Source organism: Acinetobacter sp. CWB-B33 (assembly GCF_039655955.1).
Lineage (GTDB): Bacteria > Pseudomonadota > Gammaproteobacteria > Pseudomonadales > Moraxellaceae > Acinetobacter > Acinetobacter bouvetii.
In genome coordinates, this window is sequence record NZ_JAGFEU010000004.1 from 115,343 (window position 1) to 298,762 (window position 183,420).

The 183,420-nt window shown below is 46.4% G+C and carries 188 protein-coding genes, 4 tRNA genes and 1 pseudogene (1 of these 193 running past the window's edge); 130 read left to right on the forward strand and 63 right to left on the reverse strand.

From position 1 onward, the window contains the following. A protein-coding gene (gltX, locus tag JZ784_RS12675; protein WP_346315106.1) for a glutamate--tRNA ligase crosses the window boundary here: on the reverse strand, positions 1-1,260 show its 5' portion. It extends 249 nt beyond the left edge of the window; the window shows 1,260 of its 1,509 coding nt (coding positions 1-1,260); the start codon lies at positions 1,258-1,260; its stop codon lies beyond the left edge, outside the window. 129 nt (positions 1,261-1,389) lie between these two features. Continuing rightward, positions 1,390-1,689, reverse strand: coding sequence for a hypothetical protein (locus JZ784_RS12680; protein ID WP_005013233.1), 300 nt, complete (start codon positions 1,687-1,689; stop codon positions 1,390-1,392). Positions 1,690-2,074: 385 nt separating this feature from the next. Here JZ784_RS12680 and JZ784_RS12685 point away from each other — a divergent pair, with 385 nt between their 5' ends. Both JZ784_RS12685 and JZ784_RS12690 read left to right on the forward strand, forming a co-directional pair. Next, complete coding sequence (locus JZ784_RS12685) at positions 2,075-3,076, forward strand: sulfate ABC transporter substrate-binding protein (protein WP_346315107.1); 1,002 nt, start codon at positions 2,075-2,077, stop codon at positions 3,074-3,076. Between the two features lie 242 nt (positions 3,077-3,318). Further along, a complete protein-coding gene (locus JZ784_RS12690) occupies positions 3,319-4,338 on the forward strand; it encodes a sulfate ABC transporter substrate-binding protein (RefSeq protein ID WP_346315108.1) in 1,020 nt (339 codons plus the stop codon). 163 nt (positions 4,339-4,501) lie between these two features. Here JZ784_RS12690 and JZ784_RS12695 read toward each other — a convergent pair whose 3' ends face one another. Next, positions 4,502-4,870, reverse strand: coding sequence for a VOC family protein (locus tag JZ784_RS12695; RefSeq protein ID WP_346315109.1), 369 nt, complete (start codon positions 4,868-4,870; stop codon positions 4,502-4,504). Positions 4,871-5,254: 384 nt separating this feature from the next. Between JZ784_RS12695 and rsmH the strand changes: the two genes are divergently transcribed. From rsmH to JZ784_RS12730, 7 genes are all read left to right on the forward strand, one after another. Next, entirely contained in the window at positions 5,255-6,166 is a 912-nt protein-coding gene (rsmH, locus tag JZ784_RS12700; protein ID WP_346315110.1) for a 16S rRNA (cytosine(1402)-N(4))-methyltransferase RsmH, read from the forward strand. Positions 6,167-6,177: 11 nt separating this feature from the next. Beyond that, the gene (gene ftsL / locus JZ784_RS12705) at positions 6,178-6,510 is read left to right on the forward strand and encodes a cell division protein FtsL (protein WP_005013222.1); all 333 of its coding nucleotides are present in this window, start codon (positions 6,178-6,180) and stop codon (positions 6,508-6,510) included. Between the two features lie 13 nt (positions 6,511-6,523). Continuing rightward, a complete protein-coding gene (ftsI, locus tag JZ784_RS12710) occupies positions 6,524-8,353 on the forward strand; it encodes a penicillin-binding protein PBP3 (protein WP_346315111.1) in 1,830 nt (609 codons plus the stop codon). A gap of 7 nt (positions 8,354-8,360) precedes the next feature. Beyond that, a complete protein-coding gene (locus tag JZ784_RS12715; protein ID WP_346315112.1) occupies positions 8,361-9,857 on the forward strand; it encodes a UDP-N-acetylmuramoyl-L-alanyl-D-glutamate--2,6-diaminopimelate ligase in 1,497 nt (498 codons plus the stop codon). A gap of 8 nt (positions 9,858-9,865) precedes the next feature. After that, positions 9,866-11,275, forward strand: coding sequence for a UDP-N-acetylmuramoyl-tripeptide--D-alanyl-D-alanine ligase (gene murF, locus JZ784_RS12720; protein ID WP_346315113.1), 1,410 nt, complete (start codon positions 9,866-9,868; stop codon positions 11,273-11,275). Beyond that, positions 11,276-12,394, forward strand: coding sequence for a phospho-N-acetylmuramoyl-pentapeptide-transferase (gene mraY, locus JZ784_RS12725; RefSeq protein ID WP_346315114.1), 1,119 nt, complete (start codon positions 11,276-11,278; stop codon positions 12,392-12,394). A 67-nt stretch (positions 12,395-12,461) separates the two neighbouring features. Continuing rightward, positions 12,462-13,265 carry a putative RNA methyltransferase gene (locus JZ784_RS12730; RefSeq protein WP_346315115.1) on the forward strand — a complete coding sequence of 268 codons (804 nt, stop codon included), beginning with the start codon at positions 12,462-12,464 and terminating at the stop codon, positions 13,263-13,265. A gap of 55 nt (positions 13,266-13,320) precedes the next feature. Here JZ784_RS12730 and ponA read toward each other — a convergent pair whose 3' ends face one another. Beyond that, entirely contained in the window at positions 13,321-15,858 is a 2,538-nt protein-coding gene (ponA, locus tag JZ784_RS12735) for a penicillin-binding protein PBP1a (RefSeq protein ID WP_346315116.1), read from the reverse strand. A 164-nt stretch (positions 15,859-16,022) separates the two neighbouring features. Between ponA and JZ784_RS12740 the strand changes: the two genes are divergently transcribed. The 19 genes from JZ784_RS12740 to tfpZ all read left to right on the forward strand — a co-directional run bounded on the left by JZ784_RS12740 (position 16,023) and on the right by tfpZ (position 38,930). Further along, entirely contained in the window at positions 16,023-17,081 is a 1,059-nt protein-coding gene (locus JZ784_RS12740; RefSeq protein ID WP_346315117.1) for a pilus assembly protein PilM, read from the forward strand. Continuing rightward, positions 17,081-17,740 (forward strand): PilN domain-containing protein, encoded by a 660-nt coding sequence (locus JZ784_RS12745; RefSeq protein ID WP_346315118.1) that lies wholly within the window; start codon positions 17,081-17,083, stop codon positions 17,738-17,740. The genes JZ784_RS12740 and JZ784_RS12745 overlap by 1 nt, the downstream gene beginning before the upstream one ends. Further along, positions 17,737-18,462 (forward strand): type 4a pilus biogenesis protein PilO, encoded by a 726-nt coding sequence (gene pilO, locus JZ784_RS12750; RefSeq protein WP_346315119.1) that lies wholly within the window; start codon positions 17,737-17,739, stop codon positions 18,460-18,462. Before JZ784_RS12745 ends, pilO begins: the two co-directional genes overlap by 4 nt. Continuing rightward, positions 18,462-18,989 carry a pilus assembly protein PilP gene (locus JZ784_RS12755; protein WP_346315120.1) on the forward strand — a complete coding sequence of 176 codons (528 nt, stop codon included), beginning with the start codon at positions 18,462-18,464 and terminating at the stop codon, positions 18,987-18,989. Before pilO ends, JZ784_RS12755 begins: the two co-directional genes overlap by 1 nt. A gap of 16 nt (positions 18,990-19,005) precedes the next feature. Then, a complete protein-coding gene (gene pilQ / locus JZ784_RS12760; RefSeq protein WP_346315121.1) occupies positions 19,006-21,105 on the forward strand; it encodes a type IV pilus secretin PilQ in 2,100 nt (699 codons plus the stop codon). A gap of 36 nt (positions 21,106-21,141) precedes the next feature. Next, the gene (aroK, locus tag JZ784_RS12765) at positions 21,142-21,687 is read left to right on the forward strand and encodes a shikimate kinase AroK (RefSeq protein ID WP_005013198.1); all 546 of its coding nucleotides are present in this window, start codon (positions 21,142-21,144) and stop codon (positions 21,685-21,687) included. A gap of 17 nt (positions 21,688-21,704) precedes the next feature. Beyond that, entirely contained in the window at positions 21,705-22,784 is a 1,080-nt protein-coding gene (gene aroB, locus JZ784_RS12770) for a 3-dehydroquinate synthase (protein ID WP_346315122.1), read from the forward strand. An 18-nt stretch (positions 22,785-22,802) separates the two neighbouring features. Beyond that, positions 22,803-23,642: a hypothetical protein gene (locus JZ784_RS12775; protein ID WP_346315123.1), complete on the forward strand. Its 840-nt coding sequence runs from the start codon at positions 22,803-22,805 to the stop codon at positions 23,640-23,642. 443 nt (positions 23,643-24,085) lie between these two features. Further along, positions 24,086-28,561 (forward strand): glutamate synthase large subunit, encoded by a 4,476-nt coding sequence (gene gltB, locus JZ784_RS12780; protein ID WP_346315124.1) that lies wholly within the window; start codon positions 24,086-24,088, stop codon positions 28,559-28,561. Between the two features lie 90 nt (positions 28,562-28,651). Further along, on the forward strand, positions 28,652-30,073 hold the full coding sequence (locus JZ784_RS12785) for an FAD-dependent oxidoreductase (RefSeq protein WP_346315125.1): 1,422 nt from the start codon (positions 28,652-28,654) through the stop codon (positions 30,071-30,073). 274 nt (positions 30,074-30,347) lie between these two features. Continuing rightward, on the forward strand, positions 30,348-31,232 hold the full coding sequence (locus JZ784_RS12790; RefSeq protein WP_346315126.1) for a metal-dependent hydrolase: 885 nt from the start codon (positions 30,348-30,350) through the stop codon (positions 31,230-31,232). A 431-nt stretch (positions 31,233-31,663) separates the two neighbouring features. Further along, on the forward strand, positions 31,664-32,254 hold the full coding sequence (locus JZ784_RS12795; RefSeq protein ID WP_005013186.1) for a LemA family protein: 591 nt from the start codon (positions 31,664-31,666) through the stop codon (positions 32,252-32,254). Between the two features lie 72 nt (positions 32,255-32,326). After that, a complete protein-coding gene (locus JZ784_RS12800) occupies positions 32,327-33,376 on the forward strand; it encodes a TPM domain-containing protein (protein WP_346315221.1) in 1,050 nt (349 codons plus the stop codon). Then, complete coding sequence (locus JZ784_RS12805; RefSeq protein ID WP_346315127.1) at positions 33,370-33,930, forward strand: TPM domain-containing protein; 561 nt, start codon at positions 33,370-33,372, stop codon at positions 33,928-33,930. Before JZ784_RS12800 ends, JZ784_RS12805 begins: the two co-directional genes overlap by 7 nt. 203 nt (positions 33,931-34,133) lie before the next feature. Continuing rightward, entirely contained in the window at positions 34,134-34,685 is a 552-nt protein-coding gene (locus JZ784_RS12810) for a pilin (protein ID WP_346315128.1), read from the forward strand. A gap of 85 nt (positions 34,686-34,770) precedes the next feature. Beyond that, positions 34,771-36,432: a phosphoethanolamine transferase gene (locus JZ784_RS12815; RefSeq protein ID WP_346315129.1), complete on the forward strand. Its 1,662-nt coding sequence runs from the start codon at positions 34,771-34,773 to the stop codon at positions 36,430-36,432. 26 nt (positions 36,433-36,458) lie between these two features. Beyond that, on the forward strand, positions 36,459-37,580 hold the full coding sequence (locus tag JZ784_RS12820) for a serine hydrolase domain-containing protein (RefSeq protein ID WP_346315130.1): 1,122 nt from the start codon (positions 36,459-36,461) through the stop codon (positions 37,578-37,580). Positions 37,581-37,732: 152 nt separating this feature from the next. Further along, complete coding sequence (locus tag JZ784_RS12825; RefSeq protein ID WP_346315131.1) at positions 37,733-38,161, forward strand: pilin; 429 nt, start codon at positions 37,733-37,735, stop codon at positions 38,159-38,161. A 46-nt stretch (positions 38,162-38,207) separates the two neighbouring features. After that, a complete protein-coding gene (gene tfpZ, locus JZ784_RS12830; protein ID WP_346315132.1) occupies positions 38,208-38,930 on the forward strand; it encodes a TfpX/TfpZ family type IV pilin accessory protein in 723 nt (240 codons plus the stop codon). Positions 38,931-38,972: 42 nt separating this feature from the next. Here tfpZ and bfr read toward each other — a convergent pair whose 3' ends face one another. The 6 genes from bfr to gmk form a co-directional block, all read right to left on the reverse strand. After that, positions 38,973-39,437 (reverse strand): bacterioferritin, encoded by a 465-nt coding sequence (gene bfr / locus JZ784_RS12835; RefSeq protein WP_346315133.1) that lies wholly within the window; start codon positions 39,435-39,437, stop codon positions 38,973-38,975. 276 nt (positions 39,438-39,713) lie between these two features. Next, on the reverse strand, positions 39,714-39,908 hold the full coding sequence (locus tag JZ784_RS12840; protein ID WP_005013177.1) for a bacterioferritin-associated ferredoxin: 195 nt from the start codon (positions 39,906-39,908) through the stop codon (positions 39,714-39,716). A 221-nt stretch (positions 39,909-40,129) separates the two neighbouring features. Then, positions 40,130-40,513 carry a RidA family protein gene (locus JZ784_RS12845; protein ID WP_067669215.1) on the reverse strand — a complete coding sequence of 128 codons (384 nt, stop codon included), beginning with the start codon at positions 40,511-40,513 and terminating at the stop codon, positions 40,130-40,132. 71 nt (positions 40,514-40,584) lie between these two features. Further along, complete coding sequence (locus JZ784_RS12850) at positions 40,585-42,690, reverse strand: HD domain-containing protein (protein ID WP_346315134.1); 2,106 nt, start codon at positions 42,688-42,690, stop codon at positions 40,585-40,587. A gap of 214 nt (positions 42,691-42,904) precedes the next feature. Next, positions 42,905-43,186, reverse strand: coding sequence for a DNA-directed RNA polymerase subunit omega (rpoZ, locus tag JZ784_RS12855; RefSeq protein WP_005013174.1), 282 nt, complete (start codon positions 43,184-43,186; stop codon positions 42,905-42,907). A 76-nt stretch (positions 43,187-43,262) separates the two neighbouring features. Beyond that, on the reverse strand, positions 43,263-43,889 hold the full coding sequence (gene gmk, locus JZ784_RS12860) for a guanylate kinase (protein WP_005013173.1): 627 nt from the start codon (positions 43,887-43,889) through the stop codon (positions 43,263-43,265). A gap of 133 nt (positions 43,890-44,022) precedes the next feature. On the opposite strand from gmk, the gene ispH reads away from it, so the two are divergent. The 12 genes from ispH (at position 44,023) to rplS (ending at position 54,773) form a co-directional block, all read left to right on the forward strand. Then, positions 44,023-44,973 (forward strand): 4-hydroxy-3-methylbut-2-enyl diphosphate reductase, encoded by a 951-nt coding sequence (gene ispH, locus JZ784_RS12865; RefSeq protein ID WP_346315135.1) that lies wholly within the window; start codon positions 44,023-44,025, stop codon positions 44,971-44,973. 162 nt (positions 44,974-45,135) lie between these two features. Next, a complete protein-coding gene (locus tag JZ784_RS12870; protein WP_346315136.1) occupies positions 45,136-45,573 on the forward strand; it encodes a GspH/FimT family pseudopilin in 438 nt (145 codons plus the stop codon). Next, positions 45,573-46,103, forward strand: a complete 531-nt coding sequence (gene pilV / locus JZ784_RS12875; protein WP_346315137.1) for a type IV pilus modification protein PilV — start codon at positions 45,573-45,575, stop codon at positions 46,101-46,103. The genes JZ784_RS12870 and pilV overlap by 1 nt, the downstream gene beginning before the upstream one ends. Position 46,104: 1 nt before the next feature. After that, positions 46,105-46,986 carry a prepilin-type N-terminal cleavage/methylation domain-containing protein gene (locus JZ784_RS12880; RefSeq protein ID WP_346315138.1) on the forward strand — a complete coding sequence of 294 codons (882 nt, stop codon included), beginning with the start codon at positions 46,105-46,107 and terminating at the stop codon, positions 46,984-46,986. Beyond that, positions 46,986-47,780: a pilus assembly protein PilX gene (locus JZ784_RS12885; protein WP_346315139.1), complete on the forward strand. Its 795-nt coding sequence runs from the start codon at positions 46,986-46,988 to the stop codon at positions 47,778-47,780. The genes JZ784_RS12880 and JZ784_RS12885 overlap by 1 nt, the downstream gene beginning before the upstream one ends. 18 nt (positions 47,781-47,798) lie before the next feature. Beyond that, a complete protein-coding gene (locus JZ784_RS12890) occupies positions 47,799-51,545 on the forward strand; it encodes a pilus assembly protein PilY (RefSeq protein WP_346315140.1) in 3,747 nt (1,248 codons plus the stop codon). A gap of 14 nt (positions 51,546-51,559) precedes the next feature. Continuing rightward, positions 51,560-52,033 (forward strand): prepilin-type N-terminal cleavage/methylation domain-containing protein, encoded by a 474-nt coding sequence (locus tag JZ784_RS12895; protein ID WP_346315141.1) that lies wholly within the window; start codon positions 51,560-51,562, stop codon positions 52,031-52,033. Continuing rightward, positions 52,027-52,464 (forward strand): type IV pilin protein, encoded by a 438-nt coding sequence (locus tag JZ784_RS12900; RefSeq protein WP_346315142.1) that lies wholly within the window; start codon positions 52,027-52,029, stop codon positions 52,462-52,464. The genes JZ784_RS12895 and JZ784_RS12900 overlap by 7 nt, the downstream gene beginning before the upstream one ends. 144 nt (positions 52,465-52,608) lie before the next feature. Beyond that, positions 52,609-52,866 (forward strand): 30S ribosomal protein S16, encoded by a 258-nt coding sequence (rpsP, locus tag JZ784_RS12905; protein ID WP_005013161.1) that lies wholly within the window; start codon positions 52,609-52,611, stop codon positions 52,864-52,866. Between the two features lie 18 nt (positions 52,867-52,884). Then, positions 52,885-53,433, forward strand: coding sequence for a ribosome maturation factor RimM (gene rimM, locus JZ784_RS12910; protein WP_005013148.1), 549 nt, complete (start codon positions 52,885-52,887; stop codon positions 53,431-53,433). 42 nt (positions 53,434-53,475) lie between these two features. Then, positions 53,476-54,210, forward strand: a complete 735-nt coding sequence (trmD, locus tag JZ784_RS12915) for a tRNA (guanosine(37)-N1)-methyltransferase TrmD (RefSeq protein ID WP_219190592.1) — start codon at positions 53,476-53,478, stop codon at positions 54,208-54,210. A gap of 188 nt (positions 54,211-54,398) precedes the next feature. After that, positions 54,399-54,773, forward strand: a complete 375-nt coding sequence (gene rplS, locus JZ784_RS12920; RefSeq protein ID WP_005013144.1) for a 50S ribosomal protein L19 — start codon at positions 54,399-54,401, stop codon at positions 54,771-54,773. Positions 54,774-54,836: 63 nt separating this feature from the next. On the opposite strand, the gene JZ784_RS12925 is transcribed toward rplS, so the two are convergent. From JZ784_RS12925 to JZ784_RS12935, 3 genes are all read right to left on the reverse strand, one after another. Then, the gene (locus JZ784_RS12925) at positions 54,837-55,805 is read right to left on the reverse strand and encodes a triacylglycerol lipase (protein ID WP_346315143.1); all 969 of its coding nucleotides are present in this window, start codon (positions 55,803-55,805) and stop codon (positions 54,837-54,839) included. A 179-nt stretch (positions 55,806-55,984) separates the two neighbouring features. Continuing rightward, positions 55,985-56,995: a triacylglycerol lipase gene (locus tag JZ784_RS12930; RefSeq protein ID WP_346315144.1), complete on the reverse strand. Its 1,011-nt coding sequence runs from the start codon at positions 56,993-56,995 to the stop codon at positions 55,985-55,987. 406 nt (positions 56,996-57,401) lie between these two features. Beyond that, positions 57,402-58,430 carry a lipase secretion chaperone gene (locus JZ784_RS12935; protein ID WP_346315145.1) on the reverse strand — a complete coding sequence of 343 codons (1,029 nt, stop codon included), beginning with the start codon at positions 58,428-58,430 and terminating at the stop codon, positions 57,402-57,404. A gap of 141 nt (positions 58,431-58,571) precedes the next feature. Here JZ784_RS12935 and truB point away from each other — a divergent pair, with 141 nt between their 5' ends. Together truB and JZ784_RS12945 are read left to right on the forward strand one after the other, a co-directional pair. Continuing rightward, positions 58,572-59,477, forward strand: coding sequence for a tRNA pseudouridine(55) synthase TruB (gene truB, locus JZ784_RS12940; protein ID WP_346315146.1), 906 nt, complete (start codon positions 58,572-58,574; stop codon positions 59,475-59,477). Between the two features lie 35 nt (positions 59,478-59,512). Then, the gene (locus JZ784_RS12945) at positions 59,513-60,286 is read left to right on the forward strand and encodes a TSUP family transporter (protein ID WP_219190597.1); all 774 of its coding nucleotides are present in this window, start codon (positions 59,513-59,515) and stop codon (positions 60,284-60,286) included. A gap of 83 nt (positions 60,287-60,369) precedes the next feature. Here JZ784_RS12945 and JZ784_RS12950 read toward each other — a convergent pair whose 3' ends face one another. Then, entirely contained in the window at positions 60,370-61,245 is an 876-nt protein-coding gene (locus JZ784_RS12950) for an EamA family transporter (RefSeq protein WP_346315147.1), read from the reverse strand. Positions 61,246-61,437: 192 nt separating this feature from the next. Between JZ784_RS12950 and JZ784_RS12955 the strand changes: the two genes are divergently transcribed. After that, positions 61,438-63,267 carry a hypothetical protein gene (locus JZ784_RS12955; RefSeq protein WP_346315148.1) on the forward strand — a complete coding sequence of 610 codons (1,830 nt, stop codon included), beginning with the start codon at positions 61,438-61,440 and terminating at the stop codon, positions 63,265-63,267. A 93-nt stretch (positions 63,268-63,360) separates the two neighbouring features. Here the strand turns inward: JZ784_RS12955 and JZ784_RS12960 are convergent, their stop codons facing one another. Beyond that, the gene (locus JZ784_RS12960; RefSeq protein ID WP_346315149.1) at positions 63,361-64,233 is read right to left on the reverse strand and encodes an EamA family transporter; all 873 of its coding nucleotides are present in this window, start codon (positions 64,231-64,233) and stop codon (positions 63,361-63,363) included. 112 nt (positions 64,234-64,345) lie between these two features. Next, on the reverse strand, positions 64,346-65,578 hold the full coding sequence (serA, locus tag JZ784_RS12965) for a phosphoglycerate dehydrogenase (RefSeq protein ID WP_005013123.1): 1,233 nt from the start codon (positions 65,576-65,578) through the stop codon (positions 64,346-64,348). A gap of 351 nt (positions 65,579-65,929) precedes the next feature. Between serA and JZ784_RS12970 the strand changes: the two genes are divergently transcribed. The 6 genes from JZ784_RS12970 (at position 65,930) to JZ784_RS12995 (ending at position 71,790) form a co-directional block, all read left to right on the forward strand. Beyond that, on the forward strand, positions 65,930-67,339 hold the full coding sequence (locus JZ784_RS12970) for an FAD-binding oxidoreductase (protein ID WP_346315150.1): 1,410 nt from the start codon (positions 65,930-65,932) through the stop codon (positions 67,337-67,339). A 136-nt stretch (positions 67,340-67,475) separates the two neighbouring features. Then, on the forward strand, positions 67,476-67,847 hold the full coding sequence (locus tag JZ784_RS12975) for a hypothetical protein (RefSeq protein ID WP_346315151.1): 372 nt from the start codon (positions 67,476-67,478) through the stop codon (positions 67,845-67,847). 94 nt (positions 67,848-67,941) lie between these two features. After that, the gene (locus tag JZ784_RS12980; protein WP_346315152.1) at positions 67,942-68,940 is read left to right on the forward strand and encodes an AbiH family protein; all 999 of its coding nucleotides are present in this window, start codon (positions 67,942-67,944) and stop codon (positions 68,938-68,940) included. A gap of 26 nt (positions 68,941-68,966) precedes the next feature. Then, positions 68,967-69,335: a hypothetical protein gene (locus JZ784_RS12985; RefSeq protein WP_346315153.1), complete on the forward strand. Its 369-nt coding sequence runs from the start codon at positions 68,967-68,969 to the stop codon at positions 69,333-69,335. 87 nt (positions 69,336-69,422) lie between these two features. Further along, positions 69,423-70,286, forward strand: coding sequence for a pirin family protein (locus tag JZ784_RS12990; protein ID WP_346315222.1), 864 nt, complete (start codon positions 69,423-69,425; stop codon positions 70,284-70,286). A 274-nt stretch (positions 70,287-70,560) separates the two neighbouring features. Then, positions 70,561-71,790, forward strand: coding sequence for an MFS transporter (locus JZ784_RS12995; RefSeq protein ID WP_346315154.1), 1,230 nt, complete (start codon positions 70,561-70,563; stop codon positions 71,788-71,790). A 55-nt stretch (positions 71,791-71,845) separates the two neighbouring features. On the opposite strand, the gene JZ784_RS13000 is transcribed toward JZ784_RS12995, so the two are convergent. Next, positions 71,846-72,145, reverse strand: a complete 300-nt coding sequence (locus JZ784_RS13000) for a DUF3817 domain-containing protein (protein ID WP_346315155.1) — start codon at positions 72,143-72,145, stop codon at positions 71,846-71,848. Between JZ784_RS13000 and JZ784_RS13005 the strand changes: the two genes are divergently transcribed. Next, complete coding sequence (locus JZ784_RS13005; RefSeq protein ID WP_346315156.1) at positions 72,144-72,284, forward strand: hypothetical protein; 141 nt, start codon at positions 72,144-72,146, stop codon at positions 72,282-72,284. The genes JZ784_RS13000 and JZ784_RS13005 overlap by 2 nt on opposite strands. Before the next feature lie 55 nt (positions 72,285-72,339). On the opposite strand, the gene yccS is transcribed toward JZ784_RS13005, so the two are convergent. From yccS to JZ784_RS13025, 4 genes are all read right to left on the reverse strand, one after another. Next, positions 72,340-74,490: a YccS family putative transporter gene (gene yccS, locus JZ784_RS13010; RefSeq protein ID WP_346315157.1), complete on the reverse strand. Its 2,151-nt coding sequence runs from the start codon at positions 74,488-74,490 to the stop codon at positions 72,340-72,342. Positions 74,491-74,710: 220 nt separating this feature from the next. Beyond that, positions 74,711-75,271: a superoxide dismutase [Cu-Zn] SodC gene (gene sodC / locus JZ784_RS13015; RefSeq protein WP_346315158.1), complete on the reverse strand. Its 561-nt coding sequence runs from the start codon at positions 75,269-75,271 to the stop codon at positions 74,711-74,713. 117 nt (positions 75,272-75,388) lie between these two features. Continuing rightward, positions 75,389-76,519 carry an AI-2E family transporter gene (locus tag JZ784_RS13020; protein ID WP_171065543.1) on the reverse strand — a complete coding sequence of 377 codons (1,131 nt, stop codon included), beginning with the start codon at positions 76,517-76,519 and terminating at the stop codon, positions 75,389-75,391. Between the two features lie 124 nt (positions 76,520-76,643). Beyond that, positions 76,644-77,288: a ParA family protein gene (locus JZ784_RS13025; RefSeq protein ID WP_130143947.1), complete on the reverse strand. Its 645-nt coding sequence runs from the start codon at positions 77,286-77,288 to the stop codon at positions 76,644-76,646. A gap of 122 nt (positions 77,289-77,410) precedes the next feature. Here JZ784_RS13025 and JZ784_RS13030 point away from each other — a divergent pair, with 122 nt between their 5' ends. Continuing rightward, positions 77,411-77,878: a Holliday junction resolvase-like protein gene (locus JZ784_RS13030; protein ID WP_005013093.1), complete on the forward strand. Its 468-nt coding sequence runs from the start codon at positions 77,411-77,413 to the stop codon at positions 77,876-77,878. Positions 77,879-77,890: 12 nt separating this feature from the next. Next, complete coding sequence (locus tag JZ784_RS13035) at positions 77,891-78,484, forward strand: hypothetical protein (RefSeq protein ID WP_346315159.1); 594 nt, start codon at positions 77,891-77,893, stop codon at positions 78,482-78,484. 33 nt (positions 78,485-78,517) lie between these two features. On the opposite strand, the gene JZ784_RS13040 is transcribed toward JZ784_RS13035, so the two are convergent. Beyond that, positions 78,518-79,141, reverse strand: coding sequence for a class I SAM-dependent methyltransferase (locus JZ784_RS13040; protein WP_346315160.1), 624 nt, complete (start codon positions 79,139-79,141; stop codon positions 78,518-78,520). 285 nt (positions 79,142-79,426) lie between these two features. Between JZ784_RS13040 and JZ784_RS13045 the strand changes: the two genes are divergently transcribed. Both JZ784_RS13045 and JZ784_RS13050 read left to right on the forward strand, forming a co-directional pair. Then, entirely contained in the window at positions 79,427-79,987 is a 561-nt protein-coding gene (locus JZ784_RS13045; protein ID WP_346315161.1) for a hypothetical protein, read from the forward strand. Positions 79,988-80,042: 55 nt separating this feature from the next. Beyond that, entirely contained in the window at positions 80,043-80,450 is a 408-nt protein-coding gene (locus JZ784_RS13050) for a protease inhibitor I42 family protein (RefSeq protein WP_346315162.1), read from the forward strand. 228 nt (positions 80,451-80,678) lie between these two features. Here JZ784_RS13050 and JZ784_RS13055 read toward each other — a convergent pair whose 3' ends face one another. Further along, positions 80,679-81,011 (reverse strand): HopJ type III effector protein, encoded by a 333-nt coding sequence (locus JZ784_RS13055; protein WP_346315163.1) that lies wholly within the window; start codon positions 81,009-81,011, stop codon positions 80,679-80,681. 158 nt (positions 81,012-81,169) lie between these two features. Between JZ784_RS13055 and crcB the strand changes: the two genes are divergently transcribed. Continuing rightward, positions 81,170-81,547 carry a fluoride efflux transporter CrcB gene (gene crcB, locus JZ784_RS13060; protein ID WP_219190614.1) on the forward strand — a complete coding sequence of 126 codons (378 nt, stop codon included), beginning with the start codon at positions 81,170-81,172 and terminating at the stop codon, positions 81,545-81,547. A 157-nt stretch (positions 81,548-81,704) separates the two neighbouring features. Here the strand turns inward: crcB and JZ784_RS13065 are convergent, their stop codons facing one another. Next, positions 81,705-81,959, reverse strand: a complete 255-nt coding sequence (locus JZ784_RS13065; protein WP_005013081.1) for a type B 50S ribosomal protein L31 — start codon at positions 81,957-81,959, stop codon at positions 81,705-81,707. 145 nt (positions 81,960-82,104) lie between these two features. Further along, positions 82,105-83,403, reverse strand: a complete 1,299-nt coding sequence (locus JZ784_RS13070; RefSeq protein ID WP_346315164.1) for an AarF/ABC1/UbiB kinase family protein — start codon at positions 83,401-83,403, stop codon at positions 82,105-82,107. 199 nt (positions 83,404-83,602) lie between these two features. Between JZ784_RS13070 and JZ784_RS13075 the strand changes: the two genes are divergently transcribed. Beyond that, positions 83,603-83,812: a DUF1737 domain-containing protein gene (locus tag JZ784_RS13075; RefSeq protein WP_005013079.1), complete on the forward strand. Its 210-nt coding sequence runs from the start codon at positions 83,603-83,605 to the stop codon at positions 83,810-83,812. 88 nt (positions 83,813-83,900) lie between these two features. Here the strand turns inward: JZ784_RS13075 and JZ784_RS13080 are convergent, their stop codons facing one another. Further along, positions 83,901-85,256 (reverse strand): MATE family efflux transporter, encoded by a 1,356-nt coding sequence (locus JZ784_RS13080; RefSeq protein ID WP_346315165.1) that lies wholly within the window; start codon positions 85,254-85,256, stop codon positions 83,901-83,903. Positions 85,257-85,294: 38 nt separating this feature from the next. Beyond that, positions 85,295-85,753, reverse strand: a complete 459-nt coding sequence (locus JZ784_RS13085) for a DMT family transporter (protein ID WP_346315166.1) — start codon at positions 85,751-85,753, stop codon at positions 85,295-85,297. Positions 85,754-85,881: 128 nt separating this feature from the next. Here JZ784_RS13085 and hemW point away from each other — a divergent pair, with 128 nt between their 5' ends. Then, complete coding sequence (hemW, locus tag JZ784_RS13090) at positions 85,882-87,036, forward strand: radical SAM family heme chaperone HemW (RefSeq protein WP_346315167.1); 1,155 nt, start codon at positions 85,882-85,884, stop codon at positions 87,034-87,036. 38 nt (positions 87,037-87,074) lie between these two features. Continuing rightward, on the forward strand, positions 87,075-88,010 hold the full coding sequence (locus tag JZ784_RS13095; protein ID WP_346315168.1) for an acyltransferase family protein: 936 nt from the start codon (positions 87,075-87,077) through the stop codon (positions 88,008-88,010). A gap of 103 nt (positions 88,011-88,113) precedes the next feature. Here the strand turns inward: JZ784_RS13095 and JZ784_RS13100 are convergent, their stop codons facing one another. Continuing rightward, entirely contained in the window at positions 88,114-89,937 is a 1,824-nt protein-coding gene (locus JZ784_RS13100) for an acyl-CoA dehydrogenase C-terminal domain-containing protein (RefSeq protein WP_346315169.1), read from the reverse strand. Between the two features lie 230 nt (positions 89,938-90,167). Between JZ784_RS13100 and JZ784_RS13105 the strand changes: the two genes are divergently transcribed. Further along, positions 90,168-92,603 (forward strand): hypothetical protein, encoded by a 2,436-nt coding sequence (locus JZ784_RS13105; protein WP_346315170.1) that lies wholly within the window; start codon positions 90,168-90,170, stop codon positions 92,601-92,603. Between the two features lie 48 nt (positions 92,604-92,651). Here the strand turns inward: JZ784_RS13105 and aroE are convergent, their stop codons facing one another. The 3 genes from aroE to hemF form a co-directional block, all read right to left on the reverse strand. Beyond that, the gene (gene aroE / locus JZ784_RS13110) at positions 92,652-93,440 is read right to left on the reverse strand and encodes a shikimate dehydrogenase (protein ID WP_346315171.1); all 789 of its coding nucleotides are present in this window, start codon (positions 93,438-93,440) and stop codon (positions 92,652-92,654) included. A 100-nt stretch (positions 93,441-93,540) separates the two neighbouring features. Then, the gene (locus JZ784_RS13115; protein ID WP_346315172.1) at positions 93,541-93,747 is read right to left on the reverse strand and encodes a hypothetical protein; all 207 of its coding nucleotides are present in this window, start codon (positions 93,745-93,747) and stop codon (positions 93,541-93,543) included. A 278-nt stretch (positions 93,748-94,025) separates the two neighbouring features. Then, positions 94,026-94,967 (reverse strand): oxygen-dependent coproporphyrinogen oxidase, encoded by a 942-nt coding sequence (hemF, locus tag JZ784_RS13120; protein ID WP_346315173.1) that lies wholly within the window; start codon positions 94,965-94,967, stop codon positions 94,026-94,028. A gap of 224 nt (positions 94,968-95,191) precedes the next feature. Between hemF and hemN the strand changes: the two genes are divergently transcribed. Beyond that, positions 95,192-96,562: an oxygen-independent coproporphyrinogen III oxidase gene (gene hemN / locus JZ784_RS13125; RefSeq protein WP_346315174.1), complete on the forward strand. Its 1,371-nt coding sequence runs from the start codon at positions 95,192-95,194 to the stop codon at positions 96,560-96,562. Between the two features lie 34 nt (positions 96,563-96,596). On the opposite strand, the gene JZ784_RS13130 is transcribed toward hemN, so the two are convergent. Both JZ784_RS13130 and ribA read right to left on the reverse strand, forming a co-directional pair. Then, positions 96,597-96,902, reverse strand: a complete 306-nt coding sequence (locus tag JZ784_RS13130; protein WP_346315175.1) for a DUF4844 domain-containing protein — start codon at positions 96,900-96,902, stop codon at positions 96,597-96,599. 191 nt (positions 96,903-97,093) lie between these two features. Then, a complete protein-coding gene (gene ribA, locus JZ784_RS13135) occupies positions 97,094-97,696 on the reverse strand; it encodes a GTP cyclohydrolase II (protein WP_346315223.1) in 603 nt (200 codons plus the stop codon). Positions 97,697-98,005: 309 nt separating this feature from the next. On the opposite strand from ribA, the gene dxs reads away from it, so the two are divergent. The 9 genes from dxs (at position 98,006) to JZ784_RS13180 (ending at position 107,782) form a co-directional block, all read left to right on the forward strand. Further along, on the forward strand, positions 98,006-99,913 hold the full coding sequence (gene dxs, locus JZ784_RS13140) for a 1-deoxy-D-xylulose-5-phosphate synthase (protein ID WP_005013058.1): 1,908 nt from the start codon (positions 98,006-98,008) through the stop codon (positions 99,911-99,913). 115 nt (positions 99,914-100,028) lie between these two features. Continuing rightward, a complete protein-coding gene (locus JZ784_RS13145) occupies positions 100,029-100,859 on the forward strand; it encodes an inositol monophosphatase family protein (protein ID WP_346315176.1) in 831 nt (276 codons plus the stop codon). A 105-nt stretch (positions 100,860-100,964) separates the two neighbouring features. Next, entirely contained in the window at positions 100,965-101,495 is a 531-nt protein-coding gene (locus JZ784_RS13150) for a shikimate kinase (RefSeq protein ID WP_346315224.1), read from the forward strand. Positions 101,496-102,320: 825 nt separating this feature from the next. Further along, complete coding sequence (locus JZ784_RS13155) at positions 102,321-104,168, forward strand: DEAD/DEAH box helicase (protein WP_005013051.1); 1,848 nt, start codon at positions 102,321-102,323, stop codon at positions 104,166-104,168. A 382-nt stretch (positions 104,169-104,550) separates the two neighbouring features. After that, a complete protein-coding gene (locus tag JZ784_RS13160) occupies positions 104,551-105,366 on the forward strand; it encodes an ABC transporter ATP-binding protein (RefSeq protein WP_005013049.1) in 816 nt (271 codons plus the stop codon). Further along, entirely contained in the window at positions 105,366-106,145 is a 780-nt protein-coding gene (gene mlaE / locus JZ784_RS13165) for a lipid asymmetry maintenance ABC transporter permease subunit MlaE (protein ID WP_346315177.1), read from the forward strand. Before JZ784_RS13160 ends, mlaE begins: the two co-directional genes overlap by 1 nt. Beyond that, positions 106,145-106,828: an outer membrane lipid asymmetry maintenance protein MlaD gene (locus JZ784_RS13170; protein WP_346315178.1), complete on the forward strand. Its 684-nt coding sequence runs from the start codon at positions 106,145-106,147 to the stop codon at positions 106,826-106,828. Before mlaE ends, JZ784_RS13170 begins: the two co-directional genes overlap by 1 nt. An 18-nt stretch (positions 106,829-106,846) precedes the next feature. Continuing rightward, positions 106,847-107,482 (forward strand): ABC transporter substrate-binding protein, encoded by a 636-nt coding sequence (locus tag JZ784_RS13175; RefSeq protein WP_005013044.1) that lies wholly within the window; start codon positions 106,847-106,849, stop codon positions 107,480-107,482. A 12-nt stretch (positions 107,483-107,494) separates the two neighbouring features. Next, the gene (locus JZ784_RS13180; RefSeq protein ID WP_346315179.1) at positions 107,495-107,782 is read left to right on the forward strand and encodes an STAS domain-containing protein; all 288 of its coding nucleotides are present in this window, start codon (positions 107,495-107,497) and stop codon (positions 107,780-107,782) included. A gap of 93 nt (positions 107,783-107,875) precedes the next feature. Here JZ784_RS13180 and JZ784_RS13185 read toward each other — a convergent pair whose 3' ends face one another. Next, entirely contained in the window at positions 107,876-108,889 is a 1,014-nt protein-coding gene (locus JZ784_RS13185; protein WP_130143918.1) for a CorA family divalent cation transporter, read from the reverse strand. A gap of 154 nt (positions 108,890-109,043) precedes the next feature. Between JZ784_RS13185 and JZ784_RS13190 the strand changes: the two genes are divergently transcribed. Both JZ784_RS13190 and JZ784_RS13195 read left to right on the forward strand, forming a co-directional pair. Then, positions 109,044-109,640 carry a TIGR00730 family Rossman fold protein gene (locus tag JZ784_RS13190; RefSeq protein ID WP_005013031.1) on the forward strand — a complete coding sequence of 199 codons (597 nt, stop codon included), beginning with the start codon at positions 109,044-109,046 and terminating at the stop codon, positions 109,638-109,640. Next, positions 109,637-110,038 carry an NUDIX domain-containing protein gene (locus JZ784_RS13195; protein ID WP_005013030.1) on the forward strand — a complete coding sequence of 134 codons (402 nt, stop codon included), beginning with the start codon at positions 109,637-109,639 and terminating at the stop codon, positions 110,036-110,038. The genes JZ784_RS13190 and JZ784_RS13195 overlap by 4 nt, the downstream gene beginning before the upstream one ends. 22 nt (positions 110,039-110,060) lie before the next feature. On the opposite strand, the gene JZ784_RS13200 is transcribed toward JZ784_RS13195, so the two are convergent. Both JZ784_RS13200 and recG read right to left on the reverse strand, forming a co-directional pair. Further along, the gene (locus JZ784_RS13200) at positions 110,061-110,690 is read right to left on the reverse strand and encodes a phosphoribosyltransferase family protein (protein WP_346315180.1); all 630 of its coding nucleotides are present in this window, start codon (positions 110,688-110,690) and stop codon (positions 110,061-110,063) included. 131 nt (positions 110,691-110,821) lie between these two features. Further along, positions 110,822-112,867 carry an ATP-dependent DNA helicase RecG gene (gene recG, locus JZ784_RS13205; protein ID WP_346315181.1) on the reverse strand — a complete coding sequence of 682 codons (2,046 nt, stop codon included), beginning with the start codon at positions 112,865-112,867 and terminating at the stop codon, positions 110,822-110,824. A 50-nt stretch (positions 112,868-112,917) separates the two neighbouring features. On the opposite strand from recG, the gene JZ784_RS13210 reads away from it, so the two are divergent. Continuing rightward, entirely contained in the window at positions 112,918-113,691 is a 774-nt protein-coding gene (locus tag JZ784_RS13210) for an NAD-dependent epimerase/dehydratase family protein (protein WP_346315182.1), read from the forward strand. 50 nt (positions 113,692-113,741) lie between these two features. Then, positions 113,742-113,975 (forward strand): DUF6500 family protein, encoded by a 234-nt coding sequence (locus JZ784_RS13215; RefSeq protein WP_026253392.1) that lies wholly within the window; start codon positions 113,742-113,744, stop codon positions 113,973-113,975. Between the two features lie 205 nt (positions 113,976-114,180). Here JZ784_RS13215 and plsB read toward each other — a convergent pair whose 3' ends face one another. Continuing rightward, a complete protein-coding gene (plsB, locus tag JZ784_RS13220; RefSeq protein WP_346315183.1) occupies positions 114,181-116,757 on the reverse strand; it encodes a glycerol-3-phosphate 1-O-acyltransferase PlsB in 2,577 nt (858 codons plus the stop codon). Positions 116,758-117,046: 289 nt separating this feature from the next. Here plsB and JZ784_RS13225 point away from each other — a divergent pair, with 289 nt between their 5' ends. Together JZ784_RS13225 and JZ784_RS13230 are read left to right on the forward strand one after the other, a co-directional pair. Further along, the gene (locus tag JZ784_RS13225) at positions 117,047-117,919 is read left to right on the forward strand and encodes an acyl-CoA thioesterase II (RefSeq protein ID WP_346315184.1); all 873 of its coding nucleotides are present in this window, start codon (positions 117,047-117,049) and stop codon (positions 117,917-117,919) included. A 391-nt stretch (positions 117,920-118,310) separates the two neighbouring features. Continuing rightward, positions 118,311-119,558 (forward strand): dicarboxylate/amino acid:cation symporter, encoded by a 1,248-nt coding sequence (locus JZ784_RS13230; RefSeq protein ID WP_346315185.1) that lies wholly within the window; start codon positions 118,311-118,313, stop codon positions 119,556-119,558. Positions 119,559-119,566: 8 nt separating this feature from the next. Here JZ784_RS13230 and JZ784_RS13235 read toward each other — a convergent pair whose 3' ends face one another. The 7 genes from JZ784_RS13235 to JZ784_RS13265 all read right to left on the reverse strand — a co-directional run bounded on the left by JZ784_RS13235 (position 119,567) and on the right by JZ784_RS13265 (position 126,935). After that, on the reverse strand, positions 119,567-119,980 hold the full coding sequence (locus JZ784_RS13235; protein ID WP_346315186.1) for a VOC family protein: 414 nt from the start codon (positions 119,978-119,980) through the stop codon (positions 119,567-119,569). Positions 119,981-120,147: 167 nt separating this feature from the next. Continuing rightward, the gene (locus JZ784_RS13240) at positions 120,148-121,092 is read right to left on the reverse strand and encodes a metal-dependent hydrolase (protein ID WP_346315187.1); all 945 of its coding nucleotides are present in this window, start codon (positions 121,090-121,092) and stop codon (positions 120,148-120,150) included. 163 nt (positions 121,093-121,255) lie between these two features. Further along, a complete protein-coding gene (gene yihA, locus JZ784_RS13245) occupies positions 121,256-122,140 on the reverse strand; it encodes a ribosome biogenesis GTP-binding protein YihA/YsxC (RefSeq protein ID WP_346315188.1) in 885 nt (294 codons plus the stop codon). Between the two features lie 99 nt (positions 122,141-122,239). Next, positions 122,240-122,683 carry an Rrf2 family transcriptional regulator gene (locus JZ784_RS13250; RefSeq protein WP_346315189.1) on the reverse strand — a complete coding sequence of 148 codons (444 nt, stop codon included), beginning with the start codon at positions 122,681-122,683 and terminating at the stop codon, positions 122,240-122,242. Positions 122,684-122,771: 88 nt separating this feature from the next. After that, complete coding sequence (hmpA, locus tag JZ784_RS13255) at positions 122,772-123,980, reverse strand: NO-inducible flavohemoprotein (RefSeq protein ID WP_346315190.1); 1,209 nt, start codon at positions 123,978-123,980, stop codon at positions 122,772-122,774. Between the two features lie 150 nt (positions 123,981-124,130). Beyond that, entirely contained in the window at positions 124,131-125,714 is a 1,584-nt protein-coding gene (locus tag JZ784_RS13260; RefSeq protein WP_346315191.1) for a helicase HerA-like domain-containing protein, read from the reverse strand. A gap of 18 nt (positions 125,715-125,732) precedes the next feature. Next, on the reverse strand, positions 125,733-126,935 hold the full coding sequence (locus tag JZ784_RS13265; RefSeq protein ID WP_005012997.1) for a PLP-dependent transferase: 1,203 nt from the start codon (positions 126,933-126,935) through the stop codon (positions 125,733-125,735). 160 nt (positions 126,936-127,095) lie between these two features. Here JZ784_RS13265 and JZ784_RS13270 point away from each other — a divergent pair, with 160 nt between their 5' ends. The 32 genes and pseudogenes from JZ784_RS13270 (at position 127,096) to JZ784_RS13425 (ending at position 144,295) form a co-directional block, all read left to right on the forward strand. Further along, positions 127,096-127,833: a type 1 glutamine amidotransferase gene (locus JZ784_RS13270; protein WP_005012995.1), complete on the forward strand. Its 738-nt coding sequence runs from the start codon at positions 127,096-127,098 to the stop codon at positions 127,831-127,833. Between the two features lie 269 nt (positions 127,834-128,102). Next, positions 128,103-128,414 (forward strand): 30S ribosomal protein S10, encoded by a 312-nt coding sequence (rpsJ, locus tag JZ784_RS13275; RefSeq protein ID WP_004725677.1) that lies wholly within the window; start codon positions 128,103-128,105, stop codon positions 128,412-128,414. 59 nt (positions 128,415-128,473) lie between these two features. Then, a complete protein-coding gene (gene rplC, locus JZ784_RS13280) occupies positions 128,474-129,112 on the forward strand; it encodes a 50S ribosomal protein L3 (protein ID WP_005012994.1) in 639 nt (212 codons plus the stop codon). An 11-nt stretch (positions 129,113-129,123) separates the two neighbouring features. Beyond that, a complete protein-coding gene (gene rplD, locus JZ784_RS13285) occupies positions 129,124-129,726 on the forward strand; it encodes a 50S ribosomal protein L4 (protein WP_005012993.1) in 603 nt (200 codons plus the stop codon). Further along, complete coding sequence (gene rplW / locus JZ784_RS13290; protein ID WP_005012992.1) at positions 129,723-130,043, forward strand: 50S ribosomal protein L23; 321 nt, start codon at positions 129,723-129,725, stop codon at positions 130,041-130,043. Before rplD ends, rplW begins: the two co-directional genes overlap by 4 nt. An 11-nt stretch (positions 130,044-130,054) precedes the next feature. Next, a complete protein-coding gene (gene rplB, locus JZ784_RS13295; RefSeq protein WP_005012990.1) occupies positions 130,055-130,879 on the forward strand; it encodes a 50S ribosomal protein L2 in 825 nt (274 codons plus the stop codon). Between the two features lie 19 nt (positions 130,880-130,898). After that, complete coding sequence (rpsS, locus tag JZ784_RS13300; protein ID WP_004281508.1) at positions 130,899-131,174, forward strand: 30S ribosomal protein S19; 276 nt, start codon at positions 130,899-130,901, stop codon at positions 131,172-131,174. A 9-nt stretch (positions 131,175-131,183) separates the two neighbouring features. Continuing rightward, the gene (gene rplV, locus JZ784_RS13305; protein ID WP_001982638.1) at positions 131,184-131,513 is read left to right on the forward strand and encodes a 50S ribosomal protein L22; all 330 of its coding nucleotides are present in this window, start codon (positions 131,184-131,186) and stop codon (positions 131,511-131,513) included. A 1-nt stretch (position 131,514) separates the two neighbouring features. After that, positions 131,515-132,331: pseudogene (rpsC, locus tag JZ784_RS13310) on the forward strand (30S ribosomal protein S3). After that, entirely contained in the window at positions 132,271-132,684 is a 414-nt protein-coding gene (gene rplP / locus JZ784_RS13315; RefSeq protein ID WP_005012983.1) for a 50S ribosomal protein L16, read from the forward strand. The pseudogene rpsC and the gene rplP overlap by 61 nt, the downstream one beginning before the upstream one ends. Next, the gene (rpmC, locus tag JZ784_RS13320) at positions 132,684-132,881 is read left to right on the forward strand and encodes a 50S ribosomal protein L29 (RefSeq protein WP_005012982.1); all 198 of its coding nucleotides are present in this window, start codon (positions 132,684-132,686) and stop codon (positions 132,879-132,881) included. The genes rplP and rpmC overlap by 1 nt, the downstream gene beginning before the upstream one ends. Then, positions 132,878-133,135: a 30S ribosomal protein S17 gene (rpsQ, locus tag JZ784_RS13325; RefSeq protein ID WP_005012981.1), complete on the forward strand. Its 258-nt coding sequence runs from the start codon at positions 132,878-132,880 to the stop codon at positions 133,133-133,135. Before rpmC ends, rpsQ begins: the two co-directional genes overlap by 4 nt. Positions 133,136-133,229: 94 nt before the next feature. Continuing rightward, positions 133,230-133,598, forward strand: a complete 369-nt coding sequence (gene rplN, locus JZ784_RS13330) for a 50S ribosomal protein L14 (RefSeq protein WP_005012978.1) — start codon at positions 133,230-133,232, stop codon at positions 133,596-133,598. Positions 133,599-133,607: 9 nt separating this feature from the next. Then, a complete protein-coding gene (rplX, locus tag JZ784_RS13335; RefSeq protein WP_004691313.1) occupies positions 133,608-133,925 on the forward strand; it encodes a 50S ribosomal protein L24 in 318 nt (105 codons plus the stop codon). A 16-nt stretch (positions 133,926-133,941) separates the two neighbouring features. Next, positions 133,942-134,478 (forward strand): 50S ribosomal protein L5, encoded by a 537-nt coding sequence (gene rplE / locus JZ784_RS13340; RefSeq protein ID WP_005012973.1) that lies wholly within the window; start codon positions 133,942-133,944, stop codon positions 134,476-134,478. Positions 134,479-134,487: 9 nt separating this feature from the next. After that, entirely contained in the window at positions 134,488-134,793 is a 306-nt protein-coding gene (rpsN, locus tag JZ784_RS13345) for a 30S ribosomal protein S14 (protein WP_005012971.1), read from the forward strand. Between the two features lie 12 nt (positions 134,794-134,805). After that, entirely contained in the window at positions 134,806-135,201 is a 396-nt protein-coding gene (gene rpsH / locus JZ784_RS13350) for a 30S ribosomal protein S8 (protein WP_005012969.1), read from the forward strand. A 13-nt stretch (positions 135,202-135,214) separates the two neighbouring features. Further along, a complete protein-coding gene (gene rplF, locus JZ784_RS13355; RefSeq protein ID WP_005012966.1) occupies positions 135,215-135,748 on the forward strand; it encodes a 50S ribosomal protein L6 in 534 nt (177 codons plus the stop codon). Between the two features lie 14 nt (positions 135,749-135,762). After that, on the forward strand, positions 135,763-136,113 hold the full coding sequence (gene rplR, locus JZ784_RS13360) for a 50S ribosomal protein L18 (RefSeq protein WP_005012963.1): 351 nt from the start codon (positions 135,763-135,765) through the stop codon (positions 136,111-136,113). A 2-nt stretch (positions 136,114-136,115) separates the two neighbouring features. Next, the gene (gene rpsE / locus JZ784_RS13365) at positions 136,116-136,613 is read left to right on the forward strand and encodes a 30S ribosomal protein S5 (RefSeq protein ID WP_005012962.1); all 498 of its coding nucleotides are present in this window, start codon (positions 136,116-136,118) and stop codon (positions 136,611-136,613) included. 6 nt (positions 136,614-136,619) lie between these two features. Next, positions 136,620-136,796, forward strand: coding sequence for a 50S ribosomal protein L30 (rpmD, locus tag JZ784_RS13370; protein WP_005012961.1), 177 nt, complete (start codon positions 136,620-136,622; stop codon positions 136,794-136,796). 3 nt (positions 136,797-136,799) lie between these two features. Next, positions 136,800-137,240, forward strand: coding sequence for a 50S ribosomal protein L15 (gene rplO / locus JZ784_RS13375; protein ID WP_005012960.1), 441 nt, complete (start codon positions 136,800-136,802; stop codon positions 137,238-137,240). Positions 137,241-137,285: 45 nt separating this feature from the next. Next, a complete protein-coding gene (gene secY, locus JZ784_RS13380; RefSeq protein WP_171065540.1) occupies positions 137,286-138,605 on the forward strand; it encodes a preprotein translocase subunit SecY in 1,320 nt (439 codons plus the stop codon). A gap of 20 nt (positions 138,606-138,625) precedes the next feature. Beyond that, entirely contained in the window at positions 138,626-138,742 is a 117-nt protein-coding gene (gene rpmJ, locus JZ784_RS13385) for a 50S ribosomal protein L36 (RefSeq protein WP_000867907.1), read from the forward strand. Between the two features lie 107 nt (positions 138,743-138,849). Continuing rightward, entirely contained in the window at positions 138,850-139,206 is a 357-nt protein-coding gene (gene rpsM / locus JZ784_RS13390) for a 30S ribosomal protein S13 (protein WP_005012957.1), read from the forward strand. Between the two features lie 19 nt (positions 139,207-139,225). Beyond that, positions 139,226-139,612 carry a 30S ribosomal protein S11 gene (gene rpsK, locus JZ784_RS13395; RefSeq protein ID WP_001040166.1) on the forward strand — a complete coding sequence of 129 codons (387 nt, stop codon included), beginning with the start codon at positions 139,226-139,228 and terminating at the stop codon, positions 139,610-139,612. A gap of 12 nt (positions 139,613-139,624) precedes the next feature. After that, complete coding sequence (rpsD, locus tag JZ784_RS13400) at positions 139,625-140,251, forward strand: 30S ribosomal protein S4 (protein ID WP_004691294.1); 627 nt, start codon at positions 139,625-139,627, stop codon at positions 140,249-140,251. Positions 140,252-140,268: 17 nt separating this feature from the next. Then, entirely contained in the window at positions 140,269-141,276 is a 1,008-nt protein-coding gene (rpoA, locus tag JZ784_RS13405) for a DNA-directed RNA polymerase subunit alpha (protein ID WP_005012955.1), read from the forward strand. Between the two features lie 18 nt (positions 141,277-141,294). After that, positions 141,295-141,660, forward strand: coding sequence for a 50S ribosomal protein L17 (gene rplQ / locus JZ784_RS13410; protein WP_005012953.1), 366 nt, complete (start codon positions 141,295-141,297; stop codon positions 141,658-141,660). A 199-nt stretch (positions 141,661-141,859) separates the two neighbouring features. Then, positions 141,860-143,350: an NAD(P)/FAD-dependent oxidoreductase gene (locus tag JZ784_RS13415; protein ID WP_346315192.1), complete on the forward strand. Its 1,491-nt coding sequence runs from the start codon at positions 141,860-141,862 to the stop codon at positions 143,348-143,350. A gap of 156 nt (positions 143,351-143,506) precedes the next feature. Beyond that, entirely contained in the window at positions 143,507-144,040 is a 534-nt protein-coding gene (locus tag JZ784_RS13420) for an alpha/beta fold hydrolase (protein ID WP_346315193.1), read from the forward strand. Between the two features lie 21 nt (positions 144,041-144,061). Next, a complete protein-coding gene (locus JZ784_RS13425) occupies positions 144,062-144,295 on the forward strand; it encodes an alpha/beta hydrolase (protein ID WP_346315194.1) in 234 nt (77 codons plus the stop codon). A 31-nt stretch (positions 144,296-144,326) separates the two neighbouring features. Here the strand turns inward: JZ784_RS13425 and JZ784_RS13430 are convergent, their stop codons facing one another. Then, a complete protein-coding gene (locus tag JZ784_RS13430) occupies positions 144,327-145,499 on the reverse strand; it encodes an acyl-CoA dehydrogenase family protein (protein WP_346315195.1) in 1,173 nt (390 codons plus the stop codon). 183 nt (positions 145,500-145,682) lie between these two features. Between JZ784_RS13430 and JZ784_RS13435 the strand changes: the two genes are divergently transcribed. The 5 genes from JZ784_RS13435 to JZ784_RS13455 all read left to right on the forward strand — a co-directional run bounded on the left by JZ784_RS13435 (position 145,683) and on the right by JZ784_RS13455 (position 150,958). Next, positions 145,683-145,940, forward strand: coding sequence for a succinate dehydrogenase assembly factor 2 (locus tag JZ784_RS13435; protein ID WP_005012948.1), 258 nt, complete (start codon positions 145,683-145,685; stop codon positions 145,938-145,940). Beyond that, positions 145,933-146,316 carry a hypothetical protein gene (locus JZ784_RS13440; RefSeq protein WP_346315196.1) on the forward strand — a complete coding sequence of 128 codons (384 nt, stop codon included), beginning with the start codon at positions 145,933-145,935 and terminating at the stop codon, positions 146,314-146,316. Before JZ784_RS13435 ends, JZ784_RS13440 begins: the two co-directional genes overlap by 8 nt. Positions 146,317-146,831: 515 nt before the next feature. Beyond that, positions 146,832-147,875, forward strand: coding sequence for a hypothetical protein (locus JZ784_RS13445; RefSeq protein ID WP_219190675.1), 1,044 nt, complete (start codon positions 146,832-146,834; stop codon positions 147,873-147,875). A 75-nt stretch (positions 147,876-147,950) separates the two neighbouring features. Further along, complete coding sequence (rrtA, locus tag JZ784_RS13450) at positions 147,951-148,535, forward strand: rhombosortase (protein ID WP_346315197.1); 585 nt, start codon at positions 147,951-147,953, stop codon at positions 148,533-148,535. Positions 148,536-148,759: 224 nt separating this feature from the next. Continuing rightward, entirely contained in the window at positions 148,760-150,958 is a 2,199-nt protein-coding gene (locus JZ784_RS13455) for a TRAP transporter large permease subunit (protein WP_219190686.1), read from the forward strand. 353 nt (positions 150,959-151,311) lie between these two features. Here the strand turns inward: JZ784_RS13455 and JZ784_RS13460 are convergent, their stop codons facing one another. The 4 genes from JZ784_RS13460 to rnr form a co-directional block, all read right to left on the reverse strand. Further along, positions 151,312-151,737 (reverse strand): hypothetical protein, encoded by a 426-nt coding sequence (locus tag JZ784_RS13460; protein ID WP_346315198.1) that lies wholly within the window; start codon positions 151,735-151,737, stop codon positions 151,312-151,314. A gap of 15 nt (positions 151,738-151,752) precedes the next feature. After that, complete coding sequence (locus JZ784_RS13465; protein ID WP_171065538.1) at positions 151,753-151,962, reverse strand: YheV family putative zinc ribbon protein; 210 nt, start codon at positions 151,960-151,962, stop codon at positions 151,753-151,755. A 48-nt stretch (positions 151,963-152,010) separates the two neighbouring features. After that, the gene (locus JZ784_RS13470; protein ID WP_346315199.1) at positions 152,011-154,041 is read right to left on the reverse strand and encodes a M3 family metallopeptidase; all 2,031 of its coding nucleotides are present in this window, start codon (positions 154,039-154,041) and stop codon (positions 152,011-152,013) included. 406 nt (positions 154,042-154,447) lie between these two features. Continuing rightward, positions 154,448-156,907: a ribonuclease R gene (gene rnr / locus JZ784_RS13475; protein ID WP_346315225.1), complete on the reverse strand. Its 2,460-nt coding sequence runs from the start codon at positions 156,905-156,907 to the stop codon at positions 154,448-154,450. 266 nt (positions 156,908-157,173) lie between these two features. On the opposite strand from rnr, the gene JZ784_RS13480 reads away from it, so the two are divergent. The 5 genes from JZ784_RS13480 (at position 157,174) to JZ784_RS13500 (ending at position 158,531) form a co-directional block, all read left to right on the forward strand. Continuing rightward, positions 157,174-157,263: transfer RNA gene (locus JZ784_RS13480), tRNA-Ser, on the forward strand. Positions 157,264-157,278: 15 nt separating this feature from the next. After that, positions 157,279-157,355 (forward strand) — tRNA-Arg (locus tag JZ784_RS13485). 48 nt (positions 157,356-157,403) lie between these two features. Continuing rightward, positions 157,404-157,480, forward strand: a tRNA-Arg gene (locus JZ784_RS13490). A gap of 131 nt (positions 157,481-157,611) precedes the next feature. Then, positions 157,612-158,211, forward strand: coding sequence for a dihydrofolate reductase family protein (locus JZ784_RS13495; RefSeq protein ID WP_346315200.1), 600 nt, complete (start codon positions 157,612-157,614; stop codon positions 158,209-158,211). Positions 158,212-158,454: 243 nt separating this feature from the next. After that, positions 158,455-158,531 (forward strand) — tRNA-Arg (locus JZ784_RS13500). A gap of 95 nt (positions 158,532-158,626) precedes the next feature. On the opposite strand, the gene JZ784_RS13505 is transcribed toward JZ784_RS13500, so the two are convergent. After that, complete coding sequence (locus tag JZ784_RS13505; RefSeq protein WP_346315201.1) at positions 158,627-159,937, reverse strand: SRPBCC family protein; 1,311 nt, start codon at positions 159,935-159,937, stop codon at positions 158,627-158,629. A 163-nt stretch (positions 159,938-160,100) separates the two neighbouring features. On the opposite strand from JZ784_RS13505, the gene JZ784_RS13510 reads away from it, so the two are divergent. Both JZ784_RS13510 and JZ784_RS13515 read left to right on the forward strand, forming a co-directional pair. Beyond that, on the forward strand, positions 160,101-160,598 hold the full coding sequence (locus JZ784_RS13510; RefSeq protein WP_005012925.1) for a YcxB family protein: 498 nt from the start codon (positions 160,101-160,103) through the stop codon (positions 160,596-160,598). Between the two features lie 55 nt (positions 160,599-160,653). Then, the gene (locus tag JZ784_RS13515) at positions 160,654-161,295 is read left to right on the forward strand and encodes a fumarylacetoacetate hydrolase family protein (RefSeq protein ID WP_346315202.1); all 642 of its coding nucleotides are present in this window, start codon (positions 160,654-160,656) and stop codon (positions 161,293-161,295) included. 297 nt (positions 161,296-161,592) lie between these two features. Here the strand turns inward: JZ784_RS13515 and JZ784_RS13520 are convergent, their stop codons facing one another. Next, entirely contained in the window at positions 161,593-162,393 is an 801-nt protein-coding gene (locus JZ784_RS13520) for a helix-turn-helix transcriptional regulator (RefSeq protein WP_346315203.1), read from the reverse strand. 102 nt (positions 162,394-162,495) lie between these two features. On the opposite strand from JZ784_RS13520, the gene JZ784_RS13525 reads away from it, so the two are divergent. Continuing rightward, the gene (locus JZ784_RS13525; protein WP_346315204.1) at positions 162,496-163,425 is read left to right on the forward strand and encodes a DMT family transporter; all 930 of its coding nucleotides are present in this window, start codon (positions 162,496-162,498) and stop codon (positions 163,423-163,425) included. A gap of 195 nt (positions 163,426-163,620) precedes the next feature. Here the strand turns inward: JZ784_RS13525 and JZ784_RS13530 are convergent, their stop codons facing one another. After that, complete coding sequence (locus tag JZ784_RS13530; protein WP_346315205.1) at positions 163,621-164,871, reverse strand: YihY family inner membrane protein; 1,251 nt, start codon at positions 164,869-164,871, stop codon at positions 163,621-163,623. 114 nt (positions 164,872-164,985) lie between these two features. On the opposite strand from JZ784_RS13530, the gene wrbA reads away from it, so the two are divergent. Then, complete coding sequence (gene wrbA, locus JZ784_RS13535; protein ID WP_346315206.1) at positions 164,986-165,579, forward strand: NAD(P)H:quinone oxidoreductase; 594 nt, start codon at positions 164,986-164,988, stop codon at positions 165,577-165,579. 258 nt (positions 165,580-165,837) lie between these two features. Here wrbA and JZ784_RS13540 read toward each other — a convergent pair whose 3' ends face one another. From JZ784_RS13540 to JZ784_RS13555, 4 genes are all read right to left on the reverse strand, one after another. Continuing rightward, positions 165,838-166,230, reverse strand: a complete 393-nt coding sequence (locus JZ784_RS13540; protein ID WP_346315207.1) for a hypothetical protein — start codon at positions 166,228-166,230, stop codon at positions 165,838-165,840. Between the two features lie 239 nt (positions 166,231-166,469). Beyond that, a complete protein-coding gene (locus tag JZ784_RS13545; RefSeq protein ID WP_130143881.1) occupies positions 166,470-167,045 on the reverse strand; it encodes a xanthine phosphoribosyltransferase in 576 nt (191 codons plus the stop codon). Positions 167,046-167,134: 89 nt separating this feature from the next. Then, a complete protein-coding gene (locus tag JZ784_RS13550) occupies positions 167,135-167,848 on the reverse strand; it encodes a DUF3108 domain-containing protein (RefSeq protein ID WP_346315208.1) in 714 nt (237 codons plus the stop codon). Between the two features lie 172 nt (positions 167,849-168,020). Next, positions 168,021-168,704: a hypothetical protein gene (locus JZ784_RS13555; RefSeq protein WP_346315209.1), complete on the reverse strand. Its 684-nt coding sequence runs from the start codon at positions 168,702-168,704 to the stop codon at positions 168,021-168,023. 241 nt (positions 168,705-168,945) lie between these two features. Between JZ784_RS13555 and JZ784_RS13560 the strand changes: the two genes are divergently transcribed. Then, on the forward strand, positions 168,946-169,824 hold the full coding sequence (locus JZ784_RS13560) for a TonB family protein (protein ID WP_346315210.1): 879 nt from the start codon (positions 168,946-168,948) through the stop codon (positions 169,822-169,824). A gap of 39 nt (positions 169,825-169,863) precedes the next feature. On the opposite strand, the gene JZ784_RS13565 is transcribed toward JZ784_RS13560, so the two are convergent. The 5 genes from JZ784_RS13565 to miaB all read right to left on the reverse strand — a co-directional run bounded on the left by JZ784_RS13565 (position 169,864) and on the right by miaB (position 173,981). Next, positions 169,864-170,274, reverse strand: coding sequence for a hypothetical protein (locus JZ784_RS13565; protein ID WP_346315211.1), 411 nt, complete (start codon positions 170,272-170,274; stop codon positions 169,864-169,866). Positions 170,275-170,494: 220 nt separating this feature from the next. Continuing rightward, positions 170,495-170,806 carry an antibiotic biosynthesis monooxygenase gene (locus tag JZ784_RS13570; protein WP_346315212.1) on the reverse strand — a complete coding sequence of 104 codons (312 nt, stop codon included), beginning with the start codon at positions 170,804-170,806 and terminating at the stop codon, positions 170,495-170,497. A gap of 96 nt (positions 170,807-170,902) precedes the next feature. Next, on the reverse strand, positions 170,903-171,388 hold the full coding sequence (gene ybeY / locus JZ784_RS13575) for an rRNA maturation RNase YbeY (RefSeq protein WP_005012886.1): 486 nt from the start codon (positions 171,386-171,388) through the stop codon (positions 170,903-170,905). Between the two features lie 9 nt (positions 171,389-171,397). Continuing rightward, positions 171,398-172,486, reverse strand: a complete 1,089-nt coding sequence (locus JZ784_RS13580; protein WP_346315213.1) for a PhoH family protein — start codon at positions 172,484-172,486, stop codon at positions 171,398-171,400. A 37-nt stretch (positions 172,487-172,523) separates the two neighbouring features. Next, positions 172,524-173,981, reverse strand: a complete 1,458-nt coding sequence (gene miaB, locus JZ784_RS13585; protein WP_346315214.1) for a tRNA (N6-isopentenyl adenosine(37)-C2)-methylthiotransferase MiaB — start codon at positions 173,979-173,981, stop codon at positions 172,524-172,526. A gap of 328 nt (positions 173,982-174,309) precedes the next feature. On the opposite strand from miaB, the gene JZ784_RS13590 reads away from it, so the two are divergent. The 5 genes from JZ784_RS13590 (at position 174,310) to JZ784_RS13610 (ending at position 178,943) form a co-directional block, all read left to right on the forward strand. Beyond that, positions 174,310-176,268, forward strand: a complete 1,959-nt coding sequence (locus JZ784_RS13590; protein WP_346315215.1) for a transglycosylase SLT domain-containing protein — start codon at positions 174,310-174,312, stop codon at positions 176,266-176,268. A gap of 48 nt (positions 176,269-176,316) precedes the next feature. Then, a complete protein-coding gene (locus JZ784_RS13595) occupies positions 176,317-176,970 on the forward strand; it encodes a ribonuclease I (RefSeq protein ID WP_346315216.1) in 654 nt (217 codons plus the stop codon). 169 nt (positions 176,971-177,139) lie between these two features. Then, positions 177,140-178,126 carry a malate dehydrogenase gene (locus tag JZ784_RS13600; protein WP_005012874.1) on the forward strand — a complete coding sequence of 329 codons (987 nt, stop codon included), beginning with the start codon at positions 177,140-177,142 and terminating at the stop codon, positions 178,124-178,126. Positions 178,127-178,318: 192 nt separating this feature from the next. Beyond that, positions 178,319-178,579, forward strand: a complete 261-nt coding sequence (locus tag JZ784_RS13605) for a DUF2789 family protein (RefSeq protein ID WP_005012867.1) — start codon at positions 178,319-178,321, stop codon at positions 178,577-178,579. A 106-nt stretch (positions 178,580-178,685) separates the two neighbouring features. Next, on the forward strand, positions 178,686-178,943 hold the full coding sequence (locus JZ784_RS13610) for a DUF2789 family protein (RefSeq protein WP_005012865.1): 258 nt from the start codon (positions 178,686-178,688) through the stop codon (positions 178,941-178,943). 142 nt (positions 178,944-179,085) lie between these two features. On the opposite strand, the gene JZ784_RS13615 is transcribed toward JZ784_RS13610, so the two are convergent. Next, a complete protein-coding gene (locus JZ784_RS13615) occupies positions 179,086-179,613 on the reverse strand; it encodes a hypothetical protein (protein WP_346315217.1) in 528 nt (175 codons plus the stop codon). Positions 179,614-179,671: 58 nt separating this feature from the next. Next, a complete protein-coding gene (locus JZ784_RS13620; protein WP_346315218.1) occupies positions 179,672-180,274 on the reverse strand; it encodes a 2OG-Fe(II) oxygenase in 603 nt (200 codons plus the stop codon). Positions 180,275-180,388: 114 nt separating this feature from the next. Between JZ784_RS13620 and rlmJ the strand changes: the two genes are divergently transcribed. Genes rlmJ through JZ784_RS13635 form a run of 3 tightly spaced genes read left to right on the forward strand, consistent with a single transcriptional unit; the run spans position 180,389 to position 183,219 of the window. After that, entirely contained in the window at positions 180,389-181,246 is an 858-nt protein-coding gene (rlmJ, locus tag JZ784_RS13625) for a 23S rRNA (adenine(2030)-N(6))-methyltransferase RlmJ (protein ID WP_005012859.1), read from the forward strand. Between the two features lie 50 nt (positions 181,247-181,296). Continuing rightward, positions 181,297-182,124: a CDP-diacylglycerol--serine O-phosphatidyltransferase gene (gene pssA, locus JZ784_RS13630; RefSeq protein ID WP_131276084.1), complete on the forward strand. Its 828-nt coding sequence runs from the start codon at positions 181,297-181,299 to the stop codon at positions 182,122-182,124. Between the two features lie 18 nt (positions 182,125-182,142). Further along, positions 182,143-183,219, forward strand: a complete 1,077-nt coding sequence (locus JZ784_RS13635) for a DUF6670 family protein (RefSeq protein ID WP_005012857.1) — start codon at positions 182,143-182,145, stop codon at positions 183,217-183,219. Positions 183,220-183,420: the final 201 nt, after the last annotated feature.

The window sequence follows — 183,420 nt, forward strand, 5'->3', positions numbered from 1 at the left end:
CATTAAAGTTTGGCTGACGGTGTCATTATTCCACGTAAACAGGCTTTCAAGGCGCCAAATCGCAAACTGCAGGCTTTGACGGACTTGCTCTTCTGAAAGTTTTTTACTTTCAAACTGTTCTTTGCTTAATGTTGGGAATTGGTTGAAGTAAAAACCTGCCCAGTTGACCGCTTCAGACAATAAATTGATACGTGGCTGAATCGCAGCAGCGATTTCTTCCAGCGTTTGGCGGTCAGATTTCCAAGTCAGCAGGGTATTCAGCAATTCGGCAGGGGTTAAGCCTTTAATCCATTGGCCATTCAGCCAGTTGAGTTTTTCAACATCAAAAATTGGACCGCCGAGTGATACGCGCTTGATGTCAAAATGTTCAATCATTTCCGCCAAAGTGAATTTTTCACTTTCATCCGGCATAGACCAGCCCATACGGCCTAAATAGTTCAGCAAGGCTTCTGGCAGTACGCCAATGTCTTTGTAGTAGTTGATTGAAGTTGGGTTTTTGCGCTTAGACAGCTTAGATTTGTCTGGGTTGCGAAGCAGCGGCATGTGGCAGAGCACAGGCATGTCCCAGCCGAAGTATTTGTACAGCAGCTGATGTTTTGGCGCAGAGGGAATCCATTCTTCACCGCGGATCACATGCGTAATTTCCATTAAATGGTCATCGACCACGTTTGCCAAATGATAAGTTGGCAAGCCGTCGGTTTTCAGCAGAATCTGCATATCCACTTGCGCCCATGGAATTTCCACTTCGCCGCGCAATAAGTCATCAAATTGACAAATGCCTTCAGTCGGAACTTTCATGCGGATCACATGCGCTTCACCCGCAGCCAGGCGGCGTGCAACTTCTTCTTGAGAAAGCAGTAAGCCGCGGCCGTCATAACGCGGTGTTTCGCCGCGCGCCTGCTGTTCGGTGCGCATTTGGTCCAATTCTTCTGCAGTTGCAAAACAGTAGAAGGCATGACCCTTTTCAACCAATTCCAATGCATATTGCTTATAAATCCCCATGCGTTCAGATTGACGGTAGGGTGCATGCGGGCCGCCGATATCTGGACCTTCAGACCAGTTTAAGCCTAACCAGCGCAATGAATCCAAAATCATTTTTTCAGATTCTGGCGTTGAGCGCAGCTGGTCGGTATCTTCAATGCGAAGAATAAACTCACCGCCGTGCTGTTTCGCAAAACACAGGTTGAATAAGGCGATATAAGCTGTACCTACGTGCGGAAAACCGGTAGGAGAAGGTGCAATACGGGTGCGGACTGTCATAACTGGATATTATTCAGAATGTAAATTAGGGCTATTATAGCGAAAAAGCCTAATCACTTAATGTTAAATTCAACATTCCGTGATTAGGCTGATATTCAGGCTTCAAATTGGGGGGAAGCCGTCAATTCCTCAAGAGTTGTTTTGCAGGAACAGCGACTGTACAAAGCGGGTAAAGCTTTGGTTTTGAGAAGCAAAGAAATTTTGTGTCGGCGCTGATTTAAGCGCAGTTAAAACTTTTAAATTGTCATCGGACTGCTGTTTGCCTTCCGCTTTCTGCTGATTCAGCGCTTTTTCAATAGGCGATTTTTTTTCAGCCGGAATGGGCGCTTTGCTGTTTGCCGTTTTGCTGATGGCAGCGGCATGTCCAGCCTGAACGGCCAATGTCAGTCCTAGGCTTAGGCATAAAGCGTGAATTAAAGGTGATCTCATTTTAAACTTCCCCCATGAGCTGATCTAGGAACCATTGTAATTGGCTTTTCTTAATATTAGTACCGCAGTACTGCGATTTAACCATCTTTAGCACTGAAAAGCAGAGTAGAGTCGCTTTTTTACAAAAAGACAAATAATCTTCGCTGTAAAGATACCAAATTGGTGAGGTTTATCCTTGCCTGTCCGTATTTGTAACAAACAACTATGGAGATAACGTGGAGAAAAAGCCTGACCGCGGCTGATTTAGCAAAAAAAGCGCAAATAATAGCAGTATTTTGGATATATTTTAAACAGAAGTAAAAGTGATTTAATAATATAAATAGCTGATTGTTCGTATTATTTTTTATTTATATAGTGCATTTAATCAAATAAATGAGCAAATGGCATGAAAAAAATAATCGCGGCGGGAATTTTGGCTTTTTTAGCAGGCGCGGGCGCGCAAGTGTATGCGGCCAAAGATTTTTTGAACGTGTCTTATGATCCGACCCGTGAATTTTACCAAGAATATAATCAGGAATTTGGCGCCTACTGGAAAAAGCGCACCGGTCAAGAGGTGAATTTCAAGCAGTCGCATGGCGGTTCCGGCAAGCAGGCGCGCGCTGTAGCGACAGGCCTGCAGGCAGACGTCGTAACCTTGGCCTTGGCCAATGATATTGATGAAATTGTAAATACGGGGCAGATTGATAAAAACTGGCAAAAAGAATTCCCCAATAACTCTGCGCCATATACCTCAACCATTGTATTTCTGGTGCGCAAAGGCAATCCCAAACAGATTAAAGATTGGAATGACCTGACCAGGCAGGGTGTTGAAATCATCACGCCGAATCCGAAAACGGGCGGGGCGCCGCGCTGGATTTACTTATCCGCATGGGGCTACGCGCTGAAACAGCTGGGCGGCAATGATGCCAAGGCCAAAGAGCTGGTGCGAAAGCTCTATGGCAATGTCAAAGTATTGGATTCAGGCGCGCGCGGCTCGCTGACGACTTTTGCTGAACGCGGCATTGGCGATGTGCTGCTGTCTTGGGAAAATGAAGCGCTGCTGGCGACTCAAGGCTTAGGCAAGGATAAGTTTGATGTGGTTTATCCCTCTGTTTCAATTTTGGCGGAACCGTCTGTCGCGATTGTGGATAAAACAGTCGATAAAAATGGCAACCGCAATTTGGCCAAAGGCTATTTAAATTATCTTTACTCCCCTCGTGGGCAGGAGCTGGCAGCGAAGCATTATTTCCGCCCGCGCGACAGCAAAGCGGCAGCGAAATATGCAGCCCAATTCCCGAAAGTAAAGACGTTTACCATTGATAAAGTCTTTGGCGGCTGGGCCAAAGCGCAGCAAACCCATTTTGTGAGTGGCGCGGTTTTTGATCAAATTTACAGTGAGAAGAATTAAGGCATTCACACTTAAAATAAAAGTTAAAAAATGGATAGCCTTGGTTATCCATTTTTTTTATATCTAAAGAATAAAATGGTATATATGATGAATAAGTAATGTGTTTTGATTTTTTATCATCTAAAACAAAGAATTAAATAACCGCGCCGCCTCTGTATTTGAGAGTTCAGCGTCTGAATGCATTGAAGTTAATGATTTTATTTCATATATTTAGCACTATTAACGATATTTTTTGTACGGCTATGAAAATTCAATTAAAAGCTTTATTCAGCGCAGCCTTGCTGTCTGCTGGTCTTGCACTCAGCGCGGGCTCAGCACAGGCAGCTGACCGCGAATTTCTGAATGTATCCTATGATGCGACCCGTGAATTTTATGACGAATTCAATAAATCGTTTGGCGCATATTGGAAAGAGCGCACAGGCAACACTGTAAATTTCAAGCAGTCGCATGGCGGTTCAGGCAAGCAGGCGCGGTCAGTGGTGGATGGTTTAAAAGGCGATGTAGTGACATTGGCTTTAGCCAATGACATCGAAGAAATTGTGAAATCGGGTCAGATTCAGCCCGGCTGGCAAAAAGAATTCCCTCATAATTCCGCGCCTTATACCTCAACCATTGTCTTTATGGTGCGCAAAGGCAACCCGAAACACATTAAGGATTGGTCTGATTTGACGAAACCGGGTACACAGATTATTACGCCAAATCCGAAAACAGGCGGCCTGCCGCGCTGGGTATACCTGTCTGCGTGGGGCTATGCGCTGAAGCAGCCGGGCGGCAATGATGCCAAAGCCAAAGACTTCGTCGGTAAAATGTACCGCAATGTCAAAGTCATGGATTCTGCAGCCCGCGCATCGATGACGACTTTTGCTGAACGCGGCATTGGCGATGTATTGCTGACTTGGGAAAATGAAGCTTTAGTGACCCAGAAAACACTGGGCAAAGGCAAGTTTGATATTGTTTATCCTTCAATTTCAATCTTAACTGAACCTTCGGTCGCGATTGTTGATAAAACCGTGGAAAAAAATGGCAATAAATGGCTGGCCAAAGGCTATATCAACTATTTGTATTCACCTTTAGGCCAAGACATGGCGGCGCGTCATTTCTACCGTCCGCGCAATGCTGAAGTTTTAGCGAAATATAAAGCGCAATTCCCGCCTTTGAAGACCTTTACCATTGATGAAGTCTTTGGCGGCTGGGCCAAAGCGCAGCAAACCCATTTTGTGAATGGCGCGGTCTTTGATCAGATTTACAGCTCAAAACGCTGATGTAAAGCGTTGGATCTGCACGCTGTAATATGTGCAAGGTGACGTTTTAGTTTCAAAGCCAATCCGCGGATTGGCTTTTTTGCGTCCGGTTTTTTAATTTCAATCATTTTAAAATGTTTTGAATCGACCAATATTTATGGCTTATGCGGCAGTTTGCGCAGTTTCAGGAATCTTCTGACCATATGCCAAGTTCATAGCCGTCCACGTCTTTAAACTGAAAGCGGCGCCCGCCCGGAAAATGGAAGATCTCCTGCGTGATTGTTCCGCCAGCCCTTTGAACCGCCTGCAGACTTTCCTGCAGATTGGCGCTGTAAAGGATCACCAGCGCGCCGCCGTGCGGCTGCACATCATCCGACTGGCTGAATCCGCCTTTGAGCTGCCCTGAATCAAACTCGCAGTATGCGCTGCCAAAATCGGTGAAGGTCCATCCGAGCTGTGCATAAAAGGCTTTGCTGGATGGAATGCTGGCGACATTGAATTCGATGTAGTTGATCGGATTGCCGCTGTTTGCTGCGTGCGGAGACTCTTGCATATGGGGACTTTCCAAATGTTAAGCTTCAATTTTTTAAATTAGCACGGAAAAGGGATGGATGCCAAAACACGGATCAAAGGCCTGAAAGCGGATGCGTAAAGCGCTTGAAATTAAAAAGGCTTTGCTTCATTTGCAAGCCGAATGCGCTTTACAGCCGCCGCTGATGCCTAAGAACTGTTAACGGATAAAAAGGGTCATGATTTTAATCAGTTGCGCTGCTTAAGCTGCAGCAGGAATTGGAATGGCGCATTTATTCGGCAGGATCTCAGCTGAAAAACGGTTTTCCCCATGGAAAGTAATATTTTCCTACAAAAAGACGTTTGGAGCTTTAATAAAACAAGGTAATAATGTGCAGTTACTTTTTTACGTGCTGAAACCATCTATATGTCGCATATTTCTGTATTACTTCATGAAACTGTTGATGCTTTGCTTGCAGGGCGGAGTACAGGAATTTATATAGACGGTACTTTTGGACGCGGCGGCCATACCCGTTTATTATTGTCGAAATTAGATGAAAATTCACATGTTTATGCCTTCGATAAAGACCCGCAAGCGCTAGAAACAGCGGCGGTTCTGGCGGCGGAAGATCCGCGCTTTACCATCATTCATGCCAGCTTTGCAGATCTGCAGCAGGAAATGGCGGCGCGCGGCATTGAAACAGTTGATGGCGTCATGGCGGATTTAGGCGTGTCATCGCCGCAGCTGGATCAGGCGGAGCGCGGCTTCAGCTTTATGAAAGACGGCCCGCTGGATATGCGCATGGACAATTCACAAGGGCCGACAGCAGCGCAGTGGCTGGTGGATATTGCCGAAGAAGATCTGGCTAATATCATTTTCAAATACGGTGAAGAGCGCTACAGCCGCCGCATTGCCAAAGCCATTAAAAATGCAGGCTATATTGAAACCACAGGGCAGCTGGCGGAAATTGTTAAAGTGGCGCATCCGAAGTGGGAAAAAAATAAACACGCGGCAACCCGCACATTTCAGGCGATCCGTATTGCCATTAATAAAGAATTAGATGATATTGAAGCTTTCCTGCCTCAAGCAGTAAATATATTAAAACCTGAAGCGATTTTGGCGGTCATCAGTTTCCACTCATTGGAAGACCGCCTGATTAAGCAGTTTATTCAAAAAGAATCGACCTTGGCCGAAGATACGGGCTGGGGCATGCCTCAGGAACGGGAAGATACCCGCCGTTTGAAAAAAATTGCCCGCGTCCGCGCCAGTGATGAGGAAGTTAAAGCGAATCCGCGTTCACGCAGCGCCTGGCTTCGTGTGGCAGAGCGTTTAGCTTAATAAGGCGAATAATGAAAACTGAAGCAATAGAAAAAATAGCGGATAATTTAAAGCTGAAAAAAGCGGTTGCCTATGCCATTTTACTGGCTTTGGTCTTTTTGAGCGCTGTATTTGTGGTGTTTCAAGTTTTTGAATACCGTCAGGATTACCGTAAGCTCAGCACGTATATGCGTGAGCGGGATGATTTAAATGCAGAATGGGGCCGGCTGCTGATTGAACAGCAGACTTTCGGCGCGACCGCGCAAATTGGCACGCGGGCTGTGACACAGCTGCGGATGTATTCTCCGCCAGTGGCGCAAACCGTTGTGATCTCTTTACCGCAGACTTCAGACGAGAAAAAATAAGGCTAGCTGTACCATGGTGGATAAGAAAATTAAGCAAACTGTACGGAAAAAGCAGCAGTCTGTGACAGGCCGCAATGTCATTAGTGTTGAAATGTGGCGGTTTTACCTGATGTGGGGTGTGGTGCTGCTGTGCTTTATTGCCTTGGTTGGGCGCGCTTTTTATGTGCAGGTGATTAATAAAGACTTTTTGCAAAACAAAGCCAATGCCAATATTTTAAGAACTGAAAAAGTCAAAGCCATGCGCGGCGTAATTTATGACCGTCACGGTGTGCCTTTGGCCATCAGCACGCCGGTGATGAAAGTGGTTATGGATCCGCGTGACTATTTTGACAATAAAAAGCTGTATGAAGACACGATGGCGCAGCTGGAAAAAGAACCGAATAACCGCAAGCTGAAGCGCCAGTTGCCGGATAAAAACCTGAATTTGGATGAGCTGGCGGATGCCGTCGGCATAGACCGCAACGACTTGCGCAAAAAGCTCAATGAACGCCCGCGTTCGCGCTATTTGGTGCTGCAAAAAGAAATTCCGCCGCAGCAGGCCGAGCTGATTATGAAGCGGGATTTCCAGGGCGTGTATATGGAGAAAAACTATAAGCGCTATTATCCGCAGCCGCAGCCGAATTCGCAGATTATTGGCTTGACCAACAGTGAAGGTGCTGGAATCGAAGGCTTGGAAATGCAGCTGAATGAGCGCTTGGCAGGCATTGACGGCGAACAGCAGATTGTCCGCGACAAAAAAGGCAACCGTGTGAAAGACCCGGAAGTGGTGAAAGGGGTTGAGCCGGGGGAAAATATTACCCTCAGCATTGATTCACGCCTGCAGTATATTATGTACCGTGAATTAACCGCAGCCGGTGTGGCCAATAATGCCCGTTCAGCAACCGCGATTGCGGTCGATGTCAAAACCGGTGAAATTTTAGCGATGACCAGCTGGCCGTCTTACAACCCGAATGATAAAAGCAGTTTAGGCAACAAAGACGCCATGCGTAACCGCGGCGCAGTGGACTCTTTTGAGCCGGGATCAACCATGAAGCCGATAACGGTTTCTATGGCGCTGGAAAGCGGAAAATACATGCCGAATACTGTGGTGAATACTTCGCCTGGCTCAATGCGGGTAGGCAACCATACCATCCGCGATACCCATAACTATGGCGCATTAACGCTGGGCGGCATCATTCAAAAATCCTCTAACGTCGGTGTGGCAAAAATTGCGCTGTCATTGCCGTATTCGACTTTGCCAACCTTCTATCAGCGTTTAGGTTTTGGCCAGCGTTCCGCAGTTAAGTTTCCAGGTGAAAGCGCAGGCTTGATTCTGCCGAAAAGCAAATGGAATGTCTCAGAAGTGGCGACCATGGCTTATGGCTATGGCTTAAATGCGACAGTCCTGCAAATTGCGGATGCTTATGCCATGATTGCCAACAAAGGCGTTAAAATGCCGCTGAGCCTGTATAAGCTGGAAGATCAGCCTCAAGGTGAGCAGATGATTAGCCCTGTCATTGCGGATCAAGTGCTGGCGATGATGGAATCTGCCACCATGCCGGGCGGTACGGCAACCCGCGCGAACGTGTCCGGTTACCGTGTTGGCGGTAAAACAGGCACAGCGCATAAATTGCGCCCAGACCGTAAAGGCTACTCGACCACAGAATACCGCGCGCTGTTTGCCGGCGTTGCGCCAGTGAGCGATCCGCGCATTGCGATGGTGGTTGTGGTTGAAAACCCGAAAGGCAGCTATTTTGGCGGTACGGTTTCTGCGCCTGTTTTTGCGCGGGTCATGCAGGAATCTTTACGCTTAATGAACGTGCCTTTAGATAAACCTTTAGATACTCCCCAATCCAGTAAATAGGTGATGAATGTCCATTACATTTCAAGATCTCTACACCGTCAATGAACCCGCTGCATGGATGAAAGAATCCTTCAGCGGATTCAATCTGGATAGCCGGAACGTTACAGCAGGGCAAATTTTTATTGCCCTGACTTCATTTTCCCAGCCGGAAAAAACCGTGCAGTTTGCGCAGGCCGCTTTAGATCAAGGCGCGCTGGGTGTGATTTCGGAAACCGATTTAGGCCTGGAAAAAAGCTGCGCTATTGCGCATGTGCGCCATTTGATGGGGCAATGGCAGAAACAGTATTTGCAGTCGGCAGAACCGGTACAGCCTGCGCGGATTATTGCCGTGACAGGCACCAACGGCAAAACCACGATTTCCCGCTTAATTGCGGAATTGCTGATGCTGCAGGGGCAAAAATGCGCGGTGATGGGGACGACAGGCAACGGCATATTGCCAAACTTGGAAGCTTCATCGCATACCACATTAGATGCGCTGCAAATGCAGAATGCTTTACACCGCTATGCTCAGCAAGGTGCTGGATTTGCTTCTATTGAAGCCAGTTCGCATGGTTTGGAGCAGGGCCGCTTAAATGGCTGTGATATTGAAATTGCGGCGTACAGCAACTTAAGCCGTGATCATTTGGATTATCACAAGACGCTGGAAGCATATGCAGAGGCGAAGTCCGGCTTATTTAAATTTGAATCGCTCAAAGCAGCGATTATTAATATTGATGATGCGCATGCTGATGTCATGCTGCAGGCAGCTCAGCATAATCCTGCACAGCCGAAAATTCTGACCTATTCGACTGCGCGGCCTGCGGATTACCGGGTTGAAGCTATTCAATACAGCCTGAATGGCGCTCAGTTTAAGCTATTGACTGCACAGGGTGAGTTTGATGTTCATAGCCCGCTGCTGGGGCATTTCAATGTCGAAAATCTTGTGGCAAGCCTGATCGCTGCTGAACAGGCCGGTTATGCGCTGCAGGATTTAATTCAGTCTGCGCCGCAGCTGCAAGGCGCGCCGGGGCGCATGCAGGTGATCCGTGATGCGGAGCGCCTATTTATTGTGGACTATGCGCATACGCCGGATGCATTGATTCAAGTGCTGCAGACGCTAAAGCGCCATGTCACCAATGACCTGTGGGCTGTTTTCGGCTGCGGCGGCGACCGTGACCGCGGCAAGCGCCCGTTGATGACACAGGCTGCATTGGATCATGCCGATATTGCATTAATCACTTCGGATAACCCGCGTACCGAGAATCCTGAACAGATTTTTGCCGATATGAAAGCCGGCATTGATTTTGGCCAGAAGCAAGTGCATGAAATCCGTGACCGCCGTGAAGCCATTAAATTTGCCGTGGCCAATGCCAAGAATGGCGATATTGTGGTCATAGCAGGCAAAGGTCATGAAAATTATCAGGAAATTGATGGCGTCCGCCATTGGTTTGATGACGTGGTTGAGGTGCAATCTGCAATTGACTCACGGCATCACACCGCAGATTCAGCATATCCAGCGCAATAGGAAATAAGATGCATACCTCAACAACAAGTACCGTGCCTTTAGAGCCTTGGACAGCGGAACAATTGGCAGAGGCCGCTCAAGGTCAATGGCATCAAGGCAGAGCGCCGCAAGGTGACATCAAGCGCATCCTGACAGACTCGCGCCATGCAGAACAAGGCGATGCCTTTTTGGCGCTGAAAGGCGAGCGTTTTGACGCGCATGATTTTATTGCGCAAGTGGCGGGCAATGGCTGCGCAGTGGCTATTGTCAGCCATCCTGTAGATGCTGAGATTTGCCAGCTGGTGGTTGAGGATACCCGTTTGGCTCTTGGCCGGCTGGGCGCTTACCGCCGCGCGCGCAATCCGCAGCTGAAGGTGATTGCATTGACAGGCAGCAGCGGCAAGACCACCACGAAGGAAATGCTGGGCAGCATTTTGTCCCGCTTAGCGCCGACACTGATCACCCGCGGCAACCTGAACAATGATTTAGGCGTGCCGATGATGCTGCTGGAGCTGCGTCCAGAGCATCAGTATGCGGTGATGGAGCTGGGCGCCAGCCATCAGGGCGAAATTGATTATACCTCTAATCTGGTTCAGCCTCAGGCCGCAGGGATTATCAATATCGGCACAGCGCATATGGGGGAATTTGGCGGCCGGGACGGCATTTGCCGCGCCAAATCTGAAATTTATAGCCATATTGCCAAAACCGGCACATCGATTGTGCCGGCAGCGGATGATTTCAGTGATGAGATCCGCAGCGCTGTACAGACAGAAAAAGTCATGAGTTTTGGCGCAGGCGGTGATGTCTTTGCCACAGAGATCGAGCTGCACCCTCAATCCTCAAGTTTTACTTTAAATACGCCTGCAGGCGCGCGCCATGTGGATTTGCCATTTGCTGGAGAGCATAATGTGCAAAATGCCTCGGCGGCTGCGGCTTTTGCCTTGTCTATAGGCATCGGCTTGGATGATATTGCTGCCGGCCTGGAAAACGCCACAGGGGCGAAGGGTCGCCTGAATTTTATTCAGCATAAAAATCATTTGTTTATTGATGATACTTACAATGCCAATCCAACTTCTATGCGCGCCGCCGCGGAGGTCTTAGCGCAGCAGGATGGCATTAAAGTGATGGTGATGGGAGATATTGGCGAACTGGGAAGCAGCGCCGCGCAGCAGCATTACATGCTGGGGCGTGACCTGGTCTCTGTCAAAGGTGTAAACTTTGTGATTGCTGTCGGTGAATTTTCACCTGCGGTGCAGGAAGGCGCACGCAGCACCCAGTACGGTAAAAAATTGCAGGCGTTTTTAACGCAAGCGCAGGCGCTGCCTCTTTTATTAAGTCTCGTTGAAACACATCAGCCTCAGTCCATGAGTTTCCTGTTTAAAGGTTCCCGCTATACCCACATGGAAACATTGATGGCTGACTTGATGGAGAAACTCTAAATGTTGTTATGGTTATTTGAACATCTTGCGGGCTATCACAGCTCGTTTCAGGTTGTTCGTTATTTGACATTGCGTTCACTGCTGAGCGTACTGACTGCGCTGACGATTGGATTGGCTTTAGGGCCATTCATGATCCGCAAGCTGCAGGCTTTGAAATACGGCCAAGCAGTGAGCTCATTTGCGCCTGAAAACCATGCAAAGAAAATGGGCACGCCAACCATGGGCGGCATTCTGGTGCTGCTCTCCATCGGCATCTCAACTTTGCTGTGGGCGGATTTATCTAATCCATATGTCTGGATTGTACTGGCCGTGATGGTGATCTTTGGCGCAGTCGGCTGGGCTGATGACTGGATTAAAGTCCGCTATAAAGATAATGCCGGCCTACCGGCGAAGAAAAAGTTCTTTTGGACTTCTGTGGGTTCTTTAGGGGCGGGTATTGCGCTGTATGTGATTGCCACACATCAGGCGAATCCTGTGCATACGGCAGATATGCTGGATGTGCTGATTCCATTCTTTAAAGAAATCAGCATTCCGCTGTCTGCGATTCCACTGGGCATCGGCTTTATTCTTTTCACCTATTTAGTGATTAACGGCGCATCCAATGCGGTCAACCTGACCGATGGCTTGGATGGCCTGGCGATCATGCCGATTGTGCTGGTGGCTGCAGGCTTAGGCGTATTTGCTTATTTAGGCGGAGATGCGCGCTTTGCAAATTATCTGCATATCCCTTATGTGAAGTATGCCTCTGAATTGGTGGTGATCTGCGCAGCCATGATCGGCGCAGGCTTGGCCTTCCTTTGGTATAATGCGCATCCCGCTCAAGTCTTCATGGGTGATGTCGGCGCATTGTCTTTAGGCGCAATGCTGGGCACCATCGCAGTGATGGTGCGTCAGGAAATCGTATTCGCCATTATGGGCGGTGTATTTGTGGTTGAGGCAATTTCAGTCTTTCTGCAAATCGGCTCGCTGCGCATGCGCAACAAGCGGGTATTTTTGATGGCGCCGCTGCATCACCATTATGAGAAAAAAGGCTGGCGTGAAACCCAAGTCGTGATCCGTTTTTGGATTATTACAATTATGCTGGTAGTTTTGGGTCTAATGACTTTAAAATTGCGTTAAGCGAATTGAATCTGAAAAGCCGGCATTTGCCGGCTTTTTTTATGCCTGAATGGCTTTGGAGAAAATGATGAATCTGCTGATGTGTCCAGTTTGCCATAAGCAATTAAAGCTGACAGACAAGACATGGCGCTGTGACAACAATCACAGTTATGATGTGGCAAAGCAGGGCTATGTCAATTTACATGTGGTACAGCATAAGCACAGTAAAAATCCAGGAGATACGCCTGAATCTGTACAGGCGCGCCGTGCATTTTTAAGCGCAGGCCATTATGCGCCGCTGCAGCAGGCCGCCGTTGAAAAAATCAAGGCATTGCGCATTGAAAATTTATTGGATATCGGCTGCGGCGAAGGCTATTACACCAATGCGATGCACAGCGAAGTGATGCAGTGTGTAGGGGTGGATATTGCTAAAAATGCAGTACAGGCCGCCGCCAAATTGAATAAAAATATCACCTGGGTGGTGGGGACGGGGGCAACGCTGCCGGTGCTGGAGCATTCTGTTGATTTGTGCACCAGTTTGTTCAGCCCGATTCCCAAAGATGAAATCTTGCGGGTGCTGAAGCCTCAGGGCTATTTGATGGTGGTCACCCCTGGGCCGCAGCATTTGTATGTGCTGCGTGAGGCGCTGTTTGAAGAGGTGCAGGCGCATGATCCGCATAAATTTGCGCATCAGCTGGAAGATGCTTTTGAGCTGATGGAAGAGCTGATCATTGATGCCCCAATGGTCTTGCCGCAGCAGGACCTTAAAAATCTGATTGCCATGACGCCATATGCCTATAAGGCGAAGCCTGAACGCAGAATTGTTCTGGAAGCTCAAGCGGAAATTGAATTAACAGCACAATTTCAAATATTTATTTTCCAGAAAAAATAAGGCTGCATTGAAATGTAAAAAGCCCTCATATGAGGGCTTTTTACATTTCAATGATTTATTCAACCTGTTCGATGAGTTCTCCCAGTGCGTCTGAATGCGCTCTAGGCGCAGACGGAGCAGGGCGGTTTTGCATTGCAGGCGGTGCGCTATTATTCGGCACTAACATTTCTTCACCGGGCAAATCTGCAAAATCATTCTGTGCCGGGCCGCGGGCGGCAGGTGCGGGCGCCGGGCGATAGATTGGCTGCGCTAATGGCGGTGCCGCGCGGTCACGCGCCTGATCAGCAGCAGGGTCATTGCTGGCTGCTTGATTGCGGTTGATTGGCGCTTTGGCATTTTTATCTAAGCGCACCCAAGACTCAGGCGTATCTTTCAATGCATTTGCCATAAAGTTTGTCCAAACAGGCAATGCGGCGACACCGCCATACTCACGGCGTCCGAGCGTGGCGGGCTGGTCAAAGCCAACCCATGCAATCGCGACTAATTTGCTGTTAAAGCCTGCGAACCAGGCATCTTTAGCATCATTGGTGGTTCCTGTTTTGCCGCCAATGTCATTCCTGCCAATTTTCAGCGCAGCGCGTCCAGTACCGTGCTGAATGACATCCCGCAAGATGTTGGCCATATCAAAAGCTGAGCTGGATTTGAGAATCCGTGTCGCCTGGCGGTAGTCTGCAGTATTAATTTCATTTTCAGGCTGCATTTGGGCAGCGCCAGCGACTTGGAAGGCTTCATCATCAGGCGTAACCGGTTCATTCGCATCCAGAGGCTGATCTTTTTCATTGATGCATTGAATGCAAGCATATTCAGGGTTGGATTGGTAAATGACCTTGCCGTATGCATCTTCAATCCGGTCAATAAAATGCGGCTGAATGCGGTAACCGCCATTGGCGAAAGTCGCATAGCCTGTCGCCATCTGCACAGGCAAGACCTGCGGTGTGCCGAGGGCAATCGTGTAGTTGCGCGGAATTTGGTTTTCCTGCAGGCCGAAATCCATAAATAACTGGCGCGTGCGTTCAATGCCCACTATTTGCAGCAGGCGCACAGATACGGTATTGCGCGACAAGTACAGCGCGCGGCGCAAAGGAATCATGCCTAAATAGCGGCCATCCGAGTTTTTCGGCGTCCATTTGCCAATGGTGATTGGGCTGTCATTGACCATGCTGTAGGGCGTCATGCCGCGTTCTAAAGCCAAGGCGTAGACGAACGGCTTGATGGTTGAACCGGGCTGGCGCCAGCCCTGCAGGGCGCGGTTGAATTTAGACTGATAGAAGTTGTAGCCGCCAGCAATGGCTTCAATCGCGCCATTATTGGGATTCAGCGCGATCAGCTGGCCTTGCGCTTTGGGAATCTGCACTAAGGACCAGGAGGTTTTGTCCTGATTGGGGCGCAAACGGATAATATCTTTTACTTTCACAATTTGCGAAGCATTGCTTGGCGCATTGCCTACGCTGTTGGCATTGCGGTAGGGACGCGCCCATGACATGCCCGACCACGGTACGGTTACCGTAGAGCCATCCTGCATTAAAGCGTCAAAAGTCGATGATCCGACTTTTATCACTTCTGCGGGAAAGGTATTGGCATAAGCCATAAACTCCGACAGCGGTTTGTCATGCGCTTCCGCGCCGCGCCAGCCGTGGCGGCGGTCATAATCTTCCAAACCGTTTTGCACCGCTTCTTCAGCATAGGCCTGGCGCTTGCTGTTGATAGTCGTATACACCTTATAGCCTGAATCAGTTGCCTGTTCACCCAGCGTCTGCACGAGTTCGGAGCGGACCATTTCGCCGACATACGGGAAGCGGTTGCTGACGCCCCGTTCAGGCATATCCAGACTGATGGGTTCAGCAATGGCTTTTTGGTATTCGGGCTGATTGATATAGCCGAGCTGAAGCATGCGGCCTAAAATCCAGTTGCGGCGTTCAAGGGCGCGTTTGGGATTGGCGACAGGATTGTACTTTGACGGCGCTTTTGGCAGGCCGGAAATCATCGCCATCTGCGCAGTAGTGAGCTCGTCTAAGTTTTTGTTGTAATAGATCTTAGCGGCAGCTGCAATGCCATAGGCATTTTTGCCTAAAAAGATTTTATTGACATACAGCGTTAAAATTTCTTCTTTACTGAGGTTTTCTTCAATTTTCCGCGCTAAAAAAATTTCAGTCAGTTTGCGCTTTAGGGTGCGTTCAGGGCTTAAATAGTAGTTTTTGGCAACCTGCATGGTAATGGTAGACCCGCCGGTCTGTACATCAGAGCCGGTGACGCTTTCACTGACCGCGCGGCCAATGCCTTTAAAGCTGATGCCGCTGTGCTCAAAAAATGACGAATCTTCGGCTGCTAAAAAGGCATGGATAAAAGTGGGCGGAATTTGATTGTATTCCACCGGCACGGACAGTTTGCCCCCATACTCGGCAATCAGCTCATTATCTGCACTATACACTTGCAAAGGCTTTAGTAACGGCGCCTTTTTTAAGATAGACATTTCAGGTAAAGATGGGGCAATATAGAGATACATGCCATAGAAACCCATCGGAATTGAGACCAATACAATAATTAGGATCAAAAAAAATGGATGAACAAGGCCTGAACAAGATAGCTTTTTCATAACAAGTAAGTTTTAATAAGAGCTAATGGCAAACTAATTAGCGGTCAGTATATCCTTAAGCCGTGCAGATTGTTATATGAGATATTGTATCTGCATAAAATTATAGACCAAATCTAATTAGTGAGTTAATTTTTTGGGGATAAAAAAATAATAGGAATTATATTGTGCTCAGGTTATATCGTAAGCCAAATAAGGGGTTGATGGGAGTCGATATTAGTTCGACTTCTGTTAAGGTTTTGGAACTTTCTGTAAAAAGTGGACGGTATTGGGTAGAAAGCTATGCTTTGGTACCTTTGTCGGAAGGAAGCGTTGTTGAAAAAAACATCTTAAATCCAGAAGCTGTGGGCGATTCACTAGAGCGTGCGATTAATTTAGCCAATACTCAAACAGTGAATGCCGCATTGGCCATACCAACTTCAATGGTGATTACAAAAATCATTGAGATGGATGCTGATATGACGAGTGATGAGCGTGAAGTTCAAATTCGTATGGATGCGGAGCAGTATATTCCTTTCCCTTTGGATGAAGCGAGCCTTGACTTTGAAGTTCTTCCAGACCGCTTATCCAACCCAAACCGTGTCAATGTTCTGCTGGTAGCCACTCGAATTGAAAATATTGAAGCGCGTTCTGAAGTGCTGGAGCTGGCAGGCTTGTCGCCTAAAATCGCCGATGTAGAAAGCTTTGCTTTGGAAAATGCATTTAAAGTATTTGCTGATACATTGCCAATGGGGGTGAAAACTGTCGGGATCTTGGATATTGGGCACAGCATGACGACTTTGTCTGTGATGCAGAATAATAAAGTCATTTATACCCGTGAACAGGTTTTTGGTGGCAAGCAGTTAACTCAAGAAATTCAAAACCGCTATGGCCTATCTTTTGAAGAAGCAGGGCGCGCAAAAAAAACCCGCGCATTGCCGGATGATTATGATATTGAAGTGCTGGAGCCGTTTTTAGAAGCGGTTGTGCAGCAGGCAGCGCGCTCATTGCAGTTTTTCTTTTCATCTTCACAGTTTAATGAAATTGACCATATTTTGCTGGCTGGCGGGAATGCCAACATTCCGGGATTAGCAAAATTGCTGCAGCAGAAGCTGGGTTACCGGGTCACGATTGCCAATCCATTTTTGCAAATGGGTTTTTCACCTCAAATTGATATTAAAAAAATTGAAAATGACGCTTCATCGCTCTTGGTGGCATGTGGTTTAGCATTGAGGAGTTTTGATTGATGGCAAAAATTAACCTGCTTCCTTGGCGCGATGCGCTCAGAGAGAAACGAAAAAAAGAATTTATTGCGATTTGCATTGGGGCATTTTTTATTGGGGTTTTAGGGGTTGGTTCAACTTGGCTGTATTTTGATAACCGATTGCAGGATCAGGAACAAGCGAATCAGCTCATTGTCAGCACCAATCAAAATTTGGATATTCAGCTGAAGTCGCTGGAAGGCTTGCAGGAACAGCGAAACGCGATTGTTGAACGGATGAAGCTGATTCAAGGCCTGCAAGGCCAGCGGCCAATTGCAGTTCATCTGGTTGATGAACTGGTGCGTGTTACCCCAAGCAATTTGTATATTACAAAGTTCAGCCGTTTAGGGGATAAATTCACATTGGAAGGCAAGGCGGAAAGTCCAAATACAGTTGCGGAACTGCTCCGTAATCTTGAGGCTTCCTCATGGTACCGCAACGCATTCATGAGTTCTTTTTTAGCAACAGAAGATAAGAAAAATCAGGCGGCTAGCTCTATTGTGCCCCGTATCGAAGATAGCTATGGAACATTTACCGTAACTGCTGATTTGGACGCTATTGCACAGCCTGAATTGTCTGGAGCTGATTCTGCTGCTGCGGCACAATCAGGCACTGCTGCTTCTACACCGGAGGCCGCCAAATGAGCCGTGAAGAATTTGAAGAATTAAGTCAAGAAGCTGTACTTGCACCAAAGAAAAAAATGACTTTGGATAAATTTTTACAGCAATTCAATACACTGGATACCAATAACTATGGAAGCTGGCCATTATCGGTAAAAATTACCTGCTGGATTTTTATTATTGTGTTTGTACTGGTTGCAGGTTATTTTTTGGCGATTAAAGGCAAGATGGATGACATCTCTAATGCGAATGCGCACGAGCAAAACTTGCTGAATGAATTTAGGGAAAAGGACTCTAAACTCCGCAATTTGCAGCAGTATCAAATGCAGCTGCAGGAGATGGAAGCACGCTTTAATCAGCAATTGGAGCAATTGCCCAAAGAAACTGAAATTCCTGGTTTGGTTGAAGATATCAACTTAACTGGCGTGAATTCTGGATTGAAGTTTAAAAACATCCGTCTTGAACCTGAAGTGAAGCAAGAGTTTTTTATTGAGCAGCCGATCGCAATAGATGCCACGGGAGATTACCATTCATTTGGCGCATTTGTCAGCGGGATTTCAGGATTGTCTCGAATTGTCACCTTGCATGATTTTGAGATTACGGCAACGGAAAATAAAGAAAAAAGAACGGATATTCCAAAGGTTGATTACAGTTTAAAGGCGAAGACGTATCGCTATATTGGTACCAGTGATGAAGCCGGTGATGCTAAAGAAAGTCAAACGGCACCAGCAGGGGGAGCAAACTAATGAAAATTCAAAAAATTTCTATGTTTGTGATGCTTGGTGCAGTGCTTTCAGGTTGTGAGTCGCGTATCGATGTGGTCAGTCAGGAGATGGCGAATATCCGCAATCAGCAGCCGATCGCAATCGAACCAGCACCCGATTTCGTGCCTGTTGAAAGCTTTAATTATGCAGCGCAGCAATTAAGAAGCCCTTTCATGCCAGGTTCATTGGCGTCTGAATTGAAAATAAATGCAGGAAAGCGGGTTTATCCGAATTTAAACCGCCAGCTGCAGCCGCTAGAAAGCTACCCGATTGAAAATTTAAATTTAAAAGGAAGCTTGCGGAATCAATCAGGGCAAATTATGGCATTAATCCAGACGCCTGATGGTCAAATTGAACGAGTGCAGGTGGGTAGTTATATGGGGCTTAATCATGGCCGTATTATAAAAATCACACCAACTCAGATTGATGTAATGGAGATTATTCCAGATGGGCGAGAAGGTTTTGTTGAGCGTCCTAGAAGTCTTATTTTAATTGGACCGGCACCTTAAGTTTAAAGGAATAAAAATGAAAAATAGTGTTAGAGATTTTATTTTTGGGGATGGCAATACAATGAATCAAGTGTTTCGTCAGTTTTCAATGGGTGCAGTTGCAATAGCTGTCATGCAGGCTGCCAGCGCTCAAGTCAGTATGACGAATATCGTGCCAATGCAGCTGCCTGGTCAAGGTACTGAAATTCGTGTGATGTTCAATGGTTTGCCTCCGCAGCCTCAGGCCTATCAGCTTGAACAGCCTTCACGCCTGATTTTAGATTTTGATAAAGCGGATCAGAAGCTAAAGCAAAATTCAATTCCAGTTGCGACAAGTGAGGCGAGTTCTGTAGATATTTCTTCAGATTCTCAGCGCTCTCGCTTAACTGTGAATTTAACAGATGCTGGTGCATTTACGACACGTGTTGAGGGCAACACTTTTATTCTGAAAATCAATTCAGTATCGAATGAACCCTTACAGTCGTCGGTGAAAAGCCAGACGCAAGGCATTTCCAATATTGGCTTTAATCGCGGGTCAAATGGGGAAGGTCAAGTGGTGGTTGATCTTTTAGGAGGTAATACTCCAATTGATGTACAGCAGCAGGGCAGTAAAATTATTATTCGTACGTTAGGGAATAAAGTGCCTGTACATTTAACCCGCCGCTTGAATGTGAATGATTTTGCTACGCCTGTTTCGACAGTGGATGCGCATAATGATGGCGGAAATGGTGTTATTACCATTCAGTCTGCTGGTAATTTTGAATATATGGCTTATCAGACAGATAATAAGCTAACAGTAAGCTTGAAACGTCCTGAAGATAAGAATCCACTTCGTCCTAGAACGGCTAATAGCTATACTGGGAAGAAAATTTCTTTAGATTTCCAAGATATTGAGGTTCGACGCGTACTTCAGCTGCTGGCAGATTTCACTGGAATCAATATGGTTGCTTCTGATTCGGTGCAAGGGAATATAACCTTGCGTATGAAGGATGTGCCTTGGGATCAAGCTTTAGATATTGTGTTAAAAACAAAAAACCTGGATAAGCGCCGCAATGGCAATGTGATTTGGATTGCACCTGTATCAGAATTAATTAAATCTGAAGATGATGAGGCAAAAGCGATTGCGCAAAGTATTAAATTGGCGCCGATTCAAACGGAATATATACAATTAAGCTATGCGAAATCATCTGATATCTTAAAATTATTGGAAGATTCTAGAGATAGTAAAGGCGCAGTGGCAAATGGCACTGCAGGTTCTAGCTCATTGGCGCTTGAAAGTCTGCTAAGTTCCCGAGGAAGCGTAGTTTCAGATAACAGGACAAATACACTTATTGTCAATGATACAGCACACAATATTGATAAAGTCAGAAAAATGATTGATTTGCTGGATGTGGCAGTTAAGCAAGTGATGATTGAGGCGCGTATTGTAACTGCACAAACAGATTTTTCTCGTTCGCTCGGCATTAATTGGGGCTTGCAGCGCAATAATCCGAGCTTATCTGCGGGCGCTAACGGCTCTAATGTTTGGGGTGGGGAGTATTCTCCTAAATTTGATTTAGGAGTGGATTTGGGTACAGCAACTGCTGGAACATTTAACTTTGGCTTATTGAAAATTTCGGATTTCATGCTGGATCTTCAGTTGACGGCATTGCAATCTGATGGTCATGGTGAAGTATTGTCTGCACCTAAAGTGCTTACTGGCGATAAGCAGAAAGCATCTATTTTGCGCGGAGATCAAATTCCATATCAGTCGTGGAGTGCTGAAGGTGGCACCGTGACAAGTTTCGTTGATGCAAATCTCAAGCTGGAAGTCACGCCAAGCATTACACCAGATGGTAAGGTGCAGATGGCATTGAGAGTGAATAAGGATACCGTTGGGGATTTAACAGCGGCAGGCTATTTAATTAATACCAATAAACTTGAGACTAATGTTTTAGTGGGCGATGGTGAAACTGTCGTGCTGGGCGGTATCTTTGATGATATTAAACAAAATAAATATCAAAAAGTTCCATTCTTAGGGGATTTGCCAATCGTTGGAAATTTATTTAAGAACAATGTGAAGGCGAATAGCCAAACTGAGTTGCTAATTTTTGTAACACCTCGAATTGTTAATGACAGTGCGGTTGGAAATCATTAATATATTTTGAATTTAGCAAAATAAATAGGTGACTCCTTGCCAAGCAAAGAGTTTGACTCCCTGCCAAATATTTATTTGGTAGGGCCAATGGGGGCAGGAAAAACAACAGTCGGGCGGCATTTGGCCGAATTGTTAGGGCGTGAATTTCTTGACAGCGATCATGAAATTGAACGTAAAACAGGTGCAACCATTCCGTGGATCTTCGAAAAAGAAGGTGAGCAGGGATTTCGCAGCCGTGAAACTGTTGTAATTGATGAGTTGACTGCGCGGCGCCAGCTGGTATTAGCGACTGGCGGCGGTGCTGTGACTCAAGCCCCCAACCGAGAGTTTTTAAAAAAACGCGGTATTGTGGTTTATCTTTACACGCCGGTGGAGATCCAGCTGCAGCGGACTTACCGGGATAAAAACCGCCCTCTTCTTCAAGTCGAAAATCCAGAAAAAAAATTGAAAGACTTGCTTGAAATCCGAGATCCTCTTTATCGGGAAGTTGCAGATCATATTATTGAAACGAATCAAGGCGCTGCCCGTGATTTAGCGCAAAAAATCTTAAATTTAATTCTTTCTCGAAATGCCGTAAATTAAATACACTGGTTAAAGTCATGCAAACCCTACATGTTGAACTCGGTGAACGCCGTTATCCTATTTTTATTGGCAGCCAGCTTGATCCAAAAGCGCTTTTAGAGCCGTATATTCATGGCCGGCAAGTCATGATTGTGACCAATGAAACAGTCGCGCCTTTATATCTTTTGCATTATCAAGCTGCGGTCGAAGCTTTGGGGAAAACGGTTGCTGTCTGTACGCTGCCGGATGGTGAAAAATATAAAAATATAGAGCATCTCAATTTAATTTTTGATGCGCTTCTGGAGGCCGGCTTTAACCGGGATTGCACAGTTTTAGCCCTAGGCGGCGGTGTGATTGGCGATATGGCCGGTTTTGCTTCGGCGTGCTTTCAGCGCGGCGTGTATTTTATTCAAGTGCCTACAACATTGCTTTCTCAGGTGGATTCCAGCGTAGGCGGAAAAACGGGCATTAATCATCCTTTGGGCAAAAATATGATTGGCGCTTTTCAGCAGCCGCAAGTGGTTATGGCGGATATGGCGCAGCTGATTACTTTGCCTGAGCGGGAGCTGTCTGCAGGTTTGGCGGAAGTGATTAAATATGCGCTTTTAGGTGATCTGGATTTTTTGAGTTGGCTGGAAATGCATATGGATGGCCTGGTGGGGCGCGATCCGGTTTTGCTGGCAGAAGCCGTATACCGTTCTTGCGCGCACAAAGCCAGAATTGTTGCCAATGATGAGAAAGAGCAGGGTGAGCGCGCTTTACTGAACTTGGGGCATACCTTTGGCCATGCGATTGAATCCTATATGGGATATGGGGTTTGGCTGCATGGTGAAGCGGTTGCAACAGGCATGGTGATGGCTGCTGATCTGTCGCATCGCATGGGCTGGATCAGCTTGGAAGATTTAGAGCGTACAAAAAAAATCATTTTACGCGCCAATTTGCCAATCAGATGCCCTAAAATTCCACTGGATGATTTCTTGGCCTATATGTCACATGATAAAAAAGTGATGAATGGCCAGCTTCGACTGGTATTGATGAAGCAATTAGGTCAAGCGGTTATCACTAAAGAATTTGATGCAGAGTTGATGAAGCAGGCCATTCTGGCAAATCAGCAATAGTTTAAAAGGAAATACACCGTGGCTCTCCGTACACATTGGCAGCAGATACAAAATTATATTTGGCTTGTGTTCGGTGGGGCCTGTTTGTTTTTTGCCTTGGTCTTTTGGGCTATTTCAGACACTAAAGAACTGGTTGAAGTGGAAAAAAAAGCTGAAACTGAAGTCGAACTGCAGATTCAGCCTGAAAAAGTATCTGCGATGAACCATCTTGGTGCATTATTTGATGAAGTCAAACCTCTGGATATGTCTGCTCGTGTCGTATCTGCCGCCCAGCATGAAGCTGAATTCCGCGGAACCAAGTTTGTGAATGAGCAGAAAAAGTCTTACACGCTTGAATTGTTTCGTGTTTCAGATGAAGCTATTTTAAAAAAATTCCTCAAAAAGCAATCTAATAGAAGCAATTTTTCGTATTTGAGGCTATCCGGTGAAAATCATGCCGAGCAATATGTGTTGCTTTATGGTGTTTACCGTAATTCGGATGATGCCAAGGCCGCTTTGGCTGATTTGAACGTTGCTTTACCGGCATCGATTAAGCCTGCAGTTGTTGAAATTCAGCAATATCAGCCCTTTGTAAATGATCTTGGCTCGGATGAGCTGAAAGCCAGCAGCAAGCTGTATGCTGTGAACCTGAAGACGGCGCCTTTGCCGCAGGTAGATGAAGCGCAAATTGCGGCAAAACGCGCTGAAGTTCAAGCGCGGCAAGCAGCGGAAGCGAAAACGGCAACCACTACGACAACAGTAACCCGCCGTGATGCAGATGGCAACGTCGTCAATGTGCAGCAGTCGCAGAGCAGTGCGGATGCGGCCCATCCTAAAAATGCGCCTGCGCAGACCGAGGTGACAGACCCGTTTAATTAGCGGTTCTAAAATAGCGCATTTTATTGATTGAAAAACCTGAAATGCGCTTTTCTGGTGCAAAAAAGAGCAAAATTAATGCACTATTGAATGTTTTTATAATTTAAATTGTTTTAAATCAGTACGCTTAGAGTTTTTTGCTTTAAATTGGCATGTTTTTTGCTTTAATGGTGCGTGAATTGAATTAATCTCCCTATTTTGGCGCGAAAATGATTCGATGAGTGTGCGAAACAGTCATGCTGACAGGTTAAACTCAGTCGGAAGCAATTTGTTTCCTGATGTTCATGCATAAAAGGTAAATTCGGTTTATCTTAAGTGTGCGAAAGCAGGAAATTACTTTGCGCAGCATCACAATTCATGTGAATGGATTAAGACTAAATCGCAAAAAAGAAATTATTGTTAGTGGCTCGAAAGAGCAGTGTAGAAAAGAAGGGTACGCTATGCACATGCCATCGCCTAATACTGTAGCTCCCGCTCAAGGTTTATACCAACCGGATGAGTTTAAAGATAACTGTGGTTTCGGTTTAATTGCCCATATGCAGGGTGATGCAAGCCATGATCTCTTGAAGACCGCTATTCATAGCTTAAGCTGTATGACCCATCGCGGCGGTATTGCTGCTGATGGTAAGACAGGGGATGGCTGCGGTTTGCTTTTGGCGATGCCGAAGCAGTTTTTCCGCGAAGAAGCAAAGAAGATCAGCGATATTACCTTAAGCGAAGTTTTCGCTGTCGGTACCATTTTCCTGAACTTGGATCCAGCGATCGCCGCACACTCAAAACAAGTTTTAACTAAAGAAATTGAAGCTGAAGGCTGTAAAGTCTTAGGCTGGCGTGTCGTGCCGACCAATAATGGCGCTTTAGGCTCAATTGCGATGCAGTCTTTGCCTGGCTTTGAACAGATTATTGTCAACTGCCCAATGGGTGTGACCGAGGTTGAATTTAACCGCAAGCTGGTTATGGCGCGCCGCCGTGCAGAACAGCAGCTGACGGCTGACCCGTATTTCTATGTAACAACTTTGTGCTCAACTGTGATCAGCTACAAAGGCTTGATGATGCCTGCTTATATTGCAGACTTCTATACAGACTTGGCTGATGAGCGCTTGGAATCGCATATTGTAGTTTTCCATCAGCGCTTCTCGACCAATACGCTGCCGCGCTGGCCTTTGGCGCAGCCGTTCCGCTATTTGGCGCACAACGGTGAAATCAACACCATTACCGCCAACCGCAACTGGGCAATGGCGCGTACGCCTAAATTTGAAAACCCGTTATTGCCAGGCATTACTGAGCTGAATCCGATTGTGAACCGCACAGGTTCTGATTCGTCAAGCATGGACAATATGCTTGAGCTCTTGGTTGGCGGCGGTATGGATTTATTCCGCGCATTGCGCATGCTGGTGCCGCCGGCTTGGCAAAACGTGGAAACTTTAGATGCCGATTTGCGTGCATTCTATGAGTTCAACTCGAAGCACATGGAAGCTTGGGATGGCCCTGCAGGCCTGGTCATTCAGGATGGCCGCCATGCAATCTGTATGCTTGACCGTAACGGCCTGCGTCCAGCGCGCTGGGTCATTACCAAAAATGGCTATATCACTTTGGCGTCAGAAATTGGCGTGTGGGGCTATGAGCCTGAAGATGTTGTGTCTAAAGGCCGCGTAGGGCCAGGTCAAATTTTGGTCATTGATACGCACACAGGCAAAATGCTGGATACCAATGATGTCAGCAACCATCTGAAACGCATGCGCCCATACCGTGAGTGGCTGCGTGAAAACTCAGTGCGCATTCAAGGCAGCCCAGAGCTGGAAGAATATCTGTGTGACCAAGGCTTAAAAGGCGATGACCTGAAAGCATCACAGAAGATGTTCATGGTGACCTTTGAGGAACGTGACCAGTTGCTTCGCCCTATCGCAGAAAGCGGTCAGGAAGCAGTCGGCTCTATGGGTGATGATACGCCAATGGCGGTATTGTCGCGTCAAGTGCGCCACGTATCAGACTACTTCCGTCAGCAGTTTGCTCAAGTGACAAATCCGCCGATCGATCCATTGCGTGAATCGATTGTGATGTCATTGGAAACCTGTTTTGGCCGTGAACAAAACGTTTTTGAGCAAAGTCCTGAACATGCAGACCGTTTAATCGTGTCTAGCCCAGTATTGTCTAATTCAAAAATGCATCAAATCCGCACGATTGGCCGCAAGGGCTATGAAATTGCGGATATCGATCTGAACTATGCAGAAACTGAAGGCCTTGAAGCCGCGATTGCCCGCATCTGTGAAGAAGCGGCGCAGGCGATCCGCGACGGCAAGACACTGCTGGTCTTATCCGATAAGAAGATCCGTGCAGGCTATTTGCCAGCCAATGCCTTGATGGCAACGGGCGCAGTTCACCATCATTTAATCAATGCCGGCCTGCGTACAGACGCCAATATCATTGTGGAAACGGGCCTTGCGCGCGACGCGCACCAGTTTGCGGTGATCTTGGGCTTTGGCGCAACAGCGATTTATCCATACTTGGCGTATGACGTGATCAATGACTTGATTGCTAAAGGTGAACTGCTGGGCGATCCAATCCATGCACAAGCCAATTTCCGCAAGGGCATTGAGAAAGGCCTCCTGAAAGTGCTGTCTAAAATGGGCATCTCGACAGTAGCCTCTTACCGCGGCGGGCAATTATTTGAAGCGGTGGGCCTGTCTGATGAAGTGGTCGGCAAATGCTTTACAGGCGTGCCAAGCCGCATCAAAGGCGCGACCTTCACCGACTTGGAAAATGACTTGAAAAAATTGGCGGATCTTGCGTGGAAAAACCGCAAGCCAATTGATCAGGGCGGGATGCTGAAGTTTGTATTCGGCAAGGAATACCATGCATTTAACCCAGATGTGATCAATGCATTGCATAAAGCGGTGCGCTCTGGCAATTATGCGGACTTTAAAGAATATGCTGAATTAGTCAATAATCGTCCTATCGCGACGATCCGTGACTTATTCAAGCTGAAAACTGACAATTCTATTGCCTTGGATCAAGTGGAAGCTGTAGAGGCGATTCTGCCGCGCTTTGACTCAGCAGGCATGTCTTTGGGCGCATTGTCTCCTGAAGCGCATGAAGCGATTGCCATTGCAATGAATACGATCGGCGGCCGTTCAAATTCGGGTGAGGGCGGTGAAGATCCAGCGCGTTACGGCACCATCCGCAACTCGAAAATCAAACAAATTGCATCTGGCCGTTTTGGTGTCACTCCTGCGTACTTAACGTCAGCAGAAGTGCTTCAAATTAAAGTGGCGCAAGGTGCAAAACCGGGTGAAGGTGGTCAGTTGCCGGGCGGTAAAGTGAACGGCTTAATTGCGCGTTTGCGTTACTCTGTGCCGGGTGTAACACTGATTTCGCCGCCGCCGCATCACGATATCTACTCAATCGAAGATTTATCACAGTTAATCTTTGACTTAAAACAAGTTAACCCACAGGCGATGGTGTCAGTTAAGCTTGTTTCTGAGCCAGGTGTCGGTACGATTGCAGCCGGTGTTGCGAAAGCGTATGCAGACTTCATTACCATTTCTGGCTATGACGGCGGTACAGCGGCTTCTCCACTTTCTTCTATTCATCATGCGGGTTCGCCTTGGGAACTAGGCTTGTCTGAAGCGCATCAAGCGCTCCGTGTGAATGACCTGCGCGGTAAAGTGCGCGTGCAAACTGATGGCGGCTTAAAAACCGGCTTAGATGTTGTGAAAGCAGCAATCTTGGGGGCTGAAAGCTTCGGTTTCGGTTCTACGCCAATGATCGCATTAGGCTGTAAATACCTGCGCATCTGCCATTTGAATAACTGTGCAACCGGCGTTGCGACGCAGCAGGATCATTTGCGTCAGGAACACTACATCGGTGAACCTGAAATGCTGATCAACTTCTTCCACTTCATTGCGGAAGAAACGCGCGAATGGCTGGCAGCCTTGGGCGTTGCAAGCTTGAAAGACTTGATTGGCCGCACTGATTTGCTGGAAACCCTGCCGGGTGAAACGGAAAAGCATGCGCATCTGGACTTGAGTGCATTGCTTGAATCGCATCCATCTGCAGAGGGCAAAGCGCAATATTGCCAAGTTGAAGGCAATGCGCCATTTGATAAAGGCTTGCTGGCAGAGAAAATGGTGGCAGAAATGCTTCCAGCCATTGAAGCCGGCACCAGCGGTGAATACAGTTTCACCATCGGCAACTGTGACCGTTCAATCGGCGCGCGCATCTCAGGTGAAATTGCGAAACGCTATGGCAACCTGAGTATGGAAGCGCATCCAGTTAAAATGAACTTAACAGGCACAGCAGGCCAGTCATTGGGCGTGTGGAATGCCGGCGGCTTGCATATCAGCCTTGAAGGCGATGCAAACGATTACGTGGGCAAAGGCATGGCAGGCGGCCGTATTTCAATCTTCCCACCAAAAGGTTCGCCTTTCCAAACGCAAAATACTGCCATTATCGGCAACACATGCCTGTATGGCGCAACTGGCGGTAAATTATTTGCTGCCGGCACTGCAGGTGAGCGTTTTGCGGTGCGCAACTCCGGCGCATTTGCGGTCATTGAAGGCGCAGGCGACCATTGCTGCGAATATATGACTGGCGGTATTGTGACTGTTCTTGGTAAAGTAGGCCACAATTTCGGTGCAGGCATGACTGGCGGTTTCGCTTATGTGCTTGATTTGGATAATGACTTCGTTGACCATTACAACCATGAATTGATCGAGCTGAACCGCATCTCTACAGAAGCGATGGAAGAGCATCAAGAATTCCTTTGCCGCATCCTAGATGAACATATTCAAGAAACAGGTAGTGCTTGGGCGTATAAGATCCGCAATGAGTTTGATTTCTACAGCCGTAAATTCTGGCTGGTGAAACCCAAAGCTGCTAATTTGCAGACTTTGTTGAAAACAACTCAAGCAGATCCGCAATAATTCCACTACTCAAATATTAGGTAGGTGTGGATAACTTTCGATTTATGCACAAGGTGCTGAAGTTATCCACGCTCACCCACGGAGAGAGACATGGCAGAACGCCTAAACAATGACTTTCAATTTCTGGATGTAGCACGCCAAGATCCAGAGAAAAAAGATCTCACTGTCCGCAAAGCTGAGTTTGTGGAAATTTATAAGCCGTTTACAGCTGAAATTGCGGCCAACCAGACACACCGCTGTTTAGGCTGCGGCAACCCTTATTGTGAATGGAAGTGTCCAGTACATAACTACATTCCGAACTGGTTGAAACTGATTGCTGAAGGCCGTATTTTCCAAGCTGCCGAATTATGCCATCAAACCAATACTTTGCCGGAAGTATGCGGCCGCGTATGTCCGCAGGACCGGTTGTGTGAAGGCGCCTGTACCCTGAACGACGGTTTTGGCGCAGTCACGATCGGCAATGCAGAGAAATATATCAACGATACAGCTTTCGCTTTAGGCTGGCGTCCGGATATGTCTTCAGTGAAATGGACGGATAAAAAAGTCGCAATTATCGGCGCAGGCCCTGCCGGCTTAGGCTGTGCAGATATTCTGGTACGCAACGGCGTTAAGCCGGTTGTCTTTGACAAGCGTCCTGAAATTGGCGGCCTGCTGACTTTCGGTATTCCAGAATTCAAAATGGAAAAAGATGTGATGAAGCGCCGCCGTGAAATTTTTGCCGGCATGGGCGTGGAATTCCGTTTAAATACTGAAATCGGCACAGACATTACGATTGATCAGCTGCTTGCTGACTATGATGCTGTATTCATGGGTATGGGAACCTATACTTACATGAAGGGCGGTTTTGCCGGCGAAGAGCTGGATGGTGTTGTAGATGCGCTGGATTTCTTGATTGCGAACGTCAACCGCACGCAAGGCTGGGAAAAAGACGCTTCTGAATACATCAGTGTCGAAGGTAAAAAAGTGATTGTATTGGGCGGCGGTGATACGGCGATGGACTGTAACCGCACCTCCATCCGTCAAGGCGCCGAATCAGTGATCTGCGCTTACCGCCGTGATGAAGAAAACATGCCGGGTTCACGCCGTGAAGTAAAAAATGCGCGTGAAGAAGGGGTGGAATTCCAGTTCAACCGTCAGCCAATCGAAATTGTCGGTGAAAACGGCAAAGTGACGGGTGTTAAATTTGTGACCACGCAATTGAGTGAGCCAGACAGCCGCGGCCGCCGCAGCCCTGAGCCGATTCCGGGTTCAGAAGAAATCCTGCCAGCAGACTCTGTGCTTTTGGCATTCGGTTTCCGCACCAGCCCTGCGGACTGGTTTAATGAGGTGAAAATCAACTTGGATGGTTCGGGCCGTGTTGTTGCGCCGGAACAGCAAGAATTTAAATTCCAGACCTCAAATCCAAAAATCTTTGCGGGCGGCGACATGGTGCGCGGTTCTGACTTGGTGGTGACTGCGATTTGGGAAGGCCGTCAAGCCGCTGAAGGCATCTTGGATTATTTAGATGTTTAAGACGATTTTATGATGCCATGAAGTTTATTTGGTTCAGGTCCAAGGCATTGCTTTAAAAACCCGCTTCGGCGGGTTTTTTTATTGTGAAGCTGCGCTACCTGCCTGAAATGCCTGAAATGATACCGAAAAGGAATATGCAGATAAATGCGCCATAATTGACTTGCAGCACAGCAAAAAAAGAACATTTTTGCCTATGCGCTAAGCATTTTAGCCATATGGGAAAAGTAAATTCCTGCACATACTGGGCCACTGTATTCGATTAAGAGATACTCAGATGACTCAAGTGGCGGCAGAAAAATCATATCGAAATCGTCCTAAAGCCATTGGCATTACTGTACGGCGGCTGCATTTCAATCCAAAAGCGATACGCCGGCATTATTTTGCCAACTCCCCTGTGATGTCGCACTTATTGACTGCGCTGTCTTCTACATTTCCGATAGGCGAGCAGTTTTTTGTGCACAGCGTGCGCAATGTGCGTGATCAAGTGCAGGACCCAACACTTCAGGCGCAAATTACCGCTTTCATCGGTCAGGAAGCGATGCACTCCAAAGCGCATGCCGAATTCAATGATGCCTGGCGCAGGGATGATTACAACTTAGACCGTTTCCAGGCATGGCTGGCGCGTAAGGACAGCTATATAAAGAACCTGCATCCTAAAATTCAGCTGGCGATCACCTGCGCTTTTGAGCACTTTACTGCGTTATTGGGAGGCTATATCCTGCAGCATCCAGAAGTGCTGAGCACCTTGGATGATGACGCCATGAAGCTCTGGGTGTGGCATGCGATTGAAGAAATTGAACACCGTTCTGTTGCTTTTGATGTGTATCAGGCGGTATATGGCGATGATAAAATCCGGAAAATGATTATGCGCAGCGTGACGACTGGTTTTGCCAGCTTGACCTTCTATTCTGCTTCCCGTTTATTCTTGCAGGATCAAAAGAAAAGCTTGCCTAAAGTCGGCGGCAACCTTTTTGGCGTTTATTTATTGGGAAAAATGCTGCTGCAGATGTTTCCAGAGTATTTGTCTTATTATAAAAAAGATTTTCACCCTGCTGAGACTGATTACAGCCAAATCATTCAATATTGGAAAAAACGCATGGTGGAGGAGTATCAATTAGACAGCTTTCAAACAGAATTAAAGCCGGCGCTGCTGAACTGATTGCGTATTTGAATGAATATTCTATCCATTGGCATAGCCTGTCAGGACTGAAGTCGGCAGGCTTTCTATGGTGAAGTTGCAATGTTGAATTTTGTTTGCGGTGTAGGTGTGCCGCATGAAGAACATGCATACGCTGTTTTGCAATCAATTGAAGTATGCAGCGGGGCGCAGCAAGCGTTTTGCTGAAACGCATCATGCTGCGGATTGATAAAAATATAGTATAGGCGATTTCAAAATTTGATTAAAAGCCATCATATTGTGCTGTAAATTTAAAAAGTGGCTGCTGCATTGGCAAATGCCAGCACCGCTATAAAGCTGGACGCCACAAAGTAAAGAAAAATCATTAAAAAAAAGATACAGAGTTTTTGAAAAATACCGATAGAATAAAAAATATTCAAACAAATACAAATAAATACTTGAGGATTAGGCAGATGAACTTGATTAAAAATAGTGCATTGGCCATCGCTTTGGCGAGCACGCTTACATTGACGGGCTGCGGCTACAACACGCTGCAAGTCAAAGATGAGGCCGTGACGGCTGCATGGTCAGAGGTGCAAAACCAGTATCAGCGCCGTGCCGATTTGGTGCCGAACTTGGTTAATGTGGTGAAAGGCTACGCGAAACATGAAGAGCAGGTTTTAACGGAAGTGACTCAGGCGCGCGCTAATGTTGCAGGCCTGAAAGTCGATAAGGAAGTACTGGAAGATCCTGCCTTATTCCAGAAATATCAAGAAGCTCAAGCGCAGATGACCAGCGCATTGTCACGTTTAATTGCTGTTTCAGAAAACTATCCTGACTTGAAAGCCAATGAGCAGTTTAAAGATTTGCAGGTGCAGCTGGAAGGCACTGAAAACCGCATTGCTGTAGCGCGTAACCGCTATATCACCACCGTGCAGGACTTTAACAGTTATGCCCGTCAGTTCCCGCAGGTGATGACCGCTAAAGTGATTGGCATGGAGCCTAAGCCAAACTTCAGTGCAGAGCAAGGGGCGCAAAATGCGCCGAAGGTTTCATTTAACTAATCATCATCCATAAAGTCATAAGGAATGCTGATGCTGGAATGGTCTAAGCCGCGAAGCATGGCATTGAAAGCCATGGCAATGCGGCTGCATATTTTTTTTGCAGCCTGTCTGCTCACGTTCAGCTTCAATGCCTGGAGTGAAACAGCCGCGGCTGATGATGCTGAAATTGCCGCAGCGGGCAAAATTATTCAAAATCAGCAAAAAAGTACGCAGGCCAAGCCAGCAGTGCAGGAATCTGACACAGTGCTGGCGTCAAATCCAGCCCCGGATATCGCCAATGATATGGCAGATGGAGAATCCATTCGCGGCTTGCCAACACTCAATGAGCCCGTGGTCGATCAGGCGAACTTACTCAGTCCGGCAGAAAAGCAGTCCATTACACAGCAAATTTTGAAACTGCATGAATCCGGCAAAGCGCAAATTGGCATTATCATTGTGCCGACAACAGGGCAGGAAGATATCTTTGGCTTTGCAATGCGGGCAGCAGAGCAGTGGAAACTGGGTTCTGCCAAACAGGACAATGGCTTGCTGATGGCGATAGCGGTCAATGATCACCGCATCCAAATCCTTTCGGGTTACGGGCTGGAAGGGGTTTTGCCGGATATTGTGCTCAGCCGGATTATCCGCAATCAAATCACCCCCTATTTTAAGCAAAATCTGTATGCACAGGGGATTCAGGCTGGATTGCACGAGATTGAAAATGTGCTGAATATGGACCCTGAAGTGGCCGCCAAAGCAGCGCAGGAATTAAAAGAACGGCAAGAGCAGGCCTTGCATGAGCAGCAGGCTAAACAGAAGACCTTCAGCGCAGCATTATTTATTTTAATTGCCGGGATTATCGGTTCTTACGCCGTCGGCAACCGCCTAAGCGCGGCGACAGCTGCTGTTGCCGGTACGGTGGCGGGGTTGGTAAATGGGGCGGGGCTGGTCACCAGCTTGCTGATTGGTGGCGGAATTTTCTTTTTGCTGATTACTGCATTGGCGCAACTGATCTTTCAAGCCGTTTTATCCGGTGCAGGGCGCGGCGGCGGCCGAGGTTCTGGAGGCGGCTTTGGCGGTGGAGGAGGCTACAGCGGCGGCGGTGGCGGCTTTGGCGGTGGAGGCGCTTCAGGCTCATGGTAACAAAAACAGAAACAACAGAAATTTTAACGCAGCCTAAGCTGGAAGAAGTTACGAGGCCGAGTGTTAAACGCTGGCTGAAGCATTTCTTTTATATGCCCGCGGCTAAACGCTATTTCAATAAGCAAGACCAGCAAGCCATTGCGCATGCGGTTGAGCAGGCAGAACAGGGGCATGCCGGGGAAATTCAAGTGGTGATAGAAGGCCATATTCCAGCGCATCAGGCTTATTTTCAAGATACGCGGGCACGTGCGCAGCAGCTGTTTGCTGAGCTGGGCGTATGGGATACGGAGTTCAACAGCGGCGTGCTGCTGTATTTAAACTTATGTGAACGCAAGGTAGAGATCGTCATTGACCGCGGCATCAAGAGTGCTACTCAGCAGCAGGTATGGGACAGTATTTGTCAAGATGTTATTGGGCAGATGGCACAGCATCAATACCGTCAGGCGATGCTTCAAGGGGTGTTTGAAATTGGCAAAGTGCTGGCTGATTTTTATCAGCACAGCCGTCTGGATGTGAAAAATGAATTAGGAAATGCGCCAATCATTTTAGAGTAGGGTAATAGTTGGGGAAAATGTGACATAAATTGTCACTTTAAAGCACAATAAGTGATATAAAAATTACAAAGATACAAAATACTTTTTTAAAGTGCTGTATTTTTTGAAATTTTAATTATAATCAATCTTGGCACAATTAGTGCTATTTATAAAACAAGCTGAATGCTTAATAATTAAATTAAAAAACATTTGTGGAGAATGTTATGAAATCAGTTCAAAAGGGTTTTACCCTTATCGAATTAATGATCGTTGTTGCAATTATCGGTATTCTTGCTGCGATTGCGATTCCTCAATACCAAAACTACATTGCTAAATCTCAAGTTAGCCGTGTCATGGGCGAATTGAGTTCTGTTAAAACAACAATCGAAAGCTGTATTCTTGAAGGCAAAGATCAACTTGTTAATACTCAGGCACAATACGATGTTGTAGCTGATGCAGATAAGCCAAAAACATGTCTTTTGGGCGCGACAACCTCAAATCTTTTGGGTGCTACTCTTGAAAAAGATGCATATACAGGATTGAAAGTTGGTCTGCCAGTTGCTAAAGGCGACACGGGTTATGTGTCTGGCAAATTTGGCAATTCAGCTGCAGCTACGTTAAAAGAATCAGCATTGACTTGGTCTCGTGATGAAAATGGTTCTTGGTCATGTGCGACTGGTGTAGAAGAGAAATTTGTACCAGCGGGCTGTACTTTTGTTAAAGACCTATCTTACGGTGTGTATCAAGAAGCTCCAAAAGCATCTTCAGGTACCTAATAAGTATTTGATGTAGCATCATCGTTTAAACTGCCTCTTAAATTAAGGGGCAGTTTCTTATCATTAAAAAATAGAAAAAAATTAAATGTTTATACTGCTTATTCCTAATCTTTATTTTTTCTTTATCAATGGTAATCTTCATTTTTTTATTTTCAGTCTTATAACGCTTATTTATTTATTTTCTATTTTAAAAACAACTAAGTATTTGTTTATTTTATTTCCTTTATTTTTTCTAGTTCCTTTGTATGTGTATTATATTTCTATTTATGGTGTACCTATAAGTGAGCAAATCTTAGCTATTGTATTGGAAACTGATTTCCAAGAAGCATGGAATTTTATTGGTTATCAGATATATTTTTATATTTTTATATTTTTAATTTGCTGTGTGGGATGCATATTTGTTTTATATCGAAATTATAAATACCCATGGATATGGTCACACCGTAGCCGAATTTGGGTTTTCTGGGCGATTACGCTATATTTTTTGATTGCAATAGTCGCCAATGCTCAATTGGTAACAGAATTGGAAGAAAATTTATCTGATGAACAAAATAATTTTCTGATAAATGAGAAAAATGATTTTTTACAAGAGTTAAAAAATACCTATCCATTAGGGCTCTTTATTTCTGTATATGATCTTATAAAAGAGCAGGAAAAAATTAATAAGGCTTTTAATGGAAATCAAAAATTTACATTTAATGCAAAAATGTTTAGTAATGAAGATAAAAATATTAAAAAAGTGTATATATTGGTTATTGGTGAAACCAGTCGAAGAAATAACTGGCAATTAAACGGTTATGAGCGGCAGACTAATCCCTTATTAAGCCAGCAAAAGAATTTGGTGAATTTTAGCAATATGCTGTCCATATCAAGTGCAACACGATCTTCAATTCCCATGATGCTAACGCGTAAGCCTGCAGAGCAAGTTTATCAATTTGTTTTTTCCGAGAAATCTATTATTTCTGCTTATAAAGAAGCAGGGTTTAAAACGTATTGGTTATCTACACAGCAAAAATTTGGTCCACACGATACAAGCACATCTGTATTTGCAAAAGAAGCTGATTCAATAACTTTCATGAATACAGCAAATTATTTAGACCAAGGCGGAGTGGATAGTATATTGATTCCATCTTTAGAAAAAATTATAAAAAAATCAGAAATGAAACAGTTTATTGTCATCCATACTTTAGGCAGTCATTATAATTATGCTTATCGATACCCTAAAGAATATAATATATACCAACCTTCATTGAATAATTTGGAAAAATACAGCTTACAGAGTAAAAAATTTAAAAATGAATTGATCAATAGTTATGATAATTCAATTGTATTTACAGATTATGTACTTAATGGGTTCATTGAGGTTCTTAAGAAGCAGCAGAACACAGAATCTTTTTTACTTTATAGTTCAGATCACGGCGAAGATTTATTTGACAACAACTGTGAAAAAAGCGGGCATGGTTTAGCCACTCAATTTAATTTTGAAATAGCCAGCTTTGCTTGGTATTCAGATAAATTTAAAGAAAATTATGGAGAAAAGGTTGAAAACTTGCTTCAAAATCATGATCGAAAACTGAATCAAACTGCAATATTTCCAACATTAATTGACGCTTCAAATATTGAAATACCAGCGGATAAATTAGACAGGAGTATTCTTAAAAAATATAAGGGTTATCCACGTATAGTCATGGGAAAGGAAGATTATGACCAAGCGAGCTTTGATGGAGTTTGTAATGAGATTCAGTGATTTGATAAATAATAAGAAAGAAGACTATGCTTAAAAAAATTTTAATTCTTTTATTTCCTATTGTGTTATGTGTTGTATGGGGCATATTTTTGATCTATGGCAATACCCCTTTTTTAAGAAAAAGTTATGCGGTAGAGGCTTGGTGGGCGAAAGAAAATATTCACTGCCATCAGGACTCCCGTTTATTAAAAAATATTTTAGAAAATGTGATTGATCAGTATGGCAGTCTTTCAAATCAAATAGTTTATTTGAAAAAAAATGGAAAAATGAATTCTTGCGTAAGCGGATATGATGTCAGTGAAGATACGCGTTTTCGTTATGCAAGTTTGACTAAAGTGGTTACAGCGGCACTATTTTTAGAAAATGAAAAGCTGGGTTATTTAAATCGAAATGATTATCTGAATCACTATATTAAGCTGAAAAATCCTGTTGACACGCGGATGGATAAAATCCGTCTATTTAATTTATTAACGCATACTTCAGGATTTGACCGTACAAAAAGTAATGATCCGATTATTGAGGAAGGAAAATCTTGGTGCCCAAATGATTTGGAAAGATTAAATCTTATTCGTTTAGACACCGATCCAAATATAAAATTTAATTATGATAATCGAAACTATTGCATTTTAGGAGCAGTGTTGGAAAAAAGAAGAGGCCAGCCTTTCAATATTATTTTGAATGATTATTTAGCTGTTCATCATTTTAATCATATGAAACTAGTTGATGGCCCATTTATGCAAGATGAAGTTAATTATGACTTCCGTTTTGAGGAATATTATTTTCCTTCATACACAAAAAAATATGACTTTTATGCAATGCAATCTGCTGCAGGATTGTCAGGCTCGGCAAAGGATTATGCACGACTCATTCATTATTTTATTGATCAGCGAAAATTACCATTAACCCAAACGGTTTTAGAAATATCGGATACTGCAGAAACAACTCATGCGTTAAGTATTGGGTTGCAGCAAATTAAAACATCAAAAGGTGAGGTAATTTCTTATCACTTTGGCGCGCTTCCTGCTTCTAGAAGTATGCTGATAATCCGCAGAAATGGAGATATTCTTGTTTGGACTGGCAGCGGAGTTCCTGAAAATAAAAATAATACAGATTCTATGCTATTAAAGTATATTATTGATAATTTTTAATTCGTTGACAGAATAAATATAATTGTTATAAAAAAGGGAACTAGTTGACAAAATTTGTTAAAAAAAATATAGAAAAAATATAACTAATTGATATTTATGTATTTATATATTGGCACTTTTTTTGCTTGTATTGCTTATTATGGGGGTGCAAAATGATCAAAGGATTTACATTAATAGAGCTAATTATCGTTGTAGCCATTATTAGTATTTTGGCTGCTATAATAATTCCATTGTATCAAAGAAATATTGCAAAATCGCAAATTATCGCAGCTGTCGCGGAATTGAATGGGGCAAAGTCTCAATATGAACTAATAATCAACAATGGTTCAACCTCTGGCAGCACTGCGTTTACTGTCTCTAATATGTTTTTTTCTGGACCTCAATCTAGTATATGTGTTTATGACGTTAATGAACCTGATAATGATGGAAATTCTGATCAGGCATTGGTCTGTAAATTTATAAATACAGCATCTGTATTAAGAGGGGAATCAGTTTATTTAAATAGAAATAAAAATGGTGCTTGGTCATGTAGCACATCTGCAGGGGTAGATCTTCAATTAAAGCCTAAAGAATGTTATTAGATTGGGATTTAATATATAATCTCTCAATTTATAACAATATGAACTTATGTCAAAGCGGAATAAATTTTTTTTATCACATTTGTTTATCTCTATTTGTATTGGGTTAACCGTAATTGGATTAATATTCTTATTCTGGTATCCAGCCCCGCTGGCAAAAGCTGTTGGCGTAACTCATATATCTTTAATGTTGCTTGCTATAGATGTAATTTTAGGACCTGTATTGGGTTTTATTGTATTTAAAGAGGGTAAAAAAACATTAAAAATGGATTTGACGATAATTATTGCATTGCAGCTATGTGCGCTTTCATATGGCTTATTCAATATTTATCAAGGTAGGCCTGCGTGGCTGGTATTTCAAAATGATCATTTTGATTTAATACGGTTAAATGATGCAATGGATCCTAAGCATATTCATGATGCAGATTGGCTGAAACCTCAATTTAAAGCAGTTGATATGGGGCAAACACCAGTAGAAAAAAATAAATATTTGGTTGAAGAAATGCAGACGGGTATACCTGCCTCTTATCGAATTGAACGATATATACCTATTGATAAATCAGCTGCACAATTATTAAAACAAAAAAGAGATTTGCAGGCCCTAAAAATATTTAATAAACAAGATCAAGTTGAGAAGAGTGTTGGACGCTATCCAGGTGCAGTAGGTTGGCTTCCGCTGCGTGTGATGACCGGTATAGATATGGTGGTATTCATCGATAAACATGGAGCGATTTTAGGTATTGCTGATTTGCGCCCTTGGAAGTTATCTTAATTAAAAAGCCTGCATCAGCAGGCCTTTTAATTTGTACAGATATCAAATCTGACTCTGAATATAATTCTCAATACCCACGGTTTCAGCTAGATCTAGCTGCGTTGCCGTCCAGTCTAAATATTCTTCTTCTTTTTCTAAAATCTCTTGAACCAGGTCGCGAGTGACATAGTCCAGCTGTTCTTCCGCTAAGGCAACAGCTTTTTGAATGGCTTCAATATTTTCTTTGACTTTGCGTACATCACAGTTGAGTACTTCAACGGTATGCTGGCCAATATAAAGCTTGCCCAAGTGCTGCAGATTCGGCAATCCTTCCAAGAAAAGAATGCGTTCAATAATTTTATCCGCATGCTTCATTTGACGGATGGATTCTTTATATTCAGCAGAGCCCAGCTGTTCAATGCCCCAGTCATTAAACATGCGTGAATGCAGGAAATACTGGTTGATTGCAGTTAAATGATGATAGAGCACCTGATTTAACTGATTAATTACATCACGATTGCCTTTCATTGCATTTGCTCCATCAAACATAAGGCCCTGAATAAAATATGCGGGCTGGAAAATTTCAGTCTTATAAATATCTTAAACAAGAAGCAGGGTGTTGGCGAGTAATTTATTGAACAGCAAATGAAAATCGCAATCAAAAACGATTGCTCCGGAATACAGCCCGGCATGCATAAAATAAAAACCCGCTTAGAGTCAAAGCGGGGGAGGAGGAATGATCATCAGACCATTGGTGTTGTCATTATGATTATTGGGTTGAATCTTGAATATTGTTTAATGCGCTTAAGCGGCGATGGCTAAACGGGCCGCAATCTGCGAGACTTCATCGCTGATAATTGCGCGGGCTTCTGGGGCGCAACGGCCACAGCAGGTGCCTAAATCAAGCATATCGCGCACTTCACGGTAGCTCTCAGCGCCATTGGCGACCGCATCTTTAATGTCTTGATCAGTAATACCGCGGCACAAACAAACGTACATGGATTTACAGCCGGATAGTTTAAATAGGATAAGTAATATTATTGATAATTATTATCGTTTGTCAATAAAAATCATTTTAAAAAGCAATAAATCTGATTGGAATCCTGAATAAAAAAACACCGCCTGAGCGGAAATTCGAGTATTGCTCGGATTTCCGCGCAAGGGCGGCTCATAATTCATAGGAAAAATATAAAGTTAGAACTTTAATTTTCTTATGTAACTTATTGATTAATAATGACGATGCCATCCATTTCTACCAGCGCATCTTTGGGCAGGCTCGCCACACCGAGAGCTGCGCGCGCAGGGTAGGGCTGAGCAAAATATTCGCCCATGATTTGGTTGACCAGCTGGAAGTTGGATAAGTCAGTTAGAAAGATATTCAGTTTGGCGATATCGGCTAAAGTCCCGCCGGCGGCTTCACAAACGGCTTTAAGGTTATCAAATACGCGGCGGATTTGCGCCTCAATACCGTCTACCAGTTCCATGCTGTATGGATCTAAGCCAATTTGCCCTGAAAGATACAAGGTATTCCCAACCAGGATGGCTTGAGAATAAGTGCCGATTGCGGCGGGTGCATTTTCAGTATGGATAACTTGGCGAGGCATTGATTTCTCCTTATATCTTATGCAGACATCATACCCGATCTGACAGGATCGAGTGCGCTTTATCGAAATAATTAACTTGCAATAGAGGTTTCAGCTGTATTGAGGGGCTGGGCAAGGCGCGCAATGCGGGGGAATCCGAAATGCATGCGCAGATTGCGGATGACTTCGGCGATTTGCTTGCGGTTGTGTACGACGATGTTGACATAGGTCTTGCCGTCATGGGGGCGGACGGACTCCACCCCGACTTTTTCTTTACGGCATTGATAAATCAGTTCAGACACCTGTTCATCATTCATATTGATATTGATGCTGAGATAGGCGCTGAAACTGATTTCATCCGTATTTTCGGTGTTCCACTGCAGCGGCATAATGTTCTCCGGATGCAGATGCTGCTCATGCAAAAGATTATGGCAGCGGGAGCGGTGAACAATCAGCCCGCGTCGGGATAAATGCCCTTGAATCGGATCGCCGAGCACCGGGTTGCAGCAGTGTGCATACTTAACGTCAATGCCTTCCGTGCCTTGAATCAAACGGTCAGATGCCGCGATTTCCTGTGGCGCATCTTGCGCAAATAAATGATTTGCCACCAGCTGCGGCAGCAAATCACCAACGGCGATTTGCTCATAGAGGTCGTCTGGGCTGTTAATGTGCCGCCATTCCAGAACGTTTTCCCAGTCGGATTGAGTGAGATCTTTGATAGAGCGGTTAAACAGCTTTAAGGCGCGATTCAGCGCTTGCTGGCCGACAAGGCGCTGTTCATCTAAATCCTGATCGCGCAAAATATTTTGCAGCGCGCGGCGCGCCTTTTGCGTATTGATAAAACTCAGCCAGTCTGGGTTGGGTGTTGCAAGCACATCGGTGATAATTTCAATTACCTGGCCGCTTTGCAAAGGCGTGGACAGCGGTTTGGTTTCGCCATTGATCTTTGCGCCTACGGCATGGTTGCCGAGGAATAAGCTGGCAGAATAGGCAAAATCGACTGCTGTCGCGCCTTGAGGCAATTCATGCAAATGGCCATGCGGGGTGTAGACCCAAATTTTTTCTTGATGCAGATAATCCAGCAGGTCATTGAATGTGGTTTTGGCGCATTCACCGTCAACCAGCACATTCAGATTCTGCATAGACGCCTGAATGGCGGAGCGGCAAGCCTGCGGCGCATTCTCACCTAAAACAACACCGAAGCGGGCGGCTTTGCGCATAAGTTCGGTTTGAATAGTGAGTGACAGTGTGGTTTTTTCGCCTTTTAAGCGCATCATCAGTGATTGGTTGCCGCCAGGCAGCGGGCGGCGGATATGGTCTTCATAGTGTAGCACTTGAAAGCTGTTGCGCAAGATTTCAGCAAGCCGGTCACAGTCGGCAATGCTTTGCAGGATAATTTCAAAGGCGTGACTGTGAGTCAGCTCTTGCAGGTCAATGTCATTTTTGACGAAGTGGCGCAGCAATTCAATATTGTTGTTTTTCTTTTTGATGCGGCCGGCAATTTTATGCTCTTGCAGCAGGGAGGTTAAGTTATTTTCCCATTTGGTTTGATATTCACAGCGTTTGGGCTTGGTTTTCAGCAGGGCATCCTGAACATTGTTATACATATCCAAATCTAAGTTTTGGTAGCAGAGATGCTCAAGGTTATCGGCCATTTCATTCATGCCGACCAGACGCGCCATGGGAACAAAAATTTCAAAGGTTTCTTGCGCTATGCGGGCGCGCTTATCAGGCCGCAGCGCGCCTAGGGTGGTCATGTTGTGATAGCGGTCAGCCAGTTTAATAATAATGACACGCGGGTCTTGCAGGGTGGCCTGCAGAATCTTTCGAAAAGAAGCGGCTTTATTGTATTCTTTGTCGCTGGAATGGCTCAGTTTGGTTACGCCGTCGACCAGTTCAGCGACAGTCTTGCTGAAGCGTTCAGTAATATCTTCTTTATTGAATTCGGTGTCTTCAATGACATCGTGCAGCAGGGCCGCCATCAGCGTTTCTGCATCCAGGCGCATATGCGCTAAAATGCAGCTGACTGCAATGGGGTGCAGAATATAGGGTTCACCGCTTTTGCGGGTAATGCCGTCATGCGCCACATCAGCATAATCGCAAGCTTCAAGCACACGTTCGACATCGCTTTCTGAAAGATAAGCGTCGATAATTATTTTGAGCTGCTGCTTGGCTTGGCTGACCTCTGGGCCTGGCATAGAACACCTTTTACTGCTGAATTACAAATGAAATGGTTAATCCTCTAATGAAATGCATATTGCATAACTTGTCAATTTTTTCAGTTAAAAAAGTGAAAAAAAATTAGCAAGAAAACCAAATTTAGGCCTTCTTTATAACTGTTCTTGCGCAAATATAAAAGATCGAACCATAAAAAAAGCCTAGTATAAAACTAGGCTTTTTGACCGGATCATCTTATTGGAAAGAAAAACCGTCTAAATTCAAGTTGTTTGCAGAAAGCGCAAGATCCAGGCTGGATGCCTGATAGTCTTGATCGCGTTGTTTCAAAATGTCTTTAGATACGTGGCCTTCAGCAATTTCGCGCAATGCAACCACTGTAGGCTTGTCGTTATCCCATTCTACAGTCGGCTCAATGCCTTGACGTGCCAATTGACGCGCGCGTTTGCTTGCCACTAGTACAAGCTCAAAGCGGTTGTCTACATGGTCTAAACAATCTTCAACGGTTACGCGTGCCATAAGAATTCTCGTTTGAATAGTAAATTTGAACAGACTGTGCAGTATAAAAGGCTTTGTCTGCAGACTCAAGTTTTAATCACAAAACACTGGTCGGGGTAATCAGTTTTTGAATTAAATCCTGATGGCGCTCAGTCTGCTGTTTCAGTGCCAGGCGGTTGGCAATAATCACGGCTTCAAGATCATGCAATGCTTTATTAAAGTCGTCATTGATAATGACAAAATCAAAATTTACATACTGCTGCATGTCTTCAACAGCGCAGCTGAGGCGGTGTTCAATCACTTCGACAGAGTCTGTGCCGCGGTTGGACAGGCGCTGGCGCAAATCAAACTGGCTGGGCGGCAAAATAAAAATTTGTTTGGATTCAGGAAAAAGCTTGCGGACCTGTTCGGCACCTTGCCAGTCAATTTCCAGCAGGACATCGTGGCCTTTTGCCAGCTGTTCTTTTACTGTGCGCTGTGCAGTGCCGTAATAGTTGCCGAAAACTTCAGCATATTCAATAAATCCGCCTTCTTGAACCAATGCCAAAAAGTCTTCTTTGGTTGAAAAGTGATAATGAACGCCGTCAAGTTCGCCAGGGCGCTGGCCGCGGGTCGTATGGGAAACGGAAACATGCAGATTGTTGACACGTTCAAGTAGGGCTTTAACAAGAGATGTTTTGCCTGTTCCTGACGCTGCAGAAACGACAAACAAGAGACCCGACATGATATTTTTCCTGATATGATAAAATATCTTCTCTATTTTAGAGCAGACGACCCGCAAACAAAATAGCCAAGCGTCTTTTTGTTGGCATTTATTTTAAAATCGTTTGCGCATTGATTCGAACATTGAGGGTTCTATGGAAATTGTATTGGCTAATCCCCGTGGTTTTTGTGCAGGTGTCGACCGAGCAATTGCGATTGTGAACCGCGCCCTTGAATGCTTTAATCCGCCGATTTATGTGCGCCATGAGGTGGTGCATAACAAATTTGTGGTTGATGATCTGCGTCAGCGCGGCGCTATTTTTGTGGAAGAGCTGGATGAAGTGCCGGATGACAATATTGTGATTTTCAGCGCGCACGGTGTATCCAAAGCAGTCCAGCAGGAAGCGGAACGCCGCGGCTTGAAAGTGTTTGATGCAACCTGCCCGTTGGTCACCAAGGTGCATATTGAAGTCACTAAGTATGCCCGCGAAGGGGTAGAGGCGATTTTGATTGGCCATGAAGGCCATCCGGAAGTCGAAGGCACTATGGGGCAATACGACACCAAAAATGGCGGTTCGATCTATTTGGTGGAAGATGAAGCTGATGTAGCGGGCCTAAATGTCCGAAACCCAGCCAAAGTGGCTTTTGTGACGCAAACGACTTTGTCTATCGATGATACGGCAAAAGTCATTGATGCATTGCGTGCTAAATTCCCTCTGATTCAGGGGCCGCGTAAAGATGATATTTGCTATGCCACGCAAAACCGTCAGGATGCTGTCCGAGATTTGGCTGCACAATGTGATGTGGTGCTGGTGGTGGGTTCGCCAAATTCATCTAATTCTAACCGTCTGCGTGAGTTGGCTGAGCGCATGGGGAAACATGCTTATTTGGTGGACAATGCGGATCAGCTGGAACAGGCATGGTTCAATGCAGAGTCAAAAATTGGTGTCACCGCTGGCGCATCTGCACCGGAAATTTTAATTAAGCAGGTGATTCAGCGTTTGCAGGATTGGGGGGCTGCCGCCCCGCAGGAATTGTCTGGACGGGAAGAAAATATTACCTTTAGTTTGCCTAAAGAGTTACGTATTCCTGTAACTCAAGCCTAAAGTGCAGACTGTTTAACATTCTGATATTTTATAAAAATTGACAGATTATTGCTTTTTGGCAATGATCTGTTTTTTTATACCTTTTATCTCTATTTGTGCTGGTTTTGTAAAATTAATAGATATTATTTTTAATAGGGAAAGGGGCTGTTTTTTGGGGGGCGTATGCAGAAAAATAAGGGATTTACTTTAATTGAGCTGATAGTGACACTTTCTGTGTTGGCGATTATTTCTATGATGGCAGCGCCGTCTTTTTCAGATCTGCTCGCAAAACAGAAACTTAATTCGGCGACTTCGGACTTGATTGACACACTGACTCTGGCAAGAAATCAAGCAGTGCTATTAAGGACTGCAACTACAGTAAATCTGAATTCTGAAGGTGCAAATACTGACCTTATTTTTTACTGGTCTCCTAGTGAAAATAATACCTTAAAGAGCCCTACGAGCCAAAGTACAATTAATTTTAGGCGCGATGGATCTGCAAGCAGCGCTTCTGATATTTCTTTTGAAATTTGCAACTCTAAGTCGAATACAACAAAGACCTTTTCTCTTTCAGTGATGGGTACTCTTTCTATGACGCCAAATAAGGATGGAACCTGTTGATGAATATGAATAAACAGCAAGGGGTTGGGCTGGTGGAAGTGCTGGTTGCGCTACTGTTGCTTTCCATTGCGATATTGGGTTTCGCCAGTTTGCAATTGCGGGCCGTGCAGGCAACATCTGAAGGGGCTAACCGTATTCAGGCTATGAATTTGGCTAGAGATTTGGCAGAAAAAATAAGAATGAATAACGGTACTGATGCATTAGCGGCATATCAGCAAAATATGGGAAGTCAAAGCGCACAGGAAACGGAAGGGACAAATTGCTATAACAATTTTTGCTTGCCAGCAGCTAAGGCGGCATTTGATGTACATGAGTCATATTTGCAGGCTCAGAAATTAGGCATGGTAATGAATATGATCGAATGCCCGGGTACCGCAAATGGCAGGTCATGTATTTATGTGGCGTGGAATAAGACTGATGCCACAGATAATACAACTGATAAAACTGGTCAAATTGCTTGCACATCCAGTCAGCAATCCAGCTTCACTTACCAAGATAATTCGACTTGTATTGTGATGGAGGCATTTTGAGATGAAAGTGCAGCAACATGGTTTTACTCTCATAGAGCTTATGATCTCTTTGGCAATTGGTTTGATTGTTGTTGCGGCGGCAATTGTTTTATTTATTTCAAGTCAAAAAAGTATTGCTCTGCAGCAAGGTGCATCTGATATACAGGATAACTCTAATTTTGCGCTGAATTATATTGCGAAAGATATTCGCATGGCTAATTTAGGAAATACCACAGCGAGTATGACCAACAGTACAGTCAATGGCGGAATTGTATTAGCCAAAGCAAATCTTTCAGCAGCATCTACAGTTAATGAGAATTTATTTTCTAGAAGCAAAGTGAGCAATACATCGGCAGTTGATGTAGACAGTGATCAATTGGTTATTCAGTATTTGCCTATAGTGGCCGGTGGTTTTGATTGTGAAGGCAATGCAATTACCAGTACGTCAGAATATGTGATACAGCGCTATTTTGTCAGAAAAGATTCAAATTTTTCTGCTGATGAAACAGAGGATACTGCTTTAGCGCTTGTTTGTGATGCAGGCCGGTATAGCGGCAATGCAGCAACAAACTTCGGTGATGATGGGCAAATTGTTATGAAGCGGGTTGATTATTTTCATGTTTTGCTCGTAACGGAAAACAGTTCAGGCAGCTTTAGGGATATGTCAATAGAGGCATATAAAGCTATGGCTGCAAAACCTAGAATTCTTGGCGTGAAAATTGGGGTGTTAGCCCGTTCCAGCCAGTCTGTTGGCGATGATCCTAATATTGATGTATCCCAGCCTTTTAATGTTTTAGGTCAAACCGTGACTTTAAACAGCACAGTCCAAAATTCAGCGACAAAAAAACTGCGTGACATCATTGTACAGACTGTCGCCATCAGAAATGCTTTAGGAGCCCGCTAATGATAGTAATAAAACATTCACAGCGCGGCGCAACGCTGATTATTGTATTAATCCTGCTGTTAATCATTGTTATTGTCAGCAGTTTGGCAATACGAAAGGGGCTTCTGTCTTTAAATATTGCAACAAATGCTCAAGCGCAGCAATTGATGAATCAAAATTCAGATTCTGCTTTATTTAATGTCGAAGATGCAGAAGCATTGAAAACAAACATGACTGGAAATGGCATGTTTGGTTATATAAGCACGCCGTATAACAAAGGAAAAGAACTGGTGTTCTGTTATAAGGGAACAAATACAGCCTTTTTTAGCTTGGCGCAGGCAAGCGTGATTAAATGGGAAGAGGGCAAGACAAAACCTACAAATAATGAATTAGGCAGTGATGGCTATTGTTCTATGTCTAATAGCAATGATTATACCAGCGGGCGCAGTGCTGTGATGACACAAGTTACAGTAAGATTTATTGATTCCGCTGAAGGTGATGTGGCATTTGTTTCTACGGTATCAGGGACGGATACACTAGCGTCAAAAACGATTCCTGCACAGCGGGCGACTGTCACAGCTATTTCGTTGATGCCAACATTGTCAACAGCTTCAACAGAACAAATTAATGCCTGCCTTTCTACACATATGAGTAATCCGAGTGCGGCTATTCCCGGCGGGATATCTGCTGCAACAGACAGTGTAACGGAAACCTCTTTTTCAACAAGTATTTCTGAGTGCTTGAATAAATTGAATGTGCCATATACCACTTATGCAACTGTATACAATCTGACACAGTCAGTAACCGGCAGCTAAGAATAGAAGGATAACGAGATGAAAGAATTTACCAAGAAAAAACTTGTATCTGCGCTGTCTCTGCTGATGACAGGTTTAGTAAGCACAAGTGTATCAAATGCCAGTGATATCAGTATTTACCGCGCTGCGGAAAAAGGAACCATTACTCTCATGTTCCTCTTGGATAATTCCGGGAGTATGGGGAGCGCGGATGGTACGGGAGTAACGCGTTTAGAGCGCGTACGCAGTGGGATGATTGATGTGCTGGCGGGCGGAAATGGCGCTGCAGCATTAAGTAATGACAAAATTATTGGATTATCCAGTTTTTATAATAGTTCATCCGGTTATGTGCTTGTACCGGCACGCGCTTTAAATACAGTCATTAGTGGCGGAGGGTCGTATACAGCTAAAAAGCCAATTTATAAATATTATAATAATGGTTCAAAAAATGTATATAGCTCATGTACTGCATGGAGCACGTATAATACATGTACGGAATGGGGGGAGGAAAAGACAGCCAAGCCTTCCGGAAGTTACAGTTCAGAATCATGTACAAATGTAAATAATAAGGCTTGTACTTTATATTATACAACTGTAACAGTTAACGTGACTGATCAGCGGACCTTGCTTTTAAAAGAAATGAGTACTTGGACTGGAAATTATAGCACGCCTACAGGTGAGGCCTATGCTGAAGTTGGCGCCTATATGTTGGGAACAACTACGAAGTCTTGGTATTCATGTGGTTCAAGTGGGAATTCCAGCACCTCAAGATGTACTGTCAGTTTAACAGGTGCCCCTTCTCTTGCAGGTTATACAAAGGAAAGCAGTGGTAATGATATCTATTATTACAGCGGAACTGGATCTGCTAAAAAATATTATTTTAAATTTGGCACACCTTCAGGCAGCGGTTTTCCTTATTCTGTAAATACCTCGAAAAATGCGGAAGAGATTAGTTATGTTTCACCTATAAGTGAGACAAATACCCAATGCAGTGGTCAGGGTATTTACTTGCTTACAGATGGTGAACCGAATGGTGCCGCTGACAGCGTAAGCAAAACGTTGATGCAAAATGCGCTTACTAGTTCATATGGAAGTGCCGTGACCTGTTCAGGTACATTGTTTGATGGTACGGGGGCTAGATATTCTGGAAATAGCTGGAATTGCATTAGTGATTTTTCACAACTGCTTTTGAATAGAACGGTGAAAGGGGATGCCTCAACCTCAAAGATGAATCCCAAGAATCTCGTTATTAAGACGGCAGTGGTTGGATTTGGCAGTGATTTTAATGGATTGACATCATATAACAGCGCTTTAACCCAGGCTCAAAATCTTGCGAATATCAACACTGCTTCAGCAAGTGCTGATGTGAAAAATGCTGCTAGATGGGGGATTTATGGTCAAGGCGGCTGGTATTCCGGTTCCAGCTCTGCAGACGTAGTTAGCAGTGTAAATAGCTTTATTAGTGCGCTAGCGACTGACATACCGTCGGTAACTACTGGTGAATCGTATATTCCAAGTGATCAGTTAAATCCTGCAGCAGTACAGAATTTTACTTATTCATCACAGTTTCAGCCGACGCCAGATGCGACTTATCAGCTTTGGGCGGGCAACTTGAAAAAGTATAAAGTTGTTGATGGCTTAATTAAAGATGTGAAAGGCAATTCGCTTACCAATAGCAGCGGTAAAATTGAAGACAATTATGATTATTGGTCAGAAACTATTTTAGCCGGCGCAAGCAATAGCGCTGCGCTGAAATTGATTGGCGGTGTAAAAGCAAACCTGCCCTTAGGAATGGCAGCAGGTAATGCCGCAAATCGAAAACTGTTAATTAACCGTGATGTGAATGGTACAGCAACAGCTACAGCATTGAATCAAATTGGCGCAAGTTATGTTACCAACACGACAGATAGCAGCAGGGGCTATTTACTGTCACTGCTGGGGTATATTATTGCAGATCCTGCAAATCCGCCTAGCACAATTGCTGGACTTTCAGCAGCCAGTTCTCTTCGTCAATTGGGTGCAGTGATGCACTCATCGCCAATATTATTGACGCAGTCTGGGGTGATTGGGAGCACTAATGGTGCAGTTACGACATCAGACCGGGATGATTACACCTTATTTGGAACGACACAAGGTGTTCTATCTGTAGTAAATGCCAGCACAGGCATAGAAAAATTTGCTTTTGTGCCCAATGAAATGGTCAGCACGCAGAAAAAGGCTTTTCTTGAGAATACAACAACCAGCGGATTCAGTACGTCAACTTACCAGCCATTTTACTATGGCATTGATGCACCGTGGACTTCATATTCAGAATATGTGCTGAAATCAGACAAGACGAAAATGACTGTGGGCACCGGGGTGGGGACTTCATCAGGCGTTCAAATGGCGTATGGTGGCCTGCGAATGGGAGGCCGCAGCTATTATGCACTGAATCTTCAAAATATGGATGCTCCAAGCTTAGCATTCCGTATTGATCCAAATACACAAGCCGTTTATCGCGGCAACAGTTCTACTGCTTATAAAGAATTGGCATTTATGGGGCAAAGCTGGTCGAAACCGACGATTGGTTTTGTGAAATGGAATGGCAAAAAAACCCGTGTCATGATTGTTGGCGGAGGCTATGATGCTGGCGGCACCAATGGTGATGGGGCATTTGATAGTACGACAGGCGAGCGCACAGGATTTAGCGGCTATGAGAGTAGTGACTATGTTCAAAGCAATAAGCGCGGTGCTGGTATTTACATGTTTAATGCTGAAACTGGCGCTTTGCTGTGGTGGAGCGGAGCCAATGCAACCAGTGCAAATACTACTGACGGTGTAGGTTATAGTACAGTCAGCAATCTGCAGTACAGTGTTGTGAGTCAAATCCGCAGTGTTGATAGAAATGCGGATGGCTTAATTGACCATCTGTATTTTGGAGACCTAGGCGGGCAATTGTGGCGTGTAGATTTAAATAACAGTATGGCCACATTTGATAAAAATTCATTTGCTAAGCCGCCGCAGCGTTTATTAACGCTGAATAACGGTCTATACAGCCCGCGTTTCTATGAAATGCCTGCATTTTCTACATATAGCAGTTCAGGCAATACTTTTGGTGTTGTTTCTATTGGCAGTGGCAACCGCAGTTTGCCAAGATTCAATTCTTCATCAGCGTCTTATAAAAATGACGCAGTTTATAATATTTATGATAAAGATGTAGCCCGTTCAGACTTGTTTAAAATGGATGGCGCTGTTTATAAGGTTTGTGAAACACTTAATACAAGTTCGACAACAGCAGATAAAAGCTGTAGAGCAGATGCATTAATCACGAAAAATCTTGTATTGGCAAATTTAGGGCAAGTCACATCTAACGACAATAAAACCGCGGTAGCTTCGTATGAAAGTACGGGTGGCTGGTATCACTACTTTGCTTCAACATTGACTCAAGATGCAAAAGTGTTGAGTACCCCGATTGTTTTAGACAATGATCTGTATGTAACGACTTTTGACGGCAGTAAAGCAGGCTTGTCAGGTGACTGTGGCGCAGGTGTCAAGGGTGAAAGTTTTGTTTATCAGTTCTGTATGCCTTATGGGGTTTGCACTGACGCTCAAATTAGTGCTTCAACATTCCTGAAAGGAAAGAGTCTGGGTGCAGGAATTATCTCGCCAGCAGTGGGTTCAAGCAATACAGCTGGTTCGAACCGGGTATTGGTTTCGGGTAATGGTGCTTTAGCGGGTGGACAGTCGAAAACTTATTCTACACCTTTATCCCTTGTTCCCGTACGCTGGTATGAAACGAGTAAATAGGGCAGGAATATAAAATGAATTTGTCTTCTGCAAAAAAAATCAATCAAGGTTTTACTTTAATTGAGATGATGGTCGCTGTAGTAATTGTTGCAATTTTTGCAGCAATTGCTATTCCGTCATATCAGCAATATGCTCGCCGATCTGCAGCATCAGAAGCTGAACAGGAAATTCAAAGGCTGGCTGTGCTTTTAGAACGGCATAAGGCTCGAAATTTTAACTATAAAGGTTTTTCTACTGTTACAGCGACAGTAGCTCCTGATTCTACTTACCCATATACAGTATCGATTGTAGATGATTCGACAGGCAATCCACTATTAACAAGTGGTTCCGCTGTCGGACAGGGGTGGGCGATTCAAGCATTAACAGCAGACCCCCAAAATTATAGTTTTTTGCTTACAAGTACGGGTATTCGCTGTAAGAATAAAACAAATTCACTGGTTTCTTTTTCGACTTGTGATTCAGAGGCAAATGGGGCTGAAACATGGTGATCAACAAAAATAAAGGCTTTACCTTGATTGAGGTAATTATCACAATCGCGATTGTAGCGATATTAGCTGCTATAGCTTTCCCTTTATATAGTAAATATCAAATTAATGCTAACCGCTCAGATGTACAAAGTGAGCTGTCACGGCTGGCGCAGAGGCTGCAAAGTTATTCCATTGTTAATCATAGCTATTCAGGCGCTACCTTAAATGGAATTGGCGGAACAGCGGATTATCCAAGTACTGGAACTGCATTTTATGAAATTTCATTAGATATTGATGCTGATAATCAAGGTTACCTTTTGACAGCTGAACCAGTTGCAAATTCAGTACAGAATGAAAACGGCCTAGTTTGTATTAATCAAGATGCTCAAAAATTATGGACTCAGGCTTCAACCTGCACCCCATCCGCCACGACAAACTGGGATGGCCGCTAAACTTAAATTCAAAATTGCGGATAACTAAATTTTGATCTTCCTTTCGAAGGAAAGATAACGTAAAATATTGCCCTCTATGAAAGGGGTTTGAAGTGTATCGATGGTCGGTACAGGGATAATCCGTAAAAACTATAAGGTTGTATCATGGTAGTTATTCGTCTTGCACGCGGTGGTGCTAAAAAACGTCCGTTCTATCAAATCATTGTGACTGATAGCCGCAATGCACGTGACGGTCGTTTCATCGAACGTATCGGTTTCTTTAACCCTACAGCACAAGGTAAAGCAGAAAAACTTCGTTTAGATGCTGACCGTTTTGCTCATTGGGTTTCTCAAGGCGCTCAACCGTCTGACCGTGTTGCTTCTTTAGCTGCTCAAGCTAAAAAAGCTGCAGCTGCTGTTTAATACGGTAGTAGCTTGCCCATGACACCAACACAGAATGTTCCAGAAGATCGTATTCAGATTGGACAGCTACGTTCAGCATATGGATTAAATGGGTGGCTCTGGGTCTATTCCAATACAGAACCTATGAGCAACATCTTTGACTACCTGCCTTGGTACATTGAGACCAAAGCGGGTTGGCAAACAGCAGATGTAAAACGCTGGAAACCGCATGGTAAAGGCTTAGTTGTTTCGCTTAAAGGTGTGAGTGATCGCACGGCAGCAGACAGTTTGGTCGGTACCAATGTTTGGATTTCAAAATCGCAGCTGCCTCAAGCAGGCGTGGACGAGTATTACTGGTCAGATTTGAAAGGCTTAACCGTGTTAGGCCTGAATGATGATGAGCAGGAAGTGAATCTCGGTCAAATCCACGAGCTGTTTGAAACAGGCGCCAACGATGTGATGGTGGTTCGCGCTACCGCAGACAGCGTCGATGGCGAAGAGCGCATGATTCCATGGCATAAAGATGTGGTGCAGCGGGTTGATCTCGAAGCGGGTCGCATCTACGTGAATTGGGGCGTAGATTATTAATCCTTTTAGGATTCACTCAGCAGGAAAATAGAGGAGTCTGCGGTGTTTTTTGCAGTCATTACGCTTTTTCCTGAAATGTTTGAAGCGATTACAGCCTACGGTATCAGCGGGCGCGCGGCAAAAAACGAAATTGTGCAAGTTCATTGCATCAATCCTCGGGAATTTGCTGAGGGCAACTACAAACGAGTGGATGAACGTCCATTTGGCGGTGGCCCCGGTATGGTGATGATGGCTGAGCCTTTGGCAAAAGCAATCCACCGTGCTAAAGAGCTTGCAGCGCAAGCAGGTGCAGTTCATGTTCCAGTGGTGTATATGTCACCGCAAGGAAAGACCTTAAATGAATCCGCAGTACAGCAGTTTGTCGAATATGACGGCCTGATTGTATTGTGCGGGCGCTATGAAGGTGTTGATGAGCGTTTGATCCAGCAATATGTTGATCAGGAATGGTCAATCGGAGATTACGTATTATCGGGTGGAGAGCTTCCTGCGATGGTTTTATTGGACAGCATTATCCGGAGGCTTCCGGGTGCGATGTCTGATGAGCAGTCACACGTGCAAGACTCATTCGTGGATGGTCTTTTAGACTGCCCGCAATACACCAAGCCAGATCATTTTGAAGGTTTGGATGTGCCAGAGGTTTTAAAATCCGGGCATCATGCAAATATTGAAAAATGGCGGTTTTTGCAGCGCTATCAGCGGACACTTGAACGCCGTCCAGAGTTGGCGGAACAGGTCGAACTGACGAAGCAGCAAAAAAAATGGCTGAAAGATTTGTAAGGCATGGATGAGGAATCATCTCTGTCTTCGAAAACAGTACTTAAAATTATTTTAAGTATTCTTTAATAGGCTCTTTATTGGCTGAGATGGTCAACAATAAAGAGAAAGATAATCGGGTGTATGCGCCTTAGCCTCTATACCCAGCGGATATCAGACCTCTTCTGACCCGCACATATCGGAGATACCCCATGAGCGGTAAGCATCCTTTAGTTCAAGTAATTGAAAACGCACAGCTAAGAACTGATCTGCCTGAATTTGCACCAGGTGATACAGTGATTGTTTCTGTAAAAGTTAAAGAGGGCGACCGTGAGCGTCTTCAGGCTTTTGAAGGCGTTGTAATTGCGAAGAAAAACCGTGGCTTGAACTCAGCGTTCACAGTACGTAAAATTTCTAGCGGTGTTGGTGTTGAACGTGTTTTCCAAACACATTCTCCAATCGTAGCTAAAGTAGAAGTTAAACGCCGTGGTGATGTTCGCCGCGCTAAACTTTACTACCTACGCGAATTGTCTGGTAAAGCTGCACGTATTCGTGAAAAATTGCCAGCTCGTAAAGTTAAAGCTTAATTTTAAGTTTTCACACGAGTTAAAAAATGCGCCCAAAGGCGCATTTTTTTTTATGCCTGTATTTTATAAGCCCTGAAGCTTTAAGCGGTTGGCATGCTGGCGGTAGACATCTACAGGATCCGGGGCGAATAAAGCCTTTAAGCCTAAGACCTGATTGACTTCATCCAAATGATTCCAATTGTAATTGTCGCGGATGGTTTTGCCGAATTTGGCGCTGCATCTAGGCACGAGGCCGTCATTATCCTTGCCGCCATCAATCAAAAGGGCTGTGAATTTCAGCGCTGAGTCTAAATCCAGCACATTGGTCACTTGCCCAACACCGGTAAATGAATAGTTATAAATGCCTTGTTCGAAAGCTTTGCCTTCACCGCAGGCTGTAGCAGGAATGCCGATTGGGAATTTAGCGTTATATGCGGCTGAACCCGCCAGAGTCAGGCTTCGGCCGCCTGCCAAAGCATCATGCGGATAACTGTCTGGGTCTAACCCCTGCGCCCAAGTGATGGCTTTAGACACAAAGTTGACTGCGCCGACTAAGGGCGCTTCAACCGCAGTGCCTTCCGCTTTTAAAATGAGGTCCGCAACTGGCGAGCCTTTATGCGGCCCGCCAATACTGGTCAGGGATGCAACAACATCTGGGCGCACGCCTGCCACATAGCGGATTGTCGGGCCGCCATGTGAATGGCCGACCAGATTTACTTTGTCTGCGCCTGTAATCGCGCGGATTTCTAAAACTTGCTGCAGCAGCTGTTCACCGCGGACTTCTGTGGAATTTAAAGGGGATACGCGGGTTGCCCAGGCGCTGGCGCCATTGCGCGCTAAATCAGGCAAGATCTGATACCAGTAGTCTAGGCCAAGGTCATCGGTGCCTACCCGTATAAAGCCAGCCATGCCGTGATTAAAAACGATTGGATATTGGGTTTTGGCATAGGCCGATACGGTTTTGTCAGTTTTTACCTGAGTGGCTTGTGACGCGCTGGCTGTGCTTCCAATAAAGACGGACAGTATGCCTGCCGCGAGAATTCCATATTTCATTGATGCATCCTCTGTTTTTTAATTTTATTTTCTGACAATATAAGTTGTCACCAATATAAAAACAGTCTGCTGAATGAAATGCAAAGCACTGCAGATAAAGTGTATTTGGAGTTGTAACAAATTTTATTTATATGCATTTAAAGATAAAAAGCCCGCTCAGCATGGGCGGGCTTCTGTGCTTATAAGCCCTGAAGCTTCAAGCGGTTGGCGTGCTGGCGGTAGAGTGCGACAGGGTCCTGTGCAAACAGGCCTGTTAAGCCAAACATCATATTGGCTAAGTCGGTATGGTTCAGCTTGTAGTCATCGCGGATCACTTGACCGATGTACGCGCTGCAGCGCGATACCATGCCGTCATTGTCCTTATTGCCGTAAGATAGCGGCCCTAACTGCATCAGGATGGTGTCAATATCCAGCAAGTTGGTGGTTTGCGCTACGCCCGTCCAAGAGTAGTAGCGCACGCCTTTCGAATCGACTGAATTTAAGTTCTTGCTGCAGTTCTCAGAAGAAGCCAAAACGCCGGCGGCAACGGCAGATTTTGCGACAGTTGCATTGAAGGCGGCAGATCCTGTTTGTGACAGTGATTTCATGGAGGCATCAAAATCAATGCCCAGCTCAGGCTTGGATTGCGCCAAGGCAATCAATGGCCCAATAATATAGTCGCCTAAAATATTGAAAGAGGATTTAGTCAGTTTGTTGCCTTGAATATCATCGGCTACTTTAGAACCGTGATAGGTGCCCGCGACCCCGGTAATTGATGCCAGATACTGCGGCTTAGTCGCGGCAACATAAAGCACCGTCGGGCCGCCATGCGAGTGGCCGATCAGATTTACTTTGTCTTTGCCGGTAATGGCCAGCACATCTTCAACTTGGGTAATCAGCTGTTCTCCGCGGTATGCTGTGGTGTTCGCCGGTGAAAGCTGGGCAGCGAAGACGGTTGAGCCGTTGCGCGCCATATCCGGCAAAATTTGATACCAGTAGTCAATATTGAAACTGTCATTGCCGATACGGGACCAGCCTAACCAGCCGTGAACCATTAAAATCGGATACTTGGTTTTCGCATAGTCAGATTTAGCTGTTTCTTTGACTTGCAAAACGCTTGGAGCCGCCTGCGCGCCTGCCGATAATCCTATCGCTAAGCCCGCCATGATGCCTAAAGAGGCCATTTTGGCTTTTGTTGTGAAAGTACGCATATGCATTCCTTTGTTTGGAGTTGTTGTTATTGCTGTTTTTAATAATGTGTAGCAAATTGCGTGCAGCAAGCTCTCTAATGCATCTTGAAAAGGATATTCAAAAGGTGTTGCGCAGAACATCCGGGTTGTTATTTTTAGAGAGTGAAGATAAAGCAGATGCCACGCTATTTTTTCATGAAATTTGATTTATTCCATGTCATTTGGGGTCTCAAAATGTCCATAAATGTCATCTATTTGCTATACATTTGTCCTGAAAAGCTAAGAAAAGCAGGGAGATTGACCTTCTTTTTCCGTTTTATTGAAGAAAAACAGAAACAAAGAATATTGTGCGGCGCTAAGGCATGCCGAAAATAAAAAAAGGATGCATGTGCATCCTTAGATTTCATCCAGGTGTTTTGCCGCTGCGCTATTCGCTATAAGGCAATTTATCGCCCTGATCATGTGCAGTTTCAAAAGTGTTGACACGAAGCTGTTCCTCTTTGCTGCTGAAATGCTGCGCGCGTAACTGCTGTACCGCTTTTTGCTTTGCATCGTCGCTCAGGCCGCTTTTCAGAATGCTGTCGCGTTCGGATAAATAGCTGTTGACGGTATTCTGCCAGTCAGCGCGCTGCGTATCTAGGGTTTCTAAACGCTGTGTTGCTTCCGGGCCCACTAAATTCATGCGCATTTGATGAATTTCTTCGGCTGAACCGCCGCGCGCTTTTATGTCAGCTGTCAGTTTATGCAGATCTTCCAGCTTATTCATCTGTTCCAGATTTTCTTTCCAGTCCTCTGGCAATTCATCAAACAATGCTTTCAGTTTTTGAGCCTTTTCCGCTTCACTTAGCTTTTTGTCATTGATCACGTCCATCCGTTTCAGGGTGTATACGTGATAAGTATTTTCAGTGCCAAAAAGGCCTTCAATTTCATAATCCGAAAAGAACTGCTTTCGCAAGTTTTGTGTACTGTTGTAAATCGAACGGTAGTATTGCGGATCATCCTGACTGAGGCTAGGCGCCTGCAGGCTGCCTAAACGCTCACGGTAATCCATATAGCGGTTCCATAAATCTAAAATTTGCGTTAGAGAAGGCTCTTTATAGTTTTGCGTGATGTAGGCTTTAAAATCTTTTTTGATTTGCTCAATGGTTTTTTCGCCGTACTGGGTAATGAAATATTCAAAACAGTCGCGGGTGCGCTCATTCACCATCAAACGGCTGGACGCGTCCAAATTCATTTGGCAGTTGATTTCAGTATCTTGCTGGCTCGGGCTGAAATAAGGCAAGCCGTTCGGACTGCGCGCCTGCGCCTGAGGCGTACCGCTGCTATCGGCAGCAGGGGGCTGACTGGCGTTTTGTGTGGCTGATGCTTGACCATCATTCGGTATAAGCCAAAAAATAAATGCGCCGACGGCAAGAATAATAGCGCCTGCTATGATCCATAGTTTGTGTTTCTGCATATCCCATGCACCTTTTATCCGTTTTATTTGTTTTATAAATTACGCAATGGAGCTGAATATGCCACAGCTTCAGCAGAAAATCACAGAAAAGTTGTAAATATTCGGTTACCATGGCGAAGATTATTCTCGCTTGTTTTTCTCATGAAATCATCTTCCGCTAAAATTCAGCGCCGCCATATCAGCGGTGTTTTTTTGCTTAATAAACCTTTGGGCATCAGTTCCAATGCCGCTTTGCAGAAAGTGCGCTGGCTCTACCGCGCGCAAAAAGCTGGGCATACTGGCGCGCTTGATCCGCTGGCTTCTGGTTTATTGCCGATTTGCTTGGGGGAGGCGACCAAGTTCTCGCATTATTTGCTGGACTCTGTAAAGCGCTATCAAACTACCATATTTTTAGGCCACAGCACGACGACTGGCGATGTGGAAGGGGAACGCTTGCTTGAGAAGGCGGTACCGCCGCTGACAGAAGAATTCATTCAGCAGGTTTTGGCGCAGTTTGTTGGGGATATTCAGCAGGTGCCGCCGATGTATTCGGCCCTGAAAAAAGAAGGCCGTCCGCTGTATGAGCTGGCGCGCAAAGGCATTGAAATTGAACGGGAAGCGCGTCCGATTACGATTGAGGCTATTCAGCTGTTGTCTTTCACAGAGAACAGCATCAGTTTAGATGTAACCTGTTCAAAAGGCACTTATATCCGGGTTTTAGGCGAAGATATTGCCAAAGCTCTAGGCACGTATGGCCATTTGACTTATCTGCACCGCATTAAAACGGGGCATTTTGAACTGATTCCCAGCTATACCATCGAATATTTAGAAACATTGACCGAAACAGAGCGTGAGGCCCTGCTGCTGCCTGTGTATTCTCCCATTGATCATTTTCCAAAAGTGCAGGTGCCGGAAGGCCGCGCGGAATATTTCAGCCGAGGCATGGAAAGCAATATTGAACATGAAGCGGTATCCGAAGCGCTGGTTTTTGATGGTGAAAAATGCCTTGGTTTGGCGGAAATCACCGAGCGCAAGCGCTTAGTGCCAAAACGCGTATTAAACCTCTAAACCTATTTTTAAATAACTGATTTAAGGCAAAAATTGTGGAAATTGAAATTATCTTAAGCCTGCTGTTTTTTGCTTTTTTTGCCGGCGCGATAGACGCTGCGGTCGGCGGCGGCGGGCTGATTCAAATTCCAGCAATTATGAATGCCATGCCGCAGCTGTCTCCTGCAACGGTTTTCGGCACCAATAAGCTGTCCTCTATTTTTGGAACTGCATCGGCATCCTATTCTTTTTTACGCCAAGTAAAATTGCGCTGGAAATTGCTGGCGGTGATTGCCAGCTGTGCTTTTATCGCTTCCTTTGCCGGTGCAGCCTGCGTGTCGATGGTACCGAAAGAAGTGCTGCGGCCCTTTGTGCTGGTGATGCTGATCGTAATCGCCATTTATACGTTGATGAAGAAGCAGTTTGGCCAAGTGCATATCCGTCAGGAGCTGACGCCCAAGATTCTGCTGCTGGCGGCAGTGGGCAGCCTCGCCATTGGCTTTTATGACGGCATCTTTGGGCCGGGTACGGGCAGTTTCTTTATTTTCTTTTTCATCCGCTATTTAAAAGCCGATTTTTTGCATGCATCTGCGCTGTCTAAAATTGCCAATTTAACCACGAACCTTGCCGCTTTGAGCTTTTTTGCACCGACAGGGCATGTGCTGTTTGCTGTGGGCGGCATGATGGCGGTGGCGAATATTTGCGGTTCAATCGTTGGGGTGAAGGCTGCGCTGAAATACGGCAGCGGTTTTATCCGGATTCTATTTTTGGTTTTGGTCAGTGTACTGATTGTGCGCTTGGGCTATCAGACCATTACGGGACAATCCTGAACAAAATTTAAGGCAGGCGCCAGAAGAAGCATCTGGCTGCCGAAATGCGTTCACTGAGCTGAACATGAATGATTTACTTATATTCATGACGTTGCGGCGCTTTGATCTTTAGAAGATTTCAGCGTAACGCCGATGGACGCAATCATCACGCAGAACAGCGCTGCCCACTGCAGCAGGCCAATTTGTTCACCCAGCAGCACCAGTCCTGTCAGCGCTGCCAGCGCCGGCGAAAGGCTGGATAATGTACCGTAGCTGAGTTTATTCAGCTGTTTTAAGGCTTTTAAGTCCAAAGCATAGGGGATAGCCGTTGCTAAAATGGCAATGGCCAGCGCTTTGCCCCAATATTGGGTTTCCAGCAACGTAGGCGCATTGCGGTATAGGCCAATGGGCAGCAGGGTCAGTGCAGATAGTGTGATGGCAATCGTCAAGGCATGCATGCCGATATTTTGATGCACGACCTTTTGTCCAAAATAAATATAAAAGGCCCAGCACAATCCTGCACCCAGCGCGCAAGCTGCACCTGTGACAGAAAAATCGGCGCCTGCGGTTTGCCCCCAAGGCACCATCAAGGCGATGCCGGCAATGGCCAATAAGACCCATATATAATCGCTGCGCCGCTGAATAGACAGCAGGGCCAGACCCAAGGGACCGATAAATTCCAGACCGACTGCAATGCCTTGCGGCAGCTTTCCGAGCGACATATAGAATAAAACATTCATGATGCAAAGCGCCACGCTGTAGCAGAGTAAATCACGCCATTTTAAAAACGGCAGCCGCTTTAGAATGCGCCAAGACCGGAACATCAAACAGACAATAACCGCAGCAAAGCATAAGCGCAGAATGGTGACGCTCAGCGGGTCCAATACAGTAAACAGCTGTTTGGCAAATGAGGCGCTGATTTGATACGACACCATCGATAAAATCATATACAGCACTGCAAGATATTGGGCGTTTGGCATAAAAATTCAGCAGCTGGGTTGGAAGGAGCAGGTTGCTGGATTATAGAGCAATTGGTGCATGAAAAGATGCAAGATGGTACAGGCAGTGCTGGGCAGTTCATGTGAATAATATTGTTCGTTTGAACATAATATAAATAAAATCAATAATATGATGCTTATTTATCCAGCACTTCTGAATTAAGAGAAATAATAATGAAATTACAACAACAGCTGCACGCCGTATTGGTTGCGTGCGTTTTGGGAGTCCCGCTTGTGGGCTGTGGTTCTGGCTCTGGTGATGATGCTTCAGCAAATGAAGTATCTACTGAAAAAGCAGTGACGGCATTGGTCCAAACCTCAACAGGATCGAACATTACTGGCGCTGAGATCAGTATTTTGGGGCAAAGTTTTGTCACTGATGCTTCTGGTAATGCACAATTTAATGTGAAGATTCCTCAGTCTGCAAAAACCGTTGTGGTGAGTTTTAAAAAAACGGGTTTTATTACACAGGCTGTTGAGTTGAACGTGGAAGAACTGGCACAGTTATCTGCAAACCTATTGCCGATCAAACAAACATTAACTGTCGCTGCAATTGAAGACGCCCAAGTGATTCAGGCTGCATTTCTGAATGCCCAAATCAGTATTCCTGCGGGGGCATTTGTATTGCCGAACGGTCAGCCTGCTACAGGAGCAGTCAAAGTTGAGTTTACCCCTTGGGATATTCAAAGCAGTGATTTGAATGCCATGCCAGCCAATGGTGTGGCGGTAGATTCCAAAGGTAATCCTGCGATTTTAATTAGTGCAGGCATGATGACGGCAACATTTACCAATGCCGCTGGTCAAAAGCTGCAGCTGAAGCAAGGCGTGACAGCTGATATTCAAATGGACTTGCCGCTCAATAGCATCAATAACCAAGCCATGACGGTGGGCACCAGTATTCCAATGTGGTATTTCGATGTGGCCAAAGGCAAATGGGTTGAAGAAGGAACTCCTGGAACCGTTGTCGCTTCTCCGCTTTCTGCTACGGGCTTGGCTGTTCAAGCCACCGTCAGCCATTTCTCAACCTGGAACTGGGATTTTAAATTTGAAAATCCAGGTTCAGTGAATGTGAAATGTAAATCAGCCAATAACTATGTGCCTTGCCATATTACTGCGGCAGTGGAACTCAAAGATGGTTCAGGTTTAACCAAAACCAACTCGATTCCTGCTGAAGGTGTGGATATTGTAAATATGCCAACTGAAGGCACAATTCATTGGACAGCGAAAGATACGACAGGCACACTCATTGGCTCTGTGACGTCGCAATTGCCGAATGATAAAAATGTGGTGATTGATTTAGGCATCCCCGCAACCAATAACAAAGTACAATGCACGCTTGAAGATGGTTCAGCAGTCGAATGCAGCGGTGAGTTCACCACTCTAGTTGGCGTAGAATATAAAGCAGCTGAATTTACGGCGCCAAAAGAAGGCGTCCGTGTATTAACGGGCTTAAAGTCCAACAATGATAAACTGGTTTGGTCAGCGCAAACGGCAATTGCCCTTGAGGGGGATCAATGGGTGCGATATGTTGGCGCAGCTGTTTCTACAAGTAAATCGGATGTGAAAATTGTACTGAAAGACAAAGAGGTCGTGGCATCGGACAAGGGCTTAAGCTTCTATGTGCAGTGTACATCTGGTGATGATTACAACACAGGCAATCTAAATATCAATAATCCAGATTTGATCGGCAAGCCTTGTGAAATCGAGGTCAGCCTATGGATGGCGGACAGCAATGATTCATCTGAGCATAAACTGCATTTCAATACGGTTTATGGTGAGCAAAAACTCATCCGTTTACCAAACCAATATGCAGGTTTTAATTGGATGGACGAAGGCAAGATCAACAGTTTATATCTTCAAGGCCGTATGCTTCAGGGCACATACTGCGGCTCTAGAGGTAGAGAGGGTTTTAAGCGTTCTGAGCAGCCATTGATCATGATTTCTTTATGGGGCGGCAATACACCAGTCGACAATGATGGCTACTTTTGTAACGTGCCAACTTAAAGCAGCATTTGAATAGCAGCAAAAAACCGCGTTTTGCTTGAGAGCGAAACGCGGTTTTTTATTTCATTTAGAAATTTAATTGGCGGCGGAGGACTACTTTCTTTGCTTGGCCTGTTGCGTCGTCACTGTGCAGCCAATTGAAGCAGCAATAATCACCGCCAGCGCCAGCCATTGTGTCCACAGCAGCTGTTCACCTAAAAAGACAAAGCCCGACAGCGCCGCAATCGCAGGCTCTACACTCATCAGTGTGCCAAAACTCAGCGCGGATAAATTTCTGAGCGCGATCATCTCCAAGGTAAAAGGGAGCGCGCTGGCCAGTATTGCAAGAGCGATAAAATAAATAAGATTGGAAGGCTCAAATACAGACGCTGGCATCCCTGTAAACAGTGCGATGGGCAACAGACAGAGCATGCCGACAAACATCCCTAAGCATACGGTATGGTTGCCAGAGAGACCAGAAGGCCGCTGACCTGCCACAATATACAGCGCCCAGCAAGCGCCTGCACCCAGTGCAAAGGCAATGCCGATTGGATCTAAGGGCTGTGAAGCCTGATCAAAAGGGAAGAGCAGCGCCAAGCCTAAAACCGCCAGTCCGACCCAAATAAAGTCAAATTTCTGCCGTGCATAAAACAGCGCGACACTGAGCGGGCCAATAAATTCAAATGAGACCGCAATGCCCAGCGGCAAGCGGTTAATCGATAAATAAAACAGCGCGTTCATGCCAGCTAACGCCACGCCGTAGCTGATGATGGCTTTCCAGCGCACCTGTTTGAAATTGGCCTGCCAAATCCTAAAAATCACGGCCAAAATAAGGGAACCCAGCAAAAGGCGCAAGCTGGACACAGTCAAAACTGGAAATTGATTAAACAGGATTTTGGCCAGAGAACCGCTGCTTTGCATGCTGATCATTGCAATCAGCAGCAGGAACAGCGCTTGCACATGGGGCGTATTTTTTAAATTCGGCATGTGCTTACTATACTAAATTGGGTTCGATTTCTCGAGGAGCGGGAGAGTAAAGCTGAAGCTTAAAAATAAAAAAAGCCACAGGCCGCAGCCTATGGCTTTATGTGCAATTGAATTAGAACAATACGCGGACGCGGATTGTGCCTTCAACTTCGTGCAAGGTATCTAAAGCTTCTTGAGATGCAGTAGCGTCTACATCCATCACTAAGTAACCTACATCTCCTTTAGTCATTAATGACTGGCCAGAAATGTTGATGCCGTGTTCAGCAAACAGGTTGTTGATTTTTGACAGCACGCCTGGAATGTTTTTGTGAATATGCAGTAAACGGTGTTTGCCTTCAGTCAATGGAAGCGCAATTTCCGGGAAGTTCACTGCAGATAAAGTCATGCCTTTATCTGAATAAGCCACAAATTTTTCTGCCACTTCTAGACCGATGTTCGCTTGCGCTTCCATAGTTGAACCGCCGACGTGAGGAGTTAAAATCACGTTTGGCAAGTTGCGCAGCGCAGAAACAAATTCTTCACCGTTGGCTTTAGGCTCTTTCGGGAATACATCAACTGCTGCGCCGGCAATATGGCCAGATTTGATGGCATCCGCAAGGTCATCAATCAGAACGCAAGTGCCGCGCGCCGCATTGATGAAGATTGAACCTTCTTTCATTTGCGCAAACTGTTCTTTGCCCATGAAGTTGCGTGTAGAAGGAACATCCGGAACGTGGATAGACACGACGTCAGCATTGGCAAGCAATTCGCCCATAGAGCCGACTTGACGCGCATTGCCTAAAGGCAGTTTTGTTACCGCATCATAGTAAATCACTTGCATGCCCAGGCTTTCAGCCAGAACTGAAAGCTGAGAGCCGATTGAACCGTAACCGACAATCCCTAAAATTTTACCGCGTGTTTCGAATGAACCAACTGCAGATTTGTTCCAGCCGCCCGCATGTGTATCTGTTGATTTTTCAGGCACACGGCGCAGCAGCAGGATTGCTTCAGCAAGCACCAATTCAGCCACCGAACGGGTATTTGAATACGGCGCGTTAAAAACTGGAATACCGCGAATCATCGCTGCATTCAAGTTCACTTGGTTGGTGCCGATACAGAAACAGCCCACAGCAATCAGTTTGTTCGCCGCTTCAAACACTTCTTCAGTGAGTTGAGTGCGCGAACGGATACCGATGAAGTGCGCATCTTTTACCGCTTCTTTCAGCGCGTCGCCTTCCAGCGCTGTTTTACGGTAATCGATGTTGGTGTATCCGGCAGCATTTAAAGTGTCGATGGCGTTTTGGTGAACGCCCTCTAACAACAAGAAACGAATTTTATCTTTAGGCAGTGAAAGATGTTGGCTCATTACGGCTCCGCTACAAAGGCCAAATTTAGTGGCGGTATAATAGCATAGGACAATGCGGGATATACATTTCCTTTATGACCGCTGTGTGAGGTATTTTGACAAATTATGTGACCGTTATTGCCGCGCGCGTTCTAAATAAGCCTGTAATTTCAAAGGCGTCATTGTAAAAACAGGTTTTTCTGCGGGTTTTGCTGAAAAATGCCTTATAATGTGCGCACGTGAAAAACGGATCTGATTTCTGTTTCTTTTCTGCTCACGTCTGCCTCATCTGGTGCTGGCGCCATGCTGTGCACAACTGAATGATTTATAGGCTATTTACAACTTGTTTACTTCTTGCAAGGTCTGAAAACGATGAATGCTCCAGTCGCTTTAACCCCAGAGTTATTAACCCAATTGACCGCTATTGTCGGCGAAAACCGCATTAAAACTGATGCAGACAGTCTCGAAAATTGGGGACGTGACCATACCAAGCACTTCGACCCAAACCCGTCGGTCATCGTTTTTCCATCATCGACCGAGCAAGTGCAAGCAATTGTAAAACTGGCGAACCAATTTAATGTGGCCATCACGCCATCTGGCGGCCGTACAGGCTTATCTGCCGGCGCAGTCGCAGCCAATGGCGAAATCGTGGTGAGCATGGACAAGATGAACCAGATTCTTGAGTTCTTCCCAGCAGACCGCATGGTTCGCGTGCAGGCGGGTTTGGTGACTGAACAGCTGCAGAACTATGCTTCCGATCAGGGCATGTACTACCCGGTTGATTTTGCATCAGCAGGTTCATCGCAGATTGGCGGCAACATAGGCACCAATGCCGGCGGCATTAAAGTGATTAAATACGGCATGACCCGCAACTGGGTGCTGGGCTTAACCGTGGTGACCGGTAAAGGTGATGTGTTGCGTTTGAATAAAGGCATGATCAAAAATGCGACCGGTTATGCGCTGCAGCATTTGTTCATTGGCGGTGAAGGCACCTTAGGCTTGGTGACGGAAGCTGAAATTAAGCTTGAGCGCCAGCCGCAAGACCTGCAAGTGATGGTGTTGGGTGTACCTGACTTTGATGCTGTGATGCCTGTACTGCACGCCTTCCAAGCTAAAATTGACCTGACTGCATTTGAGTTCTTTGGTGAGCTTGCCATGCAAAAAGTGCTGGACAATGGCCATGTGCAGCGTCCATTTGAAACAGAATGCCCATTTTATGTATTGCTGGAGTTTGAAGCGCCGTTTGAGCCGATTATGGACAAGGCGATGGAAATTTTTGAGCACTGCATGGAACAAGGCTGGGTTCTTGATGGTGTGATGAGCCAAAGCCTAGAGCAAGTGCACAGCTTATGGCGCTTGCGTGAAGATATTTCTGAGTCGATTGCGCCGTTTACGCCGTACAAGAATGATATTTCAGTGCTGATTACGCATGTTCCTGCATTTATTCAGGAAATTGATGCAATTGTGGCGCAGAACTACCCTGATTTCGAAATCTGCTGGTTTGGCCATATCGGTGACGGCAACCTGCATTTAAATATTTTGAAACCTGCGGATTTAAGCAAAGACGAATTCTTTGATAAATGCAAAGTGGTGAATAAATACGTATTTGACATCGTGAAAAAATACGATGGCTCAATTTCTGCAGAGCATGGCGTGGGCATGACCAAAAAGCCGTATTTGGGCTATACCCGTTCAGCGGAAGAAATTGAATACATGAAAGCGCTGAAAAAAGTGTTTGACCCGCAAGGTATTATGAACCCAGGCAAATTATTCGATCTTTAATTGTTAAGATAGAGCGGAAAAGCGCATCGGATGATGCGCTTTTTTTATGGCTGTAAAATGGCTTACATTTGTGAAATAGTATTTTTTAAATAAAAACGGCATCATGAGTTGGAAATTTTAAGTTGGGGTCAGAATTATGTTTCGAATATTGGCAGCATCTGCATTGTGTGTCGGGATTCTTTCGGGGTGTGCGACCACACAGAAAATTGTGCATAAAGTTGGAAATACAGATACGCCGCTGGCGCAAGTGCTGAAAGAGCGTTCAGATTTACGCAAAGAATTGTCGACGGTCGAAATCCGTCAGTACTTTAACAGTGTTGAATCGCCAACGGCGGCAGAAGTGAAAGTGACTGAAACGGGATTAATGGATGATTCTGTACGTTCAGTCCGCACGATTTACCGTTTTAAACATGTAGAAGGTGATTGGGAACGTACCAGTACACAAAAAGAATATCAGTGTGCGCGCGGTAAAAATACCAAGACTTTCCAGGCTGCGAAATGTCCTTAATCAATCTTTGATTTATGGTTGAAATTTAGGCTGTAATGCCTCATAAAAAGCGTATCGGTGGATGCGCTTTTTTGTATTTGGGGAATAACAATAAATGAATATTTTGATTGTCGGAAACGGTTTTGATTTGTCGCACTATTTGCCGACGAAGTATGATCATTTTATGGATGTGATGAGAGCAATCGAGGAAAAAGATACAGGGCAAAAAATCAAGGATTTATCAATTTATAAGGTTGATGAATGGATGGAAAAAATAGATAAAATGCTTGAGAAAAGAACTGATTGGGAGTTTCCTGATTATGCAATGAGTTTTGATGCACTTTTTTCTAAAACAAGAGAATTCAATTTTATTGAGAAAACGAAAGAATTTTATTTAACTGAAAACATTAAAATATCAACAAAAGATGTTTTGAAATTACAATGTCGTTTAGAGTTAAATCGTTGGTATCAATATTTTAAAAAGCATGTAAAAGAAGTAAAAACTTGGATTGATTTTGAATTAAAAATCGAGGAAGTCATATTTAGCTTTGCTCAGGCAATTCCATTTATTGAACAGCAAAATAGAAACTCATCAAACTCTTTTAGTATGAGTGAGTGGGAGAAAGACGTAGGTAAAAAGAATACTATAATTTTGGAAAGTTTTAATATTTTTGAAATAAAGGGGCAAAGAAATGGATTTAATAAACAATTTTGTTATGGAAGAAATGATAGTCATGGAATGAATTCAGTATTATTTTTATCATTTGCATATGAACAGTTAGAAGAATTTATAAAAATTTTTGATTTGTATTTAGAGTTGATCGTATCGCAGTTAACAGCTAATTGCTTACTTGGAATAGATTCAAAGGATTGGGTTTATCCTGATAAAATTTTTTCATTTAATTATACGAATACATTTCAGCGTATTTATGATTTAGTAGACGTTGAATATCTACATGGAGGTCATGGTCAGTATCAAAATATTGTTTTAGGTATTTCTGATATTGAAGATGATGGCTTAAAAAAAATTAAAGCATTTGGGTTTACCAAATACCATCAAAAATTGTTTAAAGATACTGATTACCTATTTTTGGATTCATATAAAGAAAAATAAAATTAAATAAGAAAGAAACTGAATCTTTGAATAAACAACTGATGGCACCAATGGGGGAGCCTTATATAAGGGCTTTGCAAGCAGAAATTAAAGAAAAAACCTTAGCACAAGGTTTAGAGCTCAATTTTTATATTTGGGGACACTCATTAGATGTTTCTGATAAGGATTACATTATTGATTTGTTTAGCTTAAATGATGATATAGATCGAAATGTAAGAGTTATCGTTTACCATTTTAATAAGACAGCAAAATTTGATTTGTTAAACAACTTATTAGCCATTTTAGGAAAAGACAAAGTCGAGCAATGGATGAAAAATAAATGGCTGGCTTTTAAACCTAATCCTGAAATTAAATTTGGTGAAACTGCAAATGTAAGATTGGATCAGGTGTCCTAAAACTGCGATACTGAAACCTGCTTAGCCTATCGAATCTGCCAGTCGGTTAGGCTAAGCTCAAAACATCAAATAATGCTTAAAAACAATATGAAAACCCTTGCCTTTATTCACACTGAAACTGCACGCTCTGCCGTAGGTGACTTTGCTCCAGTCACCTCGATTTTTTCCCACTATGAATTGGGCAATACCGTTTCACCCTTTTTATTGCTTGACCATATAGGCCCCAGCACATTAGAACCCAGCGCATTGCGCAAAGGCGTTGATGAACACCCGCACCGCGGTTTTGAAACTGTCACCATTATACTGAAAGGTGAACTAGAACACCGTGACTCTACGGGCGGCGGCGGAATCATTTCTGCAGGCGATGTGCAATGGATGACGGCTGCTTCTGGAGTCATTCATAAAGAAGTGTTCAGCGAAGCTTTTTCTCAAACCGGCGGGCCCTTTGAAATGCTGCAGCTGTGGGTCAACTTGCCGGCCAAAGACAAAATGAATCCGCCGCGCTACCAAAGCCTAGACAACGCCAGCATCCCCAAAGTGGATTTAGCCCATGCTGCAGGCTATGTCCGTGTGATTGCAGGGGAATACCAAGAGCAAACTGGCCCCGCGCAAACCCATACCCCTATGCAGGTTTACGATATATTCCTGCGCAAAGGCCACACGCTTCAGCTGCCTGCGCAAGAGGGCGACACCACGCTGATTTATATGCGTTCCGGCCGAGCCGCTTTTCAGGCAGAAGATCAAGAGTTAGAAGATCAAGGCATGGCGGTCATGTCGAGCCGCGGTGAACAGGTTGAACTGACTGCCCAGCGGGACTGCGCAATTTTATATTTAAGCGCTGCTCCATTAAACGAGCCGATTTATGGGCGGGGCTATTTTGTGATGAATCATTTTGATGAAATATTGCAGGCCTACGAAGACCTGAAAAATAATCAGTTCATTCAGCCTTGACGGATGACGGCTTAACAAAAGTTACAATACAAGAAGAGCAAACACTGCTAAAATACAGAAACTTAAACCTGCGGGTGTACAGGCTTAAGTTTTCATTTTTTCACCCTGAATTTTTATTTCTTTTAAGCGTCCTGTGAATACGGCGCGAAACATTGCGGATCTCCCGCGATCTCCACATTTTAATTATTTATTACAGTGCTTGCATTGGGCTGACGTGTCTCTCCCCGAAAATAGGCCAAGTCCAATCCTGTACGCATCCTATATGTAGATAACAATGCAAAACGTACATACTGAAAAGTTAAGCCGTGCCACCTTAATGTTCCCATTGGCGCTGGTTTTATTTGAATTTTCCGTCTATATCGGCAACGATTTAGTCCAGCCCGCGATGCTCGCCATTACCCAAGATTTTGGCGTAAGCAGCTCTTGGGCGCCATCGTCCATGTCCTTTTATCTGCTGGGCGGCGCTTGTGTTGCGGCTGTTTTAGGCCCGCTGTCCGACCGTCTGGGCCGGAAAAAAGTGCTGCTGGGCGGCGTGGCATTTTTTACCCTGTGCTGTTTAGCTATTTTGCTGACTCATAGCATTGAAAGCTTTTTAACCCTGCGTTTTTTGCAGGGCTTTGGCTTGTCGGTCATTTCCGCTGTGGGCTATGCGGCCATTCAGGAAACCTTTGAAGAGCGTGATGCTATTAAAGTGATGGCGCTGATGGCGAATATTTCCCTGCTGGCGCCTTTGCTGGGGCCGGTGCTGGGCGCATTTCTCATTGATCATGTGTCATGGCATTGGGGCTTTATCGGCATTGCCTTGCTGTCTTTTTTAAGCTGGTTTGGCCTGAAAGCCAAAATGCCGAAACAGCAGCGCAGCATGCCTAAGCAGCCAATAGGCTATATTTTAGATGACTTCAAACAGGTCTTTAAAAATAAGCGCTTTTTGGGCCTGACTTTAGGCTTGCCGATGGTCGCGATGCCGCTGATGCTGTGGATTGCGCTGTCTCCAGTCATGCTGGTCGAAGAGCTGGGGCTCAGCAGCATGCAATATGGCTTGGCGCAGTTTCCTGTGCTGGGCGGGCTGATTGCCGGCAATATCGTGCTGATTAAAATCATCGACAAGCTGCCTTTAGGCAAAACCGTCTTGATTGGCTTGCCGCTGATGCTGATCGGCACGGCTGCCGTACTGTTGGGGAGCATTTTCCCGCAATACTTTTTATATAGCGCTATTTTAGGCATGACGCTGGTCAGTTTTGGCGAAGGCATCAGTTTTTCAGTTCTGTACCGCTTTGCCTTAATGTCTTCCGAAGTCTCAAAAGGCACCGTTGCGGCTGCCGTTTCCGTGCTGATGATGTTCTGCTTCTTTATCGTGATTGAACTGGTGCGTGTGCTGTATGAACACTTCCATATTTGGGCATACGGGGTGTCATGCTTTGCCCTTATTGCACTGTGGTTCAGTTTCCCGCGCGGTGTATTGAACAGCGTCTTGCAGCAAAGAAAGGCGGAAGGGGAGTTTTAACACCCGTCATAAAAAAATCCCTCAAGCAATGAGGGATTTTTTTATTGGATCAGACTCAAGCGTCTGCCTGAGGCTGTTCAATTTTTTTTAATTTTGCATCAAAAACAAAAGGCCCAAATGGCAGGATAGATGCAATCAAACCCAGTAAAAACATTTTTAAAGACCATTTTTGCTTTTCGCACACGGCAAACAGCACAGCCAGAAACCCAATAAACAGCAGCCCGTGCCCCATGCCGATGTATTTAACCAAAATTGGATTATCCAGCCAATATTTCATGGGCATGGCAATAAACAGCAGCAACAGAAAAGAAATGCCTTCGAGCGCGCCAACAATGCGTAAAGTTTGGATATTCATGGTCACTGCTTTAATGAGGATGAGCACTGAGTGTACTGAATTTAAAGCTGAAAAAGAACCGTATTTATTGAACGATTATGATAAGAATCAGATATTAAAACCAAGCTTAGCGCTGGGTTTTTATGCTGCAGATTTTTAAAAATCACAGCGCTGCTCAGTTCAAAAATAATTTAACGTGATTTTGAATAGGCGCTTTATTGAATGTCCTGACGCAGCAGTTCGGCCTGCAAATGGAGCAGTTCTGGTAAGGTTTCCAGCAGCAGGCTGATTTGCTTTAAGACCAGCTGCAGCCGGCTGCTGAGCTGCGCTTGTGTGTTTAAGTTTTGAATTTCCAGCAGTTTCTGTTGAATTTCCAGCTCAGGCAGCGTGCGCTGATGCAGCAAAGCATGCATTAAGGTATTTTTGCACCACAGCATTAAGTCCAGCACTTGTGCATCCTGTACTTTTTCGCGGTGACTGCCCAGCGCTGAAATATAGCTGAGCTGGCTATGGCTATACACCAAATAGCGGAAAGCGTAATGAATCAGTTCCGGATTTGGGTTAGGTTCGGTGCTTAAACTGGAAATCATGCTGGCCAGCTCGGTCTGCGCATTATGCGCTGCGCGCCGCGCGCGGCGGTACGCAATGCTGTTGTCGTGACCATGCTGATACTGCTGCGCCACTGCATCAAAATAATTCAGGGTTGCATTCGCGCTCTTTTTAATGGTGGCGGAGATGTTGCGGAAATCCCAGTCCGGCCAAATAAAGCTGACGGCAAACCAGGCAATCAGGCAGCCTAAAAGCGTGTCTGCAATTCTAGGCAAAATAATGGCATAGCCGGCGCCTTTTAAATTGAAAATCAGCAGCACCATTAAAGTGGCCATCAGGGTTGCCATGGCGTATTTTTTTGCGCTCAGGTAAAAAAAGCTCACGCCAAAAATGACCGTCAGCAGCAATTGCCCCTCTATGCTGGGCACGAAATATAAAATCGGCATGCCCAGCATTACGCCCAGTATTGTGCCCAAAGTCCGCATTTTTAAGCGGCTTTTTGTGGCAAAGTAACGCATCTGGCAGACAAATAAACTGGTCAGCAAAATCCAGTAGCCATTTTGAGCAAAGGGCAGCAGGGAAATGCTGTAGCCGACGGCAAACACAAAGGCAATGCGCACCGCATGGCGGAACAGCGCCGACTGCGGCGTTAAATGCTGTTTTAATTTCAGCCAGAGGTCATGCCAGCCGTGAATATCATCATCGTATAAATTCAGATTGTCGATATGCTGCTGATAGCGCTGCTGCTGGCGGTTCTGCAATTCATTCAGATGCAGAAAGCGTTCATGCACACTGTCTAAATTATTTAAAATCAATTGCAGGTTTTTTACTTCAATATTATACGGATTATCCCGCACCCAATCCTGCATCGAACTGTGCAGATGGCTGAGCGCCAGACTGGCCTTGGCGCTGGGCTGATAAATGTCATTGCGTAAAATGCATTGCGCCAGTTCATGGCAGGCCAAGGCCTGCAGGCGGATATTTTTCTGAATGCGGAAAATCAGGTCAGTACGGCTGAAGTTTTGATGCAGCTGTTCATAATGCAGATAGTTGGAGCTTGCCTGCTCGTGAATATCCTGCGCTAAAAAATACAGATTCAGCCAATAAATGGTGCTGCTGTTGGCGCGGGACGCTTTCAAGCGGGTCAATAAAGAGCTTTTGGTGCTGTTCAAGCTTTGCACCACGGCGCTGTTCTGAATCGATAGGCCATAGAGCAGGGCTTCAACATTGTCTTGATTATCCGGATCAAACAGCTGGGCCTTGGCATTCAGTAAATCTGCAATTTGATCAAAGCAGCGCGATAGATTGTCCTGAACCGCCAGCGTCGGCTTGATCAGGTAAAACAGAATCGCCGTTAAGCCATACCACAGCGCGCCAAGAACAAAGCAGCTGGGCTGGAAATACCACTGCGCGTATTCTCCCAAGCCAAACATGGTGTAAATGGACAGCAGAATGGTGCCAAAGGAAATCGCTGCATAACGCTGTCCCAGCGCGCCCATTAAAATGAAGCAGGCGCTGGACAGCGACAGGTATAAAATAAAGAGGAATTTATAGGGATGCAGAAAATCTAGAATGCTGCTGACACTGAAAAACAGGATGCAGACATAAGCTAAATTGCGCAGGCGGATGCTGAGCCTGTCGTCAAAATCAGTCAGGGCGGTGGCGATCGCGCCTAAAGTCACAGGAACAATCAGCTGATGCAGGCCTAAAAAGTATAAGCCGAGGGTGGTCCCGCTTAAAACAATGCAGATCTGCAGGCAATAAATAAGCATTGCATTGGATTGGAAAGGCTGAAACCACTGGCGGACGCTGTTCAAGGCTGAAGGATCAAGGCCAAATTTATTATGTAATAAGCCTGAACTGATTTGTAAAAACTGTCAATTTAATATCAAAAGAAAAACATCAGAAATCTGGAGTTAAGCATCTATGCCGCAGGGGTTGAATGATAAAAAACAACGGACTTATCATCCGCTGTTTGGGCTGTGAATAACTGAAGACTTATCCACAGAACATCCAGAAAAAAGAATATTGTCTGAATTATTGAATCACACCGCAAGCGATGCGGTCACCGCCGCCGCCAAGCGGTTTGGGGGAGTCTGAATAGTTGTCACTGCCCGCATGCACCATAATCGCTAAATTTTGCACATCGGCGGCTTTAATGCGCGGCGCCAGCAGAGTCACGTTGGCTGTACCGTCTGCGGCCACATTCAGCAAAGGCAAATCACCCAAATGTCCAGTCAGCGGGTTGCCGTGATGGGGCGCGTGATTGGGGTTGTAGTGGCTGCCTGCCGCCAAAGCAGCGCCGGCTTTACCGTCTTTCATGGCAGGGTCACAAGAGCCTTTTTCATGAATGTGGAAGCCATGCGGGCCAGGCGGCAGCTGGCTTAGGCTGGTGCGGATCACCAGTCCAGCAGGGCTGTCATGCAGTGAGATCGTTCCGATTTCCGCACCAACACCTTGCGCGCTTACCGCATGCATAATCACGGTTTGTTCATGGTCTGTTGCAGGCAAGGTTGCAGTAGTGGAACAGCCCGCGGCGAATAAGGCAGCCAGTGTGCAGACTGCACTCAGTTTGAATTTCAGCAAAGATGGCGTCATCTTTGGGCATCCTTTCTAATATCAACTAAATGATTGAAACAGATCAAAATTAGAAATGCCATGAGATTTCCGTGACAGGTTTGTAACGGATGAGCGCTTGCGCCTAGTCAATTCCGCCTATTTTTTGGGCGGAGAGTTGATGTCATCCAAATCAGAATCGAAGTCATGCGCCATGGTGGCCTTTGGCATCATGACTGGCTCAATGTGGGTCTCATGCAGCCATTCACGCCAAATCGCCAGCAGCACCGCCAAAATCACAGGGCCGACAAATAAGCCCACCATGCCGAAACTGGCCAGTCCGCCCAGTACGCCAAACATAATCAGCAGGAATGGAATTTGTGTTGCGCCAGAAATCACCAGCGGACGGATCACGTTGTCGGCGGTGCTCACGATGCAAACGCCCCAGGCCATGACGCCAATCGCTTCTATGGTCTGGCCTTGTGAAAACAGCCACAGAGAAACCGAAGTATAGGCGACGGGGGGGCCGAAAGGGATCAGCGCCAGTACAAAAGTCACAATGGTCAGCAACATAGGGTTAGGCACACCGGCAACAAAATAGCTGAGGCCGGCCAAAGCCGCCTGCGCGACCGCTGTTAGGCCGACGCCGTAAACGACAGCGCGGGTGGTATCGGAAATCGTTGAAAGATAGTGATGCACGCGCGGCCCGATCACCATTTCCAAGGCTTTGCTGACTTGACCTAAAATGGTTTGACCGTCACGGTAAAAGAAGAACAGCGACATGACAGCAAAGCACAGTTTGAAGATATTTTTGCTGACTTCATTCAGCAGAATTTTACCGTAATTGAGATGGCCTTGAATCCACAGCTGTACAGACTGAATAATGCTGTTCGGATCATTATTCAATTCACGCAAAGTACGCGACACTTCTTTGCCGATAAACGGCAGCTGGCGGATAAAGTCAGGCACATTCACATGGCCGGAAAAGACCTGTTTCTGCAATTCATAATACAGGTTTCGCCCTTCATGCTGCAGCAGGAAAATGGCAAAAATGACCGGCAGGCCCACCACCAGAACCACCAGTAAAATCATCAGCGTTGCGCTGAGGGTGGAACGCTGTTTGCACGTGCGCAAAACCCGCTGATACAGCGGCCAAGTCATATAGGCAATAATGGCGGCCCAAACGACAGGCACAATAAAGTATTTCAGCACACTGAAGCTTAGGAAGAGCAGGGCAAAAAACAGCCCAAACAATAAGACTTTTTGTAAGGTAGGCGCGTACTGGTGCACTGAATTCATGATCACTGACTTGGGCCGGGAACCCATATTAACTGAAAAAAAAGCACTCGAATATGAGAGCTTGGTAAGTATTGGATGAATTGATCCGTTCAATGCCTATAGCGTTGATTCTGCATTAAAACCAATTGCTTGGATCATCAATAATAGCATTTAAAAGTGGCTGCCATTGCGCCTGCATGCTTAAATAATTCTTTTGAGTTTTATCAAAAATACTCAGGCCATGCATCGCCAGCTGGCCATAGGCGGTGCGTTCTGAAATCCAGGCGGCCGGTTCATGCTCAATTTTATTGAAAAAATCCTGAATGTCTTTAGAGCTTGCGGAGTTGGGCTTAACGCGGTTCGCCAGCAGCAGAATCTGCACTTTGCCTTTGCGGATGCGCTTAATCTCCTGCAAATGCTTGAGGAAGCGCCGGGTCGAGTCGATATCAAAGAAAGAAGGCTGCAGCGGGGTGATAATGGCATGCGCTTCACTGACCAGCTGTTCCGCATGTTCGCCGGACAGCGCGCCTGGGGCATCAATAATCAAATATTCGGTATTTTTAGGCGTATCGCCAATCGATTTTTCATGGCGCCAGTCTAAGCTTTGAATAGGCGCTGCCGTATCGGGGCGCTGCTTGAGCCATTGCAGCGCAGATTTCTGATTGTCGGCATCGGCCAAAGCCACTTTATAGCCTTTTTGCGCCAATGCTGATGCAAGATTGATCGCAGTGATGGTTTTACCGCATCCGCCCTTTTGATTGGCAACTAAAATTGTTTTCATGACCCTAAATGATTTTATTCTGCTCGGCCCTAGCATATCATTCTTTTCAGCGCTGAATAGGGGTCATGACAAAAGTCGCAGCGCAATTCAAAGATGCATGTTTTAATTTAGGAAAAAAGATCATGTCCGTATGGATGGCAATGCTGATCGGCGCCTGCATAGGTGTGGTGCTGACGACGCTGATTTTAAGCAATACACGCAATGGGCGGGTGCGGGCAGAATATGAAAAGTACATTGCAGAGCTTGAATTGGAGCATCAGCAGGCTTTGGCTGCAGCGCAGAAACGCAGCGTCAACACCAGCCGCGCGGTATTGAAAGGCAAAATGGCCGAGCAGCTGGCGCCGATCTTGCCTGAATTTCAGTATTTGCCGAGTGACGCTAAATTTCTCGGCGATCCTGTGGACTATATTGTCTTTGACGGCTATACCGATTACCGCGATGGCGATGGCTTGGCGGAAGACATTGAAGTCGTGCTGATTGATATTAAAAGCGGCGGCGCGCGCTTGACCAAAGGCCAGCAGGCGATTGCACAGGCCATCGCCGCCGGGAATATCCGCTTTGAAACGATACGGATTAATTTTGATGACTAGCCGCAGTTCAAGATGAAGCAATTAATATGGACATTGGCTGCACTGGCGGCGCTGATTTGGGGCTGGAAAGAATATTTCAGGGAAATTCCCCATCTGGAGCAGCCTGGCGTATTGAAAAATTTCCACGTCGAAGCGCGCCGTGAATTTTCAGGGCGCTTTACCGTCGCTGCGCAGCGCTTTTATGCGCCGCATAGCCGTGCGCTGTATAAGGCTTCTGCGTGGGTAGGGGAATTCAATGACCTGGCCTATCTCAGCAATGTTGATGTTCTGCTGGCTCAAGGGGCGCTGGCAAATCCTCAGCATTTGAAACAGGTTGACTTTGACCAGCACAGCCACTGCTATACCTTTATGCTGCAGCCCAATTCCAGCTTAACCGCGGATGACGTCCGCGCGGACAGTGTGAATATCAGCGCGGTAGCATCCAATGAACATATTGCCAAACAGCTGCGCCGTTTAAAAGCGGGACAGCGCGTAGAGCTACAAGGGCAATATGCCGAGGTCACGCAGTTAAAAACGGGGAAGCTTTTCGTCACAGGCATGAGCATCGCGCCGCCCAGACCGCACTGCGCTATTGTAAAAATCACGTTTATTCAGATTTTGAAATAACAGCCGCCGCCTAAGCGCCTGATGCTTGATATTTTAGTGTTTAACGGCCCGGGCCAGCAGCATGCGCTGGCCGATGGCAGGAATGCCGGCAGCATCAAAGTACTGGCATTCTTTTAGTTTCAGTTCTGCATCTTTTAATGCGCGCTCAATATCGCGGTTGAGGTGGCATCCATCGGCCAGACGCTTCTGAATCGGCGTCAGCAGATTTTGCAGGCGCTGAATATTCGGCCGTTCATTATGCAAAACATGTTCTACCAGATGAAAGGTTCCGCCCACTTTCAGCACACGGTAGACTTCATCCAGCGCCTGTTCTAAATGGGCAATGCTGCACAGCGTCCATGTGCTGACAATATGGTCTAAGCTATTATCTGCAAAAGGCAGTTTTTCCGCGCTGGCTTGAATGTGCTGCACGTGGAAAGGCGTTTCATGCAGCCGCTGCAGGGCGAGATGATAAATATCCGGATTCGGCTCTAAAGCATACAGCGTATTGACCTGCTGATAAAATGGCAGATTCAGGCCTGTGCCGAAGCCAATTTCCAAGACCTCTCCTGAAATGGGCAGCAGCAGTTCGCGGCGCTTATCCATCAGGCTCGGGGTTTGCATCACTTGATTCAGCACATGAGGGAAAATATGCTGCTGATAAAATTTATAAATCATTGAATCTCTTTTTTATTGCTGTTTGCCAAAGCTTAGCTGAACTTGCGGCTGAGTTTAAGCCTGCGTTGACGGATTCTTTCATATTGTTACCAAGACGCTAAGGTTTCTTCAGATTTCTTGCGTAATATAGAGTTACAACTATGCTCAAGCTATATATTTAAGCTGTATTTAATTTGGCGTATGTAATGTCAGGTGAATGAATCTGATCCTGCCCGCAGCGTTTTAAGCGGAAGGGCTAAAGCGATGAATGCGCAATTTAAATGCAAAGACAGAAGAGGTAAGCCGATGATTAAACGTATTTTACTCAGTGCAGCTGCTGTTGCGCTGCTGCTGAATTCGGGCGTGCATGCATCGGCAGATTACAATATTGCCAAGGGCTTGGCGCCGACCGCCAAAGACCAGTCTATTTCGGTACTTCAGCCTTTTAAGGGCGATTTCCGTATTTTAGGGTCTAAGCAGTATACCAATGATGAGCAGGCAAAGTTTTCGCCGATTGATTATGCGGTGAGCTGGGGCCTGTTTGCTGAACCTGAAATTGCGCGCCACATTACAGTCAATCAATATGACCGCTATTTAAACTGGCGGATGGACAAAGTGCCTGTGCCTGAAAAGCAGGCCATGATGATGGTTTCCAATATGCATATCATTCCGTCCAATCCTGAGATTGCCAAGCAAATCAAAACTGTTAAACGCGGAGACTTGGTGCGCTTACAAGGCAATTTGGTGGAAATCAAAGATAAAGATCTGGTGTGGACTTCCTCACTGACCCCAGCCGATACCGGCGATGGCGCGTGCGAAGTGTTCCGTGTCGATTCCATTCAATGGATTGAACGGGTCAAAAGCTAAGGCGTATTGAACAAAAATCAAAATTTAGCGGCGATGAAAAACAAAGGTTAAGGTTATGAATTTAAAAGCGCTAAGTCTGGCGGCAGTGCTGGGCTTAGGTCTAGCGGGATGCAGCAGCATGAGTTCAACTGTAGATGGCAAAACCCATATTTTTACCGGACAGCAGTCTTGTCCTGCGCTGCTGGAAATGGACCGCGGCCAGACCATTGAAGTGATTTTGGATGAGAACCCGAGCACAGGCTATGTTTGGACCGTGGCAGAGAATCCAAAACTGTTCAAGATGGAAGAAATTTACGCGTCAGATCAAACGAAAACCGAAGTGCCGACAGTGGGCAAAGGCGGCCAGAAAATTTACCGCTTTACAGCCTTGCAGGCCGGCCAAGAGCAGCTGCATTTGAAGCATGCGCGTGCGTGGGAAAATACAGCAATTGATGAGTGGAAATGCCGAGTTCGAATTTCTTAATGTATTGCTTTAAATCATTAGATTTATTTTGGCTTCAGTCAGTGCTATTGGTTCTCATTGGGGCTATGAGATCTGATTGGAAAGTGACTTTACTTTTGTCGGGCCAAAAGTAACAAAAGCCCTTTGTTTTTCTGATGATGCATCCCTGCATCACAGAAAAACAGCCAGCATTCCTGCTGGCTTCCGCGTATCAATGAGCAGTCGAACTTCAACAATACGGCGGGTATATTATTTCGCTGTCAGCGCTTGGCCTTCAAATTGAATGCCATCCCAGCCATTTAGCATAAACTGGCGGATATTTTGATGATCGGCGCCTTCAGGCGTTGCCAATACCGCTGCATAGTGTTCTGCAAATAAACTTAAAGTTTGCGCTTGGTCTAGGCCATTCAATTGAGCAAAAGAAAATACTTTCGCGCTGCCTTGGTTTTCATTGGCGCCATTGGCCTGCTGGCCATTTTTGAATGCTGTCGGCGTATGCGCATAGCGCGCTTCAATGAAGGCGATGACATCTGCAAACTTCGCTTCGCCAGCATGAAGCTGGTTCAATAATTCTTGAGCCATGAGTTTCTCAATCCTTAAAATAAATAAGTAAAAACAGGGGCAATATAGCAAGTTTTCAGTCTCAGATTCATTAGAAATACGCTGATTTTTTGCGTTATAGTGGTGGAATGGCCTGCAGGCTCAGGCGTATTTCTGTTCATAATAAATTTGGAATCATCATGAATTGGCTATTGGTTGCCCTTGGCGGCGCTATCGGAGCGTGCTGCCGTTACTCAGCGAGTGTTTGGCTGGTTAAGCCGAATGGCCTGTTTCCTTGGACGACATGGGGAGTCAACCTGCTGGGCTGTTTTTTGGCAGGCATATTCTTCGCATTCACGCAAAAATATCCTGTATTGCAGCAGGAAGCCCGCTTATTTTTAATGGTGGGTATTTTGGGCGGATTCACCACATTTTCCAGTTTTGGCTTAGAAACTTTTCAGCTGCTGCGGCAGGGGCAAAATGGCATGGCTTTGGGCTATGCATTTTCCAGCTTAATGATTGGCGTCATGGTTTTAAGCTTGGGCTTCTACTTATTTCAGGCGATTTTGAAAAATTAAAAATACAGCGCCGCACTCAAAAAATGTTTTGGCATGGGCTTTAAAATTTGCGCGGTTATCAGAAATTGCACATAAAAAAAGAAGCCTAAGCTGGAGGAGGGGTCTTAGGCTTCTCAATAGTTTTACTTTAAAAGCAAAACCTTAACTGAATATGAACTTATTGTGAGCGTTTGAAACGCGCGAAGCGCTTATTAAAGCTGGCGACACGGCCTTCATTGCTGGTTTGACGCTGTTCACCTGTATAAAAAGGATGAGATGCGCTGGAAATATCCAAAGTCACATAAGGATATGTTTTGCCTTCATGCTCACGCGTCTGTGCAGTTTCTAAGGTGCTGCCAATAACAAAGAACGCGTTGGCATTGGTGTCATGAAACAGCACTTCACGGTAATTTGGATGAATGTTGGCACGCATGCGGAGGCTCCCAGTTATTTTGAATTAATGAAATGTTATAATATAACAATTAAAAAATCAAATCATGCCCAGTTAATTTCTGTAACTGGGCAACAGCAGATCTTAACTTGCCTGCTGATGCTGCGGGCATGGCTTGCATCCAAGCCTATGCGCGCGGCGGCACCAGCTCTTCAAACAGATCTGATAAATTGTCCTGCATTTTTAAATGAATCATATTCCAGTAATGGCCGGATACAGTACGGTTGACCATCAGCGTATCTGGCGAAGGCTTAAAGACATCCCAGTATTTCAAGGACGATTTCACCAATTTGATCCCGTCATGGTGCGCAGAGTTTTCAGCAAAATCATACTGCGTAGTCAGGGGGCGCATCAGCACTTCCAGCCATGCCTGATACAGCTCAGCAGGGAATTTGCCTTTTTCTGACAGGGAGTGCAGTGCATCCAGCTGGTTTTCTATTTCTGCAATATTGCTGTCGCGGGCAGCCTGAATCAGTTCTTTAAAGTGATGCACAATGTCACTGGACAATGTTTTCACCCCGCCAAAATCATAAATAATCACCGTGCCGTCTTCCCGGAAAGCAAAGTTGCCAGGATGCGGGTCGCAGTGAAAACGCTTCAAGAAAAAGATTTCCTGTCCCAAGGCGCGGAAGAGCCGGCGGCCTAAGGCATTGCGGGTTTCCAGCGGCCAGCTGCTGGCGGTTTCAATGCTTTCGCCTTGTTCAAGGCTTAATGTCAGCACATGGCGTGACGAATAATCATTATAGACTTTCGGAATAATGATTTTACTGTCGAGTTTTTCATGGAAAGCGCGGGCAACTTCTAAATTTTGCGCCTCAATTTCATAGTTCAGCTCATTATCCAAGCTTTCCTGAATTTCGTTAAATAGCCGCTCCTGCAGCTTGCGGTCAATTTTCAGAACACCCATCAGGCGCAAGGCTAAACGGACTTGCTTTAAGTCACTGTCGCAGGCTTCATCGATTCCGGGATATTGCACTTTGACCACCACTTGCTGGCCATCAGGCAGCAGCGCCTTATGCACTTGGCCTATGGAGGCAGCTGCAAAAGGCGTTTCCTCAAAGCTTTTAAAGATGCTGAGCAGCGGCTGACCGAGTTCTTTTTCCACTTGCGCTTTAATTTCTGCAAAGGGCATGGGTGGCGCCTGACGCTGCAGTTTTCCAATGGCTTTGGCGACTTCAGGCGGGAAAATGTCTTTGTATTGCGAAGCAATTTGACCGACTTTCATCACCGCGCCTTTCATTTCGCCGAGTGTGTCGGCAATTTGCAGGCCAATATCCTGAAACATTTTGCTGCGGGAAGCATTTTTCTGCTCTTCATCGGCAGTTAGGTTTTTAATCGAATTGGAAACTGTCTTGCTTGCAATACTTGCTGTCATGCTGGCAAGTTTCATAAAGCGGCGGCCGGGTGTACTTGCCGTTTTTGCCATAAGTGATGCCTCAAGCTTGAATTTTTAAATATGCTTCTGATCATAGGCGCTTATCCATCCGCTGCCTACTTTAAAATGTTAAATCTATGTTTCTATTTGATTCTTTATCATAAAAATACAGATTTTAACGGCTTCTTTTTTCCATTATGCACAGCGCAGCTTAGAATAGGCTGAAGCGGAATATTGAAGTGAATGCTGAATGAAAATGTATAGATACCTGACGGGAAAAGATGATGTGAACTTCTGCGCCCGGGTCACCAAGGCCTTAAATGAAGGATATGAGCTGTATGGTTCGCCGACCATGACGTTCAATGGTGCGGATGTGATAGTGGGGCAGGTGATTATGAAAGAGATAGAGGATGAGTCTGAAATGCCGGCAGGCTTAAAAAAGGCGGTTGATCAGCTTTAAGCCTTTATGCTGTGTTCTGAACATGGCTGTTCAGATGATGCGGATTGATGAAGGAGCTTGATGCAAGCTCCTTCATGTCAAGGATGGCTTAACTGGAGATCAGCCGTTTGTTATTTATAAATAAGCGGCTGAGAAGCAGTACGCAAGCTACCGTCAGGCCGACAATCAGGCCAGTCCAAACGCCAGCTGCGCCCATATCGGTAAAGCGCGCCAAATAAATGCCGACAGGGAAGGCAATAATCCAATAGGCAACCATGGTAATCCACATCGGCCCTTTGGTGTCCTGCATGCCGCGCAGGCAGCCTGCGGCGCTGACTTGCCAAGCATCCATCAGCTGATAAGCGATAGCGAACAGTACTAAATAGACGGCCACCGCGGCCACGTCATAGTCACTGGTATACAGCGCGACAATCTCATAGCGCAGCAGCCACAGCAGGCTCATGGTGGCCAGCGCCAGTACGGTCGCAGTGATTAAGCCTAAAAATTGCACTTTGCGCATGGCCAGCCAGTTCTGTTCGCCATAATAGGTGCCGACGCGGATGGTCAAGGCAATTGCTAGGGACATGGGAATCATAAACAGCTGCGAGGTAATTGAAATGGCCACTTGATGCGCCGCAACGGTAATCTCGCCCAGCGGGCTGAGAATAATCGCCGCGGTGCTGAAAATACTGACTTCAAAGAAAATTGCTAAGCCGATCGGCAGGCCCAGTTTTAAAATCCGCTTTACCCAATAGCTGTCGATGCGTTCAAAAACCGCAAAGGGCTGGGTTTTTTGATAGGCCTGGCCTTTGAGCACATAGGCCGCCAATGCAAAGAACATCAGCCATTGCAGAATCGCCGTGGCGAAACCGCAGCCTGCGGAGCCCAATTCTGGAATTGGGCCAAGGCCGTACATAAAGACAAAGTTCAGCGGAATCAGCACCAGCAGCGCAATCAGGCTGATGGCAGTGACTGGGCGGGGGAATCCCAAGGCTTCTGAATAGCCGCGCAAAGCCGCATACATGGTCACGGCAGGCATGCCTAAGCCGATGGCATGTAAAAATAAGCTGGCTTTAGGCAGCAGCGCTTCCGGCACACCTAAAACAGGCAGCAGAAATGGCGCCATTTGCAAAATTAAACAGGCGATAATCCCCAGAATCAGCGCAACCCATAAGGACTGGCGCGCAATAATGGCAATTTTTTCCGGCGTACGCGCGCCATTGGCTTCTGCAACCAGCGGCGTGGTGGCAATCATAATGCCGCTGAACAGCAGCATGACCGGAATCCACAGCCCGACTCCGACCGCAATGGCGGCTAAATCGTTTGCGGATAAATGTCCGGCCATAATGGTATCAATCAGTCCAAAGCCGGCTTGCGCAAACTGAGTCACTAAAATGGGAAGCATCAAGTGAAACAGTTTTTTAATTTCATAAGAGTTGGTTGTTGCAGATGCAGCATTTGACACAAAAATCACTCATTTCATCATGTGCTTAGGACGATGGTTTAGCGCTGTAAAGTGAGAAGCACACCGGTAAAAATCACCACGCCACCTAAAAGTCGCTGCCAGTTAACAGGCGTTTTTTCTGTGCCGAGCCAGCCATACTGATCGACAATCATCGACATGACAATTTGTCCGAAAATAATCAGGCCCGACAGGCTTAAAAAGCCTAACTTCGGCGCCGTATAAATACTGACGCTGATGGAGTAAACGCCTAAGCATCCGCCCAGCCATAAAAACCACGGAATTTGCCTAAGCATGTCTACATTCGGTTTTTCGGCGGATTGAAAAAACACCAAGACAGCCAGCGCTATTGTACCAATCAAAAAGGATAAAAGGGCGGCTTGCAGCGGCGAATACAAATATTCCCGCAATTGGCTGTTGATGGCGGTTTGAATGGTCATGGCAATGCCAACCCCCATGGCAAGCGGCAGCAGCATCAGCAGATGGGAGGTTATTTTCATTCTGTCGCCCCTGATTTTTATTTAATTTTATTCAGTTTAACGGATTGGGCTGCAGAATAGGTAAGCGTGTTGATGGACTCATGTTAAAATGCATTCATATCTGAATTGTCTTTTTTTGAGCGCTGTCCTTGTCTGAATTAAATCCTGCACTGGTTCCCTTGTCGTTATACATTCACATGCCGTGGTGCGTGCGCAAATGCCCATATTGCGACTTTAACTCGCATGCGGTGCCAGACGGCAAACTGTCTTTAGATTTGGAGCAGGAATATCTGCAGGCGCTGGTTGCAGACTTTAAAACCCAGATTGATTTTGCCCAAGGCCGTGAAATTCATAGCGTATTTATTGGCGGGGGAACACCGTCTTTAATTTCAGCCAAGGGCTATCAGTGGCTGTTTGCACAGCTCAAAGCGCTGCTTGCATTTGAGGAAAATTGTGAAATTACGCTGGAAGCCAACCCGGGCACTGTAGAGCATGATCCATTTGCCGGCTATTTAGAGGCAGGCATTAACCGCCTATCCATCGGTGTGCAAAGTTTTAATACCGATCATTTGAAAAAATTAGGGCGTATTCATTCTGATGATGATGCTGTTTCCGCCATTCAGCATGCGAAAGAAGCCGGTTTTGCGCGGGTCAATGTCGATTTAATGCATGGCCTGCCTGAACAGACCTTAGAACAGGCTATGCTGGATCTGAAACTGGCGGTGGAAAGCGGCGCGACCCATGTCTCTTGGTATCAGCTGACGATTGAGCCGAATACGGTCTTTTTTAGAACCCAGCCGGTTTTGCCGGTAGACGATGTTTTGGAAGAGATCCAAGAACAGGGTGAAGCGTATTTAACCGCGCAAGGCTTTGTCAATTATGAAGTGTCCGCATGGCGCAAGGAAAAACCGTCTGCGCATAACTTGAATTACTGGCAATTTGGCGATTATCTGGCGATTGGCGCCGGTGCGCATGGCAAAGTGACTCAGCCTGATGGCGTATACCGTTTTCAGAAAACCCGTTTGCCGAAAGATTATTTAGCTAAGGTGCCGGCAGAGCATTTGCAGTTTAAGCGCATTGAAGATGCAGACATGCCTTTTGAATTCATGATGAATGCCTTGCGTTTAAATGATGGCGTAGACGCCAGCCTGTATGCAGAGCGGACAGGCCTTGATTTAGCGGAATTGAATGAAAAGCTCGTTCCGCTGCGCCAGCGCCAGTTGATGTTAAATGATTTGAGCCGGATTTCATGCACAGAGCAGGGCCATGTGTTTTTAAATTCGGTGCTGGAAGAGTTGTTATAAATGGCATATTTGCCATGCAGTCATTAGAGCATATAAATATGCAGCGTAATATTTCAATTGATCTTCTTAAATTGGCTTTGGCAGTCTGTGTGGTTTTTTTGCATACCCATATTTTTTATGATTATTCAAGCCTGCTTGAGCATAGTTTAGTGCAAGGCCTTTTTAGAATCGCCGTCCCTGTGTTTTTAGTGATTACGGGATATTATTTTTTATATATTGATAATTTTAATAAATTTAAAAAATGGCTGAAAAGAGTTTTTATTTTATATGCTCTGTGGATGATTTTTTATTGTCCGATTTGGTGGTCTCCTAATTTATCTTACAATATTTCAATAATTTACAATGGATATTTTGTCTTATGGTATTTGGTTGGGGTGCTTTGGGGCGGCGGGCTGTTATATTTATTAAGAAACCTCAGCGGAAAAAAACTGTGGATTATCGCAAGCCTATTCTTTATTGCCGGTGTGGCCATTCAGCAAGCCGGCAATCTGCACTGGTTCAGCGGCTATTGGGACTGGAAGCTGAATCAGTACACCACGCATAGAAATTTTTTAACCGTGAGCTTTCCATTTATGGCTTTAGGTTTTTTAATGCATAAATATAAAGCTCTCACTATTGATAAATTTGATATAAAAGGCTGGCATATTGTTATTTTAATTGGGCTTGTGATTTTTGAGTCTTTATTAAATTACTTTTTGATCAGTAAAAAAGAAAGCTTAGACCAGATGTTTTCGCTGTATTTTGCTGCGCCAGCTATCGTCGCATACTGCCTGAATAGGGAAATGCTCAGCAGCCATAAGGAAATCGCCAATCTATCGACCGCGATATTTTTGATTCATCCGTTCTTTATCTATCACTTGAAAAGCTATTTTATCGGGCAGCAAACATTATTCAGCTTTGCTGTTTTACTGTGTTCTGCCGCCGCAGGCTGTTTATTGGTGCTGATGAATAAGAAGGTAAAATATCTATTATAAAGATGTAACAGCGCTTTGAGTGCATGAAGAGATTTTAGAAGGGAAAAATCCTGCAGAAAAAAAGAGCGCCGAGGCGCCCTTTTTTATGTCAGCAATTTAAAACTCAGTAATCAAAGCTGAAATGCTCAGCCGCTAAAGAGGTCATGGTTTTAGACGGATTGACCATGGCTTCTGCATGGCCTTGCGTGCGCGGCAGCATGCGTTCAAAGTAGAAGTCAGCCACTTTGATTTTCGCTTTATAGAATTCAGGAACTTCCTGGCCTTCGCCAGCCGCTAATTTTGCAGACGCCACTGCCGCTTGCTGCGCCCAGAAATACGCCATCATCACATAGCCTGAGAACATCAGGAAGTCCGTTGAAGCTGAAGAAACGATATCGCGGTCTTTACGCGCCGCCAGCATAATGCGGACGGTTAAAGCATTCCATTGTGCGCAAAGCTTAGTCAAGTCCCAGGCAAAACGGCGCATGTATTTATTGCGCGCATGCTGGCCGCAGAATTTTAAAATTTCAGCGGTGTAGTCGCGAATCACTTTGCCCTTTGAGGTTAAAAGCACTTTACGGCCGATTAAATCCAGCGCCTGAACGCCAGTGGTCCCTTCGTACAGTGTAGAGATGCGTGAGTCACGGACAATCTGCTCCATGCCCCATTCTTTAATATAGCCGTGGCCGCCGTAAACCTGCATGCCGTGGTTGGCTGCTTCATAGCCTAATTCAGTCAAGAAGCCTTTAAGAATAGGGGTATAGAAGCCAAGGTGATCATCGTGCGCTTCAAAGGCCGCGGTGTCGCCGCGCGTTAAGGCATCAGCCATTTTGTCGGCAATTTGCGCAGCGTAATAAATCATCGAACGGCCGCCTTCCGCGACCGCTTTTTGCGTCAGCAGCATGCGGCGCACATCGGCGTGGTGAATAATGGCATCAGCCACTTTATCCGGGTCTTTTTTGCCCGATAACGCGCGCATAGACATGCGGTCTTTGGCATATGGCAATGCGCCCTGGAATGCCAATTCAGCATGCGCAATGCCTTGAATCGCAGTCCCGATACGCGCGGTGTTCATGAACGTGAACATCGCGTGCAGGCCCTTGTTAGGCTCTCCAATCAGGAAGCCTTTGGCATTGTCAAAGTTCAATACCGCAGTCGCTGAAGCGCGGATCCCCATCTTGTGTTCGATTGAACCGCAAGTCACAGGGTTGCGTTCACCCGCAGAACCGTCGGCGTTCACCATAAACTTAGGCACAATAAACAGCGAAATGCCTTTGGTGCCAGCAGGCGCATCTGGAAGGCGGGCAAGGACAATATGCACAATATTATCGGTTAAGTCATGCTCGCCTGCAGAGATGAAAATCTTTGTGCCGCTGATTGCATAGCTGCCGTCAGCGTTTGGCTCGGCTTTAGATTTCACTTGGCCGAGGTCTGTGCCGCATTGAGGCTCTGTTAAGCACATAGTGCCCGACCACGTGCCCGCAACCAAATGCGGTAAATAAGTATTCTTTTGCTCTTCTGTACCAAACTGCATGATGGTGTTAATGCAGCCGACGCTCAAGCCAGGATACATTTGGAATGACCAGTTGGCTGTGCCCATCATTTCTGACTTAATCAAGTTCAGCGATTGAGGCAGGTTTTGACCGCCAAATTCTTCAGGAAAAGAAAGGCCTTGCCAGCCGCCTTGCACGAACTGGTCATAGGCTTCCTTAAAGCCTTTCGGGGTTTTCACTTCGCCGTTTTCGAAGTGACAGCCTTCAGCATCGCCTGTTTGGTTCAATGGCGACAAAATATTTTCACAAAAATCGGCAGCGCCTTCAAGAATCATATCTACAGTATCAGCATCCGCAGCTTCACCGTTAGATAAGGTTTGGTAATGTGCTGGATAATCAAGTACTTCATTCATCAAGAAGCGAATGTCGTGTAAAGGAGCTTTATAAGCAGGCATAATGTTAATCCTAATTTAAAAATAGTTTTGGATTATCTGAATCGATGATTTGATTATTCACAATAATGATCAAATTACATTGATGCCACAGACTGAGAAAATTGTCAGAAATGCGAATTTGGTATGAAAGGCTAGCTTTACTTTAGAATGCTTCTGTTACAGTAGCAATTGATCATTTGTTTAATTTTTCATAATTAAAGTCTAAATAAACTGGGTATTAAAAAGAATTTATGCGTCTAAAATATTTAACCTTCTGCGTATTGGGCCTGAGCTTAAGCGCCTGTACACAACATGTCATTAAGTCCACTTCAGCAACTGAACAGGCTTTGGGTGAGCGTGCCGCGGCGGGCATGAATGCCGTCTTTGAAACCAGCAGCTATGACGTGAATGGACAGTTTTCTATTCAGGCGCAGCTGAATGACAGCGCGGCATCCAAAAAGCAGAGTCCGGCGCAGCGGCAGCCGTCCGGGTTGAATCCGGAATTAAAAAAGCAATTAGATCAGTTGATTAAAACTCAAAAACTGCAATTGAGTTCGAAAGAGCGCAAACAGTTATATGACGCAGTTGCCAAAGAGCAGGATCAGGATGGGTTCTTGACTGGCGGGCGTGGCAGCGCAGGTGTGGCGGAAAGCCTGCTGAATGTCTTGAATGACCTCCAATTCAGCTATGATGGGTCGGTGCATTATCGTCAGAAAATGGCCAATTTAAATTTAAACCTAAAATATCAAAAGCCGACGCTGCTGGTGCAGGCGCAGCTGCCGATGATTGTCGATTTGAATGATTTCAAGCTGTACACCAACTACTTTGCCTTTATGCCATTTATGGTGAACCGTGACAGCCAGGCGTCGTATGCTTATGTCGATTTTTCAAAATATAAAGATGAATTCAATCAGGTCAATTTTAAAAATTTAGCGCTTTATCTTAAACAGTTAAATGCATTGCCTTATGCGTTGGCAACGCCAGACCAAGTGGCGGCAATCGATTTAAGCGCAGCTGAAAAGCAGCAGGGCTTAAGCGGTAAAATCCGTTATCAAGGCACTTTAGAACAATTAGCACTGCAAATGAGTCTGTTTGAGTGGGTCAATGCGCCTTATTACGACACACAAGTCAAAGGGCAAAAGCAGCCGTCGAAAGATGCGGCCATTGCTCAGGCTGAGGAAGTGTCTGCACCTGCTTATGATGCGGCTCAAATCCGGGCCTCCGATGATGAAACAGAAGATCAGCTGAGCGCGGCTGCCGATGATTCAGCAACACGTGTAGAAGCGCTGATACAGGCCAAAGCCCACGCCATGTTTGCACATGAAGAGGCTGCTTCAGATCAGGCGGATGTCGCAGAAGCTGAGGAAGAAGAATCGGGTGAGCGTGATGAGGCTGCCGATGCGGCGATGGCTGCAACCGCGTGTGCATCTGAGGATGCCTGCGATGCATCCCGTGAAGACTCTGTGGCTCATGCAGAAGCGTTAGAAGCGTCTGGATTATCGGATGACGCTTGTCAGGCCTTAACCCAGGCGGAAAAAGTACCTGCGGGCTATTTTACCTTGTGCCGCGAATGGTACGGCATTGATGTCTTTAAGCCGGCCTTGGAGCAGGCCGCGGAAGAGCAAGCTGCGCCAGAACATCCCAAATTGACGGCATTAGAACAATTAAAACCGATTTTTACGGTATATCAGTCTGAACAGCTGACCGATGTGGATCGTTTTAAGCAGCTGTGGCAAAAGCATGACGCTGAAATTCAGCAGGCCTTAAAGCAGGATCAGAGTGATGCAACCGCATTCACGATGGATGTGGCTTTAGATCAGGCAGGGCGCTTGCAAGCTTTGGATTATGACCTGTTGATTAAAGATGAAAAAATGGGTCAGTTTAAGTTTATGAGCCATAACCAAGTGTCCAATTATGGCCGGGCCAAACCGATTGACCGCAATGTATTAAAAAATGCCAAGTCGATTGAGGAGGTTTCTAAAGGCTCATTGCTCGAGCGTGCGTCCAAGGGTCTGCTGGGTTCTTTAGGTGCAGGCCAGGCGGAAGCGTCGACGTCTGCCAATGATGTGGATGCAAAAACGGCAGATGAATATCTAAGCCAAATTGCGTTAGACACATATAAACGGACAGGTTCATGGCTGAAAAGCTATCAAGCTGTTTTTGGACTGTATGCCGCCATTAAGCAGTCTGAGTTAAGCAAACATTATTCTGCGGCAGAGCTGAATGAAATTGCAGAACTTTCGGCTTATCATTTCAATGAGGATTTACCGAAGCCTAAAGGCGCGTCATTGACGCGGTTAAACCAGTTGGCAGAGAAGCATCAGTTAAAAAATCCAGACAGTTTTGATGACCTGGGGTATTCAGTAAATAAAATTGTCAATCAAGCGACCGAAGAATACAAAGTACAGCAGCTTTGGAATCAAAGGATGAAGGAGCACAAGACTCGGCAAGCGGTTTTTGCAAGCTATTATGCAGAAACATTTGCAGATGAATATTCACTGAGTGCTGAACAAAAGCTCCAATTAGACAAGGCGTCACAGGTATTTGCGCAAGCGTTTGCTGATGATTTGAAACATCAGCTGTCAGAAAAGTCGATTCAAAATTTAGACGAAAATAGCTTCGATTTATTTGATGATGGCATTTACCGCGCGGTGTATCACGATGTGATGACGTATCTTCCAAAATAAGGCACTGAAAAAAAGAACCTCTGCGGAGGTTCTTTTTTTGGCTAAAATTTATAAAAAATCTTTTAAGTCGGGTTTAACGCCATTCCAAATGCGGAAGGATTCAATGGCTTGACCCACCAGCATGCCAAAGCCTTCCGAAGCAGGAACCCCGCGCGCTTTGGCTTGATCTAAAAAGCTTGAGGGTTTGCCATAGGCCATTTCGTAGGCCTGCCTGAATTGCAGCGCTTCGGGCAGAATCAGGGCATCGCCGCTGAGGCTGGCAGATGTCGCATTAATGGCAATATCAAAATGGCCTTGCAGCGCATCCAGGCCGGCAGCGCTTAACTCAGCTGCAGGCACGGCATCTTTTAAGTCGGCAACCAGCTGTTCAGCACGGGCAAGGGTGCGGTTGGCAATTACAATTTTTTTCGCGCCGGCCTGTACCAGCGGATAAATCACGCCGCGGGTTGCGCCGCCTGCGCCAATAATTAAAATGTCTGTGTGTTCCAGATTCCAGTCCAGCGCCTTCATGGCATCCACAAGGCCCTGACCGTCAGTATTGTCGCCATGAAGCAGTCCGTCTTGCATCCATAGCGTATTCACTGCCTTGGCGATTTTGGCGCGTTCAGTTAACACGGCGCAGGCCGCAAAAGCCTGTTCTTTAAATGGAACTGTGACATTCATGCCGGCGCCGCCTTGCGCAAAGAATGCCTTCATGCTGGCGTCAAAACCGTCCAGCGGCGCTAAGCATTTGCTGTAGTGCAGATCCACACCGGTTTTAGCCGCAAAGGCATGGTGCAGCTCCGGTGAGCGGGATTGTTCAATTGGGTTGCCAATAACGGCGAATTGCTTGCTCATCGCACAAAATCCATGTGGAGAAATGTGCATCAATATACGGCAAATTGCGGGCGCGCTAAAGCGCTCATCTGAAATTAGGAGGGAAGGCAGTTTGCGGCTGCTAGGGATTGCACACGGCTAATACCGCATCCATCATTAAAAATGCTGCGCTGATGAGAATGCCTGCCAGCGCAAGCGCCATGCTGGTAAATGCAAAGTTGTCGTTGAATGCGCTTTCTGAGAAAACAGCAGTGCTGATGGACCCCATCATGGCGGCAATAAAGGCCCAAAACAGCAGGGCAGCGGAGCTGATTTTTTTCGTATTCATTATGCTTTGCCTCATGCAATTGAGAGGAAATATACAGATTTTACATGTCATTTCTGTGTCTATGCTGATATTACACGAGCCAAAAAATAAAGGGTGAATTTGTTGAAAAATTAACAGGAGTTCCAGTCAGGAATTTGTGTTGACGCGTTAATCTTTGCAAAGCCGGTATAAAAGATGTGAACGGCTGGCAGCCGGTGTAAAAACTTGTATGCGTGCTGCAGAGAAAACCCCCTAGAAATGGAGGTTTTTTTGCTTTTAGGGTCAGCAGCAGCGCATGTTTATTTCAGCTTGCCGAGCCAATCTTGCGGTTTTAAATAATAGTCGGTCAGTTTTTTCTCTGCAGAATGTTCATCCCATTCTGGACGGTAAGACCAGCCCGCCAGCGGCGGCATGCTGACCAAAATGGATTCAATCCGCCCGCCAGTCTGCAGGCCAAATAGGGTTCCGCGGTCATAAACCAGATTGTATTCGACATAGCGGCCGCGGCGGTAGAGCTGGAAATTCCGCTGCGCTTCGTTATAAGGCTTGTCCTGATTGCGCTGGAAGATCGGCAGGATGGCTTCCAAATAGCCGTTTCCGACAGCCTGCATATATTGGAAACAGGTTTCAAAATCCCACTGGTTTAAATCATCAAAGAATAACCCGCCCACGCCGCGCTGTTCATCGCGGTGTTTTAAGTAGAAATAATCATCACACCATTTCTTGTGTTCGGCATAAATTTCATCACCAAAAGGCGCGCACAGGTCATGTGCAGTTTGATGCCATGACCGCACATCTTCATCATTCGGGTAAAACGGCGTCAGGTCAAAACCGCCGCCGAACCACCAAATCGGGTCTTGGCCTTCTTTTTCCGCTACAAACAGGCGCACATTGGCATGAGAAGTCGGCACATTGGGATTCTTGGGATGAATCACCAAGGAAACCCCCATGGCCTGCGCTTTGGCGCCGGCAATATTCGGGTGGCGTTCAGTCGCAGAAGCGGGCAGCTTGGAAATATTGATATGCGAGAACATCACCCCGCCTTTTTCAATCACGGCGCCGTTTTGCAGGACACGCGAGCGCCCGCCGCCGCCTTCAGGCCGTTCCCAGTCATCAATCATGAACTCGGCTGAACCGCCGCCAGCGCATTCCTGCTGTTCGAGCGCAGCGCAAATGCGGGCTTGCAGGCCGGTAAGGAAATCTCGGACACGCTGAATATCTGCGGAAGTTGGATGCTGCATCTGGACCTTCAAAAGGAAAATCAAAAACTGTAAACATCAAAACATAGATTCAGCAAAAACTTAAGGGATTTTTACCGATGCACATGCTTGAATATTTGGCGATTCGCGGGTTAGGAATACAGATGAGGGCGCTTTAATCCGACTAAAAGGCTAGGTTGAATTCAAAAATGAAGCTCCGCAAAATAGGGCGAGAAAGATTTATTTTGAGCGATGGGGCGGCACGCATGCAGCAGTTAAAATCACTGATTCAAAAGTACAATGTGCCGGGGCCGCGCTATACCAGTTATCCGACTGTGCCGTATTGGGATGAGCAGTCCTTTTCATTGGCGCTTTGGAAACAGACGCTGAAGCGCTCTTTTGACGAATCCAACCGTTCTGAAGGCATCAGCCTGTATATCCATTTGCCGTTTTGCGAAAGCCTGTGCACCTTTTGCGGCTGCCATAAAAAAGTCACTAAAAAGCATGAGATGGAGCAGCCCTATATACAGGCTGTGCTGAAAGAATGGGACTTGTATTGCCGGCTCCTGCAAGATACGCCTGTGATTAAAGAAATTCATTTGGGCGGCGGCACGCCCACTTTTTTCTCGCCAGCGCACTTAACGCAGCTGATTGACGGCATTTTGTCGAAAGCTGAAATCGCCAAAGAATATGAGTTCAGTTTTGAGGGGCATCCGAACAACACCACACGGGAGCATTTGCAGGCGCTGTATGACTTAGGCTTCCGCCGGGTCAGTTATGGCGTGCAGGACTACAATGAAACCGTGCAAAAAGCCATTCACCGCATTCAGCCCTATGAAAATGTAGAACGCGTGACGCAGTGGGCGCGTGAGATCGGCTATACCTCCATTTCACATGATTTGGTCTTTGGCCTGCCGTTCCAAAACTTGGAAGATGTGCTGCAGACTATTCATCAGACCCGGCGCTTGATGCCGGACCGCCTGGCGTTCTACAGCTATGCGCATGTGCCCTGGATTAAAGGCAATGGCCAGCGCGGCTTTAAAGATGCCGATGTGCCGAAAGATGACATGAAGCGTCAATGCTATGAGGAAGGCAAAAAACAATTGCTGGCGCAGGGCTACCATGAAATCGGTATGGATCATTTTGCGCTGCCATCCGATGAAATGGCGAAAGCGTTTGCAGAGGGCAGCCTGCACCGCAATTTTATGGGTTATACCGCCTCTAAAACTCAAGTGATGATTGGGCTGGGCATGTCTTCCATCAGCGACAGCTGGTACAGTTTTGCGCAAAATGAAAAGAAACTGGAAGATTATTATGCGCGCCTGGAACAGGATAAAATCCCGGTTTACCGCGGGCATGTGCTGTCTTCAGAAGACTTGGTGATCCGTAAGCATATTCTAAATTTGATGTGCCGCTTTAACACGTCTTGGGATGCTCCAGCACAATATTTTGCTGAATTGCCTCAAGTTTTGGAACAGCTCGCAGAAATGCAGCAGGATGGCTTGCTGCAGATTCATGAGAAAAATATTCAGGTGACTGAGCAGGGCAAGCCTTTTGTGCGCAATATCTGCATGGCTTTTGATTTGCATTTAAAACGCAAAGTGCCGGAGAACCGGATTTTTTCGATGACGATTTGAGTTTGTGTGATTTAAGCATCAAATAATCATGGGTTTAATGAGGTTGAATTAGTCCTTGCTCCATCATGCGATTGATTGCTTCACCATATACCCATGTATTTAAAATACCTTCAGAACTATTTAGTTTGATTATGTCTAAAAAATTTTCAAAAACAGTGGTGACTTGTTGTCTATCTTCAGAATCCACACTTGCTGGGTCAATTTGATTGATACCTTCTGAAAGAACTTGAAGCAGTTGTTGTCTGGTTGGTGGAGTTTTGCTTTCGTAAAGTTTAATAAATGCCAAACTTGTATCTGCTACTTTTTGGTTGAGTTGTTTTTTTAATTCAGGGTCTTGCACGCCTGTATATAAAATTTATCCGGTAGGAAATGATCTTGTAGTTGAAATTGTTTAAGTTCTTGAATGGTAGATTCAGATGTTTTTATAGGTTTAGCAATAACTGTTGTACTCGCTACAAAGAGACTGACTACAAATAAGATGGATGTTAGTTTCATTTGCTCAGTCTCTTGTAATTTGATTTAACTTAAATTTTAAAAATCATCCTTATCGTACATATGCGACATGCGCTCATGTTTGGTTTTCAAATATTGCTCATTGAAAGGGTTTAGGCCGACGGTCAGCGGCACACGGTCAACGACATTGATGCCCAGATCAGTCAGCGCCTTAATTTTCAGCGGGTTATTGGTGATCAGCAGCACTTCTTTCACCTGCAAATGATCCAGCATGATCGTGCACATATCGTAGCGGCGCGCATCTGCCGGCAGGTTCAGCATGAGGTTGGCGTCTACGGTGTCGTGGCCTTGATCCTGCAGCGCATAGGCGCGGATTTTATTGGTTAAGCCAATGCCGCGGCCTTCCTGGCGCAAGTATAAAATTACCCCTTGGCCGGCTTCATTAATCAGTTTCTGTGTGGCCTGCAATTGCGGACCGCAGTCGCATTTTAACGAGGCAAAGGCGTCACCGGTTAAGCATTCTGAATGAATGCGCACAAGAACTGGCTCTTGCGGCGGGGTTTCCAGCCCTTTAGAGAGTGCCACATGTTCTTCGCCGGTTTGAGGATCTTGAAATACCGTAATTTTAAATTCACCAAATGCAGTAGGTAATCTCGATGTTGCGACAAATTCTATAGGCACAGTCAAACCCGTTTTTTCGTTCATAAAGTGGCTAAAGTATAGCGTAATGCTTGGACATTGGTAGAATTGCTACTATGAATTTATGCAGAAGATTTTCTTTTTTGTATAAAGCGAACGATAATAGTTGATAAATAGTAAGATTATTCAGGATAATCTCCACCATTCTACAAACACCCGATTTTTGAGTGCTGTTCAAAATTGCAACGCTAGAAATATGGCTGATTGCAGGTGATACAATCCGACGATATGATCGGATATCCATTTGACCTAGCTTAGAATTTGCCAGGCTTTAGAAGGCTTTGCCATATTATGCTGTATACAGAAATACCGTCTCAACGTCCCAATACACCGCTGCTGGATACGATCGATCATCCGCAGCAGCTCCGTTTGCTTGAGCGCAGCCAGCTTGAGCAGGTGGCGGACGAACTGCGTCAATTCATTTTGTATGCAGCGGGGCAAAGCGGCGGACACTTTGGCGCAAACCTTGGCGTAATTGAGCTGACTGTTGCGCTGCACTATTGTTTTAATACGCCGAATGACCGCCTGATTTGGGATGTCGGGCATCAAGCCTATCCGCATAAGGCTTTGACAGGCCGCCGTGAGCAGCTGGTCACCATCCGCTCTAAAGACGGCTTGGCGGCTTTCCCGGCGCGGGAAGAATCAGAATTTGACACCTTTGGCGTCGGCCATTCATCGACGGCAATTTCAGCTGGATTGGGCATGTCGCTGGCCCGGCGCTACCAGAAAGATCCGTGCGATGTCGTGGCGATTGTCGGTGATGGCGCGATGACTGCAGGCATGGCTTTTGAAGCGATGAATGATGCGGTTGCGCACAATGCTGACCTGATGGTGGTGCTGAATGACAATGATATGTCAATCTCATGCAGCACGGGCGGTTTTGCCAAGCATCTGGCTGCGCTCTGGGAGCGCGGCGAATCGGTCAATATTTCAGAAGACGGCGACGCTTTTGTGCAGCCTTATCCTGAATGGGCCTATAACTCGCGCCTGCACAGCGCAGCGACGGATGCTGCGGACAATTTATTTAAAGCGGTGGGTTTTGACTATTTCGGCCCATTTGACGGCCATGATGTGAATCAGCTGGCGCAAGTGTTTGATGCGCTGAAAAAGCGTTCTGGCCCGCGTTTAATTCATATTTATACCAAAAAAGGCAAAGGCTTTGTGCCTGCCGAAGCCGATCAAATTAAATATCATGCGATCTCTAAACTGAATGCGCCTGCAGTGGCCAATACGGCACCCAAATATTCAGATGTGTTTGGACAATGGCTGTGTGATGAGGCCGCGCAGGATGAGCGCCTGATTGCCATTACGCCAGCCATGTGTGAAGGCTCAGGCATGGTGAAGTTTGCGCAGCAGTATCCTGAACGCTATTTTGATGTGGCGATTGCAGAACAGCATGCAGTGACGTTGGCCGCCGGCATGGCGTGTGAAGGCCTAAAGCCTGTGGTTGCTATTTATTCGACTTTCCTGCAGCGCGGCTATGACCAGCTGGTGCATGATGTGGCTTTGCAGAATTTAGATGTGACCTTTGGCATTGACCGTGCAGGTTTAGTGGGTGAAGACGGGCCAACGCATGCGGGCGCTTATGATTATGCCTATATGCGCACGATTCCGAATATCGTGATTATGGCGCCAAAAGATGAAAATGAATGCCGTCAAATGCTGCATACCGCTTATTTATACAATGGCCCAGCAGCGGTGCGCTATCCGCGCGGCAATGGCCTAGGCGTAGAAATGCAGAATAAGCTGACTGCGATGGAGATTGGCAAGGCGGAAATTCTGGCGGTTTATAATGAGCAATACGGCGACTGCATTTCTGTTTTAGCTTTTGGCAGCCGGGTGCAGGCCGCATTGCAGGCGGCGCAGTCATTTGCAAAACAGCATGATGTGGCTGTGCGTGTGGTGAATATGCGTTATGTCAAACCTCTGGATGAACAGCTGATTGATGCGGTTGCGGACGATACGGCATTGTTTGTGACGGTGGAAGAGCATGCTGTCATGGGCGGTGCGGGCAGTGCGGTGAATGAATACTTGGCTAAGGCGCACATTGTCAAACCCATCTGCAACTTGGGGCTGGAGGATGAGTTCCTGCACCAGGCAACACACAGCCAAATGCTGCAGCAGGCAGGCTTGGATGCGCAAGGTATTGAAAACTCAATTAAACATGCGTGGCTGAAAGTTATAAACATCGCGCCATAAGCCGTTTAAAAATTTTAGAAACATTTTTCCCCTAAAAGCCCGGATATTTGCTAAAATATCCGGGCTTTTATGCATTATTCTTTATCAATATCTTCAAATTTGTAGTGGGTGTTCAATGGAACCTATGGTGGTGATGGCTGCGCGTGCGGCTCAATTAGTCGGTCAAGAGCTTTTAAAAGCGCATCAAAATCGTCATAAACTCGATCTGCAAGTTGAAGAAAAAGGTATTGATGGCCCTGTTACACGTGTAGACCGTTATTTAGAAGAATTAACGATTGCAACGCTGAAAAAAAGCTATAAAAACCACAGCTTCCTGGGTGAAGAGTTTGGCCTGCAAGAAGGCAATGGCCACGATGCTGACTGGTGCTGGATTATCGATCCGCTTGATGGCACATTAAACTTTATTCACGGTGTTCCTCATTTCTGTATTTCCCTTGCAGTGCAGCACAAAGGTGTGACGCAGCATGGCGTGATTTACGATCCTGTAAAAGATGAATTATTCTCTGCAAGCCGCGGCCGCGGCGCAATGATGAATCAGCGCCGTATTCGTGTAAATGTCAAAGACAGCCTGGAAAATACCTTTATGGGTGTAGGCCATGCTTACCGTAAAGTCCGCAATGGCGAAGTTGTATCTTACGCAAAAAACCATTTTAACTCCTTGTTTAATGTCACTGAAGCGGGCGCGCAATTTCGCCGTTCAGGCTCTGCTGCTCTGGATTTGGCTTACGTGGCGGCAGGCCGCTATGATGCATATTTTGAACTGGGTTTAAAACCATGGGATATCGCAGCCGGCGAACTCATTGTGAAAGAAGCGGGCGGTACAGTTGTTGATGCACGCGGCGGTTCTGAGTCTATGGACAACGGTCAGGTGATCGCATGTTCTATGAAAATGCTGAAACCTTTAATGCAGGCGGTTGTTCCTGCCTGGGGCGACGCTGCGAAGTAATTTATGCTTTCGTAGATTGAGTTTTAAAAAGCCTTCATGTGAATGAGGGCTTTTTTGTGCGATATTGAAAATAACAGAGCGGACTTAAACAGGTTGTGCCATTTGATGATTCATCTCATCGGTTTGGGAGGTGCAGGGAAAACCACTGCGGGCAAATTGCTGTCAATCAAAATGAATATTCCATGTGTTGATCTGGATGAATGTTTTATTGAAAATGTGGGTGATATTGCTGAATATATAGATTCGTATGGCTATGCTGCTTATGCAAAGCGCAATATTGAATTATATCTGCACTTAAAGCAGGGCATGGATGAAAATACGCAGACGATAGTGGTCTGTTCTTCAGGCTTTATGATCTATCCTGAAAATATTATTTCTACTTATTTACAACTAAAACAAGATATTGAAGTTAATCCATCCACTTTTTTGCTGGTGCCTTCTTTGAATTTAGATGAATGCATAGAAATTATTGTGGAAAGACAGCTCGCAAGGCCGTATTTAAATTCAGATGCTGAAAAAGAAGAGCTGAAAGTCAGAAAAAGATTTGAAATTTACCGTAAGTTGAATTGTTATACAATTTTGACCAATCAGCCTTCCGATACCGTAGTTGGTCAAATCGTTCAGCAGCTGGGATGAACGTTGAAAATGCTGATATGTGAATGAAAAAATTCTCCTTTAACACCGCTTTGCATGTCTTCATTAGCGGATAAATAAAATAATCACGATTCTTACTGGATATAGAGCTGATTGCATGCGTTGGCAATTCATCGTTAAAAATAGATGTATAGCATTGAAAATATTTATAATTAACTTAACAATTCTTCTATGTATGCACACCGTGTGATGACAATTCAAAAAAATAAAAACAGGGCATGATTAAAATGCTGGATAAAGCGCCAAGCACAGACCAAGTGTGGAGATTTTTTCTCAGGTTTCTGATTTGGTGCGGGATCTATGCCGTTTATTTATATTCAGCCCATTCAGCAATGGATGGTAAGCGGTGCAGATCATTATCCTGCTAAAATTATGGTTATCCATTTAATACTGATGGTTGGCCTGCCATTTTGAGTACTCATTGTTTTAGAATAATTAAAAGCTGAATCTGCTCCTGCAAAACGCGCCCAAAGAATAAGTCACAGGAAAAAACAATAAAACTTCGTGACATTATTTTAAATTCTGCTATACTCCGCCCACGCACTAAATTACGTTCATTACCTGAACATTTCTCTTCTATATTGTGTATGCGCGTCCGGTCCAAAGAGAGGACAATATTTCGCGCCCCACCCAATCGCTTAAGCGATTCCTTCAGGTTGCGGCTGTTATCAAATGTGCGTTATACGCATCGTCGTTCTCGGATCGCCGCTGATTCTATATTTTCAGCGATTATTGCTGTGCCGCTTTTTGCCGATGTCCATCAGACCATATATTTAATGGAGCACCCACATTAGGGTGAATATCTCTATGAGCAAAACTTTTGCTGATTTTTCTTTAGACGAGTCGCTGCAACAAGCACTTGAGACTCTTGGTTTTACTACACCAACTCCTGTGCAGGAACAATCAATTCCTGCAGCAATGGAAGGTAAAGACCTTCTTGTATCGAGCCAAACAGGTTCTGGTAAAACAGCTGCATTCTTACTCCCAACTTTAAATGCTTTAGCTGGCGAAGATACCTTCCTGCCTTTCAAAGAACGCATGAAGGCTGTGACTCAACCAAACATTTTGGTTATTTCACCAACACGTGAACTTGCACAGCAAGTATGTCAAGACGCGATTGCGTTTGTACGCCACATGAAAGGCGTGCGTGTTGCTGCAATCATGGGCGGCATGCCTTTCGGCAAGCAAATCCAGCAATTAAAAGGCGCGCAAGTTGTTGTTGCAACTCCAGGCCGTTTATTGGATCTTGTTAACCGCCGTCAAATCAAACTTGATAAAGTGGATGCTTTGATTGTCGATGAAGCAGACCGCATGCTTGATCTTGGCTTCTCTGAAGACCTTGAAGCAATCAGCGATTTGGCTGCAAACCGCAAGCAAACATTAATGTTCTCTGCAACTTTTGCACCGCGCATCATCAATCTTGCTGAACGCATGATGAATGATCCGCAGCGTATTGCAATTGAAACAGGCCATTCTACAAATACAGACATTACCCAAACTTTGCATTGGACTGATGGCTTCGAGCATAAGAAAAAATTGCTGACGCATTGGTTAAGTGCTGAAGATTTAGATCAGGCGGTTGTCTTCGCTTCAACTCAAGAAGATACAGATATGCTGGCTGAAGAGCTTGCAGAAGCGGGTCTTTCAGTTGTAGCGCTTCATGGCGCAATGCCGCAAACTGTACGTAACCGCCGTTTGCGTTCTATTCGTGAAGGCCGTGCAAAAATTCTTGTTGCGACAGACGTTGCAGCGCGTGGTCTTGACGTACCGACAATTTCACACGTAATTAACTTCGGTCTTCCAATGAAGAACGAAGACTATGTACACCGTATTGGCCGTACAGGCCGTGCAGGCCGTACTGGTAAAGCCATTACTTTAGCGACTTACCGTGAACGCGGTAAAATCCGTGCTTTAGAGGACTATTTAGATGCACGTTTAGAAGTATCTGAAATTGAAGGCCTTGAGCCATCTCCACCTCCTGCACGCGGTGGTCGTGATGGCGGCGGTCGTGGCCGTGATGGCGGTGGTCGTGGCCGTGGCGGTCGTGATGGCGGCCGTGGCGGTTTCGGTGGCGGTCGTCGTTTTGAAGGCGAAAGCAACTTTAAACGCCGTGAAGGCGGTGATGATCGTCCACGTCGCAGCTACGATGACAAACCTCGCGGTGATCGTCCATCATTTGGTGGTGAAGACCGTCCGCGCCGTGAGTTTAATTCAGATCGTCCACGCCGCGAAGGCGGTTTCGGTGATCGTCCGCAGCGTTCTTTTGATGACCGTCCAAAACGTGATTTTGGCGACCGTCCGCGCCGTGAAGGCGGTTTCGGTGACCGTCCGCAGCGTTCTTTTGATGACCGTCCAAAGCGTGAATTCAACTCTGACCGTCCGCGCCGTGAAGGCGGTTTTAACGATAAACCTCGTTTTAACTCGAATGATGACAACCGTGGCAACAGCGTAGATTACAAACCGCGCCGTGAAGGTTCTTTCGGTGACCGTCCAAAACGTGATTTTGGCGACCGTCCAGCGCCGCGCCGTGAAGGCGGTTTCGGTGACCGTCCGCAGCGTTCTTTTGGTGATGACCGTCCAAAACGCACTTTTGGCGAAGACCGTCCAAAGCGTGAGTTCAACTCAGACCGTCCGCGCCGTAAATTTAACGACTAAACCTCGGGTTTAGTGCTAAATTGAAAAAAGCCAGTGTTTCCACTGGCTTTTTTTTATTGCACATTTTATTTAATGAAATGTATACTGAGTCATATTTTCAATATTTTTTGATGATTATGAATAGCAAATCTGTTGAGTTGAAAAAAACGGCATTGATCGTTATTCTGCCTTACATTGGGCTGGCATTGCTCTTATCTAATATTCTTTACTACATTTATAACCGTTTCAATTGATCAAAACTGAAGTGCAATAAAAAATAGATCTTAAAGAACAAATACAATACTGCGCTATTCCAGTAAAACTGATTACATGGAATGGTAACATTTTAAACTCTAATCCTTTATAGTATGCATGCTGAAAAAATGCAGGAAAACGCTCAGCTATGAATAATCAAACACCTCAGCAAGCTCAATCACTGATTGAAGTGAAAAATTTGAGCTTCAAGCGGGGCGAGCGTGTTATTTATGACAATGTGAGTTTAAACATACGCCGCGGACAAATTACGGCGATTATGGGACCTTCCGGTACGGGTAAGACCACGCTATTGCGATTGATTGGCGGACAGTTGACGCCTGATCAGGGTGAAGTGCTGCTGGATGGCAAGAACATTGGCTTAATGACCCGCCAGGAACTTTTTGCCGCGCGCGCCAGAATGGGCATGCTGTTTCAAAGCGGCGCGCTGTTTACCGATATGTCTGTCTATGAAAATGTCGCGTTTCCGATCCGCGCGCATACTCAGCTGCCAGAGCACTTAATTGCCGAAATGGTGGCGCTGAAACTTGAATCCGTCGGGTTGCGCGGTACGGAACAATTTATGCCTTCTGAACTGTCGGGCGGCATGAACCGCCGCGTGGCTTTGGCGCGCGCGATTGCGCTGGACCCGGAACTGATCATGTATGATGAGCCTTTTGCCGGGCAGGACCCGATTGTCATGGGCGTGCTGACCCGTCTAATCCGTTCGCTGCGGGATGCTTTGGATTTAACCACGATTATTGTGTCGCATGATGTTGCGGAGACCCTGTCAATTGCCGACTATATTTATGTGGTCGCAGAAGGCATAGTGCAGGGCGAAGGTACGCCAGAACAGCTGAAGAAGCATGCATCGCCTTTTGTGAAGCAGTTTTTGACGGGTTCAATCGAAGGCCCTGTGGATTATCAGTTCAGTCATCAACCTTATTTAAATCATGAGGTGCATTAATGAATGCAATTGCCTCATTAGGCAGGCGCGTCATTGAGCGCGTCCGCGGCATAGGCACAGCTGCGCTGATGCTGCTGCAGGTTTTATTTTCTTTGCCGACCTGGCTTGGCGTGCAGCTGTTTATTTACCAGATGTACCGTGTTGGCGTGATGTCGCTGCTGATTATTGTGGTCTCAGGCTTATTTATCGGCGCGGTGCTGGGCTTGCAGATGTACAGCATTTTAGTCACTTTTGGCAGTGAAGCGATGCTGGGCGCTGCGGTTTCTCTAACATTGCTGCGGGAGCTTGCGCCAGTAGTGGCTGCGCTGCTTTTCGCCGGCCGCGCCGGTTCTGCTTTGACCGCGGAAATTGGCTTGATGAAAGCCACTGAACAGCTGTCCAGCATGGAAATGATCGGGGTGGATCCTTTAAAGCGGGTGATTTCGCCGCGCTTATGGGCGGGTATTTTCAGCCTGCCGATGCTCTCAGTGATCTTTGCCGCCGTCGGCATTATGGGCGGGAAAATGGTTGGGGTGGACTTTTTGGGCGCCGATGAAGGCTCTTACTGGAGCGGCATGGAAAATGCCGTACAGTTCTATAAAGATATTTTTAACGGCACAATTATTAAAAGTTTTGTGTTTGCATTTATTTGTACTGGAATTGCCGTGTATCAGGGCTATGCCTGTGAGCCGACATCCGAGGGAATTGCAACGTCGACGACCCGTACCGTGGTGTACTCGTCGCTGTGTGTTTTAGGTTTTGATTTTGTGCTGACTGCGGTCATGTTTGGAGGTGTTTAATGAAATCACGTGCAAGTGAACTGGCCGTCGGTGTATTTGTTATCTTATTTGGAATTGCATTGTTTTTCTTAGCGATGCGCGTCAGCGGCCTAGTGGGCAATACCACGAAAGACCCTTATGAAATGACCGCGGTCTTTGAAAACGTCAATGGCATCAAGCCGCGCGCAAAAGTTGCGATGAGCGGTGTGAAAATCGGCCAGGTCGATGCCATAACCTTGGATCCTGTGACCCGTTTGGCAACGGTGCATATCACATTAGACGGCAGTCTGACGACGTTTAATCCGGAACAGCTGAAGCAAGTGCAGAAAGAGGCCTTGGAAGAATTGCGCTACAGCAGCGACTATGCAGCAGCAGATGCCGCGCAACAAAAAGCAATGGAAAAGCAGCTGATTGATAACATGAAATCCATCACGAATATTGATGAAGATGCTTATATTATGGTTGCAACCAATGGCTTATTGGGTGAAAAGTATTTGAAAATCATACCGGGCGGCGGCTTGAATTACCTGAAACGCGGTGACCGCATTGCCAATACCCAAGGTACGATGGAAATTGAAGATTTAGTGACTAAATTTGTGACTGGCGGCGCCGGCAAATCGTCAGAAAACACAGGCAGTGCGCCAGCATCATTGGATAAAGCATCTGCAGAGCCAGCAGATGCAGAACCTGCATTTGTTGAATAATTACTAAGGAGATATTGCGTGAATACTTTATTTAAACAGACGCTTACAGCAAGCATTCTTTCAACCGTGATTGCGGGAACTGCTTTTGCTGCGCCGTCTGAAGCCCCGCCTGCATTTGTTAAAAAAGTCGCAGATGGCTTAATTTCACGCTTAAAAGCAGATCACAGCAAACTGCAAAACAACCCTGCAGCGGTCAAAGCGATTATCCGTCAAAATCTTGACCCGTATATTGATTCACAAGCGTTTACCCGGATTGTGATGGGGACGTATGCAACGAACCAATACAGTTCAGCTGCCCAGCGCGCTCAGTTTGAAAAGAACTTCCGCGAGACGCTGATTGAGAATTACGGCAGCGCATTTGCGAAATTTACCAACCAGACTTACAGCATGCGTCCGTACAAAGACAATGGCAGCAAGAATCCGGTAGTGACCCTTGATTTCAACAACAACGGCGAAAAAATTCCTGTATCTTTCCAATTGGCGGATAAAGGTTCGCAATGGAAAATCCGCAATATCAACGTGTCAGGCATTGACCTTGGCTTGCAATTTCGCAACCAGTTTGCAGCAACCGTAAAGCGCAATGGAGGCAACTTGGATAAAGCCATTGCCAACTTTAAGCCAGATGCGGAAGCCGCGGTTGATAAGAAAAAATAAGATAGGCCCTATATGATTAAGTTTGATCAGCAGGAAATGCAGGTTTCTGGAAAAATTGACTACAGCAATGCTGATCAATATTACCAGAAGGGTCTGAACGTGATTCAAGCGCAATCCCAGTTTCCTGTGGTGGTGAATCTATCACAGCTGGAACAGGGCAGTACGCTGGCTTTGGCGGTATTGGTGCGCTGGCTGCGTCAGACGCCGGATGCGCAAGGGCTGCAGTTTAAGGCTGTACCTGCAAAAATGATGAAAATCATTCAGGCATGCCACTTAGAACATGACTTGCAGCTGATTTAATATAATTGATGTCTGTAAAAGAAAGCGCCTTCGGGCGCTTTTTTATTGGGGTAAACTCCTCCCTTTATCAAAGGGAGGCTGGGAGGGATTTTATCAAATCCATTTTTTCCAGCGGAAGTAAATCATCGGGCCGACCAAGAATGCGATCAGAATCAAGCTGACCACAATAAAGCTGGTTGCGCCGTGCGCAAACGGCAGCACATCGGTGTTCATGCCGTAGATGCTGGCAATCAGCATGGGCGGCGCCAGCATGCTTGGCAGGATGGAGAAGCGGCGGATCGTATCATTCTGTTCGGTATTAATGAATCCAGAGGTGGTGTCCAGCAAGAAGCGCACTTTTTGGAACAAGAAGGCATCATGTTCAACCAGTGAGCGCACATCTTCACTGAGTTCCCGAATATCCGCATCATAAATATGGCTGCCCAAGGCGCGCGGACGCGACAGAAAGGTCAGCACGCGGCGCAAGTCAATCAGGCAGAGCTGGGCTTTCCCGAGCATATCTTCCAGCTGCGCTAAGCGCGTGATCATGTCATCCAGATCTAAAATCATTTCACGGTGGCGGTTATTCAGCACTTCTGTGGAATACTTTTCCAAGTCCTTGTGGATATCTTCCAAGATATCCGCAAGCTCATCCAGCTTGGCTTCCAGCAGGCCCAGTAAAATCCAGGTCGGATCTTTGTAATCAATTTCATAGTCATTGCGGCGCGCGCGCGCGCGGAAAGCGCGGAAAGCCACCAGCTTTTCACCGCGCAGGGTGAATAAGCGCTCTTTATGCAAAATGAATGCAACCGTTTGCACTGTCGCTAAAATGCTGGAATTTTCTTCCGCTTCGCCGTCAACTTGAAAATTTTTATTTTTCGTTAAAAAATACGTACTGATATGCAAAATACCGTCATCATCACGGTAGAATCGTGCAGAAGATGAAATATCTTCCAGCGATTTCAGGGTCGGCATATTTTGACCGTAGGCATCTAAAATCCATTGCTGTTCTTCTTGAGAGGGGGCAATGAGGTCGAGCCAGACTAAATCAGGATGTAAATCAAAGTCGCCATTAATGGTGGCGTCTTCCAAGCTACCGCGCTCTGTGGCGTAAAAGGCTTCAAGCATGCCGTCTTTTCTCCCTTGCGCAGTGCGTGTAAATGAATGCGTGTATTTTAGACAAGGATTTGAAGAAATACACTGTTCGAATGGTTATTTTATTAAAAAAACTCCATGAAGTTTATTTTAGCGGCATGACAGATTGATAACACGGTGATACTGAATGAAATCTATAGCAATTTTTTGCGGTTCTGCATTAGGAACAGATCCGATTTATTTAAAGATGGCGCAATTGGTTGGACAAACACTGGCTCAGCATCAAATTACGCTGGTGTATGGCGGCGGCCGTTCGGGATTGATGGGCATGGTGGCGGACAGCGCCTTGCAGGCGGGCGGCAAGGTGATCGGCGTGATTCCAAAGCAGCTGGTTGACCGTGAATTGGCGCATCCGGATCTCACAGAACTGCATATTGTTGAAAATATGCATGAACGCAAGACGCAAATGTCAGAACTGGCTGACGGCTTTATTGCGATACCGGGCGGTGCTGGAACACTGGAAGAAATTTTTGAACAGTGGACTTGGGCGCAGCTGGGGATTCATCAAAAACCGTGCGCATTTTTAAATGTTGATGGCTTTTATGATGATTTGCTGAAATTCATTCAAACTACTGTAGATAAAGGCTTTACCCATCAGCGTTTCAGCAGCAGCCTGATTGCATCGGACGGCATTGAAGAAATTCTGCAGCAGTTTAAAGCGTATGTGCCGCCGCAGCCTAAATGGGGCATGGCCGATCAGCAAAATTTAGTGAAACGTGCATGAAAGTCATTACTGTCGCGGCAGGCATTGTCCTGAATGATCAGCATCAATTGCTCTTGGTGCGCAAGAAAAATACGTCATGCTTTATGCAGGTGGGCGGCAAGCTGGAGCCGAATGAATTGCCTGAACGCACCATTATTCGGGAAATTGAAGAGGAAATTGGCTGCACGGCGCAAATTCAGCATTATTTAGGCCGTTTTGAGACGCCGGCAGCCAATGAGCCAGATCATCTGCTGGTCAGCTATGTTTACCATGTCACTTTAGACCGAAACCCGGAAGTTCAGGCGGAAATTGCAGAAATGAAATGGGTGGATTTGAATGATGCAGAAACAGCGCTAGCGCCATTAACCTCAGAAATTGTGATGCCATGGGTTAAGCAGTATCTGGTGGCATCAGCTTAACAGTCCTTTTTCTGTGCTGCCGCTATTGAGCGGCAGCTAAGCATACCGCGGATATCTGCCGGCAGTTCAGCTGCTCTAAACACTGTTTTAGGGCGTGAATGGAGCTGCCGGTGGTCACCACATCATCTACAATCAAGACTTTTTGGTAACGCACTCTTGGCTTTTCATTCATTACAAACTGTTGCTGAATATCCTGCAAGCGCTCTAAGCGGCTGAGGCCTTTCTGCGAATGCTGCTGCAAGCGCTGAACCGGCTGCCAGATGGGAGCATTCAAATGCGCAGATAATCCTTTGGCCAGCAGCAGCGATTGGTTATAGCCGCGTTCAGTCAATTTTTCCAAAGAGATCGGCATCGGCACGATGGCTTGAATTTTAGGCAGTCTTAATTCGCGCAATAAACCTGCCAGCGCCGTTTGATAATGCAGATGCTGCTGATATTTAAATTGCTGAATGATGCGGTCTAAAGGATAGGCATAATGGCAGGCGCTAAAAACCTGCATTTCCTGACGCAAAACGGGTTCTTTCAGCCAGGGCAGGCTGTTCCAGCAGTCTTTGCATAATGTATGTTTATGCTGTGCATCGATGCCGCAGAGCACGCAAGGCAACATTTGCTTTAAGCCGTGGCGCATGACGCTGTTGATTATTTTTAGCATCTTTTTCTCGTTCTTTTTGTTTTTTTGTTGAATTGCTTTTGTGGTTATTTATGCCGCATCATCAACACTTGCCGCTGATGATGCGGGCGGCTCATTTCAGATTTAAAACGGTTTTTCTGCTGTTGCACTGCTTAAACATAGGCATACCGTGGCGCTTCAGGCAGCCAGCGCTTCAGCAGAGCTTCTGCATTTTGCGGATCATCCTTTAAAATCTGCTGCGCCACATAATGTGCCTGATTCAGCAGGTGGTCATCACGTTCTAATTTAGCAACCCGAAAGCCCATATCGCCGGTTTGTTTGGTGCCTAAGAGTTCACCCGGCCCGCGCAGTTCTAAATCTTTTTCTGCAATCATAAAACCGTCATTGGTTTCACGCATGATGCGCAGCCGTTCCTGCCCATTTTGCGACAGCGGATTTTTATACAGCAGGGCGCAGAAGCTGGCTTTGGCGCCGCGTCCCACCCTTCCGCGCAATTGGTGCAATTGAGAAAGGCCCAAGCGTTCCGCATTTTCAATCACCATAATCGAGGCATTCGGCACATCCACGCCCACCTCAATGACGGTGGTGGCAATCAGCAATTGCAGTCCATTGTTTTTGAACTGCTGCATCACCGCCTGTTTTTCATCGGCTTTCATTTTGCCGTGCACCAGTCCGATATTCAGTTCAGGAAAACGCTCTTTAATTTCGGCAAAGGTGGCTTCAGCAGCTTGCGCATCTAAGGTTTCAGACTGTTCCACCAAGGTGCAGACCCAATAGGCCTGTTTGCCTTCGGCGCAGTTGGTGGCAATGCGCTGCAGCACCTCTTCACGCCGGTCAAGGGGAATCGTTACAGTTTGAATCGGGGTGCGGCCGGGCGGCAGTTCATCAATGACTGAAGTATCCAAATCGCCATAGGCCGACATCGCCAGTGTGCGCGGAATAGGCGTGGCGGTCATCACCAGCTGATGCGGCGTCATGCCGTTCAGGCCTTTATTGCGCAGCGCTAAGCGCTGATCGACGCCAAAGCGGTGCTGTTCGTCAATAATCACCAGGCCAAGTTTGGCAAAGGCGACATTGTCTTGAAACAGTGCATGAGTCCCGACCACTAAATTGGCGCTGCCGTCTTGTATGCTCTGTTCGGCTGCTGCGCGGGCTTTGCCTTTTTGCTTGCCTGAAAGCCAAGATACCGTCAGGCCCAGAGGCTCAAACCATTTTTTAAAATTTAAATAATGCTGCTCGGCCAAAATTTCAGTGGGCGCCATCAGCGCCACTTGCCAGCCTTCCTCCAGCGCATGGCAGGCAGCCACGCCTGCCACCAAGGTTTTGCCCGCGCCGACATCGCCCTGCACTAGGCGCAGCATGGGTTTGTTTTGTTTTAAATCTTTGGCAATTTCTTTGGATACCCGCTTTTGAGCGCCGGTCATTTCAAAAGGCAGCGTGCTGAGCAGGGCTTTGGCAAAAGTTTGACTGGGGCTGAACGAGGGCGCTTCAATCTGCTGCACATAGGCGCGGCGGGTCAATAGGCTGACTTGATGCGCCACCAGTTCTTCAAAAATCAAACGCTGCTGGGCAGGGTGCGAGCCTTGTGTCAGCTGCAGCATATTGGCATTTACCGGAGGATGGTGAATATAATCCAGCGCTTGTTTCAGCGCATAGCCATTGGTAAATTTCTGCGGCAGCAGTTCGGGCAGATGATCACTGTGATTTTCTAAAGCCTGCTTAACGTATTCACGCAGCTTGGGCTGGGTCAGACCATCGGTGGCAGGGTAAATGGCGGTCAGCTGGGTCTGCGGCAGCGGGGTGTGCTCTGTAATCAGCTGCAGTTCGGGATGGTACGTTTCCAGCCCGCGCGCGCCAACGCGGATTTCACCAAAGATGCGCAGGCGGGCACCCATTTTCGCGCGGTCGGTAATGCCCTTATAAATATGATAAAAACGTAAGGTAACTTTGCCTGTATCATCGTCCAGCAAGACTGCCATGGATTTGCGTTTTCCTGGCGGGAAGTCCACACTTTTCACCGTGCCTTCGAGCAAATAGCTGCGTCCGGCCGTGAGCTGATTCATGGGGATAATGGTGCTGCGGTCTTCATAGTCGCGCGGCAAATGAAACAGCAAGTCGTCGGTGGTAAAAATGTGGAGTTTTTCGAGCAATGCGGCCGCAGCATTTCCTACGCCTTGCAATTGATGAACGGCAGCCATTTTCCCTCAGCATATATTCAAACAGAAATAGATCTGTGATTAGGTGTTAAATGCATATTTTATTTATAGGTTATGGTAAAACATCTCAGCGCGCGGCAAAACTGTTATTTGCGCAGGGCCACCAAATTACCACAATCAGCCGAAGCCCGAAAACTGATGCGCATGCCGATCATCTGATTCAGGATGTGCATCAATTGGATTTAAGCGGCATAGCGCCTGTAGATGCGGCTTATGTGCTGCTGTCGCCAAATGCATCGACTGCAGAAGCCTATCAGCAGACCTATGTGGATACGGTGCAGCCGATTGCCCAGGCTTTAAAAAAGCATCCGATTCAAAAAATCATCGTGGTGTCGTCTACACGGGTGTATGGCGAAAATGCGGGTGAGCGTGTGGATGATGAAACGATACCAATGCCTATGGATGCGCAGGGCAGGCTGCTCTTGCAGATGGAGCAGCTGTATCAAAACGCTTTCCCTGTACAATGCGTGATTGTCCGCCCGGCAGGAATTTATGGGACATCTGCTGCACGCATGCAGAAGCTGGCAGAGATGACAAAGAGCTATCCAAATATTCATTGGGCAAACCGCATTCACATTGATGATCTTGCGCGTTTCTTAGTGCACCTGCTTCACGTGGAACATGCAGAAAAATCATATATTTGTACCAATAATCAGCCGCAGCCTTTGCATGAGCGGATTTTGGCAATGCAACGCTCATTAAGTTTGCCCGAGCTGGTGCTGGAAAGCGGCAGGGAAACGGGGAAACGGATTTTTGCGGAGCGGATGGTGGCGTGCGGGTTTAAGTTAGAGTATAGGGATCGTTAATGTTTTGTTAGCTTGTGCTGTTTATGTTGATTTTAGGGAAATTTAAAAATATGAGAAAAGAGTTAAGAGAAATATTCATTCATGGGTGTAATGAGAAAATTGCGAAAAAAGGAGATAGCGTAGGTTTATCTTTCTATGCTTTTTTTAAGAATAAAAATGATAATCCTGAGCTTTTAATGGAAGCAGCTGATTGGTGGATCATGCAGCATAAATTAGATCATTTTGAAAAAGCCGTAAAAATTAAAGCACTTGTTTTAAGTGAGTCTTCGCCTAATTTAACATAATGGTGATTATATGAAATCCTTAATGATTTTATTTGCTTATAGCTTTGCATGGGTAAACAGATCAGGATGAGGGGGCAAATTTTATAAAAAACCTTATCCTCTTTATCTTAGCTCTCTATTAGAGCTGTGCTCAATTGCCAGCTCAATAGAAAACCTCTCCTTGCGCAATGGCGCTGCTCATCTGCAAAAGGAGAGGGTCAGGCTTTTATTTCTTCTTGCGCTTTAAGCGTTTCTTCGCTTGTTCAGCCGCGACTTTATCTAAAGTCTCCTTTAGCTCTTCATCGCTGAAGGTGGTGATATGCTGGAGCATTTGCAGGGTCACATCATCTAAGACCAAATTGGCGTACTGTGCGACATTTTTGAAGTTGTCATCAAAGACAATCGAGCCTTCTTCATTTTTGCCAATATAGCCTTGCTCCGTCAGCACCTTAATAAAGCTTTGGAACAGCGCTTTATCAAAGAACTCCGGCGAGTTGAACTCATACAGCACAGACAGGCGCTGGCCCACCAAATGGCTCAACTCTTCCACCTGACGGGTCGAAATATTGCCCGAACCGCGCTGGGTGATGAGCGCCAGCGTCATGTAATAGCGCTCTAGGCTTTGCATCACAGGTGCAGCCAACACCACCAGCTGATTGTGGTTTTCACTGTTCGGCAAAGGCGAAAGCAGATTGCCTTCGGCATCTTCTGAAATCAGCTTGGCTTGAATTAATGCATCTGCATAGGCGCAAATCTGATCTTTCAGCTCTTCATCCTGCCATTTTAAAAACAGTTCAGCTTTTAAGAATGGATACAGCGTGCGGATCACATTGATCAAGTCACCCCGGCGGATTGAACCGTTGTGTTCAACCAAGGCCGCAATTAACGACGGTAAGACAAAGGCGTGCAGAATGTTATTGCGGAAGTAGGTCAGCAGCACAGCTTGATCATCTGCAATGGCAATAATATCGCCCAAAACATGCTTCACACGCTTAATCAGTTTCAGCTTCAAGCCGTAAGCAATAATTTCCTTGCCGGACAGCGGCGTCACTTGCATGCGCGCATCATACGGCAGGGCAGTCAGCAGCTTGCGGTAAGTGTCCAGCTGCTTTACGCAGATCTCTTCATCCAGCGTGTGCTTTGGCGTGGCCAGTAAAATCAGCGACAGCAAAGAGACCGGATTAATTACGACTGCACGGTTGATATTTTCCATAATCGCATGCGCAGCGCTGTTCACAGCATCAGACACTTCCTGCGGAATTGGCGCGTCATTGCGTTCTACTGTAATTTGATCTGCGCCGTGCTGTTTCAGCATGTCATCCAAAAATACCGGTTCCCCGAAGTTCACATGCACTTTGCCAAAAATGCGCTCAATTTTACGCAAGGTTTTCACGATGCCTAAAATGGATTCGCCTTCTTTCGGCTTGCCGTTCATTTCACCGACATAGGTTGCGCCTTCCATCAGGCGTTCATAGCCGACATAGGTTGGCAGGAACACAATCGGTTTTGCGCGTCCGCGCAAGTGGCTGTGCACAGTCATGGCCAGCATGCCGGTTTTTGGCGGCAATAAGCGGCCTGTGCGTGAACGCCCGCCTTCAATAAAGTATTCAATAGGCGTATTGCGCGACAGAATGCTGTACAGATATTCTTTGAAAACGGTGGTGTAGAGGCCGTTGCCGCGGAAGGTGCGGCGAATGAAGAAGGCGCCGCCGCCGCGCAGAATTTGACCGACAAAGGGCATGTTCAGATTGTCGCCGGCAGCAATGTACGGCACCATCAGGCCGCGCTTATAAATCACATAAGACAGCAGTAAGTAGTCAATATGGCTGCGGTGGCATGGGGTATAGATAATTTCGTAATCTTTGGCCAGCTCACGCACCGTGCTGAAGTTATGCACTTCTACGCCGTCATACAGCTGCGTCCATAAGCGGGTCAGCGCAACATCGGCAAAACGCACAGTGGAATGCGAATAGTCCGATACGATTTCCTTTAAATAGCCGATGGCGCGGCGTTCAGCTTCCACCATGCTGACTTTGCCGCGGATGCTTTCGCGGCGGATGGCATCCTGCACATCCGGCGCTTTAATCAGGCCATGCATCACATTGCGCCGGTCAGATAAATCCGGGCCCAGCACCACTTCACGCTGCGCATCCAAATAATCATTTAAAGTGCTGGTGATATACGTTGCAGGAGAGGAATTCGGATGTGTGGTTTTGGCGTAATCAATCAAATTACGCAAAGACTGGCCTTCATGAAACTCAATATAGGTTTGACGGCCATGCAGGCCAATGTTCACCAGCTGCTTCACTTTGCTTGGTGTAGACCATGTATCCGTAAACAACAGCTTCAGCCATGAATCTTCTTTTTCCGGATCACGGCCCCACAGCAGGGTCACGGGAATCAGTTCTACATCTAAATCCGGCTGCTGCTCTAAAGCTTCAATCAAGCGCAATAACCGCGGCGGAAAGGCATGCGGCGGCGGATTCAGCAGATTGTTTTCATCGCGGTGCTGCAGAAAAAGCATCGAGGCTTTTTCGGTGTGATTGCCCAGCACCAGCGGATTCAGCGCCGGATGCAGCTTCAGGCGGCGGGTTTCGCCGTCCACCACCAGCGCGTTGCTGCGCGAGTGGTTCAGCATGACATAACAGACAATTTTCTGCGGGGGGCTTGTGCTGTCTTCGCTCTGGGCGGCAAGAACTGCCGGTTCTGCAGGAATCTCTCCCAGAACGTGCGGGGTTACGACAAGGTCAAGCAGCTTGCTGGAAAGCTTTCTATATATTTGACCAAAACCACTTTTGGACATACAAACTCCTCGTTAAACGGCCGGAATTTTTTAAAATGCAGGGGCGGCCGGTTATTTTGCATAATTGTACTGAAAAACAGCCTGCCATTTTCTGATAAATCACAGGTTAAGTGTAAGATTTTATCGTTAAAAAGCGTGTTTTGAGCAGATTATTGAAAAAATTCGCCGTGACACGGCAGTCAGCTAATCTCTAGGGATTTACTCTGAATTTATGGCAATATAAGCGTATTCTGCATGCATGCTATTTTTGCCTGATTTTGGGCAATCCCAAACATTTGATAGGTTGCTTATGAATGCCTTAACACAGGAACTCGTAGAACTGCTCAGCTTGGAAAAGCTGGAAGAAAATATTTTCCGCGGGCAAAGCCGCAATTTGGTGGGCAAGCGGGTATTCGGCGGCCAGGTTTTAGGGCAGGCTTTAAGGGCTGCGTCATATACGGCAGACCGCCCAGCGCATTCACTGCATGCATACTTTTTGTATGGCGGTGATATCAATGCGCCGATTATTTATGAAGTCGACCGCCTGCGGGACGGCAAAAGCTTTGCCAGCCGCCAAGTGCGCGCCATTCAGCATGGCCGCACCATTTTTACCGCAATGATTTCTTTTGCAGGGCAGGAGGATGGCTTGAATTATCAAATTTCTGAACCTGAATTGCCTGCGCCTGAAAGCTTGCAAAATGAAGCCGAGCTGAAAAAGCAAATGGTGGAATTTGTGCCGGAAAATGTCCGCGCCAGCTTTATGCGCGACCGCCATATTGAAATCCGTCCAATTAATCCGAGTAACCCTTATCAGCCGCAGCCTGAAGCGCCAACCTATGCGCATTACTTGCGTACACACGATCCGATTGCGGCTGAAGTGGATGACATTTCACTGCATCAGGCGATTGCGGCCTTTTATTCGGACTTCACCTTAATGACGACGGCGCTGCGTCCGCATGGCTTGAGCTATTTGTCACCCAGCCTGCAATGCGCAAGCATTGATCATGCCATGTATTTCCATAAGCCCTTCCGTGTCGATGAATGGATGCTGTATGACATGGAGGCAACGGTCAGCGCTAATTCGCGCGGCTTGAATTTTGGCCGCATGTGGCAAAATGGCCAGCTGGTCTGCAGCACGACTCAGGAAGGCTTGATCCGTTTGCGTGAAATTGAAACGCAATAAGCGCTTGCATGCCATAAAAAACTGGACCATGTGTCCAGTTTTTTATGCGGCTGGCTTTGCCCTTGATCCGCTGCTTATCTGCAATGGGGGATATCGTCGGAGACGTCTTTATGGCAGCCGTGACCGGGGTGGGCAAATGCCGCGCCGATGTTCAGAAGCAGAACAGCGATCAGAATAATTTTTTTCATTGTGGACCTCTTATAATTATTTGCTTAGGTGAGTCTCTGATGAAGCATATTTTATGCCATGAGTTCCGCAAAGTATTGCTGATTCAGATAAAGTGAGCGCTGCATTTTGCGCTATTTGTGCTGAGCTTGTGACAAAAAAATCCTCGATTCTGCAGGGGCGGCATGGCATAGTGCCAGCAGGAAGATATTAATAAGCATACGCCATGAGCTTGAATACACAGATTTTAATTGCCGCAATTCTGGGTGTGGCCTTTGGTTTTTTACTCAACCTATTTCCGCAAACTTCATTTTTTAATGCCAGCCTGTATGGTTTAGGCATCATCAGCAGTGTGTTTATCGGCCTGCTGAAAATGCTGCTGATCCCGCTGATTTTCAGTTCCATTGTGGTTGGCGTTGCGAATTTGCAGGCAGGCGGGCAGCTGAGCAGAACATGGAAAATTACTTTGGCCTGCTGTGTCACCACCACCACTTTAGCGCTGATTTTAGGCTTAGCCTGCGCGCATATTTTTGAGGTGGGCAAGGGCGTAGATGTTGTGATGTTTCAGGATGCGATGAATCAGCATCAAACCCCGGATACTTTAACGCCTGCATCATTTTTTACAAATTTTATTCAAAACACCCTGATTAATCCTTTTAAAGCCTTTGCAGAAGGCAATGTGCTGGCCGTGGTGGTGTTTGCCTTATTTATAGGCGCCGCTTTGGTGAAAGGCGGAGAGAAGTTCCGCAGTGTGCGCAAGCTCAGCCAGCAGTTTTTTGACATTATGATGCTGATGATCAGCTGGGTGATGAAACTGGCGCCGCTGGGCATTTTTGCCTTGCTGGCCAAGCTGATTTCCACAGAAGATATTTCGGTGCTGAGCCGTTTGGCGGAGTTTGCCGCCGTGGTGACTGGCACTACAATTTTTCATGGCGCCGTGGTATTGCCAGTGCTGCTGTGGATTTTTGGCAAAATGAATCCCATCACTTTTTTTAAAGGGACACGGGCTGCGTTAATTACCGCTTTTGCCACCAGTTCCAGTTCCGCCACCATGCCACTGTCTATGAAATGCGCGCAGGAAAATTTAGGCGTGCGCCCGCAAACGGCAGGTTTTGTCATTCCGTTGGGAACGCAGTTGAATATGGATGGCACTGCGCTGTATGAAGCGGCAGCGGCATTGTTTATTGCCAACCTAATGGGCTTGGATTTAAGCCTGGGTCAGCAGCTGGTGGTGTGCGCCACAGCAATGATTGCCTCATTGGGCGCGCCGGGCATTCCGAGTGCGGGTATGGTAACGATGATTATGGTTTTGCAGTCTGTCGGTCTGCCTGCCGAAGCCATTGCGATTTTATTGCCGATTGACCGCCTGCTGGACACAGTGCGTACTGTGGTCAATGTGCAGGGTGACATGATGATCAGCGTGGTGGTTGACCGCCATACCAAAGATCTGGAACAGCCTGCGTTGCAGCATTGAATGCAGATTTAAGGGAAACAGGGATTGTAGGCAATTTCCCACAGATGTCCGTCCAAGTCCTGAAAATAGCCTGCATAGCCGCCGTAAAAAGTGGGCTGCGCAGGCTTGATTTCTTTTGCGCCCGCCCGTTTTGCCTGCAGCATGAGCTGATCAACTTCTGCAGGGCTGGCTGCATTATGGCCTAAAGACATTTGCGCAGCGCAGAATGCCGCCGCTGTTAAACCCGTATCATGGCTCAGGCTGGCTTGCGGCCAAAGCGCCAGTTTTAAGCCCTGCTGCAGCTCAAAAAAAGCCACTGCGCCGTATTCAAATTCTGTGCCGATAATGCCTTGGCTCGGCAGTCCCAAGCCATGATGATAGAACTCAAATGCAGCATTTAAATCTCTGACGGCAAGGGTGATGACGGTGATATGCGGCTGCATTGGCGGATCCTTTCTTTGTAATTCTGTGCAGGGTTATTCTATGCCGCTATCATAGCGTGCTTTATCCAGAGCCGTGATGCCTGCATCTGTTTCAAAAAATGTGCAGGCTTCAAGCGCAAAAAAAGCAGGACTTCCGCCTGCTTTTTTTAATTGGCATATCTAGCGCCTTAAGCGACCTTCAACGCAGCGCGCTTGGCGGCTGGCGAACTGTCCAGATAGGCAATGGCATCTTCTGTTTTGGCTTCATGCACTGGATCGTACCACGGCATGAGATAACCGAGCTGCTGCGAAACCAGCCAGAGCGGATGCGGCATCATGCCATTGTCTTTTTGAGCAATGCGCGCCCATTCGCGCCAAATCCAAGGCTTATACACGGCGGGCTTAATTGATGCATAACGCGGGTCTTGCCCCATGATATGCGCTGCGCCATCCACCCAAAGGCCCAGCACGGCAGCAATCACAATGACGCTTTGATAATAACGCGAGACATAGCCGCCGCCTAAATGGCGATACAGATCAAATGCGACCGTGCGGTGCTCAATTTCTTCTGCGCCGTGCCACTTCACCAAATCCAGCATGTTTGGATCTGCGCCTAGGCGTCCCCATTCTTTATTCTGCAGGACATATTTGCCCAGTACGCAGGTCATGTGTTCAACCGTGGCAATAATGCCCAGGCGGAATAGATCCCATTGATGCTCCAATGCTTTTGGCACATTCAGTCCCATCGGCTGATCCGCCAGCATGGTGCCAAAAAGATAATCCATAACTTTCAGATTGCGGCTGACGTCAATATTGTGAAGGGTGAGATATTCTTTGTTGGCCGAGTTGTGGGCTTGAGCGTGCATCGCCTCTTGGCGGATAAAGGCCTTGACGTCTTCAGCCAGTTTTTCATCGGTAATTTTAGGCAGGACTTTGTTGTACAGGCGGCAGAACCAAAACTCACCTGCAGGCAAAATCATATTGATTTCATTAACGAAGTAACTGACAAAAGGCTGGTTCGGAATCCAGTCGACAGGCGTATCCTGCCATTCAAATTTAACTTTCCTAGGTTTAATGCTGTAGCGGATAGAAGAGCCGATTTTTGATTTTTTAAGGCGGGAGAGCAGGGTCATGAGAATATCCTTATTATTTTGCGCGCCGTGCATTGAGTGATTCAATTGTGACGCTGCGTATCATGGGCTCAGTATGAAAAAAAAATCCTGCATTGTGATTAGCAATACAGGACATTTAATATCAAAACATGATGCTTTTTGTCAGACAAGACGCCGTAAAGGCTTATTTGCTGTCAGCTTCTGGCATCTGCACTTCATCTAAGGCTGCGGCATCGTCAAGAACTTGATCCTTAAATTCATCATCGGCATTATGTTCAAACTCGTCATTGTCCATCTCGCCGTCATCGGCTTCGGCATCAGGAATGCTGTCTAAATCAAACTCTGCCGATTGCTCCAGCGTGAAGTTCAAGCGTCCGCCCATCACGCTGGCGAGTTCTTGCAGGCCCTCTTTGTTCAGGGATGAGAACAGCTGAATAGAGAACTGCAGCTTCATTTTTTTCAGCTGCGCTTTCACTTCCTGCAGCGCTTTGGACGCAGGGCCGCGGTTCAATTTATCGGATTTGGTCAGCAGCACATGCACGAATAATTTACGTGAATGCGCCCATTCCAGCATCATAATGTCAAAATGCTGCAGCGGGTGGCGGATGTCCATCAGCAGGACAAGGCCTTGCAGGCTTTGACGGTGAATCAGGTAGTTTTCCAGCTCTTTCTGCCACACAATTTTCATGGCTTCCGGCACGGCGGCATAGCCATAGCCCGGCAAATCGACCAGGCGCTGGTCTGGGTTGCCCAAGCTGAAAAAGTTGATCATTTGCGTGCGGCCGGGCTTTTTCGATGCGCGCGCCAGCTGCTTCTGGTTGGTCAGCGCATTGATGGCGCTGGATTTTCCGGCATTGGAGCGGCCGGCAAAGGCAATTTCATAGCCGGTATCTTCGACACATAAATTCAGTTTCGGCGCGCTCATTAAGAATTCAGCTTTACGCAGCCAATTTAAAGCGCGTACAGAGTATTCAGTAATGGCCGGATCAACTTTTTTCTCATAGCTGATCTTTTGCTTAGGCGCATTGGCTGTCTTACTGTTTCTGGATTTTCCTCTGTGCTGATGCATAACTCAACTTCAATGACTGATTTACAAGCAGCTATTATAAAGGAAGTCGTTCGGGCAAGCGAACTTTGATCTTAACGAAGAAAACGGCTGCAGCTGCAGTTACAGATTGATCAGCTGAATCGGTGAATGTGTGGTGTATTTGGATGACGGCGGTGCGCTGAGCACATCGGCCAAAGTGTATTGGTCGAGGCTTTGATAAAACTGTTCCATGGCCTGATCTAAAATGCCTTTCAGTCCGCAGTTGCTGCGCAGGACGCAAGGCGGCGTGTTGCATTCGACGATTGGTGTTTCACGTTGCAGGATGCGCACAATTTCCCCTAATGGGAGGGTAAGCGCCTGCTGGTTGAGGCGGATGCCGCCGCCTTTGCCGCGGGTGGTAATCAGCCAATTCTGCTTTCCCATAAAATGCACAATTTTGACCAGATGATTTTGCGAAACATGCAGATCTGTTGCAATTTCGGCAATGGTGTACGGCATTTCTTTGGGCTGAGCGATATACATCAAAAGGCGTAGCGCGTAATCGGTGAATTTATTCAGCTGCATGATAATACTGTAAATTTAGGGGAAATAAATTAGGGTTAGTCTAGCACACCTAAACTAACCCTCTGTCTATTTCAGGCTGACGCGCAGGTTAGTGTTTAACACCGCCTGTGCCGAAAGCCTCGCTGTGGATGTGCTCAGCTGGAATGCCGCGGGCAACCAGGGCCTTGTGCTGTTCAGCCATAAACGGCATCGGGCCGCACAGGTAATAGTCTGCATTTGCCGGCAGTAAAGCGCTGTCAATTTTGCTGAGGTCTAAACGGCCTTCAATTTCGTAGTCTTCACCTAATGTGTCGCTGGCATGCGGGAACTCGTAGGCAGTCACTGTTGTTAAGCGTGGGTATTTTGCCTTCAAGTCATGAATATGCTGCTTCATGGCATGCACTTGCTTGCTGCGGCAGGCATGAATAAAGGTTACCGGCTGCGGCATATCTAAAGTCACCAGCTGATTCAGCATGGCAATCATTGGGGTCAGGCCTACGCCGCCGCTGATAAACACATTGCGCTTATTCGGGTCAATCAGATAGAAGTTGCCCGTCGGTGCAGACACTTCAATTTCAGCGCCTTCTGCCAGACTGTGCAGGGTGTTGGAGACCCAGCCTGCCGCCAAGCCGGCTTTTTCATCTTCACGCTTTACCGAAATACGCAAATAGTCTGCCTGAGGGCTGGTAGAAAGGGTGTATTGGCGCGGCTGCTTTAAGCCCAGTTCAGGCACAAGGACACGCACAGAAATATATTGCCCCGCTTCATATTTGGGCAAATCGCCGCCATCGGCAGGCGCCAAATAGAATGAAGTGATTTCATCGCTTTCCTTCACTTTTTTGGCAATTTTAAAATTGCGCCAGCCTAGCCAGCTGCCTTTGGTTTGTTCGTGCTGATTGTAAATGGCTTTTTCAGTGCTGATGAATAAGTCAGCCAGCTGGCCATAAGCGGCGGCCCATGCGTCGATCAGCGGATCTTCCATGGAGATGTTGAGCACTTCACTGATGGAGTGCAGCAGATTTTCACCGACAATATTGTAATCAGGCGCTTGAATGTTCAGGCTGACATGCTTATGCGCAATCAGCTCAACCACAGGAAGCAATACTGAAGGATCTTCAATGTTTTCTGCATAAGCCAACACAGCACCTGCCAAAGCCTGCGCCTGAGCGCCGCTGCGCTGATGCCCCATGTTGAAAGTTTCTTTCAAGTCTGGATTGTTGCCCAGCATGCGGTTATAGAAATAGCCTGTCAGCGCGACACCATTTTCGCGCAGTACAGGAACGGTAGCTTTTACAAGGTCAATTTGCTGCGGAGTCATAGCTGATCTCTCATGGCGGTTATTTATAAGATGTATTTAAAATACATATTAAAAGATGTATTGGCAATATATCTTTTAATAAAAACCATAAAAAAATTATGGGATATAAAAATATCCCATAATTTTGCCTTTATTGATTGAGCTTTTAGATTATTTGCTGCCGAATAGGGAACCCAGCAGCCCGCGGACAATTTTTTGTCCTGTTGAACCGCCCAGGCTTCTGGCTGCGCTTTTGGCAAAGGTGCCCACGGTATCCTGAATCAGTTTCTCACGCTGTTTGGCGGCGCGTTCATTTTCCTTAGCCTGTTCGCGGGCAATGCGCTCCTGTTCGCGCGCCTGCTGCTTTGCTAAGGCTTCCTGTTCCTTGATCTGCTGTTTAGCCAGCGCCTCCTGTTCTTTGGCCTGCGCTTTATCCTGTTCGGCCTGAACAGCCTGCTGCTGGCGGTCAGCGACTTTTTGCTGCAATAATTCAAATGCGCTTTCACGGTCCAGGTGCTGTTCATAAATGCCTGTCACGATGCTTTGCGCCATAAGGGCCTTGCGCTCTTCGAGACTGATGGGGGTAAAGGATGAGTACGGCGGCATCACCCAGCCGCGTTCAACCATTTGCGGCGTGCCTTGCTCATCCAGGCAGCTGATCAGGGCTTCACCAACCCCCAGCTCGATAATGGCTTGATCCACTTTGAATTCAGGATTGGCGCGGAAGGTATCCGCAGCCGTTTTGACCGCTTTCTGATCTTTCGGAGTGAAAGCGCGGAGCGCATGCTGCACCCGGTTGCCCAGCTGGCCTAAAACACTTTCCGGCAGATCCAGCGGGTTTTGCGTGACAAAATAAATGCCGACGCCTTTGGAGCGGATCAGGCGCACCACCTGTTCAATTTTTTCCTGCAGCGCCGCGCTGGCATTATCAAACAGCAAATGCGCCTCATCAAAGAAGAAGACCAGTTTGGGCTTGTCCATATCGCCCACTTCCGGCAGCTGTTCAAACAGTTCGGACAGCATCCACAGCAGGAAAGTGGCGTACAGTTTTGGGGTGTTCATCAGCTTGTCTGCGGCCAAAAGATTGATGTTGCCGCGGCCCTGGCTGTCAGTTTGAATGAAGTCCAGAATATTCAGGCTGGGTTCGCCAAAGAACTGATCGCCGCCCTGATCGGCCAGCGCCAGCAGATTGCGCTGAATCGCGCCAAGGCTGGCCGGAGACAGGTTGCCGTACTCCGCTTTAAATTCAGCAGCATGTTCCGTCACATAGCTGATCATGGACTTCAGATCTTTGAAATCTATCAGCAGTAAGCCTTGATCATCGGCAATGCGGAATACTGCGGACAGCACGCCTTCCTGCGTATCGTTCAAATTCAGCATTTGCGCCAACAGCAGCGGGCCAATCTCAGACACGGTGGTGCGGATGGGATGGCCCTGCACGCCAAACAGATCCCAGAACACCACAGGGGAAGAGGAGAACGGGATGGACTCAATATTCAGTATTTTGAGCCGCTCATTAAATTTAGCATTGCTTTCGCCGGCTTTGGCGAGGCTGGAAACATCGCCTTTGGCATCGGCTAAAAATACAGGAACACCGATGCGGGAAAAGCTTTCCGCCAATACTTTCAGGGTCACAGTTTTACCTGTACCTGTTGCACCGGCAATTAGGCCATGGCGGTTGGCGAATTGTGAATGCAGGACAATATCCTGCTGCGTATTGGCGGTTTTTTTGGCAATGGCGATAGGTGTTCCCATAAATAGTCCTGTTTTGATTTATTCGTTTTGCGGTGTTTTCATTTGTTTTAACGCGTTTTCTATATCTTGAATTAAATCTTGCGGATGTTCCAGCCCTATGCAGAAGCGCACCAATAAACCTTGTTGTAAATGTGTATGCGCCAATACCCGCATGTCTTTCAGGTCGTAGAGCATGACAAGGCTGACCGGGCCGCCCCAGCTGAAACCCAGTTTAAATAGAGTAAGGGCATCGCAAAAAGCGCGGACCGCCTTTAAGTCATATTCAGGCTTGAAAATTACGCTGACCAAGCCTGCGCTTTGCCCTATAGCGCAAATTTCTTTCCAGTATGGATGTCCTGCAGAAGCTTCATCCGCGGGATGCAGGATCTGAATAAACTCGGGCTGCTGTTTCAGCCAATGCATCAAGGTCATTGCGCTGCGCGATTGATGCTCATAGCGGATTTGCATCGAGGCTAGGCTGCGCTGGATTTGCGCTGCGTCATCGCCTGAGATGGAAATGCCCTGCAGCGCATGCATGCGGAAGAGCTGATGATGGAGTTTTTCATCTCGGGTGACCACGGAACCCATTAAAATATCACCGCCGCCGCTTGGGTATTTGGTTAGGGCATGCACGCTGATATCAACATTCAGGTGTTCATTGCCAAAATCAAAGGCATTGAAGGCGAGGCCCGCCCCCCAGGTATTGTCCAGTGCGGTCAGGATGCTTTGTGCTTTGGCCTTTTTAACCAGGCCAGTTAAGTCTGGAAATTCTAAAGTCACCGAACCTGCAGCTTCCAGCCAGATCAGTTTGGCTTTTGCTGAGGGCTGAAAAGTCTCTGCGTCGATTGGATTATAGACCTTCACCGCAATGCCGTATCGCGTTTGCAGATTGCGCAGATGCTCCATGTTCGGCCCATAGATGTTATCCGCCACCCAGACTTCATCGCCTTGCGCGAGAAAGCAGGAATTCACCAAATTGATGGCGGACAGTCCGCTGGGCGCCAAAAGGCTGAATTCACCGCCTTCAATCTGCGCAATATTATCGCCTAGCGTAAAAGTGGTTGGTGTGCCGTGCGTGCCGTAACTGTAATCATAGCGTTCAGTCCAATGGCGATTAAATAGGGCATCGGTATTGTCAAAAATGATGGTGGATGCACGAAATAGGGGAGGCTGTACTGTAGAGATGAATTGCGGGGCTTTTCGTGGTGCATGGATTAATGCAGTTTGAGGGGTTTTTTTCACAGTACAGCTCTAAAATAGGGTGAATATTCATTCTAAGCTTAAGAGATCACTCTGATTTTCGCCACTGATTGTTTGAATTGTTTAAAAACGGCAAAGCCGGGATAAAGTTGGCTTCATTTTTGCAAAAGCAACCCTATAGCTACAACAATAGGGATGGCGCATGAAGCCGCATTTGAAAGTACATTATTTTCAGCATATTGCTGGTGAAGGGTTCGGAAGCTGTTATTCATATTTGAAGGAAATGAATGCGCGCATGACGGCGACAGAGTTTTTTGCGCTTCCTGTCGATTTGGCGCTCGACATCGAGGCGTTGCCGCATGTGGAGGATGTAGACCTGCTCATTATTATGGGCGGAACAATGAGCGTGAATGATGAAGCCAATTATCCTTGGCTGAAGATAGAAAAACGCTGGCTCAGGCGCTATTTGGCGCTAGGCAAGCCGGCGATAGGCTTATGTTTAGGCGGGCAGCTGATTGCCAATGCGCTGGGCGCGGCGGTCAGTAAGAGCGCCGCGCAGGAATTGGGCTGGACCACGGTTCGAAAGATAAATTTTGTCCCGGATGAGTGCTTTCAGTTGCCGGAACAATTCAATGTGATGCAGTGGCATTCTGAAACGTTTGAAATTCCTAAAGGGGCAGTGCATTTGGCGGAAAATGAAGCCTGCCGCAATCAAATGTATCAAATTGGAAAAAATGTGCTGGGCTTTCAGTTTCACCCGGAAATTACGCCTGAGGCTTTGGCGCTATTTCTTGAAGATGATGAAGAGTTGGCTCTATTTAATGGCGTCTGCCAGCAAAGCGAGGATGAACTTAAAAAATCTGCCAAAGAGAAATTTCTTCAAGGAAATCAATTATTAAATAAAGCAATAGAATACGTGCTGAGAAAAACGGCATGCTGAGCAAAATACAGGCGATTCTTCTGCAAAGAGATTTCTAAAATTATGTAAAAAGAGGAAAAGATATTTGCTTATGCATTAAACAATGGATATAATGAGCGACCCTTTAATGAAAGGGGGTTGGCTGCGAATAAAGCAGTTAACATCGTGACAGTCGCGGCATCGATCGTGACCTTAGTGATAATTCACTGCCTTTGACACTTGCCTTATTTTTAGTGGGGTGAGATGCGTCAAGGGTGATTCTTTATATTTTTGGCTTGGAGTTAACTGGTATGTCTAACCAGAGAATCCGTATCCGTCTTAAGTCTTTTGATCACCGTCTAATTGATCAATCTTCTCAAGAGATCGTAGAAACAGCAAAACGTACTGGCGCGCAAGTTTGCGGTCCTATTCCGATGCCTACACGCATCGAGCGTTTTAACGTTCTTACTTCACCACACGTTAACAAAGATGCGCGTGACCAATACGAGATCCGCACTTACAAACGTTTGATCGACATCGTTCAACCTACAGATAAAACTGTTGATGCATTGATGAAGTTGGATCTTGCAGCTGGTGTTGACGTACAGATCGCATTGGGTTAAGGCTTTCGGTTAATTAACGCTCTAAGTTAATTAAGCCGCTTTTTTAGAGGTTTATGCACATGGCTATTGGTTTAGTCGGTCGCAAGTGCGGTATGACACGCATCTTTACAGATGCTGGTGTTTCTGTGCCTGTAACAGTGATTGAGGTTGATCCTAACCGCATCACTCAAATCAAAACGCTTGAAACTGATGGTTATCAAGCGATTCAAATCACTACTGGTGAACGTCGCGAATCTCGCGTAACTAACGCTCAAAAAGGCCACTTCGCGAAAGCTGGTGTTGCTGCTGGCCGTTTGGTTCAAGAATTCCGCGCTACAGAAGCTGATCTTGAAGGTCGTGAAGTTGGCAGCACGCTTACCGTTGAGTTGTTCACAGTGGGTCAAGTTGTTGACGTAACTGGTACATCTAAAGGTAAAGGTTTCCAAGGTGGTGTTAAGCGTTGGAACTTCCGTACGCAAGATGCTACACACGGTAACTCAGTTTCTCACCGTGTTTTAGGTTCTACTGGTCAAAACCAGACTCCTGGTCGCGTATTCAAAGGCAAAAAAATGGCTGGCCATTTAGGTGCTGAACGCGTAACTACACAGGGTCTTGAGATCGTTGCTATCGACGTTGAACGTTCAGTTCTAGTTGTTAAAGGCGCGGTTCCTGGTGCTACTGGCGGCGACGTAACTGTTCGCCCTACGATCAAGGCCTGAGGGGAAATATTATGAATTTAAATACTGTTTCCGGCTCTGCTGTTGAACTGTCAGAAGTTGCTTTCGGACGTGAGTTTAACGAAGCTCTTGTACACCAAGTAGTTACAGCTTACTTAGCTGGCGGCCGTCAAGGTTCTAAAGCTCAAAAGTCACGTGGCGATGTATCTGGCGGCGGCAAAAAGCCATTCCGTCAAAAAGGTACTGGCCGTGCACGTGCCGGTTCTATTCGTAGCCCAATCTGGGTTGGCGGCGGTAAAACTTTTGCTGCTCGTCCACAAGACTGGTCTCAAAAAGTTAACCGTAAAATGTACCGCGGTGCTATGCAATGCATCCTAGCTGAACTTGTTCGTCAAGATCGCTTAGTTTTGGTTGAAGAGTTTGCTGTAGCTGCTCCGAAAACTAAAGAATTGCTTGCAAAACTTAACGACTTAAATGCAACTCGCGCATTAATCGTTACAGATGCTGTTGATGAGAACTTGTATCTTGCTGCTCGCAACATTCCACACGTTGATGTGGTTGATGCTGCTGCAATTGATCCTGTTAGCTTGATTGCGTTTGACAAAGTTGTTATGTCTGTAGCTGCTGCTAAGAAAATTGAGGTAGAACTCGGATGAACAACGAACGTATCTATCAAGTCCTGCAAGGGCCTGTATTCTCAGAAAAAGCACAAGTTTTAGGCGAAACTGCTGGTGTTCAAGTTTTTAAAGTTGCACTTGATGCAAACAAACTTGAAATCAAAAAAGCAGTAGAGCAACTATTTGGTGTTCAAGTTGTTAAAGTTAACACGACGATCACTAAAGGTAAGACTAAGCGCTTTGGTAAGACATTAGGACGCCGTTCTGATGTTAAAAAAGCATACGTCACCCTGAAAGCTGGCCAAGATGTTGAAATGGCTGACTTGGGCGATACCGCTGAAAACGCAGCGGAATAAGGACGAAAATTATGCCTATTCAAAAATGTAAGCCAACGTCTCCGGGCCGCCGCTTTGTAGAGAAAGTCGTTCACGACCATCTTCACAAAGGCGCTCCTTATGCACCGTTGGTTGAAGCTAAAAAACGTACTGGCGGCCGTAACAACAATGGTCACATTACGACTCGTCACGTTGGTGGTGGCCATAAACAGCACTACCGCCTTGTTGACTTCAAACGTAACAAAGACGGCATCCCAGCTGTAGTTGAACGTATTGAATACGATCCTAACCGTACTTCGCATATTGCTCTTTTGAAATATGCTGACGGTGAGCGTCGCTATATTATTGCACCTAAAGGCCTTCGCGCTGGTGATTCAGTTCAGTCTGGTAACGATGCTCCAATTCGTCCAGGTAACTGCTTGCCGCTTCGCAACATGCCAATCGGTTCTACTCTTCACAACATCGAGCTTAAAATCGGTAAAGGCGCACAATTAGTACGTTCTGCTGGTACTTCTGCTCAATTGTTGGGTCGTGACGGTTCTTACGCAATCATTCGCCTTCGTTCAGGTGAAATGCGTAAAGTACATGTTGAATGCCGTGCTGTGTTAGGCGAAGTTTCTAACTCAGAAAGCAACCTTCGTTCACTTGGTAAAGCAGGTGCATCACGCTGGCGTGGCGTTCGTCCTACTGTTCGCGGTATGGCGATGAACCCAGTTGACCATCCACATGGTGGTGGTGAAGGGCGTAACAAAGGTATTCAACCTGTAAGCCCATGGGGTCAAAAAGCTAAAGGGTACAAGACACGTACCAATAAGCGTACGACTAAGATGATCATTCGCGACCGTCGCGTTAAGTAACAAGTAAAGGAATCTGACAATGCCTCGTTCTCTGAAAAAAGGCCCATTCGTCGATGCGCACTTGTTCGCTAAGGTTGAAGCGGCTATCGCGGCTAATAACCGTAAGCCGATCAAAACTTGGTCGCGTCGTTCGATGATCCTCCCGGATTTTGTTGGTTTAACAATTTCTGTCCATAATGGCCGTAACCATGTTCCAGTGATCGTATCTGAACACATGGTTGGTCACAAACTAGGTGAATTCGCGCCAACTCGTACCTATCGTGGTCACGGTGTTGACAAGAAGTCTAAACGTTAAGGTGCTATGATGGAAGTTACTGCTAAATTACGCGGTGCCGCTATCTCGGCACAAAAAGCACGTTTGGTTGCAGACCTTATTCGCGGCAAATCTGTTGCGCATGCTTTAAATATCTTAAACTTCAGCAACAAAAAAGCTGCGGTTTTGGTTAAAAAAGCATTGGAATCTGCGATTGCAAACGCTGAACACAATAACAGTTTAGATGTAGACGACCTTAAAGTTTCTACGATTTACGTTGATGAAGGCATGAGCCTGAAACGTATTATGCCGCGTGCTAAAGGCCGTGCAGATCGTATTACTAAGCGTACTTGTCACATTACCGTTAAGGTAGGGGTTTGATATGGGTCAGAAGGTTCATCCAATCGGTATCCGCCTTGGTGTTGTAAAACGTCATAACGCCAACTGGTATGCGAGTCCGAAACAATACGCTGAATACTTGCTTAAAGATCTTCAAGTTCGTGAGTTTTTAACTAAAAAACTTAAGAATGCAATGATCAGCAATATTCTTATCGAACGTCCTACAGGCGCTGCTAAAATTACGATTAGCACTGCCCGTCCAGGTATCGTGATCGGTAAAAAAGGCGAAGACATTGAGAAATTACAACGCGAATTAACAGCCATTATGGGTGTTCCTGCGCAAGTAAGCATCAACGAAATCGATCGCCCAGACTTAGACGCTCGTTTAGTTGCTGAAGCAATTGCTTCTCAATTGGAAAAACGCGTAATGTTCCGCCGCGCTATGAAGCGTGCGGTGCAAAACTCTATGCGTGCTGGCGCTAAAGGTATCAAAGTTGAAGTTTCAGGCCGTCTTGGCGGTGCTGAGATTGCTCGTACTGAATGGTATCGTGAAGGACGTGTTCCTTTGCATACGCTTCGTGCTGACATCGACTATGCTACTATGCGTGCTGAGACTACTTACGGTACGATCGGCGTTAAAGTATGGGTATTCCGCGGCGAGATCCTGGGTGGCATGAAACAAGTCATGAACCCGGCTCCAGCTGAAGAACGTCCAGCTAAACGCGGTCGCGGTCGTGGTGAAGGTCAAGAGCGTCGTGGTCGTCGCAATGATCGTTCTGCTGAAAAAGGAGAATAATCCATGTTGCAACCTAAACGTACTAAATTCCGTAAAGTGCAAAAAGGCCGTAACACTGGCCTAGCGCACCGCGGTAGCTCTGTATCTTTTGGTACTATTGCGCTTAAATCAATTGAGCGTGGCCAAATGACAGCGCGTCAAATTGAAGCAGCGCGTCGTACAATCAGCCGTCGTATTAAGCGTGGTGGTAAGATCTTTATCCGTGTTTTCCCTGACAAGCCAATTACTGAAAAACCATTAGAAGTTCGTATGGGTAAAGGTAAAGGTTCTGTGGAATACTGGGTTTGCCAAATCAAACCAGGTAAAGTCTTGTACGAAATTGATGGTGTTAGCGAAGAATTGGCTCGCGAAGCGTTTACGCTTGCAGCTGCTAAGCTTCCGTTTAAAACCACTATCGTGACTCGGACGGTAATGTAATGAAAACTAATGATCTACGTGAAAAGTCGGTAGAAGAGTTGACAGCTTTGCTTGATGAGCAACAGCTTAACCAATTCCGTCTTCGTATGGCGAAAGCAACTGGTCAATTGGGTAAATCGCACGAAGTTGCGCTTACTCGTAAAACTATTGCTCGCATCAAGACACTCCTAACCGAAAAACAGGGGAACGGACAATGAGTGAACAAACAGTTCGCACGTTAACCGGCAAAGTTGTAAGCGACAAGATGGACAAGTCTATCGTTGTACTTATCGAACGCCGCGTTCAACACCCGTTGTATGGCAAATCAATCCGCCGTTCAACTAAATTACACGCTCATGATGAGAACAACACTGCTAAAACTGGCGATGTTGTAACCATCAAAGAATGCCGCCCAATGTCTAAAACTAAGTCTTGGACTTTAGTTTCAGTTATTGAAGCTGCAGCTGAGTAATTAACGTTCTGGTTGCATCATTGGTCAATTTCGAGTACTCTTTGAGCCTTTCGAAATTGCGACCGGTGATGCGACTCGGTTTTGGAGTAGGGCAATGATTCAAACCGAAAGTATGCTAGACGTAGCAGACAACAGTGGTGCTCGCCGCGTACAATGTATTAAAGTACTTGGTGGTTCACATCGTCGTTATGCTTCTGTTGGCGACATTATTAAAGTTACTGTAAAAGAAGCTATTCCGCGCGCACGTGTTAAAAAAGGTGACGTGATGAATGCTGTTGTTGTACGTACAAAATTCGGCATCCGTCGTGCAGATGGTTCTGTTATCCGTTTCGACGATAACGCAGCTGTTATTTTGAACAACAACAAAGCGCCGATTGCAACTCGTATTTTCGGACCAGTGACTCGTGAACTTCGTACTGAACAGTTCATGAAAATTATTTCACTGGCTCCTGAAGTTCTATAAGAGGCGATCATGGCTAAGATTAAAAAAGGCGATCAAGTAATTGTGATCGCAGGTAAAGAAAAAGGCAAACAAGGTACAGTTTTGTCTGTTTCTAATGACCGTGTTATGGTTGAAGGCCTTAACTTGGTTAAGAAGCATCAAAAGCCGAACCGTGCAACAGGTGCTGAAGGCGCTGTAGTTACACAGGAAGCTTCGCTTCACATCTCAAACGTGGCAATTTTTAATGCTACAACCCAAAAGGCTGACCGTGTTGGTTACCAAGTGACTGAAGGCGTGAAAACTCGCGTTTACAAGTCAAATGGTGAATCAGTGGCGGTAGCGAAGTAATAGGTTGAAATAGGCAATGGCCAGACTTAAAACACGTTACAACGACGAACTTAAAGCTCAGTTACAAGAGACTTTAGCCGTTAAAAATGTGATGGAGATCCCTCGCATCACTAAAATCACCATCAACATGGGTGTTGGCGCAGCGTCTGCTGACAAAAAACTCCTTGATGGTGCTCTTGCTGATATGCAAGCGATTGCTGGTCAAAAACCAGTTCTTACATTAGCGCGCAAATCTATCGCTGGTTTTAAAATCCGTGATGGTTGGCCGATCGGCTGTAAAGTTACTTTACGCGGCGAACGCATGTATGAATTCTTAGACCGTTTGATCTCTATTGCGATCCCTCGTATTCGTGACTTCCGCGGTTTTTCTGCGAAATCATTCGATGGTCGTGGTAACTACTCAATGGGTCTCAAGGAACAAATCATGTTCCCTGAAATCGATTTTGATAAGATTGATCGTATTCGTGGTATGGATATTACCATTACTACGACTGCTCGCACCGATGACGAAGGCCGTGCGCTTATGCGTGCATTCGGCTTCCCGTTCAAATAAGAGGTCGATATGGCTAAGAAAGGCATGATTAATCGCGAATTGAAACGCGAAAAAACTGTTGCTAAATACGCTGCAAAACGTGCTGAATTAAAAGCAATTATTGCAAACGTAAATGCATCAGACGAAGAACGTTTCGAAGCGATGATGAAATTTCAAGCATTACCACGTAATGCATCTCCAGTACGTCTGCGTAACCGTTGTGGTTTAACTGGTCGTCCTCATGGCTTTTTCCGCAAGTTCGGCTTAAGCCGCAACAAACTGCGTGAAACAGTAATGCAAGGTGATGTACCGGGCGTTGTTAAGGCAAGCTGGTAAGGAGCACTATATATGAGTATGCAAGATACCGTTGCCGACATGCTAACACGTGTTCGTAACGCACAAATGGCGAAGAAACAAACTGTTTCTATGCCAAATTCTAAGTTGAAAGTTGCGATTGCGAACGTGCTTCAACAAGAAGGTTATATTTCAAATGTAGAAGTTGCTGACAATGAAGGCAAAGCTACTTTGACTATTACTTTAAAATATTTCGAAGGCAAGCCAGTAATCGATACTGTTAAGCGCGTAAGCCGTCCAGGCCTTCGCCAATACCGCGGTAAAGATGCACTTCCGAGCGTTAAGCAAGGTTTGGGTATTGCAATTGTTTCTACAAGCAAAGGCATCATGACTGATCGCGCTGCACGTGCTGCAGGTATCGGTGGTGAAGTTATTGCTTTTGTTTCTTAATAGGTGATTCCTCATGTCTCGTGTGGCTAAAGCCCCAGTAACTGTACCTAACGGTGTAACAGTTACTCAGAACGGCCGGCAGGTCGAAGTGAAAGGCAGCAAAGGTACGTTGTCTTTCAACCTGCATGCGCTGGTCGAGCTTAAACAGGAAGACGGTATTTTAGCGATTGCTCCAAAAGCTGAGTCGAAAGACGCTTGGATGCAAGCTGGTACTGCTCGCGCTGTGTTAAACAACCTTGTAAAAGGTGTTAGCGAAGGCTTCGAACGTAAGTTGCAGCTTATCGGTGTAGGTTATAAAGCTGCGGTTAAAGGTAATGTTGTTAACCTTAACCTTGGTTTCTCTCACCCGATCGATTACAACCTTCCAGAAGGTGTAACTGCTGAAACTCCGACTGCAACAGAAATCGTGCTTAAATCAGCTGATAAAGCTGCTTTGGGTCAAGTTGCTGCAGAAATCCGTGGTTACCGTCCGCCAGAGCCTTATAAAGGTAAAGGTGTTCGTTATTCTGACGAAGTTGTACTTCGTAAAGAAGCTAAGAAGAAATAAGGCGCGAGGTTCTTATGAACGAAAAGAAACAAACCCGTTTGCGTCGTGCGAAAAGCACACGCTTGCACATCCGTGCATTGGGTGCGACTCGTTTGTGTGTAAACCGCACTCCGCGTCACATCTATGCTCAAGTTATTTCAGCAGATGGTGGCAAAGTATTAGCGCAAGCTTCTACTTTAGACGCTACTCTACGTGCTGGTACAACTGGTAATGTTGAAGCAGCTCAAAAAGTAGGTGCTTTAATCGCCGAACGTGCTAAAGCAGCTGGCGTTACTAAAGTTGCATTTGACCGTTCTGGTTTTAAATATCATGGTCGTATCAAAGCCTTGGCTGATGCTGCTCGTGAAAACGGCTTGGAGTTCTAATCATGGCTAAAGTTGAACAAAACGAAGGTCTTGTTGAAAAGCTGGTTGCCGTTGATCGTGTAGCCAAAGTTGTTAAGGGTGGTCGTATCTTCTCTTTCACAGCATTGACTGTGGTAGGTGACGGTAATGGTCGCGTAGGTTTTGGTCGCGGTAAAGCGCGTGAAGTTCCGGCTGCTATTTCTAAAGCGCTTGAAGCTGCTCGTCGCAACATGATTACTGTTGATCTTGTTGACGGTACTGTTCAGCATCCTATTAATGCTCGTCACGGTGCTAGCCGTGTTTACATGCAGCCTGCTTCTGAAGGTACTGGTGTAATCGCTGGTGGCGCTATGCGTGCAGTTTTAGAAGCTGTTGGCGTACGTAACGTGTTGACAAAATGTTATGGTTCTACAAACGCTGCGAACGTTGTAAACGCGACTTTTAACGGTCTGCGCGATATGACTTCTCCAGAGAAAGTTGCTGCTAAACGCGGTCTTTCTGTAGAACAAATTCAAGGGTAATCAATCATGAAAACGATTAAAGTTACCCAGACTAAATCTTCATCGCACCGCTTGAAAAATCACAAGCTTAGCCTTAAAGGTTTAGGTCTGCGTCGTATTGGTCATACTGTAGAAGTTCAAGATACACCTTCTAACCGCGGTATGATCAACCAAGTCTACTATATGGTTAGTGTAGAGGAATAAGCCATGACTCTGCGTTTAAATACAATTGCGCCAGCAGAAGGCGCTAAGCGTGACAACCTTCGTCTAGGCCGTGGTATCGGTTCTGGCGTTGGTAAGACTGGTGGCCGTGGTGTCAAAGGTCAAAACTCACGTAAGAGCGGTGGTACACGTCCTGGTTTCGAAGGCGGTCAAACTGCGCTATATCGCCGTTTGCCTAAGTTCGGTTTCACTAGCCAGTTGGCTTTGAAAACTGCTGAAGTACGTTTATCAGAACTTGCTAAAGTTGAAGGTGATCTTGTTTCACTTGAAACTTTAAAAGCTGCTAACGTTGTACGTAAAGATATGTTGCGTGCGCGTATCGTACTTTCTGGTGAAATTACTCGTGCTTTCACTGTTCAAGGTGTTGCATTGACTAAAGGCGCTAAAGCTGCTGTTGAAGCTGCTGGCGGTAAAGTCGAGGAGTAATTCCCAGTGTCTATGACTCCTAGTTCTTCAGGTCATGTCAATATGATGAAAGGTCAGCCGTTTCATGTGAAATACCGTGAAATCATACGCCGAATGATGTTCCTCATTGGTGCTTTGCTGGTTTTTCGGCTAGGAGCGCATATTCCAGTGCCGGGCATTAATAATGCGGCTCTCGAAAATCTGTTTAATGCAAACCAGGGGACAATCCTTGGTTTGTTTAACATGTTTTCTGGCGGCGCATTAGAGCGGATGTCAATTCTTGCTTTGGGAATCATGCCGTATATTTCAGCGTCTATTATTGTGCAGCTGATGTCTACAGTGATTCCGTCACTTGAAGCTTTGAAAAAAGAAGGTGAACAGGGCAAGCGCAAGATTAATCAGTATACGCGTCAAGGCACGCTGTTTCTTGCACTCGTGCAGGCTGTCGGAATGTGTGCAGGCTTAATCAGTCAAGGGATTACCTTGAACTCTGGTTTGGCCTTCTACGTTCCAGCAGTCACTTCACTGGTGGCAGGGACAATGTTCCTGATGTGGCTGGGTGAGCAAATTACTGAACGCGGAGTAGGGAATGGTATTTCCATGATCATCTTCGCCGGTATTGTTGCAGGCCTGCCGAACTTGGTTCTGCGGTCTTTATCCTCTACAGACAATGGTCAAACCAGCTTAATTGGGCTGGCTATTTTTGGCCTGCTGTCCTTAGCTGTGCTGGCTGCGATTGTGTTTATTGAGAAGGCGCAGCGTCGCATCCCAGTAAACTATGCGCAAAAGCAGCAAGGCCGCCGCGTATTTTCTGCTCAGCAGTCACATTTGCCATTAAAGATTAATATGGCGGGTGTAATTCCGGCAATTTTTGCCAGCTCATTGCTTTTGTTCCCTGCGAGCTTAGGCCAGTGGGTAGGAAGCGCTGATCCGAATGCTGGAGTTATCAAGCGAAGCCTGCAAGATTTGGCGCTCGTATTGTCACCTGGACAGCCGTTATATTTGGTGCTCTTTGGTGCGTTAATTATCTTCTTCTGCTATTTCTATACTGCGCTGGTTTTCAGCCCGAAAGAAGTGTCAGAGAACCTTAAACGCAGCGGAGCTTATGTGCCGGGTATTCGTCCGGGAGAGCAAACTGCTCGTTACTTAGATCATATTCTCAACCGGTTGACGTTTATCGGTGCGATTTACATCACAATCATCTGTTTAATGCCGATGATCTTGCAAAGCTCGTTTGGCATTCCATTCAGCTTGGGCGGAACATCTTTACTGATCGTTGTGGTGGTTGTTATGGACTTCATGGCTCAGCTTCAAGCCCATTTGACTTCGCATCAGTACGACAATCAATCGTTAATGAGAAAAACGACTGCTCATCCTAAGGGATAAGCGCACTTAGAGGTTTCATCATGAAAGTACAAGCTTCTGTAAAGAAAATTTGTGGTAGCTGTAAAGTTATCCGTCGTAATGGGGTTATTCGCGTAATTTGCAGCGCAGAACCTCGTCATAAGCAGCGTCAAGGTTAATCTGATCAAGACCTGTTGATTTCAGTAGGCTAATTAGGTTATTATCCGCCCCTCAAGATTTTTGTGGGGCGGTTGATTGTCTTAACTGCCTTTTTGGAGAAAATTGAATGGCTCGTATTGCCGGTGTAAACATTCCGGATAACAAGCATGCTGTTATCTCTCTCACGTATATCTTCGGTATTGGCCGTCACACTGCTAAGAACATCTTAGCTGCTGCTGGCATCGCTACTACTACTAAGATCCGTGAATTAGACGACGCTCAGCTTGATGCGATTCGTGCAGAAGTTGCTAAGGTTCCGACCGAAGGTGACTTACGTCGCGAAATTTCCATGAACATCAAACGTTTAATGGATTTAGGCTGCTACCGCGGTCTTCGTCATCGTCGCAGCTTGCCTGTCCGCGGTCAACGCACCAAAACTAACGCACGTACCCGTAAAGGTCCGCGCAAACCAATTAAGAAATAAGATTTCTGGAAGCTAAAAGATGGCTAAAGATACTCGCACACGCAAGAAGGTCACTCGTACCGTCTCTGAAGGTGTTGCACACATTCACGCTTCTTTTAATAACACCATTGTGACTATTACCGATCGTCAAGGTAATGCACTGGCTTGGGCTACCTCTGGTGGACAAGGCTTCCGTGGATCACGTAAATCAACTCCGTTTGCTGCTCAGGTAGCTGCTGAAGTTGCTGGTAAAGCTGCTTTAGACTACGGTTTGAAAAACTTGGACGTCCTTGTAAAAGGTCCTGGTCCTGGTCGTGAATCTGCGGTTCGTGCTTTAGGTGCAGTGGGTTATAAAATTAACAGCATTACCGATGTGACGCCAATCCCGCACAACGGTTGCCGTCCACCTAAAAAACGTCGCGTGTAAGGAGAAACATTCATGGCTCGTTATATTGGTCCAAAATGCAAACTCTCTCGCCGCGAAGGGACAGACCTGCAATTAAAATCTGGCGTTAAACCTTTTGACGTCAAAACTAAAAAAGCTGCTAAAGCTCCTGGCCAGCATGGCGGAGCTCGTGGCGGAAAACAGTCTGAGTATTCACTACAATTACGTGAAAAACAAAAAGTACGTCGCATGTACGGTGTTTTAGAGCGTCAATTTAGTAACTACTACAAAGAAGCTGCTCGTGTTAAAGGCGCAACAGGTGAGAACTTGTTGAAATTGCTTGAAAGCCGCCTGGATAACGTTGTTTATCGCATGGGTTTTGGTTCTACACGTGCAGAAGCTCGTCAGCTGGTATCTCACCGTTCAATCACTTTAAATGGCCGCCGCGTTAACATCGCGTCTATCCAAGTTAAAGCGGGTGACGTGATTGCAGTTCACGAAGGCGCTAAACAGCAATTGCGTATCAAAAATGCAGTTGAATTAGCCGCTCAACGTGGTATTCCTTCTTGGATGGAAATTGATCATTCTAAGCTGGAAGGTACTTTTAAAGCTGCACCAGATCGTTCTGATTTACCTGCTGAAATCAACGAAAGCTTGATTGTAGAATTGTATTCTAAATAATCCTTGAGGTAGCAATAATGACGCGTACTGCAAATGAGTTTCTAACACCGCAAGCGATTAAAGTCGAAGCGGCAAGCGGGACCTCGGCAAAAGTTATTCTAGAACCTTTAGAGCGTGGTTTTGGCCACACTCTGGGCAATGCTTTACGTCGCATCCTACTTTCTTCTTTACCTGGCGCTGCCGTGGTTGAAGTTGAAATTGAAGGTGTCGAGCACGAGTACAGTACTTTGGAAGGCTTGCAGCAGGACATCGTCGAGCTCTTGCTGAACCTGAAAGGATTGTCTATTAAGCTGTTCGATCAAAATGAAGCTTATTTGACATTGGAAAAACAAGGTCCTGGCGACGTTACTGCTGCCGACCTTCGTTTACCTCATAATGTTGAAGTGGTTAACCCTGAACATGTGATCGGCACTCTAAGTGCCTCAGGCAATCTTAAGATGCGCCTGAAAGTTGCTCAAGGCCGCGGCTATGAGACTTCTGACTCACGCTTCCCAGAGGGCGAAACTCGTCCAGTGGGCCGCCTGCAGCTGGATGCGTCTTACAGCCCGATCAAGCGCGTGTCTTACACAGTTGAAAATGCTCGTGTAGAACAGCGTACGGATCTTGATAAATTGATCATTGATCTTGAAACAAATGGTACTGTTGATCCTGAAGAAGCGATCCGCAAAGCTGCGACTATTTTGCAGCAGCAAATTGCGATTTTCGTTGACCTTCAGAAAGACCAGGCGCCAGTTGCTCAAGAGCCTCGTGAAGAAGTTGATCCAATCTTGCTTCGTCCAGTAGATGATCTAGAGCTTACTGTTCGTTCTGCTAACTGTTTGAAAGCAGAAAATATTTACTACATTGGCGATCTTGTTCAACGCACTGAAGTTGAGTTGTTAAAAACTCCTAACTTAGGTAAAAAATCGTTGACTGAGATTAAAGATGTTCTAGCTTCGAAGGGCTTGCAGCTCGGCATGCGTTTAGAAAACTGGCCACCAGCTAGTTTACGCATGGACGACCGCTTTGCCTACCGCAGCCGTTAATTAAGTAGGACTATCACCATGCGTCATCGTAATAGTGGTGTGAAATTAGGCCGTACAAGCAGTCATCGTAAAGCGATGTTCCAAAACATGGCAAACTCTTTGTTTGAGCACGAGTTGATTAAAACAACTGTGCCTAAAGCGAAAGAGTTGCGTCGTGTAGCTGAGCCTTTAATCACTTTAGCTAAAGTCGATTCTGTAGCAAACCGCCGTTTAGCGTTTGCTCGTACTCGTTCAGCAGCAACTGTTGGTAAATTATTTACCGTTCTTGGCCCTCGTTACAAAGAACGTAACGGCGGTTATCTACGTGTGCTTAAAGCGGGCTTCCGCGCAGGTGATGCTGCGCCGATGGCTTACGTTGAGCTTGTAGATCGCGAAGTTAACTAATTTCGCTCAAGAATAGCGTTTGCTGTTCTAAAAGGCTGGTTGCAAAACCAGCCTTTTTTATTGCCTGATTGTCAGACGATTCTTTATTTTGTCCCAAGATGATAAGAAAAACGCGCTGTTTTATATCAACTTGACATTGTGTATTGTCAAAATTATGCTTTAATAAAATCATAAAGTTGAAACAGGTTAAAAGAACAATATGCAAAAAAATGTTGATATTCTGATTGTCGGTGCCGGTATTTCGGGTATTGGTATTGCCGCGCATTTGGCAAAAAACAGCCCGCAGAGATCGTTTGAAATCATTGAGCGCCGCGAAAGCTTTGGCGGCACATGGGATCTGTTTAAGTATCCGGGCATCCGTTCTGACTCTGACATGTCAACGTTTGGCTTTAATTTTAAGCCATGGAAAAAAGCCAGTGTTTTGGCGGATGGTTCCGCGATTAAAGGCTATTTGGCAGAAGTTTTAGATGAGTTTCGATTAAAGCAGAAAATTCATTTTCAGCACCGGGTGCTATCAGCGAACTATGACTCTGCCAGCCGCAAGTGGCAGGTTGAGATTGAAAACAGCAAGCAGCAAAAAGAAACATGGATTGCGAACTTTGTGCTGGGCTGTACCGGCTACTATAATTATGATCAGGGTTTTCAGCCCGATTTTCCAAATCAAGCGCAATTTAAGGGCCAGTTTATTCATCCGCAGCATTGGCCTGAAAATCTGGATTACAGCGGCAAGAAGGTGGTGATTATCGGCAGCGGCGCGACTGCCATTACGCTTGTGCCTGCTATGGCCAAAGGGGGCGCGGGGCATGTGACCATGCTGCAGCGTTCTCCAACTTACATTGCGTCTATTCCATCTGTAGATATGATTTACGACAAAATGCGTAAAATTTTGCCTGAAGATGCCGCATACAAATTAACGCGCGCCCGCAATATCGGCGTACAGCGGGCTGTTTATGCCGTTGCGCAGAAGCAGCCAAAACTGCTGCGTAAATTTTTACTAAAATCCATTGAGCTGCAGCTAAAAGGCAAAGTGGATATGAAACACTTTACTCCAACATATAACCCTTGGGATCAGCGTTTATGTGTAGTGCCTGATGGCGATTTGTTTAAAATCCTGCGTGAAGGGCGCGCCAGTGTTGAAACGGATCAAATTGAGCGCTTTACTGAACATGGTATTCTGCTGAAGTCCGGCAAGCATCTGGACGCTGATATTATTGTATCGGCTACAGGGCTGAATATTCAGATCCTAGGCGGCATTCAGGCTTCAATTGACGGCAAGCCGCTGAATACTTCGCAGCATATGCTGTATCAAGGAATTATGGTGAGTGATGTGCCGAATATGGCGATGATTATTGGCTATATCAATGCGTCGTGGACGCTGAAAGTGGATATCGCATCTGAATATATTTGCCGTTTGCTGAACTATATGGATGCCAATCAGTATGATCAGGTGATTGCGGAAGGGGATGCCACGCAGCTTGAACAGGATACGGTGATGGGCAGTTTGAGCTCTGGCTATATTGCCCGCGCCGCGGATTCTATGCCGAAACAAGGCAAAAGCGGGCCTTGGCATGTGACCAATAATTATCTGGCTGACCGCAAAGCACTTAAAAAAGCCAGTTTTGAAGACCGTATTTTGAAGTTTAAAAAGAAGTCATCTCAAGCCGCTGCTAAGCCTCGAATAGCTTCGTAATCGTAGTATGTTTGTATTTTAAAGGGAGTCTCAAGGCTCCCTTTTTTATTTATAAATTCGAAACTGCTTTCAATCTATGACCCGAGAGGTCAGGTTTTGAAGATTAAAATTTGTCAGAATATTTGCCATATTCGCTATAGCGTTGGTTAGGGAAGCATGATGACCTTAAGGATTCAATCCACTGACTTGCAGACAGCCTATGGCTGCATCTATGTAAAATCGTGGGTTCAGCTGCATGCTGAATTGGCGCCGATCATACTGCTGCATGATTCGCTGGGCAGTGTCGACTTATGGCGCGATTTTCCACTGCTGCTGTCGAAAAAAACCGGACGGACAGTCCATGCCTATGACCGTGCCGGTTTTGGCCAGTCCTCGGCTGCTTCCAAGCGCCCCAATTTAGATTTCATTGCAGCTGAATCGCAAACGGTTTTTGCTGCAGTCGCAGCATCGCTGGCTTTAGAGCATTTCATCGTCATGGGGCACAGTGTAGGCGGCGGAATGTCAGCATGCATTGCCGCGGATTATAAGGATCAATGCAGAGGCCTGATCACGATTTCTGCGCAGTCGATGCTGGAGGATCTAACGGTGCGGGGCATTGAAAAAGCGAAACAGGGCTTTGCGCAGCCCGGCCAGCTGGATCGGCTGGCGAAATATCATGGAGATAAAGCGCAATGGGTGCTCGATGCATAGACGGAAACATGGTGTGACCCATTGTTTGCAGATTGGGATTTAGCTGAATATTTGGAGCGCGTATATTGTCCGAATTTGGTCCTGCATGGCGAGCTGGATGAATATGGCAGTTCTGTACAGGCTGAACGCTTTGCGGAATTAACCCAAGGACCGTCGGCGCTTTATATTCTGCCAGGCCTGCATCATATGCCGCATAAGGAAAACCCGGAATGGGCCGTGAACTTGATTGCCGAGTTTTTAGCGCCTCTGAAATAAAAAAGCCTTCGTGAGAAGGCTAGTTTTACGGCTATAGGCTTCGGGAAATCAGTTCTTTCATAATTTCATTGGTGCCGGCATAGATGCGATTGGCGCGGTTATCAATATAGGCGCGGGCAATCGGGTATTCCAGCATATAGCCATAGCCGCCATGCAGCTGCAGGCATTCATCGACAACTTTAGAAAACATCTCTGAAATTTTGTATTTGGCTGCGGCGGCAGCGTCAATGCCGAGGCTTTCTGAAAGCTGAAGCTCCATGCAGCGGTCTAAATAGGCGCGGCAGAAATCAATTTCGGTACGCAGCTCTGCCAGCTTGAAGCGGGTGTTTTGAAAGCTGGATATACTTTTACCAAAGGCTTTACGGTCTTTGGTGTATTGCACGGTATGCGCAAATGCCGCTTCTGCGCCGGCTTGGCAGATAATTGCGACTAACATGCGTTCCCAAGCCAATTCCTTCATCAGCATCATAAAGCCCATGCCTTCCATGCCGAGCAGGTTTTCTTTAGGCACACGGACATTATCGAAAAACAGCTCGCAGGTATCTTGGCCTTTCATGCCGATTTTATTTAACGGCTTGCCTTTGCTGAAGCCTGCGCGGCCGGCTTCCACCATGATCAGTGATAAGTTGGCGGAGCCTTTTTCACTGTTCCCTGTTTTGCAGACCACAATGGCCATATCGCATAAGTAGCCATTGGTAATGAAAATTTTTGAACCATTAATCACATAGTCATTGCCATCTAAAACAGCAGACGTTTTGACGGCTTGCAAATCTGAACCTGTGCCGGGTTCAGTCATGGCGATGGCGGTCACGCATGCGCCGCTGGCCATTTTCGGCAGCCAAGACTGCTTTTGCTGTTCATTGCCGAAGTTGCTGATGTAATTGGCGACAATATCTGAATGCAGTGAAAAACCGGTAGCGGAATCCATGGCATAAGCCTGCTCTTCAATTAAGATCATGCTGTACAGACGGTCAACGCCCGATCCGCCATAGGCTTCCGAGATCGTCGTGCAGAGCAGGCCCAATTCACCGGCCTTATTCCATAAATCCCGGTCTACATGCTGCTGCTGCTCATATCGGGCAATATTCGGCACGACTTCTTTTTCATAAAACTTGCGCACGGTATCGCGGAATGCTTCATGCTCTTCATTCAGCAATTTACGTGGCAGCATATTAGGGATGGGGCGTATTGCGCCTGACTGCATTGTGATCTTCCTTGTTTTTATAAATATGCAAACAAACTATAAGAAGCGCTGCAGCACAGCAATGAGCTGAATGTTCAAAACAGGAGGAATTGCTGGCGGATTTCGCCAATTTGCAGAATAGATGCGAACAAAGCGCTTTGGATGGGGTAAAATACGCGGGATTTAAAATGATTGGGGAATAAGATGAGTGATGAAATCACGTTAGAAGAACGTAAAGTAATTTATCGTGCGCGCCGCGGCTTAAAAGAAATTGATGTGTACTTTGATCCTTATGTTAAAAATTATTATTTGCAGGCGGATCCTTTTGAAAAAGCAATGTTTGCAGAGCTCGTTGAACAGGAAGATCCAGACCTGCTGGACTGGTTTATGGAAGTCAGCGAACCGCCCCGTCCTGAATTGAAAACTTTTATTCAGAAGCTAAAGCATTACATTCATGGATAAATGCAGTTTTCAGCTGCAGCGCAGCTATTTGGCGCTGCTGTTTCAGCTGTGTATTTTCAGTGTACTGATGACGGTTTTGCATCAGCTGCTTCCATTCGCATTATGGTGCGGCTTTTTATTGCTTGGCGCTGTCATATATCTGCTGTTTTACCGGAAAGCGCCGAAAATTACCGGGCTGGATTACCTTGACGGCAAAGAATGGACCATCTCAGCGGCGGGCGCTCAGCATCGGGCGCATATCAGCCATATTGTGGATCATCAGGCCTATATTGTGGTTTATTTTCAGCATGCACGCGCAAAACCGATCATCGTCTGGTGTGATCAAATGCCATTCCGGCAATGGAAATCCTTTAAAGTATTGGCCAAAATGATCTGATTGTCTGACACTTTAAGATCTTGCAATAATAAAAATATAAACAATAACAATGTATTGATTAGATATTGAATTGCTGTTGTCAGACAGAATTTTAAATTATTGGCATAAAATGCCGATTGTCAGACAAGATTGAATCTGCTGTCCGCCCATTTTATGTACATTATCTTTACCAACAGCAAGCGGAGATCGAGATGGATTATCCAACTTGGATGTTTCTGGCAGCAGCAATTGTGTTAGCGATTGTTGTAGGACGGCTAGGAACGGTGCTGAAGGAACGATTTGCATCAGATTAAGTGTTTAGGCACTTTACCCTTTAATAAGCAGCATGTGCTGAACCGTCGCAATGCTGCTTTTTTTTGCCTAAAATTTGGCATTTATCAAAAAACAGTCAATTTCACACCTTGGAATTCATGGCAAAGTGTAGCCTTAAATTAGAGTAAATACTCTTTAATTCAGAAATTGCTTCTGATATGTTTGTCGTTATGGACATAAACACAATTATAGAGGACAGGAAAATGTCGAGCGTCCAAAAAATAGGCCAAGGTATGGCTGCAATAGTAATAACAACGACTTTATTATCGGGTTGTTCACAGGTTGTGAAAACAGGCGCCAATGTTGCGCTCGGATTTACCGAAAATCATATTGTACCGCCTATTTTAGCCATGGATGATGCTGAAATGGTCTGCAATTCAGGCAATTCATTGACCCCAGCCATTATGGCGACTAAAGATATGGGAGCTGATCCAACCCGTGTCGCGGTACTGATGTATTCCGCCGCCGGCATTTGCGCGGAGCAAAAGGCGCTGGATTCAGAATTGCGCTACCTGCGCGCTTCCAAAGCCAATCAAGTCTCTGAAGCGCAGGACGCCCGCATTGAACAGAAGCGCTGGGCGGCGCTGGCGGCGCAGCGCCAGTACACAGGCTATCAGCTCTTTCAAAGCCGTTATGAAAAAAAATACAAGAAAGCTTTGGGTGAAAGCTGTCCAAAAATGAACAGCGACATAGAGCAAACCGTTTATCTGCTGGGCATGCTGAGCGGTCTGCAGTCTATGACCAATGACATTAACTCGGGCGGCGCTGTGAATGTGCCGAAAGATATTGCAGCGGTGGTAGAGCGCGGCATGACCTGCCTGAATAATGAGAAATTCTGGGGCGCGCCGGAAGCGACCCGCGCAGTGATTTGGACATTGCTGCCAGGCGCCGGAGACGGCAAGCCAGACCCGTATCAAACACTGAAGCAGTCGACGCAAATCGGCGAGAAAAAAGGCGTGCGCCTGTCGCATGCGATGTATGCCGTGGCCGCGCAAGCCAGCGGCGATGATGCGAAAATCCGTGATGCGCTTAAAACCTTTGCTCAAGCGCGCAGTGATGAAAAGCCGGTTAATCCGCAATTCAAATTAATTGACAGTATGGCAGCGTCCATGGTGAAAGGCATTTCAGACCGCTATTGGACAGAACATACTGGCGTGCGCACCGCAGATGACGGCATGGAGCAGTTCTGGGACGAGTCAGGAAACTCATCAGATTTGGATGAATTGTTTGATGCAAAGAGTGAATGAATCTGAATCAGCAGAAGCCTGAATCGCCTGCTGGCTCTTAAGGCTTCTGTTTTAGGACGCACACAGGGAGTGCGCATGAAAGATCACTATCTGAAACGGAAAATTGTTTTTATCGCGGCGGTTTTCTCTGTCTGCGCTTGCCTGCAGATCTTTAAAGACTCTTTTTTTTACCTGCATCAGGTTCTGTTCGCAGAGCCTTGGCGTCTTTGGACCGGGCATTGGGTGCATGTTGGCTGGATGCATTATTTTTTAAATATGCTGGCTTTTATGTGCCTGCCGTTTATTTTTCCGCGGGCCTCAGTATGGCATTTCACCGCCTTGCTGATTGTGCTGCCGCCTTTGATTAGCCTCAGTTTTTACTATTTTTTACCCGACACTGAAGCTTACGCGGGTTTGTCTGGCGTGCTGCATGGCGCCTATGCCGCCATCGCCTGCGTGCATTTAATTTATAAGCGCGAACGCAATTTTGCAGCGTTGGTACTTTTTCTTATTTTGGCAAAACTGATTTGGGAAAATACCGTAGGCAGTACAGGGACTGCGCAGCTGATTGGCAGCCCGGTATTGGTTGAGGCGCATCTGCTGGGGGTGATTTGGGGAATTGGCGCTGCCAGCGTGTATTTAATTGTGGAGTATTATGCAGACCGCTATATGCATGATTAATGCTGTTGATGTTTGAATTTAAATATGATTTAGGGTGGCTAGTGACTAAGTTGACATTTTAAACAGAAAAGAAAATAGATATTGTCATTTTCAAAAACTGAAAAGTCATGCAAATTTGCAATGAATAAAAAGCAATAGGCTTGGAGAAAGGATCTTTTCCAGCCGACAGGACAAGGATGCAGCGCCTCTGTGCTTTGCAGCCAAAAATAAAAATAGGACAGCTCATGCAAAATAATGAACACAGCAGATCGGGACTGGGTCTGTTAAGTTACATATGGAACGAGTGGATTTCGACCTTCGTAGTTTTAATTTTATTGCTGCTGACGCTCATTATTGGCACGGGTGAAATGATTCATGGCCAGCTGCTGCGGACAGGCGAACGCCTCTATGGCAATGAAGCGATTGGCATGCAGTATTCATTCCTGCGCGCAGAGCCGGTAAAGCCGGACTGTGACCGCCATCCGAATGTGGATGCTTTGGTGCAGGCGCAAATGAAACAGAATGCCAATGATGAGTTTGCTGATATTTTCGGTACAGCATCGGCAGCGGATGTGCGCGCATCAGTGCAGGCTGGCGTACAGCAGTGCGAAGAGAAATACCAGTTTTACGACAAAGCAGAGAAATATTTGGATGACCATCCAAGCATCCGCACCTATCGCGCGATTGAAACCACTTTCTTCGGTATTTTTAAATTCGGCTCCGAAAACCGGGTGCTGATTTTACTGCTGATGGTGCTGGTTTCTGCGATTACGGCTTCGGTCAAATTCCATCATATCGGCCTGCGGGCGCCAACGACTAAGCTGGATTACAGAGTTTATGCTTTGTTTATGGCGATTGGTAATGGTCTGCTGACCTTTTCAGTTTACAGCCAATTCAATTCTGTATTGAATTCAGGGGTCAAATCGACGGGTGAAACGCTGGCGATTTACTGGCTTTGGCTGGCGCTATTTGGCATAGTCATGCTGATCAGCATTTTCCAATTCTTTAAAACCCCAGCGGTGAAAGAACCGGGTCCAGGCAATATTGGCTTTGCTTTATTGAGTGTGCCGCTGTATGCCTATATGGCCATTATTACCGGCGTCGCCTTTACCTTTTTCATGGATTATCCGATGGGCCAGGGCATTTACCTGGGCCAATTGGTTGAGTTCTCCGGCATCTTCTTAAACTTGGCGCTGTTTATCTGGGCGGGTATGCTGCTGACGCAAACCCGTATTATGGATTTGTTCCTTGGGATTTTGCGCCCATGGAATTTGGCGCCTGAAACACTGACCTGGCTGATTTTAATTGCGGCAGCAATTCCTACCGCATATACCGGCGCATCGGGCATTTTTGTCGTCGCAGCCGGCGCGATCATTTATAAGGAAGTCTGGAACTCGGGTTCACGCCGTCAATTCGCTTTGGCTGTCTCTGCTATGTCCGGTTCTTTAGGCGTAGTCATCCGTCCATGCTTGCTGATTATTTTAATTTCAATGCTGGACAGCCGCCATGTCACCTCGGATGAGCTGTTTGATCACGGCATTTATGTTTTCTGGCTGACGGCTTTTATTTTCTTAGGCATTTCGCTGTTCTTGGCGGAAACCCGCTTCCGCGTCAATTCGCCAAAAGTTGCTGTGCCCGGCATGCTGAAAGCCTTTATTCCTGTGATTCCTTATATTGTGCTGACTTTCATTGTGATTGCCTTCTACAAGTATGGTCTAGACACGCAGATGGATGAATTCACTGCGCCAGTCGTGCTGCCAATTCTGCTCATTGCTTATATTATGTTTGACCGCTGGTTTGCAGACCGCTTTATCAAAGAGCCGATTGATAAGCACGCTGCGATTACTTTGCAGCATGAGCAAAGTTCTGAGTTTATGCGCGAGCATGGCGGACATGGCGCCAACCGCCGCAGTTTCAGCAATTCAATTTGGTTCGCTTCTTCTGAAACGGTTGGCCATATTGGTGCGCTGATTATCCTGATGGCGCTTTCAGCAAGCGTCGGCGGGCTGATTGAGCGAACTGAAATTGTTGAATTATTGCCAACGCATTTGGGCAATATCTATATTTCCTTGGCCTTTATCGCGCTGCTGCTGGCAATTGTCGGCATGACCACCGACCCGTTTGGCGCAGTCATTTTAGTGGCGGCCACCATTGCGCCTGTGGCGTATGAAAATGGCATTCATCCGATCCACTTCTGGATGATTGTGCTGGTGGCGTTTGAGCTGGGGTACGTCTCGCCGCCGGTTGCGCTGAATCATTTGCTGACGCGGCTGTCGGTTGGCGATGAAGAAGTGCGGGCTGCGGATGCGGAAGCCAAAGCAATGTACACCAATTTCTACTACCGCTATGAGCGCTGGATCCTGCCGATTATGGTCTTGTTCCCGTCGCTGCTGGTGGTGACTTATGCGCCTTATATTTTCAAATTGTTCGGCTGGTACCATTAAACCGCAGCATTGGGAAATGAACTGAAAATAGCGCCTTCGGGCGCTTTTTTATGCGCTTCTTTTGACGCTCTGAACTGCCTGAACTTTTTGCGGCGGCGGGCTGCACAGTAAGCGGGCGCCTAAGTCAAGGATGAACAGCTGATTGAGCAGGACGCAAGGCTGCGGAAAAAGATGCTGGCGGATCAGTGCTATGCGAGGCAAAACGGATTCAAATGATGCCTATCATGGAATATAAAAGGGCGGATAGTGTTAACAGGCCAAGAGCCTTAAGCAGACCGCGCTTTGCGGGAACATGCCGCATAAAAAAAGGCCAGAAAGCTGCGGACATTCTAGCCTCAATTAAATTGATAAAATTATGGCTTTTGGGACAGCTGCGCTTCGAGCAGTTTAATTTGCTCTTCTTTGAGCTTAATCAGCTGGTCAGCATCGGTATGCTGCGCTTTCAGCGTTTTTTCCTGTTCAGTCAGCTGCGATTGAATATCTTCCAATTTTGCAATTTCTTCTTTGGCTAAAGCCGCATTTTCAGGCACAGGCGCCTGCAGAATATCTTCATCAGCCAATTTGGCCGCAGTGGAAACGGCTTCAGGCTCCGCCGCAGGAGGTTTTACTGTTTCCTTGGGCGCTGCTTTTGCAGGCGCAGCATCAGCCTGATGCGGCGGCAAATCTTCTGCATTGGACGCCATCATCCACTGATAGGTTAAGAACAGTGCGATGACAGCAATTAATCCCCCAACAATCCCGATTAAAAGTTTCGGGCTATGTCTTTGATCTTCAAACATATAAAAGCCTTGTTGTTATTTCGGCTGGCGAGGCTTGAATTGAATGACGCCGATGTCATCTGGAACAGCCGGCGTTTCCGGTTCTTCCACATGCGTCGGGCGGTTTTCACTGTAACCGCAGTCAATGCATTCAATCCATTCATCGTCGCCTGAAGTCAGCATGACGACTCGATCTAACGCCTGGCATTTTGGACATTTTGCTCCAGCAATGAAACGGCGTTTAATGGTCATCCTGCTACCCTCAATCAAACTAAGGCAACTAGTTTAAGCGTTTTATGATGCGTTCGTCCAACCTTGATGACGAAGCAAAGCATCTATTTTTGGCTCGCGTCCGCGGAAATTGATAAATGCGTCAAGGGCTGTATCTTTTCCGCCAACTGCTAGAATAAACTGCCGAAACTGTTTTCCAGTCTCTGTGTTGAAGATGCCTTCTTTTTCGAAACGGTCAAAGGCATCACTGGCTAAAACTTCTGCCCATTTATATGAATAATAGCCGGCCGCATAGCCGCCCGCAAAAATATGGCTGAATCCGTGCTGAAAGCGGTTATAGCTGGCATTGGGCGCAACTGCGTATTTTTGACGGATTTCATCCAGCGTGGCTTGAATTTGCGCCGCGTTTAGCGCCGGTGTGGTTTTGTGAATATTCAAGTCAAATAAGGCGAATTCTATCTGGCGCAGCGACTGCATGCCGGATTGAAAATGGCGGGCGTCCAGCAGCGCTTTCAGCAGGTCTGCCGGCAGGGACTCATGGCTTTCGATGTGCTCGCTCAGCAGGTCTAAGCTGTCTTTATCCCAAGTCCAAAACTCCATAAACTGGCTAGGCAATTCTACGGCATCCCAGGCGACGCCGTGTGTGCCTGCGACTGCGATATTATCGACTTCTGTCAGCATATGATGCAGGCCGTGTCCAAATTCATGGAAAAGCGTATTCACTTCATCATGTGTAAGCAGCGCAGGCTGATCGCCCACAGGCGGGGTAAAGTTGCAGACCATGTAGCAAATCGGTTTTTGCAGGCCGCTGGCGGTTTGCATGCGCGAACGGAAACCGCTCATCCATGCGCCGCCGCGTTTGCCGCTGCGCGCGTATAAATCAAAGTAGAATCCGCCGACTACAGCGCCCTGATCTTCCAGTTCGAAATAGCGGGCGTCTGGATGCCAAACCGGCGCTTCACGTTCAATAATATTGATGCCGTATAAACGGTTCACGATACTGAATAAGCCTTGCAGGATTTTTGGCGCAGGGAAGTAGGGCTTGAGGGCCTCCTGTGACAAATTGAATTGCTGCATTTTCAGCTTTTCGCTGTAGTAGCCGGTGTCCCATGGCTGCAACTCTGTGACGCCGTCAGCCGCCGCAATCGCTTTGAGTTCTGCAATTTCCTTTTCTGCCGGCTTGCGCGCATGCTCTGCTAAATCGACTAAAAATTGATTGACGGTTTCCACATCCGGCGCCATTTTGCTGGCCAGTGACAATTCTGCGTAATTGTTGAAGCCCAGCAGCTGCGCCATTTCCTGACGCAGGCTGAGGATTTCTTCCATTGCGGAAGTATTGTTAAATTCAGGGTGGCCGCCTAATTCAGAGGCTTTGGTGGTGTAGGCTTTATACAGTTCTTCACGCAGTTCACGGCTGGCTGCATAAGTCATAATAGCCAAATAGGATGGGATATCCAAAGTGGCTGCGGGCTGTTCCAGCTCGCGCTGCTGGCCGTACTGCTTCAATAATTCAATGCTGCTTTGCGGCAGGCCTTCCAGCTGCGCTTCGGTCAAAGGCTTGAAGTAGGCCTGTGTTGCATCTAAAACATGGTTGGAAAAGTCAGAAGACAATTGGGACAGGCGCGAAGAGATCTCTGCATAGCGCTTTTTGGCTTCACCCTCTAAAGCGACGCCAGACAGTTTGAAGTCACGCAGGGCAAGTTTAACTGCGCTTTGCTGCGCCGCAGGCAACGTGCTGAAAATACTGTTGTCATGGACCTGCTGATAGGTTTGATACAGCGCAGCGTGCTGGCCAAGCGCTGTGTAATATTCACTGAGCGCAGGCAAAAGCGCTTGATGCACTTCACGAGTCTCTGCATTGTTCATCACAGCATTTAAATGCGACAGTACGCCCCAAGACTCGCTCATGCTGTTTTCGAGATGGTCGACGGTGTCTAAAACCTGCAGCTGCGCTTGAATGCTGTCTGGAACTGCCGTCAGTTTATTTAAAAAATCCTGTCCATGCTGAATGGCCTGTTCAATTTGTAATTTCAGCTGATCTAATTGAATTTGATCGAATTGCGGAACGGGCAGAGTCGCCTTTTCTAATGCCATGATGCTAATGCCGTATAAAAATATTCTGTGTTATGTGTAGATGTAAGGCTTAAGTGCAGGGAAATCAAGGCAGAACCGGAATTTATTCAAAGATCGGCAGGGGTTGAAGTGCTTTGACCGCATGCTCAAGATAGATCGAACTTGCGGGGACAGGGAGATGCCGCAGGTTATTTTAATGCTGGCGCTGCTGAGATTCGGCAGGTATTGAATCATAACTCGATAGATTATCTTGGATGATTTTCAAATCGTGCTGGCAAGTCAGCATCGATTTTCCGGATGTTTCCGAACGCTGTTTTAAAGATGCTTAGTTTTGCCAGTGCTGTATTTTCCGCACTGGTGGCCTTTATTCGCACTCACCGCATAAATAAAAAAGAGCGCCGAAGCGCTCTTTTAATGGTTGCCGCAATTACTCAGTTTTTGCTTTGGCATTGGCCTTTTTCTTTTTGGCCTTGGCTTTTTTCTTTACTTTATCTTTAGCCTTTGCTTCAGATTTAGCTGCAGATTTTTTATCAGACTTTGCGCCGTAAGAGCTTGGTTTTGATTTGGGCTTTTTCTTTCGAATGGGACGTTCTCCGTCTTCACTGACAGTGGCTTTGCCCTGTTCAGAAAAGACTTCTTCCTTGGCATCACCGCGCGGGGCCGGTCTGGCATCGGCGCGCTGCGCCGGTTTAGCGACGCGCGGCGCCCGGCTGCGTACAGCGCGGCCTCCGTGTGTCAGCTGCTGCAGCAATTCAAAATCAATTTTGCGCTCTTCCAGGTTTACGCCGGCAACTTTCACCTTGACTTCATCACCTAGGCTGAACGTTTGGCCATGGCCTTTGCCAATCAGGCTTTGGCTCGGCTGATCAAAGACAAAGAAGTCATCGCCTAATTGGCTGACATGCACCATGCCGTCAACATATAAGTCTTTTAAGGTAACAAATAAGCCAAACTCTGCGACAGCAGAAATCGTGCCGGTAAATTCTTCACCCAAATGCTGCTGCATATAATGGCATTTCAGCCATGCAGTTACTGAACGGGATGCTTCATCTGCGCGGCGTTCGGTTGCGGAGAAATGCTCACCGGCATCACTCAAGGACTGGCCAGATAATGGGAACGGTTTCTTCTGCAGATGCGCTTTAATCGCGCGGTGCAGCAATAAGTCCGGGTAGCGGCGGATAGGCGATGTGAAGTGCGTATATGCTTCATAGGCTAAACCGAAGTGGCCTGCATTGTCCGGGCCATAGTAGGCCTGCATCATTGAGCGCAGCAGCACGGCATGAATGCTTGGCGCATCAATGCGGTCTTTGGTGGCTTCAATGACGGCCTGATAATCCGCCTGAGTCGGCTGTTCCGGGAAGTTCATGCCCAGCAGCTTCACAAAATCACGGACTTTCTGAATGCGGGAAAACTCTGGCGGCTCATGCACACGGTACAGCATCGGAATTTCATTTTTCAATGCGTAGTCCGCTGCAGCGACATTGGCCAGCAGCATGCATTCTTCAATCAGCTTGTGCGCTTCATTGCGTGAACGCGGCAGAATTTCTTTAATGCCGCCCAATTCATCAAAGGTCATGTAGGTTTCGACCGTTTCGAATTCCATCGCATGGCGTTCTGCCCGCAGGCCTTTTAATACTTGATACAGCTGGAACAGCGTATTCAATGATTTGCGCACATCGCGGTCTTCGGTGACCGCTTTGCTGTCGCCGTCAAAATACTGCGCAACCTGCGTATAGGTCAGGCGCGCTTTAGAGTGCATGACCGACGGATAGAACTCATAGCCTGTTACCCGGCCAGCACGCGACAGTTTCAAGTCGCAGACCATGCATAAGCGGTCAACATTTGGATTCAGCGAGCAGAGGCCATTGGACAGCGCTTCCGGCAGCATCGGCAAAACAAAATGCGGGAAGTACACAGACGTGCCGCGTTCTTGCGCTTCATCATCCAGCGGCTTGCCTACACGCACATAATGGCTGACATCGGCAATCGCCACCACGACGCGGTAGCCTCCGCCAGCGCGTTTTTCTGCATACACCGCATCATCAAAGTCGCGGGCATCTTCGCCGTCAATGGTCACCAATGGCAAATCGCGCAGATCGATGCGGCCTTTGCGGTCTTGATCTGACGGCTCTTTAAAGCTTTCGGCTTCTTTAATCACCGCTTCAGGAAACTCATACGGCAAGCCGTACTCTAAAATGGTTTGCGGAATAATGATTTCAGTATCGGCTTTATCCGCCATCGACTGCACGATATGGCCTGTGGCAAATTCGTCTTTGGTTGGGTAGCTGTCAATGGCGACGCGGATAGAGTCGCCGACTTTGACTTTGGCATGCTCAATCAGCTCTTTTTCTAAGGTAATGGGCTGATGCGCATTGGGATTGGCGGGCTGGATAAAATATTCGCCGTCGTATATTGCTACTTTTCCGATAATTTCTTTCACCCGGTGCTGCAGAACTTCGGTAATAAAGCCCCAGGCTTTGCCTTTGCGGTCTACCGATGTCTGGCGGACTTTAACCCGGTCGCCGTTAAAGACTTGGCGCAGTTCACGCTCCGGCAGCAGCAGATCATCCTGACCTGAGATATTGGCTGTGCCCAAGCCTTTACTGTTAATGTACACCGTTGCTTCATGGGTCGGCTGTTCTTCAGCCAACTGAAATTTAAAGCCGTCTTTCATCAGCTGTCCGTCACGCACCATGGCAATTAAGCGATGGCTCAGGGCGTCAATGCTTTTTTGATCGGCAATTTCAAAATGCTCGACAAGATCTGCATGCGACAGCGCAGTTTCGCGCTGCTCAATGGTTTCCAAAATCAGCTTGCGGCTGGGAATTGGATTTTCGTAACGTTCGGCTTCAGCTTTTGCTTCAGGGTCGACCCAATTTTTCATAATGTCTTTGGCTTCAAGTCAGAAGATTAGGATTAGCATAAGACATGCAGCAGGATACTGCACGTAAATGATTGCAATATTGTGTTCTAAGTTGGCATTTTACGACGTTTGCAGTTTTTATGGCTGGTGAATCGCGTCTTTTTCCAGCGATTACCGTTAAAGTTCCTGAAAATCGTTTAAAAAATATTTAATTGAGCAAAAAAAAGTAAAAAAACAGTGCGCATTGCTTGCAGTGCAGCGGTTAAGTTTGTATTATGGCGCCACGTTACGGTGAGATGGGTGAGTGGCTGAAACCACGTCCCTGCTAAGGACGCATACGGGTAACTGTATCGAGGGTTCGAATCCCTCTCTCACCGCCACGCTTTACTTATGTCGCGCTCATAGCTCAGCTGGATAGAGCACTTGGCTACGAACTAAGGGGTCGGGAGTTCGAATCTCTCTGAGCGCACCAATAAGTAAACACGAAAAGTAACGTAAGCCGTTAAGGCACACAAGTTTAGCGCTCATAGCTCAGCTGGATAGAGCACTTGGCTACGAACTAAGGGGTCGGGAGTTCGAATCTCTCTGAGCGCACCAACTTGAACAAATTACCGCACATGTTGCGGTTTTTTTGTGTCTGAATTTTGGCTTTTGCCCTTTATTTTGAAAATAAGATTAATATAAAAAGAATCGAACGCTGACCCTTCAATACTGGGGGAGTGCATCGCATGAGAACACTCATTGTGCAGGAATTTATCACGCTGGATGGCGTGATGCAGGCGCCGGGCGGGGCAGAGGAAGACTCATCGGGCGGATTTCAGCATGGCGGCTGGGCAGCGCCCTATTTTGCAGAGAATGACGCCGTACTTGCTGCGGTTATGCACGCGTGGATGCAGCCGATGGATATTTTGCTGGGGCGCAAAACCTTTGAAATTTGGGCGCCATACTGGCCAGCGCATGCGGCGCTGTGGCCTGGAATCAATGAGGTGGCTAAATATGTGCTGTCCAGGACGTTGGTGCATTCAGACTGGCAAAATACGGTTTTCCTGCAACAGCTGGAAGATGTGCGGAAAATAAAAGCCGGCCGCGGCGGCGCGATTAAAGTCCATGGCAGCGCACAGCTGGTTCAGGCTTTGCTGGCGCATGACCTTGCCGATGAGCTGCAGCTGATGATTTTTCCATTGCTGCTGGGTCAAGGCAAGTGCTTATTTGCAGCCAATGCAGTTCCAGCGGCCTATGTATTGAAAGATCATGCTGTGACAGCCAGCGGCGTGATTTTTGCGCACTATGTCCGCGGCGGCGCCGTGGAAACGGGCCATTTGGGCTGAAGCGCTGTTGAAAATACGCATGGGTTTTGCTGAATAGCGGAACCGCAGACGCCGTTTTAGCCGGATCTGCGCGGATTCAAATTAAATGCTGCTGTCATGCATGGCTTTGAAATCGGTGAATTTGCAGGGTTTAGCGGGGATTCTTAGCGGATGCGCCTAAATACTAGACGGTCAGTTGGAATTATACAAATAAGCGCTTAACAAAAGTTGAAAATCACGTATAATGCATTCCATCAAGACGTCGCGCTCATAGCTCAGCTGGATAGAGCACTTGGCTACGAACTAAGGGGTCGGGAGTTCGAATCTCTCTGAGCGCACCAACTTGATCAAGACTGAAAAACCGCACATGCTGCGGTTTTTTTGTGCCTGTCATTTATGCGTCGACCTATCGGAAATAAATATTATAGTTATCCAGTTATCCAGCTTTTTGCCGAATTTTTAATGCAAATACCGTGTTGCCGCCGACAGCGGGCAGCATTTCATGATAAGGCATGCTCCGCATAGCGCGCAGCAGAAAGGGCGCACTGTCATCAATTTTCACTGCGCTGGTGATATTCAGCAGGCTGCCTTGCTTGAATGGCATCAGGCGCATTGCCCCGCGGACAAGTTTTAAATCGCCGCCAGTTGCATGAAACTGATTTTGCAGGGCATTCGGGGAATCAAAGCGCATTTTGAAATCGAAAGGAATGCTGATCACGCCTAAGCCGACTGAAATGCGGTAATCGGCATCCAGCTGCCTCTGATTGATCTGTTTGATTTTGAATGATTTGATCTGATTGGGAAACAATTGCTGAAAAGCGGGAGGCGCCAGCCATTGTTGTAGCTGTTCCGGCTGCTGCGCATAGTATTGATAACTGGTGCTGAAGCGCATGATTTCAGTATTATTGGCATACTGGATTTTTTGCGCAGGCAAAATAAAACTGACCGGTTCCTGTGATTTTTGACTGATTTGCGCAACCCGCAGCAGCTGCTCTTCGGACAGTTTTACTGCGGGCAGCGCGGTCATTGCGGGTTCTGCGGCGCTGCTTTTAAAACGGCGCTGCAGGGCTTCCAGTAAAAAGCTGCTGGTGCCGGCTGGAATGCCGAGTTTAGCTTCCGGTACGGCATTTAAAATTTTACTGAATAAAAAGCCTTTGGGCTTATTCAGGTCACCCCATTGCGTGACTGTAATCAGGGTTTGATTGGGGCTGAGTTCAAACCATTCCAGCTTGCCTGAGCCGTAAGGAACAGGGGCATCTAAGACCAGGCTGCTGATGCTGCTGCCTTCAATCTGATGTTGCATGGTGATACTTTCACGGAAATTCAGCACAGGAATTGGCGTAGGGATATGAATGGAATATTGAACGGTGGACAATCCTCCGTGCTGTTCCAGCACTTTTGCCTGCTTTAAGGTGGGAAAGAGCCCAGCATAATTGGCATAATTCTGCAGCAGGCGCGCGACATTTTTGCTGCTGGCGGGCACAACCACCGCCGCGCTGTAATATTTGCCAGAGATCTGCTGACCATATTTCATGGTCGGCAGGCTGATGCTCTGTGCTGGGTGCGCAAAAATGGCAATACTGCTGCCTGTAAATGCCGCCAACTGCTGCGGGCTGTTTTGAAACGGGCTCAGGCTGCTGGGAATTTGCGGCGTCCACTGCACAAAACTGGCATCGGCTTGAATGGCTGCGCTGCAGCAGGCCAAGATAAAAATGGGGAAAATCGCAGTTTTTATTTTAGGGCGCATATCACATCCTGTTTATGCATTTATTATGGGCAGCATTTTTAGCCTATTTTGACAGCAATGAACAGCCTGAATGGGTTGAACGGCAGCGGAAAAAGAATAAGGAAAATGCGCATTTTGGTGTAAGATTTAGCTCAATTTCTATTATTGATGTGCTTATACGCGTATGTCGGACACTCAACCTGCTTTATCGCTGCGTTATTTTTTAAATCTGGAAGAGTCGCAGGACGGCTTTGCTTTAGCGACTTTCGGCAAAAAACAATTGACCCGCTTTGTCACGCCAGTGATCAGCCTGGGCATTATTGCGTGGGGGTTTTATTTAGGGTTTGATGGCGCGGGCCGCTATTATGTCGGGCTCGGCGCTTTTTTCCTGATCATGCAGATTTTGATGCGCTACTGGTTCTTGCCAATGATGTTTAAGCGCCAGTTTGTCAAATATCAATTCGGCAAAAGCGAGCAGGGCATTGACCTGTATCAGGATCATGCTGAACTGCATGCCAATGGCCGCAAAAACACTTTCAATTATGCCGATGTTGCCAATTTTGCATCAGGCAAATTGACTTATATGCTGGAAATGAAAAACCGCACCGTGGTGATTGTGCCCAAGCGCGCGTTTGCGAATCCGGCGGACCAAACTGTGTTTGAAAATACATTTAAGAAATAGCGTTTAACAGGCAATTCGGCGAAAGCCGATTGCAATAAAACAGGAAGGGAAGATTATGACGACACGTCCATCTAAGATTGTATGCGTGGGCCGCAGCTATGCAGACCATGCCAGAGAACTGGGCAATGCGGTCCCAGATCGTCCTGTTTTGTTTATGAAGCCGCCCAGCGCGCTGACATCATTGGCCGATGGCATTGCATGGAACACTGCGCTGGGCAGCTGCCATTATGAATGCGAATTAAGCCTGCGCATTGACCGTCCCCTGAAAGGTGAAACTGATCCAGTCAAAGCGCTGGATGCCATCGGCGCGGTCACATTAGGTCTGGATTTAACCTTGCGCGATCAGCAGGATGAGCTCAAGAAAAAAGGCCAGCCGTGGGAACGCTGCAAAGCCTATGACGGTTCATGCATTTTGTCCGGCTGGGTTGCAGTGGATGATGTGGTGAGTGATTGGAATGATGTGAACTATACGCTGCATGTGAATGATGAACTGCGCCAAAAAGGCGACACGTCGCATTTGATTTTTGATATTGGTTCATTGCTGGCAGACATCAGTCAAGTTTTCAGCTTAGAAGCCGGCGATGTGGTGATGACGGGCACGCCTGCAGGCGTGGCGGCACTGCAGCCAGGCGAGCAGCTGAAAATGACGTTAAAAGGCAAAACACAGGATTATGTGTGGACGACTTTTGTAAAGTGAATCCGGATCAGGATGCATCAAAAAGAGACCGCCGCAAGGCGGTTTTTTTATTGAAACAGCATAAAAAAATTAAAAGTGTATCGATGCAGCATCCGCACCCGCCTGATGCACAATGCTCAGTTGAACTGAGGATGTTTGACGAGACGGGCTGCCGCCAGATCCTCTGTCAGTCATGTTTGAATAGGCTTAAAGTTAATTTTTATCATGTTTTTACGGTTTTGATAGATGATCGGGTGATAAAGCCATCAAACTGCCTGCGCGCCTGCAGTTAATGGTGATGCTCAGGCATGCTGATGATCACGGCTGATTCAGCTTTCTAAACTGGTCTGGGGTCAGATTCATCCAGCGTTTAAACATATTGATAAAGGCTGAGGCATTGGCGTAGCCTAAGTCCAGCGCAATGCTTTCCACTTTTTTGCCTGCAGTCAGCATGCTCATGGCTTTAATCACTTTCAGGCGCTGCCGCCATTCATTTAAAGACATGCCCAATTCTTTCAGGCAGCAGCGGGCAAGAGTGCGCTCAGTCATATTGGCTTGCTGCGCCAGCACCTGCAGCGGGCTGCTGTCGTCGGGATGCTGATGTAAAAAGTCCAAAATCTGCATCAGCGCTGGGTGACTGGAATGCGGCAAATAGCTGCTGACCAATTGCGCCTGCTGCAGCTGATCCAGCATCACCTGCAAAAGGCGCTGATATTCAGGCGAATCTTCCTGCAGAGAGCGCTGCCTTAAATGCTCAAAAATTGCCGAGACCAAGCTGGAACTGAGCAGAATGCCGGGCTGCTGCGGCATGCGGCTGCACAGGCGCTCATGCACATATAAGGTTCCATGTGAAACCGCCGTGCGGTTCAGCCCGCTGTGCTGCAAATTAGGCGGCAGCCAAATGCCGTAAGGCGGCGGGGTTATATAATCGACCTGATCAATATGGACTTCCATTACGCCATTAAAGGCATAGATGAATTCTCCCCATGCGTGCCCATGTGCAGGGTAGGCTGAAAGCGCAGGATCATCGCGGAAACTGACCCACAAGGTACGGGCAATATCATCATTGGTCGGCAGCTGCTTTAAAGCGGCCGGGCCACGCTTGAGGTTTTGCGGCATATCGGTTTGCCTGAATAAAAAGATTTTTTGTCTGGTTTGAATTATATCTTTTATTTAAGACAGTTTTATAGTGTGCGCTTGATGAGCGGCTGAGTAAGCATTGTGGAACAGCGTAAAGCGCTGGATGTTCAGGCATCTGGCTTAATTATTGTATTGTGCATGATTTGGGGCATACAGCAGGTGGTGCTGAAACTGGCGGCGCCTGATATTTCACCCATCATGCAAATTGCGATCCGTTCAGGGCTGTCTGCTTTGCTGGTTTTTCTCTTAATCCGGCTGCAGCAAGGCGCACACCTCTGCAGCAAGGCATACCTGCTGCCCGGCATTTGGCTGGCGCTGCTGTTTTCTGCAGAGTTTCTGCTGGTGGCGGAAGCGCTGCGCTACACCACCGCGTCACATACTGTGGTGCTGCTGTACACTGCGCCAATTTTTGTCGCGCTGGGCCTGCACTGGAAATTGCCTGCTGAAAAGCTGAATGCGGTGCAGTGGCTGGGGATTTTTATGGCCTTTGGCGGCATTGCGCTGTCCTTCATTGGGCGCGGTCAGCATGCTGGACAGCAGATTCTGCAAGCTTTATGGGGGGATTTTCTCGCTTTGCTGGCGGGGGGGATGTGGGCATTGACTACCATTTCACTGCGCTTGACCAAACTGGCAGATGCGCCGCCCACACAGACCTTATTTTATCAGCTGGTGGGCGGATTTGTGTTTTTAATGCCGGTCGCTGTGCTGACCGGGCAAGCCGCGGTTCACTGGAGCGCCATCGCGCTGGGCAGCATGGCCTTTCATGTATTGCTGATGTCTTTCTTCAGCCTGATGCTGTGGTTTTGGCTGCTGCGTAAATATTTAGCCAATGGCTTAGGCGTATTTTCATTTTTAACGCCAATTTTCGGCATGATCTTTGGCGTAATCTTTCTGAATGAGCAGATTGAGCCGAACTTTATTTTCGGGACTGCTTTTGTGATGGCGGGTGTCATGATTGTCAGCCTGCATGCATGGATTAAACGCGCTTTGCATCTGCCGGAATCTGCATAATATTCAGTCAGCAGACTAAGGAATATTCAGCCTTAGCGGATCAAAGCCGATGCCGCGCTGCCCCCATTTTCAGGTTTAGCGGTGCCGGGAAAACGGCTCGGCAGCCATGATTTATACAGCTCAGGGTTTGAATATCAAAATGAAATAAAAGGCCATGCGTTGATGGCCTTTTAGAGAGATGAATTCAGTGAAGGGCTATTTCTCTTCAAAAATTGTCGACAAGGGAATCGCCAGTTTCGCAGCTAAATAATCATCGGATTCAATTAAGGACGGGCCAATGCGTTCCAGCCATTTATCATCAAAGGCATGATTGACATCTTCCCGGCGCGGCAGCGGATAAGGCAGCTGCACATAGAAGCTCCAAAAATCAACCTGAGATAAATTGCGCAGCAGCACATAGTTATTGTCGTCGGTGCGTTTAATCAGATTCTGCTTTTCCAGCATTTGCACATAAGACGGCCAGCGTCCAATCTCTTCACGCCCTAAAACATCCAGAGCTTCAGATTCAGTCACGGTTTGGCCATTTTGCTGTTTTTGATAAAACAGTTCCAATACATCCAGCAGCATAATGACGGCATGGCGCTTGCGGCGGCGGTGGGTGTCTGCGTTAAATGCGGTCAGCGCAAAGCTGATTTCAACGCCGATTAAGACAATATTCCATGACAGAAAAATCCACAGTAAGAAAATAGGCACAGCGGCAAAAGCGCCGTAAATAATTTCATAGCTGGTGAAATTGGACATGACAAAGCTGAATAAATGCTTCAGCAGTTCAAACACAGTTGCGCTGAATACGCCGGCAAAGAACGCCGCTTTAATCGGCACATTGCGGTTGGGAATGGTCCAGTTCAGAATAAAAAATCCCAAAACCGTGAGTGAAAATGAAATGCACCATAAAATAAAGGCGCCATCCAGTTCATAGCCGGCAAAGTTATTGCTCAGCACATTGATGGACGCGACTGTTGAGGAAATGACAAAAGCGCTGCCCAGAAGAATGGGGCCCAGTGAAATAATGGTCCAATAGCGCATAAAGCCTAAGATGCCGCCGCGGGTTTCCCGCACGCGCCAAATACGGTTAAATACGGTTTCAATGCTGGACAGCATCATGACGGTGGTAACGAACAGAAACAGCACGCCAATCACGGTTAAATTGCTGGACTTATCCGTGAATGCGTTCAGGGCTTTGTCAAATGCAATGGTGGTCTTAGGCAGAAAGTTGCTGTAAATCAGCTGCTGCAATTGCTGGCGCGCGGGTTCCAGCGCTTTAATGGATGAAATAATCACCAAAAAAACCGTTAGCATCGGCACAACAGCGAACAGCGTTGTGTAGGTCAGGGAGCCTGCTTGTTCCCGGCAGCGGTCAGCTTCAAAGCGTCTTATTACAAATAAAACAAACTGAAACCATTTCTTGTCATAAAAGGGAAGTCTTTTTAAATATGCTTCGATCATGCGCTAAAGTCTCAATTTTTTTAATCATATTTCTCAATTTTCACTGCCCAGCTTAACCAAAAAAACGGAAAAATACCGTATAGTTTTCATTTTTAATATCATTTATCTAAAATTATGCAGCCTTACGTTCTTGTGCTTTATTACAGTAAATATGGATCGACCAAAGAAATGGCGCATTTGATTGCCGATGGCGCAGAGTCCGCAGGCATGCACGTCAAAATCAGAACGGTGCCGAATATTGCGGCTGTTGTGACTGAAGCGGCGCCAAGCATTCCTGATGAGGGTGATATTTATTGCACCTTGGAGGATTTGGCGAATTGTTCTGGTCTGGCGCTGGGATCTCCGACCCGTTTTGGCAATATGGCTTCCGAAATGAAATATTTCCTCGACCAGACCACCAGCTTATGGCTGAATGGCGCTTTGCATGGCAAGCCAGCCTGTGTCTTTACCGCTTCAGGCTCAATGCATGGAGGGCAGGAAAGCACGCTGCTGAGCATGCTGCCGCCGCTGTTTCATCACGGCATGATGATTATGGGCTTAAGCAATGCAGTGCCGGCGCTGTCCAATACGAAAAGCGGCGGTACGCCGTATGGCGCCAGCCATGTCAGCGGCCCGCGCCATGATCTGTCTTTGAGTCAGGATGAAAAGATTTTGTGCGCATCGCAAGGCCAGCGCCTGGGTGAACTGGTGAAAAAGCTGAACCCTTGATCGGCAGGGTGAAAGCGGAATTTAAATTTGGCAGAGAATAGGCCGTGAAATGGCATAATTTTGCACTTTTCTGTTTTTTTTGTATTTTTGCGTAGCCTTTTTGAGCATTTAATCCATCTGATGACTTAATCAGAGGGAGCTCAATGCAAGGCCTGCTTTTAGGAGATTAAAAGATGCAGCCGCTTTTTTTAAATAAACAGACGCAGGCGCCTGAGCCCTCAAAAGAGCGCAAATTGCGCTCTTTCAATGGATTTGTATTCACTTTTCAGCAGCATGCTTTTCATTGAAGCGGTGTTTGCACTTGGTGCATTGATAGTCCAAAAATACATTTTGATCTACAATCACCCCAGCTTGTTTGCCGAAGCGGTGTCCTAAAAAGCCGCCAGTAATGCCGACGCCAATCGCGCCGACAAAAGTGCCGACTGTGCCGCCCATAATGACTCCCAGCGGGCCTGCAGCCGCGCCGATCATCGCACCGATAGATGCGCCGGACGCTGCGCCGCCTACGGTGCCGGCAGCTGTGCCGGCGCCGCTGAGCAGCACGCCGCCGATTTTTTGCAGGTTTTGTTCGTGATTGCGTTTTTCGACATCGGACGAGCCGCATTTCGGGCAGCTGATGGTATGCGGAATAATTGAAGAATCTGTGGTCATAGACTGTATGCCTGATGTTTGAATAAAACGTTTAAAGCTTAAAAGCAAAGGGCAGCACTTTGTTTTTCAATAATATCTGTACCATAGCGCTTTCCCCGGAACACGGAAGTGCTGAATATGACATTTTTGTAATGATTTTTAAAGTCTGCTGGAAAGCGCCGCATGTCGTTTTGAACCTTTATTTTATCATGATAAAAAAAGAGCGCATAAGCGCTCTTTTTCTTTCCGTTGAGTTGACCTCAGTCACGGACAAATTCAACAGTGCCGTTGGCCAGTGATTTAACACGCGCTAAAGATTCAACACGGTAGCCTTTGTCCAGCAGAACCTGACGGCCAGGCTGGAAAGATTTTTCAATCACAATGCCAATGCCGATGACTTCGGCTTCAGCTTGGTGAATTAAGTCTGCTAAGCCAAGCGCAGCTTGACCATTGGCTAAGAAGTCATCAATCACTAAAACTTTATCGGCTGCATTAATATGCTTTTTAGAAATGGCAATGGTGCTTTCCACTTGTTTCGTGAAAGAGAACACTTTTGAGCGGTACAAATCATCTTTTAACGTTAAAGACTGGTATTTTCGGGCAAAAATAACCGGAACGCCAAGTTCTAAACCAGCCATAACCGCAGGGGCAATACCTGAAGCTTCAATGGTAATAATTTTCGTGATGCCCGCATCTTTGAATAGGCGCGCAAATTCTTGACCAATTTGCTGCATCATGACGGGGTCAATTTGGTGGTTTAAGAAAGAATCGACTTTCAGAACTTCTTCAGATAGAACGATACCTTCAGCTAAGATTTTCTGTTCTAGTGCGTACACGGGAGAATCCTCAAGGGCAGGTGCTTTTTAAAGCAAAGGCGTATTTTAAAAAGCACCGAAAAAAATGCAAGCAAAATTGATCAAATCAATTAATTTGATGCACCTTTATAGCCTGTTAACAGCAATCCATAAGAAGTGCTGCCGTCAAGGTGTGACATTTTCACGGGCGCATAGTCCAATTTAGGCGCTAGCCAGAACACTGTTTCGCGGCCAGGTTTGTCATGCTTCATTACCACTTTAACGGTATCAAAAGTTCCGTAGCTGGTTTTGACTTTTTCCGCACCCTGCTTCACAAATTTGCGCGCTTCGACTTCTTTGGCGTCGGCAATCCAGTAGCTGGATTTTAAACTGCCATTTTTTAAGTCTTCGCGAATCTGCAGCTCAGCATTCAATTCATCCAAAACACCGGCGTGCCAAGCGAATGAACGCGCTTTGTCATCTTTTTTGGTATTGATGGTTTTTGCGCTAGGGTTGAAATTAATGCTCATGGTGTTGTTATGCACCAAAATTTTGCTGGTGCGCTTAAAGCTGTTTGAAGTAATGCTGCCGCCGCTGAAGCTGAAGCTGCTGCTTTCAGTGGCTGAGGCGATGCCGCCGGCTTTGGCGACAAAAACATAAGACCAGTTGTTGCCGGATTTGCTTAATGTGCGGGTTGCTGAACCTAAATTTTTGCCATTGTAGTTAAACTGATAACTGGCTTGGAATGGACTCATGGCAAACGCTTGGCTTGCGAATCCAGTAAACAGCAATGCAGTGCTTACCCCTGCGGCAAAACCCAATGATTTAACAGTTAGCTTAGCCATAAGTATATTGTTCCTATGAATTTAAATTATTGTGAATCAATAAAAAACCGGTATTTCACATTCGCTGTCAGTATGCGCGCAGATTGTGAAGATGAAAGTTAAAAAGCTGCATCAAATGTATATTTACTGCTGCTTTTTATATTCACTGCTGAATCGGCTGCGCGGTCCCTATTTATTTATCTTTCTGCTTGATTGGCGTGACGTGCGTTTCTTCTAAAGGGCTGTCATCCCATGAATCCATTTTTTCCTGCGCCATTTTACTGAACAGCGCGGCTAAATTCACATTGCCAATGATCACCAGTTCCGCTTCACGCAAAAGCGCATGGTTGACATGCACTTTGCTTAAGGTATCAATGATGGAGCGCTTTTTGCCCAGCCAGCGGTTCAAGTCCAAATGCAGCAAGTCGTCTTTGACTTTAATAACGTTCAGCTTTTCTAAAATCATGCCTAAAGGGTCGTCATTCAGCACCTTTTGATAAAAGAACAGTGCGAGCTTGACCCCCCATTTGTAAAGAATATTCGGATATTTGGCATCAATCACCTGCGTATCGCCGATTTGTTCAAAGACAATCAGCTGCGTGTCTTTATTCAGCTCCATCTGCACCAGTTTTAAGTCAACCGACAGGGTGATATTCAGGCCGTTGTAATTCAGTGTGGCATACAGGCGCAGCCAGTCATCGTGCAGGTCTGCGTGCAGGTCTTGCAGCATTTTCACATTGTCGGTCACAAAACGCTGAAAGGTGGCATTCAGAAAAACCTGAGACATCGGAAATTCGCGTTCATCTTCAATAAACCCTTCCGCCTTTTGATACACTTGGCGTATGCGTCGCGAAATATTGGAAATGAGCGTTTGCATAAATAGCGTCCCAGCGAATGAGCTTTTTAAAAATTTTGATGTATCTTGTCGAATTATGTAAAAAATACAAGGTTCCGAGCTTGCAGTTTAGCAAAATTAATTGCACCATTTTTATGATTTTAAATATGCTCAGTCCATTTATTGATGGATTTGTCAGTTTCACTTGAAAAGTGGAAACGATGTTTTATTTTATACTCATTTCGAGTGTTTGGGGAATTCGGCAAATTGTCGTAATAATGTGATGCTGAAAAAAATGACCTTTAAGCCTTTAATTCAAGACTGGTGGAAAGACCCGATTTTTACCGGTGCATTAGGCTTAGCTGCGGTTTTGCATTTAACTGTCTTAACGCTGCAATTTGCCATGCCGCAAGAAAGTGATGTGACGACCAAAGAAATTGCGGTTTCCTTGCGTCCCAGTGAAAGCAAAGTGGATGATGCAGACTTTTTAGCGCAGGCCGATCAGCAGGGTTCGGGCAAGTTCCGTGAAGCGCACCGTATGGCGACGGATATGCCTGCGCCTATGCTGGATCAGGCTGCCGGGGAACAGCGGCAGGAAACGCTGGAAAAAATGCAGCAGAAGCGCGAGCTGAATTTTGAAGAAAAAGTGCTGATGACGACCCTGAGCTGGCAGAAGCAGGCTGAGGAAAATAAGCGTAAAAAAGCGGTTGATGAAATGCAGAGCCAATTTCAGGCGAAAGCAGCCATGATTGCCAGCATTGAAGCGCAATACCTGCAGCGCCAGCAGAATTTCAGCCGCCTGCAGAAAATCAAAACCATTGACGGCATTCAGGCCAAGCAGGACAACACTGCAGCTTATATGGAAAAATTCCGTCAAAAAGTCGAATTTTACGGCAACCGCTATTATCCAGATGCTGCCAAGCAGCAGCGCTTAGCCGGGGAAGTGCGGCTGATGGTGATTCTTAACAGCAGCGGCGGTATCCGCGCAATCCGCTTAATTGACAGTTCAGGGCATGCCATGCTGGATGAGGCGGCGAAAACATCCGTCCGCAAAGCTACGCCTTTTGGCGGTTTTGATGCCAAAATGAAAGACATTTCAGAACTGCGCATTGTGCGCACTTGGCGTTTTGACCCAGCCGAAGCTGAGTTTGAAGTGCATTAAGGAATGTATAATGCAGCCATTCTGTGCAGGCTGCTGTTGCTATTCGGCGCTGTTCTCCCGCTGGGTTAACACATAGCGCCCTTGCTGGCGGCCATCCATCCAAACCGCTTCAAGATTTTTTTCTGAGATGCTCAGCTGAGTGGGGAAAATCTGTAAATGCGGACGATATTTTGGCGCGGCTTTCAGGCCAATGCAGCTTCCATTTTTCCACCATGTGCCTTCGGCATACTGATCTAAAGCGCCTACAGCCAAATACCATTTAAATTTGCCGTTCGGCTCCAGCAGCAGTTCAGAACCGACTTCCATCACGCCTTCTAAATAATAATGCCCAGCCCAAGCTTGATCTGCTTGCTTGAAAGATGTCTCCGGACATGGTTTTGGCGTTTCTGCATGCAGCGCTATAGAAAAACAGCATGCTGTTAACAGCAGGGGAGCCAGCATATATGTCATGCTGCTTTTTTGCCTCAATATTTTTGCTGATAAAAACCGATTCATAAGAAGTACTCCGAGCGCACAGCTGTTCTAGCTATTTTTAACATAAATCCTGCCGGCTGTAAGAGCATTCCCGTTGAGAAGCCGCTGAAATTGCAAATGCATGTGTGCATAACTAGAGAGCGTTCGTTAAATTGCAATTGATCTGTGGTGATTTTATGATGAGAGATCAGTCAGCTTATATCGATTGTTTTGCGCTGGGACTGCTGTAGCGGCGCTGCACTTCACAGACTTCTACACTGAAATGCGCGTACCATCGCGCTTTGCCCAGCTGCTGCGTCGCAATGTGTTCTGCATCGGCATGCCAAGCCTGAATGTCCGATAAATTATTCCAATAGGACAGGGCAATTTCTTGACCTTCTTTACAGAGCGCTTCAAAGTGCTGGCAATCAAATTCTTGTAGCGCTTTTTCACGCAATTTTTGTGCTGTTTGCGCATAGTGTTCATCAAAATGTTTAATTTTTGCTTTGAAAATGACCACGTATTTCATTGTGAACCTGCATTATAATTATTGCGCGATGAGCAAGATGATGTGTAGGCATCCTGCAGGTATAAAAAAGCGGGCCTAAGCCCGCTTTTTTATTTTTTAATCTTCTTTGACGGTATAGGGATTCTCAAAGCCGAGTTTTTTCAGGATTTGAATTTCCAAGGCTTCCATTTCTTCAGCATCTTCATCAGACGTTTCATGGTCATAGCCCATTAAATGCAATGCGCCATGCACCAGCATATGGGTGAAATGCTCAATCGGTGTTTTCTGCTGCTCAGCCGCTTCCTGCAATACCACAGGGATGCAGATGACTAAATCTCCAATGGGAAACACATCTAAAATTTCGGCCATCTCGTCTGGAAGATCACTTGGAAAAGACAGCACATTGGTCGGTTTGTCTTTTTTGCGGTATTCCAAATTCAATTTATGGCTTTCTTCATGGCCTACGCAGGCAATGCCGATTTCGCAGTCGCTTTGCGTGCCGATATAGCGCAAGGCAGTTTCCACTGTCTTTTTGATATAGGCGCGTTTCAGCACCAGCTCAGGCGCTTGAAAGTCCTGCTGCAGGGTGAGGCTTAGTTTCAAAATGAATCCTTAATTCTGTTCATCATTTTGTGCATCGGCTTTGGCGTCATTGTCGGCAATTAATGCGTCCTGAAGCGCTTTGCGTTCTGCACGGGCTGCAGCGCTGAGGCGCTGCTGTTCACTGTCCCATCCCTCATAGGCTTCAACAATTTTTTGCACCAATTGATGACGCACTACATCGCGGGAATGGAAACGGGTAATATGAATTTCTTTAATTTTTTCGATCACACGCAAGGCATGTGATAAGCCGGACTGCTGGCCGCGCGGCAAATCGACCTGGGTAATGTCCCCGGTAATCACGGCGCGTGAGCCAAAGCCGAGCCGGGTCAGGAACATTTTCATCTGTTCCGGCGTGGTGTTCTGCGCTTCATCCAAAATCACAAAAGAATGATTTAAGGTGCGGCCGCGCATATAGGCGAGGGGCGCAACTTCAATCACTTGACGTTCAATCAGTTTGGCGACTTTTTCAAAACCGAGCATTTCATACAGCGCGTCATATAAAGGGCGCAGGTAGGGATCGATTTTCTGGCTTAAATCGCCGGGCAGGAAACCAAGTTTTTCACCTGCTTCAACCGCAGGGCGAACCAGCAGAATGCGCTGAATTTCGTTGCGTTCCAGCATGTCGACAGCTGCAGCCACAGCAAGATAGGTTTTGCCTGTCCCTGCCGGCCCAATCCCGAAGGAAATGTCGCTCTGCAAAATGCGCTGCACGTAGCGTTTTTGGTTGGCGCCGCGCGGGTTAATGCGCCCTTTGCGGGTCTGCAGGTAAACATCTTCCAGCCCGGTATGTTCCTGGCCTTCAAAATCTTCCTGCAGTTCGCGGTCCGTTTGGCTGCCTTGAATCATCAGATGCAAGGTATCCGCGCTGATTTGATTGGTGGTTTCTGACTCTTCATGCAGACGGTGCAACAGACCTTCCGCTCTCTCTACCGCATCAATTTCGCCATCGACAAAAAAGGCATCGCCGCGATGGGAAATTTTGACATCTAAACGTTGTTCGATTTGCTTCAAATGACCGTTATAAGCGCCGAGCATGCTTTGCAAACGGTCAAGTGAAACACCAGGAAAAGTTACTGTACGCCGAATCGCTGCAGTCAAGAGAATTCCTTAAGTTGTCTTGAGTTCAATCCTTACATTACGCCACGTCAGGTTCAAGATTCAATAGCTCGCCGTAAACTAAATTCAAAGTTTTTATTTCAGTGATTTCAACTTCTGCAAAGCGTCCAACCCAAGAGGCGTCGCCAATGAAAGTCACATAGCGGGTATTGTCTGCAGTGCCGACTAAGAGGTTTGGATCTTTATCCGAAACTTTTTCAACCAGCACGCGCTGAATACTGCCCAGCATGGCATTTGTTTTATCAATGCTTGAGCGCTTAATCCATTTTTGAACTTTGGCTAAGCGTTCTTTTTTCACATCCTCAGGCGTGGTGTCTTCAAGTTCTGAGGCAGGCGTGCCCGGGCGCTTTGAATAGATAAAGCTATAAGAGTGGTCAAAGTCCATATCTTTGATGAATTGATAGGTTTCTTCAAAGTTTTCATCCGTTTCCCCCGGGAAGCCGATGATGAAGTCTGAAGACAAGTGCATATCTGGGCGCACTTGGCGCAGCTTGGCAATTTTCTCAATATACACATCAATGGTGTGGTTGCGCTTCATGGCCTGCAGCACATCATTTGAACCGCTTTGCACCGGCAGGTGCAGATGTGAAACCATTTGCGGCAGATCACGGTAGCATTGAATCAGATCATCATTAAATTCAAGCGGGTGAGACGTTGTGTAGCGCAGTCGGCCAATGCCTGGAATTTCTGCCACCAAGCGCAGCAAGTCTGCAAATGTGCAGATGTCGCCGTCAAAAGTTTCACCGCGGTAGCCATTGACGTTCTGGCCCAGCAGGGAAATTTCACGCACGCCTTTTTCGGCTAAGGTCGCAATCTCTGCTAAAACGTCATCCAGCGGACGAGAAACCTCTTCGCCGCGCGTGTAAGGCACCACACAGAATGAGCAGTATTTCGAACAGCCTTCCATAATCGAAACAAACGCTTTGTAGCCTTCGACACGCGGTTCAGGCAGGAAGTCGAATTTTTCAATGTCCGGGAATGAAATATCCACCAGTTTGATTTTTTCTTTCTTGGGTTTTTCGATTTGATCAAAATGCTGATCCAGCATTTGCGGCAGGCGGTGCAAGGTTTGCGGGCCAAAAATCATGTCGACATAGTTGGCGCGCTTTTGAATGTTGTCGCCTTCCTGTGACGCCACACAGCCGCCCACGCCAATAATCAGATCCGGGTTTTTGTCTTTCAGCTTGCGCCAGCGGCCTAACTCAGAAAAGACTTTTTCTTGGGCTTTTTCGCGAATTGAGCAGGTATTCATCAGCAGAATATCGGCTTCTTTCGGATCATTGGTCAGCACATAACCGTGCGAGTCGCCCAGTAAGTCTGCCATACGGTGACTGTCATACTCATTCATCTGACACCCTTGCGTTTCGATATACAGCTTTTTAACTGATCCATCGATGGCGGGGGTGTGCTGTGGCTGGGTAACAGTGTTTTCTGAGGCAGCTTTGGCACCATTCGGAATGAAGGTTTGAACCGTCATGTAGGCTCCTGAAGGAAAAACGGCAAATATTAACGGCTGGCCGCTGGCGTGCAGATGAGCAAAAAGGCATCAGCAGCAGGGCTGGCTTAAATTAATATCTATAATTTATGAAAGGCGCGTATTTTAACAGTAATTCGATATAAACTTATAGCCCCAAATATCAAGCATTAAAGATTGATTTGTGAAGTAAAAATGTTTGAAGATTAATATTGTTTAATCATAAGGTTACATAACACAACAATACAGCTGGTTTAGAGTTATTAAACTAACGGAATAATGATTAGCACACTGCAATTACGGCTAAAAGTGAATCAAAGAAGGCGCGTGGATGTTAAATAAAGTCTGGAAACTCAATAAATACTATCAATTGCTTGCTTTAGGCGCAGTTTCGGCCTGCATCTCCTTTACAGCGCAAGCAGCGGATGAGCAATTTAATGAGGCGCTGCGCGCAGCCAATTCAGGCGATACCGCCCTGCTGCAGCAATACCAGTATTCAATGCAGAACGACGCTTTAGGATATTACCCAGAATATTGGATATTGAATACAAATTTGGCCTCACAGCCTGCTTCTCAAATAGCCAGTTTTGCGCAGCGCTATCCGCAATCAGCCATGGCTGAAAAACTGGCAGCCGATTATGTCGAAGAAAAAGTCAAAATGGCGGATTTTTCATCTGCGCAGCCGATTTTACCGTACGTGACCAATCCAGATCAGGCTGAGACCTGCGCTGTGGCGCAAGTCCGCGCCCGTTCAGGTGATCCGCTGGTGTTTGCTGAATTTAAAGATGTCTGGCTCACCACCAATTCACAGCCTGAATCCTGTACAGGGCTGGGACGCATGATGCTGTCCAGCCCGCTGATGACGGAACAGGACCGGCAGCAGCGCCTGTGGGGGCAATTGCGCGCCGGACAGTCTGGACAGGCGATCGCAACGGCGCAAAGCATTAATATGAATTTGTCGCTGGCGCAGCTGAACAGCATTCAGTCAGACCCGATCAATTATCTATGGTCTGCACCTAAAAATACCAAAGAAGATCAGGCTTATTTGATTTATGCCCTAGGCCGTTTGGCCGACAGTGACTTAAGCGCGGCCATGGCATCCGCTAAGCGGGCCGCAGAGGGCGTGCCTGCGGATGTGCAGCGGGCATTGTACCGGACAGTCGGCTATATCGGCGGCACCACAGTGATGAAGAATAATTTCAGCCGGGATGTGCTGAACTATTTGGATGCCAGCTACGGCTTGCCATTCAGTCCAGAGGAAGCGGAAATTTATGCGCGCCAGGCCATCCGCTTTAGCGCATGGGAAAGCTTAATCCGCGCCATCAACAGCATGAGCGTGACACAGCGGCAGGAAGATCGATGGCAGTATTGGCTGGCGCGGGCTTCAGAACAGCGCGGCGATGCTTCTTCAAAACGCACTGCGCAGGAAATTTATAAGCGTTTGGCGCAGGGTGATGATTATCATAATCTGCTGGCAAAAGATCATGTCGGCCAAAGCTACAGCAGCGTGCCAAGCAATGTTCAGCCCAGCAATGCCGATGCGCGGCGTTTGAGTCAGGACATTCACTTCCGCCGTGCATTTGCGCTTCGCAACGTCAATGCGCCGGATAATTATATTAACCGAGAGTGGAATTGGGCGGTACGCCAGGCTTATTTGAAGAAAGATGACGGCTTGCTTTTAGCTGCGGCGAAACGCGCAACCGATATGGGTTGGTATGACCGGGCGATTTACGCTGCTGACCGAACCGTAAATCAGCATAACTACAGTCTGCGCTATGCAATGCCGCACCAGTCCTATGTGGTGAGCCACAGCCGCAATGCCGGGATTGATCCGGCATGGGCTTATGGCCTGATGCGTCAGGAAAGCCGTTTTGTTTCCAATGCGCGGTCTCATGTGGGTGCCGGCGGCCTGATGCAAATTATGCCGGATACGGCAAAATTGGTGGCAAGGCAAATGGGTGAAACCTACAATCCGGCAGCCCTCACGGATATGAACACCAATATCCGCTACGGCACGTTCTATTTGTCAATGATTCAAAGCCAGCTGAGCAGCAGTCCTGTCCTGGCGACAGCAGGCTATAACGCGGGTCCAAACCGTGCGCGCCGCTGGCAGCCGGAGGAGCAAGGCATTGCTGCAGACCAGTATGCAGAAACCATTCCTTTAACCGAAACGCGTGATTATGTAAAACATGTAATGACCAATGCAACGCATTATGGGGTGCTGCTGGGGCAGGGCGCGCAGTCCATTGGCAAGCGCATGCAGATTATACCGATGCGCGGTGCGCAATAAACAGAAATGCCTGAAAGCTGAACGGATCGATTATTGGGGGAAAGCTGAATGCGGTTGATGAACGGCGGTATTAAAGCACGATGGCTGGCTCCGCTTATAGCGGCGGGCAGTTATTTTGCTGCACCTGCTGTTTTTGCGGCCCCGGCCGTGCAGGGCTATATGATGAATGTGCAGCTGGTGCCGGCGGTATGTTCACTAGATCCGCAGCGCAATAAAAAACGCAAATGCCTTGAAGGCTATTCTCTGAATATCACGGGTTTATTTCCGGAAACCCGTTCAAAGGACTGCGTTACCGGCAGCGCAGTGAAACTGTCGCCCATTCAGGCCAAAGTGGTTGCACGGGTAATGCCGGATGAAAATGCGCGCAATGCGCTTTGGCATGAAATTGGCGGCTGTGTGCCGATGAACGCCAGTCAGTATTTCCGCACCATCATTAATTATGCAGAGAAGCTGAAAATTCCTGAAGAGCTGACCAGTCAGGAAACCCGTCAAATGCAGTCTGCCGCATTGCGTAGCAAAATGGTCCGGCTGAATAGCGGCCTGCCGGTTAATGGCGTGCAGTTCAGCTGCCAGCCGTCCTATGCCGGCAGCATTTTGACCGACATTAAAATCTGCTACAAAAGCAATGGCGCCTATAGGCCATGCACAGGCATTGTCTCGAGCAACTGCCCATCTTCATTCATTATTAAAGGCTCTTTCTGAACGTTTAAAGAGATTTAATTTATATTTCCTATCATACTTTTGTTGAAAAGCATTCTCTTTTACATGCAACTGCCAAAGGATTGGAGTACAATCTTCGGCGTTTATGATTATTAGATTAAATGGACTAACTATTTAATCGCATTGAATATCCTCAATTGGAGATAATTAGATGAAGCAAGCAGTTCGTGTTGCCGTTACTGGCGCCGCAGGTCAAATTGGTTACAGCCTATTATTCCGTATCGCAAGCGGTGAAATGCTAGGTAAAGATCAACCAGTTATTTTGCAATTGCTCGAAGTTCCTTTTGAGAAAGCTCAAGCTGCGCTTAAAGGCGTAATGATGGAACTTGACGACTGCGCATTCCCATTGTTGGAAGGCATGATCGGCACTGATGATCCTAAAGTTGCATTCAAAGATGCTGACTATGCGTTATTGGTTGGTTCACGTCCACGCGGTCCTGGCATGGAACGTGCTGACTTGCTTAAAGTGAATGGCGAAATCTTCATTGGTCAAGGCCAAGCGCTGAACGAAGTGGCTAGCCGTGATGTTAAAGTGCTTGTTGTCGGCAACCCTGCAAACACAAATGCTTACATCGCAATGAAATCTGCTCCAGATCTTCCAGCGAAAAACTTCACCGCTATGCTTCGTCTAGACCACAACCGTGCGTTGACTCAGCTTGCTCAAAAAGCGGGTGTTGCAGTTTCTGACATCGAAACTATGACTGTTTGGGGCAACCACTCTCCAACAATGTATGCTGACTACCGTTTCGCGACTGTAAACGGCGAAAGCTTAAAAGACAAAATCAACGATGCAGCTTGGAACAAAGATGTGTTCCTTCCTACAGTTGGTAAACGCGGCGCGGCGATCATCGAAGCGCGCGGTTTGTCTTCAGCTGCGTCTGCTGCGAATGCTGCAATCGACCATATGCGCGATTGGGCTCTTGGCACAAACGGCAAATGGGTAACTATGGGTATCCCTTCTGACGGTTCTTACGGTATTCCTGAAGGCGTGATGTTCGGTTTCCCTGTAACAACTGAAAACGGCGAATACAAAATCGTTCAAGGTCTTGAAATCGATGAATTCAGCCGTGAGCGTATCAACTTCACTCTAAACGAGTTGGAAGAAGAACGTGCAGCAGTTGCTGACATGATCAAATAATTTAATCTTTCTAGATTAAGTTGAAAAAGCACTCCATTCGGGGTGCTTTTTTTATGCCTGATGGGGGCGGCTGAGAACTGGTTGAGGATAAAAAATAAACAAAAAATAACATGCTTTACAGCCTTGGCAATTGCAACAGCTGCGGCTTCAAGCTAAGTTTAAGGAGAAACATTCAGGCTTGGAGAGAATCGTATGTTTGATCAGCAGCCGACGTTAGAACTTTTTTTTGATCAGCTGGGGTTGGATTCAAGTCCTGAAGCCATTGACCAGTTTATCGAAACCCATCAGCTGACGATGGATATTCCGCTGCACAAAGCTGAATTTTGGAGCAAGTCGCAGCAGGACTTTATCCTCAGTCATTGGAAAAAAGATGATGACTGGGCCATGGTGGTGGATATTTTAAATGAGCAATTGCACACGGAAAACAAGCTTTCAGGGTCGTGCAATTTATAATCACAAATTGAAACAACAAACCTGGCAAAAAGCGCTAGGTTTTTTTATAAATATCATATAAGTTAATTTAATAATAAATGACAGATTTGTTGATAAGGAGGGCGAGATGCTCAATCACAATACACCATCCTTAGCTTTATTGTTTTCTCAATTGGGGTTGGCCAGCAGTCCTGCAGCGATTGAACTGTATGTCAGAACGCATCAGCTTTCCGCGCAGGAAAATCTGCATGACGCGCCGTTTTGGAATAAAGCGCAGCGTGATTTTTTAATCAGCCATTTGGTGCAGGATGATGACTGGGCCATTTGGATTGACGAGCTGAACCAGCAGCTGCATATGGATGCCTATAAACTGCAGACTGCTTAAGTTTATAAAGGTTGACCGGAAGTTGTGAACTTGTTTTAAGCGAAACATAAGCCGAAAAAAATGCCTCATCAGAGGCATTTTTTTGAGCAGCGGCATGCAGGCTTTCATTTGAATATCAGCGGGGATATTTCCGCAGCGCGGCTTAGTGCAGTTTGCTCTGAAGCATTTGACTGAACCACATATCTTGATGAAAAGTTTCGAAAGCAGGGTGCTGGCGGAGCAGTTCTAAATCAAAAGCCTGCGTTGCGCTGTATTTTTTAAGCCAATGGCGGGTTAAGGAGGGTTCCTTTTTTGAAGCGGCAGCATAAGCCAGAAAGAAGTAAATATCGCCGAAATCATCATGCGTGATCGGCTTTAAAATCTGCTGGGTAATAATGGCAAAACGCTCTTCGCGGGTGATTTCAAAATACAGCATATAGGCTTTAGCCAAATGCAGAGACAGGTCGACGTATAAGCGCAGCGGCATTTCCTCAAACTCCAGCCGGCCTTGCTCTAATAATACGACCGCTTCTTGCAGAAAATGAATCTGCTCTTGGCGCAATTGGCTGAGCGTCACCAGCTGCAGGCGCAGATCTGCGCGTTCCAGGGCGAGTTCAGGGGTATTGCCTTGCAAAAACAGCTGATCGGTCTCACCAATGCGCTGGATGACGGGTTTAATATGGTCAGACATGGAGGCTTCCTCTTTTTGCAATGAGTGTTATATGAGGATGAATCCTTCAATTAAAAGCTTACCAAATCGAATTGCCGCTGCGCAGCCATGCGGTAATCGATAAGCGCTGATGTTTCGCTTGCAGCACTTCATGCAGCAAGTCGCTTTGAAAAATTGCAATGCGGTTGGTTTTGGGCGCAATGATGTGCCATTGATCATTTTTGTCCTGCAGGCGAAGTTCGCCGCCCCAGTCTTCCTGCCACTCTTCATGCAGATAATAGACGGTTGAAATAATCCTGCCATTTTTCCCTTGCGGATTATCGCGGTGCAGGGCGTAAAACTCCCCCGCGTTGTAGCAGGCAAAATGCGCTTCAGCTTCTTGAATGCCCAAAAAAAACGCCTGATTCATGCAATTTGAAAGGGCGTTTAAATGCTGAATGTGCTGCTGAGCAGTATTCAGCTCCTCATTAATCCATAAAATGTGGTCACTGCGGATATTGCTGACCACGCCATTTTGAATGGCTGCATCGCGGAATTGGTTCAAGTGCGAAGTGCATTCATCAGCCAATGCATGCACATATTCTGCGGCATAGGCATGATCAATGATTGCAAATCCATGCTGATCCAAATCATTTAAGATGTGATCAACATTCCAGGACTTTGGGAGCTGAACAGCGTCCATAGGCAAAACCGTAAAAGATCAGAAAAAAGGTCAGCTATTCTAGAGCAAGATAAGCATCGGAATGAAACTATTTTTCATGCTAAAATAGCAGTTGAAATCAGGAATTATTGAAACATGAATTACCGTCACCACTTCCATGCAGGCAACTTTGCCGATGTCATGAAGCACGTATTGCTGCTTCAGCTGCTGACTCGACTGAATGCAAAAGATAAACCATACCGCTATATTGATACACATGGCGGTGCGGGTAAATATGATTTATCTACAGCTGAAGCGCAAAAATCTGGTGAATTTTTAAACGGCATTCATCGTCTGGTAAAGCTTGATGATTCAATTAAGCGCAATGCGCCGGAAGGTGTGCAGCAATACTTGAAAATTGTTGAAAAAATGCGTGAAAACTTTGGCAAAGGCGCTTACCCGGGCTCGCCATGGTTTGCTTTGGAAGGCATGCGTGAAATAGATAAAGCGACCATTTTTGAAATGCAGCGGGATGTATTTCAGCAGCTGCGCCACAATATTTTCGATAAGCGCGCCGGTCTGCACGAACGGGATGCGTATGAAGGCTTATTGGGGGTGATTCCGCCGAAAGAGAAGCGCGGCCTGGTGATGATTGACCCGCCTTACGAATTGGAACGCAAAGATTTCCCGCAGTTGGTAGAATTGCTGGCAGCCGCTTACAAAAAATGGCCGACAGGCGTGTTTGCGGTATGGTACCCAATTAAAGACCGCGCGATGATTGAACGCTTTGAAAAGAAAATGTTCAAAACAGGCATCCGCCGTCAATTGATTTGTGAAGTGTGCGTGTGGCCGGATGATACGCCAGTCGGCCTAAATGGCTGCGGTTTGCTGGTTATTAACCCGCCTTGGAAATTTTCTGAAGATGCAGATGAAGCATTGCAATGGCTGTTCCCGCATCTTCGCATGAGTGAAAATGGCGGTCATGCTGCTGTTCGCTGGCTGGTTGGCGAATAACCAGCGGTTAAAGATGTAAAGCAACAAAAGGTCACAGTTAGGATCTGAGAATGACAAATATAAATAAACCTGAGCGGGACATTTCTTCAAAGGAAGAAAGTGCTTTTGATGGCATCACTTTTGAAGTGGAAGAAGAGGAGCATACCCATGAAGGCCAGAAGGTCAAACGTCGCGGCATCTACCTGTGGCCAAACTTAATTACCACGGCAGCGCTGCTGTCGGGGTTTTATTCCATTATCGCCAGCATGAATGGCGAATATACCCAAGCCGTCTATGCCATTTTTATCGCTGCTCTGTTTGATGGCCTTGATGGGCGTGTTGCACGCGCAATCGGCGCTCAAAGCCCCTTTGGCGAGCAGTTTGACTCTTTGTCTGACCTGCTGGCTTTTGGCGTAGCGCCTGCAATCTTAATGTACAGCTGGAGCCTGCACGATTTAGGCCGCATTGGCTTGGCCGCCTGCTTTGTCTATACCGCATGCGCAGCGTTCCGTTTAGCGCGTTTTAATGTGCAGATCGGTGTGGTGGATAAGCGTTACTTTATCGGTGTGGCCAGCCCTTTGGCGGCAGTGATGATTATTTCACTGGTGCTGGTTGCCCGTGATTTCCCGGCGGTGTTTGATTTGCGGGAAACCGGCATTCAAATCACCAATGCTGTGATGATTATTGCTGTTGGCTTATTGATGATTTCCAACATTAAATACTATTCCTTCAAAACGGTAGACCGTAAGCGTGTGCCTTTTGCAGTCTTGCCAATCATGGTGTTTGTCTTGGCGGCGGTAACCTACAACATTCCTGTCGGCATTTTAGTGATTTCCCTGATTTATGCGCTATCAGGTTTTGTAACAACCTTCCTTGCGCGGAAAAATACGGCAGCATAATGATGTAAGGAGTTTGATATGCAGTTGTTTAAAGGTTTTTTAGATCAATCCAAACAGCTGAATCAGACTCCGGCAAAACTTCCGCGCCGATTGCCTCTGCATGCGCAAACATCCCAATACAAAACCGTTCTTTTGGGGCTGAAAATCCCCAATCTTCCTGCACCGCTGCATTATTTAAATTTTATCAGCGTCATTGGCCGGCCAAATGCCGATATTTTTTGCCAGGAAGACGTCAAAGCCAGTTTAAATCAAAATACCGCAACAGTAATGTCCAGCTGCAGCATGCATATGGCTGGGCAGTTCAGCGGCTATGCCATAGACCGTGACTGCAGTTTTCAGGCCAATGCATTTCATTTTTTAGACCGGGAAAGTTTCAGTGGCCATTTCCCTGAATTTAAATTGCAGCGGGCCGATAGTGAACTCAGCTTCAGCTTAAATATTAAAACCGCAGGCGCATTGTGCTATTTCAATAAGCTCAGGATGGGGCTGGCAGAGTATTGGTCACAATTGTGCGAGTGTTCGGGAGAGCTGAACTACAAGGGGCAGCATTTTTCAATTCAGCAATTGGGTTCATTAGAATTTGCCCGCGTGATGAACTTTTCTTTTATTCCAATCGCATTTTATACCGCGCAAATTGTCAACTTGAGCGCTCAGCGTCAGCTGATTGTGATGCAAACCCGGGATCGAATGAACCGTGTTTTACAATCACGCGCATATTTGAAAAACTTCAAAGACAATCATGTCTGGATGTGTGATGACGGCGTGCACTTCCATGTACATCGGCTTTACCCGGCGGTAATAACGCCAAACTATAAAAAAATGTATTTGCCGAGAGAGTTTGAGTGGAATATTCAGGGTGGGGGAGTCCATATTCATCTTCAGGCGCAAAGCCGCGGAGACTTTAAGTTTGGGCTTGGGGCTGGCTATGCGGGAAGTTTCAGCTACCAAGTGAAAATTGATGATCAGTTTGAGGAAGGGCAAAGCGGTTATTGTGAATATATAGACTGCAGGCCTTTAAACTGGCAAGAAAAGAATAAAACTGAAAAATTATTGGATGAATTGCGGGATTCAGTACCGATTTTCTTAAAAAAATAGGAAAACAACACAATTTTGAAGAATAAATAAACAGTTGAAGCATTTTTTTTGAAATATTAAGAAAAAGGTATTGCGTGTGGTAGGAAATGCTGTAGAATGCACATCCATCGGCGGTGATGAAGATTAAAACTTCTTAAGAAACAAAGACTTGATTGAATTGATTGAGTTTGGTTTTAAAAAGAAAGTTTGAAAATAATCTGA

What these genes read in the sequence shown, in the direction of transcription:
- rplQ (WP_005012953.1), top strand. Translation starts at nt 141,295, where the DNA reads ATGCGTCATCGTAATAGTGGTGTGAAATTAGGCCGTACAAGCAGTCAT.
- JZ784_RS12840 (WP_005013177.1), bottom strand. Translation starts at nt 39,908, where the DNA reads ATGTACGTTTGTTTGTGCCGCGGTATTACTGATCAAGACATTAAAGAT.
- JZ784_RS13415 (WP_346315192.1), top strand. Translation starts at nt 141,860, where the DNA reads ATGCAAAAAAATGTTGATATTCTGATTGTCGGTGCCGGTATTTCGGGT.
- bfr (WP_346315133.1), bottom strand. Translation starts at nt 39,437, where the DNA reads ATGAAAGGCAATCGTGATGTAATTAATCAGTTAAATCAGGTGCTCTAT.
- JZ784_RS13610 (WP_005012865.1), top strand. Translation starts at nt 178,686, where the DNA reads ATGCTCAATCACAATACACCATCCTTAGCTTTATTGTTTTCTCAATTG.
- JZ784_RS13160 (WP_005013049.1), top strand. Translation starts at nt 104,551, where the DNA reads ATGAATAATCAAACACCTCAGCAAGCTCAATCACTGATTGAAGTGAAA.
- JZ784_RS12825 (WP_346315131.1), top strand. Translation starts at nt 37,733, where the DNA reads ATGATCAAAGGATTTACATTAATAGAGCTAATTATCGTTGTAGCCATT.
- JZ784_RS13230 (WP_346315185.1), top strand. Translation starts at nt 118,311, where the DNA reads ATGAGCTTGAATACACAGATTTTAATTGCCGCAATTCTGGGTGTGGCC.
- JZ784_RS13035 (WP_346315159.1), top strand. Translation starts at nt 77,891, where the DNA reads ATGAAGCAATTAATATGGACATTGGCTGCACTGGCGGCGCTGATTTGG.
- hmpA (WP_346315190.1), bottom strand. Translation starts at nt 123,980, where the DNA reads ATGACTCCGCAGCAAATTGACCTTGTAAAAGCTACCGTTCCTGTACTG.
- rpsP (WP_005013161.1), top strand. Translation starts at nt 52,609, where the DNA reads ATGGTAGTTATTCGTCTTGCACGCGGTGGTGCTAAAAAACGTCCGTTC.
- JZ784_RS13075 (WP_005013079.1), top strand. Translation starts at nt 83,603, where the DNA reads ATGAAAATGTATAGATACCTGACGGGAAAAGATGATGTGAACTTCTGC.
- rpsM (WP_005012957.1), top strand. Translation starts at nt 138,850, where the DNA reads ATGGCTCGTATTGCCGGTGTAAACATTCCGGATAACAAGCATGCTGTT.
- JZ784_RS12975 (WP_346315151.1), top strand. Translation starts at nt 67,476, where the DNA reads ATGTTTCGAATATTGGCAGCATCTGCATTGTGTGTCGGGATTCTTTCG.
- JZ784_RS12815 (WP_346315129.1), top strand. Translation starts at nt 34,771, where the DNA reads ATGTTTATACTGCTTATTCCTAATCTTTATTTTTTCTTTATCAATGGT.
- rpmC (WP_005012982.1), top strand. Translation starts at nt 132,684, where the DNA reads ATGAAAACTAATGATCTACGTGAAAAGTCGGTAGAAGAGTTGACAGCT.
- JZ784_RS13150 (WP_346315224.1), top strand. Translation starts at nt 100,965, where the DNA reads ATGATTCATCTCATCGGTTTGGGAGGTGCAGGGAAAACCACTGCGGGC.
- rpsQ (WP_005012981.1), top strand. Translation starts at nt 132,878, where the DNA reads ATGAGTGAACAAACAGTTCGCACGTTAACCGGCAAAGTTGTAAGCGAC.
- rpmD (WP_005012961.1), top strand. Translation starts at nt 136,620, where the DNA reads ATGAAAACGATTAAAGTTACCCAGACTAAATCTTCATCGCACCGCTTG.
- JZ784_RS13225 (WP_346315184.1), top strand. Translation starts at nt 117,047, where the DNA reads ATGAATGCCTTAACACAGGAACTCGTAGAACTGCTCAGCTTGGAAAAG.
- rpmJ (WP_000867907.1), top strand. Translation starts at nt 138,626, where the DNA reads ATGAAAGTACAAGCTTCTGTAAAGAAAATTTGTGGTAGCTGTAAAGTT.
- JZ784_RS13540 (WP_346315207.1), bottom strand. Translation starts at nt 166,230, where the DNA reads ATGACCACAGATTCTTCAATTATTCCGCATACCATCAGCTGCCCGAAA.
- JZ784_RS12745 (WP_346315118.1), top strand. Translation starts at nt 17,081, where the DNA reads ATGGCAAAAATTAACCTGCTTCCTTGGCGCGATGCGCTCAGAGAGAAA.
- murF (WP_346315113.1), top strand. Translation starts at nt 9,866, where the DNA reads ATGCATACCTCAACAACAAGTACCGTGCCTTTAGAGCCTTGGACAGCG.
- JZ784_RS13455 (WP_219190686.1), top strand. Translation starts at nt 148,760, where the DNA reads ATGCAAAATAATGAACACAGCAGATCGGGACTGGGTCTGTTAAGTTAC.
- rplE (WP_005012973.1), top strand. Translation starts at nt 133,942, where the DNA reads ATGGCCAGACTTAAAACACGTTACAACGACGAACTTAAAGCTCAGTTA.
- rplP (WP_005012983.1), top strand. Translation starts at nt 132,271, where the DNA reads ATGTTGCAACCTAAACGTACTAAATTCCGTAAAGTGCAAAAAGGCCGT.
- ftsI (WP_346315111.1), top strand. Translation starts at nt 6,524, where the DNA reads ATGGTGGATAAGAAAATTAAGCAAACTGTACGGAAAAAGCAGCAGTCT.
- rpsJ (WP_004725677.1), top strand. Translation starts at nt 128,103, where the DNA reads ATGTCTAACCAGAGAATCCGTATCCGTCTTAAGTCTTTTGATCACCGT.
- miaB (WP_346315214.1), bottom strand. Translation starts at nt 173,981, where the DNA reads ATGACGGTTCAAACCTTCATTCCGAATGGTGCCAAAGCTGCCTCAGAA.
- rrtA (WP_346315197.1), top strand. Translation starts at nt 147,951, where the DNA reads ATGAAAGATCACTATCTGAAACGGAAAATTGTTTTTATCGCGGCGGTT.
- JZ784_RS12970 (WP_346315150.1), top strand. Translation starts at nt 65,930, where the DNA reads ATGAATGCTCCAGTCGCTTTAACCCCAGAGTTATTAACCCAATTGACC.
- truB (WP_346315146.1), top strand. Translation starts at nt 58,572, where the DNA reads ATGAAATCATCTTCCGCTAAAATTCAGCGCCGCCATATCAGCGGTGTT.
- JZ784_RS13495 (WP_346315200.1), top strand. Translation starts at nt 157,612, where the DNA reads ATGAGAACACTCATTGTGCAGGAATTTATCACGCTGGATGGCGTGATG.
- rimM (WP_005013148.1), top strand. Translation starts at nt 52,885, where the DNA reads ATGACACCAACACAGAATGTTCCAGAAGATCGTATTCAGATTGGACAG.
- JZ784_RS13595 (WP_346315216.1), top strand. Translation starts at nt 176,317, where the DNA reads ATGCGGTTGATGAACGGCGGTATTAAAGCACGATGGCTGGCTCCGCTT.
- rpoA (WP_005012955.1), top strand. Translation starts at nt 140,269, where the DNA reads ATGACGCGTACTGCAAATGAGTTTCTAACACCGCAAGCGATTAAAGTC.
- JZ784_RS12890 (WP_346315140.1), top strand. Translation starts at nt 47,799, where the DNA reads ATGAAAGAATTTACCAAGAAAAAACTTGTATCTGCGCTGTCTCTGCTG.
- rplW (WP_005012992.1), top strand. Translation starts at nt 129,723, where the DNA reads ATGAACAACGAACGTATCTATCAAGTCCTGCAAGGGCCTGTATTCTCA.
- rsmH (WP_346315110.1), top strand. Translation starts at nt 5,255, where the DNA reads ATGTCGCATATTTCTGTATTACTTCATGAAACTGTTGATGCTTTGCTT.
- rplF (WP_005012966.1), top strand. Translation starts at nt 135,215, where the DNA reads ATGTCTCGTGTGGCTAAAGCCCCAGTAACTGTACCTAACGGTGTAACA.
- JZ784_RS13615 (WP_346315217.1), bottom strand. Translation starts at nt 179,613, where the DNA reads ATGTCTGACCATATTAAACCCGTCATCCAGCGCATTGGTGAGACCGAT.
- tfpZ (WP_346315132.1), top strand. Translation starts at nt 38,208, where the DNA reads ATGTCAAAGCGGAATAAATTTTTTTTATCACATTTGTTTATCTCTATT.
- ponA (WP_346315116.1), bottom strand. Translation starts at nt 15,858, where the DNA reads ATGAAAAAGCTATCTTGTTCAGGCCTTGTTCATCCATTTTTTTTGATC.
- JZ784_RS13590 (WP_346315215.1), top strand. Translation starts at nt 174,310, where the DNA reads ATGTTAAATAAAGTCTGGAAACTCAATAAATACTATCAATTGCTTGCT.
- JZ784_RS12680 (WP_005013233.1), bottom strand. Translation starts at nt 1,689, where the DNA reads ATGAGATCACCTTTAATTCACGCTTTATGCCTAAGCCTAGGACTGACA.
- rpsK (WP_001040166.1), top strand. Translation starts at nt 139,226, where the DNA reads ATGGCTAAAGATACTCGCACACGCAAGAAGGTCACTCGTACCGTCTCT.
- JZ784_RS13040 (WP_346315160.1), bottom strand. Translation starts at nt 79,141, where the DNA reads ATGATTTATAAATTTTATCAGCAGCATATTTTCCCTCATGTGCTGAAT.
- JZ784_RS13560 (WP_346315210.1), top strand. Translation starts at nt 168,946, where the DNA reads ATGCTGAAAAAAATGACCTTTAAGCCTTTAATTCAAGACTGGTGGAAA.
- JZ784_RS12935 (WP_346315145.1), bottom strand. Translation starts at nt 58,430, where the DNA reads ATGCAGAAACACAAACTATGGATCATAGCAGGCGCTATTATTCTTGCC.
- JZ784_RS12880 (WP_346315138.1), top strand. Translation starts at nt 46,105, where the DNA reads ATGAAAGTGCAGCAACATGGTTTTACTCTCATAGAGCTTATGATCTCT.
- JZ784_RS13100 (WP_346315169.1), bottom strand. Translation starts at nt 89,937, where the DNA reads ATGCCTGCTTATAAAGCTCCTTTACACGACATTCGCTTCTTGATGAAT.
- JZ784_RS13105 (WP_346315170.1), top strand. Translation starts at nt 90,168, where the DNA reads ATGCGTCTAAAATATTTAACCTTCTGCGTATTGGGCCTGAGCTTAAGC.
- JZ784_RS12995 (WP_346315154.1), top strand. Translation starts at nt 70,561, where the DNA reads ATGCAAAACGTACATACTGAAAAGTTAAGCCGTGCCACCTTAATGTTC.
- JZ784_RS13600 (WP_005012874.1), top strand. Translation starts at nt 177,140, where the DNA reads ATGAAGCAAGCAGTTCGTGTTGCCGTTACTGGCGCCGCAGGTCAAATT.
- JZ784_RS13270 (WP_005012995.1), top strand. Translation starts at nt 127,096, where the DNA reads ATGAAGCCGCATTTGAAAGTACATTATTTTCAGCATATTGCTGGTGAA.
- JZ784_RS13555 (WP_346315209.1), bottom strand. Translation starts at nt 168,704, where the DNA reads ATGCAAACGCTCATTTCCAATATTTCGCGACGCATACGCCAAGTGTAT.
- JZ784_RS13460 (WP_346315198.1), bottom strand. Translation starts at nt 151,737, where the DNA reads ATGTTTGAAGATCAAAGACATAGCCCGAAACTTTTAATCGGGATTGTT.
- rpsN (WP_005012971.1), top strand. Translation starts at nt 134,488, where the DNA reads ATGGCTAAGAAAGGCATGATTAATCGCGAATTGAAACGCGAAAAAACT.
- JZ784_RS13115 (WP_346315172.1), bottom strand. Translation starts at nt 93,747, where the DNA reads ATGAATACGAAAAAAATCAGCTCCGCTGCCCTGCTGTTTTGGGCCTTT.
- JZ784_RS13260 (WP_346315191.1), bottom strand. Translation starts at nt 125,714, where the DNA reads ATGGGAACACCTATCGCCATTGCCAAAAAAACCGCCAATACGCAGCAG.
- ftsL (WP_005013222.1), top strand. Translation starts at nt 6,178, where the DNA reads ATGAAAACTGAAGCAATAGAAAAAATAGCGGATAATTTAAAGCTGAAA.
- aroE (WP_346315171.1), bottom strand. Translation starts at nt 93,440, where the DNA reads ATGAGCAAGCAATTCGCCGTTATTGGCAACCCAATTGAACAATCCCGC.
- JZ784_RS13440 (WP_346315196.1), top strand. Translation starts at nt 145,933, where the DNA reads ATGGATAAATGCAGTTTTCAGCTGCAGCGCAGCTATTTGGCGCTGCTG.
- JZ784_RS12690 (WP_346315108.1), top strand. Translation starts at nt 3,319, where the DNA reads ATGAAAATTCAATTAAAAGCTTTATTCAGCGCAGCCTTGCTGTCTGCT.
- JZ784_RS13000 (WP_346315155.1), bottom strand. Translation starts at nt 72,145, where the DNA reads ATGAATATCCAAACTTTACGCATTGTTGGCGCGCTCGAAGGCATTTCT.
- plsB (WP_346315183.1), bottom strand. Translation starts at nt 116,757, where the DNA reads ATGTCCAAAAGTGGTTTTGGTCAAATATATAGAAAGCTTTCCAGCAAG.
- JZ784_RS13155 (WP_005013051.1), top strand. Translation starts at nt 102,321, where the DNA reads ATGAGCAAAACTTTTGCTGATTTTTCTTTAGACGAGTCGCTGCAACAA.
- JZ784_RS13215 (WP_026253392.1), top strand. Translation starts at nt 113,742, where the DNA reads ATGAGAAAAGAGTTAAGAGAAATATTCATTCATGGGTGTAATGAGAAA.
- rplN (WP_005012978.1), top strand. Translation starts at nt 133,230, where the DNA reads ATGATTCAAACCGAAAGTATGCTAGACGTAGCAGACAACAGTGGTGCT.
- JZ784_RS12845 (WP_067669215.1), bottom strand. Translation starts at nt 40,513, where the DNA reads ATGCCTCGCCAAGTTATCCATACTGAAAATGCACCCGCCGCAATCGGC.
- JZ784_RS13530 (WP_346315205.1), bottom strand. Translation starts at nt 164,871, where the DNA reads ATGATCGAAGCATATTTAAAAAGACTTCCCTTTTATGACAAGAAATGG.
- JZ784_RS13510 (WP_005012925.1), top strand. Translation starts at nt 160,101, where the DNA reads ATGTCGGACACTCAACCTGCTTTATCGCTGCGTTATTTTTTAAATCTG.
- JZ784_RS13065 (WP_005013081.1), bottom strand. Translation starts at nt 81,959, where the DNA reads ATGCGTGCCAACATTCATCCAAATTACCGTGAAGTGCTGTTTCATGAC.
- yihA (WP_346315188.1), bottom strand. Translation starts at nt 122,140, where the DNA reads ATGCATCAGCACAGAGGAAAATCCAGAAACAGTAAGACAGCCAATGCG.
- JZ784_RS13240 (WP_346315187.1), bottom strand. Translation starts at nt 121,092, where the DNA reads ATGACCCTGCTCTCCCGCCTTAAAAAATCAAAAATCGGCTCTTCTATC.
- JZ784_RS12795 (WP_005013186.1), top strand. Translation starts at nt 31,664, where the DNA reads ATGAACTTGATTAAAAATAGTGCATTGGCCATCGCTTTGGCGAGCACG.
- sodC (WP_346315158.1), bottom strand. Translation starts at nt 75,271, where the DNA reads ATGACGCCATCTTTGCTGAAATTCAAACTGAGTGCAGTCTGCACACTG.
- JZ784_RS13185 (WP_130143918.1), bottom strand. Translation starts at nt 108,889, where the DNA reads ATGCTTGAAGCCTTTTACGCCACAGAGCGCGGTAGCTTGGAAGACGCC.
- JZ784_RS13435 (WP_005012948.1), top strand. Translation starts at nt 145,683, where the DNA reads ATGAGTGATGAAATCACGTTAGAAGAACGTAAAGTAATTTATCGTGCG.
- rplR (WP_005012963.1), top strand. Translation starts at nt 135,763, where the DNA reads ATGAACGAAAAGAAACAAACCCGTTTGCGTCGTGCGAAAAGCACACGC.
- gltB (WP_346315124.1), top strand. Translation starts at nt 24,086, where the DNA reads ATGCCATCGCCTAATACTGTAGCTCCCGCTCAAGGTTTATACCAACCG.
- JZ784_RS12895 (WP_346315141.1), top strand. Translation starts at nt 51,560, where the DNA reads ATGAATTTGTCTTCTGCAAAAAAAATCAATCAAGGTTTTACTTTAATT.
- JZ784_RS13030 (WP_005013093.1), top strand. Translation starts at nt 77,411, where the DNA reads ATGTCCGTATGGATGGCAATGCTGATCGGCGCCTGCATAGGTGTGGTG.
- JZ784_RS13005 (WP_346315156.1), top strand. Translation starts at nt 72,144, where the DNA reads ATGGTCACTGCTTTAATGAGGATGAGCACTGAGTGTACTGAATTTAAA.
- crcB (WP_219190614.1), top strand. Translation starts at nt 81,170, where the DNA reads ATGAATTGGCTATTGGTTGCCCTTGGCGGCGCTATCGGAGCGTGCTGC.
- aroB (WP_346315122.1), top strand. Translation starts at nt 21,705, where the DNA reads ATGCAAACCCTACATGTTGAACTCGGTGAACGCCGTTATCCTATTTTT.
- JZ784_RS13210 (WP_346315182.1), top strand. Translation starts at nt 112,918, where the DNA reads ATGCATATTTTATTTATAGGTTATGGTAAAACATCTCAGCGCGCGGCA.
- JZ784_RS13145 (WP_346315176.1), top strand. Translation starts at nt 100,029, where the DNA reads ATGGAACCTATGGTGGTGATGGCTGCGCGTGCGGCTCAATTAGTCGGT.
- rplX (WP_004691313.1), top strand. Translation starts at nt 133,608, where the DNA reads ATGGCTAAGATTAAAAAAGGCGATCAAGTAATTGTGATCGCAGGTAAA.
- JZ784_RS13085 (WP_346315166.1), bottom strand. Translation starts at nt 85,753, where the DNA reads ATGAAAATAACCTCCCATCTGCTGATGCTGCTGCCGCTTGCCATGGGG.
- JZ784_RS13520 (WP_346315203.1), bottom strand. Translation starts at nt 162,393, where the DNA reads ATGCCGCAAAACCTCAAGCGTGGCCCGGCCGCTTTAAAGCAGCTGCCG.
- JZ784_RS13200 (WP_346315180.1), bottom strand. Translation starts at nt 110,690, where the DNA reads ATGCTAAAAATAATCAACAGCGTCATGCGCCACGGCTTAAAGCAAATG.
- JZ784_RS13180 (WP_346315179.1), top strand. Translation starts at nt 107,495, where the DNA reads ATGATTAAGTTTGATCAGCAGGAAATGCAGGTTTCTGGAAAAATTGAC.
- hemF (WP_346315173.1), bottom strand. Translation starts at nt 94,967, where the DNA reads ATGCAGCATCCAACTTCCGCAGATATTCAGCGTGTCCGAGATTTCCTT.
- JZ784_RS12820 (WP_346315130.1), top strand. Translation starts at nt 36,459, where the DNA reads ATGCTTAAAAAAATTTTAATTCTTTTATTTCCTATTGTGTTATGTGTT.
- JZ784_RS12805 (WP_346315127.1), top strand. Translation starts at nt 33,370, where the DNA reads ATGGTAACAAAAACAGAAACAACAGAAATTTTAACGCAGCCTAAGCTG.
- wrbA (WP_346315206.1), top strand. Translation starts at nt 164,986, where the DNA reads ATGCAGCCTTACGTTCTTGTGCTTTATTACAGTAAATATGGATCGACC.
- rpsE (WP_005012962.1), top strand. Translation starts at nt 136,116, where the DNA reads ATGGCTAAAGTTGAACAAAACGAAGGTCTTGTTGAAAAGCTGGTTGCC.
- rlmJ (WP_005012859.1), top strand. Translation starts at nt 180,389, where the DNA reads ATGAATTACCGTCACCACTTCCATGCAGGCAACTTTGCCGATGTCATG.
- pilO (WP_346315119.1), top strand. Translation starts at nt 17,737, where the DNA reads ATGAGCCGTGAAGAATTTGAAGAATTAAGTCAAGAAGCTGTACTTGCA.
- pilV (WP_346315137.1), top strand. Translation starts at nt 45,573, where the DNA reads ATGAATATGAATAAACAGCAAGGGGTTGGGCTGGTGGAAGTGCTGGTT.
- JZ784_RS13195 (WP_005013030.1), top strand. Translation starts at nt 109,637, where the DNA reads ATGAAAGTCATTACTGTCGCGGCAGGCATTGTCCTGAATGATCAGCAT.
- dxs (WP_005013058.1), top strand. Translation starts at nt 98,006, where the DNA reads ATGCTGTATACAGAAATACCGTCTCAACGTCCCAATACACCGCTGCTG.
- JZ784_RS12960 (WP_346315149.1), bottom strand. Translation starts at nt 64,233, where the DNA reads ATGCCGAATTTAAAAAATACGCCCCATGTGCAAGCGCTGTTCCTGCTG.
- gmk (WP_005013173.1), bottom strand. Translation starts at nt 43,889, where the DNA reads ATGTCGGGTCTCTTGTTTGTCGTTTCTGCAGCGTCAGGAACAGGCAAA.
- serA (WP_005013123.1), bottom strand. Translation starts at nt 65,578, where the DNA reads ATGAGCCAACATCTTTCACTGCCTAAAGATAAAATTCGTTTCTTGTTG.
- rplS (WP_005013144.1), top strand. Translation starts at nt 54,399, where the DNA reads ATGAGCGGTAAGCATCCTTTAGTTCAAGTAATTGAAAACGCACAGCTA.
- JZ784_RS13620 (WP_346315218.1), bottom strand. Translation starts at nt 180,274, where the DNA reads ATGGACGCTGTTCAGCTCCCAAAGTCCTGGAATGTTGATCACATCTTA.
- JZ784_RS13095 (WP_346315168.1), top strand. Translation starts at nt 87,075, where the DNA reads ATGCAGCGTAATATTTCAATTGATCTTCTTAAATTGGCTTTGGCAGTC.
- JZ784_RS12885 (WP_346315139.1), top strand. Translation starts at nt 46,986, where the DNA reads ATGATAGTAATAAAACATTCACAGCGCGGCGCAACGCTGATTATTGTA.
- JZ784_RS12755 (WP_346315120.1), top strand. Translation starts at nt 18,462, where the DNA reads ATGAAAATTCAAAAAATTTCTATGTTTGTGATGCTTGGTGCAGTGCTT.
- JZ784_RS12800 (WP_346315221.1), top strand. Translation starts at nt 32,327, where the DNA reads ATGGCAATGCGGCTGCATATTTTTTTTGCAGCCTGTCTGCTCACGTTC.
- JZ784_RS12850 (WP_346315134.1), bottom strand. Translation starts at nt 42,690, where the DNA reads ATGCCAGGCCCAGAGGTCAGCCAAGCCAAGCAGCAGCTCAAAATAATT.
- rpoZ (WP_005013174.1), bottom strand. Translation starts at nt 43,186, where the DNA reads ATGGCACGCGTAACCGTTGAAGATTGTTTAGACCATGTAGACAACCGC.
- JZ784_RS13025 (WP_130143947.1), bottom strand. Translation starts at nt 77,288, where the DNA reads ATGAAAACAATTTTAGTTGCCAATCAAAAGGGCGGATGCGGTAAAACC.
- JZ784_RS12685 (WP_346315107.1), top strand. Translation starts at nt 2,075, where the DNA reads ATGAAAAAAATAATCGCGGCGGGAATTTTGGCTTTTTTAGCAGGCGCG.
- rplC (WP_005012994.1), top strand. Translation starts at nt 128,474, where the DNA reads ATGGCTATTGGTTTAGTCGGTCGCAAGTGCGGTATGACACGCATCTTT.
- rplD (WP_005012993.1), top strand. Translation starts at nt 129,124, where the DNA reads ATGAATTTAAATACTGTTTCCGGCTCTGCTGTTGAACTGTCAGAAGTT.
- JZ784_RS13605 (WP_005012867.1), top strand. Translation starts at nt 178,319, where the DNA reads ATGTTTGATCAGCAGCCGACGTTAGAACTTTTTTTTGATCAGCTGGGG.
- JZ784_RS12930 (WP_346315144.1), bottom strand. Translation starts at nt 56,995, where the DNA reads ATGCGTACTTTCACAACAAAAGCCAAAATGGCCTCTTTAGGCATCATG.
- JZ784_RS13045 (WP_346315161.1), top strand. Translation starts at nt 79,427, where the DNA reads ATGATTAAACGTATTTTACTCAGTGCAGCTGCTGTTGCGCTGCTGCTG.
- JZ784_RS12925 (WP_346315143.1), bottom strand. Translation starts at nt 55,805, where the DNA reads ATGAAATATGGAATTCTCGCGGCAGGCATACTGTCCGTCTTTATTGGA.
- hemN (WP_346315174.1), top strand. Translation starts at nt 95,192, where the DNA reads ATGCAGCAGTTAAAATCACTGATTCAAAAGTACAATGTGCCGGGGCCG.
- JZ784_RS12900 (WP_346315142.1), top strand. Translation starts at nt 52,027, where the DNA reads ATGGTGATCAACAAAAATAAAGGCTTTACCTTGATTGAGGTAATTATC.
- JZ784_RS13565 (WP_346315211.1), bottom strand. Translation starts at nt 170,274, where the DNA reads ATGACATATATGCTGGCTCCCCTGCTGTTAACAGCATGCTGTTTTTCT.
- JZ784_RS13445 (WP_219190675.1), top strand. Translation starts at nt 146,832, where the DNA reads ATGTCGAGCGTCCAAAAAATAGGCCAAGGTATGGCTGCAATAGTAATA.
- rplO (WP_005012960.1), top strand. Translation starts at nt 136,800, where the DNA reads ATGACTCTGCGTTTAAATACAATTGCGCCAGCAGAAGGCGCTAAGCGT.
- JZ784_RS12950 (WP_346315147.1), bottom strand. Translation starts at nt 61,245, where the DNA reads ATGCCAAACGCCCAATATCTTGCAGTGCTGTATATGATTTTATCGATG.
- JZ784_RS12695 (WP_346315109.1), bottom strand. Translation starts at nt 4,870, where the DNA reads ATGCAAGAGTCTCCGCACGCAGCAAACAGCGGCAATCCGATCAACTAC.
- pssA (WP_131276084.1), top strand. Translation starts at nt 181,297, where the DNA reads ATGACAAATATAAATAAACCTGAGCGGGACATTTCTTCAAAGGAAGAA.
- secY (WP_171065540.1), top strand. Translation starts at nt 137,286, where the DNA reads ATGAAAGGTCAGCCGTTTCATGTGAAATACCGTGAAATCATACGCCGA.
- JZ784_RS12980 (WP_346315152.1), top strand. Translation starts at nt 67,942, where the DNA reads ATGAATATTTTGATTGTCGGAAACGGTTTTGATTTGTCGCACTATTTG.
- JZ784_RS12790 (WP_346315126.1), top strand. Translation starts at nt 30,348, where the DNA reads ATGACTCAAGTGGCGGCAGAAAAATCATATCGAAATCGTCCTAAAGCC.
- JZ784_RS13570 (WP_346315212.1), bottom strand. Translation starts at nt 170,806, where the DNA reads ATGAAATACGTGGTCATTTTCAAAGCAAAAATTAAACATTTTGATGAA.
- ispH (WP_346315135.1), top strand. Translation starts at nt 44,023, where the DNA reads ATGGAAATTGTATTGGCTAATCCCCGTGGTTTTTGTGCAGGTGTCGAC.
- JZ784_RS12715 (WP_346315112.1), top strand. Translation starts at nt 8,361, where the DNA reads ATGTCCATTACATTTCAAGATCTCTACACCGTCAATGAACCCGCTGCA.
- JZ784_RS13430 (WP_346315195.1), bottom strand. Translation starts at nt 145,499, where the DNA reads ATGCAGTCAGGCGCAATACGCCCCATCCCTAATATGCTGCCACGTAAA.
- JZ784_RS12955 (WP_346315148.1), top strand. Translation starts at nt 61,438, where the DNA reads ATGAAATTACAACAACAGCTGCACGCCGTATTGGTTGCGTGCGTTTTG.
- JZ784_RS13470 (WP_346315199.1), bottom strand. Translation starts at nt 154,041, where the DNA reads ATGGCATTAGAAAAGGCGACTCTGCCCGTTCCGCAATTCGATCAAATT.
- JZ784_RS13515 (WP_346315202.1), top strand. Translation starts at nt 160,654, where the DNA reads ATGACGACACGTCCATCTAAGATTGTATGCGTGGGCCGCAGCTATGCA.
- JZ784_RS12730 (WP_346315115.1), top strand. Translation starts at nt 12,462, where the DNA reads ATGAATCTGCTGATGTGTCCAGTTTGCCATAAGCAATTAAAGCTGACA.
- JZ784_RS13505 (WP_346315201.1), bottom strand. Translation starts at nt 159,937, where the DNA reads ATGCGCCCTAAAATAAAAACTGCGATTTTCCCCATTTTTATCTTGGCC.
- JZ784_RS13070 (WP_346315164.1), bottom strand. Translation starts at nt 83,403, where the DNA reads ATGGCAAAAACGGCAAGTACACCCGGCCGCCGCTTTATGAAACTTGCC.
- JZ784_RS13050 (WP_346315162.1), top strand. Translation starts at nt 80,043, where the DNA reads ATGAATTTAAAAGCGCTAAGTCTGGCGGCAGTGCTGGGCTTAGGTCTA.
- recG (WP_346315181.1), bottom strand. Translation starts at nt 112,867, where the DNA reads ATGGCTGCCGTTCATCAATTGCAAGGCGTAGGAAATGCTGCGGCCGCA.
- JZ784_RS13190 (WP_005013031.1), top strand. Translation starts at nt 109,044, where the DNA reads ATGAAATCTATAGCAATTTTTTGCGGTTCTGCATTAGGAACAGATCCG.
- mlaE (WP_346315177.1), top strand. Translation starts at nt 105,366, where the DNA reads ATGAATGCAATTGCCTCATTAGGCAGGCGCGTCATTGAGCGCGTCCGC.
- JZ784_RS12785 (WP_346315125.1), top strand. Translation starts at nt 28,652, where the DNA reads ATGGCAGAACGCCTAAACAATGACTTTCAATTTCTGGATGTAGCACGC.
- JZ784_RS13420 (WP_346315193.1), top strand. Translation starts at nt 143,507, where the DNA reads ATGATGACCTTAAGGATTCAATCCACTGACTTGCAGACAGCCTATGGC.
- JZ784_RS13055 (WP_346315163.1), bottom strand. Translation starts at nt 81,011, where the DNA reads ATGGCTCAAGAATTATTGAACCAGCTTCATGCTGGCGAAGCGAAGTTT.
- JZ784_RS12810 (WP_346315128.1), top strand. Translation starts at nt 34,134, where the DNA reads ATGAAATCAGTTCAAAAGGGTTTTACCCTTATCGAATTAATGATCGTT.
- rpsH (WP_005012969.1), top strand. Translation starts at nt 134,806, where the DNA reads ATGAGTATGCAAGATACCGTTGCCGACATGCTAACACGTGTTCGTAAC.
- JZ784_RS13235 (WP_346315186.1), bottom strand. Translation starts at nt 119,980, where the DNA reads ATGCAGCCGCATATCACCGTCATCACCCTTGCCGTCAGAGATTTAAAT.
- rplV (WP_001982638.1), top strand. Translation starts at nt 131,184, where the DNA reads ATGGAAGTTACTGCTAAATTACGCGGTGCCGCTATCTCGGCACAAAAA.
- pilQ (WP_346315121.1), top strand. Translation starts at nt 19,006, where the DNA reads ATGAAAAATAGTGTTAGAGATTTTATTTTTGGGGATGGCAATACAATG.
- mraY (WP_346315114.1), top strand. Translation starts at nt 11,276, where the DNA reads ATGTTGTTATGGTTATTTGAACATCTTGCGGGCTATCACAGCTCGTTT.
- rpsD (WP_004691294.1), top strand. Translation starts at nt 139,625, where the DNA reads ATGGCTCGTTATATTGGTCCAAAATGCAAACTCTCTCGCCGCGAAGGG.
- rpsS (WP_004281508.1), top strand. Translation starts at nt 130,899, where the DNA reads ATGCCTCGTTCTCTGAAAAAAGGCCCATTCGTCGATGCGCACTTGTTC.
- JZ784_RS13635 (WP_005012857.1), top strand. Translation starts at nt 182,143, where the DNA reads ATGCAGTTGTTTAAAGGTTTTTTAGATCAATCCAAACAGCTGAATCAG.
- rplB (WP_005012990.1), top strand. Translation starts at nt 130,055, where the DNA reads ATGCCTATTCAAAAATGTAAGCCAACGTCTCCGGGCCGCCGCTTTGTA.
- JZ784_RS12870 (WP_346315136.1), top strand. Translation starts at nt 45,136, where the DNA reads ATGCAGAAAAATAAGGGATTTACTTTAATTGAGCTGATAGTGACACTT.
- JZ784_RS12990 (WP_346315222.1), top strand. Translation starts at nt 69,423, where the DNA reads ATGAAAACCCTTGCCTTTATTCACACTGAAACTGCACGCTCTGCCGTA.
- JZ784_RS13250 (WP_346315189.1), bottom strand. Translation starts at nt 122,683, where the DNA reads ATGCAGCTGAATAAATTCACCGATTACGCGCTACGCCTTTTGATGTAT.
- JZ784_RS13170 (WP_346315178.1), top strand. Translation starts at nt 106,145, where the DNA reads ATGAAATCACGTGCAAGTGAACTGGCCGTCGGTGTATTTGTTATCTTA.
- JZ784_RS13550 (WP_346315208.1), bottom strand. Translation starts at nt 167,848, where the DNA reads ATGGCTAAGCTAACTGTTAAATCATTGGGTTTTGCCGCAGGGGTAAGC.